The organism is Kordia sp. SMS9 (genome assembly GCF_003352465.1).
Classification (GTDB): Bacteria; Bacteroidota; Bacteroidia; order Flavobacteriales; family Flavobacteriaceae; genus Kordia.
In genome coordinates, this window is the sequence record NZ_CP031153.1 from 1691786 (window position 1) to 1922471 (window position 230686).

200 protein-coding genes and 3 tRNA genes (2 of these 203 cut by a window edge) are annotated in these 230686 nt (G+C 35.8%); 93 read left to right on the plus strand and 110 right to left on the minus strand.

Going from position 1 to position 230686, the window contains the following annotated elements; translation table 11 throughout:
- From KORDIASMS9_RS07295 to KORDIASMS9_RS07325, 7 genes are all read left to right on the plus strand, one after another.
- Nucleotides 1-852 carry the 3' portion of a type IX secretion system membrane protein PorP/SprF gene (locus KORDIASMS9_RS07295; RefSeq protein ID WP_114902215.1) on the plus strand. 66 nt of this gene lie to the left of the window's left edge, so the window shows 852 of its 918 coding nt (coding positions 67-918); the start codon falls outside the window, past its left edge; the stop codon is at nucleotides 850-852.
- A gap of 18 nt (nucleotides 853-870) precedes the next feature.
- A complete protein-coding gene (locus tag KORDIASMS9_RS07300; RefSeq protein WP_114902216.1) occupies nucleotides 871-2751 on the plus strand; it encodes an OmpA family protein in 1881 nt (626 codons plus the stop codon).
- 113 nt (nucleotides 2752-2864) lie between these two features.
- Nucleotides 2865-3257: a hypothetical protein gene (locus KORDIASMS9_RS07305; protein WP_114905175.1), complete on the plus strand. Its 393-nt coding sequence runs from the start codon at nucleotides 2865-2867 to the stop codon at nucleotides 3255-3257.
- Nucleotides 3258-3266: 9 nt separating this feature from the next.
- Nucleotides 3267-5855 (plus strand): DUF4132 domain-containing protein, encoded by a 2589-nt coding sequence (locus KORDIASMS9_RS07310; RefSeq protein ID WP_114902217.1) that lies wholly within the window; start codon nucleotides 3267-3269, stop codon nucleotides 5853-5855.
- Nucleotides 5855-6523, plus strand: coding sequence for a ThiF family adenylyltransferase (locus KORDIASMS9_RS07315; protein WP_114902218.1), 669 nt, complete (start codon nucleotides 5855-5857; stop codon nucleotides 6521-6523). Before KORDIASMS9_RS07310 ends, KORDIASMS9_RS07315 begins: the two co-directional genes overlap by 1 nt.
- A 293-nt stretch (nucleotides 6524-6816) precedes the next feature.
- Complete coding sequence (locus KORDIASMS9_RS07320) at nucleotides 6817-7068, plus strand: hypothetical protein (protein ID WP_114902219.1); 252 nt, start codon at nucleotides 6817-6819, stop codon at nucleotides 7066-7068.
- A gap of 151 nt (nucleotides 7069-7219) precedes the next feature.
- Entirely contained in the window at nucleotides 7220-8074 is an 855-nt protein-coding gene (locus tag KORDIASMS9_RS07325) for a hypothetical protein (protein WP_162819806.1), read from the plus strand.
- A gap of 140 nt (nucleotides 8075-8214) precedes the next feature.
- Here the strand turns inward: KORDIASMS9_RS07325 and KORDIASMS9_RS07330 are convergent, their stop codons facing one another.
- Both KORDIASMS9_RS07330 and KORDIASMS9_RS07335 read right to left on the minus strand, forming a co-directional pair.
- Complete coding sequence (locus KORDIASMS9_RS07330) at nucleotides 8215-8487, minus strand: class I lanthipeptide (RefSeq protein ID WP_114902221.1); 273 nt, start codon at nucleotides 8485-8487, stop codon at nucleotides 8215-8217.
- Between the two features lie 19 nt (nucleotides 8488-8506).
- A complete protein-coding gene (locus KORDIASMS9_RS07335; protein WP_114902222.1) occupies nucleotides 8507-8782 on the minus strand; it encodes a class I lanthipeptide in 276 nt (91 codons plus the stop codon).
- Between the two features lie 468 nt (nucleotides 8783-9250).
- On the opposite strand from KORDIASMS9_RS07335, the gene KORDIASMS9_RS07340 reads away from it, so the two are divergent.
- The 4 genes from KORDIASMS9_RS07340 (at nucleotide 9251) to KORDIASMS9_RS07355 (ending at nucleotide 12922) form a co-directional block, all read left to right on the plus strand.
- The gene (locus KORDIASMS9_RS07340; protein ID WP_114902223.1) at nucleotides 9251-10594 is read left to right on the plus strand and encodes a serine hydrolase; all 1344 of its coding nucleotides are present in this window, start codon (nucleotides 9251-9253) and stop codon (nucleotides 10592-10594) included.
- Between the two features lie 378 nt (nucleotides 10595-10972).
- The gene (locus KORDIASMS9_RS07345; protein ID WP_114902224.1) at nucleotides 10973-11509 is read left to right on the plus strand and encodes a DUF2589 domain-containing protein; all 537 of its coding nucleotides are present in this window, start codon (nucleotides 10973-10975) and stop codon (nucleotides 11507-11509) included.
- Between the two features lie 66 nt (nucleotides 11510-11575).
- Nucleotides 11576-12340, plus strand: coding sequence for a hypothetical protein (locus KORDIASMS9_RS07350; RefSeq protein ID WP_114902225.1), 765 nt, complete (start codon nucleotides 11576-11578; stop codon nucleotides 12338-12340).
- A 45-nt stretch (nucleotides 12341-12385) separates the two neighbouring features.
- On the plus strand, nucleotides 12386-12922 hold the full coding sequence (locus tag KORDIASMS9_RS07355; protein ID WP_114902226.1) for a hypothetical protein: 537 nt from the start codon (nucleotides 12386-12388) through the stop codon (nucleotides 12920-12922).
- A 126-nt stretch (nucleotides 12923-13048) separates the two neighbouring features.
- On the opposite strand, the gene sufD is transcribed toward KORDIASMS9_RS07355, so the two are convergent.
- From sufD to KORDIASMS9_RS07380, 5 genes are all read right to left on the minus strand, one after another.
- Complete coding sequence (gene sufD / locus KORDIASMS9_RS07360; protein ID WP_114902227.1) at nucleotides 13049-14371, minus strand: Fe-S cluster assembly protein SufD; 1323 nt, start codon at nucleotides 14369-14371, stop codon at nucleotides 13049-13051.
- Between the two features lie 10 nt (nucleotides 14372-14381).
- Nucleotides 14382-15134 carry a Fe-S cluster assembly ATPase SufC gene (gene sufC, locus KORDIASMS9_RS07365; protein ID WP_114902228.1) on the minus strand — a complete coding sequence of 251 codons (753 nt, stop codon included), beginning with the start codon at nucleotides 15132-15134 and terminating at the stop codon, nucleotides 14382-14384.
- Nucleotides 15135-15163: 29 nt separating this feature from the next.
- On the minus strand, nucleotides 15164-15586 hold the full coding sequence (locus KORDIASMS9_RS07370; RefSeq protein ID WP_114902229.1) for a hypothetical protein: 423 nt from the start codon (nucleotides 15584-15586) through the stop codon (nucleotides 15164-15166).
- 24 nt (nucleotides 15587-15610) lie between these two features.
- Nucleotides 15611-17059 (minus strand): Fe-S cluster assembly protein SufB, encoded by a 1449-nt coding sequence (gene sufB, locus KORDIASMS9_RS07375; protein ID WP_114902230.1) that lies wholly within the window; start codon nucleotides 17057-17059, stop codon nucleotides 15611-15613.
- Between the two features lie 126 nt (nucleotides 17060-17185).
- Entirely contained in the window at nucleotides 17186-17515 is a 330-nt protein-coding gene (locus KORDIASMS9_RS07380) for an iron-sulfur cluster assembly accessory protein (protein WP_114902231.1), read from the minus strand.
- Nucleotides 17516-18057: 542 nt separating this feature from the next.
- Here KORDIASMS9_RS07380 and KORDIASMS9_RS07385 point away from each other — a divergent pair.
- Nucleotides 18058-19086, plus strand: coding sequence for a LamG-like jellyroll fold domain-containing protein (locus KORDIASMS9_RS07385; RefSeq protein ID WP_114902232.1), 1029 nt, complete (start codon nucleotides 18058-18060; stop codon nucleotides 19084-19086).
- An 84-nt stretch (nucleotides 19087-19170) separates the two neighbouring features.
- Here the strand turns inward: KORDIASMS9_RS07385 and KORDIASMS9_RS07390 are convergent, their stop codons facing one another.
- The 3 genes from KORDIASMS9_RS07390 to KORDIASMS9_RS07400 form a co-directional block, all read right to left on the minus strand.
- Nucleotides 19171-19626 carry a hypothetical protein gene (locus tag KORDIASMS9_RS07390; protein ID WP_162819807.1) on the minus strand — a complete coding sequence of 152 codons (456 nt, stop codon included), beginning with the start codon at nucleotides 19624-19626 and terminating at the stop codon, nucleotides 19171-19173.
- Between the two features lie 131 nt (nucleotides 19627-19757).
- Nucleotides 19758-20828 carry a cytochrome-c peroxidase gene (locus tag KORDIASMS9_RS07395; RefSeq protein WP_114902234.1) on the minus strand — a complete coding sequence of 357 codons (1071 nt, stop codon included), beginning with the start codon at nucleotides 20826-20828 and terminating at the stop codon, nucleotides 19758-19760.
- 94 nt (nucleotides 20829-20922) lie between these two features.
- Nucleotides 20923-21399, minus strand: a complete 477-nt coding sequence (locus KORDIASMS9_RS07400) for a hypothetical protein (RefSeq protein ID WP_162819808.1) — start codon at nucleotides 21397-21399, stop codon at nucleotides 20923-20925.
- A gap of 285 nt (nucleotides 21400-21684) precedes the next feature.
- Between KORDIASMS9_RS07400 and KORDIASMS9_RS07405 the strand changes: the two genes are divergently transcribed.
- On the plus strand, nucleotides 21685-21882 hold the full coding sequence (locus KORDIASMS9_RS07405; RefSeq protein WP_114902236.1) for a hypothetical protein: 198 nt from the start codon (nucleotides 21685-21687) through the stop codon (nucleotides 21880-21882).
- A 91-nt stretch (nucleotides 21883-21973) separates the two neighbouring features.
- Here KORDIASMS9_RS07405 and KORDIASMS9_RS07410 read toward each other — a convergent pair whose 3' ends face one another.
- The 7 genes from KORDIASMS9_RS07410 to KORDIASMS9_RS07440 all read right to left on the minus strand — a co-directional run bounded on the left by KORDIASMS9_RS07410 (nucleotide 21974) and on the right by KORDIASMS9_RS07440 (nucleotide 31527).
- Complete coding sequence (locus KORDIASMS9_RS07410; RefSeq protein WP_114902237.1) at nucleotides 21974-22603, minus strand: response regulator transcription factor; 630 nt, start codon at nucleotides 22601-22603, stop codon at nucleotides 21974-21976.
- On the minus strand, nucleotides 22600-25389 hold the full coding sequence (locus KORDIASMS9_RS07415; protein WP_162819809.1) for an ATP-binding protein: 2790 nt from the start codon (nucleotides 25387-25389) through the stop codon (nucleotides 22600-22602). The genes KORDIASMS9_RS07410 and KORDIASMS9_RS07415 overlap by 4 nt, the downstream gene beginning before the upstream one ends.
- Before the next feature lie 241 nt (nucleotides 25390-25630).
- On the minus strand, nucleotides 25631-26620 hold the full coding sequence (locus KORDIASMS9_RS07420) for an FAD:protein FMN transferase (protein ID WP_162819810.1): 990 nt from the start codon (nucleotides 26618-26620) through the stop codon (nucleotides 25631-25633).
- A 13-nt stretch (nucleotides 26621-26633) separates the two neighbouring features.
- A complete protein-coding gene (locus tag KORDIASMS9_RS07425; RefSeq protein WP_114902240.1) occupies nucleotides 26634-27392 on the minus strand; it encodes an MbnP family protein in 759 nt (252 codons plus the stop codon).
- Nucleotides 27393-27394: 2 nt separating this feature from the next.
- Nucleotides 27395-28783: a hypothetical protein gene (locus KORDIASMS9_RS07430; protein ID WP_114902241.1), complete on the minus strand. Its 1389-nt coding sequence runs from the start codon at nucleotides 28781-28783 to the stop codon at nucleotides 27395-27397.
- 3 nt (nucleotides 28784-28786) lie between these two features.
- Nucleotides 28787-30064 carry a choice-of-anchor B family protein gene (locus KORDIASMS9_RS07435; RefSeq protein WP_114902242.1) on the minus strand — a complete coding sequence of 426 codons (1278 nt, stop codon included), beginning with the start codon at nucleotides 30062-30064 and terminating at the stop codon, nucleotides 28787-28789.
- Between the two features lie 35 nt (nucleotides 30065-30099).
- Nucleotides 30100-31527: a choice-of-anchor B family protein gene (locus KORDIASMS9_RS07440; RefSeq protein ID WP_114902243.1), complete on the minus strand. Its 1428-nt coding sequence runs from the start codon at nucleotides 31525-31527 to the stop codon at nucleotides 30100-30102.
- An 88-nt stretch (nucleotides 31528-31615) separates the two neighbouring features.
- Between KORDIASMS9_RS07440 and thiL the strand changes: the two genes are divergently transcribed.
- Complete coding sequence (thiL, locus tag KORDIASMS9_RS07445; RefSeq protein ID WP_114902244.1) at nucleotides 31616-32662, plus strand: thiamine-phosphate kinase; 1047 nt, start codon at nucleotides 31616-31618, stop codon at nucleotides 32660-32662.
- Between the two features lie 195 nt (nucleotides 32663-32857).
- Here thiL and KORDIASMS9_RS07450 read toward each other — a convergent pair whose 3' ends face one another.
- Both KORDIASMS9_RS07450 and KORDIASMS9_RS07455 read right to left on the minus strand, forming a co-directional pair.
- Nucleotides 32858-33097 carry a hypothetical protein gene (locus KORDIASMS9_RS07450; RefSeq protein ID WP_114902245.1) on the minus strand — a complete coding sequence of 80 codons (240 nt, stop codon included), beginning with the start codon at nucleotides 33095-33097 and terminating at the stop codon, nucleotides 32858-32860.
- Nucleotides 33098-33342: 245 nt separating this feature from the next.
- Nucleotides 33343-34125, minus strand: coding sequence for an alpha/beta fold hydrolase (locus KORDIASMS9_RS07455; RefSeq protein WP_114902246.1), 783 nt, complete (start codon nucleotides 34123-34125; stop codon nucleotides 33343-33345).
- A gap of 48 nt (nucleotides 34126-34173) precedes the next feature.
- On the opposite strand from KORDIASMS9_RS07455, the gene KORDIASMS9_RS07460 reads away from it, so the two are divergent.
- From KORDIASMS9_RS07460 to KORDIASMS9_RS07485, 6 genes are all read left to right on the plus strand, one after another.
- The gene (locus KORDIASMS9_RS07460) at nucleotides 34174-34734 is read left to right on the plus strand and encodes a hypothetical protein (protein ID WP_114902247.1); all 561 of its coding nucleotides are present in this window, start codon (nucleotides 34174-34176) and stop codon (nucleotides 34732-34734) included.
- Entirely contained in the window at nucleotides 34735-36027 is a 1293-nt protein-coding gene (gene brnQ, locus KORDIASMS9_RS07465) for a branched-chain amino acid transport system II carrier protein (protein ID WP_114902248.1), read from the plus strand. It begins immediately after the preceding gene.
- A gap of 252 nt (nucleotides 36028-36279) precedes the next feature.
- Nucleotides 36280-37524, plus strand: coding sequence for an AbiH family protein (locus tag KORDIASMS9_RS07470; protein WP_114902249.1), 1245 nt, complete (start codon nucleotides 36280-36282; stop codon nucleotides 37522-37524).
- A gap of 282 nt (nucleotides 37525-37806) precedes the next feature.
- A complete protein-coding gene (locus tag KORDIASMS9_RS07475; RefSeq protein ID WP_114902250.1) occupies nucleotides 37807-38652 on the plus strand; it encodes a helix-turn-helix domain-containing protein in 846 nt (281 codons plus the stop codon).
- A gap of 933 nt (nucleotides 38653-39585) precedes the next feature.
- On the plus strand, nucleotides 39586-40143 hold the full coding sequence (locus tag KORDIASMS9_RS07480) for a carboxymuconolactone decarboxylase family protein (protein ID WP_114902251.1): 558 nt from the start codon (nucleotides 39586-39588) through the stop codon (nucleotides 40141-40143).
- Between the two features lie 94 nt (nucleotides 40144-40237).
- Nucleotides 40238-40636 (plus strand): plastocyanin/azurin family copper-binding protein, encoded by a 399-nt coding sequence (locus KORDIASMS9_RS07485; RefSeq protein WP_114902252.1) that lies wholly within the window; start codon nucleotides 40238-40240, stop codon nucleotides 40634-40636.
- A 61-nt stretch (nucleotides 40637-40697) separates the two neighbouring features.
- Here the strand turns inward: KORDIASMS9_RS07485 and KORDIASMS9_RS07490 are convergent, their stop codons facing one another.
- From KORDIASMS9_RS07490 to KORDIASMS9_RS07525, 8 genes are all read right to left on the minus strand, one after another.
- Nucleotides 40698-42713, minus strand: coding sequence for a M43 family zinc metalloprotease (locus tag KORDIASMS9_RS07490; protein WP_114902253.1), 2016 nt, complete (start codon nucleotides 42711-42713; stop codon nucleotides 40698-40700).
- Nucleotides 42714-42798: 85 nt separating this feature from the next.
- Nucleotides 42799-43389, minus strand: coding sequence for a hypothetical protein (locus KORDIASMS9_RS07495; RefSeq protein WP_114902254.1), 591 nt, complete (start codon nucleotides 43387-43389; stop codon nucleotides 42799-42801).
- 33 nt (nucleotides 43390-43422) lie between these two features.
- Nucleotides 43423-44043, minus strand: a complete 621-nt coding sequence (locus KORDIASMS9_RS07500) for a hypothetical protein (protein ID WP_114902255.1) — start codon at nucleotides 44041-44043, stop codon at nucleotides 43423-43425.
- Between the two features lie 332 nt (nucleotides 44044-44375).
- Nucleotides 44376-45665 (minus strand): aminopeptidase P family protein, encoded by a 1290-nt coding sequence (locus KORDIASMS9_RS07505; protein WP_114902256.1) that lies wholly within the window; start codon nucleotides 45663-45665, stop codon nucleotides 44376-44378.
- Between the two features lie 393 nt (nucleotides 45666-46058).
- Nucleotides 46059-46490: a hypothetical protein gene (locus KORDIASMS9_RS07510; RefSeq protein WP_114902257.1), complete on the minus strand. Its 432-nt coding sequence runs from the start codon at nucleotides 46488-46490 to the stop codon at nucleotides 46059-46061.
- Between the two features lie 11 nt (nucleotides 46491-46501).
- Complete coding sequence (locus tag KORDIASMS9_RS07515; RefSeq protein ID WP_114902258.1) at nucleotides 46502-49963, minus strand: T9SS type A sorting domain-containing protein; 3462 nt, start codon at nucleotides 49961-49963, stop codon at nucleotides 46502-46504.
- A gap of 249 nt (nucleotides 49964-50212) precedes the next feature.
- Nucleotides 50213-52783 carry a T9SS type A sorting domain-containing protein gene (locus KORDIASMS9_RS07520; protein ID WP_114902259.1) on the minus strand — a complete coding sequence of 857 codons (2571 nt, stop codon included), beginning with the start codon at nucleotides 52781-52783 and terminating at the stop codon, nucleotides 50213-50215.
- A 261-nt stretch (nucleotides 52784-53044) separates the two neighbouring features.
- On the minus strand, nucleotides 53045-53596 hold the full coding sequence (locus tag KORDIASMS9_RS07525) for a Crp/Fnr family transcriptional regulator (protein WP_240321151.1): 552 nt from the start codon (nucleotides 53594-53596) through the stop codon (nucleotides 53045-53047).
- Nucleotides 53597-53925: 329 nt separating this feature from the next.
- On the opposite strand from KORDIASMS9_RS07525, the gene KORDIASMS9_RS07535 reads away from it, so the two are divergent.
- On the plus strand, nucleotides 53926-56781 hold the full coding sequence (locus tag KORDIASMS9_RS07535; protein WP_114902262.1) for a glycosyl hydrolase: 2856 nt from the start codon (nucleotides 53926-53928) through the stop codon (nucleotides 56779-56781).
- A 279-nt stretch (nucleotides 56782-57060) separates the two neighbouring features.
- Here KORDIASMS9_RS07535 and KORDIASMS9_RS07540 read toward each other — a convergent pair whose 3' ends face one another.
- Together KORDIASMS9_RS07540 and KORDIASMS9_RS07545 are read right to left on the minus strand one after the other, a co-directional pair.
- Nucleotides 57061-58026, minus strand: a complete 966-nt coding sequence (locus KORDIASMS9_RS07540) for a succinylglutamate desuccinylase/aspartoacylase family protein (protein WP_114902263.1) — start codon at nucleotides 58024-58026, stop codon at nucleotides 57061-57063.
- Nucleotides 58004-58897 carry a RimK family alpha-L-glutamate ligase gene (locus KORDIASMS9_RS07545; RefSeq protein WP_114902264.1) on the minus strand — a complete coding sequence of 298 codons (894 nt, stop codon included), beginning with the start codon at nucleotides 58895-58897 and terminating at the stop codon, nucleotides 58004-58006. The genes KORDIASMS9_RS07540 and KORDIASMS9_RS07545 overlap by 23 nt, the downstream gene beginning before the upstream one ends.
- Before the next feature lie 193 nt (nucleotides 58898-59090).
- On the opposite strand from KORDIASMS9_RS07545, the gene KORDIASMS9_RS07550 reads away from it, so the two are divergent.
- From KORDIASMS9_RS07550 to KORDIASMS9_RS07610, 12 genes are all read left to right on the plus strand, one after another.
- Nucleotides 59091-59963 (plus strand): hypothetical protein, encoded by an 873-nt coding sequence (locus KORDIASMS9_RS07550; protein WP_114905176.1) that lies wholly within the window; start codon nucleotides 59091-59093, stop codon nucleotides 59961-59963.
- A gap of 95 nt (nucleotides 59964-60058) precedes the next feature.
- Nucleotides 60059-60745, plus strand: a complete 687-nt coding sequence (locus tag KORDIASMS9_RS07555; RefSeq protein WP_114902265.1) for a succinate dehydrogenase cytochrome b subunit — start codon at nucleotides 60059-60061, stop codon at nucleotides 60743-60745.
- Nucleotides 60746-60760: 15 nt separating this feature from the next.
- On the plus strand, nucleotides 60761-62758 hold the full coding sequence (locus KORDIASMS9_RS07560) for a fumarate reductase/succinate dehydrogenase flavoprotein subunit (RefSeq protein WP_114902266.1): 1998 nt from the start codon (nucleotides 60761-60763) through the stop codon (nucleotides 62756-62758).
- A gap of 79 nt (nucleotides 62759-62837) precedes the next feature.
- Entirely contained in the window at nucleotides 62838-63584 is a 747-nt protein-coding gene (locus tag KORDIASMS9_RS07565) for a succinate dehydrogenase/fumarate reductase iron-sulfur subunit (RefSeq protein ID WP_114902267.1), read from the plus strand.
- Nucleotides 63585-63658: 74 nt separating this feature from the next.
- A complete protein-coding gene (locus KORDIASMS9_RS07570) occupies nucleotides 63659-64576 on the plus strand; it encodes a M28 family peptidase (RefSeq protein WP_240321152.1) in 918 nt (305 codons plus the stop codon).
- 183 nt (nucleotides 64577-64759) lie between these two features.
- A complete protein-coding gene (locus KORDIASMS9_RS07575) occupies nucleotides 64760-66082 on the plus strand; it encodes a T9SS type A sorting domain-containing protein (RefSeq protein WP_114902268.1) in 1323 nt (440 codons plus the stop codon).
- 124 nt (nucleotides 66083-66206) lie between these two features.
- Entirely contained in the window at nucleotides 66207-68258 is a 2052-nt protein-coding gene (locus KORDIASMS9_RS07580; RefSeq protein WP_114902269.1) for a sensor histidine kinase, read from the plus strand.
- 7 nt (nucleotides 68259-68265) lie between these two features.
- Complete coding sequence (locus KORDIASMS9_RS07585) at nucleotides 68266-68988, plus strand: LytTR family DNA-binding domain-containing protein (protein ID WP_114902270.1); 723 nt, start codon at nucleotides 68266-68268, stop codon at nucleotides 68986-68988.
- A 141-nt stretch (nucleotides 68989-69129) separates the two neighbouring features.
- Complete coding sequence (locus KORDIASMS9_RS07590) at nucleotides 69130-70905, plus strand: DNA mismatch repair protein MutS (RefSeq protein WP_114902271.1); 1776 nt, start codon at nucleotides 69130-69132, stop codon at nucleotides 70903-70905.
- Between the two features lie 14 nt (nucleotides 70906-70919).
- A complete protein-coding gene (locus tag KORDIASMS9_RS07595) occupies nucleotides 70920-71333 on the plus strand; it encodes a hypothetical protein (protein ID WP_162819811.1) in 414 nt (137 codons plus the stop codon).
- A gap of 149 nt (nucleotides 71334-71482) precedes the next feature.
- Nucleotides 71483-72049, plus strand: coding sequence for a hypothetical protein (locus tag KORDIASMS9_RS07600; RefSeq protein ID WP_114902273.1), 567 nt, complete (start codon nucleotides 71483-71485; stop codon nucleotides 72047-72049).
- Between the two features lie 187 nt (nucleotides 72050-72236).
- The gene (locus KORDIASMS9_RS07610; protein ID WP_205318070.1) at nucleotides 72237-73379 is read left to right on the plus strand and encodes a methionine aminotransferase; all 1143 of its coding nucleotides are present in this window, start codon (nucleotides 72237-72239) and stop codon (nucleotides 73377-73379) included.
- Between the two features lie 75 nt (nucleotides 73380-73454).
- On the opposite strand, the gene KORDIASMS9_RS23615 is transcribed toward KORDIASMS9_RS07610, so the two are convergent.
- The 4 genes from KORDIASMS9_RS23615 to KORDIASMS9_RS07620 all read right to left on the minus strand — a co-directional run bounded on the left by KORDIASMS9_RS23615 (nucleotide 73455) and on the right by KORDIASMS9_RS07620 (nucleotide 77078).
- On the minus strand, nucleotides 73455-73595 hold the full coding sequence (locus KORDIASMS9_RS23615; RefSeq protein ID WP_205318041.1) for a hypothetical protein: 141 nt from the start codon (nucleotides 73593-73595) through the stop codon (nucleotides 73455-73457).
- A 45-nt stretch (nucleotides 73596-73640) separates the two neighbouring features.
- Nucleotides 73641-73802 (minus strand): class I lanthipeptide, encoded by a 162-nt coding sequence (locus KORDIASMS9_RS23620; RefSeq protein WP_205318042.1) that lies wholly within the window; start codon nucleotides 73800-73802, stop codon nucleotides 73641-73643.
- Between the two features lie 456 nt (nucleotides 73803-74258).
- Nucleotides 74259-75953, minus strand: coding sequence for a helix-turn-helix domain-containing protein (locus KORDIASMS9_RS07615; RefSeq protein ID WP_114902276.1), 1695 nt, complete (start codon nucleotides 75951-75953; stop codon nucleotides 74259-74261).
- A 237-nt stretch (nucleotides 75954-76190) separates the two neighbouring features.
- Entirely contained in the window at nucleotides 76191-77078 is an 888-nt protein-coding gene (locus tag KORDIASMS9_RS07620) for a thioredoxin family protein (RefSeq protein ID WP_114902277.1), read from the minus strand.
- Between the two features lie 221 nt (nucleotides 77079-77299).
- Here KORDIASMS9_RS07620 and KORDIASMS9_RS07625 point away from each other — a divergent pair, with 221 nt between their 5' ends.
- Nucleotides 77300-78268, plus strand: a complete 969-nt coding sequence (locus tag KORDIASMS9_RS07625) for a sensor histidine kinase (RefSeq protein WP_114902278.1) — start codon at nucleotides 77300-77302, stop codon at nucleotides 78266-78268.
- Nucleotides 78265-78969 (plus strand): LytTR family DNA-binding domain-containing protein, encoded by a 705-nt coding sequence (locus KORDIASMS9_RS07630; RefSeq protein ID WP_114902279.1) that lies wholly within the window; start codon nucleotides 78265-78267, stop codon nucleotides 78967-78969. Before KORDIASMS9_RS07625 ends, KORDIASMS9_RS07630 begins: the two co-directional genes overlap by 4 nt.
- 45 nt (nucleotides 78970-79014) lie before the next feature.
- Here KORDIASMS9_RS07630 and KORDIASMS9_RS07635 read toward each other — a convergent pair whose 3' ends face one another.
- Nucleotides 79015-79239, minus strand: coding sequence for a hypothetical protein (locus tag KORDIASMS9_RS07635; protein ID WP_114902280.1), 225 nt, complete (start codon nucleotides 79237-79239; stop codon nucleotides 79015-79017).
- A gap of 343 nt (nucleotides 79240-79582) precedes the next feature.
- Between KORDIASMS9_RS07635 and KORDIASMS9_RS07640 the strand changes: the two genes are divergently transcribed.
- Complete coding sequence (locus tag KORDIASMS9_RS07640; protein ID WP_114905178.1) at nucleotides 79583-80368, plus strand: amidohydrolase; 786 nt, start codon at nucleotides 79583-79585, stop codon at nucleotides 80366-80368.
- A gap of 56 nt (nucleotides 80369-80424) precedes the next feature.
- A complete protein-coding gene (locus tag KORDIASMS9_RS07645) occupies nucleotides 80425-81501 on the plus strand; it encodes an AAA family ATPase (protein ID WP_114902281.1) in 1077 nt (358 codons plus the stop codon).
- A 5-nt stretch (nucleotides 81502-81506) separates the two neighbouring features.
- On the opposite strand, the gene KORDIASMS9_RS07650 is transcribed toward KORDIASMS9_RS07645, so the two are convergent.
- Complete coding sequence (locus KORDIASMS9_RS07650) at nucleotides 81507-83123, minus strand: Ig-like domain-containing protein (RefSeq protein ID WP_114902282.1); 1617 nt, start codon at nucleotides 83121-83123, stop codon at nucleotides 81507-81509.
- Between the two features lie 61 nt (nucleotides 83124-83184).
- A complete protein-coding gene (locus KORDIASMS9_RS07655; RefSeq protein WP_240321153.1) occupies nucleotides 83185-83760 on the minus strand; it encodes a ComF family protein in 576 nt (191 codons plus the stop codon).
- 164 nt (nucleotides 83761-83924) lie between these two features.
- On the opposite strand from KORDIASMS9_RS07655, the gene KORDIASMS9_RS07660 reads away from it, so the two are divergent.
- From KORDIASMS9_RS07660 to KORDIASMS9_RS07675, 4 genes are all read left to right on the plus strand, one after another.
- On the plus strand, nucleotides 83925-84323 hold the full coding sequence (locus tag KORDIASMS9_RS07660; RefSeq protein ID WP_114902283.1) for a hypothetical protein: 399 nt from the start codon (nucleotides 83925-83927) through the stop codon (nucleotides 84321-84323).
- Nucleotides 84324-84434: 111 nt separating this feature from the next.
- Nucleotides 84435-84989, plus strand: a complete 555-nt coding sequence (locus tag KORDIASMS9_RS07665) for a class I SAM-dependent methyltransferase (RefSeq protein WP_114902284.1) — start codon at nucleotides 84435-84437, stop codon at nucleotides 84987-84989.
- 36 nt (nucleotides 84990-85025) lie between these two features.
- Nucleotides 85026-86567 (plus strand): glycine--tRNA ligase, encoded by a 1542-nt coding sequence (locus tag KORDIASMS9_RS07670; protein WP_114902285.1) that lies wholly within the window; start codon nucleotides 85026-85028, stop codon nucleotides 86565-86567.
- Nucleotides 86568-86999: 432 nt separating this feature from the next.
- A complete protein-coding gene (locus tag KORDIASMS9_RS07675; RefSeq protein ID WP_162819812.1) occupies nucleotides 87000-87800 on the plus strand; it encodes a hypothetical protein in 801 nt (266 codons plus the stop codon).
- Nucleotides 87801-87873: 73 nt separating this feature from the next.
- On the opposite strand, the gene KORDIASMS9_RS07680 is transcribed toward KORDIASMS9_RS07675, so the two are convergent.
- The 21 genes from KORDIASMS9_RS07680 to KORDIASMS9_RS07780 form a co-directional block, all read right to left on the minus strand.
- Complete coding sequence (locus KORDIASMS9_RS07680) at nucleotides 87874-88443, minus strand: DUF3575 domain-containing protein (RefSeq protein ID WP_162819813.1); 570 nt, start codon at nucleotides 88441-88443, stop codon at nucleotides 87874-87876.
- Nucleotides 88444-88536: 93 nt separating this feature from the next.
- Nucleotides 88537-91956 (minus strand): hypothetical protein, encoded by a 3420-nt coding sequence (locus tag KORDIASMS9_RS07685; RefSeq protein WP_371412759.1) that lies wholly within the window; start codon nucleotides 91954-91956, stop codon nucleotides 88537-88539.
- A 357-nt stretch (nucleotides 91957-92313) separates the two neighbouring features.
- Nucleotides 92314-92733, minus strand: a complete 420-nt coding sequence (locus tag KORDIASMS9_RS07690; RefSeq protein WP_114902288.1) for an arsenate reductase ArsC — start codon at nucleotides 92731-92733, stop codon at nucleotides 92314-92316.
- 184 nt (nucleotides 92734-92917) lie between these two features.
- Nucleotides 92918-93247, minus strand: a complete 330-nt coding sequence (locus tag KORDIASMS9_RS07695) for a helix-turn-helix transcriptional regulator (protein WP_114902289.1) — start codon at nucleotides 93245-93247, stop codon at nucleotides 92918-92920.
- Between the two features lie 88 nt (nucleotides 93248-93335).
- Nucleotides 93336-93998, minus strand: coding sequence for a hypothetical protein (locus KORDIASMS9_RS23130; RefSeq protein ID WP_162819814.1), 663 nt, complete (start codon nucleotides 93996-93998; stop codon nucleotides 93336-93338).
- A 70-nt stretch (nucleotides 93999-94068) separates the two neighbouring features.
- Nucleotides 94069-94455, minus strand: a complete 387-nt coding sequence (locus KORDIASMS9_RS07705; protein WP_114902290.1) for a VOC family protein — start codon at nucleotides 94453-94455, stop codon at nucleotides 94069-94071.
- A 25-nt stretch (nucleotides 94456-94480) separates the two neighbouring features.
- On the minus strand, nucleotides 94481-94996 hold the full coding sequence (locus KORDIASMS9_RS07710) for a DUF4199 domain-containing protein (RefSeq protein ID WP_114902291.1): 516 nt from the start codon (nucleotides 94994-94996) through the stop codon (nucleotides 94481-94483).
- A gap of 15 nt (nucleotides 94997-95011) precedes the next feature.
- A complete protein-coding gene (locus KORDIASMS9_RS07715; protein WP_114902292.1) occupies nucleotides 95012-95950 on the minus strand; it encodes a 2-hydroxyacid dehydrogenase in 939 nt (312 codons plus the stop codon).
- 5 nt (nucleotides 95951-95955) lie between these two features.
- Nucleotides 95956-96321 (minus strand): cupin domain-containing protein, encoded by a 366-nt coding sequence (locus KORDIASMS9_RS07720; protein WP_114902293.1) that lies wholly within the window; start codon nucleotides 96319-96321, stop codon nucleotides 95956-95958.
- A gap of 19 nt (nucleotides 96322-96340) precedes the next feature.
- A complete protein-coding gene (locus tag KORDIASMS9_RS07725) occupies nucleotides 96341-96862 on the minus strand; it encodes a GNAT family N-acetyltransferase (protein ID WP_114902294.1) in 522 nt (173 codons plus the stop codon).
- Between the two features lie 149 nt (nucleotides 96863-97011).
- Nucleotides 97012-97560: a VOC family protein gene (locus KORDIASMS9_RS07730; RefSeq protein ID WP_240321154.1), complete on the minus strand. Its 549-nt coding sequence runs from the start codon at nucleotides 97558-97560 to the stop codon at nucleotides 97012-97014.
- 11 nt (nucleotides 97561-97571) lie between these two features.
- On the minus strand, nucleotides 97572-97967 hold the full coding sequence (locus KORDIASMS9_RS07735) for a VOC family protein (protein WP_114902295.1): 396 nt from the start codon (nucleotides 97965-97967) through the stop codon (nucleotides 97572-97574).
- A gap of 47 nt (nucleotides 97968-98014) precedes the next feature.
- A complete protein-coding gene (locus tag KORDIASMS9_RS07740) occupies nucleotides 98015-98404 on the minus strand; it encodes an AraC family transcriptional regulator (RefSeq protein WP_114902296.1) in 390 nt (129 codons plus the stop codon).
- Nucleotides 98405-98560: 156 nt separating this feature from the next.
- Complete coding sequence (gene mgtE / locus KORDIASMS9_RS07745) at nucleotides 98561-99913, minus strand: magnesium transporter (RefSeq protein WP_114902297.1); 1353 nt, start codon at nucleotides 99911-99913, stop codon at nucleotides 98561-98563.
- Nucleotides 99900-100682, minus strand: coding sequence for a 16S rRNA (adenine(1518)-N(6)/adenine(1519)-N(6))-dimethyltransferase RsmA (gene rsmA / locus KORDIASMS9_RS07750; RefSeq protein ID WP_114902298.1), 783 nt, complete (start codon nucleotides 100680-100682; stop codon nucleotides 99900-99902). The genes mgtE and rsmA overlap by 14 nt, the downstream gene beginning before the upstream one ends.
- Nucleotides 100683-100699: 17 nt before the next feature.
- On the minus strand, nucleotides 100700-101137 hold the full coding sequence (locus KORDIASMS9_RS07755; RefSeq protein WP_114902299.1) for a hypothetical protein: 438 nt from the start codon (nucleotides 101135-101137) through the stop codon (nucleotides 100700-100702).
- A 6-nt stretch (nucleotides 101138-101143) separates the two neighbouring features.
- On the minus strand, nucleotides 101144-101458 hold the full coding sequence (locus KORDIASMS9_RS07760; protein WP_114902300.1) for a DUF4286 family protein: 315 nt from the start codon (nucleotides 101456-101458) through the stop codon (nucleotides 101144-101146).
- 289 nt (nucleotides 101459-101747) lie between these two features.
- Nucleotides 101748-103541, minus strand: coding sequence for a tetratricopeptide repeat protein (locus tag KORDIASMS9_RS07765; RefSeq protein WP_240321155.1), 1794 nt, complete (start codon nucleotides 103539-103541; stop codon nucleotides 101748-101750).
- A 434-nt stretch (nucleotides 103542-103975) separates the two neighbouring features.
- Nucleotides 103976-105247 carry a serine--tRNA ligase gene (gene serS / locus KORDIASMS9_RS07770; protein WP_114905182.1) on the minus strand — a complete coding sequence of 424 codons (1272 nt, stop codon included), beginning with the start codon at nucleotides 105245-105247 and terminating at the stop codon, nucleotides 103976-103978.
- A 200-nt stretch (nucleotides 105248-105447) separates the two neighbouring features.
- Entirely contained in the window at nucleotides 105448-106869 is a 1422-nt protein-coding gene (locus tag KORDIASMS9_RS07775; protein WP_114902302.1) for an HTTM domain-containing protein, read from the minus strand.
- Nucleotides 106859-107791: a bifunctional riboflavin kinase/FAD synthetase gene (locus KORDIASMS9_RS07780; RefSeq protein WP_114902303.1), complete on the minus strand. Its 933-nt coding sequence runs from the start codon at nucleotides 107789-107791 to the stop codon at nucleotides 106859-106861. Before KORDIASMS9_RS07780 ends, KORDIASMS9_RS07775 begins: the two co-directional genes overlap by 11 nt.
- A 222-nt stretch (nucleotides 107792-108013) precedes the next feature.
- On the opposite strand from KORDIASMS9_RS07780, the gene KORDIASMS9_RS07785 reads away from it, so the two are divergent.
- Nucleotides 108014-111358: a reprolysin-like metallopeptidase gene (locus tag KORDIASMS9_RS07785; RefSeq protein WP_114902304.1), complete on the plus strand. Its 3345-nt coding sequence runs from the start codon at nucleotides 108014-108016 to the stop codon at nucleotides 111356-111358.
- A 59-nt stretch (nucleotides 111359-111417) separates the two neighbouring features.
- Here the strand turns inward: KORDIASMS9_RS07785 and pth are convergent, their stop codons facing one another.
- The 3 genes from pth to KORDIASMS9_RS07800 all read right to left on the minus strand — a co-directional run bounded on the left by pth (nucleotide 111418) and on the right by KORDIASMS9_RS07800 (nucleotide 113873).
- Complete coding sequence (gene pth, locus KORDIASMS9_RS07790; RefSeq protein WP_114902305.1) at nucleotides 111418-112062, minus strand: aminoacyl-tRNA hydrolase; 645 nt, start codon at nucleotides 112060-112062, stop codon at nucleotides 111418-111420.
- Between the two features lie 250 nt (nucleotides 112063-112312).
- Nucleotides 112313-112906, minus strand: a complete 594-nt coding sequence (locus tag KORDIASMS9_RS07795; RefSeq protein ID WP_114902306.1) for a 50S ribosomal protein L25/general stress protein Ctc — start codon at nucleotides 112904-112906, stop codon at nucleotides 112313-112315.
- Nucleotides 112907-112931: 25 nt separating this feature from the next.
- Nucleotides 112932-113873, minus strand: coding sequence for a ribose-phosphate pyrophosphokinase (locus tag KORDIASMS9_RS07800; protein WP_114902307.1), 942 nt, complete (start codon nucleotides 113871-113873; stop codon nucleotides 112932-112934).
- A gap of 164 nt (nucleotides 113874-114037) precedes the next feature.
- On the opposite strand from KORDIASMS9_RS07800, the gene KORDIASMS9_RS07805 reads away from it, so the two are divergent.
- The 4 genes from KORDIASMS9_RS07805 (at nucleotide 114038) to KORDIASMS9_RS07815 (ending at nucleotide 115499) form a co-directional block, all read left to right on the plus strand.
- Nucleotides 114038-114119 (plus strand) — tRNA-Leu (locus KORDIASMS9_RS07805).
- A gap of 141 nt (nucleotides 114120-114260) precedes the next feature.
- A complete protein-coding gene (locus KORDIASMS9_RS07810) occupies nucleotides 114261-114461 on the plus strand; it encodes a hypothetical protein (RefSeq protein ID WP_114902308.1) in 201 nt (66 codons plus the stop codon).
- A 443-nt stretch (nucleotides 114462-114904) separates the two neighbouring features.
- Complete coding sequence (locus KORDIASMS9_RS23135; RefSeq protein WP_162819815.1) at nucleotides 114905-115063, plus strand: hypothetical protein; 159 nt, start codon at nucleotides 114905-114907, stop codon at nucleotides 115061-115063.
- An 85-nt stretch (nucleotides 115064-115148) separates the two neighbouring features.
- Nucleotides 115149-115499, plus strand: a complete 351-nt coding sequence (locus KORDIASMS9_RS07815; protein ID WP_114902309.1) for a hypothetical protein — start codon at nucleotides 115149-115151, stop codon at nucleotides 115497-115499.
- On the opposite strand, the gene KORDIASMS9_RS07820 is transcribed toward KORDIASMS9_RS07815, so the two are convergent.
- Nucleotides 115483-116031 carry an alpha-ketoglutarate decarboxylase gene (locus tag KORDIASMS9_RS07820; protein ID WP_240321156.1) on the minus strand — a complete coding sequence of 183 codons (549 nt, stop codon included), beginning with the start codon at nucleotides 116029-116031 and terminating at the stop codon, nucleotides 115483-115485. The genes KORDIASMS9_RS07815 and KORDIASMS9_RS07820 overlap by 17 nt on opposite strands.
- A gap of 117 nt (nucleotides 116032-116148) precedes the next feature.
- Between KORDIASMS9_RS07820 and KORDIASMS9_RS07825 the strand changes: the two genes are divergently transcribed.
- The 3 genes from KORDIASMS9_RS07825 to KORDIASMS9_RS07835 all read left to right on the plus strand — a co-directional run bounded on the left by KORDIASMS9_RS07825 (nucleotide 116149) and on the right by KORDIASMS9_RS07835 (nucleotide 122678).
- On the plus strand, nucleotides 116149-118923 hold the full coding sequence (locus KORDIASMS9_RS07825) for a 2-oxoglutarate dehydrogenase E1 component (RefSeq protein ID WP_114902310.1): 2775 nt from the start codon (nucleotides 116149-116151) through the stop codon (nucleotides 118921-118923).
- A gap of 106 nt (nucleotides 118924-119029) precedes the next feature.
- The gene (gene odhB, locus KORDIASMS9_RS07830) at nucleotides 119030-120253 is read left to right on the plus strand and encodes a 2-oxoglutarate dehydrogenase complex dihydrolipoyllysine-residue succinyltransferase (RefSeq protein WP_114902311.1); all 1224 of its coding nucleotides are present in this window, start codon (nucleotides 119030-119032) and stop codon (nucleotides 120251-120253) included.
- Nucleotides 120254-120644: 391 nt separating this feature from the next.
- Nucleotides 120645-122678, plus strand: a complete 2034-nt coding sequence (locus tag KORDIASMS9_RS07835) for a carboxypeptidase-like regulatory domain-containing protein (RefSeq protein WP_114902312.1) — start codon at nucleotides 120645-120647, stop codon at nucleotides 122676-122678.
- Nucleotides 122679-123128: 450 nt separating this feature from the next.
- Here KORDIASMS9_RS07835 and KORDIASMS9_RS07840 read toward each other — a convergent pair whose 3' ends face one another.
- Nucleotides 123129-123569, minus strand: a complete 441-nt coding sequence (locus tag KORDIASMS9_RS07840; RefSeq protein WP_114902313.1) for a retropepsin-like aspartic protease — start codon at nucleotides 123567-123569, stop codon at nucleotides 123129-123131.
- Between the two features lie 194 nt (nucleotides 123570-123763).
- Between KORDIASMS9_RS07840 and KORDIASMS9_RS07845 the strand changes: the two genes are divergently transcribed.
- The 8 genes from KORDIASMS9_RS07845 (at nucleotide 123764) to KORDIASMS9_RS07880 (ending at nucleotide 128966) form a co-directional block, all read left to right on the plus strand.
- Nucleotides 123764-124531, plus strand: a complete 768-nt coding sequence (locus KORDIASMS9_RS07845; RefSeq protein ID WP_114902314.1) for a TatD family hydrolase — start codon at nucleotides 123764-123766, stop codon at nucleotides 124529-124531.
- A 91-nt stretch (nucleotides 124532-124622) separates the two neighbouring features.
- Nucleotides 124623-125651 (plus strand): asparaginase, encoded by a 1029-nt coding sequence (locus KORDIASMS9_RS07850; RefSeq protein WP_114902315.1) that lies wholly within the window; start codon nucleotides 124623-124625, stop codon nucleotides 125649-125651.
- Nucleotides 125652-125708: 57 nt separating this feature from the next.
- A tRNA-Ser gene (locus KORDIASMS9_RS07855) sits at nucleotides 125709-125796 on the plus strand.
- 76 nt (nucleotides 125797-125872) lie between these two features.
- Nucleotides 125873-126604, plus strand: a complete 732-nt coding sequence (locus KORDIASMS9_RS07860; protein WP_114902316.1) for a MotA/TolQ/ExbB proton channel family protein — start codon at nucleotides 125873-125875, stop codon at nucleotides 126602-126604.
- Between the two features lie 30 nt (nucleotides 126605-126634).
- The gene (locus KORDIASMS9_RS07865; RefSeq protein WP_114902317.1) at nucleotides 126635-127045 is read left to right on the plus strand and encodes a hypothetical protein; all 411 of its coding nucleotides are present in this window, start codon (nucleotides 126635-126637) and stop codon (nucleotides 127043-127045) included.
- Between the two features lie 3 nt (nucleotides 127046-127048).
- Entirely contained in the window at nucleotides 127049-127669 is a 621-nt protein-coding gene (locus KORDIASMS9_RS07870; protein WP_114902318.1) for a biopolymer transporter ExbD, read from the plus strand.
- A gap of 13 nt (nucleotides 127670-127682) precedes the next feature.
- A complete protein-coding gene (locus tag KORDIASMS9_RS07875; protein WP_114902319.1) occupies nucleotides 127683-128168 on the plus strand; it encodes a biopolymer transporter ExbD in 486 nt (161 codons plus the stop codon).
- Between the two features lie 102 nt (nucleotides 128169-128270).
- Nucleotides 128271-128966, plus strand: coding sequence for a porin family protein (locus tag KORDIASMS9_RS07880; RefSeq protein ID WP_114902320.1), 696 nt, complete (start codon nucleotides 128271-128273; stop codon nucleotides 128964-128966).
- Here KORDIASMS9_RS07880 and KORDIASMS9_RS07885 read toward each other — a convergent pair.
- The 8 genes from KORDIASMS9_RS07885 to pyrH form a co-directional block, all read right to left on the minus strand.
- Nucleotides 128961-129566 carry a hypothetical protein gene (locus KORDIASMS9_RS07885; protein WP_162819816.1) on the minus strand — a complete coding sequence of 202 codons (606 nt, stop codon included), beginning with the start codon at nucleotides 129564-129566 and terminating at the stop codon, nucleotides 128961-128963. The genes KORDIASMS9_RS07880 and KORDIASMS9_RS07885 overlap by 6 nt on opposite strands.
- On the minus strand, nucleotides 129567-131024 hold the full coding sequence (gene rpoN / locus KORDIASMS9_RS07890; protein ID WP_114902322.1) for an RNA polymerase factor sigma-54: 1458 nt from the start codon (nucleotides 131022-131024) through the stop codon (nucleotides 129567-129569).
- Nucleotides 131025-131076: 52 nt separating this feature from the next.
- On the minus strand, nucleotides 131077-131865 hold the full coding sequence (locus KORDIASMS9_RS07895; RefSeq protein WP_114902323.1) for a hypothetical protein: 789 nt from the start codon (nucleotides 131863-131865) through the stop codon (nucleotides 131077-131079).
- A 187-nt stretch (nucleotides 131866-132052) separates the two neighbouring features.
- The gene (gene asnS, locus KORDIASMS9_RS07900; protein ID WP_114902324.1) at nucleotides 132053-133495 is read right to left on the minus strand and encodes an asparagine--tRNA ligase; all 1443 of its coding nucleotides are present in this window, start codon (nucleotides 133493-133495) and stop codon (nucleotides 132053-132055) included.
- A 669-nt stretch (nucleotides 133496-134164) separates the two neighbouring features.
- Nucleotides 134165-136582 (minus strand): RND family transporter, encoded by a 2418-nt coding sequence (locus KORDIASMS9_RS07905; protein ID WP_114902325.1) that lies wholly within the window; start codon nucleotides 136580-136582, stop codon nucleotides 134165-134167.
- A 49-nt stretch (nucleotides 136583-136631) separates the two neighbouring features.
- Entirely contained in the window at nucleotides 136632-139154 is a 2523-nt protein-coding gene (locus KORDIASMS9_RS07910) for a DUF5686 and carboxypeptidase-like regulatory domain-containing protein (RefSeq protein WP_114902326.1), read from the minus strand.
- 187 nt (nucleotides 139155-139341) lie between these two features.
- On the minus strand, nucleotides 139342-139896 hold the full coding sequence (frr, locus tag KORDIASMS9_RS07915) for a ribosome recycling factor (RefSeq protein ID WP_114902327.1): 555 nt from the start codon (nucleotides 139894-139896) through the stop codon (nucleotides 139342-139344).
- A gap of 113 nt (nucleotides 139897-140009) precedes the next feature.
- On the minus strand, nucleotides 140010-140717 hold the full coding sequence (gene pyrH, locus KORDIASMS9_RS07920) for a UMP kinase (protein WP_114905184.1): 708 nt from the start codon (nucleotides 140715-140717) through the stop codon (nucleotides 140010-140012).
- A gap of 361 nt (nucleotides 140718-141078) precedes the next feature.
- Between pyrH and KORDIASMS9_RS07925 the strand changes: the two genes are divergently transcribed.
- The 5 genes from KORDIASMS9_RS07925 to KORDIASMS9_RS07945 all read left to right on the plus strand — a co-directional run bounded on the left by KORDIASMS9_RS07925 (nucleotide 141079) and on the right by KORDIASMS9_RS07945 (nucleotide 143567).
- On the plus strand, nucleotides 141079-141318 hold the full coding sequence (locus KORDIASMS9_RS07925; RefSeq protein ID WP_114902328.1) for a hypothetical protein: 240 nt from the start codon (nucleotides 141079-141081) through the stop codon (nucleotides 141316-141318).
- A gap of 606 nt (nucleotides 141319-141924) precedes the next feature.
- Complete coding sequence (locus KORDIASMS9_RS07930; protein WP_162819817.1) at nucleotides 141925-142107, plus strand: hypothetical protein; 183 nt, start codon at nucleotides 141925-141927, stop codon at nucleotides 142105-142107.
- 443 nt (nucleotides 142108-142550) lie between these two features.
- Nucleotides 142551-142766 carry a hypothetical protein gene (locus tag KORDIASMS9_RS07935; protein ID WP_114902330.1) on the plus strand — a complete coding sequence of 72 codons (216 nt, stop codon included), beginning with the start codon at nucleotides 142551-142553 and terminating at the stop codon, nucleotides 142764-142766.
- A 197-nt stretch (nucleotides 142767-142963) separates the two neighbouring features.
- Nucleotides 142964-143182, plus strand: a complete 219-nt coding sequence (locus KORDIASMS9_RS07940; RefSeq protein WP_114902331.1) for a hypothetical protein — start codon at nucleotides 142964-142966, stop codon at nucleotides 143180-143182.
- Between the two features lie 157 nt (nucleotides 143183-143339).
- On the plus strand, nucleotides 143340-143567 hold the full coding sequence (locus KORDIASMS9_RS07945) for a hypothetical protein (protein ID WP_114902332.1): 228 nt from the start codon (nucleotides 143340-143342) through the stop codon (nucleotides 143565-143567).
- A 120-nt stretch (nucleotides 143568-143687) separates the two neighbouring features.
- Here KORDIASMS9_RS07945 and tsf read toward each other — a convergent pair whose 3' ends face one another.
- The 4 genes from tsf to rplM form a co-directional block, all read right to left on the minus strand.
- On the minus strand, nucleotides 143688-144653 hold the full coding sequence (gene tsf, locus KORDIASMS9_RS07950) for a translation elongation factor Ts (protein WP_114905185.1): 966 nt from the start codon (nucleotides 144651-144653) through the stop codon (nucleotides 143688-143690).
- A 106-nt stretch (nucleotides 144654-144759) separates the two neighbouring features.
- A complete protein-coding gene (gene rpsB / locus KORDIASMS9_RS07955; RefSeq protein WP_114902333.1) occupies nucleotides 144760-145605 on the minus strand; it encodes a 30S ribosomal protein S2 in 846 nt (281 codons plus the stop codon).
- A 174-nt stretch (nucleotides 145606-145779) separates the two neighbouring features.
- Nucleotides 145780-146166 carry a 30S ribosomal protein S9 gene (gene rpsI, locus KORDIASMS9_RS07960; RefSeq protein ID WP_114902334.1) on the minus strand — a complete coding sequence of 129 codons (387 nt, stop codon included), beginning with the start codon at nucleotides 146164-146166 and terminating at the stop codon, nucleotides 145780-145782.
- A 1-nt stretch (nucleotide 146167) separates the two neighbouring features.
- A complete protein-coding gene (gene rplM / locus KORDIASMS9_RS07965; protein WP_114902335.1) occupies nucleotides 146168-146623 on the minus strand; it encodes a 50S ribosomal protein L13 in 456 nt (151 codons plus the stop codon).
- Nucleotides 146624-146888: 265 nt separating this feature from the next.
- Between rplM and KORDIASMS9_RS07970 the strand changes: the two genes are divergently transcribed.
- On the plus strand, nucleotides 146889-147890 hold the full coding sequence (locus tag KORDIASMS9_RS07970) for a hypothetical protein (RefSeq protein ID WP_114902336.1): 1002 nt from the start codon (nucleotides 146889-146891) through the stop codon (nucleotides 147888-147890).
- 159 nt (nucleotides 147891-148049) lie between these two features.
- Here KORDIASMS9_RS07970 and KORDIASMS9_RS07975 read toward each other — a convergent pair whose 3' ends face one another.
- The 8 genes from KORDIASMS9_RS07975 to KORDIASMS9_RS08010 form a co-directional block, all read right to left on the minus strand.
- Nucleotides 148050-148874: a TerC family protein gene (locus KORDIASMS9_RS07975; protein WP_114902337.1), complete on the minus strand. Its 825-nt coding sequence runs from the start codon at nucleotides 148872-148874 to the stop codon at nucleotides 148050-148052.
- 14 nt (nucleotides 148875-148888) lie between these two features.
- Complete coding sequence (locus KORDIASMS9_RS07980) at nucleotides 148889-150088, minus strand: SGNH/GDSL hydrolase family protein (RefSeq protein WP_162819818.1); 1200 nt, start codon at nucleotides 150086-150088, stop codon at nucleotides 148889-148891.
- A 12-nt stretch (nucleotides 150089-150100) separates the two neighbouring features.
- The gene (locus tag KORDIASMS9_RS07985; protein ID WP_162819819.1) at nucleotides 150101-151078 is read right to left on the minus strand and encodes an acyltransferase family protein; all 978 of its coding nucleotides are present in this window, start codon (nucleotides 151076-151078) and stop codon (nucleotides 150101-150103) included.
- 114 nt (nucleotides 151079-151192) lie between these two features.
- On the minus strand, nucleotides 151193-152158 hold the full coding sequence (locus KORDIASMS9_RS07990; RefSeq protein WP_162819820.1) for an acyltransferase family protein: 966 nt from the start codon (nucleotides 152156-152158) through the stop codon (nucleotides 151193-151195).
- A 5-nt stretch (nucleotides 152159-152163) separates the two neighbouring features.
- Nucleotides 152164-152820, minus strand: a complete 657-nt coding sequence (locus KORDIASMS9_RS07995; RefSeq protein ID WP_114902341.1) for a methyltransferase — start codon at nucleotides 152818-152820, stop codon at nucleotides 152164-152166.
- Nucleotides 152821-152831: 11 nt separating this feature from the next.
- Complete coding sequence (locus KORDIASMS9_RS08000) at nucleotides 152832-154352, minus strand: radical SAM protein (RefSeq protein WP_114902342.1); 1521 nt, start codon at nucleotides 154350-154352, stop codon at nucleotides 152832-152834.
- The gene (locus KORDIASMS9_RS08005) at nucleotides 154352-155323 is read right to left on the minus strand and encodes an SGNH/GDSL hydrolase family protein (RefSeq protein ID WP_114902343.1); all 972 of its coding nucleotides are present in this window, start codon (nucleotides 155321-155323) and stop codon (nucleotides 154352-154354) included. The genes KORDIASMS9_RS08000 and KORDIASMS9_RS08005 overlap by 1 nt, the downstream gene beginning before the upstream one ends.
- Nucleotides 155324-155585: 262 nt before the next feature.
- Nucleotides 155586-155954: a DUF2200 domain-containing protein gene (locus KORDIASMS9_RS08010; RefSeq protein WP_114902344.1), complete on the minus strand. Its 369-nt coding sequence runs from the start codon at nucleotides 155952-155954 to the stop codon at nucleotides 155586-155588.
- A gap of 154 nt (nucleotides 155955-156108) precedes the next feature.
- Between KORDIASMS9_RS08010 and KORDIASMS9_RS08015 the strand changes: the two genes are divergently transcribed.
- Together KORDIASMS9_RS08015 and KORDIASMS9_RS08020 are read left to right on the plus strand one after the other, a co-directional pair.
- The gene (locus KORDIASMS9_RS08015) at nucleotides 156109-157224 is read left to right on the plus strand and encodes a hypothetical protein (RefSeq protein WP_162819821.1); all 1116 of its coding nucleotides are present in this window, start codon (nucleotides 156109-156111) and stop codon (nucleotides 157222-157224) included.
- Nucleotides 157221-158810 carry a glycosyltransferase family 39 protein gene (locus tag KORDIASMS9_RS08020; RefSeq protein ID WP_114902346.1) on the plus strand — a complete coding sequence of 530 codons (1590 nt, stop codon included), beginning with the start codon at nucleotides 157221-157223 and terminating at the stop codon, nucleotides 158808-158810. Before KORDIASMS9_RS08015 ends, KORDIASMS9_RS08020 begins: the two co-directional genes overlap by 4 nt.
- Before the next feature lie 19 nt (nucleotides 158811-158829).
- Here KORDIASMS9_RS08020 and KORDIASMS9_RS08025 read toward each other — a convergent pair whose 3' ends face one another.
- The 5 genes from KORDIASMS9_RS08025 to KORDIASMS9_RS08045 all read right to left on the minus strand — a co-directional run bounded on the left by KORDIASMS9_RS08025 (nucleotide 158830) and on the right by KORDIASMS9_RS08045 (nucleotide 163413).
- Nucleotides 158830-159372 (minus strand): hypothetical protein, encoded by a 543-nt coding sequence (locus tag KORDIASMS9_RS08025; protein ID WP_114902347.1) that lies wholly within the window; start codon nucleotides 159370-159372, stop codon nucleotides 158830-158832.
- 102 nt (nucleotides 159373-159474) lie between these two features.
- Nucleotides 159475-160026 (minus strand): hypothetical protein, encoded by a 552-nt coding sequence (locus KORDIASMS9_RS08030; protein WP_114902348.1) that lies wholly within the window; start codon nucleotides 160024-160026, stop codon nucleotides 159475-159477.
- 75 nt (nucleotides 160027-160101) lie between these two features.
- Nucleotides 160102-161106 carry an ATP-binding protein gene (locus KORDIASMS9_RS08035; RefSeq protein ID WP_114902349.1) on the minus strand — a complete coding sequence of 335 codons (1005 nt, stop codon included), beginning with the start codon at nucleotides 161104-161106 and terminating at the stop codon, nucleotides 160102-160104.
- A 134-nt stretch (nucleotides 161107-161240) separates the two neighbouring features.
- Entirely contained in the window at nucleotides 161241-162269 is a 1029-nt protein-coding gene (locus tag KORDIASMS9_RS08040; RefSeq protein ID WP_114902350.1) for a metallophosphoesterase, read from the minus strand.
- Between the two features lie 61 nt (nucleotides 162270-162330).
- Complete coding sequence (locus KORDIASMS9_RS08045; protein WP_114902351.1) at nucleotides 162331-163413, minus strand: SGNH/GDSL hydrolase family protein; 1083 nt, start codon at nucleotides 163411-163413, stop codon at nucleotides 162331-162333.
- 49 nt (nucleotides 163414-163462) lie between these two features.
- Here KORDIASMS9_RS08045 and KORDIASMS9_RS08050 point away from each other — a divergent pair, with 49 nt between their 5' ends.
- Nucleotides 163463-164359, plus strand: coding sequence for a 2OG-Fe(II) oxygenase (locus tag KORDIASMS9_RS08050; protein ID WP_240321157.1), 897 nt, complete (start codon nucleotides 163463-163465; stop codon nucleotides 164357-164359).
- A 328-nt stretch (nucleotides 164360-164687) separates the two neighbouring features.
- Here the strand turns inward: KORDIASMS9_RS08050 and KORDIASMS9_RS08060 are convergent, their stop codons facing one another.
- The 5 genes from KORDIASMS9_RS08060 to KORDIASMS9_RS08080 form a co-directional block, all read right to left on the minus strand.
- On the minus strand, nucleotides 164688-165827 hold the full coding sequence (locus tag KORDIASMS9_RS08060) for a lipopolysaccharide biosynthesis protein (protein ID WP_114902353.1): 1140 nt from the start codon (nucleotides 165825-165827) through the stop codon (nucleotides 164688-164690).
- On the minus strand, nucleotides 165820-166869 hold the full coding sequence (locus KORDIASMS9_RS08065; protein WP_162819823.1) for a glycosyltransferase: 1050 nt from the start codon (nucleotides 166867-166869) through the stop codon (nucleotides 165820-165822). Before KORDIASMS9_RS08065 ends, KORDIASMS9_RS08060 begins: the two co-directional genes overlap by 8 nt.
- Before the next feature lie 316 nt (nucleotides 166870-167185).
- A complete protein-coding gene (locus KORDIASMS9_RS08070) occupies nucleotides 167186-168046 on the minus strand; it encodes an FkbM family methyltransferase (RefSeq protein ID WP_114902355.1) in 861 nt (286 codons plus the stop codon).
- Nucleotides 168047-168976, minus strand: a complete 930-nt coding sequence (locus KORDIASMS9_RS08075) for a GNAT family N-acetyltransferase (protein WP_114902356.1) — start codon at nucleotides 168974-168976, stop codon at nucleotides 168047-168049.
- A gap of 3 nt (nucleotides 168977-168979) precedes the next feature.
- Nucleotides 168980-169957 carry a polysaccharide deacetylase family protein gene (locus KORDIASMS9_RS08080; protein ID WP_162819824.1) on the minus strand — a complete coding sequence of 326 codons (978 nt, stop codon included), beginning with the start codon at nucleotides 169955-169957 and terminating at the stop codon, nucleotides 168980-168982.
- Nucleotides 169958-170109: 152 nt separating this feature from the next.
- On the opposite strand from KORDIASMS9_RS08080, the gene KORDIASMS9_RS08085 reads away from it, so the two are divergent.
- The gene (locus KORDIASMS9_RS08085; protein WP_162819825.1) at nucleotides 170110-171015 is read left to right on the plus strand and encodes a DUF3472 domain-containing protein; all 906 of its coding nucleotides are present in this window, start codon (nucleotides 170110-170112) and stop codon (nucleotides 171013-171015) included.
- Nucleotides 171016-171027: 12 nt separating this feature from the next.
- Here the strand turns inward: KORDIASMS9_RS08085 and KORDIASMS9_RS08090 are convergent, their stop codons facing one another.
- Nucleotides 171028-172395: a glycosyltransferase family 39 protein gene (locus tag KORDIASMS9_RS08090; protein WP_114902359.1), complete on the minus strand. Its 1368-nt coding sequence runs from the start codon at nucleotides 172393-172395 to the stop codon at nucleotides 171028-171030.
- A gap of 159 nt (nucleotides 172396-172554) precedes the next feature.
- Between KORDIASMS9_RS08090 and KORDIASMS9_RS08095 the strand changes: the two genes are divergently transcribed.
- Together KORDIASMS9_RS08095 and KORDIASMS9_RS08100 are read left to right on the plus strand one after the other, a co-directional pair.
- Nucleotides 172555-173295 (plus strand): glycosyltransferase family 2 protein, encoded by a 741-nt coding sequence (locus KORDIASMS9_RS08095; protein WP_114902360.1) that lies wholly within the window; start codon nucleotides 172555-172557, stop codon nucleotides 173293-173295.
- Between the two features lie 29 nt (nucleotides 173296-173324).
- Nucleotides 173325-174743: a B12-binding domain-containing radical SAM protein gene (locus tag KORDIASMS9_RS08100; protein ID WP_240321158.1), complete on the plus strand. Its 1419-nt coding sequence runs from the start codon at nucleotides 173325-173327 to the stop codon at nucleotides 174741-174743.
- A 371-nt stretch (nucleotides 174744-175114) separates the two neighbouring features.
- On the opposite strand, the gene KORDIASMS9_RS08105 is transcribed toward KORDIASMS9_RS08100, so the two are convergent.
- From KORDIASMS9_RS08105 to KORDIASMS9_RS08130, 6 genes are all read right to left on the minus strand, one after another.
- Nucleotides 175115-176221 (minus strand): GDSL-type esterase/lipase family protein, encoded by a 1107-nt coding sequence (locus KORDIASMS9_RS08105; protein WP_114902362.1) that lies wholly within the window; start codon nucleotides 176219-176221, stop codon nucleotides 175115-175117.
- 28 nt (nucleotides 176222-176249) lie between these two features.
- Nucleotides 176250-176999, minus strand: a complete 750-nt coding sequence (locus KORDIASMS9_RS08110; RefSeq protein WP_114902363.1) for a bifunctional 2-polyprenyl-6-hydroxyphenol methylase/3-demethylubiquinol 3-O-methyltransferase UbiG — start codon at nucleotides 176997-176999, stop codon at nucleotides 176250-176252.
- Complete coding sequence (locus KORDIASMS9_RS08115; protein ID WP_114902364.1) at nucleotides 176996-178381, minus strand: B12-binding domain-containing radical SAM protein; 1386 nt, start codon at nucleotides 178379-178381, stop codon at nucleotides 176996-176998. Before KORDIASMS9_RS08115 ends, KORDIASMS9_RS08110 begins: the two co-directional genes overlap by 4 nt.
- Nucleotides 178382-178502: 121 nt before the next feature.
- A complete protein-coding gene (locus KORDIASMS9_RS08120; protein ID WP_114902365.1) occupies nucleotides 178503-179288 on the minus strand; it encodes a bifunctional 2-polyprenyl-6-hydroxyphenol methylase/3-demethylubiquinol 3-O-methyltransferase UbiG in 786 nt (261 codons plus the stop codon).
- Entirely contained in the window at nucleotides 179281-180744 is a 1464-nt protein-coding gene (locus KORDIASMS9_RS08125; protein ID WP_114902366.1) for a radical SAM protein, read from the minus strand. Before KORDIASMS9_RS08125 ends, KORDIASMS9_RS08120 begins: the two co-directional genes overlap by 8 nt.
- Nucleotides 180737-181642 carry a nucleotidyltransferase domain-containing protein gene (locus KORDIASMS9_RS08130; protein WP_114902367.1) on the minus strand — a complete coding sequence of 302 codons (906 nt, stop codon included), beginning with the start codon at nucleotides 181640-181642 and terminating at the stop codon, nucleotides 180737-180739. Before KORDIASMS9_RS08130 ends, KORDIASMS9_RS08125 begins: the two co-directional genes overlap by 8 nt.
- A gap of 183 nt (nucleotides 181643-181825) precedes the next feature.
- Between KORDIASMS9_RS08130 and KORDIASMS9_RS08135 the strand changes: the two genes are divergently transcribed.
- The gene (locus KORDIASMS9_RS08135; RefSeq protein ID WP_114902368.1) at nucleotides 181826-184453 is read left to right on the plus strand and encodes a DUF5916 domain-containing protein; all 2628 of its coding nucleotides are present in this window, start codon (nucleotides 181826-181828) and stop codon (nucleotides 184451-184453) included.
- A 663-nt stretch (nucleotides 184454-185116) separates the two neighbouring features.
- Complete coding sequence (locus tag KORDIASMS9_RS23830) at nucleotides 185117-186469, plus strand: transposase (RefSeq protein ID WP_162819707.1); 1353 nt, start codon at nucleotides 185117-185119, stop codon at nucleotides 186467-186469.
- Nucleotides 186470-186698: 229 nt separating this feature from the next.
- On the opposite strand, the gene polA is transcribed toward KORDIASMS9_RS23830, so the two are convergent.
- Nucleotides 186699-189527, minus strand: a complete 2829-nt coding sequence (gene polA / locus KORDIASMS9_RS08145; protein ID WP_114902369.1) for a DNA polymerase I — start codon at nucleotides 189525-189527, stop codon at nucleotides 186699-186701.
- Between the two features lie 285 nt (nucleotides 189528-189812).
- On the opposite strand from polA, the gene KORDIASMS9_RS23140 reads away from it, so the two are divergent.
- Together KORDIASMS9_RS23140 and KORDIASMS9_RS08150 are read left to right on the plus strand one after the other, a co-directional pair.
- Nucleotides 189813-189974: a hypothetical protein gene (locus tag KORDIASMS9_RS23140; protein ID WP_162819826.1), complete on the plus strand. Its 162-nt coding sequence runs from the start codon at nucleotides 189813-189815 to the stop codon at nucleotides 189972-189974.
- Between the two features lie 405 nt (nucleotides 189975-190379).
- On the plus strand, nucleotides 190380-190574 hold the full coding sequence (locus KORDIASMS9_RS08150; protein ID WP_114902370.1) for a hypothetical protein: 195 nt from the start codon (nucleotides 190380-190382) through the stop codon (nucleotides 190572-190574).
- A gap of 52 nt (nucleotides 190575-190626) precedes the next feature.
- Here the strand turns inward: KORDIASMS9_RS08150 and KORDIASMS9_RS08155 are convergent, their stop codons facing one another.
- Nucleotides 190627-191418 (minus strand): hypothetical protein, encoded by a 792-nt coding sequence (locus KORDIASMS9_RS08155; RefSeq protein WP_114902371.1) that lies wholly within the window; start codon nucleotides 191416-191418, stop codon nucleotides 190627-190629.
- Between the two features lie 138 nt (nucleotides 191419-191556).
- On the opposite strand from KORDIASMS9_RS08155, the gene KORDIASMS9_RS23145 reads away from it, so the two are divergent.
- Nucleotides 191557-191712 (plus strand): hypothetical protein, encoded by a 156-nt coding sequence (locus KORDIASMS9_RS23145; RefSeq protein ID WP_162819827.1) that lies wholly within the window; start codon nucleotides 191557-191559, stop codon nucleotides 191710-191712.
- Nucleotides 191713-192115: 403 nt separating this feature from the next.
- Nucleotides 192116-193045 (plus strand): isoaspartyl peptidase/L-asparaginase family protein, encoded by a 930-nt coding sequence (locus KORDIASMS9_RS08160; RefSeq protein ID WP_114902372.1) that lies wholly within the window; start codon nucleotides 192116-192118, stop codon nucleotides 193043-193045.
- A gap of 499 nt (nucleotides 193046-193544) precedes the next feature.
- On the opposite strand, the gene KORDIASMS9_RS08170 is transcribed toward KORDIASMS9_RS08160, so the two are convergent.
- The gene (locus tag KORDIASMS9_RS08170) at nucleotides 193545-194408 is read right to left on the minus strand and encodes a cyanophycinase (RefSeq protein ID WP_114902374.1); all 864 of its coding nucleotides are present in this window, start codon (nucleotides 194406-194408) and stop codon (nucleotides 193545-193547) included.
- A 185-nt stretch (nucleotides 194409-194593) separates the two neighbouring features.
- Here KORDIASMS9_RS08170 and cphA point away from each other — a divergent pair, with 185 nt between their 5' ends.
- The 3 genes from cphA to KORDIASMS9_RS08185 all read left to right on the plus strand — a co-directional run bounded on the left by cphA (nucleotide 194594) and on the right by KORDIASMS9_RS08185 (nucleotide 199107).
- Nucleotides 194594-197248 carry a cyanophycin synthetase gene (gene cphA, locus KORDIASMS9_RS08175; protein WP_114902375.1) on the plus strand — a complete coding sequence of 885 codons (2655 nt, stop codon included), beginning with the start codon at nucleotides 194594-194596 and terminating at the stop codon, nucleotides 197246-197248.
- A gap of 175 nt (nucleotides 197249-197423) precedes the next feature.
- Entirely contained in the window at nucleotides 197424-198722 is a 1299-nt protein-coding gene (locus KORDIASMS9_RS08180) for a metallophosphoesterase (RefSeq protein ID WP_114902376.1), read from the plus strand.
- Nucleotides 198723-198810: 88 nt separating this feature from the next.
- On the plus strand, nucleotides 198811-199107 hold the full coding sequence (locus tag KORDIASMS9_RS08185) for a co-chaperone YbbN (RefSeq protein WP_114902377.1): 297 nt from the start codon (nucleotides 198811-198813) through the stop codon (nucleotides 199105-199107).
- Here the strand turns inward: KORDIASMS9_RS08185 and KORDIASMS9_RS08190 are convergent.
- On the minus strand, nucleotides 199104-199757 hold the full coding sequence (locus tag KORDIASMS9_RS08190; RefSeq protein ID WP_114902378.1) for a polysaccharide deacetylase family protein: 654 nt from the start codon (nucleotides 199755-199757) through the stop codon (nucleotides 199104-199106). The genes KORDIASMS9_RS08185 and KORDIASMS9_RS08190 overlap by 4 nt on opposite strands.
- A gap of 18 nt (nucleotides 199758-199775) precedes the next feature.
- Nucleotides 199776-203048, minus strand: coding sequence for a DUF2723 domain-containing protein (locus tag KORDIASMS9_RS08195; protein ID WP_114902379.1), 3273 nt, complete (start codon nucleotides 203046-203048; stop codon nucleotides 199776-199778).
- A gap of 250 nt (nucleotides 203049-203298) precedes the next feature.
- Between KORDIASMS9_RS08195 and KORDIASMS9_RS08200 the strand changes: the two genes are divergently transcribed.
- From KORDIASMS9_RS08200 to KORDIASMS9_RS08215, 4 genes are all read left to right on the plus strand, one after another.
- A tRNA-Gln gene (locus tag KORDIASMS9_RS08200) sits at nucleotides 203299-203371 on the plus strand.
- Between the two features lie 629 nt (nucleotides 203372-204000).
- Nucleotides 204001-205662, plus strand: a complete 1662-nt coding sequence (locus KORDIASMS9_RS08205) for a peptidase domain-containing ABC transporter (protein WP_114902380.1) — start codon at nucleotides 204001-204003, stop codon at nucleotides 205660-205662.
- A gap of 3 nt (nucleotides 205663-205665) precedes the next feature.
- A complete protein-coding gene (locus KORDIASMS9_RS08210; RefSeq protein WP_114902381.1) occupies nucleotides 205666-207027 on the plus strand; it encodes an HlyD family secretion protein in 1362 nt (453 codons plus the stop codon).
- Between the two features lie 5 nt (nucleotides 207028-207032).
- A complete protein-coding gene (locus KORDIASMS9_RS08215) occupies nucleotides 207033-208433 on the plus strand; it encodes a TolC family protein (RefSeq protein ID WP_114902382.1) in 1401 nt (466 codons plus the stop codon).
- Nucleotides 208434-208556: 123 nt separating this feature from the next.
- Here KORDIASMS9_RS08215 and KORDIASMS9_RS08220 read toward each other — a convergent pair whose 3' ends face one another.
- A complete protein-coding gene (locus KORDIASMS9_RS08220; protein ID WP_114902383.1) occupies nucleotides 208557-208745 on the minus strand; it encodes a hypothetical protein in 189 nt (62 codons plus the stop codon).
- Nucleotides 208746-208848: 103 nt separating this feature from the next.
- Nucleotides 208849-210549 (minus strand): helix-turn-helix transcriptional regulator, encoded by a 1701-nt coding sequence (locus KORDIASMS9_RS08225; RefSeq protein WP_162819828.1) that lies wholly within the window; start codon nucleotides 210547-210549, stop codon nucleotides 208849-208851.
- 346 nt (nucleotides 210550-210895) lie between these two features.
- On the opposite strand from KORDIASMS9_RS08225, the gene KORDIASMS9_RS08230 reads away from it, so the two are divergent.
- On the plus strand, nucleotides 210896-212257 hold the full coding sequence (locus tag KORDIASMS9_RS08230) for a hypothetical protein (RefSeq protein ID WP_162819829.1): 1362 nt from the start codon (nucleotides 210896-210898) through the stop codon (nucleotides 212255-212257).
- 168 nt (nucleotides 212258-212425) lie between these two features.
- Here KORDIASMS9_RS08230 and KORDIASMS9_RS23150 read toward each other — a convergent pair whose 3' ends face one another.
- Together KORDIASMS9_RS23150 and KORDIASMS9_RS08235 are read right to left on the minus strand one after the other, a co-directional pair.
- A complete protein-coding gene (locus KORDIASMS9_RS23150; protein ID WP_162819830.1) occupies nucleotides 212426-212596 on the minus strand; it encodes a hypothetical protein in 171 nt (56 codons plus the stop codon).
- A 128-nt stretch (nucleotides 212597-212724) separates the two neighbouring features.
- Nucleotides 212725-214473, minus strand: a complete 1749-nt coding sequence (locus KORDIASMS9_RS08235) for a helix-turn-helix domain-containing protein (protein WP_114902386.1) — start codon at nucleotides 214471-214473, stop codon at nucleotides 212725-212727.
- 310 nt (nucleotides 214474-214783) lie between these two features.
- Here KORDIASMS9_RS08235 and KORDIASMS9_RS08240 point away from each other — a divergent pair, with 310 nt between their 5' ends.
- Nucleotides 214784-216154, plus strand: a complete 1371-nt coding sequence (locus tag KORDIASMS9_RS08240) for a hypothetical protein (protein ID WP_162819831.1) — start codon at nucleotides 214784-214786, stop codon at nucleotides 216152-216154.
- Nucleotides 216155-216268: 114 nt separating this feature from the next.
- Here KORDIASMS9_RS08240 and KORDIASMS9_RS08245 read toward each other — a convergent pair whose 3' ends face one another.
- Nucleotides 216269-217093: a universal stress protein gene (locus KORDIASMS9_RS08245; RefSeq protein WP_114902388.1), complete on the minus strand. Its 825-nt coding sequence runs from the start codon at nucleotides 217091-217093 to the stop codon at nucleotides 216269-216271.
- Nucleotides 217094-217245: 152 nt separating this feature from the next.
- Here KORDIASMS9_RS08245 and rimP point away from each other — a divergent pair, with 152 nt between their 5' ends.
- The 3 genes from rimP to infB are packed head-to-tail and all read left to right on the plus strand — an operon-like array spanning nucleotide 217246 to nucleotide 221857.
- Complete coding sequence (gene rimP, locus KORDIASMS9_RS08250; protein WP_114902389.1) at nucleotides 217246-217710, plus strand: ribosome assembly cofactor RimP; 465 nt, start codon at nucleotides 217246-217248, stop codon at nucleotides 217708-217710.
- Nucleotides 217711-217723: 13 nt separating this feature from the next.
- Nucleotides 217724-218956: a transcription termination factor NusA gene (gene nusA / locus KORDIASMS9_RS08255; protein ID WP_114902390.1), complete on the plus strand. Its 1233-nt coding sequence runs from the start codon at nucleotides 217724-217726 to the stop codon at nucleotides 218954-218956.
- 48 nt (nucleotides 218957-219004) lie between these two features.
- A complete protein-coding gene (gene infB / locus KORDIASMS9_RS08260; protein WP_114902391.1) occupies nucleotides 219005-221857 on the plus strand; it encodes a translation initiation factor IF-2 in 2853 nt (950 codons plus the stop codon).
- Nucleotides 221858-221930: 73 nt separating this feature from the next.
- On the opposite strand, the gene KORDIASMS9_RS08265 is transcribed toward infB, so the two are convergent.
- Nucleotides 221931-222335 carry an SPOR domain-containing protein gene (locus KORDIASMS9_RS08265; protein ID WP_205318043.1) on the minus strand — a complete coding sequence of 135 codons (405 nt, stop codon included), beginning with the start codon at nucleotides 222333-222335 and terminating at the stop codon, nucleotides 221931-221933.
- A gap of 211 nt (nucleotides 222336-222546) precedes the next feature.
- Between KORDIASMS9_RS08265 and KORDIASMS9_RS08270 the strand changes: the two genes are divergently transcribed.
- The 6 genes in view from KORDIASMS9_RS08270 to KORDIASMS9_RS08295 are tightly spaced (at most 34 nt apart) and all read left to right on the plus strand, a layout consistent with a single transcriptional unit that may run on beyond the window.
- On the plus strand, nucleotides 222547-223848 hold the full coding sequence (locus KORDIASMS9_RS08270; RefSeq protein WP_114902392.1) for a cytochrome c3 family protein: 1302 nt from the start codon (nucleotides 222547-222549) through the stop codon (nucleotides 223846-223848).
- 33 nt (nucleotides 223849-223881) lie between these two features.
- The gene (locus tag KORDIASMS9_RS08275) at nucleotides 223882-227034 is read left to right on the plus strand and encodes a TAT-variant-translocated molybdopterin oxidoreductase (protein ID WP_114902393.1); all 3153 of its coding nucleotides are present in this window, start codon (nucleotides 223882-223884) and stop codon (nucleotides 227032-227034) included.
- A 34-nt stretch (nucleotides 227035-227068) separates the two neighbouring features.
- On the plus strand, nucleotides 227069-228460 hold the full coding sequence (nrfD, locus tag KORDIASMS9_RS08280) for an NrfD/PsrC family molybdoenzyme membrane anchor subunit (RefSeq protein WP_114902394.1): 1392 nt from the start codon (nucleotides 227069-227071) through the stop codon (nucleotides 228458-228460).
- Nucleotides 228453-228980: a DUF3341 domain-containing protein gene (locus KORDIASMS9_RS08285; protein ID WP_114902395.1), complete on the plus strand. Its 528-nt coding sequence runs from the start codon at nucleotides 228453-228455 to the stop codon at nucleotides 228978-228980. The genes nrfD and KORDIASMS9_RS08285 overlap by 8 nt, the downstream gene beginning before the upstream one ends.
- Nucleotides 228981-228985: 5 nt before the next feature.
- Nucleotides 228986-229564: a cytochrome c gene (locus KORDIASMS9_RS08290; RefSeq protein ID WP_114902396.1), complete on the plus strand. Its 579-nt coding sequence runs from the start codon at nucleotides 228986-228988 to the stop codon at nucleotides 229562-229564.
- Between the two features lie 28 nt (nucleotides 229565-229592).
- Nucleotides 229593-230686: the 5' portion of a quinol:cytochrome C oxidoreductase gene (locus KORDIASMS9_RS08295; protein WP_114902397.1), read on the plus strand. The gene runs 325 nt beyond the window's last position; only the first 1094 of its 1419 coding nucleotides appear in the window; it begins with the start codon at nucleotides 229593-229595; its stop codon lies beyond the right edge, outside the window.

Below are 230686 nucleotides of genomic sequence, written 5' to 3' on the forward strand. Positions count from 1 at the left end.
CCGCAGTACACACAGTACATGTACAATATGGCAGTTATCAATCCAGCATATGCTGGATCTAGAGAAGGAATATCTTTAGGTGCACTATACAGAAATCAATGGACCGGATTTGACGGTGCCCCAAGAACATTTACGTTCTTTGGGCATTCGCCAGTCGGTAAAAACGTAGGGTTAGGTTTATCGTTAATTTCAGATCAGGTTGGACCTGTTAAAGAAACAAACACCTATGTTGACTTTGCATATACATTAAACTTGGGAGGCGCTCATAAATTGGCGTTTGGTATTAAAACTGGACTTACTTTCCACGATATTGGATTATTGTCAGAAGTAAATCCAACACTTATTGATCAAGGAGATGAAGCCTTTTCAAGCGATGTAAATAAAACAACTTTTAATATTGGAGCTGGACTTTTTTACTATACAGACAACTACTATTTAGCATTATCGGTGCCTAACTTTTTAGAAGGAGAACACCTTGATGTCAATGGAAGAGCATTTGGTTCTGAAATACAACATTATTTCTTTACGGGAGGGTATGTATTTCAAGCAAGTCCAAACACTAAAATAAAGCCTTCATTCTTAGTGAAGTCAGCTTTTGATGCACCAACATCATTTGACGTCAACTTGAATGCCTTATTTTATGAAAAATTTGAAATTGGAGCCTCGTACCGTTTGGATGATTCTTTCAGTGGAATGGTCAACTTTGCGATTAACCCGAGATTACGTATAGGCTACGCCTACGATGCCGTAACTTCAGAAATATCTACTGTAGCCAACGCATCGCACGAAGTATTCTTACTATTTGATTTATACTTCCCAAGAAAAATTTCTCGTTCGCCAAGATATTTCTAACCTAATACGCCAATAACAATGAAAAAACTATATATATTACTTCTAGTTCTAGCCACATCTAATGTGTTTGCTCAGAACGATAAAACTAGAAAAGCAGATAAGCTATACAACAGGCTTGAATATGTAAAAGCGGCTGAGAAATATCAAGAAATTGCTATTGAAGAAGCAGATGTTTATGTATACGAACAGTTGGCCAACTGTTATTACAATCTTTTTAAAACAGAAGATGCAGAGCGTTGGTACAGACAAAGTATTTCTGAAGGAAACACCAAATCAGAAGTGTATTTCAAATATGCACAAATGCTGAAAGCAAATGGAAAATATCAAGAACACAACGAGTGGATGTCGAAGTTTGCTGCCGCAAAGCCAAGCGATAAAAGGGCGATTGCCTTTAATAAAAATCCAGATTACATTCCACAGATTTTAGCAAAAGTCACAAAATTTGAAGTAAAGAATTCAGAAATCAACACACAAAATTCAGACTTTGGAGCCTTAGCTGTAAAAAATACAGTATACTTCACGTCTACGCGTGATGGAGGAAGAACATATGGATGGAATGGACAACCATTCTTAGACATTTACATGGCTTCGTACGATGGAAATGGAGAATTGTCTAACGCGATTGCTTTATCAAAAGACATCAATACAAAGTTCCACGAAGGAACCGTAAGTTTTTCACCAGATGGAAAAAAGATGTACTTTACGCGTGAAAATTACTATGATGGTAAGTTCAAGAAAAATGAAGACGGTAAAGGAACATTAAACCTCTACACGGCAACAATGTCTGGTGGATCGTGGACCAACGTACAACCAGTGCCATTCAATAATGATGAATATTCTGTAGGACATCCAGCGGTAAGCGCAGATGGGAAAACATTATATTTTGCATCTGATATGCCAGGAGGCTTAGGACAATCAGATTTATACAAAGTTTCCATTAATGATGATGGATCTTTCGGAGAGCCACAAAACTTAGGAGGTGATATCAATACGGAAGGAAGAGAATTTTTCCCATTCGTGAGTAGCAATAATACATTATACTTTTCTTCTGATGGACATTTAGGAATCGGAGGATTGGATGTATTTGCTTCAAAAGTAAAAGGAAATTCTTTTGGTGCAGTTCGTAATTTAGGAACGCCGCTAAACAGTAACGCTGATGATTTCTCGTTTACGTTTGATGAAGAAGGTAAAAAAGGATTTGTAGCTTCGAACCGCGAAGGTGGAAAAGGAAGTGACGATATTTACGAAGTAAGCCTCATCAACCCTATTTGTGATGTGGATTATGTAGTGGTTATTACAGACAAGGAAACAGGTGCGGCGTTGAGTGGTGCCGCAGTAGTATTGGCTGATGACAAAGGAAACAGCGTTGGTACCAAAACTACAGATGCAGAAGGTAAAGTAGTGTTCAAAGTAGAATGTGACGTGTCTTCAGTATTGTCAGCTTCTCTTCAAGATTATGTTTCACAACAAGTGGACGTTAACAGTGGAGATGATCCAACAAGAATGGTGGAAATTTCGCTGGAACCAATTGAAGAAATTATTGAAGATGTAATTGTATTAAATCCAATTTATTTTGACTTCGATAAGCACAATATCAGACAAGATGCAGCTTTTGAATTGGACAAAGTAGTCAATGTAATGACAAAATATCCAAACATGGTCATCAAAGTGGAAACACATACAGACATCAGAGGTTCTGCTCCATACAACCAAAAACTATCGGAAAGAAGAGCAAAATCAACAGTACAATACATCATCTCAAAAGGAATTGATGCATCACGTCTTAGCAGTGAAGGAAAAGGAGAAACAGTGCCTTTAATTGACTGTGGAAGCAAATGTACAGATGAAGAACACCAACAAAATCGTCGTTCTGAATTTATTATCGTTAGCAAAGACTAATTAAACATATATGATAACATAAAAACCTGTAACTATCCGTAGTTGCAGGTTTTTTTATGCAATACACTTTCAAGTATACCTCAAAATTAGTAAGTTTATTAAAAATCATTTCTATGACAATAACTATAAAAGATGAATCCCTTACGGGCGATATTCTGAATCAAATACAAATTGCTGTCGAAAGTGAAATTATCACGGTAAAAGATATTATTGAAGCAAGAGTTATCTCAGAAGTAGAAACGTATAACAACAAGCTTCCAGACTATTTTAAAGGTTTTATTCGTCCCACAGCATCCGAAGAAACATTAAATGGTTACAAACTCAAAAAAGCGAGCGCAAAAATAGATGCTGAACAACAAACATTTATCGCATTAAATGCTTTCCAGCAAAATGGATATCTCGTTTTAGTAGACGATCAGCAAGCAGAAAGTTTAACACAAGAAGTAATAGTTACAAAAAAAACCACAGTAAGCTTTGTAAAACTGACGCCACTCGTTGGAGGATAAACTAAACATATGGGATTCACAGACAGTTTAAAAAAATTATTTGCCGCAAAAAAAGAAGCGGAAACTCCAGAAAATGCAGTGTACGGAGCGCAACTAAAAGAAATTCAGCAAGAAGCTTTCTTAGAAGGATATACCTATTCAATAGCATTTTCAAAATTAAAAACGTACAAAGCACTCAAAGCAAAAGACGCAACTTTCAAAAAGGAATTTGTGCAATACTTGGCTGAAAAAAATATTGCGATACTCAAAAAAAGCACAATCAAATCACTTTCAAATAGTGAAAGTACCACACGAAATATTTGCAATAGCCTACTAACGGCATTACTACGTAGCAATCTTGAATATAAACCTGCGGAGTTTGCCAAACTGATGGATTTCTTTGAAAGCTCGTCAGCTTCTAAAAAAAAATACCTCCATTTTTGGAATTGGCCTATAGGTTTTGCAGTTCAACAAATAGAAAAAAGTGTAAAGAAAAATGGGCTATCTCTTGAGTGGAAAGCGTACATAGAAAAATTTCTAGCGTCTCCCGCAATGGTAAATAAGAACAATTATTGGGGATCAGATTTGGATAAGATAGAAGCAAAACTCAAAAAACTACTTTTTGACGAGCAAAATACCACAGGAAAAACGCTTCCATATACACATGTAGAAGATCAATTTGGAGAAATGTTCAATCCAGAAATTCTTGCATTAGAAGAAAACCTACGTGATCATTTTTATCAACTATGTCATCTATTTTCCAAAGTCTCTAGCGGGAAACCTTCACAACGCTTCTTAAAAAATACAAGTAAAATCATTGATGATATCGGAATTGCCAAATACAAAGCAACCGTGCATCCGTGGTTAGCATATATTATACAACTCAAAGAAATAGAAAAAACGGTGCATAATACGTATTCAGGACAAACCTATACACATACGTATTACACATTTCTTGATGAAAAAAGTACAGTACTTCTAAAAGGAATGGTGTGGAGTTTGGCAAAATTTCATGATACGGAAACCTTAAACTTGGTCGCAAAACTAGCGGAACGTTGCTATAAAAAAATCCCTAGTGTTGGACCAGCTGCGGCTGGAATTGGGAATGCGTGTATCTATGTATTAGGAAATACCAAAGGACTTGAAGGAATCAGTCATTTATCACGCTTAAAACTAAAAATAAAGCAAAACAATACACGTAAACTCATTGAAAAATACATTGAAGCTGCTTCTATAAAACTAGGAATTTCTTCTTCAGAAATAGAAGAACTTTCCATTCCTCATTTTGGACTAGATAATGGCGCAAAAACATACACTTTTGACGATTATACATTAGAAATACACATTCAAGAGCTTGGAAAAGTGAGTCTCATCTGGCGAAAGCCGGATACAAAATTGCAAAAAACGACGCCTGCATTTGTGAAAAATTCTTCCAAACTCGCTGCAAAACTTAAAAAAGCCAAAAGTGAGGTAGCCCAGGTAAAAAAATACTTGACTGCACAACGAGATCGAATTGATCGTTTATACTTAGACGATCGTATTTGGAGTTATGAAAATTTTGAAAAACATTATGTAAATCATGGATTGGTTAGTTTTATCGCAAAAAAGCTTTTATGGCAATTCAAAAAAGAAGAAAAATTTATTACCGCTTTATATATAGATCAGCAATGGACAACTGCGGCAAATGAACACTTAGATTGGATTACTGACGAAACCGAAGTGCGTTTATGGCATCCAATTCACGAAACTGTTGATGGTGTATTATTTTGGCGAACAAAACTAGAAACACTTCAAATAAAACAGCCGCTAAAACAAGCATATCGAGAAGTGTACATATTGACAGACGCCGAAATAAATACAAAAACATATAGCAATCGAATGGCGGCACATATCTTAAAACAGCACCAATTTAAGGCATTGACGAGCGTTCGCGGATGGAAATATTCACTTTTGGGGGCGTTTGATGGCGGATATGATGGAGATGTAGCTAAAATTCAAGTAAAAGCACATGGAATAGAAGCACAATTTTGGATCAATACCTTACATGCGGAAGAGGAATTTAACGATGCTGGAATATGGAATTATGTAGCCACAGATCAAGTACGATTCATGAAAAATGAAGAAGTCATGGATTTGTTAGATGTTCCAAAGCTGGTATTGTCTGAAATAGTACGCGATGTCGATTTATTTGTGGGAGTTTGTAGTGTTGGAAACGATCCGCAATGGCGAGATAACGGCGGATTGCCACAATACCATGACTATTGGACCAGCTATTCTTTTGGCGATTTAACCGAATTAGCAAAAACCCGAAAGCAAATTTTAGAAAAACTACTGCCGCGATTAAAAATTAGCAAAGTCGCTACAATTAAAGGGAAGTTTTTACACATAAAAGGTTCCAAACGCACTTACAAAATTCACATTGGAAGTTCTAACATTTTAATGGAACCAAATGATCAATATCTCTGTATTGTACCTGCGAGAGGAGAAGATAAAAAGACGAAAAATATCTTTTTACCGTTTGAAGGCGATCGCGGATTATCTCTAGTTTTGAGTAAAGCATTTTTATTGGCGGAAGATCATAAAATTACAGACAAAACCATTTTAAGTCAAATCAATTAATGATTGAAAAAGAAGCACTTAAATCGAAATTAAAACAAACACACATTGCCGTAGTTGGTTGTGGTGGTTTGGGTTGCGGAACAGTATTGTCGTTAACATTGCTCGGTGTTGGAAAATTAACCATTATTGATGATGATCGTGTAGAAACAGACAATCTACAACGTCAAATTTTATATGATCTTACTTCGGTTGGAAACTATAAATGTGATGTGGTAAAAGAACAATTACACGCACGAAACAACACCATAGAAATTACAAGCTTCAAAGAACGATTGACTTCCCAAAACAGCGAAAAATTGCTCAAAGAAGCAACTATTATTGTTGATTGTACAGACAATTATGCTGCGCGCTTGGTCATAGATGCATATTGCAGCAAACAGCAAATTCCTATGATTTATACAGGTGTAAAAGCTGCGGAAGGACATATCTCAGTCTTCAATTATAATGGAGGAAAATCATTGACGGAAACTTTTGCAAACGCTCAAGAAGTGTTTCAAAATGAAGATTGCAACGACTCCAACGTCATGCCGCAAATTGTAAGCATAGCATCAAGTTTTCAGGTGAACGAAGTTGTTAAAATTCTACAAGAAGCTTCAACTGTATTGCAAGGAAAACTACAAGTATTCAATCTTTCAAAAAATGTATTTCGGGTTTTTGACCTAAAATAACGTGAGTTCGATATAAATATTATGCTATGTACATTATTGTTAATACATTACACTTAATGTCAAATCGAGCGTAGTCGAGATTCCTTTGAAAATATCAATTCTTAGCTGTTCTCGACTGCGCTCGAACTGACAAGTGTTTATTTTTCAGTAAATTACAAGTAAAATAAAGGTTTTTTAAGTCGAACTCACGTTAAAATAGGCAATACTATTTCGCGAAAAAATAATCACGTAGTATCACGCTTAAAAAAACCAATACTACTTTCTATATTTGAAATAACCAACCATTCCATATTATGAAAGTTATTAATATCATTCCAATTTCACAAACTGGAGTTCATACTGATGCACATTACTTTGACGGTCTTCCGTGTTTCAGTCCTCACAGAAATGCAATACTATTTGAACGCGCTTATTTGTTGCATCTTAAAGTAGAATCGGTATTATATACTAAAGTGATACTTATCGTTGCTCTAGCGCTTCTTGATATTGGAATCCGTTACAAAACGGCAACCAAGGAAAATCTTAAATTTATATGGAAGCAATAACCGATCACGAAAATTGACATCAAAATGTCAAAAAACCAAGTATTTATACCGTATTTTTTTAAAAGTTTAAATTCTATATTTGATTTAATCATTTCGATGCGATTCCCCAAAATGCACTATTACAATTTGTAACCCGACTATAGTAATGACCATGCATGAACACATACTCATTGGAAGTGATACTTCTGTTTCATTGGCGGCGATTCTTAAAAGCTTGCAGACAATGAATCAGTATAGTTTTATTACGGCTACGCGTGTGTCAGATATCTTGCAACTTTCAAAGTCAATACAGCCAACCTTGATTATTTTAAGTTTTAGAGACAACCAAAATGTGATCAATTCATTGCTGTCATATCATAAAGAATTTGCAATTCCAATCGTCTGTTTACACACCAACAATCAATATCGAGAATTAAAAGTTCGCGAAAATATGGTGGTATTTAGACAATTGTTTGAATATGGAATGCAATCCAACAATTTAATTACAAACATTCTGGGAATTTTAAAATTAATGAAAAATGCACAAGGAGTTTCCATATCAAAAACATTTGTGCCAAAAGGAAAATTTGCTCAAGATCAAAGTAAAGATTTAACACGATATACACTCGAACTTGATCAAAAAAAAGCAGTTTTAGACAAAATTAAAGAACGGATCAAACAATTGTACGGTGTTGTGGATGCGACTACCAAAACAAAATTGATGTCGATTGTCAATACCATCAAAATGACGCATAACGACCGCAAACATTGGGACGATTTTAAACACTATTTCGAAAATATCAATCCTAACTTCATCAAAACGCTCAGTGCAAAATATCCTTGTTTAACAGCAAAAGACCTAAAATATTGTTGCTATCTCAAAATGAACATGTCTAACGAAGACATTCGACTCATTTTTGGAATCAACCAAGAAAGTGTACGAACGCACAAATACAGGCTCAAGAAAAAAATGGTATTAGAAAAGCATCAAGACTTGCGCAATTATTTACAAACGTTTGCCAATTAATAAAAGTTATGATTTGAAATTACTGCAAAGGAAAAAAGCAGGTTTTAGTATGGTAATTTGAATAGGTAAATGGTGCAAACCTAAAAAAGAAGCTGCCTTTTACAGCAGCTTCCCAACTATAGTTATACATTAAATGATTCTTAAAAAGGACAAGCCAAAGCCGATGGACAGTCATCTATAAAAGATCCGCAACCTTGACCGCCAAACGATGGGCAATCTAGCGTAAGCGGGCAATCCAATGTCTTAGGACATAAAAATGTGTCTGGACAGTTGATAATCGTTCTCGGACAAAATATAGTTACAGGACATGCCAAGGTAACTACCGTTCCTCCTTGTACTTGACTTTCTTCTAGTTTTGACACTACGTTTTTATTCAGTGTCAACTTCTTTAAATTGGTTTTCTTTTTTTTCATGATTTAAAAATTTAATGGATTAGTAAGGACAGGCAATAGTGTCAATAGGACAAGCAATTGTATCTATTGGACATACCAACGTATCAATAGGACATATCTTAGTGTCAATAGGACAAATCCAAGTATCAATTGGGCACACAAGCGTATCAATAGGGCAATTCCAAAACGTATCTACAGGAACTGGACAAACTTGTACTGAAAGCTGGGCACCTCCATTTGCTTGTTGACTTTCTAATTTTGATACAACACTTTTGTTTAGTGCCAACTTCTTTAAACTTCTTTTGTTTTTTTTCATGGTTTGTAAGTTTTTTAAAAATTATATTTCTTTACCGTTACGTAACAGTCTTACAAAGATTCATTAATTCACTTGATTGATAAACAGCTTTATAGATACTTTTTTAGGGTGTTTTTCCTGTTTTTTAAATAGTGAAAAAACGATGTTTCATTCACCAAACGTTTGTACTAGTGTATTTTTAGGGTGAATATAATTTCAGAGCTTTTAGAAAATTGTTTTATACCAATTAAACTATAAAATGGGCTATAGAGACGAAGTTGCTTTGGTCTCATAGAACGCCGTGAATGTTTTGAATAGCCTTAGCTACGGAAAATAGTCACAAGGAACTAGGAGACCAAATGAACGAGTTTATATGTTGTATTTTATGGTTTAATAGGTATTAGTGCAATCGCTTTTATTTTAATATCTTTGAAAGTGAATGTAGCTACCTGCAAAAGTGTACATGAATTCATTAAATTCTCAGACTAGATGAAAAAAGCCTTAAAGATTTTAGCAATTATTATTGTCGTCATCGTAATTCTTGTTGCATACAATTATTCAAAATTAAATATCATTTCAGGATATTCAGCAAAAAGCATGAGTTCTTCGGTATTTGTAGCGAATAGAGCACCTGCGTTTACAGATTCAACCGATAATGGATTTTCACCTATAAATTTTGCGCGTGATTTTGTAAATGAGCAGGAAAAATTTGCTTCTGCAACTGTATATGGATTGATGGAACGCACTGCCGTGTACAGAAAAGGCTTAGGAAGCGTGTTGATTGATGATGACTACGACATTACACAAGAAACGCCAATTCCACTCCGATCAAATGTAGCGCGCATGGCTCCGTATCCATACGGAAACATGAAACAAAAGGATACTACGTTTTCAAATATTGAGTATGCAAAAATTGACGAAGCTGTCACATACGCGTTTTCCAAAGTTGACGGAGAAGATGTGAAAAAAACACGCGCTGTCTTGGTATTGTACAAAGATCAAATTATTGCAGAACGGTATGCAGATGGCTTTACAAAAGATTCTAGAATACTAGGTTGGTCCATGACAAAAAGTGTACTCAGTACTGTATATGGGATTTTACAATATGAAGGAAAACTAAGTGTTTCAGACAAAGCACCGATAGAAGCTTGGCAAAAAGATGAACGCAAAGACATTACTATTCATAATCTATTACAAATGAACAGTGGTTTGGAATGGGATGAAGATTACAGTAAAATTTCTGATGTTACCGAAATGCTGTTCTTAGCAAAAGACATGACAGCATCACAAATAGACAAACCATTGGTGGGAAAACCAAATGAAACGTGGAACTACTCTTCAGGGACTTCAAACCTACTATCGGGAATTTTGCGCAAACAATTCAACTCGCATCAAGAATATTTAGACTTTCCATACACAAACTTCATAGATAAAATTGGCATGCATTCCATGTTGATTGAAGCAGACATGGTCGGAAACTATGTAGGTTCGTCCTATGCTTGGGCAACACCACGCGATTGGGCAAAATTTGGATTGCTATACTTACACAAAGGCAATTGGAATGGAACACGTATTTTTGACGAATCTTGGGTAGATTATATTACCAAACCCACACCAACATCCAACGGTCGCTATGGCGGTCACTTTTGGTTGAATGCAGGTGGATTCCATCCGGATGTACCAAAAGATATGTATTCAGCAAATGGCTATCAAGGACAACGTATTTACATCGTGCCTTCAAAGGATTTAGTCGTTGTTCGTTTCGGATTGGTAGGAAAAGATGAATTGGATTTCAATAAATTTCTAAGTGAAATATGTAACGCGGTGAAATAAGCGATCTGCTGTAACTACAGTAATCATCCACATACAACAGCGTTGTAATGTAACTTTATAAGTACATTGCAACGCTGTTTTGTGTTAGATGATATCATAATCTTCACAAATACAGCTATTTCTCAACAAGTTTTTCTAAAGACAGAAACAAAATACAACATATTACTGATTTAGTGTAATTTTACAGAATTATACATTGTAAAATGTTTTAATACACAAACATTTGTTGTATGTTTACACTGTAATTCTTTCGAAAGAATAATATTTTAAGCTTAAAAATGTGTAAGAAACAGTTCGCGATTTGGTTTTTTACAAACTAAGGAGAAAGCCGAAAAGCCTTTGACAAAGAGTAGGTACAAAATTTTAAAAATTACAATTATGCCAGTTAATCCAAATGAAATTGCTAACATCAACTTTAGTGCGATGTTAGGAAAGCCATTAACAGCAGTTATTGATGCGCAAGCAGCAGCAGCACTTTCTACAGTTGATTTTATCAACGAAGTAGGTCTTGATGATATGGGGAATGTAAAAAATGTAACATTCGCATATTCTAAATTAGTTGACGGATCGCCAACATCGGTAACCTTAACAACACCGTTGTTGACCATCATTCCAATTCCTTTTTTGCGAGTAGCCGATACTACTATTGATTTTAATGCTAAAATTTCTAGTGTTACCAAAGTTACAACTACAACTTCTCACAAATTAGATTTAAGTGCTGAATTGAGTTTACGTTGGGCTTGGGGACGTTTTGACTTTAAAGGAAGTTATTCGTACCAAAAGAAAAATACGTACTCAGATGAGTCAAAACGCTCTTACAGTATGAATATTAGAATTCATGCCGTACAAGACGAAATTCCAGCAGGAATGAGTCGTGTGTTAGACATGCTTGAAGAGTCTATTACTGAATCTTAGAACGTATTACACTAACAATTGAAGAAGCCTCTTCGGAGGTTTCTTTCACTAAAAAAACAAAAAATCATGATTACCTTAAAAGATTATATCGGAAAGATTTACAAAGAGGTTACCAATGCCAAAGTACAATCAGATATTGAAACCTTAGCAATTGCACAAGAATATGTAGCAAACCCAATGTTAAAACATTTTTCAGTGCCAAATATTCGTATCAAAAATATGGAATTGACAATTCCTGTGGCAGTAGATAAAACAGAAACCGTGACACGTGATTATACTGAAAAAGAAATACAAACGGTTTACGAACAAGCCTTTGTGACAGTTAATGACGAATTGCTTACTGATTTGTCAGAAGAAAAAGTTAGTTATTTACAAAGCATTCAGCCAGAAGTGTCCAACAAAGCGCAAATGCAATCTGTCGATGTAGCTTCTAATTTACAACAAGCCACAGTTGCCGACAGTCAAACAGCAACGCAACAACCAGTAGGTGAAGAGGCTACAGGAGCCGAATCTACTTCTAGTCAGTATGCAGCTACTTTAAATCTCGCAGCTTCACAATTTGCGGACGTATCATTTGGTTTCGTGGCGGAATTCAATGTAGATCAAGCTGCGTATAGAACGGCAATAATTCAAGAAGTGGAAAGCAATTTACAGCCGCGATTACCAGAAATTGAAGATCTTCCAGTGATTGTAGAAACAGAACGTCTCAAACAAATTAATGATCCTGCAAATCTCATCAGTATTAAAGTAAATATTACAGATGACGCTATGGAATGGACCACAGATATTGACGAAAATGGCAACACAGTACAACGATTAGATTATCAATAAACAAACGGTTTTTCATAGATATGAAAAACACAAAAACAGCAACAAATGAAAACAAGTATCATAGAAAAAAATACCTTCTTTGAAGCTTCCATCTATAAAGTAGAATTGATTTCTGAACTGCTTCGTTCCAAATCTTCTCGCTTTTTAGCGGAGGTTGAACGTTGGCTTTCCGAAAATCAACAAGCCTTGAAGCAGTTTGGGTTGGTAGAATCGAGTCGTATGAGTATTTTGCAAAATCAACTCTTTGTCGCCAAAACAAAAGATGTTCCTCAAAAAAGAAGACATGTATTCATGGTTGGCGCTAATTGTTTGGAAACAGCCCATAGTTTATTGACAGGCTTGCACGAACCCATAAAGAGTAAGTTGACCAACGGACGCGAAACTATTCAACAAATTTTAATGATGGTGAAAGACAATCCGTCCTACCAACAACAGCAACATGAAAACTTTAATCAATATGTAAAGAATACCTGGAAGCGTTTGCGCAAAGATGCACAATTTAGTGCGGTAGCGATGCAATTGCAAACGCTACTTCCTGAAGTAGATATCTACAGAATTATTGCGGAAGAAATTGAACTGTAACCTATTTCAATATGATGCTGAAAAGCGCAGTTTGAAATAAATGTTCAGTTTTAGTAAGAACTCAAAACTCAAAAAAAATCCCAAAGCGTTGGCTTCGGGATTTCATGTCTTTTTTCTTTCCTTTATCTATAAATCGAATCCTAAATTGACACCCAATTTTTGAGCAATCAATTTGGTGATTCGGGTTTTAATGGCGCTTATCTTCACGCTTTCTAAAACGTTATTAGCAAAAGCATACATGAGTAATGCTTTTGCTTCCTTCTCAGGAATTCCTCGTGAACGTAAGTAAAACAGCGCATCTTTGTCTAACTGACCAATGGTACAACCATGTGAACATTTTACATCGTCTGCAAAAATTTCCAATTGTGGTTTGGTATTGATCGTCGCTTTATCGTCTACTAAAATATTATTGTTCGCCTGAAAAGCGTTGGTTTTTTGTGCTTCTTTCTCTACAATGACTTTTCCATTGAAAACACCCGTGGAACGATCGCCAAAAATACCTTTGTAATCTTGGTGACTTTCACAATTTGGCTCAATATGATGTACCAATGTATTGTGATCTACGTGCTGTTTATCGCCAATAATTGTAATTCCTTTCATGGTAGAATCAATACGTTCTCCTTTTTGGAAAAACTGCAAATTGTTTCGCACCAACTTTCCACCAAATGAAAAGGTATGAACCGACACGTTACTGCTTTGTTTTTGAGAAATAAACGTGTTGTCAATCAAAGATGCATCTTGATTATCATTTTGAATCTTATAATAATCAACAATTGCACGTTTGTTGGCAAAAACTTCTGTTACTGAATTTGTCAATACCACATTCGACGTTAAACTTTGATGGCGTTCAATGATTTGCACATGCGAATTCTCATCTACAACAATTAAATTTCGTGGCTGCAACATCATTGACGCTTCGCTGCCCGTAGAAAAGTGAACAATTTGTATCGGTTTCTCAACAACTTTATTTCTAGGAATGTGAATGTATGCACCTTCCGAAGCAAAAGCTGTATTTAAAGACGTCAAACTATGATCTGCCTTCGCAGCTTTATTATAGTATGAATCCATGATAATTTTATACTTCGGCTTGTTCAAGGCAGAACTCATCAAACAAACATCAATACCGTCATGCGTAGTTTCTGAAAGGAACGAACTATACTTTCCATCGATAAATACAATTTTATACGTATCAATATCGTGGATAAAATATTTTTTTACTTCCTTAAACTCAATGGCAGTTTCTTGTTGTGGAGAAATCGTGTAGTCGTGTTTTAACAACGCATTCAGTGAAGTATATTTCCAGTCTTCATCTCGCTTCGTTGGAAATCCTTTTTGCTGAAACGTTTTAATGGCAGTATTTCTAATTTCATTTATGCTTTTTGATTGATGATTGTTGACACGATCTTCAAAAACCATAAAAGATGACAATAATTTATCTTTTAACTCCATGTGTAACGGCTTAAATAGTTGCTTCTTGCTTTACCCAATCGTATCCTTTTTCTTCTAGCTCTAAGGCAAGTTCTTTGGTTCCCGATTTTACAATTTTTCCGTCATGTAAAACGTGTACAAAATCTGGTACAATATATTCCAACAAACGTTGGTAGTGTGTAATTACGATCACGGCATTATCTTCACTGCGTAATTTATTCACACCATTTGCTACAATTCGCAAGGCGTCAATATCCAATCCTGAATCTGTTTCATCTAAGATGGCTAATTTTGGCTCTAGCATTGCCATTTGAAAAATCTCATTACGTTTTTTCTCTCCACCAGAAAATCCTTCATTCAGTGAACGAGATAAAAAGCCTCTATCAATTTCTAACAATTCCGCTTTCTCGCGAATTTTCTTTAACATTTCTCTGGCTGGCATTTCTTCCAACCCTTTCGCTTTGCGCGTTTCGTTAATTGCGGTTTTTACAAAATTTGTCACAGAAACTCCAGGAATTTCCACAGGATATTGAAACGATAAAAACACACCTTCGTGCGCACGTTCTTCGGGTCCTAATTCTTCAATATTTTCTCCGTTTAAAAAAATTTCTCCTTCCGTAACTTCGTATTCTTCTTTTCCAGCAATAACCGAAGATAAGGTACTTTTACCTGATCCATTTGGCCCCATAATCGCATGTACTTCTCCAGCGTTTACCTCAAGGTTGATTCCTTTTAGAATTCCCTTATTCTCAATACCTGCGTGTAGATTTTTTATATGTAACATTTTCTATGTTTTCAGTTTTTTTAGTCGAATTATTGATTGTTTTTGATGATAATAGTACCATCTTGTCCATTTGGTTTTTGGACGGAAAGAATTTCTGTTATTTCAATCACTTCTTTCCAAGCGTCTTTCAAAGGATTTGGTTTCTTTACGCCTCTAATGACTACAGGAACCATATCTTCTTCTTTTGTTTTAAATTGTTTGCACTGCTCGTTGAGTTCTTTCATTTTTTCATCAACCACAACTCCGTATATTTTACTTCCTACAGTTTGAAGTACAGCAGCATTATCATTTTCTAAGTATAAAAACATACCTGAAAAAGTAGTCGTGTTTAGATCACCGACTGTTTTTGTAGCAGTAATACCATTTTCCTTAATCGTTTCACTTGATTTTGATTCATTTTTGCAACTTACTAAAAGCAAGCCCAACGCGAAGATGAAATAGATTTTTTTCATTTTGTAATATATATTTATGATTGATTATCCAACAGAACCTTCTAAGGAGATTTCTAATAATTTTTGTGCTTCTACTGCAAATTCCATTGGCAGTTTGTTCAACACGTCTTTGCTAAATCCATTGACAATTAAAGCAATGGCTTTTTCGGTGTCAATTCCACGTTGATTGCAATAAAAAATTTGGTCTTCTCCAATTTTACTTGTCGTAGCTTCGTGTTCTATTTGAGCGGTTTTGTTTTTTGCTTCAATGTATGGAAAGGTGTGTGCGCCACATTTATTTCCCATCAAGAGCGAATCACACTGTGAAAAGTTACGCGCATTTTCTGCTCTTGGTGCCACTTGGACCAACCCTCGGTAACTATTTTGTGATTTTCCAGCAGAAATACCTTTAGAGATAATGGTACTTTTTGTGTTTTTTCCAAGGTGAATCATCTTGGTTCCAGTATCTGCTTGTTGATAATTATTTGTAACGGCAATGGAATAGAATTCTCCTACGGAATTGTCACCTTTCAATATGCAACTTGGATATTTCCATGTTACTGCGGAACCAGTTTCTACTTGTGTCCAAGAAATCTTAGCATTGGTTTCGCACAATCCTCTTTTGGTTACAAAATTGTATACACCACCTTTTCCTTGTGCATTTCCAGGGAACCAGTTTTGTACTGTTGAATATTTGATTTCCGCATTGTCCAAGGCAATCAATTCTACCACGGCTGCATGCAATTGATTTTCATCACGTGATGGAGCAGTACAGCCTTCCAAATAACTTACATAGCTGCTTTCATCTGCAATGACTAATGTACGCTCAAACTGCCCAGTTCCAGCTTCATTGATTCGGAAATAGGTTGATAATTCCATCGGACAACGCACGCCTTTTGGAATATAACAGAAAGATCCATCCGTGAAAACGGCAGAATTTAATGCTGCGTAAAAGTTGTCTTTTTTAGGAACGATAGTCCCAATATATTTTTTAACCAATTCAGGATGTTCTTGAATCGCTTCTGAAATTGGGCAGAAGATGATGCCTTTTTCAGCTAATGTCTTTTTGAAAGTAGTCGCTACAGAAACGGAGTCAACCACAACATCAATGGCAATTCCTTGCAGTTTTTTTTGTTCATCTACGGAAATCCCCAATTTTTTATACATTTCTAACAATTCTGGATCTACATCGTCCAATGATTTATTAGGATCTGTTTTTTTTGGAGCGGAATAGTATGAAATTGCTTGAAAATCTGGTTTTTCATAATGCACATTTGCCCATTCTGGTTCTTCCATTTCAGACCAAATTTTAAAAGCGTCCAAGCGCCATTCGGTCATCCATGCAGGCTCATTTTTCTTTTCAGAAATGGCACGTATGATATCTTCATTCAAACCTTTTGGAAACGTATCACTATTGAGGTCGGTATAAAAACCATACTCATACTCTTTCGTTTCCAACTCTTTCTGTAATTCTTCTTCAGTATATTTACTCATTTGTTTCGATACGATTAAAAGATTTAATTGAAACTAAATCTCATTTTTTTACAATTCTTTATTTCATGTTGGTAGGTACTATTTTAAGATATTTGCATCAAAAAATACTACATTTCAAAAGGTGTATTACAGCGAGAACGATTCTCCGCATCCACAGGTGCGCTGTGCGTTAGGATTGTTAAAAACAAACCCTTTTCCATTCAATCCGCCTGAATATTCCAAAACAGTTCCTACGAGATATAAGAAGCTTTTTTTGTCTACAATAATTTTGACACCATTGTCTTCAAAAACTTTATCCTCTTCTTTTTGACTTTTGTCAAATGTTAAATCGTACGATAATCCGGAACATCCACCACTTTTTACACCAACACGAACATAATCAGTAGTTGCGTCAAAACCATCATCGGTCATGAGCTGGACTACTTTTTTACGGGCTGTGTCTGAAACTGTTATCATGTTATTAATTAGATTTTAATTGTACTTGCAAAGATACGCTATTTGACGCGTTATTTGAAAAATCCTAACATTTATATAACAAATTATATCATAGAATTTTTTGATACTGCTTTGTTAACTCCGTTTTGGATAGTAAGTAGCTTCATTTTGAGTTAGTACGCTGTTTATGAACTGTATAAAATGTTAAAAAATTGTTAAAATTTCAGTGCATATTTTTTGAAGTCCTCTCAATATTCAAGTGAGAATAAGCAATTTGTAAACTTATGATTCTGAGTTTTTTAATTTTTAGTTGCATAAAAATGACTACACATACTACTATAAAATCATAAAAATTGTAAGGTAAAGTTGTTTTTGTGTTGACAGAATACCGCTATGTAATTTTACCTGTTTTAATGATTCGCGTAATTGCTGCTACTATTAAAGTGCTAAAATCTGCTAGTTTTGCTTCATAATCATAAAGAATTATGGCGTTGATAATTATATTTTATGATATAAGTCTTAAAAATTACTAACCCCTATTATTAATTTAAACATTGAATAACATGAGAAAAAATTACATTTTTTTACTAGCATTTTTAACCATCTGTGTTGTAGGCGCAGAAGCACAAACCTTAGGTTATGCCATCTGTTTTGATGGCGTCAATGATTTTGCGCCGGTCTACAGATCTAGCGAAACAGGAATCTTTGGAACCAATGCGAACAATGATAGTTTTACGATCGAATTTTGGGTAAAAGACAACGGAAATGGCGGAAAACACATGTATTCCAAACATTATGACAGCGGCACCGCAAAAGAAGGATATTTTATTGAGAGAGATGCTACTTCAGGATTCGTGACTGCTGGAATTGCAAACAATACAAATAATTGGACTACAGTTACAGGAACCAGAGCCATCAATGATGGAAATTGGCATCATGTTGCAGTTACTTTTGATATTACTATAGGTCGATTAATGTTATACGTTGATGGACATTGGGAAGCTACTGCTAATGGAATTACACCTGTATTTGGAAATACTGTAGATGCGCGTTTGTCAAGTTCTGAACACGAAAACACGTTTTTTGGAGGTGCGTTTGACGAGGTAAGAGTATGGAATACCATCAGAACGGCTTCAGAAATTAATATCGGAATGAACATGGAAGTAGCTACCAATTCAACAGGTTTGGTTCAATACTTCAAGTGCAATGAAGGAATTCCTGATACCGATAACTGGATTTTATATCAGTTGGTAGATCATACAGGAAATGGACGTCCTGGAGATTTATGGAATGTTTTCAGATTGGGAACCTGTTCAAATTGGGTGCATACAGTATCAGATTCAGTATTGTCTACTGAAACATTTGAAGCGCTTACTGAAGGATTAACTTTGTATCCAAATCCAGCAAATTCTATCATTAAGATCAATGGTTTGCGAACAACAGTTGATTATCAAATATACAATATGTTAGGCGCAGTGGTAAAAACAGGAAATACAACGAACAATGAAGTAATTTCCATTGATAATTTACGCAACGGAATGTACTTTTTAAAGTTATCAGATAACAGAACTATTAAGTTTATTAAGCGATAAATACGATAAATACAAACTTATTGTATCAAAAATGTATAAAAACATCGAATGGCATTGCTAACATTCGATGTTTTTTTATGAATACTATTTATACTTTAGCTCAATAACTTCTTCACCAATTAAGAGCCTGGTGACAGTTTCATTTTTAGGAATAGAAGGCGCAAATTGAACTATAATTTTTTGCTTTTTCTTGGCTTTTAATTTTTGTTTGGGATCACTTTTTGTGAAACGAAAACCTGCTTTTAGAAAATAATCAACTTCGTGTAAATTATCTTCTTTATCAATTAGAAAAATAGTTTCAAAATCTACAATTTGTTCTTCAGAAGATTTATTTTTAAAGTTTAAAACCATTGTGATAAATTTTTGCCCTTTTTCTGCTTTGATTCTGTAATTTGCTCTATCTACAGTTCTACTTTTTGATAGTGAATAGACTGTAAACTCAATATCGTCTGAATATTCATAGACAGCTTTTCGATCAATTTTTTGTGCAAAAATTACAGTAGTAGCTAGCAATACGAAAAGGAATATTAATTTTTTCATGTTGAATGATTTTTGTGAATGTTTGACGAATCTACGGTTTTTTAATTTCCGCTATGGCTTTATTGTTGTCTACTTTCCGACAATTCCGTGAATTCTCTTTTTATGCCAATTTTCTTGGCGATGTGCCTAAATTAAAATTCTGAAAATCGCTGATCAAAAATGAAATCCGTATCGGTTAGGGTTTTTAAGAAGTCAATAATGCGCGCTTTTTCTTCGTCAGTCATAGGAATTCCGAGTGTTCCATCAGTTTGTAGAAAGATAGAATCTATATTTTCGGTATCATTCACGCCACTTCGGTAATGCTCCAAAACGTCTTCTAGCGTAGCAAAACGCCCGTCGTGCATGTATGGAAAGGTGACTTCAATATTGCGCAAATTGGGCACTTTAAATTTGTAATTATCCGCAGGAAATCCTGTCACGCGTGCGCGACCGATATCATTGTATTGTGGGTCAATTGCCAAACCATTGTTTCGATACGACTGATCTGTAAACAATTCGCCTGCATGACACGAAGCACATTTTTGATTGAACAATTCCATGCCTTGTGTTTCGTTGGCGGTTAAGCTTACGTTGCCTTCGTTGCGACGAAATTTATCGTATTTACTGTTGGAAGAAGTCATCATCACTAAAAATTGTGACAACGCTTTTAAGATATTTTCTGAGTTGATTTCACCATTTTCAAACGCTTCTCGAAACAATCGTGGATAATCTGGATGTGCTTGTAGTTTTGCGATGATATTTGTAAACGTCTCGTTCATCTCCACTTCGTTCGTAATAGGAATGATGGGTTGCGTGTCCAAATGAATTGCTGCGCCATCCCAGTTGAATTCGTTCTGATATGCCAAGTTGTGTAGCGGTTGCGCATTTCTGCTTCCCAATGCGCCATCTACACCGTGACTGATAATGTGCGTATGATGCGTAAAAGCAAATTCTTGAATATGACAAAATCCGCACGCAACGACATTGTCAGATGCCAAGCGGCCTTCATAAAACAAACGTCGTCCCAACTCAAAACCTGTTTCTGTGGGCGGATTGGCTTCCATGTCATATACCAACGATGGAAAATTAGTAGGCACTTCAAAATCTAACAATACTTTTTGGAATTCGCCCGCAGTTTGCCCAGGAATTTCCTCATACGGTTCATTCTTACAGGCAACCAATAAAAGTGCCACACAGATGTATATGTAATTGTTGAATTTCATAGCTGTTGCTAAAATACCAAATGTCTATTGATTGGGCAAGATGTACGCGAATAGATTCAGTTTTAGACTTTTATTTTAGATTTCACACTAGCTATTATCTAGGAAGTATTTTTTTAATAGTCACAATTTCATTACTACCCATCATATTTCGAAGTTGTATTCTTTGATATATATCTTCTTTCCAACTTGTAGAGGCAACTGTATCTATTTGTATAATTTCAAAGTCTGGTCTTGGATTCAACCCTTTACATTCAGAGATTGTCATTGGATCAAAAATACCGCGTATTCCACAAACATAAAGTTCATTGTTTTCTACAAAATAACGAACAGGAATCTGATAATCAACTTCTGTTTCACTTTTGGGTGATATCATAAACATGAATTCATCTTTAAAAATCCATATATGTTCTTTTGTTTGTTCAAACTCAAAATTTACTTCATATTGACCGTTTAGAATTGGTGCTGTTTCAATCGTGTTTTTTGGAGTTTGATTCTTTGAGTTATTGCATGAAATCAAAATTATACAGGCAATAATAATTTGGCTAAATTTTAATATTTTGTTTGCGTTCATTTTATAACATGGTTGAGTAGTACTTTTTGGATTGCTATGATTGGTTTTGTCTCGTCTTGTTCTTGACAAGAAGCTAAGTTACATCATTAAAATTAAAAGAAATAAAATAATTATTAATTGCATTTTACTACTGCTGCTAACATTTCAAATGTCTGCCGAATAGGTAAGATATACTGCATTTTGTACTATTTTTTAAAGAACTAAAACAATCCTACATTTTGTACGATTGCAGCGACTTTTGTTTCCAATAGCTTTGAAGTATTAGAAATCATAAAAAATACAATGATGAAAAAACAAGAAATGAAAAGCAAATTGAATTTGAAGAGAAATGTAATCTCAAATTTTGAAAGCAATGAAGTGACAGGAAAAGGACCTGAAACATGGACCTGCGATTGTTGGACACGCAGAAAAGACTGTAAAACGTATGAACCTACACAAGATGGTTGCCAAAGTTTTTGGTGTTCAGGATTAGGATGCAGCTAAAATTTGAATCTTTTTAGATTTTAGTTTTAAAAAGATACTCACAGTTTACAGCACATGTTTTTAGGTTTAGGCTGTTGCACTGTGAGTTTTTTTAGATCATTTTTTTCTCATTTGCCAATTGAATTGCTTCCGCTTTAGAATTTACATGCAGTTTTTGATAAATGTTTCTAATATGTGTGCGAACCGTCGTTTTGGAGATAAATAATTCTTCCGCAATGGTGCTATAGGTTTTTCCTTGTGCAAGTAACGTGAGTACTTCTTTTTCACGTTTTGACAAGGTATTATCTTGATGATTCAGTTGAAACGATTCCACAACCATTTTGGCAATTTTATTACTCATCGGTGCGCCACCTTTTTCCAAATCTCCCAAAGCTTTGTTCAATTCTGGCAGCCCTAAACTTTTGGTTAAATATCCGCAAGCACCTGCTTTTAAGGCTTCAAAAACCATATTGCTGTCTTCAAAAACAGTGACAATGATCAATTCGGTTTTTGGATATTTTTGTTTGATGCGTTTTGTACCTTCAATACCATTGATGCCTGGCAATCCGATATCCATCAGCACAATATCTGGACAATTTCCTGATTTGAAATCTTCAAAGGCAGTTTCAAAATCTTCGTACACACCTAACAAAAAATAGTTGTCAAGTTGCTGAATATATGCTGCCATATTTTCGCGAAAAATGGCGTTGTCTTCAATCACTGAGATATATTTTTTTGTCATGATTTGTTCATTTTAATGAGTTCTTCTTCTAGTTGTAGTGTAAACGTGTAGCAAACACCGTCTGATTTTTTGATGTCTATGTTGGCGTTGATCATTTCCATGCGTTTTTTAATGTTTTTTAACCCATTTCCATTGCTGGAAGTAATTCCGTCGATGCCTATTCCGTTGTCTTGAATTTGAATTGTAAATGTAGCTTCCTCCAAATATGCTTTGAACACAACTTTTGTGGCTTTTGAATGTTTGATGATATTGGCCAAAATTTCTTTGTATGCCAAAATGATGTTTCTACTTCTTACATAGGAAATGTCAATAGGAACAATGTCGATTTCTAGATATAAGTAGTCAATTTCATCAAAAAGATCAAAAAAGGTTTCGCCATAATCTCTTAAATATTTACACAAACTTTCAATATTGTTATTTTTCGGATTCAATGACCATACAAAGTCTTTGGCAGTATGATAAATTTCTTTGGAAAGCGACGTTATTTTGTCCACTTTGGGCGAAGTCACTTTTTCACTGTGTTTTAAATTGTTTGATAAGCCAATGACAGAAGCAATTTTGTTTCCAATTTCATCATGGAAATCGCGTGCAACTTCTTCGCGCAAATTTTCTACTTTGTGTTCTAAAAAAATACGGCGGTTAATTTCGTTGGATAAGGTTTCGTTTCTGCGTTTAATCACGCGTAAGCGATACCATAAAAAACCTAGTAATAGTACAATAATGGCAATAAAAATAAAGACTTTTATCACGGTAATTTGATACCATTTTGGTGCAATCGTAAAATGGATTTTTTGTGGAATAGACCATTCACTGTTGATACGCTTTCCGCGAAAAGCCACTGAATAATTGCCTGGTTTTAAATTGCTCATTTCGAGTGTTTGATGTTGCATTTTGCGCCATTCAGAATTGTTTATTTTATATTCAAACAACACCGCTTTTGAGAAATAACGTGTACTACTTTTAAATGCAATCAACACATGATCGTCTTGAATGTCCGTTTGATGAATTTCTATCTTGGGCGGGATAGTGACGTCTAACAATTTTGGATTGAACTCCATAATTCCATTACCTGTAATAACCCAAATGATGCCTTTGGTGTCTTGATAGAAACTGTAAATATTGTTAGAATTGGTGCCGTTTTTTGTGTTGAAATGATATTGAAAATCTTCCGTAATAATCCAGAAACCTTTGTTTGTTGCAAAATAAATTCGGTTTTCTGTATCTACAAACGTATCGTTGATGTATATGTCTTCTTCTGTAAATTGTATTGGAAATACGTTAGTTCCATCAAATGTGTACGCTTCATACGGCGTAGAAATGATGCATTGATTTTTATGTCGTATCAATTTCCTAACAACACGTTGTGCAAAAGTGGTTTGCAGTTCCGTATCCTTTGTTTCTACCCAAAAATCAACGTCGTTATTGGTGTATTTTCGAATCCCGTTTTGCGTACCAATATAAATTGCATCGTTGAAATAAATGCCCGTATTGATCTTTTTATCTTTCCGGTTGTACTGAATGCAAAAAATATCTTCTCGATTCTTTTCATGAAAGCGACTCAGCCAATATTTTGAATAAAAAACAGTGTCACTTTCTTTGGCAACCAAAAAGTTATTTGCGCGACAACCACTAATTTCTTCCAAATTAGAATTGTACAAACTTGCATGTGAAGAAAAATAACGTTTGCCATGAAACGAAAAAATGGAGTTTAATCGAAAAGGATTTTTTTGCTGCACAAACGTATCTTTTTCTTGTAGCGTATACGATACATTTTCGGTAGCAAATACCATATTTCCTTGCGCATTTTCATAGCTGAATTTAGGGACAGGAATTTGGTAATCGTTATTGTCGTAAGACTTAAAAAGTGACGGAAATATTTTGTAAATTCCATTGCCATAACTCGCAATATAAATCGCATCTTGATCAATAAAAATATCACTAATACCGTATTTTATGGTGAGAATTGGTTCCGTGTGAATCACTTGAGAAAAGTCGTCGGTAAACGTAACAACATACACGCTGCTGTATTCGGCGCGATGCCTAAATTGTACTAAAATTTGATTTTTTTTGTATGGTTCAATATGCTGAATGGAATACGGTTTTTTGAAATGATAGGTTTGTATTTGCGCAGGATTTTTCTTTGAGATCCAAGTCAAGTTTCCATGCTGATCTCCCAAAAATAAAAACGACTTGATACTCCGGATCGCTTCAATGGTTTCGTTGATTTCGTATGGAAAGTTAGGTTGCGGTTTGCCTTTCCAATCATAGGTAAAAATTGTTTTTCCTTCGTGCACATAAATGCGATCGGCATCAATGGCAATTCGACGTTTTTCATTTTGCTTTTCAAAACCAAATAACGTATCAACTACTTGATGTTGATTGAAAGTCAAAAATGCAGTTCGCTGATACGTGTTGAACGTAAGTACTCTATCATCATTTTTAAGAATTCTGTTGATGCGTTCGTTATATACATTGGTAATTTTGTGTACTTGTTTTGCTAAAATACCATCAAGCCAAGAACCAACATATAAAATACTGTCGTTTACATTTAGTAAAGAAACGGGATATCGAATTTCTTTTTTGTTGTGAATTTTAAAATCGGAGCCATCAAAAGTTACCAATCCGCCATCGGTAGCAATATAAATTTCATCTTTGAATTTTTCAATAGCGAAGGTATAATTATCAACCAAACCATTTTCCACGTTGAAGTGTTGCGCTGTCCAATATTGCGCCTGCATTAAGAAGCAATACAAGAAACAGCCAATGGATAGGATACTTTTTTGCACTTGAAAAAGGTTTAGTTTCCCTAAAATAACGATTATGTTATATTTTTAATACTACAAAACGTAGTATTTAGTAAACGATTTTTTATTTGTTTTGGTGTGCTGTTTGTGTAAATTGGTATTATTCTTAGGTGTGTAGCAATACTATTTCATGCTCCAAAATTTTCAATCAAAGCGATGATTGTTTTTGAAGTATATTTGGAAAGTGATTTGAAACTTTTCTTATGGCAAAGCAGAATTGGTACTAGAAGTTGTTTATTTTTTCAATAATAAATTCATTGTCATCTTCGTAGATCATAAGTGCTTTTAGTTTCTTGTTTTTTGTGAGGAACTCTTTGCATTTAGTTACACCCATCGCCATGCAAGAAGTGGCGTAACCGTCTGCCAATGCGCATGTATCCGTAACGATCGTTACAGACAATAGGTTTGAACTTTGTGCATATCCTGTTTTTGGATTTACAGTATGTACAATTCTGTTTCCTAAGGAATCTACTTTTGTTTTTCTATAATTACCAGAGACAGCTAAGGACTCATTTTCCAAAGAAATAGCCTGCACAACATCTCTTTCGTTTGGTTTCGTTGGATTGTCAATGCCAACTCTCCAAAAAGATTTTGATTCTGTGTTTTGACCATGCGCAACAATTTCACCGCCAATATCGATCATGAAGTTTTTAATATTTTTTGAGAGAAAAAAATTTGCCAACACATCAGATGTGAAGCCTGGCGCAATGGAATTGAAGTCTAATTGAATTTCTTTATTTTCTTTTAAAATTTGCCGTTCCTTGATTTTCAATTTGTCAAAACCAACTGATTTCATCAATGCTGTCACTTCCGTATCGGAAAGTAAATTGGTAGGTTTCCCGTTTCCAAATCCCCAACCTTCTACTAAGGTTTTAACCGTAGGATCAAAATACCCGTCGGATTCTTTGTGAATTTTTGAGGCTAAATTTGCGATTTGAATGAAATTATCTGATAAATTGATGGTATCATTTCCAGAGTTCCATATGGCTATTTCACTGTCATTTCTATACGTTGATAATGATTTGTCAATAGCTTTAAAAATGGAATCTATTTGAGGCGTCATATCGGAACTACTAAAATAAATGATAGAATAATAGCTGCCAAAAACAGGACCATTTAACGTTTTTTTGGTCACTTTTACTGCTTGTTTACAGCTAAAACAAAAGGTTGTAAGTAGCATCACAGCAAAAAACAGACCGCTAATTTTCTTCATAACTATGCATTTTTTAGTGTGCGCTAAATGTTGTTTCCAAATTGGTGGCAATTCTTGGTGCATTTACAGGATCTACTTGAATATCACTAGTTTCTTCAAATTTAATTTGATTGGTAGCATCAATAATATTTTGAATGTATGCTGCTACCGTAACAGAAGCCGTATTTCCTGTCGTAATATTTAGGGTATTTGCTAGTGGCAGCGTAACGAATTTATAATTATCTAAGTTTTGCCCATGACTACCCACATGAATCACAAATGGCGCTTCTGTGCCGCCTTGTGGTGTATATGTTCCTTCAAATTTGATGAATTTATATCCTGCCGCCCAAGTCCATAACATGCCCGCTTCTTCTGCTGTTGGAATAAAATTTAAAACGCCGCCATCTAACGGATACTTAGATTGATCTACGCCAATTCCGAACGAAATTTGCGTGTAGTTGCCCACAGGAATTCCTGTCAAACTCAATGTTAAACTGCTGGCATTTTCTTCGTTAATTACAAAATAAGAATCGTCTTTGGGATACTCAAAAACAGCTCCATTGTCTTGTGTGAGTGCAAGGTTTGAAATGATATATTTCAACTCATTCGTTACCACACTTTCATTATTTTGATTTACATATACCGTCGTTCCTAAAGTCAAATCTTGGTTTGCAGCAATACGATTATCAAACGTAATTTCTACCGCTGAGGTTTCAATGGCGTTAGAATCGTCATTACACGATGATGCAAGCATTAGAAGTGAAATTGAAAGTACATACGCAAGCTTTTTCATGATTACTTTATTTTTATAATTAACGCATCTTTGACGCCTTTATTTTCTGTAATATCGCCGTCACTGCTTTGTGTGCTTCCCGCAATAACTAATTTTTGATCGTTGGTTTCTACAATGCTAAACGCGATGTCTAATTGCGAGCCACCAAAATTTTTCTCCCAAGTAAGATTGCCATTATCTGTAATTTTGATCACCCAAAAATCGTTTTGACCATAATTGGAATTTAAGTCTACATTATCACTTTTGGCACTTCCTACAATCGCAAATCCACCATCTTGTAGTGCGGTAACACCACGCGCTGATTCAAAATCGCTTCCGCCATAGGTGCGTTCCCAAAGCAAAGAACCATCGGTGTCGTTAATCTTGATCACCCAAAAATCAGCAGAACCTTTCAGATTCGCAATATTTCCGTCTGTACTACGCGTATCGCCAACGACAATATAATTTCCGTCGTTGGTTTTGGTAATGTCATACCCGATTTCAATGCCGCTTCCACCATAGGATTTTTGCCAGATTAAATCGCCCGTATTGCTCATTTTTACCACCCAAAAATCATAACTTCCTTGACTGTTTGTAACATCGAAATCATTACTTTCTGAAGAACCTGCCACGATAAAATCACCATCGTTTGTTTCCAAAGTCGAGTAGGAGCGATCGTTATTGGTTCCGCCAAAATAGCGACTCCATACAATGTCTCCATTTGCATTTAGTTTATGGCACCAATATTCGCCAACGCCATGTTTTGGCGGGTTAAAAGCTCCGTTTGAAGCATTCGGTTTCCCAAAACTTCCTTGTCCGCCAGAAGCTGTAATATCTAAAAATCCTGTGGTAAAATAGCCGCCGTCACTCGTTTGCATAATATCAAACGCTTGATCGCTTCCCGAGAAACCAAAACTTTTTTCCCATTGAATATTTCCACTAGCATCTAACTTTACAATCCATTGATCGTAAAATCCACTGTTGGCACTTACATCCTCATCGGCACTTCTGCTATAACCTGTAATGATAAATCCGCCATCGGCAGTAGCTTTTATTGCTTCCCCACGATCGTCTGCGGTTCCGCCATAGGTTTTGCTCCAAAGAAGAGTTCCATTCGTATCTAAACGGGCTACCCAATAGTTATTTTGTTCAGAAGCATTATCCGTAATGTCGCCGTCAATACTTTCAGTAAAACCCACTATTGCATAACCACCATCGGCAGTTAGGGTAATATCTTGCGCAGTATCTTCTTGTGTGCCGCCAAGTGTTTGCACCCAGTCAATTTCTCCTAAAAAGACAATCGGATCTGGATTTGGTGTATCTGTTGTATCACTAGGCGTGCCATCATCTGAAGAACAGCTTGCCAAAAAAATCAGCAGTAAAAGTGTATAAAATGTATAATGTTTTTTCATGAATTACTCATTATTTTTTCGGATGATAAATAACCCTGAGTTGATATCACTTACAATGATATTTCCACTTTCAAAATATGGATACACATTCCAAGCACCTCTAAAAATAGCTTCATTACTTATAGGATACGTGTCAAAGAATCCTTCTTCTTGCATTACGCTACTACCAATGTTGGAAATGTCTATAATACGAACGCCAGCAGTATAATTTGCCAAGAAATACGTATCACCTTTTACATACCCATTGTGATCAATTGCCTCTGTAGGTCCTAAATAGGTGGTTTGAATGGTTGGATTGTCCAAATCTTGCAAATCAAATACAACCGTACGCGAGTTGAATCCGAAATTGAGTTCATCCAATTCGTCGCCTACAATAAAATAGCGTTGATCTTCCGTATACCAACCTTGATGCGTATATCCGATATCCGAATAATCAATTGTTGATAATTGAATCGGATTGTTTTTGTTGGTAATGTCAATAATAACCACTTCATTTGTGTTGCTTCCAATCAAAATTTCTTTGCCTACATGTTCCGTATCTGGGCCATTATAGGTAATTACTTGTGCATCGTGCGAATATGCATCATTTGGATACCCACCTGCTGCAACCGGGTTTGTTGGGTTTTGAATGTTGATAAAATGCGGTCCGCCATCAAACGAAAACATGTTGTCATCTAACGTCATAGCGCCAACAGCATAGGCAAATCCGCTTTCTTCATTAATTACAATATTGTGCGCACTTCCAAAACCGTTGTACCAAGCATCTGTTGTAAATGTTTCTGGCGGATTGGCAACATTGCGCAAGCGTGTCAAATCGAAAACTTGCATTCCATGTCCTGGTGCTTCACTTACAATAAACGCATGATTGTTATATACTTTAATGTCTCGCCAATTGCTGACTTCTGTTTGTGCAGGGACATTTCCTAAATATATAGGTGCGGTTGGATTTGTAATGTCTACAAACGAAGTATTTTCGTTCGTTCCAATCATGGCATATTCACGACCTGTCTGTGGATCTGTCCAACCCCAAGAATCCATGCCTCGAATGCCTCCCAAAACATCCAAGGGAACGTGTGCCATCAAGTCGTATCCATTACACGGATAAATGCCTGCAAAACCATTTTCGCAAATCACAGCATCTGGAAAAGCTACAGAATTTGGAATTTCTTCATTTGGAATTTCTTCCGTTGTTGGTGGAATGGGTTGAGAATCATCATCATTTGCACAAGCGAAAATTCCAAGTGCAACCATGACGAAAAAGAAGTATGTTATCTTTTTCATAAACAATTTTTATAGTGTGATACAAAACGAACTCTTTAATTTACAATTAATTTCTGAGAAGTTGTACCGTTTATTTTTACAACGTATATTCCCGAAGGAAATTTTTCAACGGGCAATTGAAATAAGATTTCATTGATGTTTGCATGTGTAGCTACTTTTTTTCCTAATACATCTCTTACTTCAACGGTATTGATCAACATATTTTCTCCAGCGCTAATCATAGTGTGATCTGAAGCAGGATTTGGATACATCATAAAATCAAATCTCGGCGCTTCTACAGTAGAAAGCGTACTATTGTCCCGAATAATGATTAGTCCTCTGTCAATATCACTAATGATAATATTTCCACTTGCAAAATACGGATAGATACTCCATGCGCCGAAAAATGTAGTATTGTTTGATTCTGGATGCGTATCAAAATAGCCGATTTCAGTAACATTCATTGGATTTGTAATGTCTAAAACTCGCACACCAGATGTGTAATTTGCTTGATATAATTTGTTTCCTTTAACGTAAAGATTGTGATCAATAGCATTTGTCGCTCCTGTAAAAGAAGTCAAAAAATTAGGACTGTCCAAGTCGGCAAAATCAAAGACCAAACTACGTGTTTGGAATCCAAAATTTATTTCATCATATTCATCGCCTAAATAAAAGTAGCGATGATCTTCTGTGAGCCAACCTTGGTGTGTATACCCAACATCGGTATAACTAATTCTTGAAAGTCTTACGACAGCAGCTTTATTAGAAACATCTAAAATGACAATTTCATTTTCGTTGCTGGCAATCATGATTTCTTTTCCCTGATGTTGCGTGTCAGGTCCGTTATAAGTTACAATTTGCGCATCATGCGTATATCCATCTGTAGCATATCCGCCCACAGAAACAGGATTTGCAGGATTGGAAAGATCTACAAAATGTGGTCCGCCATTAAATGTGTTACAACCTACCAAATAGGCAAAACCAGTATCTTCATTGATGGCAATGTTATGACAACTTCCCACATCTGTAAACACCGTATCTGGCGTGAATGTTTGTGGTGGATTCGTTACATTGCGCAAGCGTGTTAAATCGAATACTTGCATGCCGTGATTTCCAACAATATCAGCCACAATGTATGCGTGATTGTTGTATACTTTGATGTCTCTCCAAAAATTAACTCCCGCGTTTGTAGGAATGTTTCCGAGGTAAACAGGATTTACAGGATCAGTCACATCTACAAAACAAGTTTTATCTTCAAAAGTAATTAAGGCGTATTCTTTGTTGGTGGTGGAATCTGTCCAACCCCAAATGTCACTTCCGTCTTGGTTGCTAAATGTCGATTTCGGTAAATTTGATACTAAATCATATCCGTCACAAGGAAAAGAACCCGCAAATCCACCCGCACAAGGAACTATTTGGGCAAATATTGGAATACTCATAAAAAGTGCAAGAACAAAGCATAGGTTTCGTGCAATACGTGTCATTTTTTTGGCTAATTTTGCGTTTTAATAAGATCGAGGGTAAAACTGCGGACTAAAATACAATTTTAACTTAAATAAACACGATTACGGCATGTTAAAAGACAAGAACGAACAGCGAACATCATTGGCAAGTTTGGGAGAGTTTGGATTGATTGATCATTTGACGTCAAACTTCAAGATTACGCAACCTTCTACTATAAAAGGGATTGGAGATGATGCAGCTGTATTAGATTTTAGTTCAAAGAAAGTAGTGGTTTCTACCGATTTGTTGGTGGAAGGCGTACATTTCGATTTAAGTTTTATGCCGTTAAAGCATTTGGGGTATAAAGCTGTAATTGTGAATTTGTCGGACATTTATGCGATGAATGCAAAAGCAACACAAGTCACGATTTCGATTGCAGTTTCTAACCGTTTTCCTTTGGAAGCCTTGGAAGAATTGTATGCAGGAATCCAATTAGCAGCCAAGATTTACAATGTAGATGTTGTGGGTGGCGATACCACTTCTTCTACGAAAGGCTTATTGATTAGCGTGACCGCGATTGGTGAAGTGGAAGAAGAAAACATCGCGTACAGAAACGGTGCCAAAGAAAACGATTTATTGGTGGTTACAGGCGATATTGGAGGCGCATATTTAGGATTGAAAGTCTTACAACGTGAAAAATCTGTGTTTGAGGTCAATCCGAACAATCAACCAGATTTGGACATGTATTCCTATATTATTGAGCGACAATTAAAGCCAGAAGCGCGCAAAGACATTCCGACGTTATTACAGGATTTGGATGTAAAACCGACCTCTATGATTGACATTAGCGATGGTTTGTCTTCTGAAATTATGCATTTGTGTAAACAATCAGAAGTTGGGTGCAATTTGTATGAAGATAAAATTCCGCTCGATCCGCAAGTCATTGCTACGTGTGAAGAATTTAAGTTAGACAGCACCACAATTGCGTTGAGTGGCGGCGAAGATTACGAACTTTTATTTACGATCAGTCAAGAAGATTTTCCAAAAATAAAAGCCAATCCCAACTTAACGGTTATTGGTCACATGACGCAGCCAAGTGAAGGCATTCATTTAATTACAAGAGCAAATACCAAAATTCCTTTGAAAGCACAAGGTTGGAATGCGATGGAAGAATAGATTGTTAGACCGCTAACGCTGTTAGATTTTAGATCGCGCTTTGCGCTTTTAGACTTTTTTCACTGTTGCGGTGATGGTTTTTTATTTTGTATCTTGAAAGTTTCGCTTTTAGATTTACTTTGTTTGTAAATTTTAAACTTTAGTAGTTTAAATAAAATTTCAATTGCTCTTAGAGCTTGACTAATACCTAATACTTTAAAACGCGTGATTTTTCTTTTTATGAAAAGAAGTCAATGTTTCGTTAATATCTTTCAGTTGCGGTGTTAATTGTGTCAACTTTCCTTTATCGTCTGTGGTAACTTCGCAGTTGCAAAGCATACATTGATATTCATTGATGTGTGAAGTGACTTTTTTTGTGACTCTGTAACGATGACCGAATACGCTGCAATACAATTTTCCTAGTGAAAAAGTAGTTTTTATACTCTTATTTTCCATGTAATAAGTAGGTTAAGTAAGTTTTCTTTGGTTTCCACTAAGATAAAGAATCCGAATTGAAAATCCGACGAAAAGATGGTTTTTTTAGATGAAATGCATATTAAGTTTAGGTAAACGGTAAGTTAAGCTTCTTTTTTCTTACAAAAAAAATTCTATTTTTTAATTTTGATGTAATTATTATTCGTTTTAGAGTATCTTTTTTTAATATAACATAAGTTGATTCAAAGTCGTCAAGAAAAGACAAATTAATTGCTTAAAAACCGTGCTAACGAAAATAGCAAATCCTCTTTATTTTCGATATGACTCATATGTCCGTCGGGAAAAATATCAACGTCAACTTCGGAGTTTTTAGTCTGATCAATTAAATCTTTAAAATCCAATACAGGATCGTGCTTGCCAATAATCATCATCTTTTTGTACGGCGAAAAATGCAACAATACTTCCCGATCTTCTCGAATTTTCATGCCTTCCAACGCCGCCACAATTCCCTGTAAAGTTGTGGTTAAGGCTTCTTTTTTGACTTCTCTGAGCTGTTTGGCAAAGATTTTTCGGTTTTTCGGTCGAAATAAATTCGCAATAGAAATGCGGATAAATTGCTTGTGATTGTACTTTACGGCATTAATTGCACGATCGCGATTCACTTTTCGTTCCTCGCTATCGGCACGTGATGTAGAATTGATCAAACACAAGGCTTTTACATAATCAGGATACTTTTCGGCGAAAGCCAATGCTACATAACCGCCCATAGAGTGTCCTAAAATATGGAGTTTGCGCAATCGCAACGTTTTCACCACCGCAAAAACCGTTTCCGCCATTTCTTCCATCGTGTGAATATATCCCAAACACGGTGTTTTTCCATGTCCTAGTAAATCTATCGTAATGACTTTATGTGTGTTGGAAAAAGCGTTTACATACGGTTGCCACATGTTACTCGTTTCCAAAAAGCCATGTAAAAAAACTACTGCGCTTCCTTCACCCGAAACGGTATACGCAATTTCTATATTTTTATAAGTCACAAACTGTTGCATCTCGCAAAAATATGTATCTTTCGTTACTTGTAAAATTAGAAATCAAAAATGTTATCATTCAGTTTTCACAAACTTTCACCTGCTGCTGAAAAAAAGCTGCTTTTATTGGCAATTGCTACTTTTGTATTGGCAGGAAGTTGCATGGTACACTTTGATACTTTGCTTAAAAATGAATTTGCTCCTTTGGGAATTATTTCATTTGAATTGGCAAACACACTTGAAAACTCCACACAAATCCTCAATTCTTGGGAAACTACAGATGGCGCTATGCAATCTACCGAATGGAGTTTGTGGTTCGATTATATTTTCATTGTCACGTACGTTTTTTTGTTGTGCTTGCTCATTCATCGTGTGCGAAGAACTGTTTGGAAAAACCAAGCATCCTTAGCATACAGATTTGGAATTGTTATGATGCGGATGGTATTGTATGCTGGAATTATGGATATGGTAGAAAATTTTGCATTGCTTCAACTTTTTTATGGCGATTTACAAACGCATTGGGCAACGCTGGCTTTTGTCATGGCGTTACTCAAATTTATCCATCTCGCTTTAGGAATTTTATATGTACTCATCGGTTTACTCACGGCTGGAATTAAAAAACTCGCATAAATGTCACAAAATAAAGAACTTTTTATCACTGCTTTCGCCTTATTTTCCATGTTTTTTGGTGCAGGAAACTTGTTATTGCCACCATTATTAGGCTACCAAGCAACTGACGAATGGTATTGGGTTACACTCGGATTTATGATTACGGCAGTAGTGATTCCGATTTTTGGAATTTTAGCGCATGCGCGATTGCAAGGTTCGATGTTTGACTTTGGAAAGAAAGTGTCGCCGGTATTTAGTACGCTATTTTGCATTGTAATTTATGTAATAGCCGTTGCGATTCCGTCACCAAGAACCGCCGCAGCAACCCATGAAATTTCTATATTTCCCAACTTCGGAACAGATGCTTTGTTAACGAGCAGTGTGTATTTTGCCTTGGTCTTAGTTTTTGCGTTGAATCGTTCCAAAGTGCTCAATTTTATAGGCAAATTTTTAACGCCGTTGATCGTCCTAATTTTATTGACCATTATCGGAATTGGGCTATTTATGCCGCACAAAGAAGTTGCGACGTCAATAATAGAAGGGTTTCCGTTGTTTGCAGGCTTGTTGGAAGGCTATCAAACCTTTGATGCTATTGGCGCGGTTGTCATTGGTGGCGTCATCATTATTTCATTAAACTTAAAAGGACACAGTTCCTATGAAGAAAAAAAGAAACTCATTGCCAAATCGGGTTGGATTGCTGGTTTTGGGTTGTTTGCCATGTATGCAGGATTGATATTGCTTGGATCATATTTTAGTGGCGAAATAGAAGTTGACATGTCGCAAACAAATGATATGAAACGTGCTACTTTATTGCGTGGAATTAGTTTGGCGACTTTGGGAAATATTGGAACGGCTTTTTTAAGTGTGCTGGTTGCGTTGGCATGTTTTACGACTGCTGTCGGAATCACCACAGGAACGGCAGATTATTTTAAAGGACTCTTTAAAAATTCGCAACAAGTATACAATAACACAGCCATTTTTGCCTGTATTTTAGGTGTTGTTATTGGGCAATTGGATTTTCACTACATCATTATCATTGCGGTTCCTGTATTAAAATTTATCTATCCAATTACAATTGTGTTGATCTTTTTAAATGTAGTGCCACAAAAATACGCAACACCATTAGTGTTCCAAGCAGTTGTAGGAATTACGTTTATTTTCGGAGTATTTGATGCGATCAACTTTTTCTATCCTGAAAATAGTTTCTTAATCAATTTTCGTGAAACCATTCCGTTAGGCATGTATGATTTTGGTTGGGTATTGCCAGCTTTTGTGACGTTTTTGGTGATAGGACTGATGCCGAAAAAATCATGATTCAGCATCATATAAAAAGAGGTAAAAGGAACTAAAAATATCTTTCAAATTGACACAAGAGGCTAGATCGCTTCACTTAGGTAAGCTCAGTGTGATCGCTATTAGATTCTAGATGCTTTTGGAATTTTATAAAATGACTTCTTTAAAATAAAATTCTTACAAATTTTATGTAATTTGCATGTCATATCGAGCGCAGTCGAGATACAAATGAAATGCAAAATTTGATAGCATACAATTATAGTTTTAATATTTATGAACAAACTCATCATCGCAGGAAACGGATTTGATTTAGCCCATGGATTGCCAACATCCTACAATCATTTTATGGATGCTTTTTGGCGGGATTTGAAGGAGAATCAGGATGATGATTTGGTAAAAGAAGTTGTTTATTTAGATCCTATTTTTCAAGATCATTTTGACGAGGGAGAAATTTTAAACTTTAAAGATTTTGAGTCTAATATTCATAAATACTTACAAAACAATCTTCGGGGTTTTGAATATCAATTGGAGAAATATAGTTTTTCTCAAAGAGGAATGTCAAGATCTTATGGAAAAGAAGTCGTATTGTTCAAGTTTAAAAACAAATTCTTTAAAGAATTAAACGAAACGCAGTCCATTCAAAATTGGGTATATGTTGAAAATGAGTATTATCAAGCATTAAAAAGTATTTGTAAAGATGAAGAATTAGAAGCTCGTCAAAAGAGAGAAAGAGTTATAAAACTTCATGAAGAATTTGAGCAAGTGAAGCAGTTGCTTGAAATATATCTAAAACAGAAAGTTGTTGAAACTTATGATTTTAATGCTTTCAGTGAAAAAGATCATCCTAAACCTTTTAATATATTAAGACGTTTTGTCGGGAAAGAGAGTAACGAAGAGAAGTTAAAGTTGGCAAGTGAGTTTTCAGATCGTGATGATGAAAAATTTATGTTTGATTTAGATCCATCTGAATCTAAAAAACAGAAAGTTGTAAAATTTAACAGCTATATAGTAAATTTCAATTACACACCAACTTTTGTTAATTATTGTGGATATCTATTACTTGAAGAGAAACAGCTTGCTCATATAAATCATATTCACGGTGAACTAAGTGAAGAAAACATTGTCTTCGGCTTCGGAGACGAAATGGACGAAGATTACAAACTTATCGAAGACATGGACGATAACGAATATCTACGGTATTTTAAGTCATTTCAATACTCTCAAAATTCCAATTATAAAGATATTTTGCGTTACATAAATTCTGAAAAGTTTCAAGTGATTATCATGGGGCATTCTTGTGGACTTTCAGATAGGGTTTTACTAAATACTATTTTTGAACATGACAATTGCCGTTCTATTAAAGTATTTTATTATCAAAATGGTGAGTATGATAATTATACCGAGATTGTTCAAAACATTTCAAGGCATTTTAATGATAAGAAACTCATGCGAACTAAAATTGTAGAGAAAACCTTGTGTGAACCCATGCCGCAGATTCAATTGCCGAAGAAGAAGTAGTTTCAAAGTACTTCTCGATACTATTTTCTGCATTTCATTTCGACTACGCTCAATGTAAACATTACGAAATTTAATCGAAGTAGCGGACAGTAATAAGAAAAATAATTCGTGTATTCGTGGTAAAAAAATAAAGAAACTAGTGAGTTCAATCTTTTAATCAAAATCGCTTGCTTTTGTGATAGAAATCGAACTGACGTTTGAGATTTGTAAAAGTGAATACGTAAACAAAAACCATTTTTAACGACCAAAGAAACGTCAATCGAACTAAAAAGAAAAACACAGATGGCAATTCAAAATATTACCAATTACACCTATCAAAATACGTTTTCATTGAGCGTTGTGCAATTTGAAAAAGCCTGTGTCGTTGAGCAACCTGAACAAGTAGATGCGTATACGATTTATTGGATTAAAGACGGAAAAGGAACGTATTTTATTGACTTTGAAGAATATACATTTGATGGAAATATCATTTTCTTTTTGTCGCCAGGACAAGTATTTACGGTAAGTTCAGAGGAAATTAAAGAAGCCTATAAATTATCGTTTCAGCGTGATTTTTATTGTATTCAAACGCATGACAAGGAAATTTCGTGCAATGGCGTTTTGTTTAATGCTGTATATGACACGCCGTATGTGATTCCGAAATCGAAAGATGTACAGCGATTGAGTTTGCTATTAGAAGATTTGATGGAAGAATTTAACAATGAAAATTCTGGGCAGTACGATATGTTGCAAAGCTATTTGAAGCAATTCATCATTCATTCCGTACGTGTGAAGAAAAATGATTTTGTAGTGAAAGAAGCTAAGGAAACCAAATTGTACAAAGATTTTAGTGTATTGGTAGAGCAGAACTTCAAAAAAATGCACTCCGTTTCTGCGTATGCAGATCGCTTGGGAATGTCGCCAAAATCCATTGCCAAGCATTTTCAAAAACTCGGAACTACGACGCCGAGCGATTTTATTAAAAACCGAATCATCTTAGAAGCCAAACGTCAATTGTTATATTCGGAACAAACCGTTAAAGAAATTGCTTTTGATTTAGGGTTTAATGATCCTGCGTATTTTTCACGTTTTTTTACCAAAGTTCTTCAAAAATCACCACTGAATTTTAAGGCGGAATATAAGAAGTAATTAGACTCGCTGGCGATTTTAGAATTGGCTGCGCCTACTTAGATTGTTAGATGCGCCTCGCTTTTAGCATTTCAGTTAGAATTTTCACGGGTTCTCAGAACTCGACTAATACCCAATACCAAATACCTGAAATATTAGATGCGCTTTGCTTCGGCAAACTCAGCACAAGTGCTGTTAGAATTTTGGTATTGCTTCGCTTTTGGTATGTTGGTACGTTTCTAAGTGAATCTTGAGTTTTGTTTGAAACGAATTGCTACATTTTTAAATTTTCAAATTGCTACATTGTTAGACGTGCTTTCGCTGTTAGACTTGTTCCTGCATAGAAAGAAATTCCTTAGAAATGCTTTGCATTGGTTTTCTTATAAAATTTCAAATGGTTCTTAGAGCTTGACTAATACCCAACACCAAATCCCTAATACCTGAATCAAGTTCAGTTTAACGAAAGCTTTTCTAAATATATTATTTGAAATAGTATGAAGTTACAACCTGTTTCTTGAAATACGCTACTTACAATTGTTGTTACGATAGTTACTTTAAAACCTTCTCAATACTAATATCTCATTACTCAAAACTTATCTAAAACCCTAAAAATCTCCCACAATTCCCATTTGTCCAAACCTTAGGAACTTTTGTCCATTTTTTGAAGCGTGTTTGCGCCGCATCTTTGTACTGTTCAAATGATGCATCGATAAGTTCGGCAACATTTATCAAATAGAAAGTAATATTTCAAAAGAAATTGAAAACAAAACTAAAACCGAATAGTATGAAAAATTTACAAAACACCGTTTGCCCAAACTGCTGGGGATATCAAGAATATGATGAACTAGTAACCGAGCGTCAAATCTGCGGAAGCGAACAATAAAACAAACAAAAATTAATACTAATAGAAGATTCCTGCCTTCGCAGGAATGAAAAATTAAAATTTAAAACATTATGAGTACACGAATTGAAACTTTAAACCCAGAAACAACGACAGGCGAAGCAAAAGAATTATTTAACGCCGTACAAAAGAAATTAGGATTTATTCCAAACCTAATTAAAGTATTTGGAAATTCTCCAGCAACCCTAAAATCCTATTTGAGCTTAGGCGAATTGACGGCAAGCGGAAATTTTAACAACAAATTCAGAGAGCAGTTGGCATTAGCGATTGCAGAAGAAAATTCATGTAATTACTGTTTATCGGCACACACGGCCATTGGAAAAATGAACGGTTTGTCGGAAGAACAAACAGAAGCTAGCAGACAAGGATTTGCAAACGACGCCAAAGTACAGGCAGGATTGCAATTTGCGCAAAGCGTTACCAAAAATAGAGGAAACGTAGTAGGAGAAGAAATTGCAGCCGTAAAAGCAGCAGGTTATACCGATGGCGATATTTTAGAAATTGTGTTGAATGTGGTGTCAAACACTTTAACTAATTACGTAAATCATATTGCAGAAACGGAAATTGATTTTCCAAAAGTAGAAACAGGAAAATTTGTGGTCACACAATAAAGCATAAAATTTAGGACGTACGCTGAGCGAAATTGAAGCGTGCGTTCACACTTAAAAATTTACACAAAAACAAGCATTTTAAAAATAGAAAACAATGAAAAAAATAATCACAATTTTAGTACTATTCGTAGGCTTTTCAATGACGACACAAGCACAGAACAGCATGATGAAGAAAGAAACGATGATGAAAAAAGAGATCAAAACGGTTTCTTTAGAACAAACGAAAGGCGAATTCACACAAAAATCAATTACCCTTTCTGCAGGAACGTATGTTTTCCAAATTGCGAATGCGAATGTTGGACACGATGTAGGATTTGTGTTAGCGCCGAAAGGAAAAACAGATGCTTCAAACCATATTAAAAACGCGTATGTAACCGAAGTGGTAAAAAATAACACGACAGGACATTCTAAAGAAGTGACCTTAGTAAAAGGTGAATACGTATACTTTTGCCCCCTAAATCCAACGCCCCAATATATCTTACTAGTAGAATAACTGTTATTGTTTTTTCATGATTAATAGTTGGAATGCGAACTCGAAAGGGTTCGCTTTTTTATTATATCTTAATCAACTTTTTAATGACCGTTTTGCCGGTATTGGTACGAATGTTTACAAAATACACACCGCTTGATATATCGTTAATGTCAATACGATTTTGAATTTGATTTTTGAGCGTCACGCTTTTTACTACTTTCCCATTGATGTCAATAATGGTAATGTTTTCTAGCAATATACCTTCGTTTGCTGCAATGGTAATTTCATTTTGCGCAGGATTTGGATACATGCTGATCAAAGTGTCTAATGCTGGCAATTCTGCTGTTGATAAAACATTGTTTTCATAAATTTTCACATTTCTATAAAAAGAAGTAGCATCGTTGTAACTTCCGCCACCAGGATAATTATTGTTTGTAAACGTATTGTTAAACGAATCGTTATCCGCAGCAAAAAATAAATATGGCGCATTTCCTGTAAATACTTGTCCAATAGGAATGTTGTAATGTTTGAAAGTATATTGATCAGCGTCTGTATAGTTGTTAAAATCAAGATTGTAAATCGCTGAAGCTGATACGTTTTGAAAACCATATAATTTATACGCAAGCAACGGATCGAGTGTTAAATCATCATCAATTCCGATGTAATGAATTTCTCCATCAATTGTGCTCATAAAGTCAAATTCGATCACCGTATTTGGTGTAATAGTATAATTGATCGCAATAGCTTTCCAACCATTTGTAGCTACATATAACGTTGCTCCATTATCATACACATCCGAAACACCATTGTCTTGTGCAACATCATAGGTTACAATAGTTTCTGTACTAAAATCTATAATTGGTAATGTTGTATCGCATGCATCAAGTTCTGTTGGATTCGCATCTACATTTACATCAGGATAACCGTTACAGGCATCCAAACTGTCGCAAACACCATCGCCGTCGCTATCATTGTTAGGATCGTTCGGACACGGATCGCAGGCATCAGGAATGTTGTCTAAATCGCTATCCAATCCGGAAGTACAACCGTATAACGTAGTTAGTACATTGTCAATGCTCCACAAGTTATTTCTATCTGCAACAGTAGAATTCAGCGCAGCTTCCATGCGTACTTTTTGTCCTTGCGTAAACATAGCGTAGGTTGCTGCTGTATAATCCATCATATTGGTCAAATTGTCTACACTTCCGCAATTAATTACAGCGCCAGGTCCGGGATAATTGTCCAAATCGCTAATGGCATTTCCTTTGGTGTTTGGCGTATCGGTCACAGAATCATCAAAACTGCAATACACAGCATCTCCATTTCCACCAGCATTTGCCCAAATATGATATACGTTGAGCCAATGTCCGACTTCATGTGCTAAGTTATGAAACCAATTTTGCACCATTTCTCCGTGTTCTCCAAAAGCCCAAGCAGACATTACGTGTCCGTCTAAATACGCATTTGCAGGATCGGCTACATTTGGCGGAAACGTGGCAAAACCCGAAGTTCCACTACCATCAACTGCTTGTCGCACAACGTAAATGTTAAAGTATTTTTCGCGTGGCCAATGATAAATTAATCGCATATTAGGATCATTTCCGCGGAACGTGTAAAAACCATCTATTTGTCGGTCAATTCCATTGGTTGGATTTCCTTGCGGATCAAATTTTGCTAAGACAAAGCGGAGTTTTTTTGTGTTAAACCCGGCGCGAACTGGCAGAAAACTTGGATCAATATTGGGATCAAAAGCGGTGGTTCCTGCAAAGAAAAGATTCAGCGATTCAATGGCTCTTTCCACGGCAGCATCCGAAATATTTTCAACGCCATTATTGTGGATAATGTGAACCACGACAGGAATAATATAATCTGTTCCAATCGTGAGTTCTTCCACATTGATCAAATCTTCTGTGGTTGGACTCGCTTGAAATGTATTGGTAAATTGTTCTAGTTGTTGAAATGCGGGATTGTTTTCAGGCCGCAATTCAGGGTGTGTAGCATATAATTGTTGCTGCACAATATCTTGTCCGCAGGGTTGTTGTGCATACGAAAAGAAGAGCATACAAAAAAGGAAAATACAGCTTAGTGATTTTTTCATAATAATGAGGTCGGTTATTACAAAAATATGCCTTTTCAAAAAAGAAACGGTTAACTTCCCTAAAATCTTTTAGTTAGCTGTTTTTTTAGGTGTGAATGTGTAACTGAATGTCCAATCCGTTCAATTTATGATGGATGTCGTCAATCTTTTTTTGCAACGTTTTTGGATTGATGGTAAGGTTGGGAAAAATTGTAGCATCTGGTTTTACGATGATTTTTGTGTACTTTTCTTTTTCGTCGCTTCCGCAGATAGTACGCGTTTCGGTTGTACCTTCTTTAAATAAAAATTCTCCTTTTTGCCCGTTTGAATAGGTGAGGAGTTTGCACCATTCAGATGTAGCATTGATTCGTATCAAACCAATCAATTCGCCAAGACCAGATTCTTGAGCCTTTTTCTTCCATAGCGCTACAGATTTGGTAATTTTTAACAAAGTAACTTCTGCTTGAGTTATATCTCCATCATAATCTTCGTAAATTTCTAAAGACATTCCTGTGTTAAATTCAATAGAAAAATGATCCGCATAAACGTTCACGGTAATAATTGTGCATTTTTGATCAATCGCATATTGAATAATTTCTAGCGGAAGAGAATCGAGTGTTTTTTCTTCAAAAAGTGTTTTAAAATACATTTGCGGACGCATGCGAATGTGTTCAGATGGTTCAATGTGGCGAATCATACTATATGTCTTTTTTTATATACTAGTTACGTGTTAAAGCCAATTGTGCTTTTTCAAAATAGCATCATCAAAGACAACCATGGTCCACACAGGATCAAAATCGATACTAGTAATTTCAGGTAACGCATCTGGTTCAGGTTCATCCATGGCAATGATGCGAATCGTTTTATGATTGAAACTTAAAATTAGGTCTGACAGAAAAGGAATTCCATCAATTTTCTTTGTTAAAAACTCAATATCCGTAATTTTTTGACCAATAAATTCTTTCCATGCATTTGACGTAGAGACATCAATTCCTTTTGAATGACTATCAGGTGTATAAAGTCCAGATCGTATTAAAAAATCAATTCCTTCTTGTTCTCTTGAATTAATAGCATCTCTGGCATCTTCATAATACAAATGATAGCAATATTCCGCTGTGGGATCATCTTCTAGCCAAACCCAGTTAATCCATTGTTCATTAGAAAGTCGAATGCATATAGCTGTATCAACTAAATGAAATCCGTTGTATTCATGCGGACGATCTTGGTAGTCGGCAATAACATATTGGACTTGTTCAATAGTTTGCCCAACGATCGCTTTCTTTTTCCGATCCACAGATAAAGCAGTTTCTTGATGAATTGAAATTGCATTTTCGAAATTTGATATTGCCATAATTTTTTTAAAACAGCATTAGTATTTAGTCATGAGAATTGGGTGTTGAGAAGTTTTAAAAAGAACAAATCAACACTTCTAGAAGCTAATGTAACGTGAGTTCGACTTAAAAAACCTTTATTTTACTTGTAATTTACTGAAAAATAAACACTTGTCAGTTCGAGCGCAGTCGAGAACAGCTAAGAATTGATATTTTCAAAGGAATCTCGACTGCGCTCGATTTGACATTAAGTGTAATGTATTAACAATAAAGTACATAGCATAATATTTATATCGAACTCACGTTAATGTAAATAATTAAAAGCCAGCAGCTAAAGGCTAGAAGTTAACAACTAATTCATCAAATCTTCAATTTCATCTGCTTCAATAGGAATATTGCGCATCAAATTAAACGGTTCGCCAGTTTCTTGAATGACAACATCGTCTTCCAAACGGATTCCGAAACCTTCATCTGGCAAGTAAATTCCTGGTTCTACCGTAAATACCATATTTGCTGTCATCGGTTCAGTTAAAATTCCATAATCGTGCGTGTCCAATCCGATATGGTGTGAAGTTCCATGCATGAAGTATTTTTTATACGCTGGCCAATCTGGATCTTCATTTTGTATATCCGCTTTGTCAAGCAATCCTAAACCTAGCAATTCCGACGTCATAATTTTTCCAACTTCTACGTGATATTGTGTCCAATCAGTTCCTGGAACGAGCATTTTTGTAGCTTCATTTTTTACACGATTTACGGCATTGTATACTGCTTTTTGACGCTCGGTAAAACGACCAGAAACAGGAACGGCACGCGTCATATCACTTGCGTAATTGGCGTATTCGGCTCCGACATCCATTAAAATAACGTCACCAGCCTTGCACTGCTGATTGTTCTCAATATAGTGCAATACATTTGCGTTATTTCCAGAAGCTATAATCGGCGTGTACGCGAATTTTTTTGAGCGATTTCGTAAAAAATCGTGGATGAATTCTGCTTCAATTTCATATTCCCAAACGCCAGGTTTTACAAAACCTAAAATTCTACGAAATCCTTTTTCCGTAATATCACACGCTTTTTGCATCAAGTCCAATTCAATAGGATCTTTTACAGAGCGCAAACGCTGTAAAATCGGATTGCTTTTTGCCACACTGTGCGCAGGATATTTGTCTTTCAGCCATTTCGTAAAACGATCTTCGCGGGTTTCTGTTTCTACATTGGCGCGGTAATGTTCGTTGGTGTTGATATATACAGTATCACATTGCGTCATGATTTCGAACATGATCTTTTCCAAATCTTGCAACCAATACACCGTTTTAATGCCTGAAGTTGCCAACGCCGCTTCTTTGGTGAGTTTTTCACCTTCCCAAATGGCAATATGTTCGTTGGTTTCTTTTAAGAATAAAATTTCACGGTGTTTCTCTTTTGGACAATCGGGAAACAATACCAAAATACTTTCCTCTTGATCGACACCGCTGAGGTAAAAAATATCTCTGTGTTGCTCAAAAGGCATGGTGCTATCGGCACTGATGGGATAAATATCATTTGAATTGAACACAGCCAAACTACTCGGTTTCATCTGTGCCATGAAGTTTTTACGATTCTTGATAAATAAGTTGCGATCTATTGGATGGTATTTCATGTTGGTCTTTTTAATGAATTCCCTCAAAAATAATCAAACAAAAAAGGAATTAAGTAGCCAAATGGCGGTTTTTTTAATGTAACAATGAATCAGTTTGAAAATGTGTCAATTTGAAGATTTGAAAATGTGCACACCTGTATTTTAATTCTTTTGCATTGTCCGTCAGGTCGAGTGAATTTGTGCAACAAATTTGTATCGAGATATGCTCTGATTTTCCGAGCTATTCTCGATACAATTTTTCTTCATGCTATTGCGAAAAATCACTCGAATTGACGGTTTGTGGTATACGTGTAAAAAATTGCAGTACTATTTACGCCCATAATTTTCTGTGAATGTTGAATAAATATACGCTAGTACTTAAATTTTTTTTAAATTCAGAATTATGAATTGGTTTTATCCATCAATAACAACACCAACTTGCTTGTTGTTTTCAAAATGCACATTGAAAAAGTAATTTGGTGTTGCTTTTTCTTGAAAAGTGAGTTCAAAACCTGTATCATTTACTGACATTCCTCTGGTGTGAAAGTGCTTTTCTAGCGAGATAAATTCCATCTCAGCATTATCAAATTGTTCTTTGAGGGCATTTTCAGCTTCGGTTTTTATGCTTGTTTCTTGCTGTAGCGCATCTAACAGTATTTGTTTTTGGTGTGAAACAATTCCGTTCGCATCACCTGCAATTAAAATTTCTATGGGAAACCCTAGAAACTCTTGATTGACTTGCCAACCAATGTCAGTTCCTCTTTTGCTAAAACTTTCAATTGCCCCAAAATCTGCGTCTGTAGTTTTTAATTTTTTACTTCCGAATAATTTCTCAAAAAATCCCATGAGTTTATGAATTAATATACAATTAACTTTCCTTTTTTAATTTTATCATTCGATCGGATATTGTATAAATACACGCCAGCACTTAAATCCCATTGTTGTGTCGGAATAGACTTGTTGGTTTGTGTAAAAATAGTGCCGATCAACTTTCCTTGAATGGTATACAATGAAAATTTGAGGTCTTCATTTTTGGTGCTTTTTACAAAAACGGCTTCATTGCTCTTTACAGGATTTGGAAAAAACGAAATCACATCCGTAGTTACTTCAGAAACACTCAATACGCTTCCCAAGTTGATATTATCTATATACAATGGCTGTCCGTAACCGTTAATATTTCTAAATTTTATTTGTACATTTTCATTGCCAATATAACTCGTTAAATCAATAGCTTCTTGGCGCCATTGTGCAGCCGTTGGAACAAAAAGTGCCGTGGTATCTGGAGCAGTTGCTAAAGTATCTCCAAATTTGCTATATACAGACGTCCATGTCATTCCGCAATCGCTAGAAACATACACTTCCAATCCATCTGAATATGCCGCAGAATATTCTGCGTACGCTACATCAAATACAAGTGTTGCGTCACTCATATTGGTATTTGCCATATTTAAAGGTGCAATGATATCGCAATAGGTTCCTTGTTGAGAAATCACATAATTATTGACAAACATCGAATTTGTGCTTTGTCCAAAACCGCCCACAGTATTTTCATACGACCAGGTGTAATTTCCTGTAGCTTCTTGTCGCCAACCATCAGGTACAAACGCTACTTCAAAATCTTCTTCTAAGTTGGTATTGCTCAACGATTCTACAAAAATTGTCATAGCGTCACTATCGGAAACACCTGCATCATTTGTAACCGTTAAGGTGACTAAGTGGTTTCCAGTTGAATTAAACGTCACTTGCGGATTTCGCAAAGAAGAAGTTGCGATGTTTGCATTTTCAAACGTCCAAGCCCATGTTGCATTGGTATGATTCAGCATGGAATAATCGTCAAAGTAAAAAATATCTCCAGCACAATTCGCGCTAAGCTTGTCTACCATAATTTTTGCCACAGGACGCGACGGAGCTTCAAACAATTGACTTTCCCAAACGCCTTTTCCATAACTTGCCAAACGTATTTTTCCATCTCTATAAAACGGACGCAAATCGTTGGCACCTACTGTTGTTGGTAAATTCGCATTATCTAACGTCCATGAAGTCATCGCATTGTTTTTATAATACACGGACATGCCTGTAGCGACATACACACCGCCATTGGTTCCTCCGATGGTCGTTAATACTTGAATATTTTGACCGTTTAATTCACTCGAAGTTTCATTCGTCCATGTAGCACCGCTATTGATACTTTTGTATACTTTATTACCGTTAGAACCACGCGGATATGCCAACCAAATGGTTTGATCGTTTTCAGAATCTAAGCTAATCAAGGCTAATGTTCCATTGCCACTTGGTAAAGAAATGGTACTTGTCGTTGCCCAATCGTCTGTAGTTTTTACGAGATAAGCATTTCCTGAATTCGGTCGTACCACAATATACATTGTATTCGTATTACTTCGCGAAATTTCAATACCTAATACTTCACTATTGGCTGGAGCCGAATATACCGCTTCAAAACTCGCGCCTGCATCTAAACTTTTAAATAATTGATTGGAATTTCCAGTGTATACATAATTGTAGCAACTTGGATGAAACTCCATTTCTGACGATTGTGCATACCAAGGCGATTCGTTCGGAGCTAATCCTAAGGAAGCATTTACGACAGCGCCACTAATGCTTGTAGGGATGAAGCGACTTCCAATATTTGTAGAATATATTTGTTCTGTTCCTGGATTTACATAGCCAGAAGCAGGTTCACCACCACCTAAATCTAAGAATGTTCCTGCGGGAAATCCTTCTGCGTAGACATCTACACCATTGTGAAACGTTCCACCAACTAATAAATCGCGATTCCAACCAGAGCCAAATCCCCAAAAATCAGTTCCGTGTACACCGTTCATTTTAAATTCAGGTTGGGTAGCAAATAAATCATTTGATTTAAAAATACCACCATCTGTCGTTGCCCAATATTCGTTGCCAAGTGCTTTGAATTCTTGCATGTCTACGTGCATCGGATTGTAATTTCCGCAGCCATAATTATAAATACAGGTAAACGTTTGTCCGCCATCGCTAGAGCGCCACATACCAATTCCGCCCACAAGCACTTGATCTGCATTTGAATTGGAAGCCATCGCAGCACAATTGTAAAATCCTTGATTGAATCCCGTAGCAGAAGTATCTGAGTTTAATAAGTTTGGATTTGCAGCAGTATACGGTGCACCATTGTACCCTCTCGGATTTGTCCATGAAATACCTGCGTTGTCACTTCGATATACACCAATAAAACCATTGTCGCCTGCTTTGGAATCGCCAATAAGAAACGCATACACTCTATTTGGATCTGCATCACTTACGGCAAGTTTTGCACCAACCACGCTTCTGTTGGCATCGGTAGACGTATACCAACCAATCGTTTGTGGCGTCCAATTGATGCCACCGTTGGTAGATTTTAAAAACTGGTGTGTATTGGTTGCATAATCACGTCTTACCGCGTATAAGGTATTTGGGTTTCCAGGTTGTGCTTTTAAATCGTAGGTTTCACTCACTACGACTTGCGACCAGGAAATTCCGCCGTCACTAGTTCTATGTACGCCTGCTTTTCCAGCAAGCATGACAATATTTGGATTGTTCGGATTGATGAATATTTCCGCAGGATTATCAATGTAGCCAAACAATGGAATGTTGCTATCAAAAACGACCGACCAAGAAGTTCCGCCATTGGTTGTTTTAAACAATTCGCTTCCCGAACCTGCATAGGCGATGTCTGGATTTGTAGGATGCACAGAAATTGCGCGTACACCAGCATTGGCAATAACTGCTTGCGGCGCCAATCGTGTGACTAAGGTTTTGGAAGCGTTTGTCCAATTGTCGCCACCATTGGTCGTTTTATACACTTCTCCTGATTCTGTTCCGCAATACAAAACCGATGGAATCGTTAAACATTGTCCAATGCTGTACACATTTGTTTGTGCACCACTCAGCACCGTTCCGCCTTCGCGATAACTTTCAAAAGGTCCCATTACGGACCAATTGCCAGATTCTAGCGTGTATTCTTGTGAGTTTTGTAATCCGCGCGCAGCTTCAATAGCTTCCAGTTTTTTGTTGTGATCGTAAAAACCTTCATTATTTAAAAACGGATCTATAGCACGACGCCATCTTTTATAATATTGTGTGTGATATGATTTTATATATTCATGAGTTTCGTAATGCTTTTTATACAAATGATCAATCGTATTTGCATTCGGATTCTCACCATACATGAGTTTTGCCCATGCAGGCGCATCTTTGTACAATTGATTTGAAATATTTGGATTTGGAGATTGTTGCGAATATCCAACGATTGCTGTTAGCAATACGAAAAGAAATACTAGTTTTTTCATAGCGCACTTAGGTGTGTGAATAATAAATAAAGTCGAGGCAAAAGTTGAGATTCTTTAGTGTATCTTTAATGAATCGGCTGTAAATGTATAAAATTCAACTATTTTTAACATGAATATTTTTAATTTATTATTTTAAACATATATAAAACAACTATGGGATTAACTACATTTGCAGCTAATCCCATAGTATTCTTGAAAAGAATTTTTCACGGTAATTTTGTATTACCTATTGCAAAAAAAAGTTTTTATTTATTCAATAATAACTCGCTTCGTGATCATTCCATTTTTGGTGATAAAGTTAAACAGATAGAATCCTTTTGGAAGGTTGAGCGATATATCAAACGCTAACACTTTTGTATTCACTTTCTCCTTTTTAATTGTTTTGACCAATGTACCATTCATTCGGTAAATATTCAATTCAACTGTAGAATCACCACTCGTATCTACTTGAATGTTCATGTTTCCTTTGTTTGGATTTGGTGTGATAACTATTGCATCTTTTTTCGGATCTCTTTCAGAACATTTAGGTGCAAAAACAGTTGTTTCAAATCGTTTGCAACTAGAATCTACCAAACCAGTTGGAGTAATGTACAATACCCAAGACGGATCACTTGCGCTAATTGGTCCTAATTGTATGTTGGTTACATTTCCTGTTCCAGAATACGCTATTTGTTGGTAATTAGGATAGCCCACTAAATCCCAAGAAATTCCATTGGTTCCAAGCACATCTACCGTAATGTAATAGAAATCATCACTTGGATCGTTTGGCGTTCCGTTGTCATTACAGTCAGAAGTAGTGATATTAGCGCTGATATTACAGGTGAAATCACACGTTTCTGGCGCAAGCACCGTGACATCTACAAAGCAATTTGGATCATTGTTTAGTTTTACCCAAAACCATTCTAGTTGGTCAGCTACAAGATAGTTATTACCAAGATTCACATTGTTTTCATCTCCATTTCCAAAGTAAATGACCATCATATTGCTGTTGAGTACCATCCAAGGTTCTCCATTTGTGTTAAATACATCTAGTGTTATGTTGTAATAATCGTCGCTTGGATCGTTTGGCGTTCCATTATCATTACAAGAACCTACGGAGGTTACGGCTTCCAGCGTACATTCATCATCCGAGCAATTTTCTGGTACATTTACGGTAATGGTGGTTGTACACGTTTCATCTTCTTTGTCAGAAATAACGATATCGACCGTAGTGCCATAATTAGAAATATTCCCCATCGTAACATTTACGGTATTTCCATAAGGAATTGATTGTGTAAGTACAGAATTTGCTACCCAAAATCCGGTATTGGTATCATTACTTACCGTAAGATCAAAAGACCAAGTATCATCACTCGGATCATTTGGCGTTCCGTTGTCATCACAAAGAATATTTGTGGCATTGGCTTCTATTTTACAGCATTCAGGATTGTCAAAAATGAAGTCATTATTTGTGCCTGGTGTGGTATTGGTGTCATTTACAATCTGTGAACCGTTGGCAATATTAAATGTAGCATTTGCTCTAAAATCATATCCTCCAGATTGTGAAGGAAAATCATTGGCAGTCACATTGAAACAAAAAGTATTTCCAGTAATGCTTGTTGGGTTTGTGAGTGTATTGACAATTACACCATTTTGCAGAATGTCTAAGGTAATGCTATTGATAGTTCCTTGTTGTCCATTTAATTGTGGTAAAGCATACGTGCCACAAACATCAAAAGGCAATTCTTGACATGGATCTAAATCGTCCAATTCAATAGCTCCTTCCGTTCCTGGATCGCAAGTTTCAATACAAATATCATCTACATACGCATATCCATAATGTCCGCCAAGTGCGCAATCGGTCATGATAAACTCTAACGTAACAACATCCCCAACATTTCCAGAGATTTCTAGTTTGGCACAAGTCCAATCTTTCCACAAAACAGGTGGCGAATTATTACAATCAGGATTTGTAGGTATAAACTGATTGAAAAAAGGATTGTTGTTGGGGTTTGATACGATACAAATTCTATCAAATTCCATTTGATTTTGATCTAAAGCACGTGCAATAAAAAAAGGATTTCGATTCGTATGCATCGGGAATTCAGATACCAATGCATAGGTAAATAAAATTTCCTGATCTCCATCTTCTTGAAGTGTTATGGTTTTAATAAGTCTATTCATTCCATAATTAGGGAAACAAGCATTATTTCCAAACGTTGGAACTGTTAGTGGTCTGGGACTGTTAATTCTTGCCGCGTACGAGCCTGAATTTACCCTACTTAATTGTCCTCCGCTCGCAGCAACAATAGGATCGTTGCCTTGTGTTACAATCATAAAATTATCAACTCCAGGATTGTTCATATTGTTAGGAGTCCAACCGTAACTTCCAGCACCATTTACAGGAATTGCATCGCATTCACCTGTCGTATATCCACCATTAGAACTAAAAGCAGAGGTTCCTGCATATAAATTAAAATTACCATACTCAAAATCACCATTTTCACACAAAGGTGCTGGTCGAGATTTGTATAATTCTTTAGTTTCAGGGTTTTCTTTAAAATATTGCAAACGCAAATATCCTTTTTTATAGGATTCAATATGCATAGTTTGCTCTTCTTTTGAAAGTTTTTCAAAAGCCAATCCGTGTTCACCTTCATTAAATATGTCAATGAACTTCTGCAACGCAGTTTCTGGTAATGGTGTATGCGTATGATCGTTTATATACGCTTCAATTTTTTGCTCGTGTTCTTGTAGTATTTTCTCTTTAGTTTGAGAAAGAACACTGTTCACATTTCCCAAACAAAACAGGAAAAGTACAATAGTAGTAAGGTGTTTCATAATTCAAATAGTTTATAAGGTTCATATATTTCAATCAGGCATGTTTAGATGAAGCCTGTTTTTGAATAATTTTTAATTATGAAAACAAAACAAAGGGTAAACTTGGCGCGTGTCAATTGAAGCACCTTGCAATTCAGTGAATTAAAGCTATAATTCAGTGAATTGTAAGAAAGTTTTGCGGTGAACTATTGAGATACAGATGTTTATTGTAGTTTTTTATACTTTTTCACGAACGTTGCAAAGCGGATACTATACAATGATTTATAAACTATTTTTACGAATGCGACTCATGTGTCGCGACGAAATTCCCAAGAAAGATGCCAAATAATGCAAGGGAACTTCTTTCAATAATTTAGGCTCATTGGCAAGCAATTTTTTATAGCGTTCTTCAGGAGTTAAGGTGAGTAAATCAATACGGTAATCGTCAATTCGGTAAATTTGATTTTCTATTAAATTATAATAAAAACGATGAAACGCTTCGTTGGTTTCTAGTAACTTTTGAAAATTAAGTTGGTCAATCACAAACAAATCACAATCGCTAATTGCTTTGATGTTTTTCCGAGATGGAATTTGATGCATAAAGCTTTTCAATGCCGCTGTGGCAGAATTTTTCAATGCGAGATAGGTGGTTTTTTCTTCGCCATCGACCATAATATTATGTTGTAAAATGCCGCTTTCAATAAAGCAGAAATACGGACAAATCTTGCCTTCTGCCACAAACAGCGTGTTCTTTTGTAAATGCAAATGTTGAAACGCTTCTAAAATTGCAGGAATTTGAATATCCAAAGATTCATCATCAATGAAAGTTTTCAAATAGAATTCAAAATTAGTGGTAGAAACGTTCATAAATTACAAAATAATAGGAAGCCAAAATACGAACTATTTCACTTGAAAATGAATTTACTGTTAAAATAGTATTGAGATATTAGTATTGAGTATTGAGATGTTTTCTAAGATCACTCAATTATGAGTAAGAATGTAAAAGACTTTCACAAAAACGTTTCCAACAAATACAGCTTCTTGAATTTTAATCAAAAAAAGTACACATCTGTAAATTTTGATCGTACTATTGTTAAAAAAGTGTTCTAAATTTTGCCGAGTTTGCAACATTCCGTATTTTCCATGACTAAATAAAACCATCCATGAAACCTAAAATCTTACTCCTTATTTGTTCATTTCTTAGTGTGCAAATTGGCTTCGCACAAAGCAATCCAACTTCGGCAGCAACTGTGCAAGAAGCGTTACAACAAAAAGCGAAACTCACGCAAAATTCCACAGTTAAAAACATCGAATTCACCAACATTGGTCCTACAATTATGAGCGGACGTGTGGTCGATTTAGACGTGAATCCAAACAACACCACCGAATTTTATGTTGCCTACGCTTCTGGCGGATTGTGGTATACAAATAACAACGGAACTACGTTTGAACCTGTGTTAGACAGTTCGCCAACGCAAAATATTGGCGATATTGCGGTCGATTGGAACTCCAAAACCATTTGGGTAGGAACAGGAGAAAACAACTCTTCGCGTTCGTCGTATGCAGGTATCGGAATTCTTAAAAGTTCCGACAACGGAAAGAACTGGCAAAACATGGGATTGTTAGATTCACATCATATCAGTCGCATCGTCATCAACCCGAACAATGCTGATGAATTGATTGTGGCTGTGTTAGGACATTTATATTCGCCAAATGCAGAACGTGGCATTTTCAAAACGACGGATGGCGGAAAAAGTTGGACAAAAACACTTTTTATAAACAACGATACCGGAATTGTCGATTTGGCAGTTTCGCCAAACAATTTCAACATACAATATGCTTCTTCGTGGGAACGCGATCGAAAAGCGTGGAATTTTGTGGGGAATGGAAGCAATTCCGCAATATATAAAAGTACAGATGCTGGAAACACTTGGAAAAAGATATCAGAAAAATCAGGCTTCCCAACAGGCGATGGCGTCGGACGAATTGGATTGGCTGTATACGATGATGAAACCGTATATGCGTTTCACGACAGTCAATTTAGACGTGAAAAGAAAGAAAAAAAGAAAAGCGATTCCAAAGCATTGACGAAAGACGATTTTAAAACGATGTCTTCTTCCGCATTTTTAGCATTGAGCGATAAAGAATTAAACACCTATTTAAAAACAAACGGTTTTCAAGAAAAATACAGAGCCGAAAACGTAAAGCAACTCGTAAGAACAGGAACAATCAGACCGGTAGATTTGGCGAAATATTTAGAAAATGCCAATTCATTATTATTTGATACACCTGTAATTGGCGCACAAGTTTTCAAAACAACTGATGGTGGAACATCGTGGAACAAAACACACGAAGATTACTTAGATGATGTGGTGTATTCGTACGGGTATTACTTCGGAATGATTCGCGTAAGCCCAAAAAATCCAAATCAAATATACATTGCAGGAGTTCCAATTTTGCGTTCGCAAGATGGTGGAAAAACATTCAAATCGATCAACGGACAAAACGTACACGTAGATCATCATGCACTTTGGGTAAATCCGAACAATCCCAATCATTTGATCAATGGAAATGATGGTGGCGTCAATATTTCATACAATAATGGCGACAATTGGATCAAGTGCAATACGCCAGCCGTAGGACAGTTTTATGCGATTTACGCAGACGAACAAACGCCGTACAAAGTGTATGGAGGATTGCAAGACAATGGTGTTTGGGTTGGACCAAATGACTACAAAGCTTCGGTAAAATGGCATGAAGAAGGACAATATCCGTATGAAAGAATTATGGGTGGCGACGGAATGCAAGTGCAAGTTGACAAGCGAAATCCAAACATTGTATACACAGGATATCAGTTTGGAAACTACTTCAGAATTAATCGTGAAACTGGGAAAAGACAATACATTCAGCCGAAACATGAATTGGGAGAATCGCCATACAGATTCAACTGGCAAACGCCGATTCATCTGTCGGTTCACAATCAAGATATCTTATATTTAGGAGGAAACAAATTGCACAGATCGCTCAACAAAGGTGATGAATGGGAAGCAATTTCGGACGATGTAACTCAAGGCGGTAAAAAAGGAAATGTAGCGTATGGAACGTTGACAAGCATTTCAGAATCACCTTTTCAATTTGGGTTGATTTATGTGGGAAGTGATGACGGATTGGTACATATCACTAAAAACGGCGGCGGTGATTGGCAGAAGATTTCCAACAGCTTTCCACAAGATTTATGGGTTTCACGCGTGATTGCTTCTGCACACAAAAAAGAACGTGTCTACGTTGCGCTAAACGGATATCGATGGGATAATTTCAAGACATATCTTTATAAATCGGATGATTACGGACAGACGTGGTCAAGCATCGCAGTTGGGATTCCAACTTCACCTGTCAATGTCATTAAGGAAGATCCAATCAATGAAAACGTGTTGTATGTTGGAACTGATAACGGCGCGTATGCTTCATTAAACATGGGCGAAACATGGCATCCTTTTGTAAACGGATTGCCAAATGTTGCGGTGCATGATATTGTGGTGCAAAAACAAGCCAAAGATTTACTAATTGGAACTCACGGACGTTCTATTTACAAAGCAAATATTGGTGTATTGCAAGAAGTTAATGCAGCGATTGCATCCAAAGAAATTCATGTGTTTGACACAAAAAATATACGTTCTCGCTCATCTTGGGGAACTACGTGGAGCAAATGGCTGGATGCTTACGTTCCTTCGGCGGAAATCTATTTTCACACCAAAAAAGCAGGTGATGTTACTGTAAAAGTCATTGCGGAAAATGGTGTCGTGATGAACGAAGGGAAACTCAATGCGGATGCAGGTTTCAATACTTGGAAGTACGATGTGAGTGTGACGGAAAAAGCACGTAAAAAATACTTAAAAAAGAAGGAAGATGCATCTATTCCAAAAAAGAAAAACGGCGCGTATTACTTGCCAAAAGGAACCTATACAATTGAAGTTTCTGGAAAAGACGGAAAAGATACAACGGAGTTGGTAATTGAATAGTTTATGAGTTTAAAGGTTGAGAAGTTTAGTGTAAGTCAAATTATTTGATACTCAACTTACTATTGCAAAAAACAATACATGCATATTTCAAGCGCACTTGTGTAGAATTTTTTCTACTCAAGTGCGCTTATTTTGTGCTCAAGAGTAAAAATTATTTTCTTCTTGAGTAAAATGGGTATAGTCTGCAAGTTTCTTTAAACACTTGTGGTATACTACAAACAGATTGCCGTGTTGCAAACTCCTCGCAAGGACGTTTCTAACAAGGTTGCCGAGCTACGTCTAGGCACCCACATGAAACAACGCATCACCTTGATTCACCACTGCTTGATTGTTAATACAAAACACAAACCCAGAATAGGGCGCTTTAATTTCTTTACAGTAATTCGCAAAAGTATCTGTGACAAAACCAAGAATTTCTTCTTTTTCAATAGAACTCCCATTCAACACTTGTGGCACAAACATACCAGCGGTTGGGGCGCGTAACCATTTGCGTTCGGTGAGATATTCGCTTTCCTCGCGTTCAATAAGCATGGGATCAATTTTGTCAATCATGTTGAGGTATTTCATGACATTCAAAATTCCTTGAATCCCTTCTTTAATCGCATATTCGTCAAAACGCATACTTTCGCCACCTTCATACACAATAATCGGAATCTTCATTTCGTATGCCGTTTTTCTGAACGACTTATCAATCAAAGAAGTTGAAAAGTAAAAAGGTGCGTTAAACACGTTGGCTAAGGCTTCACTTTCTTTAAAATCTGCTGTAAAACGTATTTGTGGATGATTGTGTCGTTGTGCGCCGCCAGTATGCAAATCAATGCCAAAATCGACGTGTGGAAGCACTTCTTGTGTTACATGATAGGCAATTCTCGCGGCAAGCGAACCCTTTTTCATTCCAGGAAAACTACGGTTTACATCTTTGCCATCGGGCACTTGTCGTGAAAAATGGATAAACCCAAAAATATTGAGCAATGGCAGTACAATTACTGCGCCAGTTTTAACCTTATAACAACCTTCAAACAGCATTCTGCGGATGATTTCTACACCGTTAATTTCATCGCCATGCAAACCACCTTGTACCAACAAGGTCGGACCAGGTTTTTCAGCATTAAATACATACACAGGAATATCAATCAAGGTTCCAGTAGGCAAACGATCAATGGGAATTTGAATCCATTTGGCTTCACCAGGTTGTACAGCTTCACCATGAATAGTTATGGTTTTATTTTCTGAATTTTCGAGCATTCTTTTCAACATATTTAATGATCTCACCAGCCACATTCACTTTCGTATGTGCTTCAATGCCTTCCAATCCAGCAGACGAATTGGCTTCAATCACCAACGGTCCACGATTAGAACGAATAATATCCACACCACAAACAGGCAATCCTAGTACTTTGGCGGTATGAATCGCAATTTTCTTTTCGTAATTTGTCAAGTTTACAGATTCCATAGAACCGCCACGATGCACATTGCTTCTAAAATCTTCATCGCCACTACTGCGCATCATCGAAGCCACAATTTTATTTCCCACAATATACACACGAATATCTTGTCCGTTGGCTTCCTCAATAAACTCCTGCATAATAATATTCACGTTCATATTGTATAGCGATTCAATAATAGATTTTGCCGATTTCTTACTGTCCGCAATCATAACGCCCAATCCTTGCGTTCCTTCTTGCAATTTTATAATAATAGGCGCGCCACCGAGTAATTCAATATGTTCTTTAATGTTTGAGGTGTCTTTGGCAAACAAGGTTTTCGGAATCGGAATGTGTTTTCTTGCCAAAATTTGCATGGTGCGCAACTTATTTCTCGAACGAATAATTCCGAGCGATTTTGCCGTAGTAAACGTTCCATTCATTTCAAATTGTTTCACAATCGCTGCACCGTGTCGTGTGACCGAAGTTCCAATACGAGGAATAATAGCATGGGCGCCAGATGTAATGTTTTCAGAACCAAAATAAATCTGTGGTTTTGCACCTTCTCCAAGCATGACGGCGCATTTTGTGTGATCAATAACTCTCACATTATGTCCTTTTTTGGCGGCTTCATGATACAATCTATTCGTAGAATAAATTCGAGCGCTAATAGAAAGAATATAAATATTCATCGCAGAAGAAATCAAGATAAGATTTTCTAAAAATAAGTAAACTTTCTTAGTTTAAAAGGATTGCGTGCTAAAAAACAGTAAATAAGTGTTTTTAAAGTTATTTTTATGTATTTACGCGATTAATTTTGTAATAATTCTTTGTGATGAATCGTTATGGTTTGAGAACAATTCTTGTGAAATCAAAAACAATCCGATGAAAAAAATAATCTTGTTTGCCATTATTTTAAGTGTGTTTCTACTTTCGTGTTCTTCTAATGAAGATTGTTGCCCGCCTGAAGCAACTACCAACAATTTGATCATTAAGTTTAAGTTTGATCCCACACAAGAGCGTTTGAACAATTTGGGACAACCCGAAGCGATTCCTGCAGGAAATGCAGCACAATCATCAACTTTTGCGCGCATGAGTGCGAATTATATCGAATTTGCTCCAACTGCTACCACACTTTTGGGTGAAGGAGAAATTATTTACAATGGTACAGAAACAACAGAAGGTGGCGAGGTGGCAATAAATTTTCAAGCGGCGCAATTTGCTGGAAATGATGCCGTTTTTGTAACGATTCCGATGAATCAAGTAGCTGCTGGAACGTACAACTGGGTTCGTGTATCGTTGGCATATCAAGAAGGAAGTATCAATTTGTTGCAAAACGGTGATGATATTACGGGAACACTCGCAAGTTTTGTAGGTTACAATAGTTACATCACAAGTTTTGACGTCAACGGAAGTACGTTCAACATTAATGAAAACAAGCTACAAGGATTTTGGGCATTTGAAGCCTTGGGATTTACGACACAAGGACAAGCGCCAGCTGGTGCAACTACAGTTCCCAATCCGTTATTTGATTCGTCGCCTGTGCCACAAGGTTCCTGTGTTGTTACGGGACAATTTACCAATGCATTTACCATTACAGGAAACGAAACTCAAGATGTAGAAGTCACACTTTCCTTTTCTGTGAACAATAGTTTTGAGTGGACAGAAATCAACGCAGACGGCAAATATGAGCCTTCCATTGGCGAGCAACCTGTCGATATGGGACTCCGAGGATTAATTCCTAGCTTTTCTAATTAAACTCATTCTAAATAGGCTTCAAAATAGTTGTGAAAACTTGTAGACATTCCGCCTGCGACGTATATTTGTAACACAAATAATTAATCACAATTATAATGAGCGGAATTTTAAATTCTTCGATTGGAAGAAAGTTTGCGATGGCACTTTCGGCACTCTTCCTAATGGTTTTTATCTTACAACATTTTGCAATTAACATTCTTTCTGTATTTAGTCCCGATACGTTTAACGAAGCTTCTCATTTTATGGGAACATTTTGGGCAGTACAGTTCATATTGCAACCAGTTTTGATTTTTGGTGTAATTTTTCACTTTGTGATGGGATTTGTTTTAGAAATCCAAAATAACAGAGCACGTCAAGTGAGTTACGCTAAGAGTAATGGTGCTGCCAATTCTTCTTGGATGAGTAGAAACATGATTTGGAGTGGAGGATTTATCCTTGTATTTATTGTCATTCACATGATCGATTTTTGGGTACATGAAATGAACGTTAAATATGTTGCAGGCGATATGTCAGGATTGATCAATCCTGCAGATCCTACAAGTGGATTCAGATATTATGAAGAATTGGTAGTGAAGTTTGTGCCAATTTGGAGAGTTGCCTTATACTGTGTTGGGTTTATCTTTTTAGCATTACACTTGCTACACGGATTTGGATCCGCATTCCAATCTATAGGAGCAAATAACAAATACACAAAAGCGTTAAAAGGAGTTAGCAATGTATACTCTATTGGAATTCCAGCAGGGTTTATATTTATTGCTTTATATCATCATTTCGCACACTAAAAACTTATCAAAACTATGGCTTTAGATTCAAGAATACCTCAAGGACCACTAGCAGATAAGTGGACAAGACATAAAAATGAAATCAACCTGGTAAACCCAGCCAACAAGCGTCTTATCGATGTCATTGTAGTGGGAACAGGACTCGCTGGCGGATCTGCGGCAGCAACACTAGCTGAGCTAGGATATAACGTAAAAGCATTTTGTTTTCAAGATTCTCCACGTCGTGCACACTCTATTGCAGCACAAGGAGGAATCAACGCAGCAAAAAACTATCAAGGTGATGGAGATTCTACGTACCGATTGTTTTACGACACGGTAAAAGGTGGCGATTATCGTTCGCGAGAAGCCAATGTATATCGCTTGGCTGAGGTTTCTACAAACATCATTGATCAATGTGTGGCACAAGGCGTTCCTTTTGCACGTGATTATGGTGGATTGTTAGACAACCGTTCGTTTGGTGGTGTATTAGTATCACGTACATTTTATGCCAAAGGACAAACGGGTCAACAATTATTATTAGGCGCATATTCTGCCATGAACCGTCAAATTGGTCGTGGGAAAATAAAAATGTTCACACGTCACGAAATGTTAGATGTGGTCATTGTAGATGGAAAAGCAAGAGGAATAATTGCGCGTAACTTAGTTACTGGAGAAATTGAACGACATTCAGCACACGCTGTTGTACTTGGAACTGGAGGTTATGGTAATGCATTTTACCTTTCTACGTATGCAATGGGATCAAATGTAACAGCAGCTTGGAAAGCACACAAACGTGGTGCCTATTTTGCAAATCCTTGTTACACACAAATTCACCCAACCTGTATTCCAGTTTCTGGAGATCATCAGTCTAAATTAACGTTAATGTCTGAATCACTCAGAAATGACGGACGAATTTGGGTGCCAAAACACAAAAAAGATGTGGAAGCAATTAGAGATGGAAGTTTAAAGCCAACTCAACTTGCTGAAGAAGATAGAGATTACTATTTAGAAAGAAGATATCCAGCCTTTGGAAACTTGGTTCCACGTGATGTGGCATCAAGAGCAGCAAAAGAACGTTGTGATGAAGGATATGGCGTCAATAAAACAGGAGAAGCTGTATACTTAGATTTCGCTTCGGCTTTTATGCGTTATGGAAAAGAACAAGCGCATGTGAAAGGCCTGGATGAAAATGATGAGGCATTGGTAAAAAAACTTGGTCAAGAAATCGTGAAGAACAAGTACGGAAACTTGTTCCAAATGTACGAGAAAATTGTAGATCAAAATCCATACGAAACGCCTATGATGATTTACCCTGCGGTTCACTATACGATGGGAGGTATTTGGGTCGATTATAATTTAATGACCACCGTGCCTGGTTTGTATGCTATTGGAGAAGCTAATTTTTCTGATCATGGAGCCAACCGATTAGGAGCTTCTGCCTTAATGCAAGGATTGGCTGACGGATATTTTGTATTGCCATACACCATTGGTGATTATTTAGCGGACGATATTAGAACAGGACCTATTTCTACAGATTCAAAAGAATTTGATGAAGCTGAGAGAAATGTAACAGAGACGATTGATAAATTGATCAATAATAACGGAACAAAATCAGTAGATCATTTCCACAAACGTTTAGGAAAAATCATGTGGAATAAATGTGGTATGGCGCGTAATGAAAAAGATTTGAAAGAAGCCATTACTGAAATTGCAGCACTTAGAGCAGAATTTTGGAAAGATGTTCTCATTCCTGGAGGCGCAGATGAATACAATGAAGAATTGGCGAAAGCAGGTCGTGTAGCAGATTTCTTGGAATTAGGAGAATTGTTTGCAAAAGATGCATTGGTTCGTGAAGAATCTGCCGGCGGACACTTTAGAGAAGAATACCAAACGCCCGAAGGAGAAGCTATGCGTCGTAAAGAATTCCAATTTGTTTCTGCCTGGGAATATAAAGGTGAGCCAAAAGATGCAGTGTTACACAAAGAAGACTTGGCATACGAAAATATTAAAGTAAAAGAGAGAAGTTATAAATAGATCGTAGTATTAAGACATGAGATGTTAGTTATCTAACTGCTCAATACTCAATACTCAATACTAAAATCTAAAAAAAGTTATGAATCTAACGTTGAAAATATGGCGCCAGAAAAGCGCAAAAGACAAAGGAAAAATAGTTGACTATACAATGAGTGATGTATCACCAGATATGTCGTTTCTTGAAATGCTCGATGTACTAAATCAAGAACTTATTGACAAAGGAGAAGAACCTATTGCTTTCGATCACGATTGTCGTGAAGGAATTTGCGGTATGTGTTCTATGTTTGTAAACGGTCAGGCACATGGACCTGACAGAGCTATCACAGTTTGTCAATTACACATGCGTAGTTTTAAAGATGGTGATACAATTTATATTGAGCCTTGGAGAGCGAAAGCTTTTCCTGTAATTAAAGATTTAATTGTAGACAGAAGTTCTTTTGATCGCATACAACACGCAGGAGGATTTATCTCGGTAAATACGTCTGGAAATACACAAGATGCAAATGCAATTCCTATTAACAAACATGATGCAGATGCAGCTTTTGATGCAGCCACTTGTATAGGTTGTGGTGCGTGTGTAGCAAGTTGTAAAAACTCAAGTGCAATGTTATTTGTATCTGCAAAAGTATCGCAATTTGCATTGTTACCACAAGGACAAGTGGAAGCAACAGATCGTGTCATGAACATGGTAAAGCAAATGGATGCTGAAGGTTTTGGAAACTGTACCAACACAGGTGCTTGCGAAGTAGAATGCCCAAAAGGAATTTCTCTAGAAAATATTGCACGTATGAATCGTGAGTATTTAAAAGCATCTTTTAAAGGATAAAAAATCATCCTATATATTTACAAAATCCCAAGTATAATCTGCTTGGGATTTTTTATATTCATCAAAAAATTACCATGAAACTATCAAAAATCTTTCTTGTCTGCTTGTTGTTGTTTGTAAGCTGTAAAACTGAAAAAAAAGAAGCGCCTCAAAAATCAGAAACGCTTGAAACTACATACGATTTTTCAAAGAGGAACTTATTAAAGCATATTGAAACATTATCGTCAGATGAATTTGAAGGACGTGAAACAGGCACTAAAGGAGCTAAAAAAGCAAAACAATATATTCGTGGAGAATTTAAACGATTAGGCGTACAACCTTTGGGAGAAACCTATGAGCAACCATTTCCGATGCCAGAAACTTCAAAAATTGCACAAGGTGAAAATATCATCGGATTCATCAAAGGAAGCTTGACACCGAATGAATATATTGTCATTTCTGCTCATTACGATCATGAAGGAATTAAAAATGGTAAAATTTACAATGGCGCAGACGATGATGCTTCTGGAATAAGTGCGTTGTTCGCTTTCGCGGAATATTTCCAAGAAAATCCACCCAAACATTCCGTGATTTTAGCGGCGTTTGATGCAGAAGAAAAAGGGTTGGTCGGTTCGTATTTCTATGTGGAAAACCCAATTATTGAAAAGTCGCAGCTTCAACTGAATATCAATATGGATATGATCAGCCGTAGTGAAAAAAACGAATTATATGCTGTTGGTCCGCAACACTATCCACAATACAAATCAGTAGTAGAAAATACGCAAACCAGCGGAAACGTCATCTTAAAAATTGGTCATGAAGAATGGACATTTGCGAGCGATCACGCAGGATTTCACAAGGCAGAAATTCCGTTTATTTATTTTGGAGTAGAAGATCACGAAGATTACCACAAACCAACAGATGATTTTGAAAATATTCATCCAGAATTCTACACAAATGCAGTGCAAACGATCATTACATTTTTTAAAGCGGTAGACAGTAAAAAACTATAAGTAGATCACACTAAAATATACTAGCGAATATCTTGATTGATGTTCGCTTTTTTTGTTTCATAACTATAAAATAGTGTTCAGAACATTATATGATATGTTCAGAACATTTAAGAAGCTGTAGAGGGCTTTTCAAATTATATTTGTCCTTGCTAACCTACAATAAACACTCAAATCTTAACAACAATGAAACAAAAACTACTTTTTTTATTATGTGCTCTTTGCACTTATGTACTAACAGCACAAGCTGTATTTCCAGACACATTCGAGTTTCGAGGAATAAATTCCAATGCTCCTGATGTGGGCGTAGTGCCAGCTCCTGGACCAAATCCTGCGGGTTTAGATGTTGCCGTTTTACCGACACTAACTGGGAGACTCAGCGCACCAGTATTGGTAGATTTAGATGGCGATGGTGATTTAGACATGGTTTCTGGCGCACAAGCTGCGGATGGAAAATTATTTTACTTTGAAAACACAGGTTCTGCTACGGCTCCAAATTGGGTGCAAACAGCACAACCAGCATTAGATGCCGTTGCCATTGCTCCAGGAGGAAATAATGAAACAAAAGGTCAATTTATAGACATCGATGATGATGGTGATTTTGATTTATTTTTGGCGACTAAAAATGATATAAATCAATTTAACTTCAATGATATTCATTACTATCAAAACACAGGAACCGCTACAGCACCAAATTTTGTAGAAGCTACCATTTCTGGAATATTAAATCAGAACATCGCAAACTTTCCAGGTCTTGGATTTGTCGATTTAGATAATGACGATGACTACGATATGGTCGGTATAGGAAGTGATTCCATATCGTATCTTGAAAATACAGGAACGAAAATAGCGCCAATGTTTGAACGTAGATTGCATTTAGACAATCCTTGGGATATGAATACAGGAACAGGAGTATTGGATCGTAACTGGCCACACGGAGACATATTGGTAACAATGCCTAGTTTTGAAGACGTAGATCGTGATGGTGACTTTGATTTAATTGTGGGAACGGATACAGGATTGGTACGTTGGGTAGAAAATATCGGTACACCTACAGCGCCAGATTTTGGAACGTATGCATATCAAAATATGACAGGAGATTTAGAAACATTCGATTTTGGTCAGTTTGCAACGGTTAGTTTTGGAGATGTAAATGATGATGGAGTCTTAGATGCTATTTTAGGATCGTTTAGTCCTGGGTATTTTGCTTGGTTTGAAGGTGTATTGACAATGCCGCTAAGCATTGAAGAAGAAAGTATCGCCACAATAACCGTAAGTCCAAATCCTGTAAAAGATATATTAACAGTAGCATTTAAGAGCAATCAAGCAAATAAAACGAGCATAACTATGTATAGCATCACAGGGCAAATGGTATACAATAGCGACACACATGTTCAAAATCAAGGGCGTGTACAAATTGATGTTTCTAAATTGCAATCAGGGTTATATTTCTTGAACATTAAAAGCAATAATGGTCAAACAATTGTCAAGAAAATTACTGTAAACTAATACAAACAGTAATATCAGTGTTAAAAAAGGAGATCTATTTCATAATAAGGTAGGTCTCCTATTGATGTTTAAAAACATATAGTATTTTTGTGTAAACCAAAGCTAACCATGAAATAGATAAACTATGTCTATAAAACCTCTCAAATACTATATGTTAATAGCAGCATTCTTTGCTGTTTTTTGTGTTTCTGCACAACAACCAAACATTCAAAAAAAATACGATAGCCTCTCAGCAGTACTTTCCAAAACACAACATAAGGATAGTGTTATTCTCTTGTTGAAACAGCAGCAAGAACTTGCAGAAGCCTTACATAACACGTCGGAACAAATTAAAGTATTCACGAGACTTGCCGCAAGCTCAACTCGTGGAAGTGATGCACAAGCAATCTATTTAAAAAAGGCGTATGCACTTGCAGAAGCCACAAAAGATACTGTTGCGCTTATTCAAACTTCCATACAACTAGCGAGAGCCTATCAAGTTAAAAACGAATATACCCAAGCATTATCGCATGTAAATAACTCTTTGAAACTGTCGGAGGAAACGGCTAATAAAATCACCATGATTGAAGGATATTCCGTAAGAGCTAATATCAACAACAATATTTCTCAAAAAGCAGAAGCCATCAAAGATTTGAATAGTGCGAAGAAAATTGCATTACAACTTCCCGAAAAGGAAGAACAATTAATTCCTATTTTAAAAACACAAAGTTTTATCTACTATTCCAATGGTCAATACAAAGAAGGTTTGGCAATATTAGACGAAGTTGTCGCGCTCTATGAAAATGCCGAAAAATATCGCAGTAGTTCTATTTGGCGAAATAACAAAGCGATGATTCATCTGAGTTGCGCTTGTGTTTCCATTGAAGAACAAAAAGAAAACCTATATACGTCTATTAAAAATGCTAAAAAAATCAACTTCAACGCAGGAGAAGCTTATGCAAATGTGCATTTGGCACGCGTACTAAAGAGTGAAAATAAAATGGATAGTGCGTACTTTTATTTGGAAGAAGCGAGCAAAATACAATTGGGGAGAAGGTCCAAAAGTTTCAACGGATATCTAAATCAGACAAAAGGAGATTTCTGGGCAACCAAAAACAACGCAAATCAAGCCATCAAATATTTCACAAAGGCGTATGACATTTGGGATGAATTGAATGTACTGAAAGATAAACAGTACACAGCAAAAGCCTTGGCAGATTTTTACCAACGAAAAAACAATCCAAAAGAAGCGTACAAGTATTTGGAAATATATACTAAAATTAAAGACTCCGCATTTAGCAAACAAAAAGTAGAAGAACTCAAAGAAATTGAGCTGACGTACGAATTTGAAAAGCAGCAATACAAAGACAGCATTCAAAACGCAGAAGCTTTAGCGGTGTTGGATTTAAAACAACAAAACGAACTTCAAGAAGAACGCCACGTACAACAAATTTTACTCGGATTATTTGTCGTGGCTTTAGCGTTGGGCGGATTTGCCTATTATGCGTATCAACGAAAAAAGAAAACGTCTAAAATTCTGGATGAAAAAAATAAAATCATCGAAAAAGCCTTGCAGGAAAAGCAGCTTTTACTAAAAGAAGTCCATCATCGGGTAAAAAATAATTTTCAAATTGTGTCGAGTCTGCTCGAATTGCAAACCAAAGGAATTGAAGATGAAAAAGCGTTAGACTTAGCCAATGAAGGGAAAAACAGAGTCAAGTCGATGGCGTTAATTCACCAAAAACTCTATCAAAATGATACAGGTTTAATCGACTTTGACGAATACATCAACGTGTTGGTCAAAGAGCTTTCCTACATGTACGCTTCTGACAAAAAAGTAGCAACAAATATCAACACAGAAAACATGCAGTTTGACATTGATACGGCAATTCCGTTGGGTTTAATTGTCAACGAACTCATTACCAATGCGTATAAATATGCGTTTGACGCTGCGGCGGATAATACACTCAACATCTCTATCAATAAACTGAACGAAGACGAATACAAATTGGTCGTGGCAGACAATGGAAAAGGAATAGATGATGCGATCGACTTGGCAAAAGTAAAAAGTTTAGGATTGCGTTTGGTGCGTCGTCTTACAAAACAATTGCAAGGACAATTTACGTTGGACAATACCAAAGGCGCCACGTTTGAAATTATCTTTAAAGACACGCAAAAAAGAGCCTTATTAGACTAATCACGATATGAGCAAAGTAAAAATAGTAGTAGTAGAAGACGAAATTATCATTGCAGATAACATTTGCGATACCTTGGAAGATTTGGGCTATGAAGCATTAGAACCCGCAATTAATTATACGGAAGCCATCGAACTTATAGAAGCAGAAAAACCCGATTTGGCAATCTTAGACATTCAACTTTCAGGAAGAAAAACAGGCATTGACATTGCCGAGAAAATTCGAAAAGATTATGATTTTCCGTTCATATTTTTAACCTCAAACTCAGATCCGTTAACGGTTTCACAAGCCAAAAAAGTAATGCCGCCAGCGTACTTAGTAAAACCGTTTACCAAAGACGAATTGTACACCTCTATCGAAATTGCATTATACAACTATTCCAAGCGAATTGGAGAAGTCAATGATGAAGAATTGATCATCAAAGATGCGTTTTTTATCAAAGAAAAAAATGTATTCATCAAGCTAAAATTTGAAGACATCCTCTTTATCAAAAGTGAACACGTATATGCAGAAATTCAGTTAAAAAACAATCAAAAACATCTTATTCGCGGCAATTTGAACAAAATCATTACCAAACTTAATAAAAAATTTGTGCGCGTGCACCGCAGTTATATTGTCAATCTAGACTATTTAGAGCAAATAGATCAGAGTAACATTATGATTCTAAATAACAACATTCCGATTGGGAAAAAATACAAAGATGATTTATTGCAAAAAATAAACTTGTTATAGTACATCTGTAAAACAGCGAAAAAGTTGCGTAACCTATCTGTAACTGTTAAACTTTTGTAAGAATAAAAACGAACCGCTGTAAACCTTATTGGTTTTGCAATTTTTTTTGTTTCTTGGCGAGATATTTCTCAGAATACCATCATGCAAAACCCGAAAGACTTTTACACACAACAGAAAGCCACATTTGAAGCCGAATTAAAAATACAACGCCGAAAACTGAATCAGTCAAGTGTACTTCGTTTGATTGTTTTTTTAAGTATAGCTTTCGCGATATATCTCTTTTTTGGACAATGGGGTTATGTAATATTGGCTTCCGTAATTGGAATGGCAATCTTTCTATTCTTAGTCTTTCGTCATTCAGATTTGGTCTATAAAAGCAACAAACTAAAAGCCTTAATTCAGTGCAATCAATTAGAGTTGGATGTTTTGAATGGCGATCTTTCCAAACTGCCTACGGGCGAAGAATTTTTAGATGCTTCACACGAATTTAGTTACGATATTGATCTCTTTGGAACTGCTTCGTTCTTTCAATATTTGAATCGTGCCACAACCAAAGAGGGAAAAAATGAATTGGCAGGATTGTTAGCAAGCAATGATATTTCTGACATTGCAAAACGCCAAGAAGCCATACAAGAATTGACGAAAAAAGCAGATTGGCGACAACATTTTTCAGCGATTGCCTTGCTCATTAAAGTAGAAACAACTTCGAAAGAAATCATCAATTGGTTGCACAATTACAAAAGTTTCATTCCAAAATCTATCAAGTATTTGCCACTTCTATTTTCAATACTTTCCATTACGGTTATTACCTTGGTTTCCTTGCAAATACTACCATTTCTGGCAGCTTTATTGTGGCTTTTTTTGGGATTGGGAATTACGGGAAAATTCTTAAAAAGCATCAACCAACTTTCCAACAATACCAACAAAGCGAAAGATACGTTTCAACAATACGGACAACTTTTACAACGCATTGAAACAGCAACATTTTCATCGGAATTACTAAAAGAAAAACAGCAAAACATTCAAGCCGACGTTCAAAAAGCGTCTACCTTAGTCAACGGATTTTCCAAACGAATTGATGCGTTGGACAACCGAAACAACATCTTAGTTGGGATCTTTTTAAATGGTTTTTTACTGTGGGATATTTTAAAGTCGTATCAAATCGAAATTTGGATTGACAAGCACAGCACAAAAGTGGCGCAATGGTTTGAAGTCGTTACTTTTTTTGATGCCTACAACAGTTTAGGAAACTTTGCGTTCAATCATCCGAAATTCAGTTATCCAACGATTGATGCTTCTGTGAAAGAAGTGATGCATGCGGAAAAATTAGGACATCCATTATTGCGCACGAACAACCGAATTGACAACGATTTTACCATTGGAAATTCAGAGTTTTTCATTGTCACTGGCGCAAACATGGCGGGAAAAAGTACGTTTCTCCGAACGGTTTCGTTAAGTATTGTCATGTCTAATGTCGGATTTCCCATTTGTGCAAAACAAGCAACCTATTCGCCCATAAAACTCATTACGAGCATGCGTACCACAGATTCGCTCGCGGAAGGTGCTTCGTATTTCTTTTCAGAATTGCAACGCTTAAAAATGATTGTAGACAGAATTGAAAATGATACGTATTTCATCATTTTAGATGAAATTTTGAAAGGAACCAATAGTCATGACAAAGCCATGGGATCGAAGAAAATTGTGCAAAAACTCGCTTCGCAAAACGCAGCAGGCATCATTGCAACGCACGATTTGAGTTTGTGCGAATTGGAAAACGAAATTGATCAAGTGAAAAACTATTTCTTTGATGCAGAAATCATCAACGACGAACTCTTCTTTGGGTATTTACTCAAAAAAGGCATCTGTTCCAACATGAATGCTTCGTTCTTATTGAAGAAAATGGAAATTGTAGAATAATAAAGCAACGTACTTTGATAAAAAGAGCACTACTCCTAACCATCATACTACATTCCATAATTTTCATTGGAATTCCAGAGGCGCATGGTTATGTAGTCATGGTAATGTTCGATTTTATCAGTATTCCAGCAATCATCCGCAACGGAATTGAATTCTCAAAAGGTTCCTTTTTAGGAAACAGTTTGATGCTTATCGGATTGATTTCATTGATTGGAAAGATTATATTAATTAGGAAGTTGTTTTCTAAAAAAATAGCAGAAAAAAAAGTGGCAATATATATAGGTTTGGTATTATTGTTCGTTGCTTTTATCGTAATCATTATTGGAGTTTTACAAATTGATACATTTTTAGTTGCCGTTACTTTTGGAAGTGGAATTCCGTTTTTAATGTATGCCGGAAGAGTTGTATACCTACTGCAAAAAAAGTAATCTCATATAAATATTTCTTATAAACAGATTGTGTCAAAAAATCTATTTTAACATAATTTCTCGTGTTAATGTATTATTTTAGAAACTGTTAATTCAAAAGTATACGTGAAAACATAAGGTTTTTACGAGTTCAAAAAATCTGTTTTTGCATGCCGTTAAAATATCTCCACATCAACGAAAAGCATCACAAAAAACAACTGATCATTTCGCATCAGCAAGTCGCTATTTTAAAAAACTTCTTGACCGATTTGATCAAAAGTGAAGTCTTGATTATCAATACGAATTTAGGTTTGGAATTGTATTACGAATCTATGTACGATTGCACACAAATGATCAAAGATACATTCGCCATTGTTGCTTGTAAAAAATGTAACACAGAAGATAGGTATCGTTTTTTTTCTTTTCAAAGCGAAGAGGAAATTCAACACTTTATGAATGTTTCCATGCAAAAATTGGCAAAAATGCCATTATTTGTAAGTTATACAAAAAGCATGTTGCGCCAACTCAACGCACAGTTTGAAACCAACCGAAAATTGATTGGAAGCTTGTTAGAAATTTGGAATGAAATCAGCAGAACCATTCGCTACAAAGGAATTGATCTTCGTAAAATTCAAAACTTTCGAAACGACTTTCAAGCCATTTATATCAACAATGTTGAAAACGACACGCTCAAAGGATTGTTCAAAGAAATGCTTGAAAAAAAACACTTGAATTGATGGTTTTAATGAGAAGTGACACATTAGTATTGAGTATGGAGAAGTTTCTAAGAATACATCTACATTTCGACAAGCTCAGTGCAGGCAAAAAACAAACAACAAGCACCCAAAAAAACAGGGGCGAAGCATTCCAACATCAAAAATCTATCACATCGAGCGCAGTCGAGATGCAAACACCCAAAAAATGATCCAACATACTTCCAAATTACCAAACGTAGGCACTACAATTTTTACCGTGATGAGTCAGTTGGCGGCGAAAGAAAACGCAATCAATTTGTCGCAAGGATTTCCAAATTTTCCTTCCGATCCTGTATTGATAAATTTAGTACAACAAGCATTGCGTGAAAATTACAATCAATATGCACCGATGCCTGGCGCGCCAATTTTGCGAGAAGCTATTGCGGAGAAGATGAAGTATTTATACCGACGAACGTACAATCTGGAAACGGAAATTGTGGTCACAGCAGGAGCCACACAAGCTATTTTTACCATTATCAGTGCGTTTGTGCGTCCCAAAGATGAAGTCATTATTTTTACGCCAGCATACGATTGTTATGCGCCAGCCGTAGAAGCTAATGGCGGAACGGTTGTGCCAATTCAACTGAAAGGAACCACATTTGCAGTCGATTGGAATGAAGTACGCAGCAAAATTTCTTCAAAAACAAAAATGGTTTTGATCAACACGCCGCACAATCCAAGCGGAACGGTTTTGTCAAAAAAAGACATGGAAGAATTCTCGTCAATTTTGGAAAATACCAACATTATTTTACTGAGTGATGAAGTATACGAACACATCATTTTCGATGACGCACAACATCAAAGTGCCGCTTTGTTTCCAAAACTAGCCGAACGTGCGTTTATCACGGCATCTTTCGGAAAAACATTTCACAATACAGGCTGGAAAATGGGCTATTGCGTAGCACCGAAAGAACTCATGGACGAGTTTAAAAAAGTGCATCAATTCAATGTGTTTTCAGTAAACCATCCGATGCAAATTGGAATTGGTAACTATTTGCAAGACCCTCAAAACTACCTACAATTACCTGCATTTTTTCAAGAAAAGCGCGATTTCTTTCTCAATGCGATCAAAGACTCACGTTTTACATGGAAACCGTCGGAAGGAACCTATTTTCAAGTCCTATCTTATGAAAATATCACAGACGAATTAGATACAGAATTTGCCAAACGACTCACACGAGAACATAAAATTGCGTCCATTCCGCTTTCTGTGTTCAACACGAATAAAGAAGATCATAAACTATTACGTTTCTGCTTTGCTAAAACGGAAAAAACCTTGGCTGAAGCTGCTAAAATTCTGAATAACATATAAATAAAAAAGACTCTTGCAAAACAAGAGCCTTTTCGTTCATCTAAATAAATTATTTAGCATACTAAGTTAAGTTTTCTAGTGTGATACACAAGAAGTGATACAAATGGTTCTAAATGAGTTTGGTCTTCCTCCTTTTACCTCGTTAATTGTTTTTGTTTCCAAACTAGCGATAGACGCTTTTACTAATTTTAATGATTTTGTCTTTTGAGTTTTCATGATTTTTGTTTTGTGGTTAAAAATTAAAATAATTGATATTTATCATTAGTGTGCATGACAAGAAGTAGCGCATACAGAATACACAATACTTCCACAATCTGTCCAAGCTTTTGTGCGTCCTCCAACAACTTCTTGTTGCGTTTGCGTATCTAAATTTGCAACAGATGCTTTTATTAATTTTAATGATTTTAGCTTTTGAGTTTTCATGTTTTAAATATTTGTGGTTAAAAATTTTATTGATCTCAATGTATGATTTGTATCCTGTGAAAAAAAGAAAGTGTAGCGCAAGAAAGCTAAAAATTAAAAGAATTGAGGTGTAATTTAATAGGATGAAATTGATTCAAAAAAAACATAAAAAAAACCGGAAGCAACACCTCCGATTTTTTTAAATATATTTTACGATATATTTTTAAAAGCAAACTACATCTGCACAATGAGTTTCTTGTCCTGTATTTGGGAAATGTGTTGGGTCTCCAGGGCGAGTACCACCTTTTATTAGCATGGAAGTCATTTGAGTGATTCTAGAGATAGTCGCTTTCTTCAATTGCATTTTTTGTAAACGCTGTACTTTCATAATTAAGTCTTTTAGTTTATTATTAATTGAAAGATAGTTTATTTAAATACGAAGTTGTTAAAATTTAGATTGATAAAAACTCAAATTACTTAATTTGAGGTGTTGTTTTTGGCTGTGCTTTCAAGATTTTTAATATAATAGGAAGGGTATAGCTTGGTAGAAGCTTTGAAATATTTGGTAAACGAATTAGTGCTTTTATAACCAATTTCTTCCGCAATATGCTTGATAGAATATTTGCGAAACTTCGGATCTTCTTTTAAGCGTTTCAATACATATTGAATGCGCAAATCGTTCAAATATTCATAAAACTTTTTCTGCTTGTACTTATTGATGATTTTTGACAAATAATTCGTATTAGTTTTTACTTTTTTAGCCAAACTTTGTAAGGTGCAATTGCTATTGAGAAAAAATAGGGATTCTTCTAATTTGTCCAAACGTTCTAAAATAGCTTCTACTTTTTTGTCCTCAATATTAAATTCAGGTGTTGGTTTTGCTACTTTCTGGGTATTTACTTTAGAGACTAATTTTTCAAAAATAACTTTGTTCTGCTTTTTCGCTTTTAAAAATTTAAACAAAAAATAGGCGCATAATCCTACCACAAAAACACTAAACAGAATGACATAAATAAGGCTGTTTTTTAATTTTGAAGTTAAGGAAGTCAACGAATTATTTTCCTTTTGCGCAGTTTCATACAATTCTTTAATGACTTCAATATCCTGACCTTCATTGGTATCTCTTAACTGTAAATACTTAGAGGTGTATTCCAAATACAAATCACGTTTGTCTATGCGTTCAAAGGCTTTGGAAAGTGTCAAATAGGTTCCTAATAATTCGGGAGGATTAAAAACAATGCCTTTTTTACTACTATTTTCATTTACAATAATTTCAACTTTTTGTAAAAAAGAAATGGTATCTTCATCCTTTTCCAATTCAAAATACGATTTCCCAATATAATAGTATATTTCAGTCAATCGGGTTTGATTATTCAGCCCTTTGGTAATTTTTTCCGCTTTCTGTAAATACGCAATCGCGGTTTCAAAATTTCCTTTGATAAAATGCGCAATTCCAATATCAATATAAAAATAACTGACACCTTCCAAATCATTAATTGCCAAACTCTTTTGCAATCCTTTTTCTGAATATTTAAGTGTAGAATCAGGTTGTTGTAAACGTAAAAAAGTACCGCCCATTCCCATATAAGAGTTAATGAGAATCATTTTATTTTCAAAGTCATTTTGTTCAGCGAGTAGCGTATTCTTTTTATAAATAGAAAGGGCTTCTTCATAAAAACCCATCCGTCTTTTAATCTTGGCAATATTAGCATTGGTGACTATTTCAAAATCAATTGCGTTAAGCTGTTTCGTAATATCTAATGCATAAAGATAATTTTCTAATGCTTGTTTATTATCTCCCAGAAATACAATAGCATTGCCTTTAGTAAGATAAGCTTCTACTAGAAATCGGTTGTTTTTTAATGCTTTTGCAGTAACAATTGCAGAATCACAATGCTGAATTGCCAATTCGTAATTTCCTTCAATATTAGAAATTTTACAACACTGTGCATACGCATTAAAAAGCTGTGTGCTGTCTTTTTCAATTTTGCTTTTTGCCACTAAAATTTGCGCATATTTTTTTGAAAGTCCCGGATTGGAATATTTGTGCTGAATGATAAAATCAAAAATCTCTTCATTAGAAGCATCTTTGCGCATTTCCTGCGCTGTGGTTGTGCAAAAATAGCTGCATAGTACTAAACTTGCTAAAAATTTGGAAAGCAAAAATTTCATAAATAGGTATAACGTCTAGGCTTGTTCAACGATGATCAAAGTGTTTGAAAATGATGGCAGGCGATTTTCAATTTAAATTTTACAAAAAGAAACACTTTTACGTTAAAATTACTAATAATTCAACCAAGAATAGCAGTTTCAGCCCATTTTATAACAATTCTATAAAAAAAGAAAAGCAATGCACAATCTCACAAAGAGACGCATTGCTTTTCAAAACAAACTTTGCGTTCTAAAAAATTATTTTTCCATTTTGGCAAGCATTTTTTTAGCATTTGCATCGTTCGCGTCCAACGCTAAAACTTTCGTATAATATTTTGTAGCATTTTCATAATCTTGTATCGTAAAATAAGCTTCCGCCAAACTGTCGTACCCGTTTTTATTTTCAGGAAATAGTTTACTGTTCAATTTAAAAACACTCATGGCTTTTTGGAACGCTTTCGCGCGAAGAAACACATAACCATAGGTATTCAATTCTTTTAAACTTTTGGAATAGGGTTTTAGTTTTGAAATGACTTTTTCCTGATTTTCCGTTACATACTCGACTCCTTTTTTCTCAAACAATTCATGTAATTTTGTTACGATTTGATAGTTATGTTTGTATGATTTTTTCTTGCAAATTTGAAGCAAATCGGCTTCAAAACTTTCCACAGGATGTTCTACAATGCGCCCAATTTCTTTTCCACGTTTGTTATACACAATAAAGGTTGGCACGCGATGAATGTTCAAGCCTTTTTCTTCGCCGTTGGGCGATTTCTTATACTGCGAATGTGTATTGTTTACGCCAATTATGTGTAACTTTTCTTTTGGGAAATCGGCAGCTTCTAGCAATTTAAAAAACTTCGGAACTTCCCGTTTGCTGTCGCCACACCAAGTGCCCATAAAAATGGTAATGTTGTATTTTTTAAGTTTTCGTTTGAGTTTTTCAATGATTGCTGCATCAGGTTCATACGCTTCGTAATTTTTAGAAAACCAAGAATTAAACGAATTGGACGTCAATCCTTCTTTGGTAATTTTGCCTAATAATAGATCGCGACCGCGTGAATCTTTGGTCAATTGATTCACGGATTGTGAACATAAAATTTGAGACACCAAAAGTGTCATGATGAAAATAAAAAGTTTGTTCATTTTTGATTGATTTTGTTTGTTAACGAGTTTGGCTCAAAATTCATTCAAATCAAAAAAGAAAACCAATAATATGTACACAATGCATGAACGACTTTACAAAAAGCAATGCGCATTTCTTTGGAAGCAAACGGAAGTTTGTACAGCAAAGCGTGCATTTTGTCCACGTATATTTGATGAATCTTCGGTTTCTTAGTATTTTGAGCGTTTGAAACACGCAATACATGAACTTTTTCAATCATACCATTTCCAAAATTCTAATTCATATTCTATTTTGGACGTTGTTCATTTTTGTTTCTTTATTTTACTTTTCAGATTATTATTGGACAGAAAATCCATTTCTGCAATACTTGTCCATTCTCGTTATCATTGTATACACGAACGATTTTGTGTTGTTGCCTTTTTTTGAAAAGAAAAAATGGTATACCCTCTACATTCTCATCATTGCATTGATCAGTTTTTTGGCAACACAGTTGTATTGTTATGTCTTTGCGCAATGCGGTTGTAGTGTGGCAAAATGCTTGTCCGATTATGTGTGGCAAACCATTGTGCCGATTATCTTTTTCTCCTTTATTTGGATCTTATTTCGCTATTTGAAGAAGAAAGATGAAGTAGAAGCCATTCAGCAAAAGCACACGGAAATGGAGTTAAAATTTCTAAAATCGCAGATCAATCCGCATGTGTTGTTCAATAATTTGAATACGATTTATTCCTATTCGATAGAAAAACCTGCACAAGTTCCTGACTTGATTTTAATGCTGTCTAACAATTTGAAACATGTGTTGTATGAAAGCAATGCGACTTTTGTTCCGCTAGAAAAAGAACTGAATTTTATTGACAATTACATCAAGTTTCAAGAAATTAGAACCGAAGGTGTCAAAACGATTTCGTATGCTAAAAATATGGATCGACTCAATTATACAATTGCACCGTTGTTATTGATCACAATTATTGAAAACGCTTTTAAACACAGTGTGATTGACACGAATATTACCATTCAAATTCAAGTGCAAAACGGCGTATTGCAATGTGTTTGTGAAAATGTATTTGATGATACGAAAGACAAAGCAGAACATCAAATCGGATTGCAAAATTTGAACAAACGCTTGGAATTGATTTACAAAGAAAAGTATGATTTAACGATTGATGCTAACAATTTATATCGCGTAACCTTGAAACTACAACTTACATGAACTGTATCATTATAGAAGATGAAATTCCTGCACAACGTATTCTCAAAAGTTACATTGAAAAAGTATCGTATTTGAAATTGGAGGGAACGTTTAACGCAGCATTAAAAGCGTATGATACGCTGAATTCACAAGAAATAGACTTGATTTTTTTAGACATTAATTTACCCGATATTTCAGGCTTGAGTTTCTTGCGGACGCTTAAAAATCCGCCCACAATCATCATGACAACTGCGTATCCAGATTATGCGGTAGAAAGTTTTGAGTTTGAAACCATTGTTGATTATTTAGTCAAACCATTTTCATTGGAACGTTTCCTAAAAGCCATTCAAAAAACACAGCGAATCCACACAAAAATCGTAGAAACCGCAATCGAAAAGCCAAGTTCAAATACGTTATTCTTAAACGTTGACAAAACTTTTCATAAAGTACAGTTTCAGGATATTTTCTATGTAGAATCGGAACGAAATTATCTCACCTTAGTGAGCAAACAACAAAAACTATCGTTCATTGGCACCTTGCGTACTTGGAAAGCAAAACTGCCTGAACCGCAATTCATTCAAATTCATAAATCGTTTGTGATTAACAAAAATCACGTGGAAAAAATTTCAGGAAACGAAGTATACATTCACGACAAACGCATTCCAATTGGTAGAACATTTAAAGCAAAACTCTTTGAAGTGCTAGACATTCACGGAAAATAAGAAACTGTCTGAAAATAGATACTTTCCAGACAGCTTCTGAAATTCTTACCAATCGTTACACTTGTCATTGCACAGCGAAAAACAACTGTCGTTGATAGTGGGAATATCAATATTAGGAATATCAATTGGATCTTTAGGACACATGTCGGTTTCAATACAGAATCTAGAACCCGAATGATCAGGCATACTCGCCGCTCCACCGTGTAAACTGTTGAAATTAGAAATAGCTCTCTTGTTCAGTTTTAACGATTTAATTGTTTTTTTCTTCATAATGTTACATTTAAAGTTTTAAAAAAGATATGAATAAACCATAAAATTCAAGTACGTGAAAGCCGTAATTCACTTGAAGATAAAAACGGTTTTTTATGAAAAATGATGCTTGAAATTATCTTTATACGATTCCCTAAAACGCTCCACAGAACACTCCATTGTATTCAAATACGAAGTTTTCATTCGCAATACGCGCGTTTTTACTAGTTAAATATTCCAAATAAAACTAATTTGAAGTGTAGAACATTCGTGGAAAATAAGTGGTAACTTTGCAAAAATGGTTTTATCAATCCTTTTTTGTTGATAAAACCGATACGATTTATCGAAAATACGTATGAAAATCATGGAACACCAAGAATTAAAAGTAGCACTCATACAAACCAATTTAGTTTGGGAACATCCTGAGGAAAACAGAGCACAATTAACTCAAAAAATCAACGCGATTACAGAAATCGTTGATCTTATAGTGCTGCCAGAAATGTTTACATCTGGTTTTACCATGAATCCAAAAGTGGTTGCCGAACCAATGAACGGAACCACTGTGACTTGGTTGCAAGACTTAGCAAAAGGCAAAAATACTGCGATTACAGGAAGTTTGGTAATTTCAGAAAACGGAAACTATTACAATCGTTCTGTGTTTGTGTTGCCTTCGGGCGAAGTAGAAACCTACGACAAGAAGCACACGTTTACCTTAGCTGGCGAACATGAAATCTATACTGCGGGAACTGAAAAAAACAACATTCAGTATAAAGGTTGGAAAATTTGTCCGCTGATTTGTTATGATTTGCGATTTCCAGTTTGGGCACGAAATGTAGACAATTATGACCTGTTGTTGTATGTTGCCAATTGGCCAAAACCACGTGTCAATGCATGGGATGCACTATTAAAAGCACGCGCCATTGAAAACATGAGTTACTGCATTGGTGTCAATCGTGTGGGACTCGATGCAAACTCACATGAATATTGCGGACATTCAGCAGCGTATGACGTATTGGGCGAAAAATTGACCAACATCGCTCCAAATACGGAAGCAACTGAAATTGTTACGTTGACCAAAGAACACATCACTGCGTATCGCAACAAACTAAAGTTTTTGGACGACAAAGACACGTTTACCTTGCATTCTTAATCATTTAACTATAACACAGCATTAAAAACAGTAACGCTTACTAATCTAACAATCTTATGGCAGAATTAATTGATGTATTTGACTCGTATAGTGATTTTGAACGGATTCCCTATTATGCATATAGTTTTGACAAGTTGCCTTCTAGCTTGCTGTTTAAAACGCCGCTAGAGGAAAGCAAAGCGAATATGGAGATTGCAATTGATATTGTAGATTTTGAAAAGCAACACCTAGAAGTCATCTTTAAGCACTGGAATACAGAAGATGCGAAAGATGCTGATTTTTCGAAGGATTTTCCATTTCAATACCTGTTAAAAAGCAGTACAAAAGAATTGGTCGTTTGGATATCATTAGAACGTGACGAACTTACGGTTGATTTTCTGTATGACGATACTGATAAAGCATTGGAAACTTGGGTTGTGGAAATAAACCATAAATTAAGAACTACCTTCGGATTGAACCGTGCACCTTTATTTAAAGTATTATCGAGAGACAAAAATAGTTTCTATACAGAAGACGTACGCACCAAAGCGTTTGAATGCAATGTTGAAACGATGTATAATGATGATTTCATGCCTGTAAATACCATCATTGAAGAATCGCTTACGGTAGAAAAAGCAGGACTTATTTTATTGCACGGATTTCCAGGAACAGGAAAAACATCGTACATCAAAAGTCTCATCAGCAAACATCAAGAAAAGAGTTTTATATTTATTCAGAATGAATTTGTGAACGAGTTGTTGCATCCTAGTTTTATTTCGTTTTTGCTAAAAAATCAAAATTCGGTCTTAATTATTGAAGATGCCGAGAAAGTATTGACGAGCAGAGAACAGCAAAATGAAAGCTCGGTTGTTTCTACCATTTTGCAACTCACCGATGGATTGTTCAGTGACTATTTAAACATAAAAATCATTTGCACCTTCAACACGAGTTTAAACAAAGTAGACAGCGCGTTGCTCAGAAAAGGGCGTATGATTGCTTATTACGAATTCAAAGCATTGACACAAGACAAAGCCAACGCGTTATTAACTTCATTAAATCACGAACCTACAACGGAAGAAATGACCTTGGCAAATATTTTTAACTACAAAAACAAAAATTTCAGCCAGACTGAAAAAAGAAAGATTGGGTTTTAATTGTGTTATTTCAATTTCGAAAGCACTTCAATTACATCCCAATTAGCACGAATTTCTACTTTTTTAGGGAAATATTTTATGACTTCAGGTTGTATCTTTTCTAAGTAATTTCCAGTGTCCCATTTGCCATTTTTATTCGTGTCATAAATTACACGGAAATACACAAATTGCGGATCGATATACGGAAAATTATACGAAGGTTTTGGTTCCGTTATATATTGTTCTGCAATCAATTCTAACTTTTCATTTACAATTTGAATGATGATCGGATATGCTGTTCCTGGATAGGAGAGTTCAATATTTCCGTATTCTTTATTTGGTTTTGTGTTCAGAGAATATTTCAATGTATCATTCACTTCGCCATAAAAATCGGTGATTGTTTTGGGCAACATTTGTATGTTGTAACGCTGACTTTCTTTCTTTTCAAAAAACAGCTCCAAACTATTCTCTTTTTCATTGAGTTTTGCAGTAAATTCCACAGCAATTGAATCCTTATTTTGAATAGAAATAGTGCTTTTATCAATAGCAACAATCGGTGTGTTGGATGAAACTTTAAAGTAGTCGTTTGGTGGAATAATTCCGCGGTGATTTGTAGCCAACTTCATGGAATCTCGTTCCATATCTTTCAACTTCACCGTAAAATCTTGACGGTAATCTTCGCTAGAAACTGTAAACAAAAGCGAGTCCGTTTCAGGTTTTAAATTCTCAAACCAATAGCGCAAGGTATCTTTTTCAGGATGACGCGTAGTTTTGAAACGAAAATTATCAGGCACGTCAGAATTGATCGTAATTTTCATGCTATCTACCACGCCTTCATAGCCAAATGCAATCATATTTTTAGAAATTTGCGCAGGTCGCGTAGCGCGAAACTCAGGAACTTCTTTAAACAAAGTGATGGTGTAAAACGAATCCGTTGGAATGGTTACTTCCTGTTCTACAAAGCCAATTTTGTCCGTAATCGGATTGAACTGATAATTATTCGCAATATCTTTCAGTGCTACCATTTTATACGTTCCAGCACGTAAATTAGACAATTTAAATTCCGTCAAACTATCTAAAGTATTCGTAATATACGTGGGCGTTTTCTTGTAAATCGTAGAATCGTTGTAGGTAGAATCAATTTCATACAACATGACGGACACAAACTGTTCAGGCTTTCTATTTACGGCATCTTTAATCGTTCCTGAAACTTCAAGCGAATCAATATACGGTCCTGTAGAAAACACATATTTAAAATAATCGTACGGATTGTCTTCGTTATTATCTACAATACTTTGTCCAAAATTAAACGAATACGTCGTATTTTCTTGAAGCGTATCCGTAATTTGAATATCAATATACTTACTCGCACTTCCTTGTGGATACACAATATAACCACCATCTTTTATTGGCGGTGAAATAATCAATTGCTTCTGAATATCTTTTACCTTGATATATTCATCAAAATAAATACGAATTCGTTTCTCATCAAAATTAGTGCTGAATTCTGCAGGTTGCGCCTTCACCATTTTTGGTGGTGTTTTATCAGGTTCGCCGCCCGTAGGAATACCACGTTTTGCACAATTCACCAATGACAAAAAGATCAGTACGACTAAAGAAAAATAGATAACACGTTGTTTCATGAACTCATATAAAAATAATGCGCTACAAATAAACTAATTATTTTTGGTACTGACGAAGGTTTTAACTCGCTATTGACATAGTTGCTACACTAATTGTAATATTTGGTGTTTTTTGAAGTGCCAACGCGCAAGCTTCCAAGGTAGCTCCTGTGGTAATAATATCGTCTACCAATAAAATGTGCTTTCCTGCGAATCTTTTAGAATCGGTAATCTCAAAAGAATGCTGTGCGGTTAACCAACGGGCTGCACGTTTCTTAAAAGCTTGTGTCTTTATATTCTGCGTTTTGATAAGAATATCAGCTACATACTCAGCATGTAAATGCGTAGCAAGTTGTTGGCCAAACGTCGTTACTTGATTGTATCCGCGTTTTCGCAATCGTTTTTTGTGCAATGGTACAGGAATGATGTAGTCAATAGTACTGTACGCAATCTCTTTTTTAAGTAGCTCACCCATCATATTTCCTAGAAAAGTGCCAATTTCTTGTTGACCTCTATATTTTAATTGATGTATAAGCTGTTGTACCGTGCCATGCTTCTTGTAGTGGAGCAATGCCGTAGCATTTGCAATATGAACACGACCATAAAAAGTATGCAATACAGGATTTTCTTTCTGCGTATGAAAATCAGTAAGTGGCAAATTGTAAAGACATTTCGTACAAACACACTTTTCTTGATGTCTCAATTTGTTGGAACATGCAAAGCAAGTTGCTGGAAAAAAGGAAGAAAGAATATTATTTAATATATTTGCCACACGTAAACGTTAAAATTTTAACAAAACTGATTTAAAAGTACTACTTTTTTATGAGTGGAGCTACAAAAGACACAATTCAAAAAATATTGCTGGTTGCACTTTCCGCGATGACGGTGTCTATGGTGTGCATTTCTGTATTCAACTATCAGGATAACAAAAAGAAGAATCAATATTTAAACAATGAAAAATCTTTGGTGCAGGAAGAATTGAAAGAAATTATTAAAAATTACGATCATCTTGCCAAAGAACACTCTAAAAATTTGGCGGAAGTGAACATGGAAAAGAAAAAAGCGGAAGAATTGCTTGATAATTTGAAACATACCGCACTAGATTATGAATCGATCCTAGAGTATCGCACAAAAATGTTGGAACTCCGAAAAGGAAATCTTCGCATGCAACGTAAATTACACAGCGGAATGTCTTCAGGAACTATGAATACAAGTTTCTAGCACAATCAACTTTAAACAAAAAGATTCACACAAAAAACACGCTACTTTCTGAATATTTTCTTTACTTCGCGATATATTCAAAAAAACACTAAGTACTAAAAACTTCCTCGATTGGATCGACTAAAATTTTTCAGAGAAGCCATACGCGATATCAAAACCTCTGGAACTATTGTTCCAAGTTCTCGTTTTCTAACAAAACGAATGGTAAAGCATATCGATTTTGATACCGTAAAAGTCATTGTTGAATTTGGGCCTGGAAATGGAATCATTACGAAAGAAATTTTAAAAAGAATACAACCACACACCAAATTAATTGCTTTTGAAATCAACGATCGCTTCTTTGAATCGCTGGAAAAAATAAAGCATTCGCAATTAATTATTGAAAAAGTGTCTGCTGAAAACATTACAGAAGTACTCCAAAAACACGGTTTTAACAAAGTAGATTGTGTCATTTCTAGTTTGCCTTTTACAAACATTCCCGATGAAATTAGCGATCGTATTCTCAGCAATACGTACAAAGCAATGGAAGCTGATAGCCTGTTTGTACAATACCAATATAGTCTTACGTACTACAAAAAACTCAAAGAAGTTTTTAACGACAACGTCAAGTTATCGTTTGAAGCATTCAACATTCCGCCAGCTTTTGTATACATCGCGCAGAAATAGCTTGTAGCTGATATACAAACGTTTTATATTTGCGCCATGGCAAAACAAGACGATCAATTTAAGAAAGTAGTATCGCACGCAAAAGAGTATGGATATATATTTCAATCGAGTGAAATATATGACGGATTGAGTGCTGTATACGATTATGCTCAAAACGGAGCAGAGTTAAAGAAAAATATACGCGACTATTGGTGGAAAGCAATGGTGCAAATGCATGAAAATATCGTAGGAATTGATGCTGCAATTCTCATGCATCCAACCACTTGGAAAGCTTCTGGCCACGTAGATGCGTTTAACGATCCTTTAATTGATAACAAAGATTCAAAAAAACGATATCGTGCGGATGTGTTGGTAGAAGATCACCGAGAAAAAATTGTTCAAAAAATAAATAAAGACGTTACAAAAGCCCAAAAGCGTTTTGGTGATGCTTTTAATGAAGAAGAGTTTCGCTCAACCAATCCGAATGTATTGCGTCGTCAAAAACAAATTGACGAAATTAGTGCAGAGTTGGCTCGCGTTCAGGAAGAAAGTGATTTGGAAGGTTTCAAGCAATTGATTGAAAACTTAGGAATTGCCGATCCTGTATCAGGTTCTAAAAATTGGACGGAAGTAAAACAGTTCAACTTAATGTTTGGTACGCAATTGGGCGCTTCCGCAGATAGTGCTACGAAAGTATATTTGCGACCAGAAACGGCACAAGGTATTTTTGTAAACTTTCTCAACGTGCAAAAAACAGGGCGTATGAAGATTCCGTTCGGAATTGCACAAACAGGAAAAGCATTTCGTAACGAAATTGTAGCACGTCAATTTATATTCAGACAGCGCGAATTTGAACAAATGGAAATGCAATTCTTTGTAAAACCAGGTACCCAAAAAGAATGGTACGAGCAATGGAAAGAAAATCGTATGAAGTGGCATTTGTCGTTAGGAATGGGCGAGGAGAACTACCGTTTTCACGATCATGATAAATTAGCACATTATGCAGATGCTGCGGCAGATATTGAATTTAATTTTCCATTCGGTTTCAAAGAATTGGAAGGAATTCATTCCCGTACGGATTTCGATTTAAAAGCGCACGAAGAATATTCAGGAAAAAAATTGCAATATTACGATAATGAAACTAAAGAAAGTTATGTGCCGTATGTGGTAGAAACCTCTATTGGATTGGATCGTATGTTTTTAGCAATTTTCTCAAACTCGTTGGTAGAAGAAACATTGCCAGACGGATCTACGCGTACGGTATTGCGTTTGCCAGCAGTATTAGCTCCGACAAAAGCAGCAGTTTTTCCATTAGTTGCCAAAGACGGTTTGCCAGAAATTGCGCGTAAAATCATAGATGATTTAAAGTGGGATTTCAACGTAATTTATGAAGAAAAAGATACCGTTGGACGTCGTTACCGCCGACAAGATGCCGCTGGAACACCATTTTGTATCACAGTCGATCACGATACGTTAGAAGACAACATGGTCACCATTCGTCACAGAGATACCATGGAACAACAACGTGTAAAAATTGAAGACGTTCGCAATATCATCAATAAAGAAGTAGACATGCGTATGTGGTTGATGAATATGTAGGTTCACATATAAACAGCATAAAAAAAGCTATCTAAGAAAATAAACTTTCTAGGTAGCTTTTTTATTTTCTAAAAGCGGAATTCTATAAAATACTACCTTGGATCTAAGATTCACGTGTACAATCATCCAATCCAATATTGCTATCACGATCAAAAATACTTCCAGGCTATCTTTAAGGGTATTACATTGTACAATAAGACATATTTAAAAAAGAAAGTATTTTAACATAGTTTTTACAAAAAATAAAATAATTATTGTAGTTATATACAAATATTAATTGTAATACTTTACGTTCATTCCGTAGTTATATTACGGTGATTTTCAGAAAGATACTGTAATTAGTTTTATAATTTTGAATCATTAAAAACCAAAAAATAAAAAACTATGAAAAGAATTAAAATTATTTTCGGCATCTTAGCTATGGTTGCCGTTATGATGACAAGCTGTCAAACAGATAGCGTAGAACAAACTCCTGCTGCGGAAGAAAGTAATAGTAGTAATGCAAAAAGAAGCGATATTACTAATGTAACGTACAATTACACTTATAATCGTCAGCGTTTTACCATAAATTATGCATTAGATGGTGAATCAGGTGAAGTACTAGACATGAATGGTGATACAGATGTAGCTTCTTCTTTTTTCCAAGGCTCTGAAGGGCCAGAAGCTGTATTATTTACGAACTTGGAAGACTACAATGAAGATCAACCAGACGTATTTATTGATGATTCTGGTGATGTAGTAATTGAAGCAGAATTGTTTGACACCAATGCAGATATGGAAGCTGCACTTGAGGAAATGGCTGGGCAACCATTAGAAACAAATAATGCTACAACTGAAAGTGATAGAGGAAATACAGCAACTCTTGAACATGGTAACTGTACAACATTTAGTTTCCCTGGTGGCGGTAGATTCTTTTATTATAGAAACAGAAACTACAGTGGTCTTATGCCAGCGTTGACAAAAAATAATATTAGAATTTCTCTTGATCACCAGTTTCCGGCGGCTGACGATAATGCTATGTCTTCATTAATTGTATTAAAACCTTTCAATGATTTTACATATACCATCATTTATGAGAATCCTTGTTTTACAGGAAGAAGATTAGTATTTGCTAGAGGAAGAGGGCCAAGTTTTGGAATACGTAACTTGAGAAGATATAGAATTTCTGGTTTCTTCTGGTGGAGAAGAACCTGGGACAACCGAGCTTCTTCTGTAATTGGAGCTTCTTTATAATATATTAATTATGTGTTATACAAAAGCCTATCGTGCATACGATAGGCTTTTATTTATCTAAATTTTATTTTTTTTAAAAACGATATCCCAAAGAAATTCCACCTCTAAAGGTAAATTCAGGTGAATCTTCGTCCAATCCAATGTTGCGACCACCACCAAGTGAAATTTCTAAAATAAATCCTCTTCGGTTCACCCATTTTTGACCAATGGACAATCCGATGGCAGCGTCAAAATAATCTCTGTCCTCATCATCAAGATCAAAAATATTATCATAATCTTCTCCAGAAGCTACTTTCACAAACGCTTCTGCAAACAAGCCTTTAGCTCCGTAATCTTCTCTATTTAAAAAGTAAAATCTAAAGAAAGGTGTAAAAGCAAATTTTTCATAATATCCATCGTCTGAGTCTCTAAAATTTAAAAAAAGTGACGCTCCGTACCCAAAGTCTGTGTCACTTACACGTTCATAACTCAAGTCAATCGCCGAAAAGAAAGCCGCATCAAAAACATCTAAACGGATTTCATGCTGGCGCTCACCTAAGCCATAACGATCTGTTGGCATCGTACTTTCAGTGTCTTGTGCGTGTGCTGCAAATCCTAAAAAAAGAAATAAAGTAAGTAATTTTGTAGTAAAGTTGTAATTCATAATTAACGATTTTATTGTTGTATGTTGCTCTTGCAACAACAATTATACCATTGATAGATGTGAAATTTAAAAAAAGGTTGCGTAGTATCTTGATTAAAAGAAAGCTCTTAGTTGTACATTTCCAGTGTGAATGGTCTGTGAAGCCTCACTTTTTCTGCCAAAATAGGAAAGATTCAAATCTAAAAACTTAGTCAATTTTTTCTGAATTAAAATGTTCCAAGTAAAGTTGGTGCCAGGTTGCAAACCTTCTAACATTTGATACCCTACAGGCGAAAAAGCATTCCCTGAAAAGTCATTCTGAAAGTAATTGAACTCACCATTCAGTGCAATTTTCTGCTGATTGTTATACGCAAATGAAAGTCCAACTTTTTGTTGTGTCAACGTTTCAGCATCGCCTACTTGATTTTCCTTGTTTTCATATTTGTAAAATACACTAAAACGACTGTTTCTACTAAATAAATACGACAAAGTTGGTTCTACTTTAAAAAGATTGATCTCAAAGTTTTTATTGAGAAAATTTTCTGAAATACTTTCGGTTGTTCCTGTACTGCTGATAAAATCGGTCAACCAAAACTTGCCGATTTTATGTGTAAATTGAACCTGATGCGACGTATTTATATTTTCTTGTGAACCGATCGAAAGCAAATTTTTTGCCTTTGCGTTCAAATACGTATACGAAGTGGTGTATTTTTGCTTTCCGCGATTATAAAAAAGGGCATTTCGCAAGGTTTGACTCAATCCCAAAACATTCTCATCTTCGGCATCGTCAAACGGATTGAAATTGAAATTATCATTTTCACGTCGAATCTTTCGGTCTATTAAAAATGAGGATTGATTGTAAAAATGCGATAAAAATTTCTTAATGCCTTTTGTCTTACTCGTATTCCATTGTGTTGGATTGAAAGTTACGACTTGACTGAATTTATTTTGATGCGTTTTAATGAAAATCTGATTGGGCAATAACACACGCACATAAATCGCTTCGTCGGGAAATTGTGCCAGTTCAAATTCGTCCAGTTCCTGAATACCATTTTCATTGTAATCAATCCAAGTATACACACCTTGTCCTTGATCGACTTGCACATAGGTAAATTCCTGTTGTGGCAACGTTCCCGAATTGGTTTCATACACCGTATTTAAGGTCACAATATTGTTAAACAATCGCTGTTGATATACCAAACGCGAATTCAACGAAGTTTCATCTTCCAAACTTTCCTCTTCTTGATTCAAAGTTCTGTAATTGACAAATAATGACAATTGTGTTTTTTCATTTTGAATTAATCGCGACTTTAAAAAGTAGGTGTTTGAGGTGTTTACGCGTTGCAAATTTCCATTGCGCAAACTATCATTCACACGAAATGTATAGCCAACTTCTGCATGAATTTTCAAACTGTCACCAACACCAATAAATCCTGTGTAGGCTTTAAAACGCTGACTTAATGGTGTAAAGATTTCCGTAGCAATTTCCTGTTGTTCATTGCTTTCAATATCCACACGTGCGCCAATCCAGCTTTTCTCAAAACTATACGCAGAACGCGCAAACAAGCGAAAGAAATCGGAAGTTGTCGTCGTAGTTTCGTTTGTTAAAAAGCTTCCGCTAGATTGTACTTGGAGTTTCCCAAATTTCAAATCAGAAAGTAATACATGCCGATTTCCAGTAGCGTTATTTTTAAAATCTAAATATTCAAAACGATATTGTGCAGTACCGTTTTTTTCGTTTGAAAAATTTAAACCTGTAGATAAAAACTGCTGATTTCCCGTGTTGAAATTGTTGTCTAAGTTCCAATCGCGATTAAATTCAATCGAATACAAACGCTCAATAGTTTGAAACTTCTCATCAATATGATTAAAATCGACAAAGCTGCGTATTTTCCATTTCTTGTCTAACAATTGCTGTTGCACACTGATTTTAGCAGCCAATCCTTGATTGTCGTCGTCATCCAAAGATGAAAATAAATTCTGATCAGTATCGCTAAAACCGACTTCAAATTTCACATCCGTTTTTTCGCTTGGCGTATACGAACCATTCACAACCGCCACTTGAATTTTGGTAGGTGAAACCAACTGCACAATCGGTTCGTAATTTCCTTGCGGAACACCTGCAATCGGTGGCACATATTCGTAAATACGTCCGTTGGAAGCGGTATTAGACAATACATAATTCCCTTGATTATCGCCCACAAGTGAAAAACGAACATCAAATAATGTATCATCAGGATTGTTGGAAAATACAAAAACTTCTATACCGCCAATAACTTCTTTTTTATATAAAATCCGATTTTCTGAAAACGCTTGTTCCACAGCAGATGGCGCTGTCATTAATTGTTGATTGTCTCCTGCATCGCGTAAAATTTGGACTTGTTCCTCTGATAAATTCTGCTGAATTGGCTGATTTTTAGAATCATTTTCTGAATACAAATATCCAGCAATTTTAAACTTTTCACGTTCATATTGCGCGCCGCCATACGCTACAAATCGTGTGTAATTATTGTCGGTAAACTGATATTCTACCGTAATTCGCATCTCAGAAGTGATTGGATACCGTGAGGTAAACGTAATTTCTCCCGCGTTGTAATCAATCACATAATCGTTGTTTTCTCCACGTTCTACGGGCAAACCATTCACAAAAACCGTTTCACTTCCCGAAATAATTAAAATAAATAATTCTTCATTCGGACCTGTCAATTTGTACGGTCCTTGATTTCCTTCCTGTCCTTGAAAACGACTTTGCGTATAGCGACCACGCACCAATGCTCCTGAAGCAAAAAGTGTGGTATTGCTATTTTCGCCAGGTAAATTTGCGGTAATGCCCACACCTTGTACTTTTTTCTGAAAGCGCATAAAATCGGTGGTTGTATTTGCCAGATTCACATCTCCTGCACGAATTTTCCAGCGTTTGCTTTCCAATTCAATAAATACTTGGTCAAACTCGTCCAAACGTTGTGAATACCCACTTTCCTGAATCGGAATGTTGGCATCTTGAATAGAGGCGCGCAAGGTAATATTTTCAGAGATTTTTCCCGAAATTTGCAAATCCAGTTGCGAATTCAACACTGAATTCTGATTGTTTCCTATAGTCACACCACGCGAAATGCTTCCCGACGTATTCAAACCATCAAAAAGCCGTGTATTTTTGGGTTCTTTATTGGTGCTTAGTGAGACAATTTTATCAATATCAATTGGATTTTGAACAATGATATTTTTATCAAAACCTGTATATTTTTTTGTTAAAAACTTTGGGTATTGGGTATAGCTTACGCGAATAGAATCGGAGTTGATTTTTGCCAAATCTAAATACAGTATGGCTTTCGTAAAGTCAATTCGGTACGCGGTAGCATCAATTGGTGCATTTTTTTTATCTGTAATTTTAAATTTGAATGGATTGATACTGACCGAATCGAGCACAATGGAATCTTTGACAGCCACTTTTTTAATACGGCGGTTTGTTGTTTGTCCCTGCAAATGCACAGTGAAAAACAAGCCGATACAAAAAAATAGAAAGAGTGACTTCATCTACAACTAAACTAATTCCGATCAAAAATATTTTAATTTTCGCAGGAAAAGAAGCTTTTTAGTGGAAACGATTAGAGAAGTTGATGAGTTTATAGGTTTATGTGTTTAAAAGTGGAAGTTTTTGAAGTAAATGAACGAATTTCCAAAAAACAACCGAATAACCAAGAAGTATAATAGTTTATAATTTCTTTGATACGTCTTTGCGAGAATTTTTCAAAAATTCGTGGCAATCTGATACTTCAAAGAACAGATACGTTCTACAATGAACAAACTATGACGTCCCTTTGCTTCTCGTAATTTTGGTTTTCAACGGAAGTAGTACTAAAAGAGTAACAACAAAAAACCAGCAACTAGCAACTAATTTAACTCTTCTGCCACAAACGCTTCACAAAACGCTTTAATGTGTTCGCGTGTTTTTTTGAAGGCATTAAAAATATGTGCTTCTGAACCTTTTACTTTTGAAGGATCTGAAAAGTTTTGATGAATTCGTTTTGCGTTTTTACTTGGAATAAACGGACAGTTTTCTTGCGCATGATCGCACACTGTAATGATGTAATCAAATTTAATATGTGCGTATTCAGAAATATTGTTAGAAGTATTGTTGGAGATGTCAATTCCGTCTAATTTCATAATAGCAACCGCTTTTTGGTTGATGCCATGCGTTTCAATTCCTGCACTAAAAATAGTGGCTTTTTCTTTGGTAAAATGGGTTAAATATCCATCTGCCATTTGACTGCGACACGAGTTCCCAGTACAAAGTACAAGTATGTTTTTCATAATATATGGTAGGTTGTTAGGATTAGCAATACAGCTAATTTTATGAAGCAATAGTAGTAAAAACCACATTAATTACTTAAAAAATTAACAGTTAATTACTATAAAAATAAAGAGAAGTGTGACTTTTATAAATATACTTAATGTTAAATAAATGTAATTTAACATTAAGAGAATCAGTGACTTGTTATTGTTTTTGACAGTTTACTTGCACTTTGACAAAGAAATCATTGATTTTACGACGGTATTGATTTAAAATATCTAAATCAATGGCATAAAACGTGTTTTTCCCTTGATATTTTTGCTTGAGTAAGTCAATTTTTTTGATCTCGGAAAGATGCTGTGACACTGTAGGTTGCGCCAATCCCGTAGCTTTTACCAAATCGTTACAATTGCAATATTCGTTTTGACTGATGTGTTGTATAATGGCAATTCGTGCAGGATGTCCCAAAACTTTCGTAATGGAAGCGGTTTCGTTTTGGTATTCGTCGAAGATGTGATTTTTTGTAATGCCCATAGCCTTAATTGTAACGTGATATTACAATAAAGATATAAAAAGCTAGAAACATTTCTAGCTTTTTATAAGTAACATTTATGTTAAGAATTTATTTTTTACTTCCGAAAAGTCGTTGAAAGAAGCTTTTCGTTTTTTTAGAAGCTTCGTCTAAGGTTTCTTTGGCTTCTTCTGAGAATTCTTCTAAGCGTTCACTAGCTTCTTCTGCAAATTCGCTTACTTTTTCTTTGACATCTTCAAATACTTCCTTTGCTTCTTCACTAATTTCTGCAAATTTATCTTTTGCCACATCTTTGTATTCATCATACTTTTCTTTGGCATCTTCGGCAAAGTCAGCCGTTTTTTCTTGCGCTTTTTCAGAGAATTCGGCAAATTTTTCTTTCGCTTCTTCAGCAAATTCAGCTGCTTTTTCTTTGGTTTCTCCAAAAACCTCTTTCGCATCTTCGGCAAAGTCGGCCGCTTTTTCTTGTGCTTTTTCGGAGAATTCGGCAAACTTTTCTTTGGCTTCACCGGCAAACTCCGCTGCTTTTTCTTTGGCGTCACCAAATGCTTCTTTGGCTTCTTCGGTAAAGTCGCTCGCCTTTTCTTTCGCTTTTTCTGCGAATTCCGAAGCTTTTTCTTTGGCGTTATGCAATGTTTCTTTGACTTCGTCTTTCAGTTCTTCCGCTTTGGAGTCTCTCACAATTTTTGCTTTGTGAACTTCCGCTTCAGGTTCGTTTGCTTTTTTATTTGATTTGTCGTTTTCTGCACTCATGGTGTTTCTTTTTTGATGATATCTTATTAGTTTGCAGGATTACTTATTTGTTACAAGTACATACTAAAAACTATTGAAACGCTGCATCTATTGGTTCCCAAAGTTCAATTTTGTTGCCTTCCGGATCAAGAATCCAACCAAATTTCCCATAACTGTATTCTTCTATTTCTCCCACAACCGTAACACCTTCTTCTTTGAGAATTTTTAACAATTCGACTAAATTTTCTACGCGAAAATTCATCATAAATTGCTTTTCGCTTGGCTGAAAATATTTAGTGTCGTTCGGAAATGTACTCCATTGCGTAGAACAGTCATTCCCTTCTTTATCTTTCCACCAAAAAGTGCAACCATAGTCATCTACGGGCAAGCCTAAATGTTTTCCGTACCAGTTTTTTAATCCTTTTGGATCTTCCGTTTTAAAGAAGAATCCGCCTAAACCTGTGACTCTATTTTTCATCTGTTCGTTATTTAATTGTTGTTTGTTATTCTTCTTTTTTGTGTAAAACTAATGCAGATCCTAGTGAAATGATTGTGCCTACAACGAGTACCATCATAAGTGTGATAAAAAATACGATGGTGGCGCTTTCAAATACTTCGCTACGGAGCATAATAGATTTTTTTTCAATATACACGGCTGCTGCCGATAAATTTTGAGTGTCTAATAAACCATATTCATAGGCAATGTAATTTTCTACAAAATCAGGGTTGATACTAGTAATGTAAATCGCATCAATCAAACCAAAAGCAATTGCGGAAAAAGAGGCAATTCCAAAACCAATAGTGAATGCTTTTTTAAAATCAATTTCACCATCAAGATCATGATTTTTATAATGTTTGATACCAAAATAGACAAATACTAAGGAAGCTACAATGGTTGCGTAGCCAATAATTCCATGGGTTTTAAACGCTAGTGCATATCCAAAATAGAGTGCTAACGAAAACAGTACAGATGCTAAGATAAAACTATAAATTCCGTATGTGAGCACTGTATTTTTCATGATTTTTTTGCTATTTTAATGAAAATGCACTTTGAATTTGTCTACAATCGTTTGTGCCAATTTTTCTTTGCTTTCCACAGTCCAACCTGCAACATGCGGAGATAAAAGCACATTTTGTGCCTGAATTAAATATTGAAACGCAGCTGGCATTTGATCGTCTTGAAATAGATTTTCAAACGAACTTTTTTCATATTCCAACACGTCCAATCCTGCACCTAAAATTTTCCCGGATTGTAAGGCTGCTACCAAATCTTGTGTCACCACACTTTTGCCACGCGCCGTATTGATAAACCAAAATTGATGTTGAAATGCTTCGATGAATTCTTTGTTTATCATGTTCATCGTGAGTGGCGTTTGTGGTGTATGCAAACTTAAAACTGTTGCACGTTTTTGCAATTCAGCCAATGAAACTTGCGTAGCATTTTCGTCACCGATATTTTCTTTTAAATCATAAAAAAGGACTTCCACCTCAAAACCGCGTAGTTTTTTTGCAAAGGCTTTTCCCATGTTTCCATAGCCAATAATTCCAACGGTTTGCCCATCGAGTTCCACACCGCGATTGGCTTCACGCAACCATTTTCCGTCACGCACTTCTTGATCGCCTTTGTTGAGTTTGTTCATCAGCGATAATAACATTCCTAATGCATGTTCTCCAACAGCATTCCGATTGCCTTCTGGAGCCGCAATGAGTTTGATGCCTTTTGCTGCTGCAAATTCTCCATCAATGTTTTCCAAACCTGCGCCCACACGACCAATAAATTTGAGATTCGTCGCTTTTGCTAGAAAATCCGCATCAATTTTGAAACGACTTCGAATGATAAAACCATCATAGTTTTTAATTTTCGCTGCTATTTCTGCTTTACTCGACGTATAATCTTCATGATTTGTATGTCCCAAAGCGGCAAATTGCTCCAAAAGCAACGGATGATTTTCATCTAAATGTAAAATGTTCACTTTTGTTAGATTTTTGGATATTCGGTTTGAGTTTTTTCGTGTTGTACATCGCCTGTGTGTGCTGTCGTGAGTTTTTCAAAAAGTAATAAATGTACTTCTTCGTCATCTTTTGTTGCAGGACAATGTTCTACACCTTTTGGTACGACAATGATTTCTCCTTCGTTTACCGTCACAGTTTTATCGCGAAACTTCATGTACAAGGTTCCTTTGATTACTTGAAATAGTTCGTCTTCGTCATCGTGTTTGTGCCATACAAATTCGCCTTGAATTTTAGCTAAAATTACTTGCATGTCGTCAACCACAGCAATTTGTCGTGGATGCCATTGCGTGTCAACAAGTTTAAATTTGTCTTTGATATTGATTGCGTTCATGGAACTAAAGTACGAGATTTTAGAATGTCTTCATCATAATATTAAATACAAAATCTTCTTTTCCAATGCTGAAACTGTAGGAATCGTATTTTTCAAAGTTGTGTCTGTTGTAAAAACCAATGGCGCGTTCGTTGGTGTGTAAGACCGAAAGCCACAAGCGTTTTACCTTGAGTGTTTGTACTTCTTTGAAGAGTTCGTTTTGTAATTTGGTGCCGATTCTATGCGCTAAATAATCTTTGAGCACATATATTTTTTGCAATTGCGCGGCTTGCTTGTACGAGCTATTCGGTATAGGCGATCGCTTTTTGAGTTTGGCATATCCTACAGGAAGTTCGTCGGCATACGCAATCCAGAATACGTTTTCTTCTTTTTTTAATGAGGAAGTAATTTTTTCTAAAGAAAAGGTTTTGTCAAGATACGCGCGTAGGTCTTTTTTATCACGAAACAGATTTCCAAAGGTTTCTGAAAATGTAATTTTTGCTAGTAATGAAATAAATTTTGCGTCCTTAGGAACTGCTTTTCGGATGGTATGCTTTTCCATGCTTTTTCTAAAACCTTGATCTGTAGTTGTGTTGTATTGCGCTTCTTTTTGTAAGTAAACGACACAAAAAGCAGAATAGTATCAAGATTGTTTGAAAGTTTGTAAATCAATGTTGATTTGCTGTAAATTTTCTTTCAAAAAGATGCCTTTTACTTTAAATTCAATTGCCAAGACACACCAAATCGGTCTTCAAGAAACGTAAACTTTGAGCTGAAACCATAATTGTCTAACGGCATTAGAATTTTTCCGTTTTCCGATAGTTTTGCTAGAAGGTTTTCAATTTCTTCGTTGGTTTTGCATTCTACCCAAATAGAAACTGCGGGCGAAAATCCCCATGCATGCTTTATATAACTATCGCTACACGCAAATCGACTTCCGTTCAATTCAAAGGTTGCCACCATGATCGTTCCTTCTTTGGCTGGACCATCTTTTCCATAACGCTGTACATCTAAGATGTTGGAATTTTCAAATAAACCCACATAGAAATTCATGGCTTCTTCGGCATTGTTTTCTTGAAATGTCAAAAACGTTTTGATTGGTTTTTCCGCAGGCATTGACGCTTTTTCTTTTATGTTTTGTAGCAAACTATCAATCTTGGTTTTTAGCAACGTTATTTTTTCGTTAGCCTGTTCATTTAGTTGATGATCTTTACAACTACATGTCAGTACAATGATTAATATGACTAGAATTTTTTTCATTTTGAAAGATTTTAAAGTGTTTCTACAAGTTGTATATTATTTCCACAAGTGTCGTTTAACACGGCAACTTTTACAGTTCCGACTGTGGTGGGTTTTACACTAAATTCCACGCCAAGCTTTGTCAATCGGTCATATTCTTCATCAACACTATCTACATCAAACTGTGTGTATGGAAATCCTGCTTCCATCAACGCATCTTGAAATACTTTGCTAGGTTCAAAGTGTAATGGTGCTGGTTCTAATAACAATTCTGGACCGTCTTGCCAATCTTTTGAAACCAAGGTCAGCCATCTATTTCCACCTTCTAGTGGCGTATCTTTCTTTTTTAGGAAACCTAATTTTTTTGTGTAAAATTGCAATGCTTTTTCTTGATCGCGAACGGGAATGCTGATGAGTGTTACTTTCATGTCAGTTGTTTTTTTATGATAAAATTCAAAGCTACTGCTTCAAACGTTTAGATGCTTCTCGAAAGTTGCTCTTTTTGGTATTCGCTAGGCGATTTGCCTGTTTTGACTTTAAACAATGCACTAAACGAACCTAAACTTTCAAATCCGACTGCAAAACAAGTTTCCGTCACTGACATGCCGTTTTTTAGTTGCTCTTTCGATTTTGCAATGCGAATATCTATCAAATATTGTCTCGGCGTCATGCCATAATATTTTTTAAAAAGGCGTAATAAATGATATTTGGAAGTAAAGCGAATGTGCGAAAGGAAATCTAAATTCAGTGTGGTTTCATAATGATTTTCAATGTAATTCTTTGTCGCAATCACCGTTTCCAATTGTTTATCATTGGAATAACAACGTTCTTTAATTTGTTGTATTTTACTTTCGTAAAAGGTCATGTTGTGTGTTGAAACGTGTTTTTAAATCGTTGCTAAGTGAGTATTACAGGAATTTCTGTTGTTTCATACTAGCAAGTTAATTTGCTTATACAGCTTTAGTTATTGACTAAAGCTAACAAGAATTTTGATCATTTTCAAAGTAACAGACGTACTTTTTTAAATTCCAATGATCAATTTCGCAATTAAGAAGTAAATTAAAATTCCGAAGATATCGTTGCTCGTTGTGATAAAAGGTCCTGTTGCAATGGCTGGATCAATGCCGCGTTTGTCTAAAAATAACGGCACAAAGGTTCCAATGATTCCTGCGACAATGATGACAATGACTAATGATGCCGAAATTGCCAATGCTATGATCGGATTTTCTTTCCAAATCCAAACGACAAAGAATAGAATAATTGCCAACGCAATTCCGTTCAACAACGCCAACAACATTTCTTTCCATAAACGCGTATTGATGCTTCCTTTAATATCGTTATTTGCCAAACCTTGCACAATAATCGCGCTCGATTGTACGCCCACATTTCCCGCCATCGCGGCAATCAAAGGTGTAAAAAAGAAGAGAATGGCGTGATTGCTAATCATTTCTTCAAAACCTTCCATAATGGCTGCCGCACCAATTCCACCGACCAATCCTAAGAATAACCAAGGTAAACGTGCACGTGTGAGTTGCCAAATGCTATCATCGGCTTCTACATCTTGTGTAATACCAGCAGCTAATTGGTAATCTTTTTCAGCTTCTTCACGAATGACATCTACAATATCATCAATTGTAATACGCCCTACCAATCGCTTCATTTCGTCTACTACGGGAATGGCTTCCAGATCGTATTTTGACATGACTTTGGCAACATCTTCGGCTTTGTCATGCACATTTACATAATCTACTTTGGGAATATATACATCTTTAATTGGCGTTCGCGTGGATGTTGTGAGCAAGTCTTTTAATGAAAGTCTTCCTTTCAACGTATCTTCATCATCTACCACATAAATGGAATGCACACGGGTGACTTCTTCTGCTTGTTTGCGCATTTCTTTTACGCAAGTCATCACATTCCAATTTTCGTTCACCCAAACCAATTCTTTTGCCATTAATCCACCTGCGGTATCTTCATCATAACGCAGTAATTCTACAATTTCCTTGGCATGTTCGCGGTCTTCTAACTCTGAAATTACAGCTTCTTTTCGTTCTTCAGGAAGTTCCGAAATAATATCTGCTGCATCATCCGTATCGAGTTCGTCAATTTCTTCGGCGATTTCTTTGGCAGAAAGATTTTCCAGAATTTTTTCACGTACGTCATCATCAACTTCCGTAAGAATGTCCGAAGTTTTTTCACTGTCTAACAGCTTGATGATATACGTAGCTTCTTCAAGATTTAAATCGTCAATAATTTCAGCAATATCCGCATAGTGAACTTCTTCTAGTAATGCTAGAAGTGCCGGATCTTTTTGTTCCTCAATGAGTTGTTGTACATTCTCAATGAGTTCATCGCTGAGTTTAAACGGAGTCATTTGCTATCTTGATGGTTAAATCTACAAAACCTTGCACACTAAGTTGCTCTGGTCGCAGCCCAAAGATAGTATCTTCTTTTAAATTATCGGAAAGATTGAATGTTTTTAAACTGTTACGAAGTGTTTTTCTTCGCTGTTGAAACGCCATTTTTACCACTCGGTAGAAGAGTTTTTCATCGCACGGAAGTGTATAATTTTCTTTTCGGATGAGTCGCATCACACCAGAATCTACTTTTGGTGGCGGATTGAACACGTCTGGCGGCACTGTAAATAAATATTCTGCTTCGTAAAAAGCTTGGGTCAACACCGACAAAATTCCATAAGTTTTGTTGCCATGTGGTGCGCAAATACGTTGTGCGACTTCCTTTTGAAACATGCCGCTAAATTCAGGAATTTGATCGCGCAGTTCTAAGGTTTTAAATACGATTTGTGTGGAAATGTTATATGGAAAGTTTCCAATGATGGCAAACGGTTCGTCGTGAAACGTATTTTTGAGATTGTACTTTAGGAAATCTTCTTCCAAAATACGATCGGAGAGTTGTAAATAATGTGCTCGCAAATACGCAACTGATTCTGTGTCAATTTCACAAACGTAGGTTTTGACGGGTTTTTCGAGTAAATATTTGGTCAAAACGCCCATGCCTGGACCAATTTCCAATACATTTTCATAGCCTTGCAGCGAAAGCGTGTCAGCAATGCGTTGTGCGACTTCTTCATCTTTTAAAAAATGCTGTCCTAAATATTTTTTGGGGCTGACCTTGTTGCTCATGTGTATAAATTAGTGGTTTAGGCAGTTTGAATACGTTCTGTTAAAAATGCTTCAATTTCTTTTCGGTCTTTTTTGGAAAACCATGAAAGTTCAATATCGTATTGTTTTCCTTCTTTGGAAAGTACAAACGGTTCGCTTCCGCCTTTTCCAGGATGATAGGACGCCAATTCTTCAAATTTCTTTTTGAAACGATTGGTTCTGATCATCGTTTCATTGATAGTTATTTGCGGTTTTCCTCGCAGGAGAATGATCAAGATAAACAACAAACAAATAATGCCGAATACAATATTCATCACATATTCAATAGCGACTAAGTTTTTACGGAATTTGATGCTGAGTGTTTCTGCAATTTGATCAGAAAGTTCGGTAATGATATAGAAAAACACACCGAGAACGATGATGATCAGAATCGCTTTGATAAAATAGGCTAGTTGTGAATAATATCTTTTCTCCATCTTCTCTTACGCTTTAAAGTCTTCTATTATTTTTAATTCGGTACGGAAACCTAGCATGGTATCGGCAAATTTTTTCATGCCTTCTTCGCGCAATCGCGGTGCATCTTCTTCGTAATACGCATCTAAATCGGCGCGTGATTTTGCGGTGTATTGCACAGAATACGTAGTGCCGCCATCTTCTTCTTCCACCAATACTTGAGAGAATCGGGCAGTGGTGAATTTCCCTGTTGCCAACACGTCGGGAATGTGTGTTTTCATCCAGCTTAAAAATTCTTCGTGAACGCTATCTGCAATGTTGATTGTTACGTTGTAAATGTACATACAAGTGTTTTGTAATGAACTGCAAAATTACGGTTTTACCGTGAATTATGTCTTTATTTATGATGGAATTCAAGATTGATATTGAGTTTATTGTAATAGTTTAGCCGTTAGAATTAATAATTGTCTCTTCGAGCGCAGTCGAGAAGCTAAGGAAAAATTCTACTTTTATAGAATCTCGATAGCTTCGCTAGGTACTTTCAGTAATGCTCGATTTGACATTTTTGTTTTTAAACTTTGGGAATCGAAATTAAAGAATAATTTTTCTTATTTAAAAGATTTCAAGGAAGTGTTAATTCACCGCATCACCACGCAACCTGCGATACGCTTTTTGCGCTTCTACATAATGAATACTGTCTTGATGATTGAATATGATTTCTTCAAAGTATTGCTTGGCTTTTTCAGGATCGTCAAAATGGTTGAGGTAGAGTTGTGCCATGGCAAAATACGCGTCGTCTGCGAGAATGTCTTCTTTGTAAAACTCAATAATTTTTTTGTAATTTAAACGCGCTTTGTCAAATTCATCACGTTTTTCATAGAGTTTTGCTTGCATGAATAAGGCTTCATCTTCAATTTTTTCTCCTTTGTGATTTTGCAAAATTTCTTCCAACTTGGCAATGGCTTCTGTTTCTTTTTTTTGATACGATAGCAAGTCTGCTTTTGCATATTTTTTCAACGCTGTTTGTGTAGAATCTTCTAAGGAATTATCAGAAATGATCAATTTGAGTTGCAAAGCATCATTCGCAATGAGTTGTGAAACAGACGATTTTAATACTTTGAGTTGCGTTTCTGCCCAAGCAAAATCACCTTTGTAATAACTGGTTCGCGCTACCCGAAAACGTGCTTCTTGTCCTTTGACATCATTTTTCAAGGCTTTTTGTACTTGTGAAAAGTAGATTAATGCCTGATTGAATTGCTCTTGATACACCAAAATATCACCCAAAGCCAATTTGACAACTGCCGCTTGACGTAAGGTCAATTTGAGTTCTGTGGCTTCTTTTAAATAGGCAATTCCAGCTTCCGGATCGTTTTTTTGGAATGCTAAAAAATTCGCATAATCGCGTTGTAATAATATCGTTCGGAAGTTACGTCCGTATTCTGCTAATAATGCTTCAAATCGTTGCTGAATTTCGTCATAGTTTCCATCTGCCACAGCGTCAATATCCAGTTGCAATAAGTTTTGAGACGCACGAATGATGGTCATATCTTGTGTAGAATTGTCAATGATATAATTTAGAATTTCGCGCGCTGTTTCATCATCACCATCTTCAATGCTCAGGTTTGCCAACTCAAAAATGCGTTGTAATGAATAATCGCCATTCATGTAAATAGCTTTCTCTTGAATGAACGCTCTTTTGTATTGTTTTTGCTGAATAAATAACCAGCTCAACAATTCGTTCCACAATAAGTTTGGTTCTTCTTGATTGCGTTTGAGCAATAATTTTCGAAAGAGTGTATTGTTTTCGTTATTCGGATCATTCCGTAAAAATTGACTGATAATTCGTTGCGAATAGCCTTTTTGCTCTTCGCGATTTTTGATCAAATCCAAATAGCTAGAAAACATTTTTTCAATGTCTCCTTTTTCACCATAAATACGCGCTATGTTGTTGAGGAAATTGTAATTTGGATTTTCTTCCATGGCGTATTTGTACACTCGCAAGGCATAATCTAACAAAGATTTTTTTTCAAACGCACGACCAATACTATACGAAGCAGAAATTTTCTGCTGTGTGTAGGCAACGGCTTTTTCATAATAACTATTTGCAATGATGGAATCGCGTTTTAGATCGTAATTAAAACCTGTTTCTACATATAAAATAGGATTCAACCGTTTTAGCGTTGGATTTTCTATTTCTGCTAACAATAGTTTTTCAGCAGTTTCAAAATCTTCCAATTGCTGGTAACTATTGATCATTCCAATAAAATAATTGATTTTCCGCGGCGCGCTTTTATAGAGTTTTTCAAAAGCTACAATGGCTTTTTTGTATTCTCCTTTTTCATAATATTGTTGCGCCAATGCATCATTTTGCGCCCATGTTTGGGTACACATTGCCATACTGAAAATGAGGAATAAGAAGATACGCATAGAAAAGCTTTTATTCAAAGATAACATAAAGTATGTTAAGAAAATGGTAACGCTGGATTTTTAGACGCGCTTCGCTTTTAGACTCACGCTTTCGCGCTGTTAGATTTTGGATTTTTGTTGTTACAAGGTTAAAATTTGCGATAGCTGTTGTGAGTTTGCAACTTGACAACAGCAAAATGCCTGAGCGATGACTCAGGCATTTCTATAGCTATAAATTCCATAGATTAAAACTATTTAAAACTAGGTTTGGGTATATAGCATTTTTTGTTAAGCTCGAATATGATACGTACTAGCTATTAATCTATGGATTACGCACCACATTTTGATTAAAAATTGGGAGTACAAATCTAATCAAATTATCGACAAAAAGCAAAAAACATCGACAAAATACATTGTCGATGTTTAAAAAAAGTATATTTTTAATCGTTTTATAGTTACGAAATCATATCGAAACCTGTGTATTTGCGCAATACTTCTGGAATTTCAATGCCGTTTTCGGTTTGGTAATTTTCTAAGATTCCTGCTAAGACTCTTGGCAAAGCCAACGCACTTCCGTTTAATGTATGTGCTAATTGTTTTTTACCGTCTTTATCTTTGATTCTGAGTTTTAAACGATTTGCTTGAAAGGTTTCAAAGTTAGATACCGAACTGATTTCCAACCAACGATCTTGCGCCGTTGAAAATACTTCAAAATCGTAGGTCAATGCTGCGGTAAATCCTAAATCGCCACCACACAAACGTAAAATTCGGTACGGAAGTTTCAATTCTTCCAACATTTCTTTGATGTGATTTACCATACCGTCTAATGCTGCATACGAATTTTCAGGACGTTCAATACGTACAATTTCCACTTTGTCAAACTGATGCAAACGATTCAATCCGCGTACATGCGCTCCGTAACTTCCTGCTTCACGGCGAAAACACGGTGTGTAGCCTGTACAACAAATTGGCAAATCTTCCGCTTTTAGCAAATCGCCACGAAACATATTCGTCACCGGAACTTCTGCTGTGGGAATCAAATACAAATCGTCTGCAGTTACATGATACATTTGTCCTTCTTTGTCTGGCAACTGACCTGTTCCGTACCCAGAAGCTTCATTTACCAAATGTGGCACTTGATATTCTGTGTAACCAGCATCTGTATTTTTATCTAAAAAATACTGAATCAACGCACGTTGCAAACGCGCACCTTTTCCTTTATACACAGGAAATCCAGCACCTGCAATTTTATTTCCGAGTTCAAAATCGATAATGTCGTATTTCTTTACGAGTTCCCAATGTGGTTGCGCATTTTCATGCAACGTAGGAATCTCACCTTTGCGAAACACTTCTTCGTTATCTTCTTCGCTATTTCCCGCAGGAACTAAGTCATTTGGTACATTTGGAATTGTATATAAAAGTTCAGGAAGTGCTTCTTCCTTTGCTTTCAATTCCGTTTTCAAACCTTCCGCTTTTGCTTTTAACTGCGAGCTTTTTTCACGTAAAATTTCTGCTTTTTGGCGTTCTCCACTTTTAAACAACTGTCCAATTTCCTTCGATAATTTATTAGAGGACGCTAAGGTGTTGTCTAATTCCACCTGTAAACTTCGGCGTGCTTCATCCAACGAAACCACTTCGTTTACAACGTCAGTGGCATCAAAATTTCGCTTCTTCAAAGCTTCAATAATTTCGGCTTTGTGTTCTCTAATAAATTGTAATTGTAACATTTTGTTATGTTTTTGGCGTTTCCAAAAGTTTGCTTCGAGTACCTCAGCATACTTTTGGCCAGGCTTTCGGCAGTCGCTCTCTGCGAGGAGCTTCAACAATGCCTCAATCCTTAACGCGCGGATTCATGAAGCCACAAAAATAATCAAATTCGAAGAATAGACGTAGTATTTTTTAGCTTAGAATGTGTGGAAATTGAAAATTATTTTTTCGAACCTCTTTTCTTCTTTTGATCGTACTTGCTTTTAAAAGGCAATAACCAATCGTGATGCGAAAAGTGTGACCATTCTTCCGCCGCCAAATCTACATCTGGATTAAAAAGTCGTTGTCGCGGATGATTGTTCACTTGCACCAAACCATTGGCGTAAATGGCAACATCGGAACCTTTTTTGGCGAATTCTTTTTTCAAAAATTGTACAAATTGCCACATCATGTCTGGTTTTACCGCAACACGTCTTGCTTGTTTTTCAGAAGTATATTCTTTTGGCCGAACGTACGTAATATCGCCATTTTCTTTATTGACAACTTTTAGCGTCACATGTCCTGATTTGGAACGCAGCATCATCCGCCAGCTCAACCGATGTCCTTCTTCGGTCCATAATACATCATCTTCATACGTCCAGTGACGCAATGGCAAAAGAATTTGTGAAATAAAATAAATGACAAAAATGGGAACGATGATTTTGCTATATGGTGCAACAATTACTTCATTTCCTGTATAAATTTCTTTTTTCTTTATAAAGATGTTGCGGATGGTTTTTGGTTCAAAGAAGAATAAACACAATGCTAACGACATGTATGGGAAAATTCCAATGTGTAATACAAACGAGTTGAACAGATGGAATACAATGGAACACACAAAGAAAAATACACGGGTACGTTTCCACAACAAACCAGGAATTACGAGCAAATCAAAAGCAACGCCAACATAGGTAAGCATGTTGTGAATCCACTTTTGTTGTAAAAATTCACCAACGATGGGTACGTGTTTACGTCCAGCCATTAAATTTGTGGTGACTTCGCCCGACCACCAATCTGGATACATTTTTGCCACAGAAGCATACGTATACACAATAAATAGTTGCAATATGAAAATTACCAATACCCAATTGGGCATATAATTTTTTTTCAGCGCAGGATTTTTTTTCACATCAACCGAAAGGTACTGATGCGCAGGAACGATCCACATAAACACACACAATAACACCAATAAATAGTAATGATTGTTGTACGAAGTTTTTTGCATTAAATATACAGCAGTCCATAGTATGGTAAAAATTCCAATACTCCAGCGGTATTTATAGCCAATCATCACGAGAAAACCACAAATTCCCATCAAAGCGAAATAAAAATAAAAGCCGTAGGTATACTCTGCCATGTTCAACCATTCGATCCCAAATAAATTGAAATCTAATAATGGTTTTTGTAATGTTTGCTGCATTGGTGTTAAAATACCTTCAAACCCAATAAACGGAAACGTGAATTCAGGATCAATAAAGGTGCGTTTTACCCAACCTGTGGCAATAGCGCCAAATCCTTCCAAACCAATTAATAAACCAAAAAACACTCGAAATACAATGAGTGACGTATTGTCTACTTGTTTGTAAAGGAATTTAGTTAGCATGATCGTTTGGAATTAGTGCTAAGGACGTTTGTTTGTCTTTTTGTAGTTGTGCTTGCAGCGCTTCAATAGAGTCAAATTTTTGTTCGTCTCGCAGCCGTTTTAACAATCGGATTTGAATTTTTTCACCATAAATATCACGGTCAAAATCAAAGAAATGTACTTCAATCGTTTGCTTGGTACCTGAAACAGTCGGATTCGTGCCAATGTTCATCATTCCATAGACTGTTTGTCCATCAAACGTACTTTTTACAAAGTATACACCTTGCTTTGGAATGAGTTTATAGGCTTCTTTGATATGTATGTTTGCTGTTGGATAATGAATAGTGTTGCCCAACCCTTTTCCAGAAATCACCGTTCCTGTCAGCATAAATTCATATCCAAGATAGGTGTTTGCGGTTGTAATATCGCCTTCATCTAATGCTTTTCTAATTTTGGTAGAGCTGATGGTAATATCATCAATTTCTTTGGCTTTTATTTCTGCTACTTTAAAGTCGAATGCTTGTCCAAATTCGCGTAAATCATCAATGTTTGCCGTTCGGTTTCTGCCAAACCGATGATCGTATCCGATAATGATTTTTTTTAGGTGTAAGTGTTTAATGAGGAAATCGCGCACAAAATCGCGTGCTTTTAAGCGTGAAAATTCTCGGTTAAACGGATAAATAATCAGCGTATCGAGTCCTGTTGCTTCTAACAGTTGAATGCGTTCTTCAATGGTGTTGATGAGTTTGATATTGCTATCTTGCTGTAAGACCATTCGCGGATGCGGAAAAAAAGTGAGCAACATCGTGTTCAAACCTTCCGATTTGGCAATGAGATTTTTTATAATTTTTATATGTCCTACATGAACACCATCAAATGTGCCAATGGTAATTGCGGATGGATTTTTGGCTCTGTATGTGTCAAAAAAATCTATGGTATTCACTAAGCATTCTTTTTTACAAAGCTATTTAATTCTTTCACAAAAAATAAATATTCTGATTGTAATCTTCTATTTTCAATAAAAAGTGCATTCACGGATAAAAATATTTCCTTCGTCGCTTCAATTGTTTAGCTTCGTCGAAAAAAAAGCCTATTTTTATGTTACTAGAGTAAAAATAGTGATTTTTGACATTTAAAATTAACCCCTAATCTTAAATAAAAAGCTATGAAGCAAAAATTATGCTTCGGTTTGTTGGCGTGTCTATTTTTGATTTCCTCCGTTGGGTTTGCTCAAAACAACGATTGGAAAAAGCTACAAACCGTTACCGATGCTACTTCAGTATCCAAATTAAACTTATCAGAACAGAAAGTAAATTTCTTTGAGCTCAATTTTGAAAATTTCAAACAACAACTTAGTACTGCACCAATTCGTGGGGCAGCGTTTAATTCTAATACTTCTGTGCAAGTTCCAGGAATTGACGGAACGTTAGAAACTTTTCAACTATATGAAGCAACTGTTTTTGCACCTGCATTGGCAGCAAAATATCCAGACATTAAATCGTATATTGGGTACAGTCAAGAAAACTATGGAGCCGAACTTCGTATGAGTGTTTCACACAAAGGTGTGCAAACTATGATTTCATATGTTGATAGACCAACAGTTTTTATGCAGCCAGCTGGAAGTGATGTTACAAATTATGTAGTATACACAAGAGATGCGCGCATGAGTTCTGTAAATGATTTTCATTGTGCCACTGTTGATGAGGTACAAGCGCGATTGGAAAATGATGACGATGTACAGTTGGAAGATGCAGATGATCAAACATTACGTACGTTCCGAATTGCTATTTCTGTAACAGGAGAATATACACAATATCACGGTGGTGCTGTCGTAGATGCAATGGCAGCGATCAATGCTTCCATGACGCGTGTAAACGCTATTTTTGAAGTAGATATGGCAGTTACTTTTGAAGTAATTGCAAATAACAATACTTTAGTATTTACCAATCCAAATTCAGATCCATATTCTCCTGCAAACGTAGGAACTGGAGGTGCATGGAATACAGAACTTCAAAATTATTTAACAGGTTCTATTGGAAATGCCGCGTATGATATTGGACATTTGTTCGGTGCTTCTGGTGGTGGTGGAAACGCAGGTTGTATTGGTTGTGTATGTGTGGATGATAATCCAGCTTCTTCTACAGATACAGAGAAAGGAAGTGCTTATACTTCTCCAGCAGATGGTATTCCAGAAGGCGATACTTTTGATGTTGATTATGTAGCACATGAAATTGGTCACCAAATGGGAGCAAATCACACATGGGCTTTTAGTACTGAAGGAACAGGCGTAAATGCTGAGCCAGGAAGTGGATCAACCGTCATGGCATACGCTGGAATTACAGGAGCAAATAATGTACAGCAAAATAGTGATCCATATTTTCATTATCACAGTATTCGACAAGTTTTGGATAACTTAGTAACTCGAACTTGCTGGCAGTCTAACAATTCGCCAGCGTTGGCAAATAATCCACCAAATGCGAATGCAGGAAGTGATCATGTGATTCCGCAAGGAACAGCATATGTATTGCGAGGAACGGCAACTGATGCCGATAGTGGAGATGCACTAACTTATTGTTGGGAGCAAACTGATAGTGGACAGGTTACCAATACTTCATTTGGACCAACGGTTTCTAATGGATCTATGAACAGATCGCAAGTGCCAACAAGTTCTCCAAATAGATACATTCCGAAGTTGAGCAGAGTTGCTTCTGGAAATTTAACACAAACAAATCCAACAATTAACAGTGCTTGGGAAACCGTAGCAACGGTAAATAGAACGATGAATTGGGCTTTGACTGTTCGTGATAGAGAACCCACAGCAACAGGACTTGGAGGACAATCTAGTTTTGATACGATGGATATTCAAGTAACTACGTCAGCAGGACCTTTTACCGTAACTTCTCAGACTTCTGCAGCTACAAGTTGGGAAATGGGAACTTCACAAACAGTAACCTGGAACGTAGCAAATACCAATACGGCACCTGTAAATACAGCAAACGTGAATATTTTGATGTCTATTGATGGTGGCGCAACTTTTCCATATACATTAGCAACGAATGTGCCTAATGATGGCTCGCAGCAAGTTACAGTGCCTGTAACACCGCCAACATCGCAAGCAAGAGTGATTGTAGAAGGTGCAGGAAATATTTTCTTTGCGATGAATTCGGCTAACTTCAATTTGGTGGAGCCAGATTTCGCTTTGGTATTTACAAATAGTGAAGAAACTGCTTGTCAGCCAGCAAATGCAGTATATAATTTTACGTATAATGCTTTTGGCGGATTTAGTGGAACAACTACGTTTTCTGCCGTAAGTTTGCCTACTGGAGCAGTGGCTACTTTTAATCCAACAAGTGCTTCTGTAGATGGAACACCTGTAACTTTGACGATTTCTAATACCAATGCTATCACGCCGACCACATACTTATTTGCTGCACAAGGAACTTCTGGAGGAACGACAAGATCAGCAGATTTGACACTGAATGTATTTCCAAGCAGTTTGCCGCCAGTGACATTGGTTTCTCCGTCTGATAATTCTACAAATTTACCAACGAATTCTAACTTTAGTTGGTCTGTGAATACATTGTCTGATGGATATCTGATTGAAATTGCCACAGATGCTGGATTTACAAATATTATTGAATCAACTACAGTAGCAAACGCTAACTATTCGCCATCGTCACTCGCGCAGTCAACTACGTATTATTGGAGAGTTGGAATTTCTAATGTATGTGCGCCGGTATCGTATTCAAGTACGTATTCGTTTACCACACAATCTTGTGCGGTATGTGCTTCGGTAGCAAATACGAGCTTTCTAACAAGTACTACATTTGTAAATTTTGAAAGTATTAATAGAGTTTCTGCAAAGCCATCAGGTTATAGTGATTACACGGCGACTGATATTGCGAATGTAACGAAAGAGTCATCGTACCCAATTACCGTAAATGCAAATACAGACGGTAATTATAGAACACAAACGAAAGTATGGATTGATTGGAATCAGAACTGTAGTTTTGATGATCCAGGAGAGGAATACGATTTGGGAGAAGCAGATAATGTACCTAACGGCCCAACGGCAAATTCAGGGATGATGATTCTAGTGCCAGCTTCTGCATTAACAGGAGCTACAACTATGCGTGTGTCAACCAAATATACATCTCGAAATACGATTGTATTCCCGACTTCTTGTGAGAATGGAGCTGATGCTGAAGTAGAGGATTACCGTGTCATTGTTCAAAATACATTATCAACCGTTGAAAATGAATTGGAAGATTTTGCAATTTGGCCAAATCCGACAAGTGGAAAATTCATTGTGAAATTTACATCGACATCTTCTGAAGATATTACGATTGATGTTTTTGATATTCGCGGTCGTGCTATCTTCACAAAGAAATACGACAATACAACCAATTTTACAGAAGAATTAAATATTAGTTCTGCGCAAGCGGGATTATATATGGTTCGTGTAAATGATGGAGAACGCGTAACTGTGAAGAAATTGATTGTACGCTAAATATAAAAGATACCTAACTAAACTACTATAGAAAGAGAGGCAAAAAGTGCCTCTCTTTTTTATTTTCCATTAAATGCGTTCATCGTATTTGAAACGCCCGCAGTTCCGAAGGATTTAATGAGTTCTACGCTCTTTTCTAGTCGTTCTGGGAGTTGATCGTTTTCTTCTGTTGTCCATTCGCCTAATACATAATTTACTTGTCTTCCTTTGCCAAATTCGGCACTAATTCCGAAGCGGAAACGTGGATATTTAGTCGTGTTCAACAAGGCTTGTACGCTTTTTAAGCCATTATGTCCGCCATCGCTTCCTTTCGTTTTTACGCGAATTGTTCCGAATTCAAGGTTTAAATCGTCTGTAATAATTAATATATTTTCGATGGGAATTTTTTCTTTCGTCATCCAATAGCGAACGGCTTTTCCGCTGAGGTTCATATAGGTGCTTGGTTTCAAAAAGATAAATGTTCTTCCTTTGAATTTATACGTAGTCAAATCGCCCAACTTATCCGTTTTAAACGTAAGTTCTTCTTTTTTTGCAAAGAAGTCTAGTATTTTAAATCCGATATTATGGCGTGTGTTTTCATATTCACTTCCGATATTTCCTAAACCTACAATGAGAAATTTTTTCATAGGATCTGTTTCTTCGATATTAAATGATGCTTTTCCTCCAGTTTTTTTGCGGAGTAGTTTTCTGAAAAATTGAAGCATGCTGTAAAAATTTGTGTAAAAGTAAAACGTATTGTGGCTTGTGGCAAGTCTGTATGCTAAAAATTGAATTTTATTTGAGATCTTGATTTTCATCAAGATTCATTTAACCTATGATCCTGATCTTCATCAGGATTAGTTCAACTTGCAATTTTGACTTCATCTGAAGATTTGTCAAAATTGAGTTTCACTAAAATAAAAAAAGCATTCCATTTCGGAATGCTTTTCATTGAGATTGTAAAATCTATTCGTTTTATGCTTCTTTTTCTGCTTTTGCAGCATCTTGCGCAGCTTTCATAGCAGCACGTGAAATTCTTACTTGACAAACTACTGTGTTATCAGCGTGTAATAATTTGTAGTTATCATTTTGTAAAGAAGTTACATATAATTTGTTTCCGATTTCTAATTCAGAAACATCTGCTTCGATAGCATCAGGTAAATTAGCAGGTAATGCTTTTACTCTAAGTTTACGCTTGTTTAAACGTAATACTCCACCAGCCATCACTCCAGGTGCAGCTCCTTTAATAGCTACAGGAATGTCCATAGTTACTTCTTTATCGTCGAATAAACGGTAGAAGTCAACATGTAAAATCTTGTCGCTTACAGGGTGAAATTGAATGTCCTGTAAAATAGCATTTTGTGTAGAACCGTCTTCTAATGCAATCACAACTGTGTGCGCATTTGGAGTATACACCAATTTAGAAAATGATAATTCTTCTGCTGAAAAGTGTAATGGGTTGTCTCCTCCGTATAATACGCAAGGAACCTTTCCAGCATTACGTAAGGCTTTCGTTGCTACTTTGCCCACGCTTTCTCTTTGAGATCCGTTGATTGTAATTGATTTCATTTTGAGTATTTATATTAATATTTAATTACATTAAAAACTTTGAGCTAATTGAAGTGTTTGTTTGTACTCTTTGCATTACATCTGCAAATAAATGTGCACAACTTACGACTTTAATCTTGCTTGATTCTTGGCGTAATGGAATAGAATCTGTTACAATTAATTCTTCTAATTTTGAATTTTCTATTCGTTCATACGCTTGTCCTGATAAAATAGGATGTGTACAGATTGCTCGTACTGATAATGCTCCTTTTTCCATCATCACTTCTGCGGCTTTTGTCAATGTTCCGGCAGTATCTACCATATCATCTACTAACACCACATTTTTCCCTGTTACATCACCAATTAATTCCATGTGTGAAATGACATTGGCTTTTTTCCGTTGCTTGTAACAAATAACAACGTCGCTTTCTAAAAACTTAGAATATGCATAGGCTCTTTTTGATCCTCCCATGTCTGGAGAAGCAATGGTAAGCTTGTCCAAATTCAGCTTTCGCAAGTATGGTAAAAACACGGTAGAAGCAAATAAATGGTCTACAGGTTTTTCAAAGAATCCTTGAATTTGATCTGCGTGCAAGTCCATCGTAATGATTCGCGTTGCACCTGCTACTTCAAGCATCTTTGCAATCAACTTTGCGCCAATTGGAACTCTTGGTTTGTCTTTACGATCTTGTCGTGCCCACCCAAAATATGGAAGCACGGCCGTAATATGACGTGCCGAAGCTCTTTTAGCGGCATCTAACATTAGCAACATTTGCATCAAATGATCTGAGTTTGGAAACGTAGAACCTATGATAAACACTCTGGCACCACGAACCGATTCTTCAAACGAAGGCTGAAATTCGCCGTCACTATACGTTGAGAATACTACTTTTCCTAAATCTGCTCCGTACTCTTTTGCAATTTTTCTTGCAAGTTCATCACTCTGCGTACAGGCAAAAATCTTTGGTTCTGGGACAGTGTAGGACATTTAGTATGCTGTTTAATAGTTAGTTGATTGTTGTCTTGTGTTAAATGAGGTGCAAATTTAGAAATTTTATACAACTCTAAAAGCTTTTATTTCTTTTTTTAGTTGAGAATTGAAATTATTTTATAAATTTGCACTCCTTTTAAAACAATTGCCAAGTTAAAAATGCTCGAGTGGCGGAATTGGTAGACGCGCTGGATTCAAAATCCAGTTCTTTCGGGAGTGTGGGTTCGATTCCCACCTCGAGTACACAAAGTGAAAATCCTAACAGTTGTGTTGGGATTTTTTTGTGTATAAAAATCACTGTTTTTAAATGTTAACTATGGTTTTTCCGTAATTCATTCATGACTTATTTTCGTAAATTCTTTTTTTTAATCAAAATCTTATACCATGAAAAAAAGAAACCTTAATTCATTAGTTCTTAACAAAAAGTCTATTTCTAACCTCAAAACAGCTTTAAAAGGAGGTGTATATTATGAACTTTCCTATTCTGAATGCAAACTTGAATGGTGGTGGTATGAAATGCCTTTGGAGGATGCTGTTGATACAGATGCAGAGCCAGTTACTCTTTCAGATTATGGTCTTTGTTAAATATAAAAAAAGGCGATCTTCGACTATCACTGTCTTCAGATTGCTTTTCTTTTGCTTCTTACTTAAATAATTACAACTATTTTTTTTAGGTGTTTAGCCTAATAAAATGGAGGTTTCAACTCTTCCGTTATTCTTCTTATGCTCTTTATTTGGGTTATTGTTAATCATAAAATTAAATAATAAGGTTAAAAGAAAACCTTGATGACTTTATGTAACAGAAGTTTTGTAAGAACAAGAGGTAGATGTATAATTGCAACAAAAAGCAATGGAAATATTCACGGCTTTGGGAAGAAAAAAGTGTTAATTGTGATAACGATTGCTTACCTTAATTCCTTTTGTTTAAATGTTAACCATGGTTTTTTTCGTAATTGGTTTATAATTTTACCGAATGAAAAATTTATATCAAGTTAAAATCAATTTTAAGCCTTAACAATGTTCAAGTATTGAGTAAAAAAGATCAAAAACACATTAAAGGCAGCGACAGCTTTATGTGTCTTGTCATGTGCGAACCCAATGATGCAAACACTCCAATTTATAATTATGGTTATTATGATGCAATGGATGCTATTAAAGATGTCAAATTTGGTGAAAACTCATCATAATCTGAACAAATATATCTTGTTATTTTATTGATTATTTTAAGACTTTATCATTCATCATAAGGAGTATTTTCATAACTTCGTATTTATGCTAAAAAAGCACACACACATAGAGGCACTATTAGCAGATGCTACCAAAGAAGCCTTGTACGAAAAACTCATTGAACAACTCAATAAAGACTTTACACTCGCAAATATTGAAGAAACTTTTCCTGCCACTATTTCTCCAAAATCATTACAACGAGAATTGCACGCAATTGTATACCAACTCATTCAAGAAAAGTTTGCGGAATATTTGAATCTACTCTACATTATGGATGTTTCGGAAGCAAAAATAAAAGCATTGGATGGTTCGGATATGGTAGTGCTTTCGGAACAAGTCGCCTTTTTAATGCTACAACGCGAATGGCAAAAAGTGTGGTTTAAAAATAAACTCTAACAAAAGGCACCAATGCATCTGCATAAATACTCTTTTCATCATCGTGTAAAACGTTATAACGCACGCCCACAGTAATCACGTCAGTAGTATAACCAATGCCAAAAAACACAGCAGGCTGCCAATAATTATCATCTTCAAAAATAGGATCATTAAAATTGCGACTTACGTGCATATATTCAAACTCGCTAGAAAGCTGAATTTCAGGCAATGGATTAAACAATCCTATAAAACTTCCACCAACAATCGTCGATTTAAAAAAATCATCGTCATTGAAATAGGTATAATTCAACGCAATACCCGCAGAAAACTGGTTGTTAAAATCATAAATAGCACTTGGTGCTACCGTGGCGCTAAAAATTCCGTTCCCAAAACTCAAACCCAATCCGCCACCATAACGGACATATTGCCAAAAATCACTTCCGTTTTGTTGTGAATCATTCGACGTATTTTGAGAAAATGCTGAAAAGGAACACAACAGCAGGAAAAACAGTAAAAAAGCACTTTTTGAGGAGTAAAAAACAGATTTTTTCATGTATAAAAAAAGCTTATGGATTATATGCATAAATATATATAAAAACTTGTGATGTGTTTTTATCAAAAGTTGTATTTTTGATAAAATTTTGTCGAAACAAGACAAGAAAGTAAAAACATGGATAGATTTTCCTTTTTAAATGCAGCACACACAGCATATTTTGCTGAATTATACGATCAATATTTACAAAATCCAGATAGTGTAGAACCAAGTTGGCGCGCGTTCTTTCAAGGATTCGATTTCGGATTAGAAAGCAGTGGCGAAGAAATTGCAGAAACAACACAGGTAATCACCAAAGAAGTGATTCCAGAAAATGTAAAAAAAGAATTTGATGTTGTTCGACTCATCAATGGATATCGCACGCGTGGACATTTATTCACACGAACAAATCCCGTCCGCGAACGTAGAAAATACGAACCTACCTTAGCCTTAGCAAACTTTGAACTCAGCGAAAGCGACTTGGACAAAACGTTTGAAGCTGGCGAAATTTTAGGTATTGGCAAAACAACACTTCGAAACATAGTAGCACATTTAGAGCGAATTTATTGTGAATCCATCGGTGTCGAATATATGTATATCCGAAAGCCAGCGCAAATCAAGTGGATTCAAGACAAGCTGAATGTCAATGATAATCACCCAAAATTTTCTGCCGATACCAAAAAACACATTCTCAAAAAACTAAATGAAGCAGTTTCGTTTGAAAACTTCTTGCACACAAAATATGTAGGGCAAAAACGGTTCTCGCTAGAAGGTGGAGAATCTCTAATTCCTGCGTTAGATGCAGTTGTAGAAGCAGCGGCAGATAATGGGGTAAAACAATTTGTCTTAGGAATGGCGCACAGAGGTCGCTTAAACGTATTGACAAATATCTTCGGAAAATCCGCTAAAAATATCTTTAGTGAATTTGATGGAAAAGACTATGAAGAGGCTATTTTTGATGGCGATGTAAAATATCACTTAGGATTAACGGCTGATAGAATTACAGATTCTGGAAAGAAAATCAACATGAACATTGCGCCAAATCCTTCGCACTTAGAAACGGTTGGTGCCGTGGTAGAAGGAATCGCAAGAGCAAAACAAGACAGAGATCACGCAGATAACTTCTCTGAAGTATTGCCAATTGTCATTCACGGTGATGCTGCGATTGCAGGACAAGGCTTGGTGTACGAAATCGTTCAAATGTCACAACTAGACGGTTACAAAACTGGCGGAACCATTCATATTGTCATCAACAATCAAGTTGGATTTACCACAAACTATCTCGATGCGCGTTCGTCTACCTATTGTACCGATGTTGGAAAAGTTACGCTTTCACCAGTATTACACGTCAATGCAGATGCTGCAGAAGCGGTAGTACACGCTGCGTTATTTGCGTTAGAATACCGAATGACGTTCCAACGCGATGTATTCATTGACTTATTAGGATATCGTAAATACGGACACAATGAAGGTGATGAACCGCGTTTTACACAACCAAAACTATACAAAGCAATTTCTAAACATAGCAATCCAAGAGATATCTACGCGGAAAAACTACGCAAACAAGGTGTCATTGATGAAAACTATGTAAAAGAATTAGAGAAAGCATACAAAGACAAACTTGAAGAAAAGCTTGAAGATTCTCGTAAAGAAGAAAAAACAGTCATTACGCCATTCATGCAAGACGCTTGGAACGACTTAGGGTTGGAAAGAGTGGATGAAAAAGAAATGGCAAAAGAGATTGATACGAGTTATTCGAAAGAAAAACTAGAAAAAATTGCCAAAACGGTTTCCAAATTACCCGAAGACAAAAAGTTTTTACGCAAAGTAAATCGTATTGTTTCCGATCGTCATAAAATGTTTTTTGAAAAAAATGCGATTGACTGGGGAATGGGTGAAACATTGGCGTATGGTTCTTTATTAGAAGAAGGATTTGACGTGCGAATCACAGGACAAGATGTAGAAAGAGGAACATTCTCGCACCGTCACGCCGTTGTAAAAGTGGAAGAATCAGAAGAAGAAATCAAGTTACTAGATCACATTTCAGAAGATCAAGGGAAATTCTATATCTATAATTCCTTACTTTCAGAATATGGTGTAGTAGGATTTGATTATGGATACGCCATGGCAAGTCCAAACACGCTCACCATTTGGGAAGCACAATTTGGAGACTTTAGCAACGGAGCGCAAATTATGATTGACCAATACATTTCTTCAGCAGAAGACAAATGGAAAACACAAAACGGATTGGTGATGTTGTTGCCGCACGGTTATGAAGGTCAAGGAGCAGAACATTCATCTGCGCGTATGGAGCGCTATTTACAATTATGTGCCAAAGACAATATGTTTGTGGCAGATTGTACAACGCCTGCAAACTTCTATCACTTACTGCGTCGTCAAATGAAGGCTGGTTTTAGAAAACCATTAATCGTATTTACACCAAAAAGTCTATTGCGTTTGCCAAAAGCAGTTTCTACAGTAGAAGAATTTACAAATGGAAGCTTCCAAACGTTGATTGATGATGTAAATGCAGATGCTAAAAAAGTGAAAACATTGGTATTCTGTACAGGAAAATTCTATTATGATCTATTAGAAGAACGTGCAACTCAAGGCAGAGAAGATGATGTTGCTTTAGTGCGATTGGAACAATTATTTCCATTGCCAAAAACAAAAATTAGAGAAATACTCGCAAAATATACCAACGCCGATGATGTAGTTTGGGCACAAGAAGAACCAAGAAACATGGGAGCGTACAGCCACTTACTCATGCACATGGACGAAATACGAAACTTTAGAGTTGCCTCTAGAAGATTCTATGGAGCACCAGCCGCAGGAAGTTCCGTACGATCCAAACGACGTCATGCAGAGGTAATTGCATACGTTTTTGACAAAACGAAAAACAATATGCGTTAAGGATAGTATTTCAATAACGCTCAATGCGCAAATACGAATAGCGGTCACCGAGCCTGCCGAAGTGACGCTACAAAAACAAAAAATAAAAACTAAAATATAGAACACGATGATTTTAGAAATGAAAGTTCCTTCGCCAGGAGAATCCATCACTACAGTAGAAATTGCAGAATGGTTAGTAGCAGATGGCGATTACGTAGAAAAAGACCAAGCAATTGCTGAGGTTGATTCTGACAAAGCAACTTTAGAGTTGCCAGCAGAAGCTAGTGGAACAATCACCTTAAAAGCCGAAGAAGGCGATGAAGTAGAAGTAGGACAAGTAGTTTGCCTGATTGATACAAGTGCCGAAGCACCAACTGGTGACGCGCCGAAAGAAGAAAAGAAAGTGGAAGCTCCAAAAGCAGAAGCGCCAAAACCAGCAGAAACGCCAAAAGCAACGGAACCAACAAAAACATACGCAACAGGAACTGCGTCTCCAGCAGCGAAAAAAGTATTGGCAGAAAAAGGCATGAGCGCCAACGAAGTAACAGGAACAGGAAAAGATGGTCGTGTAACCAAAGATGACGCTGTAAAAGCACAACCAAGTATGGGAACACCAACAGGTGGAACCCGCGGAAGTGAGCGTAAAAAATTATCAATGTTGCGCAGAAAAGTAGCGGAACGTTTAGTATCTGCTAAGAATGAAACAGCCATGTTAACTACGTTTAACGAAGTGAACATGAAGCCAATTTTTGAACTGCGTAAAGAATACAAAGAAACGTTCAAAGCAAAGCACGGTGTAGGTTTAGGATTTATGTCTTTCTTTACCTTAGCTATTGTAAGAGCGTTAAAACTATATCCAGCAGTAAACTCTATGATTGATGGAAAAGAAATGATCAGTTATGATTTCTGCGACATCAGTATTGCAGTTTCTGGACCAAAAGGGTTGATGGTTCCAGTGATTAGAAATGCAGAAAACTTATCGTTTAGAGGTGTAGAATCGGAAGTAAAACGATTGGCAATTCGTGCGCGTGATGGACAAATTACAGTGGACGAAATGACTGGTGGAACATTTACCATTTCAAATGGTGGCGTTTTCGGCAGTATGTTATCAACACCAATAATCAATCCGCCACAATCAGGAATTTTAGGAATGCACAACATTGTAGAAAGACCAATGGCAGTCAATGGACAAGTGGTTATTCTTCCAATTATGTATGTTGCGTTGTCGTATGATCACAGAATCATTGACGGAAAAGAATCTGTTGGATTCCTAGTAGCTGTAAAAGAAGCGCTAGAAAATCCTGTTGAATTATTGATGGACAACAATGTGAAAAAAGCATTAGAATTGTAAAAAAATATTCAAATATAAGTACAGAGCGCGATTGTAATGATTGCGCTTTTTTTTGTTTTTATTTGAAGTCAAAGCTTACCACAAATTTTATAATTTGCCAAGCTCAATGTCCAATTCTCGCAATAACGAATCAAAATAACCTATAAATAAATCAACAATCTAAAATCGTACATCTGAAATCGTCAATCGCACATCTCAAACGTCACTTTGAGTGAATTTGTGCAACAAATTAGTATCGAGAAGTGTTTGAAAATCGTAATAAATTAACTTTTTTATAAGAGTTTAATTGTTGCTTTAATGCTTTATTTTCAGTAATTTAGATAGATTAAATAGTTTTCTTTTTCTCGTGAAAAAACAGGCTATTTTTAGATTATACCAAAAACCCATCGCTATGAAAAAAACAGCTACCATTCTCATATCATTTCTCTTTGCATGTACCGCATTTGCGCAATATGAAATTACGATTGATGCCTATATTTTGGATAGAGACACTAATGAACCAATTCCGCATGTAAATGTAGAATTTCCAGATAAAGATATAAAAGCTGTGACCGATGTCTCGGGAAAATTCACGCTTACCTTTGATGAAGGTTGGATTCGTGGGCAAGATTCGTTTCAACTTTCTGCCAATAACTACAAAACGGTAACAACGGTCATGTCAAAACTTGATCGGTATTTGTCTGTTTCAGATAAGATATATTTAAAAATGGACGAAGCATCACAAAATAAAAATACCATTACAGGAGTCGTTGCTGCCGAAAAAGATTTGACCATTCAAAATGCTTCAGTTCAAATTAAAAATACCTTCATTACAGCACATACAAATTTTGATGGTGAATTTGATATCGCTGCGAAAGTTGGTGATACCTTAGTAATTGATTATTTAGGAATGAATTCGAAGGAAGTTGTTGTACGTGACAGAAATCCGATAGATATCACGCTAAAATCCGATAGAGAATTACTCAAAGAAGTTGCCTTAAAAGGTAAGAAAAAACAAAAGAAAAAAGAATATGTCGACACCGGATTTGGAGCAGTAAACCTAGATACGTTTAGTCCAAGTACTGTAATAAATTCAGAGGATATTGGACCTCAACACATTTATACATCGGATGTGTTGCGTGGAAGTGTGGCAGGTTTGTTTGTATACAATGGCGGTGTCAATACAAGACCGCGATATGGAATTTCTCCACAGCAAATGCTTCGAAATACCAATCCAACGCCGATAGAATCAGCTTCGCAAACTTTAATGCTCATTAGAGGACAACAAGTACAAGTGTTTTATGATGGATTTCCGTTTCGCGGAAGTGTAGATGATATTGAATTGCGAACTATTGATAATATTGTCATCTTAAAATCTATAAATTCTACCATTTTATACGGTGGATTACCAACGATTTTAATTACCTCTAAAAATAGATTCTTAAAAAAAGATGCGAATGGAAATGTGGTCAATTCAGCACTTCTAACAAATAACAATTACAAAGAAGCTGTTCCGCTTATTATGAACAAGGAAGAAAAACCATTGTACATTTTGGAACTCGAAACGGCAAAAAGTTACCAACAGGCAATGACGATTTTTGGGCAACAACAACAAAACTCATTGCGTCAAACCATTCCGTATTATTTAGATACAGCCGAATATTTTAAAAGATGGGGAAAAGATAAATCTTTAGCAATTTTAAAAAATATAGAAGTATTGGCAGAAGAAAATCCAAGAGCGTTGAAAAGTTTGGCGTATAAACTAGAAGAATTGGACGAATTTGTCTTAGCGAAAAGTGTTTATCAGCGAATTGCAGCGTTGTTACCAAACGCTTCGCAATCATACAGAGATTTGGCGTTGGCGTACAAACGTGCAGGAAACTATCAAGAATCATTGGATTTATATGTGAAAATGTTGACAGATTCGTTTGAAACGATAGATTTCTCAGGCATTGAAAAACCATTATTAAGTGAAATGCAACAATTGCTTCGCAGACACCGAGTGGAGCTTGATTACAAAGACATTCCGTCAAACTTACTCAAAGCAACGTTTAAATATGATGTGCGATTAGTAGTAGAATGGAATCGACCTAATGCGGAATTTGAATTGCAATTTGTAAATCCTTCCAAGAAGTTTTACACATGGGAACATTCGATTCTTGCGAACAAAGATCGTTTGTTGGACGAAGCGAAAAACGGATATCACATGGAAGAACATATCATTGATGAAGCAGACATCACAGGCGATTGGATTGTAAATATTAAAAGCTTGGAAGAAGAAGAAAACATCAATCCAACCTATTTAAAATACACGCTATACACAAACTACGGCGCGCCAAATCAAGAACGCACGATTAAAGTGGTGAAACTGTACAAGCATCAGCAAAAAGTAACCTTAGATAAAATTAAATACCAGCCACAAGCGTCGTCAACAACGCAACGATAAGTAGCATGTATTGAAACAATTTTTAGATCAATGCGTATACATTTACACAAAACGCTGCAATCAATAAAATTACTTGTATGGCAAAAAGTATGGTAAATCGTTTATTATGATGAGCTAGGGAATTCATAATAAATAAGTTTGATTAATAATACTGTAAAATTCCCAAAAATAAGCACGCCAAACAATACGTAAAATTACCTGTTTTTTTACTTCAACTCATACTTGAGTCGAATTACTTCCGTCGTAGGATGGAATCTCCAAGGAATTGTTTTTTCCTTTTAGAATCAATACTAAAAGCGAGAATAAAACATTCAAGACAGTTATTGAAGTTATGCCAATTCTACTATAAGATGCAAAACATTCGCAGCGTTCTATAATGCCAAAGCAACTTCGCTTTTTAAGTTGCATCTTATCGTAAAATTGGTATTATTTTAGTTTTGTCTAACAGAATCACTTCAAATACAAACAATTCTTGTTGTAATCAATCACAGCTTTTCCAGTGCGTAAAATATCGGCACCAATAATTCCGTTTACAGGTTTCGCTTCATGCTGTGTCAAGGCTGTATTTACATGGTCTAAGTTGAACAAAACTAGGGCAACTTTTTTATTTTTCCACTTTCCAATATGAACCGTATTCTTTTTAGAAATTTGCGTTTCCATATTCACTGCACCTGCACCTGCAGCTTTAATCTTAGAATCTTTGGCTTTTAGTTTGAAAATTTTCACGGCTTCAAAACCTACACAAGACGTGGAAGCGCCGGTATCTAAAATAAAACTTCCTTCTACACCATTAATTTTCGCTTTTACTTCGTAATGATTCGTATTAATTCTATTCAGCTTAATGCGCTTATATCCTTTATCCAGTAAAAACTTTCGTAAACTTTTCTTCATCCGTAAAAATGTATAATTGTATTTAGTGAACTCGTTTAAAATGTCTAATTTTCGCTTACATCTTAAAAGAGTAAACAAGTTCAATACAAAAATACAAATCAAAACGCGAGTCTTTGATAAATAAAGCTAAAAAAAGAAAACCTTTTTAAAATGATAGTCCGTAAAATTCTTTTTGAAAATACTATTTTTGCGGCATGATAATTACTGATACACACACACATTTATATAGTGAAGCCTTTGATGAAGATAGAGACGAAATGATGCAACGTGCTTTGCAAAATGGCGTACAACGCTTTTTTGTGCCTGCTATTGATTCAGCATATACAGAACGCATGTTTCAGTTGGAAAAAGACTATCCAAACGAAGTATTTTTAATGTCAGGATTGCATCCAACGCATGTAAAAGAAAATTACAAAGAAGAATTGGCGCATGTAGAAGCCTTATTAGAAAAACGAAAATTTTGTGCAGTAGGTGAAATAGGAATTGATTTATACTGGGATAAAACGTTCTTAGTAGCACAGCAAGAAGCGTTTCAATATCAAATTCAACTGGCAAAAAAATACAAGTTGCCAATTGTAATTCACTGTCGTGATGCGTTTGATGAAGTATTTGAAGTCTTGGAAAAAGAAAAAGACGATGCTTTATTTGGGATCTTTCATTGCTTTACTGGAACGAAAGCACAAGCAGAAGAAGCAATTGGATACCAGATGAAATTGGGAATTGGCGGCGTGGTGACGTTTAAAAACGGGAAAATTGATAAATTTTTGAACGAAATTCCCCTAGAACACATTGTTTTAGAAACCGATGCGCCGTATTTAGCACCAACACCGTTTAGAGGAAAGCGAAACGAAAGCAGTTATGTGATGAACGTCCTTGAAAAAGTGGCTTCTATCTATGAAAAATCTATAGAAGAAATCGCCGAAATCACCACTAAAAATTCAAAAGCTATCTTTGGAGTTTGAAAATTAATTGGAACTTATAAATATCAAATTAACGAATCAACAAAAACCCAAAAGCGAAGCGACCTAACACCTAATACCCAACACCAACCAAATGAAACAACCAAAAATTTTACTCATATACACAGGTGGAACCATTGGAATGATCAAGGATTTTGAAACTGGCGCACTCAGGGCGTTTAACTTTAAAAAACTGTGGGAGCGAATTCCTGAGCTTTCGCATTTGGATTGCGATATAGAAACGATTGCTTTTAAAGATCCGATAGATTCCTCAGACATGAATCCAACCTATTGGGTAAAAATGGCTACCATTATTGAAAGTAACTATGCTGATTTTGATGGTTTTGTGGTGCTCCATGGAAGCGATACTATGAGTTATTCAAGTTCAGCGTTGAGCTTTATGTTAGAAAACTTAGCCAAACCAGTTATTTTCACAGGTTCACAATTGCCTATTGGAGATTTGCGTACCGATGCAAAAGAAAACTTGATCACCTCTATTCAATTGGCTTCTTTGCAGGATGAATATGGCAATCCACAAATTACAGAAGTGGGTTTATACTTTGAATATAAATTATACAGAGCCAATCGCACGACCAAAATAAATGCAGAGCATTTTGAAGCATTTGCTTCGCTCAATTATCCACCTTTGGCTGAATCAGGTGTGCATTTAAAAATTTTCAAAGAAAATTTACGCCGTTCTGAGCCAAAAAAACCATTTAAAGTTCATAAAAAAATAGACAATAGCATTGCGTTAATAAAATTATTTCCAGGAATAACAAGGGCAAGTTTAGAGGGTTTTTTAGCATCAACAACGATAAAAGCGATCATTTTAGAGACGTATGGAGCCGGAAATGCGCCTACAGAAGCATGGTTTTTAGCTTTTCTGCAAAAAATAAAGGAAAAAGGTATAATTATTGTGAATGTTACGCAGTGTTCCGGTGGCAAAGTCATCATGGGACAATACGAAACAAGTGTAGCCTTAAAAAACCTAGCAATAGTCAGTGGTAAAGACATCACAACGGAAGCTGCAGTGACGAAACTCATGTATCTTCTTGGGAAGAAAATGGACGTAACAACCTTTAAAACGGTGTTCGAAACACAAATAAGAGGTGAAATGTCCTAAAAATAACTAGATATATTTCAAAAACTAAAATATTTTTTGTTATTTGCTCGACGATTTAGAGAGGTGGCCGAGTGGTCGAAGGCGCACGCCTGGAAAGTGTGTATGCGGCATAACCGTATCGAGGGTTCGAATCCCTTCCTCTCTGCATAAAAATATCGCACATTATTATAAATTTTTATATCTTTAACCCGATTAACTAACAAAATTTAAGTTCAAGAGAAATGAAAAAAGGATTTTCTATTATGGCTGTAGCCATGTTAACGATTTTAAATGTAGGTGTAGCAACTGCACAAGATGCAGCTGAAGCAACAGCTAATGCTGATCAAGGTATTCACCAAATATTAAAAGATTATTTTATCAAAGGTGGACCTGGGTTCATGGGAATTGTACTATTATGTCTTATCCTAGGATTAGCAATATGTATTGAAAGAATCATCTACTTAAATATGGCATCAACAAATAACAAGAAGTTATTAGCAAATGTTGAAAATGCTTTAGCAAGTGGTGGTGTAGAAGCTGCAAAAGAAGTAGCAAGAAACACGAAAGGACCAGTTGCGTCTATTTTCTACCAAGGATTAGACCGTATGGATGAAGGTGTTGATAACGCTGAAAAAGCAGTAGTTGCTTACGGTGGAGTTCAAATGGGACAATTAGAAAGAAACGTATCTTGGATTTCCTTATTCATCGCCATTGCACCAATGCTTGGTTTCATGGGAACGGTAATTGGTATGATTCAAGCCTTCGATAAAATTGCAGCTGTAGGTTCTTTAGATGCTTCGTTAATTGCGAGTTCTATTCAGGTAGCCTTATTAACTACAGTATTTGGTTTGATTGTAGGTATTATTCTTCAAATTTTCTATAACTATATTATTGCAAAGATTGATAGTATTGTAAACGACATGGAAGATTCATCTATTTCTTTAATAGATTTATTGGTTCGTTACAAGAAATAATACTATCAACTTTATACAATACAATATAATATGAAAACATTAAAAATAATATTAACAGTCGTAATTGCCGTAATAGCACTTATAGGAGCAATTCTATATATTATGATACTTGCGGACAAGTCTACTGGAAATGGAATGATTATTGCAGGTGAAGTATTGGTTATTGTAACTGCTGCAATTGCATTATTCTTTGGACTGAAAAACTTGGCTACAAATCCACAGGCTTTAAAGAAGTCATTGATTTCACTAGCAGTTTTTGCAATTATCGCTATATTATCTTATGTATCAGCGGGTGAAACACCAACGCAAGTAGGAGATATTCAAGTTGATGCAAGCGATTCTAAATTAGTAGGAACAGGAATTTACATGTTCTATTTCTTAGCGTCAATAGCAATCCTATCAATGATTGGATTTGGAATCAAAAAAGCACTTAATAAATAAATTATGGGAAGAAGAAACATACCAGAAGTAAATGCAGGATCGATGGCAGACATCGCATTCTTACTTCTTATCTTTTTCTTAGTAACAACGACATTCGAGGAGGACAAAGGGATTAACAGAAAGTTACCACCAATGCCGCCTCCTGGAGTAACGCCACCAATCATCAAACAAAAGAACTTATTTACCGTATTGGTAAATAAAAACAATGATCTTTTGGTTGAAGAAGAAGTTATGGAGATGAAAGATTTGCGTAAAGCCGCAATCGATTTTCTCGATAACGGTGGAGGAACTAACGAAAAAGGAGAGAGTTGTACCTATTGTAAAGGTAAAAAAGATCCAGAATCTTCAGATCATCCAAACAAAGCGATCATCTCTGTTAGAAATGATAGGGAAACAAATTATAAGACGTTTATGTCTGTACAAAATGAGCTTGTGGGTGCATATAATGAATTGCGTAATCGTGAATCACAACGATTGTACAAAAGAGATTATACGGAAATGTTAGCTACGGCAGCAGATCCACAAATACCAGAAGCTGTAAAAGAAGATTTGAAGAAAAAGATGGATGTAATTAAAGAATTATTTCCACTAAAGATATCTGAAGCAGAAACAAATACTAATTAAAAACGTAGTTACTATGTCTAAATTTAAAAAGAAAAAAAGTGGTGAATTGCCACCAGTTTCTACAGCAGCGTTACCAGATATTGTATTCATGTTATTATTTTTCTTTATGACGGTAACCACGTTTAAGAAAGACGATTACAAGGTAGCACAAAAGTTTCCGTATGCGGATCAGGTGCAAAAGTTAGACAAAAATGATCCTATCATTTATATCTATGCTGGAAAACCAAGTGAACGCTATCAGAAAGACGTGGGAACACAAGCAAAAATTCAGTTAAATGATAAGTTTGCGAATGTTTCTGAAATCAAAGATTACTGGTTTAATACGTTGAACAATGAAGTTGGTCAAGAATATAGACTTGTTGCCACTACTGCTTTAAAAGTAGATGGAGAAACCAATATGGGTCTTGTCGCTGATATTAAGCAACAACTTCGTGAGATTAACGCATTGAAAATTAACTATACCACCAGAACAGGTGAGGCTAGTGATAATGAAAAATAGAAAATCTTAAATTTTATATAGAAAAGCACTCTTCAACAAGAGTGCTTTTTTTGTATTATATTGCTATCTGTTAGCTGAACATACCTTTTCAATACACATCAAATGAAATATATTATTATCGGTATTTTTATGATTTTTGGATGGCAATTTGGACTTGCGCAAGAAGAAATTGTGCAAGACACCATTTCTGATGAAAAGTACCGAGAAGATCAATTTTACATCGGATTCACCTATAATATTCTTCAAAATCGTCCTAGTGGAATTTCTCAAAATAATTTATCTAATGGAATACATTTAGGAGTTATTCGCGATTTTCCAATCAATAAAAAGCGAAATAAAGCCATTGGAATTGGTTTAGGCTATTCGTATAATTCCTATTTCCACAATTTGAAAGCTATAGAAACCGACTCAGGAGTTTTATATGAAGCTATTGAAAGCGATGAAAGTTTTCGGCGAAATAAATACCGAACCCATGAACTAGAATTGCCTATTGAGTTTCGTTGGCGAACTTCCACAGCAACAAGTTATAAATTTTGGCGTATCTATGGCGGATTCAAAGTGAGTTATATCTTTTCAGGAATTTCCAAATTTGTGGGCGATAGCGGAACGATTAAATTTCAAAATGACGATATCAATCGTTTGCAGTATGGACTTACGCTAAGTGCAGGATATAATACTTGGAATTTTCATGTGTATTACGGATTGAACACACTTTTTAAAGAAGATACGTTTACCACCAATGGAGAACAGTTTGATATGAATACCATCAAAGTCGGGTTGATGTTTTATATTTTATAACCAATCATACATCACCAATAATTGTGGAATAGCACCTATAAAAAAACCAATAATGAGTTCGGTAAACGTATGTGCTTTTAGATATAATCTTGAGCTTCCCACAATACCAATCATCAAAATAAGAATGCTCAATGCAAAAGTGATATTAAGTTGATAGCTGATACTTAATACAACAAAGAAGAAGACTAAGCCTGCAATTCCCATCATGTGCATGCTTGCTTTGACGCGAAAGAGCACAAAAAATAAACAAATCACTGCAGAAATTAGCGTCGCAAAAAAGAAATTATACAACTCTGCAAAAATAGTTTCTGAAATGACTTTCGTTACGATCAGAAATAGTAATAATATATACAAATACAGCGGAATTCTACGTTGCCGTACATCTTTCACAAAAACCGTATCAATCAACTGCAAGCGTCTTAGTAAGATAAACGTTAACACAGGAATGAAAATTGTAAAAATAGCAATGGTAATGGTCACATCTACTTTAAAATTAAAATCGTACATGCGTGGCGTTACTATAAAATAGCCGACTGTTGCCATCACAGGGATAAAAATAGGATGAAATATGTATGATATTACATTGAGAAACGTGCGCATTTAGATCTTCTTTCGTAAGCGAGCCACTGGAATATCTAGTTGTTCTCTGTATTTTGCTACGGTTCTTCGGGCAATTGGATAGCCTTTTTCTTTTAAAATTGTCGCTAACTTTTCGTCGGTCAATGGTTTTTTCTTGCTTTCGTTTTCAATAACAGTTTCTAGAATCTTTTTAATTTCTCGTGTAGACACATCTTCTCCTTGCTCATTTTTCATGGATTCTGAGAAAAACTCTTTGATCAATTTTGTTCCATACGGAGTATCTACATATTTGCTATTTGCCACACGCGAAACCGTTGAAACGTCCATATTGATCATATCAGCAATATCTTTTAAGATCATTGGCTTTAATTTGCGCTCGTCGCCTGTAAGGAAATATTCTTCTTGATAATGTAAAATGGCGTTCATGGTGACTAAAAGTGTCTGCTGACGTTGTTTAATAGCGTCTATGAACCATTTGGCAGCATCTAGCTTTTGTTTGATGAACATCACGGCATCTTTTTGCGATTTCGTTTTTTGACGCGTGTCTTTATAGCCTTTTAGCATGTTATTGTATTCCTTAGACACGTGCAATTCTGGTGCGTTTCGTCCGTTAAGCGTTAATTCTAACACACCTTCTACGATGCGAATGGCAAAATCGGGCACAATATGCTCTATAATTTTTGTATTTCCCGCATAGGAACCACCAGGTTTCGGATTCAACTTTTCAATCTCCAAAATCGCATCTCGCAATTCTACTTCGGTAATATCAAATTTTTGTAAAAGCTTTTTATAATGTTTCTTGGTGAAATGCTCAAACGCCTTTTCTAAAATCGCAATTGCCATTTCAATAGAAGTGGTCGGTTCTTTTCTGCGCAACTGAATGAGTAAACATTCTTGTAAATTTCGCGCACCAACGCCCGCAGGATCTAGCTCGTGAACGATGTGTAAGATTTTTGCTAAATGTTCATCGGTGGTAAAAATATTCTGTGTAAACGCCAAATCGTCCACAATATCTTCCAACGGTCTTCGGATATAACCACTTTCGTCCACGCTTCCAATTAAAAACTCTGCAACTTCACGATCTTCTTCGGAAAGTCGGAACGTATTCAACTGATTTTTTAAATGCTGATTGAAAGACGTACCCGAAGCATACGGAACGCTTTTTTCATCATCATCGGCACTGTAATTATTGGCTTGTAAGCGATAACTCGGAATTTCATCATCACTCAAATATTCGTCAATATTGATGTCTTCTGCGGCAATCGTTTCATTTCCATAATCGTCTTCATAATCATTTGACAAATCGGCATCAAACTCATCAGTTTGTTCTTTTCCACTGTCCAAGGCAGGATTTTCTTCCAGTTCTTGTTTTAGGCGTTGTTCAAAGGCTTGTGTAGGCAATTGAATCAACTTCATCAACTGAATTTGTTGTGGTGATAGTTTTTGAGATAGTTTAAAGTTAAGTTGTTGTCTTAGCATAGTTTTTTGTGAAAAACACTTGGTCGTGGTCGGTTAATGTTATGTGTAATCGTTAGCGTTCGTTGATGGTATACGTGACTTTTCCGCCACCAGTTTGTAAATTCATCATGCGATCACCTTTAATGAATCGTTTCGTCTTTCTGTCAATTTCATATATGCCTGTAGCCGTCGTTTTTTTCAGCATTCCAGCAAGTCCGTCAATTTCTAGATTCACATCTATAAAAATTTTATCTTCAGTAATATCATCAATCGTATAGGTGAACTTCATTTTTTGCGTTTCAATCAGCGGATTGCTCGTTTCATAATTCCAAGTTGTTCCCACGGCGAGCTTTTCTGTTGGAAAACTAAAGGTTGGTATAGGCGTATACTGTGCTACAATCGTCTGATCAGCCATCGGAGAAGCATTTGTAAACTTCGCTTTTTCAATAATATTTCCATATTTGTCTAGCGTAAATGTAAATTCTTCGTCGATGTAATATTTAATATCATTATACATTTCCAATTCCGTTTCGCTTAGTCTTTTAGTACTATTCAACGCCTTGATTACCTCCGTGTCCAAACTTTCTTTTTCTCCAAATATGTCCGATTCGTATTGCATGCGCGTTACTTTTCCTGTAAATAGATACATGCTGTCGCTCGTAATTTCATCTAATTGAAAGTGCACTTCGTTCGCATCTTCAAAACTTCCCATTTTGTTTGCACTGGTTTTTGTGCTAAAGACAAGTGTTTGCGTAAATCCTTTTTTAAAATGTAATGTTGAACTTACTACATCCGTACTTTTTGAAGAACAGCTCACCAAAAATAGTACCACAGTTAAAAAAAGGATAAAATATTTTTTCATAAATCGGGTTTAGTGTTACACAAATATAACAAACTTCGCTGGTATTGTGAGGTGTGAAGCGAAAATTAGCACAGGAATTCCTGTCTTTGGAAAATTTAGCACGAATATATTTTTTTGGAGCACAATAAAAAAAGCAGACGTTCAAAAGTGAAGTCTGCTTTTCAAAAATATTTTTAGTAAGTATTTTTTAAAACGCTGCGTTTTGCGGTGTTCTTGGGAAAGGAATAACGTCTCTAATGTTGCTCATCCCAGTTACAAACATGACCAAACGTTCAAAACCAAGTCCAAAACCTGAATGTACAGCTGTTCCGTATTTACGAAGTTCTAAATACCACCACAATTCTTCTTCTGGAATATCTAGTTCTGCCATTTTAGCTTTTAAAACGTCTAAGCGTTCTTCACGTTGCGATCCTCCGACGATTTCACCAATACCTGGAAACAAAATGTCCATGGCGCGTACCGTTTTTTCATCTTCGTTTAAACGCATGTAAAACGCTTTAATGTTTGCTGGATAATCAAATAAAATTACAGGACATTTAAAGTGCTTTTCTACCAAGAAACGTTCGTGTTCACTTTGTAAATCTGCGCCCCATTCGTTGATAATGTATTTAAACTTCTTCTTCTTATTTGGTTTCGAGTTGCGCAAAATATCAATTGCTTCGGTATAACTGACACGTTTAAAGTTATTGTCAATTACAAAACGCAATTTTTCCGTCAAGGTCATTTCGTTGCGTTCCGCTTGTGGTTTCGATTTGTCTTCTTTAATTAAGCGTTCTTCTAAAAAGGCCAAATCATCTGCGTGATTTTCCAATACATAACTTAGTACAGATTTCATAAAATCTTCTGCCAAGTCCATATTTCCAGCCAAGTCCATAAAGGCAACTTCGGGTTCAATCATCCAAAATTCTGCCAAATGGCGTGATGTATTTGAGTTTTCCGCTCTAAATGTAGGTCCGAATGTATATACTTTTCCTAAAGACATCGCATACGCTTCTGCTTCTAACTGTCCAGAAACGGTTAAATTGGTTTCCTTTCCAAAGAAATCTTGTGCGTAATCCACATTTCCATCCTCGTCTAATGGTGGATTTTTAGCATCTAAGGTAGAAACGCGAAACATTTCTCCTGCACCTTCTGCATCACTTCCTGTGATAATTGGCGTATGTACGTGGTAGAATCCGTTTTCTGTAAAATATTTGTGTATTGCAAATGATAAAGCAGAACGCAAACGCATCACCGCACTAAACGTGTTGGTTCGTGTACGCAAATGCGCTTGATCGCGTAAAAATTCTAATGAATGTCGTTTAGGTTGCATCACTGTTTTTGATACTTCTTCCGGATCGGCATCACCTAAAATGGTAATTTCAGCTACTTTTATTTCTACATTTTGTCCTTTTCCTTGGCTTTCTACCAATTCACCTTTAATTTCTACGGCAGCACCTGTACCAATTCTTTTTAACAGCTCTTCATTGGTATTTTCAAAATCAACAACACATTGAATATTATTTATGGTTGATCCATCATTTAAAGCAATAAAACGGTTTGCTCTAAAAGTTCGTACCCAACCTTTTACAGTAACTTCCTGTAACAATGTTTCTGAGCTTAATAGCTCAGTGACTGTGTATGATTTCATCTTTCAAATATTTTAGTCGACAAATATAGTTTATTAGTAAAAACTAATGAAATGAGCTACAACAATTTTTTGATGCAAACGGATATGGTTCGTAGCGAAATTATAGATTCACAAATTTATTCATTAACAATAGTAAGGTATGCATAATTCAATCTGACAGAGTTACTATATATAATGAACAGATGAAAGATGTAGTGCATAAAATTCTTAATTAATCCATGTGTAATGTGTGGAGAGAGTGCGTTTTTTGCTATGAGAATTCGTCAAAGCGTATAAATACCTAGAAATAAAAGGATATTACCCGCCAAAAAGGGGAATTTTCCCCTTGTTTAAACGCTTCATGTTGACATATATTTGTCATGGCTATTAATCAATTGTAATCTTAATTTGTCTTCAATGATTAAGAAAATTAAGGTAGGTTTGGGGGAACCGAATAGAGTCTGGATGCTGTAACAACAGATCCAGGCTTTATTTTTTGTACCTATTCGGTAAAAGTAAGTAATTTTCTACATTACTGAAAGTCGTTTATCTAAATTAACGAGCGTTCATCGTAAATTTTGTTCAAATAGTGATTTGCAAGTTGTATAAGCGTTTCAAAATTGATTATAAAGTGTTTGGAATGTGTAATAGTAGATTTTAAACGCCATCTTTTACGTTAGTTTACACAGCTTATTCTTTTCGATCTCTTCTGCGTACCAAATCCGATAGTTTTCTTTTGTCTTTTTCTGGAAGAATTCTAAAACTAGGCTCTTTTAATACACGTTTGTTGGCAATGCTTCGTTCTAGCGAAAGCAATAATGAAGGCAATAATAGTAAGTTGGCTAACATCGCAAAAAGGAGCGTTGCAGACACTAATCCGCCCAAAGCGACCGTTCCGCCAAAACTAGAAATCATAAAGACAGAGAAACCGAAGAACAATACAATAGACGTGTAAAACATACTTACGCCTGTTTCGCGCAACGCCGCATACACTGATTTTCTAATTTTCCAATGGTTGCTTTGTAATTCTTGACGGTATTTTGCCAAGAAATGAATGGTATCATCTACCGAAATTCCAAACGCAATACTAAATACTAAAATCGTAGATGGCTTGATAGGAACGCCTATAAAGCCCATCATTCCTGCAGTAATTAATAAAGGTAATAAGTTGGGAACTAAGGAGATTAAAATCATACGAAACGATCGGAACAAATACGCCATAAACAAGGAAATCAGAAAAATTGCTAGTGATAACGACAGGATTAAGTTGTTGACTAAATATTTGGTTCCTTTTAAAAAAACAAGTGCTTTTCCTGTGAGCGTGACGTCGTATCTGTCTTTAAATGTATTGTCTATTTTTTGTTGTAAATTTTCTTCGATACGTTCCATTTTGTCGGTTCCAATATCTTTCATAAATGTTGTAATACGCGCATACCTTCCGGTAGAATCTACAAAACTAGAGAGCAAATTGGTTTCCGATTTGGATTTTCCAGCGTAGGACAGAATCCAATAATTTTCGTTGGAAGTAGGCAAGGAGTAGTTCTTAGCCAAACCACCAAAATACGCTTGGCGCGAATATTTAGCCAAACTTACCACCGACATCGGTTGCGATAATTCAGGCGTTTCCACGATCAGCTCTTCAAACTTGTTCATGCGTTTTAACGTCGGAAGCTTGGTGACACCATTTTTGTTTTTGGTGTCGATCAAAATTTCCAAAGGCATGATGCCGTCAAATTCTTCTTCAAAAAAGCGAATATCTTTGAAAAAATCAGCACCTTGTGGCATGTCTTCAATCAAACTTCCCGAAATGCGAATTTGATAAATTCCAATGATACTTGCGACCAATAAAGCCACAGAAACCGCATATACAGAAAAACGATGGTGACGCACCATTTTTTCCATCCAAGAAACAATTGTATTAATCCAACGTTTGCTTAGGTGATTTAAGTGTTTCTGTTTTGGCAACGCCATAAAACTATAAATGATCGGAATGATCAATAATGAGAGAATGAAAATCGCAATGATATTGATAGATGCTACAATTCCGAACTCTTTCAATAATTTACTTTCCGTGATGATAAACGTCGCAAATCCAGCGGCAGTCGTCATATTTGTCATCAAGGTTGCATTTCCAATTTTAGAAATAACACGTTGCAACGATTTGGCCTGATTTCCGTGTTTTTTTATTTCTTGTTGATATTTATTAATAAAGAAAATACAATTCGGAATTCCTATCACAATGATCAATGGCGGAATGAGTGCTGTTAACACGGTGATTTCATAATTTAACAAACCAATGACTCCAAAAGACCACATGACACCAATCATTACGACAACAAGTGAAATAAATGTAGCGCGAAACGATCTAAAAAAGAAAAAGAAGATGATTCCTGTGACGAGCAATGCGGCACCAATAAACAAGCCGATTTCATCCACAATGTTTTGAGAATTGAGCGTGCGAATATAAGGCATTCCCGAAACGCGAAGATCGAGTCCTGTTTCGTTTTCAAATTTTTCTATGATCGGAATGATTTCGGCGTAAATAAAATCTTTACGAACCGACGTGTTTACAATTTCTTTGTCAAGATATACTGCTGTGCGAATTGTGCCTTCGTCATTGAACAATAAACTTTTGTAAAACGGTAAATTGTTAAAAAGTTCATTACGAATGGAATCTACTTGTGCTTGCGTGGTAATTTTTCCTTGGATTAAATTCTCCAAATCAAAGCGTTGATTTTCATCATCTTTGATCAGTTTTTTTAAGTTTTCTGTGGAAATGACCGTACTTACTTCCGGTTTTGCGTTCAATCGTTTGCTGAGGCGATTCCAGGCATTGAATTTTTCGGGTGTAAAGAGTGAGCTGTCTTTTACGGCAAGAATGATCAAGTTTCCTTCTTCTCCAAAAATATCCAAAAATTTGTTGTATTCTACATTTACAGGATGGTTGTCAGGTAACAAATTGGCTTCTGTATAGGAGAAACGCATGTGTTTCCATTGGTATCCTAAAAATACCGTCATTCCTACCACAAGTGTCAAGATGATGATTCTATTGCGAAGAATCAGTCGTGCTACACTTGCCCAGAAGCGCGTGTTTAACCATTTAATCATTGTTCTGTTTTAGCTCGTGCAAATTTATGAAAAACGATTGAAGTCAGACTTAAAATCCTAAACTAAAATAATAAGTGAATTTAAATGATAGGTTATCTTCAAATTTTGGCAGATGATACGCACCGTAACGATACATAAAACTCAATCCGAAGCCAGCAAACAGTTTATTGATTTCAAAACCAGATTCTGAGAAACCGTGTTCTAATGAATTGAATTCTTGCCCTAAGTGACGTTCAATGTTTTCTGCATCGCCAATAGCGAATCGTGAAATTAAGGTCAATTCAGGGCGAAAGCTTTTGCCAATTTTAAATGGTTTGAAGCGATGTTTTGCTTGAAACATTGCGTATTTATCAGAGAAAAACTCATTGAAATACATGGTTTCAAAACTGTTTCTACCAGCAATAGAAAAACGTTGCAAGAGCACATCTTTGTTCGGATTGTTTGGTGAAGTGTGATACAAATGTGAAATTGGAATGTCGCCAATTCCCAAACCACCTTTTAGTAAGAAGGAAGTGACACCTTTGTCAATTGGACGAATTTCATGTACAATGCGCGCATCAAATTTTGTATAGTTGAAATCACCACCTAAAAAGCCATCAAAACTTTGGGTAGCTTGAAACGCAAATTGTGGAAAACCTGTTTTAATTTCATTACGCCCGTGTCGCGTTTGCATATATTCACTAAACGGATTCCATTGTATGGAAAACGTAGCTTCTGTAATTTCATACGAGTTGAATATTTCGCCATTATTTACAAAACCATAATCGTAGGTCGATTCTACATTGCTTTTGGAGAGCATCAGATTCGCTTGTGTTTTTGCCGTAATTTGATGTTCAATATTCGCAGTTAAGCGACGAATTTCATAGAAAAGGTCAATATTAAACAATCGCGGTTCAAACAGTGAAAAAGCACGTCTGTCCGTAATAAAGCGAGAGCTTCCTGTTTCTACCAAATCGTCCGTATACGACACACCGAACCAGGTTTGTGTTCGTTTGTCCAATCGCGCCGCAGCGCCCACACCAAATTTAAAATCTTGATCACGCGTTCCATACACGCCATATCCATTGACGCGGTATTTGGTAGAAAAGTTAGCATTCGTTACACCGCCAAGTCCCAAACGAAAGGCTTCATAGTTATTATATTTCACCAAATAGCGCAAATCGAGATCAATATATTTTGTGGGGTAATATCCTTTTAAGAGTTTTCGTGCGAGGTAAATATCTTTTTCAACACCATCTTTTTCAATAATACTGTCCAAAACTACATAGGTTTCTTTTCCGCGTTTGGTAATACTATCTGTTCTGAATTGATTCCAATACGCTTCATCACGGTTGTGTGCCTGATCTTCAATTTCAATTGCCAATCCACGCCCGCGAATTGTTACAGGTTCGTTGATGGCTAAGTCGAAATTTTTCGTTTTAGACGTCAAATAAATAAAGTCGCTTACATCTTGTTTGTTGGAGTTCACCGTTTTGGTGCTGTCTTGCTGCGTGCTTCTGGAAACTCTCACAGCTTGTCCAAAAAGCGATACCGTGTCATCTGTTTTTCCCTTTCGAATTTGAATTTCTTTATCGGTTGGAAACCACACTTGAAACGTGTTGTTATAGTCAAAATTTTGAACTGCTTTGATATCGATGACACCTTTTATTTCTGCAATTCCTTTTTGCAACGCGTACGATTCGCGATCAATATATAAAATCCCTTCCAAGCCAGAGGTTTCGCCTTTTTTCTTGGGACTGTAATAAATCATGTACGATTCGCGATTGTTGTTGCTAACTGTATCTAATATTTTGTATTTGTATTTGGATAGCGCATTTCCTGCCATTGGTCCAGGATAGGAAGTGCCAAAAAGTTCATATTTGTTGTTGTAGAAAGAGAACGACTGAATTTTGATGCCCAATACTTCATAAATAGGTTCTTTAAAACCTGCCATACGTGTTGCTAAAATCTTTTCGCGTTTTCCTTTGGAGGAACTATATGAAATTTCACTTACTTTTTCCGTCATGTAAATGTGACTACGCGTAATGTCTTTTTTGAAATCAAAGTTGGAAGAATCTACTTCTTTAAAGACCAATTCGCCATCTTTTTTTGTGTAGATAGAGTCTATTTGACCGTTGATAGAATCAGGATTCGCCGTAACTAGAAGTTTGTTGTAAGCATTTAGTTTGAACGAATTCAGTTTGCGTTCAGGATCATTATCTTTTTTTCGAGCAATGGCATCGCGCATAATTTGCAATGCAGGATTTTCTTTGTTGTACAACACCACAGCATCGAGTGCTTCTTGCGTAGCGACTAATTGTATTTTAAGATATTTTACAGTTGCATCAATAGGAATTGTAACTGTTTCATACCCAATATAGGAAACCTTTATAGACGTAATCTCTTTGTTTAGCGATAGGTTAAATTTCCCTTCAGCATCGGTGATGGTTCCTGTGGTTTTTGAAATATAGATATTGGCAAAAGGAAGCGATTCTTTCGTTTTGTTGTCAATGACAATTCCTGAAATTTTTTGTTGTGCAAACGCAGCAAAGGAAGTGAGCAATACAATAAAAATCAATGCTGATTTTTTCATCTATTAGGGTTGTGTTTTAATAGTAAGCTATAATTGGGCAATGCCTTTGTTTGTGGTCCTCAACATGTTTCGTGTAACATCATTTTGGTTTGCCCTTTTTTATATAACGAAATTTATGGTATAATGTTACAAAAAATAAAGCGACCTTAGGCCGCTTCATACTTAGTTTATTATAAGTTTAACGTTTTTATACAGTCATGATTTCTTTCTCTTTCACGGTATAAACTTCGTCGATTTTTTTTACATAACTATCTGTTAATGCTTGTACGTCAATTTCAGCATTCTTTTTAGCATCATCAGAAATATCTAATTTTTTAATTTCTTTATTAGCGTCTTGTCGTGCGTTTCGGATACCCACTTTTGCGTCATCAGCTTCACTTTTTGCTTGTTTCGCTAAATCTTTACGACGTTCTTCCGTTAATGGCGGTACATTGATGATTACGGATTCACCATTATTCATAGGATTAAAACCAAGATTTGCAATCATAATTCCTCTCTCAATTTCTTGAATCATGCTTTTTTCCCATGGTTGAATGGTAATGGTACGCGCATCTGTACTGTTTACATTGGCAACTTGTGACAAAGGCGTTTGCGAACCATAATAATCAACCTTCACACTTGATAGCATGGCAGGTGACGCTTTTCCAGCTCTAATACTTAATAATTGTTTGTTTAAATGCTCAATGGCACTGTCCATACTTTCTTTTGTCGTATCTATAATAAATGTAATGTCTTCGTTCATAATGTTCTTTAATTATTCCATGTAATTGCTCATAACTACATGATATATCATTACTAATTTAAACTATTTTTTTGTTTTGCTCGAATAAAATCAAAAACTGCGCCAGTTTTAGGTTATAAATTTACTTTTGTTCCAATGTTTTCCCCTGAAACTACTTTGAGTAAATTTCCTTTCGTATTCATATCAAATACAATAATAGGCAATTCATTTTCTTGACTTAGTGTAAAGGCAGTTGTGTCCATAACTTTTAAGCCTTGTTTTAAGACTTCATCAAAAGAAATATGATCAAATTTGATAGCTTTTGTATTTTTTTCAGGATCTTCATTGTAAATACCATCTACACGTGTTCCTTTTAAAATAACATCCGCATTCACTTCAATTGCGCGTAATACTGCGGCAGAATCTGTAGTAAAGTATGGATTTCCAGTTCCAGCGCCAAAAATAACGACACGTCCTTTCTCTAAATGGCGAATTGCTTTTCTTTTAATATAGGGTTCGGCTACTTCTTTAATTTCGAGGGCTGTGAGCAGGCGAGTGTAAATGCCAGCATCTTCTAAAGCACTTTGCAAGGCAAGTCCGTTAATTACTGTAGCAAGCATTCCCATGTGATCTCCTTGAACTCTATCCATGCCGTTGCTTGCACCTGCAACACCTCTAAAAATATTTCCACCGCCAATAACAATGGCAACTTCAATTCCTAAATCGACCACTTTTTTGATTTCTTCGGCATATTCCGCCAAACGTTTTGGATCAATTCCATATTGTCTTTCGCCCATGAGCGCTTCGCCTGATAATTTTAGTAAAATTCTTTTGTATTGCATTGCTTCTTGTGATGAGTTTTGCAAATATAGCAAATAATGAAGTCTACAAAAATGTTTTTGGGAGTGTTCCTTATTTTGTTTTAATGGAAATAATAATATTTTAAAATCTCTACCTTTTTGTTGATCATATTTTGCTAAGAAGTAGTAAGGTTTTCAAAATAGTTAAAGGTCCCAAAAGGAACTTATAATTCATAAATTCAGACTGGGCGTAATTAGATATGTTGATTTATGAAATTACATCGTGTTATTGGTGTAAATTCTTTATTTTATTTATTCTTATAATTTATGAATACAGAGTATTGATTTTATTTTTAACGCATTACATCTTGTATCATTGTGTAAATCTTTAACAAACAAAATTATGAAAAAGCAAAAGTTAAAATTAGGATTGAACAAGGTGGAAATTTCTAATCTGGCCAATGTGAAAGGTGGACAGCTTGAAGAATATACCATCAGTAAAAATTTTGTAGATCTTTGCTGTCCAGTTTTTGGTACAGGAGATGAGTGTATTTATGATACTATAATTACTACTTGTCGTTCAATGCGACCAGCTTGCGATGGTTATTCAGATGATTGTCCGTATACACACACTTCTTGCTAATATTTATATACATTTATTTTTTAGGATAGAAATTTTACATATTGAGAAGATATTAGTAAAACAAATTATACCTATCATAAGATTCACTTATGATAGGTATAATTTGTTTTAATTAGAAGAGGTGTTTTATTAAGAATTTCTTAACAGATTTGCGTTTAGTGCCTGCGTATCTTTGTAATGCAATCAACAATAAGGTATAAGCAATCTTATTTTTAGAAAAGTGTTTTTTGTTAGTTAGGTATAATTTTAAAACAGTTTTTAAAAAAGTTTATAGTATTGCTTCGCTTGGTAAAACTATGATGTTCTCCGCTTATATGTATTGTGCAACATAAATTTTTGAGTATATATTTCAAAAAAGATACTGCGAAAGCAGCACGTTGTTAAAAATTGCAAACATGAAAAAGAAAAGGAAAAAGAGTTGCCACTAGGCAACTTTTTTTTTGCTATATATTTTTTCTAAACGATCTGTAAATCAGTATATGTATTATTAATGATAGTTATAATTTCTTTAAATAGATGCAGTGAGTTTATTGTGATAATCTTAACGTTTTTAGGGTTTTCTGTTTTTTAACTTTGAGTATTGCTAAATTTATAATCAAAAATATCATGAGAAAGAAAACATTAAAACTAGGATTAGGTAAATTAAAAATTTCCAACCTACACAATTTAGATACTATCAAAGCAGGAAATGGAAGTCATAGCGAAGAAAGCACGTGTATAGAATCGCTCACCTTTGCTATAGATCTTTGCTGTAATACAGATGGGTGCGGAACTAGAGGAGGATTTTAAAAATACGTAGTTGCAAGCTGTGCGCAAAGAATGCGTGTTGTTGCAACGATCTTTATATACATCAGCGTGAAAAGACTGTCGGTAGACGGTCTTTTTTTGTGCTTTTCAGTGTTTTTTCAACTCATATATTGGGTTAATAATTTCCATAACTTCTTTAAGAGAATGCAACTTATTCATTATAAGCATGTTAGTGAATTAAGGTAGTGCTATTCTTCAATTTTAAGTATCTAATCAATACAAGTAAAAATTATGAAAAAGAATTCATAAAAATAACTGAGATCGTCGAAAGACGGTCTTTTTGATTTTTTTAAGAATGCTTATAGATTAAAATGTTTAAAAGTTAAAATATGATACGCTTGGAACACTATTTGCGCCTATTTATATAGAAAAAAAATCGCGAAATTTTTCGAAGAAAATTAACATTAACATTAAATTCGATTATTATGAAAAAGCAAACATTAACATTAAAGTTAAATTTAAAAAAACAAAGCATCTCTGACTTAAACGCTTTAAGAGGTGGAGGTAAAAATATCACTGATATTGATAGCGAATGGGAAATCTGTTCAGATCCTAATCCATACCGTACTATTCTTGAAAATGGTACTTGTGCATTTGGTTGTAACACAGCCCAGTTTACTGTAAATGGAGTAACTTGCTAGTAAAAAGTATAAACTTGAACAAAAAGGATCGTCCAATTGACGATCTTTTTTTATACTGTATTTTTGAAAAGTATATATTTTATTTATGATTCCAATAAATAAAATTCATTAAATACAGTGTTTTATTGTGAAATACTTAACAAATTAACATTTTAAGTATGGATATCTTTGAAATATATTAACTTAAAAAAATTAGTATGAAAAAGAAAGATTTAAAATTAACGCTACACAAAATCAATGTGTCTAATCTGTCCAATATCAAAGGAGGCGCAGGTCCAAAAGAAGTATATACATATACTGCGGCTGATTATATTTGTTGTGATAGCATTGAACCTACTCATACGCAGTTAACCACATGCTATGCAGGAACAAGTAGAGAAGACTGTACTAGATATGAGCATTGCTACGGAGGTTGATATAGTTATCAGTAAATATAAAAGAGTTGCTTTTGATGGTGGCTCTTTTTTTTAGATATGTTTTGCTTATGACCGTCATAAATAATATAAAATATAAACTTTCTTTTAATGTGAGTAAATACGGTATATTTATAGAATAAATTAAAAATATACCATCATGAAAAAGCAAAAATTAAAATTAGGATTACAGAAGTCAAGTATTTCGAATTTACAAAAGTTAAATTCAATAAAAGGAGGAACTGATTCTAACCTAAGCGTAGATATTATATGCGTAGATACAAGTGTGTATTCCGATGTCGTTAATGAATGTGAAGAAACATACAAGTGTGAAACCAATGGTGGTTACATCTGTGGAGAAACAGCGAGGTTAAATTGTCAAATTTAGACAAATCCAAAAAGTCTGTGTTAGTTAATAAAAATAGTATAAAACTCTATTAAACAAAAAAGGATCGTCAATTTTGACGATCCTTTTTCTATACTTATAACTCCGAAGAGTATATATTGTTTATCCTAAAGATACACGTTTAAAACCTGTTACTTCAACATCTCCGAAAGAAGACACATATTTAGCAACGGTAGACTTCTCATCTTTGATGAAATCTTGATCTAACAAACACTGCTCTTTGTCTAAAGTGGTATTGTCAGAAATGAATCTTTCCATTTTTCCTGGTAAGATACGATCCCAGATTTTTTCTGGTTTTCCTTCCGCAGCTAACTGTGCTTTTGCATCTGCTTCCGCTTTTGCTAATACTTCCTCAGTTAATTGAGACATAGAGATGTATTGAGGAACATTTTTCAATGTTTTTCCTAAACGCTCTAATTCTTCGTTATCTTTTTCAATTGCCGCAATTCTAGCTTCTGTTTCAGAGGCTACATACGCAGGATCAAAATCTTTGTAAGATAATGTTGTTGCTCCCATAGAAGCTACTTGCATTGCCAAATCTTTTGCCAATACATCAGCGTTATCTACAACTGCAGATAAACCAACAACAGCAGCAATTTTGTTAATGTGAACATACGAACCAACATACGCAGCTTCGATTTTATCAAAAGCATTAATGTCAATTTTTTCACCAATAACACCTGTTTGCTCCGTTAACTTTTCAGCAACAGTAATGCCACCAAAATCAGCAGCTAAAAATTCTTCTTTCGAGTTGAAGTTGATTGCTAAATCAGCAAATTCTTTTGCCAAAGCAACAAAACTTTCGTTTTTACCAACGAAATCTGTTTCACATCCTAAAACAATTGCAACACCAGCAGTATTGTCTGCATTTACTTTTGCAGCAGCAACACCTTCTGAAGAATCACGATCTGCTCTTTTCGCAGCAACTTTTTGTCCTTTCTTACGAAGAATATCAATTGCTTTATCGAAGTCACCTTCGGCTTCTACTAATGCTTTTTTGCAGTCCATCATTCCTGCACCGGTAGCTTTTCTTAATTTACCTACTTCTGCGGCTGTAATTTTTGCCATTTTTATTGCTTGTTTTAATGTTAGTACGTTCATTCATCATTTTAAAACAAGTAGTAGTACTACTTATCTCTCTTTGAGGAATGAACGCATCAACGTTAAATAATAATTATTTTGTTTCTTCTTCTTTTGCTGGAGCTTCTGCAGCTGGAGCTTCCGTAGTCGGAGCTTCCGTTTTTGCTTCTGCAGCTGGCTTTGCTTCTGCTTTTGGAGCAGCAGGAGCGGCAGCAGCTTCTTTTTCAGCTTTCTTAGCTTCTTTTTCAGCTTTTCTATCAGATAATCCTTCGATTACGGCATCTGTAACGTGCGTTAAGATATTCTCGATTGATTTAGAAGCATCATCATTTGCAGGAATTACATAATCTACCTCTCTTGGGTCAGAATTTGTATCAACCATTGCAAAAATTGGAATGTTTAATTTTTGAGCTTCTTTAATCGCGATGTGTTCACGTTTGATGTCTACTACGAACAATGCACCTGGAAGACGCGTCATATCAGAGATAGAACCTAAGTTTTTCTCTAATTTTGCTCTTAAACGATCAACTTGTAAACGTTCTTTCTTAGATAAAGTCATGAACGTTCCATCTTTCTTCATTCTATCAATAGACGCCATTTTTTTAACGGCTTTTCTGATCGTTACAAAGTTCGTTAACATTCCACCTGGCCATCTTTCAGTGATGTAAGGCATGTTAGCGTTCCCTGCTTTTTCAGCAACGATGTCTTTTGCTTGTTTTTTGGTAGCTACGAATAATATTTTTCTACCTGACGCTGCAATTTTCTTTAAAGCTTCATTTGCTTCTTCGATTTTAGCAGCAGTTTTGTATAAGTTGATAATGTGGATTCCGTTGCGCTCCATGTAGATATACGGCGCCATGTTTGGATCCCATTTTCTTGTCAAGTGTCCAAAGTGTACACCTGCTTCAAGTAAGTCTTTTACTTCTATGTTATTTGCCATTTTTGTAAATAGTTTACGTTCCGTTGAATTAGCAATAGATAAGTAGCAATTAATTGTAAATCGGTCTTACCTATTTAGATGCTAAACTAAATTTCGCGAATGCGAAACAACGACAACATGATTTTAATTTCAATAATAAATGAACAGTACGTTTTTTTGAAAAACGACCAAAAATTAACGTTTCGAGAATTGGAACTTCTTACGAGCTTTCTTCTGTCCAAATTTCTTACGCTCCACCATTCTTGGATCTCTTGTTAATAATCCTTCTGGTTTTAATGCCAATCTGTTTTCAGCGTCGATCTCACATAAAACTCTTGAGATTGCCAAACGAACAGCTTCAGCTTGTCCTGTAGATCCACCACCATATACGTTTACGTTTACGTCATACGTGTCAACAGTTTCTGTTAAAGCAAAAGGTTGCTTTACTTTGTACTGTAATGTTGGAGTTGGGAAATACGTTTCAAATGCTTTTTTGTTTACTGTAATGTTTCCAGTTCCTGGAGTTACATAAACACGAGCAACAGCGGTCTTTCTACGACCAATTTTGTGAATAACTTCCATGTTACTTTAAATCATTTAAGTTAATAGCAGTTGGTTTCTGAGCTTCTTGTCCGTGCTCTGCTCCAACATACACTTTAAGGTTACGGAATAAAGCGCTACCTAATTTGTTTTTTGGTAACATTCCTTTCACTGATTTTTCCACTATTTTTGCAGGATCTTTTTCAAAAAGTTCCGTAGCAGTAAGTGATCTTTGACCACCTGGATATCCTGTGTGACGAATGTAAGATTTGTCCGTCCACTTGTTTCCAGTTAAGTTGATTTTTTCTGCATTGATAATAATTACATTATCTCCGCAATCAGCATGTGGTGTAAAGCTAGGCTTGTACTTACCTCTAAGTATTTTTGCTACCTTAGAAGCCATACGCCCTAGCGTCTGTCCTTCAGCATCAACTAAAACCCACTGCTTATCTGCAGTAGCCTTGTTGGCTGAAATTGTTTTGTAGCTTAATGTATCCACACTAATTTTTTTATTAATTAAACATTCCTATCTCTTTAAAAGAGTCCGCAAAGGTAAGATTTATTCTGTAGATAACAAATACATTGCAAAGAATACTGAAAATTGTTGAATGTATTGGTTTTCATCTATTTAATTTTTGTTTTTAAATAGACAAACACTGATTTTATATTGTTCGTTTTTACAAAATGGACGACACGAATTTTTAACAGCTAAAAAAATATCCAAAAATATATTTTAAAAAGTATATTTGATAAAATTCTATGCAATGAAATTTTTGCCAAAAATAAAGAAGTTTGCCTTCAATGCTACTATTATTATGGTAACAAGCTTTTTATTGTTTGAAGTGTTGTATCGCTTTTCCGTGATCGATTTTTACAAAGCAGAAACCGCACATTTGAATAGTGAAGCAGATTTAGAACATACTTCCGTAGATTTTTTAGTGTTTGGCGATTCGTTTTCAGCCACAGCGAAAGAAATCAATTACATAGACAAATTGCGTGAGAACAATCCAGAAACGTCTTTTGTCAATGTAAGCGTTCCCGGAATCGGAATTCGACAAGTAAATACGTTTGCTAGTTCAAAAATTAAAAAACACAATCCGAAAGCCATTATTTATCAAATTTATGTGGGGAACGATTTAACCGATGTAGATCATTTGTGGAGTTGGAAAAAGTTTTCTATTGCTAGAAATGTCTATTGGGGAATTTCTGATTATTTTTTGAGTCTCTCGTATTTGAACCACAAACTGTCAGTGTTTCGTCCGCGCGTGAATAGTAGAACATACACGATGGCAACAGACGTTTTTAAACCTGAGTATTACGATCAGCGAACCATACGTTTTTTAAATTTTGATACTGCTTATTTTAATAATACGTTGATGCTGAAAACACCTTTTGCGTCACGATATGATGCTTGGTTAGACGAAATGAACACTTTTTTAGAAACTGTTCCTGAGGATATTCCTGTGCATCTTTTGTGGATTCCGCATTGCTCGCAGATCAATTCTTATTATATGAACAATTTGAATGCATTAGGTGCCACGTTTGAAGATGCACAAACGATACAAGCATCAAATTATCCTTTCTTGGCAAAAGCGCAGCAAGATTTACAAGCATATCAAAATGTAAAACATATCAATCCGTTATCGGTGTTTCAAGTAAATGATACCAGCGAGCAACGATTATACTTTGCCAACGATCCACATATTAATAATAATGGTAATGTGGTATTGAGTGATTTTTTACAGTCGGAACTACGATTTGAGTAATGATAAAAAGGAATTCAAGCCGTCACTTCGAGTGGCGAATCTGTGATTCGTTGTATCGAGAAGACTTTGCAATTCAGAGCGAATCTCGATACAATTTTCTTCATTTTATTACGAAAATCACTCGATCAGACGATTGTAAAATCAACAATCGTCAATCCATTACTCCTTCTCTTCCGCAGCATTTTCAATAGCTTCCTTTTTTGCCAATAAATTCTTTTGGTAGCGACCTTGTACAATGTCAATAATCACCAAGGTAATGATGACGAAGTAGAAAGTTGCTTTGCTCATTTGTTCTACATCGCTTCCAAAGAATTTCAGTTTCGCTAAATGCCCACCTTCTGATAATAGCATGATTCCCACAATGAATAAAATGAAAAGTCCGAGCACTTCATACATTTTGTTTTTCTGCAAGAAGTCCGATACTTTATCTGCCATTAAAATCATTAACAATCCGCCCAAAATAATAGCAATCGTCATTAAAATTAACTGCGGCGTTGCGTCCATATCACTTGTCAACGCCATGGCGCTTAAAATAGAATCGAACGAAAACACTAAATTCATCACCACAATCCAAACAATGACGCTTTTTACAGATTTTTTACTTTTCCCACCTTCTGCCTGTTCGTGTTCTTTCATCAACATCATGTGCCAAATTTCTTTAACAGCTGTGTAAATGATGAAAATTCCACCTGCTAAGACAATCAAACTGTGTCCGTTCAAATCAAATTCAACAACGGTGTTGCTATGCATCGACAGGAAAGGATTTTGAAAGTATTTAATCAATTCCAGCAGCACAAATAGCAAGACAATACGTAAAATAATTGCCAAACCAACGCCCATTTTTCGAACGTAGGATTGTTTGTCTTTTGGTGCTTTTTGCGATTCTAAAGAAATGTATAATAAATTGTCAAATCCTAAAACGGCTTGCAATAATACAAGCATGAATAAAGTGACAAGACTGTCTAAGGTTAAAAGTTGTTCCATGGTTTATGAGGTAATTATTGAGTGACTTTTGTTAGTTGTTGGGTTTCTAATATTGTTACACTGTCTTGTGTTTTGGGTACAAATTCCGATTGTATATTCTTAAATATTTCTTCCGCTACCAATTGATTGCCGTATTCGCCCGTGTGGCAAAAATCGAAATAAATAGCTTTGTTCGTAGTGTCAAAAACATTACTTATATCTACAAATGTTGCATCGGTAATCATCAACGAATCTGTACGCACATTTTCATACGATAATCGGTACAAGTTTTCATAATGATACTGATCTTTGTGGTATACTTCTTCAATTTCTGTCAAATTCTTTTTAGAATATATATTTGGTTGCATGAAGTTGAAGACTTTAAAACCGTAGGCAGCTTCTAAACTTTTAGAAACTTTTACCAAGCCAATATAATTTTTGGCAATAGCTTCCGATAAAGCATCCGAACGCGCACTCATTTGTGCATATATAGATCCTGAAAATAGTTTGCGTTGTATTGTGGTTATTAACCTGTAAAGATTGCTAGAAGTTAGGAACAGTCTAATGCGTTTTTTATAACTGTGTGCCAACTTAAATTCTCTTTTTCTGTTGTAGGCATTGGTGGGCGCGCCTGCTTCATTATTTTGATGTCCTGAAATTACTTCGTTGACACCATCGTAAAAAATGACAATATCTGGAATGTTATTTTTAATAAGTTCTCGCTGTAGCTGAATGTTCTCTGTAGCACGCGTGTATCCGTGACAGCCAAAATTGGTGACTTCCACATTCTGATTGGGAAATGTTTTGTGAATTATTTTCGATAATTCTGATGGAATTGTGTATTCGTCTCGCGCGCCCGAACTGTACATGGTAGAACCTCCAAAACAGAATACTTTGATTGCTGTGGCAGAATCTTTCAAACTGGGATTGGCAGTTTTTCGGAGTCCGTTTTCGTAAATTGTATTGTGTTTGCCTTGCATCGGCTTAAAACGATAATGCAAATATGGTTCCCACGCCATGTCTTGTTCACGCAATTCGCGATGTATGATTTTTATATCTTCATCGGTCAAGCCAGAACCTTCATAAATACCCGAAGCAATAATACGTTCAGTATTTCCATCAATGCCACTATCATCATAATAATCATAAAAAATACCCAATGCAATTTCCAACAGGAAAAGAATAATTAGGACATTTCTGAAAATAATGAGGGCGAATTTTAGTTTAGACTTCACAGGTTGAATGGTTTATAGAATGTATTTGAGTTTTTTATTTAGCTGTATCAAAAAATAACTAGCAACAATAGATAATATAATTGCTGTCAAAGTTAAGGATATGGATTCTAAAGTAACAAAATATCGAATGATAAAAACAATCAGTGGATGTACCAAATAGATAGCGATAGAATACAAAGATAACAACTTGCTATCCAATCTGGAAGTCACACTAAACGAAAATGTAGAAAGTAATAATACTGGCGCTGCAATAAAACAAGAAAGACAGATGATGCTTAGGGATCGATCTATGTTATAATAATAATGGAACAAACTTTCTATGGTGAGTAATACCAAGCTGAGTATCAATAATCCGATGACATGCTTTCTGTGTAGCTGTTTATGAAAATTGGAACGTCTGATCATATATCCCAAGGCTAAAAATGGCAAATCGAATAATAAGAAATTACGATGTGTAGGCGTAAAGTTTACCAATTTGACAAGTATTTCGGGCTCTGTAACGAGTTTTAAATCACCTAGCATCTGAATAAAATATCCGATACAGTACAATATAATAGCGCCTATGAGTAAGGTTTTATTAGAGAGTTTTCGAACAGCGTACAACAACAATCCACCTACTAGCAATGAAGCCACATACCATAAATGATTGAATCCAATAACAATATTTAATAAAAGTTTGAAAGGGTTATTGTAATTAGGAGTCACCCAAAAGTAGCTAAAAACCAGCATCCATACAACATACAAAATAGCGACGCGCTTGGCCCAAAACGTAACATGACCTTTCTGAAACACCGTGTATAAAAAGAATCCACTAACACAGAAAAAAAATGGAATTACAGGTCGAAAGATGCCTTTAAAAAATAAATAATTTACAAATTTATTATGGTCGTATAAAAAATTGCAATGAAAGGCAACCACCAACAGTGAAGCGATCACCTTTAAAATGTCTATTAATATATTTCGGGAGTTTGATTGCAATACGATGTCCACTTTTATAAGTGCTTAAATATATAATTTTTCTCCTTAACAATACTTTCTTCTACAAAAGTTCAAAAGAAAGTTCAGTGTTTTATATTTCTTATGGATTCATCGTTTAAAAATGGTTTATAAGATATATTTTAATTTTTTGTTGAGTAAAATTAAGAGATAACTCACAATTCCAGACAATAAGATCGTTACAAAGGTTAAAGGTGTCGACTCTAATTTAAAAAAACTAGTAATTAAAATGATAATTAAAGGATGTATTAAATACAACGCGATTGAGTATGATGATAGCAATTTACTATTGAGATTGGATTTGATTTTAAAAGTAAATGCAGCAATTAACAATGCTGGAGCCAAGAATAGATAGGAAATATACGTATTGAGAATTGCTTCTCCTGTGATAAAATAATACGTAATCAAATTTTCTGCAACTAAAAGAGTTAGGCTTATAATTAGGATGCTTCTGACAAATTGTTTGCTGAGTTTCGTATGGAAATTTGCGCGTCTTATGACATACCCAATACTTAATAGCGGCAATGCAAACGACAAAAAATTTCGATGCAATGGTGGATAATTCATCAACTTATCTACCCTAGTTTGTTCTGTAAATACATGAAGTTGTCCTACATATTGAATGATAATTCCAATCAAAAATAGCGCAAACGTACTAATAATTAGTATGGTATTTGAAGCATTTCGAAATTGATATAGTACCAATCCGCCAGGGAAAAGCGCGGCTAAATACCATAAATGATTAAAACCAAATGTCAATGTTGAAATAGCTTTTAGCAACTCAAAGTCATTTAAATACACCCAAAAATAGCTAAAAATCAACATCCATATAAGATATAAAATACCAACGCGTTTCAACCATATTTTGATGCGATCATTTTTAAAGACATCATATAAAAAGAAACCATTCACACAGAAGAAAAACGGAACGGCAATTCTGAAAACTCCATTTGTAACAACTTGCGATGCTACTTCACTGTACTCAAACAAAAAACCACAATGTGTACCAATTACAAATAGTGCAGCTATAACTTTTAAAATGTCTAGTAAAATATTTCGCGAATTGGTTTGCAAATCAATTATGACTTTTGAATTTTAAAGATATAGTTTTTCTCTTTGGCGACGCTTTTTTCTAAGATCAATTTGAAAGAAAGTCCATTTTTTGTAGCAATTTGCTGAATGTAATCAATTTCACAATCTTCCGACAAAATCATCCACGTATTTGGTGCAAGATGATTGGGTAATTGTTTGAAAAGTTTTTCAAAATACTCAAAGTTTTCTCCACAAAACCACGCTCGTTCCGTATCATTTGCTGGCGTTTTTGGATAGTACGGCGGATTGATTACGATATACTCAAATGTTTGATCAGACAAGTTTTCAAACAAATCTGAATACACAACATGCACAGGAATTTTATTAGTTTCAGCAGCTTCTTTTAGTAGCTCAATTGCTGTTTGGTTAATGTCAGAAGCGGTCACATTTGCACCTTTGGAAGCGGCAAACAAAGAAATAATTCCAGAGCCACAACCGAGTTCTAAAAAGCGCTTATCCGTAATGTGTAACGGTTTTATATACTCTAACAGGATTTTGGTGCTAATCGTAAATTTTGGCGGAAAAACTTCTTCATTAATTTGTACCGTAATGCCTTCATACGTATACTTTCGTTGCTTTACAATGTATTTATCAAAGAAAAATTTTGCAATAGGAAATAGGTGCTTTTTAAGTTTTTTAACCATATTTCTGCGAATTATTCGGAATAGAAACCTTCAATTTCGGGTTGACGGTATTTCCAAATTTTATGCAGTACCTTGATTTCATACGGAAATTTATACCAACCATATTTAAAACGATATCCAGAAACGAGTTTTAGCAACCACTTTTTATACCCTTTAATTCTAAAATCGGACGCGGTAGGATAGTAGCCATTCAACACCGTTTCAAAATTTTGAATCTTATCAATCATATACGGTTTGAGCCAAGGTGTAAGAGGATTTCTTCGCAAATCGAATTTTTCCCAACTCGGTTCAATCCATTCTTCCAATTTTGAAGGAAACGAAAAACCTGCGTCTACAATTTGCTGATACAACTCTGAACCTTCCGTTGGCACCGGACTGTACAAATAAATGATAATTTCCGCGTCAGCGTTGATCGATTTTATTTCACGAATAAAATTAATATCCCATAAAATTTGTTCGTATACTTTCTTTTCGTCAGGTCCGGGCAACCCTAGTACAAACGACAATTCAGGAATAATATCCACATCTTTCATGCGTTTTACGAAATCTTTAATCATTTGTCCCGATTGTGTGCCACCTTTATTCATCTGCTTCAACACTTCATCGTTTCCGGTTTCGGCACCTAAAAACATCATGCGGCAACCTGCTTTTCGCATGTAATGCAATTCTTCGTCAGAATATTTATTAATCGTATCAATGCGTCCTTCGCCCCACCATTCAATATTGTCGTCCATGACGAGTTTGGAAAATTCCATCACACGTTTACGAGATGTAAAAAAGTTATTATCGTGAAACTCTACCGCATCAATATTATATGTTTCCTTAAAATATTTTAAATCTTTGTAAATAGTTGCCGCAGTTTTTGCTTTCCATTTTGCATTGTAAATTGGCACAACGGCACAAAAAGAACAGCTAAACGGACATCCCATACTTGAGTGATACGCAAACGTTCTGCGTCCCATAAAGGTTTTTGCTAAATAATTTTCTAGCGGATAAAACGTGTTAAAATATTCGTACGGATATGGTGGCAATGTATCTTGATCGAGCAAGGCTTCTTTGACTGTTTGCACAATTTTGTCGTTTTCATCTTTGAAAATTAAATTGCGAATCAGGGACAATTTTTCATCACTTTTTCCTTCCAATACATCTAATAATTGCGGAAATGTATTGTCGCCAGGGCCATTGATCACATAATCAACATAGCCAGAATTTAAACATACTTTGTATTGGTTGGATGCAAAATATCCGCCCCAAATATTCACAGCATCAGGATACAATTCTTTAATCTTCTTTGCGTACGGAATTGCTTGTTTCAATTGCGGTCCAGGCATCACAGTCAAACAGAAATACTTGTATTCGCCCGTAGCGAAATACTCATTTATTTTCACCCAAGGATCCGTTTCCATGTTTCCGTCTACAAAAACATAGTCGTACTTCCCATGAATCGCCGCGCCTACTTGAATGATGGTGTTTGGCAAGCGATGTTTTGCATTGGCACTTCGCGGATTGAATATGATGATTTTATTTCCCATTAATTAAATAGCTGGTTTTGATTGGCTAAAATAAAGCTTGAAAGTGTATCTGCAAAGATTTGATTTGCTTTTCCGTTTGGATGCGGATCTAGTTCGTTTACAATATACTCATATATGTTTTTATTTTGAAAAAAATTAGAAACATCGACAAAGAACAAATTATTTTTTTCTGCCAGCGATTGTATCTGTGCTACACGAACTGCGTCAAAAACCAAATCCAAATACAAAATGAGTCCTTTGCTATTGTTTTTTGTAAAAATTGACTGAAATTCTTGAAACTGCTGGTCTACATGTTGCAAATTTTCTGCTTCGTATACTACTGGTTCGGGCGTTTCTGAATTTAGTTTAATTTGCAGTAACTTTTTTAAATACGAATCCCAAAATACGTTCTTTTTTGGCTTGATGGTAAAGTCATCCATGGAAAAATCAATTCCCACTCTGTAATGATCGTTGGAAGCACAAAATCCGATAACGACCAAATCAGGTTGATATTTTAAGGCATTTTGTTCTAAAATGGTTTTGTATTGCGTGAGTGCATAGCCTGAAACGCCAAAGTTGAAAACTTCAAATTCCGTATCATTTACAAGTTGATTCAATTGTTTTTCTGTTTGCGCTACGTACATTTCATCTTCCGAAACACCGGTTCCCATCGTAAACGAATCGCCCAAAACAGCTATTTTCAAAGCTTTTGAATGTATTTCATGATTCCGATCACGGAAACCTTCTGCATTGGTGCGAAAGTTTGCCAATTTGTATTTTGTATCTAAATTGGGCAGCAATTCATAGATCAATCCGTCTGTGTCAGAATAGGTAATCAAATCTGAATTGTCTAAAATTCCAAACGAGTTCGTTCGTGAATACGAAAATGCCGCGCCACCAAAAAAGTAGACTCTGGCAACAATTTCACCCAAAAAAAGACTGAGTAAAATTCCAATTCCGATCGAAACAATTTTAAATTTTAGTTTTTTCATAATCCAACATTAGCTGCAAGCGGGAAGAAATTCTATTGATTTTTTACAGTGCAACACGTATGGTATTTTCTTTTTCTACAATGCTGTAAAGCTACAAATCCAAATGGAAACTTTAGGGTCAAATTTATAGTTTAACTGCAAAAAATACGACACCTATTTGGAGAAAGTCTAAATATGACGTGATTGTTGAGGTTTTGTAAAAATTTATAAAACAATCTTTTCAAAAGTGTTCGGAGTAGCTTCCGTAATTAGTTTGTATGTGTCATTTTTCTGAACGCAGTATTTTTTCCATTTTACGCCCTTTAGCCAATTCGTCTACCAATTTGTCTAAGTAGCGCACTTGTCGTGTGAGTTCGTTGTCTATTTCCTCAATTCGGTATCCGCAAATAACGCCTTTGATCAAATGTGCATTTGGATGTATCGTTGCTTGCTCAAAAAAGTCTTTAAACGTGGCTTCGTTTCCTGCAAACTCTTGGATTTTAGCTTCGTTGAAACCTGTAAGCCATGTCATTACTTGATGTAGTTCTGAAATGGTTCTGCCTTTTTTCTCTACTTTGGTTACGTAATGTGGATATACAGAACTAAACTTTAATTTCGCGACTCTTTCGTTGTGTGCAGGTGTGACTTTCATAGTATGATTTTTAGGTATGATATAAAACTACAATAATCTCTTTCAATGTCAAAATGCATAAAAATAACCGTATTTTTTTGAAATAGATGTTTTTTCTTTTCACAGAGACTGTATATTTGTTTCCATCACACCAAATACCAAAAGAATTATTTTGTTGAAAAAGCGACTTTTCAAATCACTCAAAAATCTGATTGTTATTTTCGGAATTACCTTTGTATTGCTCGAAATTGTACTGGCAATTTACATTCGTGTGGCAGAAATTCCTATCGAATTGCCAACCTATACATTTCAAAATACACATAATTTTTGGTACGATTTAGATGAAAATTTCGGAACGCTGCATTTACCAAACGATGTGTATCGACAAAAAAAATATTGCTTTGATGCTGTGTATGAAACCAATTCTAACGGTTTCCGCGATGCCGAACGCGAGCAGCAAAGTACAAACCGTAGAGTTGTTGCGTTGGGCGATTCGTTTACCGAAGGTATTGGCGTAAATGTAGAAATTCGCTTGACAAATCTGCTGGAAAGCACTACCAAAATACCACACTTAAATTTTGGTTTGGCAGGAAATTTTGGACCTACACAATATTGGATGCTTTACAAAACGCACGCCATACACTACACACACGATGCAGTGTTGGTGGGCATTTTACCGTCCAACGATTTTATTGATGATGACTACGAAATTGCGTTGAAAGTTGGTGGCGATCGCTATCGTCCGTTTCTACATGGAAACTATCCAAACTATGAAGTTGTGTATCATTCAGACAGTATTCATAAATCAAAAGCGCGTCCGAGAGATATTCGTTTTATTAATAAATTTCTAAAGAACTTTACACATGCGTACAATATGTATTATTACTTGCGAACGCGTCAAACCATGAGTACAATTTCACAAGATCAAGTATTGGATGTGTCTAAAATTCCGAGTTATTTCAATTTTAATACGCAACAATTTGGACGTTTGCGCTACACCTTAGAACAAATAAAAAAACTTGCAGGCAATCGTCCTGTAATGGTATATACGATTCCGATTGAGAAAGAAATTACAGCCTATCGCGAACATGGAAAAAATCCGTTGGGCAGTGATTTAACAAAGTTGTGCGAAGTGTTACAACTGGAATATTTGGATTTATTACCCAAAACCGATCGCTTTACCGAAGCGGAATACAAAAACTTGTTTTTATCGTGTGACGGACATTGGAGCGAAGCAGGAAATGCTTTTGCAAAGCAAGAAATTGAATCGTTTTTTAGTTACTATCAATGATGCAATTTCTCCAAAAATACCAAGATTACATCGTACTACTAGTTTTGTGGTTGTTGCTTATTTTGATCATCAATCCAATAGGTGATTTTCCTTTGAACGACGATTGGTGTTATGGGAAATCAGTGAAAACCTTATACGAAGACGGATATCTAAAATTGTACAATTGGGGCGAAATGACCTTGGTTGGGCATGTATATTGGGGCTACTTTTTTACAGAGGTTTTTGGGTTTTCTTTTACCGTTTTGCGTTGGTCCACCTTAGTGTTGGGATTTGCCACCATTATTGGAATCTACGAACTTTTTAAACTCGCAAACCTTTCCCGTTGGGCACTTTTAATTGGCGTTTTCTTATGCATGGTGAATCCAATATTTTTATCCTTGTCGTTTTCATTCATGACCGATGTGCCTTTTTATTGTGTCACTATTTGGGCATTTTATTTCTTTGCAAAAGCACTGAAAACAGACAGTTGGCAACCGATACTTTGGGCAATTTTTTGTTGTTATTGGGCATTTCTCATTCGGCAATTGGCATGGGTTTTTCCACTTGTGTGGATGATTACACTGTTGTTGGTAAAGCAACGAAACTGGAAGAATCTATTAAAAGCGATCACGCCTTTGTTGGCTGTTATTGTGTTTTCGTTGGTGTTTACCTACATCATGGAATCGAATGATTTGCTGCAAGAACGCTACAATACAAAATTTGGATTACTCATTGAAAATATACAAGGACTCCGAAAAGGTTTGTTGGTTATTATCTTTTCGTATTTCTTTGAAAGTCTCGCGTATCTTGGGTTTTTGTTATTGCCGATGCATGTCTTTTTCATCAGTCGCTACACATTTAAAGGCTACAAAATTTGGGCAATTGTTTGGACAGTTGGAATTACTGCGTATTTGATGCGACTCGGAAAAGTGTTGCCAAGTTTGGATAATATTTGGATTGATTTTGGCGTTGGTCCCACCACGTTGCACGATCATGCAGGAAACTTTACCCAAAGTCCCGATCCGACGGCGCCGTATTGGTTTTGGCAAGTTGTGACGTGTATTGGAATATTTTCAAGTGTGGCATTGATCTTTCACATTCGTAAAATGGTGATTTCAGTATTTAAGAAAGAAAAAGTGGATTCGCTCGTCGTATTGTCGTTTGTATTTTTCCTTGTGTACTTAACGCCTTTCTTAATTGTGGGCGTGTACGATCGGTATTTATTACCACTATTTCCCATTGCGATTGTCTTTTTAGGTGTGAATTCGCCAAAAGTCCCGACAAAGATTTTTCAATATTGCACCTACGGATTTTTAGGATTGCTCACTTGGTTTTCCGTAGCTGCGGTACACGATCATTTATCATGGAATCGCGTGCGTTGGCAAGCCATCAATGAACTCACGGAAACCATTCCGAAAAACCAATTACAAGGCGGCGTAGAATACGTAACCTGGAATTTTTTCTCTGAAGAAGAAGAAAAATGGTGGGAAAACGTAACGCCAACATACACCTTAGTTTTCAAACCCGCGGATGGGCAGCAAGTGATTCAGAAATATAAATACGCTCGTTGGTTGTTTGGTGATGGGGTTATTTATTTGGTGGAGTGAGGTTTTAAAAATAGCATATCTATTTTTCCATAAGATGCTCATAAATCAACTTGCTTGAGTTTCTATTTTTTCTATCAATTGTAAAATAATTACTTACATTAAGTACTAGCGTAAGTAGCTCAGTTGAATTTTTTCCTTTTAGTATAATATTTAAGTTGTAATTCTGCTTTCTCTTTTTGTATAAATCGCTATCCCAACCTTTAAAATCTGAAATAGTGACATAAGCAACCGATTGGTAGTTGGCTTTATCAAACTTTCTTTTCGGTATGATTTCTACTTCATAATCGGCAGGGTTTTCAGAAGTTAATTCATACATGAAATTTAATTGATAGCCTTTTTTTAGTTCTTTCTTGAATCTGCGTTTTATGTGATTTTCTAAATCTAAAAAGAAAGCACCCAAATGTGTATCTCCTTTAAAAACAAAAAGAAGCGATGCAGGTTTTTGATACTCAGCTACTTTTTCAACGGTGGTGACTTTGACGCCAGACTTGAATTTTTCTTTGTGCTGAGAAAATGCTTGGCAAGTAATGCAAAGTAGTATGAAGAGTAGTGTTTTTTTCATTTTATAATAAATCTGTACAATTTGGTTTTTTATAAATATGTAGTTTTTCCTTTTTTTCTCACACCAAACGCATTTCAAAAAAACAAAAACCACACTTCACTATTAAAAATCATCCTTATACCACGTATCTTCTCCTTGAAAACCATATTTTTTAGTATGAACTTTCCAGTGTTCTCCCTCTTTTCGCAATACAAATTGGTCTTTGCACGCTACACCCTTTTTAAAATATAGTTCTACGACAACGCGTTTTACAGATTTCATGATGAATACAATTTTTGTGTCAACATTGTAGAGGTATTCATATTTTGTAGGCTTCCCAAATGTTGTACCGCCGCCATCGGTTGGTTGTACACTTATAGGTGCTGTGATGGCTTTTCTGCGTTCCGCATACTCGTCCCATAATTCATCTTCTCCTGGCTGTACTTGATTGGGTTCTTTTGGGTTTTTTAAGGCGCGACTTCGTGTATATACTTCTTTTTCTAATATGTGAATCTCATGAAGTTTTTCTATTAAAAAGGGAACAATTTCATCTGCAAAATGTTGAAATTTTCTAGGAGTTTGACTGACATCAATCGCTAGTTTTGGAATGATTTCTTCAGCTTGTTGCGGTTGATTTTGATCTTTTTTGCCGAATAGTTTGCTAAATATTCCCATGCTATTTTAAAAAATTTCGGTTTGATTGTATTTGAATTTTTAAACGTTAGATTCTTTATAAAAATAAACAAAATACTATCGCTTCAACTCTTTCGGGTAGGCAATGATAAAGCTTGTTCCAAACTCCCCATCCGATTCCACACGAATACTTCCTTGGTGTTTTTCTAAAATTTTCTTTACGATGGATAATCCCAAACCTGTACTTTCGTTGTTGTTTTTTTCGTCAAGTGTTTGAAAAACTTCAAAGATTTTTTGATGATATTTCGGCGCAATGCCAGGACCGTTATCAGCAAAAGTGATTTTGTACGCTTCTGAAGTTTCTGTGCTTGAAATTGTAATTTCACACACGTCTTTGTCATTGTATTTAACCGCGTTGCTAACTAAATTTGAAACAACTTGTGATAGTTGAATTTTATCACCATTCAATACAGGCAAGGTGTCTTTTTTAATAAATTTCACTTTTGTTGGATCGGTGTAATTTTTGGCTTCTCCGCGAATCATCGTATTCATATCTACCGCTTCCGGATTTATTTTCCCGATTTTTGAGTAATGCAAAATACCATCAATCAAACTTTCAAGTCGCTTCACACGTCCTTGCATCATATCTAAATGACCGTACACGTCTTCGGTTTCACCAGCTTCCAAATCTTCCTTAATAAAATCCGCCAAACTGGAAATACCGCGAATCGGCGTTTTTAAATCGTGCGAAGTAATGTAGGCAAACTGTTCTAATTCTTTATTTTTAAGTTCGGTGTCGTCTAAATTTTCATTGAGTTCTTTCAAGCGTTTAAAACTGTCCAAACCTGTTCTAACTACCAAAAACACAAACAATGATCCCATCAAAAAAATAACACCGGACAGAAAGGCAAGTAAGTGTGTTTGTCCCAAAATAACAACCGTTGCCACTGCCAAATACCCAACCAAAAAGACCAGCATCAGTATGCGCAACTTTTTCCAGTTTCCTTGCAATTGACTATCGGGAAGTGTATTGAATATTTTTTGGGTGTAACTTGCACTCAGCAACATAATAAACGCTCCTAAAAGGATGAGCGCCGCAATAATATAATCAGAAAAGTGCATATAAGTTTTAAAAGTTGGTTTCAATTCGGGCTATGGAACGCTTGAAAACGCTCATTTAGAAATGCTAAAAGTAAATGTACTATAAACTGAACACATATGCAATTTAGCCAGCAAGTAGTGTAGGAAATTAAAACTTACGTTGTTCTTGATGGAATATTTTCTAGCTGTAAATCGTATGCCAAATCGAGTATTTTTTGTGGTGTGTGCAACGTTTTTTCTAAATCTTTCAATGCTAAAGTGCCTGCTTTTGCTTTGAATACGAATGACTTATACGACAACTTTGCAACTTCTTGATTGAAACGATCGCCATGTTGTATCATTAATTCTTTGGTGCGATTTTCTAGCTGTGTTAGAATCTGTTTGCGAACTCGTTCTATGTGTTGAATCCATGTGCGTTGTTTGGCTAGAAACGCTTGAATTTCAGGTTCTTTCTTATATGAAAGTTTGTCTAATTGACGATATACTTGATCAATTTTCATCTGTTCCCAATCTTTGGCTTCTAAAACAGGAATCTGCCAGCTTGATTGTTGTTCTTTCCAGTGATCGGTTTGTACTTGTACTTGATGAATTTGAAAGCTGGGTAATTCAATTACCGTAAGTTTTCCACCATGACAAGCGCCAGTATCAATTCCGTAGGTGTTGTTTTTTATTTTTGGTGCATCACCCACTACATGATGTCCGTAAATGATCGGTTTTTTACCAGAATAATAATCGGACCAATACGTACCTTCTTCGTATTTATTTTCCAAATAGCGACTGCCCGAAGTGGTTCCTGCTAAGACTTCTTCTTTCTGTTCGTGCAAACGTTTATCATGCTCAAAAAAGGCATGAACAATCATCGCTTCGGGTGTTTCATAATAATAGGGAAGTGTTGTTAACCATTCGCGAAAAGCTTCATACTCATCACCAAATTGTACTTTTACAATTTCTTGCGAATAGCTCAAAACTCCGTTGAGGTGTTTGCGTTCGTGATTTCCCATCAACACAATTGCGTTCTTCCTATTTTTAAAATACTGATAAAGTTCGAGCGATTTATTTCCACGATCAACAATATCGCCCAAGGAAATGACCAAATCATCGTCAGTAATGCCAATTTGATTGATGAGTTCGATAAATTCATCGTAACAACCGTGAATATCGCCAATAATGTATGTTTTGCTCATTGTTTATGTTTGAAATGATCGGCTGTAAAATAAGTATAAGCGTAAAAGTTTCAAATTAATTTCATCTATCTATATCATGAATATTTACATGATGGAGAAATTCTATGTTTTTAAACAAAAACTCTCCAATAAGCTCATGCGCTTTTGGATTGATGTGTAAATCTTCATCCCAATACAGTTTTTCGGTCGAGTCTAGTAATGACGGTGTTAAATCGAGGTATTCAATGTGTTGTTCTTGGAGGAAATTGATCAACGTTGCCGTCAATTCTCTATTAGTGTTCATAGTTTTCGCATCAAGATTGAAAAGTGTTTGTATTTCTTTGTGAAACTCAGGTTTAACTTCAATTCTTGAAGGTAACAATGTAATGATAAGTCGAATGTTTTGCTGTTTGCACAATTCTTTAATTTGTAATAAATACTTTTTAGCAATTTGCATGGAGCGTTCTTTTTCATTCGGAAACGACTCAAAATACAGTTGTTGCTCAATGCCTTGTATATATGGAAATGCTTGTTGTTCGGCTGATTGAAACTTTCTGCGGAAGCGCATATACCAACTTTTGTAAATATTAGCAACACTTGTACGATCGTCTTCAAACTTTACCGTTTCTCGAAAATCATTTCCGGTAAAAACATTGATCAAAAAAACGTCCGGTTTCAAATAGGCAAACTTTTTTAAAAATCCGTGATAGTTGCGAAAGGTATAATAACCCACGCCGCCATTCAGACAATTATAATTCCTTGTTGTGTCGGTAGCATTTAGTTTTTCTTCCCAAATATTGACAAAAGATTGCGTGTTGTAACGCAATACGCCATCCGTGTGTGAATCGCCTGCAACAAGTACGCGAACTTCGTTGGGTTTCTTGTCAATAACATCCGCATCATCACGAAAACCTAGATTGTTGGTACGTCGTTCGGTGGAAATTTTTTGCTCAGGTGTTCCCCAATTATCATAAATATGAATGTTGGGTTTGTGTAAAAACATGGTCGTAGAATCAGGAATGAAATATTCTGATTGTTTATCGCTCGTAAATGCAAAAAACGTTTGAATGCGGTTCACTTCTATAAAATACATGACAATTGCCACAATCAATAACAATCCACTTAACACAAGTAAATTGATTCCAATAAGTCGCACATATTTCATAAAAAAGCATTTTCAACAAAAGAACAAAAAATAAAAAAAGCATGCAAAAATGCGCTTTGATACTTCAATTTTTTCTGTACTTTTAGCACGCAAATATGAAAACCTACGCATGATTTTTGAGTATTCAAAATGGAACACACGATTAGCGACTGATACGACAAACTATCAAAAAGCGTCGCCGTATCCGCACATTGTGATGGACGATTTTTTAGAAGTCGCTGCGGCGGAAAAAGCACTGGAAGTCTTTCCGAAAATCAAAGACGATGGTTGGATTCATTACATTCACGTCAACGAGAAAAAACACGGACTTAACAAACTAGAGTTGATTCCCGAATTTATTCGCGACGGAATTATTAAAGAATTGAATTCACCTGAATTTATCACATATTTGGAAAAGCTTACGGGAATTTCAAACTTATTGCCAGATACGACGATTGAAGGTGGCGGTATTCATCAAAGTGAAAAAGGTGGTTTTTTGAATATTCATGCAGATTTTACCGTACATCCACACAAAAAAACGTGGCGACGTCGCGTGAATGTCTTGGTGTATTTAAACAAAAACTGGGACGAATCGTATGGTGGCGCGTTGGAACTTTGGGAAAAAGACATGTCGAAATGTGCCGCGAAGATTTCTCCAATTTTCAACCGAATTGTCATTTTTAACACCGATGAAGACTCGTATCATGGTTTTCCTGACCCAATCACTTGTCCGGAAGATGTGACGCGAAAATCAATTGCCTTGTATTACTTTACGGAAGAAAAAACAGGTTCGTTTAAAAGACGTTCTACCAATTACCGCGCACGTCCGGGAGATGGTTTTCGAGCGGTTTGGATTTGGCTCGATAAAAAGATGATTGCTGCGTATACTTGGGTAAAAGGAACGTTTGGGATCAATGACGATTTCATTAGTAAAGTGCTGAATTTGTTTCAGCGGAAGAAAAAGTAAGTTGGACTTGCTGAAGCGTTTTAGACCGCTATCGCTATTAGATATTAGATCGCTCCGCTGCTAGATTTTAGACATGTTCTACATGTCTTTACGTTAAACAAATATATTTTTTATAAAATAAGCCAATTGTTTTTAAATTCTCTATCAAAAAGTTCAACTTTAGAAACTTTGGTGTTGTGGTAGTTGTGTTTGAAACGTCATTATCAAATTGATAAATTATAGATTCGCTACTCAAAGTGACGTTTGTAGTAAACATACGGTTTTCACAACTCGTGACCACAACCAAGTTCAAAATATTTAAAATTGAGCATTCAAAATCTAACATTTCCTAAGAAAATCTCCAATACAACTTATACGTCAGCAATACTACCCATTGCGTAATGGCAACACTCAATAACACACCGAAAATTTCGTAAGTTTCAATCAATAACAAAATCAAGCTAATATTCACAAAGAAGGCAAAAAAGCTAAAATAAATGATGGTGCGTTCTTGGTGATTTTTCATCAATTCCATAATGTTCAATGTGTAAAAATAACAAGGCAAGGCAATCAATCCACCAACAATATAATATTCGTAACCAAAACCTAATTTCACAAAATATTCCATGACAAACCAAATGGCAAATCCGCCGACAACCGTCAATGGAAGTGACACAGCGTAAAGTTTGTACTTTATTTGTTGCACTACGTCATCCGAAACGCGATATATATGTTTGGTAAACGGAATGGTAATATACGCTGCCAATGCTTGTAACATTAAAAAAGCGGTAATCAATAATTGATATTCTGCCAATTGCGATTTTTCTAAGTGAAAATCAACTGCGTAAATGTCTATTTTGGAAGCCAACCAGCCACTAAGTCCGAGAATAAAAAAGGGCAATCCAGCTTTAAATTCTTGGAGTGATATTTTTGCAGAAAATGATGCGGTCCAAAATTTCAATTGTAAACTTAGCACGATTAATTTTACGAAAGTTGCCACAACATAGATTTGTAAAAAGGTTTCCAATTGAAATGTATTCACATAAAAAACACTTCCAAAAATTAAGGCAAAACCAATGACTTCTGCGAGTAATTGTGCGCCAAATTTTTGATGGTAAATCACCAATGTGCTTAATGAATTGTAGAGAAAAAGCAAGCCAATCAGCACAATTGCCCACACTGCAATTTGAGGTGGGAAAAACAAAAAGAAAATTCCCGAAAAGGGCAGTAATAGCGCTCTTGAAAACAGATTTCTAAAAAAGGCGTGATACATTTTACTCGGATTTTCACTGTACGTGCGCAACAAATGATCGCGATTTCCCCAGCCAAAAATGAACGAAATAAAAAATACCCAAATCATCACGTTGATCAAACTAGCCCATTCTGTTTTCCCAAAGATTTTGATCCCAAAAACGACAATCAAAAAGTTGAAAATAGGACTGGAAAATCCTTGAATGGTGTTAATTCCTATGGTGATCAATCTACGCATGATACAAAGATAAATACGCGTTAATGGTTTCGGTTTCAGCACTTAAAAGAACCCGTTTTTTAGGTAAAACTTCTTGCGAACGTATTGCCGAACAAGCGTCAATCAAATCAATTTTGTCTTCGCACACATGCCAATTTTGAGACGCTTTTGCCAATCCGACATTGTATGAAACAATATGCATTCCCGAATACAACGCTTCCAAAAATACAAATCCGAACGATTCATAGCTACTTGTGTGCAATAAGATGTTCGATTGCGCCATTGTTGACAAAACCTCGGTTCGAGGCAACTGCCCAAGTAGTGTAATCGTTTTTTCTAATTGTAACTTTTGAATCTTCGTTTCTAGTGCAGCTCGCAAATCGCCATCGCCAATAATGACAACGTTGAGGTTTGTTTGTGTGTTCGCTAGGGCGGAAATGACATCGATAAAGTCTTCGTAATTCTTGATCGTATTCAGTGAGCCAACACCTAAAATGTCAATCGTATTTTTTTGCAATGCTGGAAATTCCGAAACGTCCAAATGCCACGGAATAATGGTGGAATTCAGTTGGTAATTGCTTTGCAATGCGCGTTGATGGTTTTCGGAAAGTGTGACGAGTTTTGTATCGGAATTTTTCAAATACACACCATGCGAATTTTTGATTATTGCATCTTGTCCCATCACGGTCACGATATGATTCAGTTTGTATCTATCCGCAAACTTTTGTCCGATACGCGCACATTCGCCAATCCAAAAGCTATGAATCGTATCAATTTTTTGCGTTTTATGAAGTTTTTTGAGTGTTTTAGTAGCTTTTCGCCATGTGCGTAATTTTCGCCAACGTTTATTTTGTCCGTTTAACGGAATCACTTTCATACCATGCCAATCGTAGGTTTTTTTGCTAAATGGAAACTGAAATGTAATGATGGTCAACCTTGCATTTGGCAATGCTTTTCGCATACTTTTCAAAAACACTTGCAAGGCAGGAATCGTCGTAGAATCCGCTTCAGATTCCGCAAAACCTGGTGTTAAAAATACGATATGCTCATAAGTTTTTTTCATCTTTAGTTCCTGCGTAGGCAGGAATCTTTTTTGTTTATTTTTTAACTCTTTTATATGTTCTTCCAAACGTCAGCTCGATTTCTATGACAAATGCAAACGATTTTGAAAATAGGTACTATTTTTTTTCACGAATACACGAATTATTTTTTATAGCTTACCTATATATTTTCTAAACTACTCTGTCTTGAAATTTCATACCGTCAGTTCGAGTGATTTTCGTTAGAAAATTGTATCGAGAACAGTTTTTATTCTTAAAGTGTTCTCATTACATTTTATCTTCATTTCATTCCGATAAAACACTCGAACCAACGTTTCACTATTTTGGCACACTGAGTGGCGTCGAAGTGCGCCATTCTACATTGGTAAACACCAAATCCGTTTCCTGAATCAATTCGGGCTTTTTTGCTAAATCGTCAAAAGAAATACGAGTGCCATCACTTTTATAAATGTACGTGTATGCTTTTACATCATCGAATAAATGTGCGATTTCTTTGCGAATTTTCTTTTTAAAGATGGAAAATCCAAAGGTATTTTCCAATCGCATACAAACCTTGTTCAAAAATTTTGACGGAATGTGTTTGTGATATAAATTTTCATTCAAAAAGCTATAGTGAAAAGATACATATAATGTTGGATAATTTACTTTTTCTAATGCTTTTCCAATCGTAGGTAAAATTCGAAATTCGGCACCTTCTACGTCCATTTTAATGAAATCTACCGTTTGAATGTGTTCGTTTTCTAAAAAATCTACTAACGAAATTGTCTTTAATTCCAACGAATTTTCAGTATCGCGCTTGCGTTCTAAAATACTACTCGACGAAGCGCCATAGGTTTCACGTGCAGACAAACGAACGGTTTCCTGCGTATCTGAAATTGCGGTTTGATACGTTTTTATTTTATCAGCCACAGCTGGATTCAAATTTACATTCACATTCAACTCATGAAAACACACAGGATCTGGATCGAGTGCATGCACTTCTTTGGCAATTTTTGCGGCGTAGAGTGTTAAGACACCGCTCCACGAACCTATGTCTAAGACCACAGAATCTGCATGGACAAATTGGTCAAAAATGGCAAAGGTATGTGGTTCCCAATCTATGGAATTGATGTAACTCCAATAATGTTTATTTTGTCCAGGATCAACCTGAAACGTATGATTTTTAAGCTGAATTTGCATCTAAAAGGTGTCTAAATCTGAATAGGTAAATATAAATTCTTTTAAGTCAATTTTGGGATCAAAATCTAAATATCCGACCAGCCAAGATTCTTTCGGTTCCGTAACCGTTTGCAATTGTGTTGCCATGACAGAATGTTGATCGACTTGAAACAACAATTCTGTAATGCCTAAGAAAAACGCCTTTCGTTTCAACTTTTTAATGGCTTTTTGGAACGCTTCCGCAGAAGGTGCATAGAACATTCCGACATGAATAATGGCTTGAATTTTCAACCAAAATACACAACCTTCAATTTCGACACAGTAATGACTTTTGAAACTATTTTTATACGCTATAAAATCTTTATTGAACTTTATACGAAACTTTTCTGTGTGTTCAGAAGTCAGTTTGTCAATCGCTTCTTGTGAAACGTTTTGCTTGAAAAAAACATCATACAGATTTGTCCAACGCAATTTATTCAACACTTTTCCAATAGGAAGTGTATTCACTTTTACATGAAACCGTTGCAAATGTTCGTGTTCTTTCCAACCTAGTTTTTTGGTGCTGCGATAGGTATTTGCACTATGAAATGCGTACACATATTTCATGTCGTGTGCTTTCATAATTTCATACGCAAATTTTGCTAACGCATTGTGCAGGCCTTTTCGTTGATGATTGGGCAACGTATACGAATCGCAAGCATGTGCTACATAAATTTCCTCCGTATGAGTTTTGAATTTTTGAGGAACCGCGCCATAAAACGCCACAGGAATATCATCGCAATACGCAATGCTACAAATATAATTGACGCCTGTATATGACGTATTGTATTTGTTTTGCAGATACTTGAGCGAAACCTTCTTTTTAAAGACTTTCCAAAAGAGTTCTTTGATCGCGGGAAAATCGGAGTTGTCCACACGTTTGAGTTGATATATTTCTTTGTATGCGATCATTTTTTAAAAGTAAGAACCTTTTAATAAACAGGCTAATTGTTGTTCCATGGATATGTACGGATTCATGACAAATCGGTTCTTCCAAGCTTCGTTTTTTGTATCTTTTTTAGTATTGTAATCTACCAATAATAAACGTTCAAATCCGACTTCTTTGCAATAGTCTGCTACTTCTTGATTGTAATACCCAAATGGAAATGCAAATTCAGTAATTGGTTGTTTGCAAATGGTTTCAAGCTGTTTTTTACTGTTTAGAATTTCTTGTTTGGCTTCTGCGAGCGGAATATCTACCAAACTTGCGTGTGTTTCGCCGTGCGCGCCGATAGTAAACAACGGATTGTCTGCAATTTCTTTGATTTGCTGCGCGTTCATCAACATCCAATAGTCTTCGTATTTCTTTGGTGGCAAGGCTTTCCAATCGTCTTTAAAGATGTCATAGATCATTTTTAAAACGTCGTATGGCAATGCTTTCGCGACATTTTTCATGGAAATTCCATTCCAGATAAATTCATTCCGATCATTTTTATGATAGAGATTTCGCTCTAAAACAACTTCTTTTTTGTTGGTGTGATAGGAAACTAAATCAAGAAAATCTGCCCACAAATACGGTGCTTTTTCATGAATCGTCGTAATATAAAAACACGCAGGAACCTTGTATTTTTCTAAAATTGGAATGGCGTATTTGTAATTATTCAAATAACCATCATCAAACGTCAGTGCAATATTGAGCGTACCTTTTTTGAATTTTTTTGCATAGAAATCATCCAGCGAAATTACGTTGTAATGTGTGGTAATATGCTTGATAAATTCCTCAAAAAACGCTTTTGAAATAAACCGACTGTTGTAGTTGGTTTCGCCAACGGCGTCAATTCCGTGATACACCAAAATGCGTTCGCCATAACGATCTTTCAATAGCAATTTGCCAAAACCGAGTTTGAACAAAACCGTTTTGTACAGCAATCCTAGCCGATATTTGATACGCATCCAAAGCATAGTTTCTTGTATTTTAATTGCAATATAAAACTTCCTTTGTAAATAAGTTTAACATTGGAAGTTGTTTATCTTTTTTAGAATATTTAGAAAGCATCATAATTCAATGTTGTATATTTAAAATCAGAATCCAAAACATTAAAAAAATGAAATCTTCAAAATCGAATCTTCAAAAGTCAGGAAAAAAATCATCTGCAAAATTGATATTACATGTACTTTTCTTGACAGTCGTACTGTGCTGCCTAAGTTCGAATCATGCCATAGCGCAACAGCAGAAATGGGCATCTCAATATGTGCATTGGAACTTTGAAGATACCATAAAAGATGTTTGGAACGTCGACCAACAAGTGTGGATTGCAACTCCCAATTCTGCATCTTTTTGGCCGATACAATGGGATTGGGTTGATAGTGGTGGAGTTGGAGGTTATTTAGGGTTGCAAGAACAAAGTAACGGTTCAACAAACGTGCGATTTTCTCTTTGGAACGCCACAGCGTCGAAAGGCGCAAAGTGTCGAAAATTTGATGGTGAGGGTATTGGAGAGACTTGCGAATTAAGTATCAATATAGATACCACTAAATTTTACAGATACAGAGTTTGGCGTCTTGATACCGATAAAGATGGGCAATGGTGGGGAGGCTGGTTAATTGAAGCCAATGAACAAGGCGTTTTAAAAGAACACTTCATTGGAAAAATAAAAGTTCCGCTACAATACAGTAAAATTGATATACATTCCATTTCCAATTTCGTAGAATTTTTTGGACTAAACATTAGCCCATGTGACCAAGTTCCTTTATCGCTAGTAGGTTTTACGCCGCCAGCAGTGAATTATAAAGGAAAAGGTGCGTATAGTGCCTATTCTACCTATAAAGGAAGCACCAAAGCTTCGGGTAATATTTGTGCGAATGGAACAGAAAATGACGGCGCAATAGTCACTCCATTCAACTATAATTTTGGCTTTGCTAAAGGAGTTGCCGTGTTTCTTGGAGGAAAGAAAAATGAACAAAAAAAATCAAACATTCCTAAATCTCCAAAAGATATGCCAGATAACTAATGTTGTTTTAATTTATTTTTTTGACTGAATTTGATACAATTTCCAGCCTTCCGAATGTGTTTCTAGCACCTTCAGTTGATAATTTTGTGAGATGAATTCCCAGTTCAACATTGGATTTTTATCGTTCCATTGTGTTTGATAACGCGCAGGATCAAACAAAATTAAGTCGTTCCTTTGAAAATTTTCATAACGTTCTAAAAACATATTTTTAAAGTCAAAATTCAACCCGCGACCTTTCATTGCCAAATCTACATCAAAACTATACAAAGTTTTGCCTTCATACGGTTGAATCATCGTTGCCAATTCTTTTTCAATACGAGTTCGTTCAAAAATCTGCTTGAACGTGATGCTGAAAAAGAATATTTGCAAGGCTACAAAAAAGATTCCGATGGAAATAAAGAGTTGTCTTGTGTACTTAAATTGTATCAATCGTACAAAAGCGGGAAATAACAAAATTAAAATTAACGGAAATACCAAGCCAATAATACGCGGATTTTGAAATGGAATTCCTGCCAAAAACAAAATGTACAATCCGCTACAAATCAATAGTATTTTTTGATGAAATACTAAGAGCAATTTGTAATTTCTGATCGCAATCACACTTAAAATACTTCCCAAAAAGATAAATCCAGGATGAAAAAACACATACAAGGTGTAGATCAAATTCGGAAAGGAATAACGCGTGGTGCCATCTCCTGTAGTAAAACTAGATTTGAAAAAATTACGTATCGACCACGTTTGCAAAAACGGATTCGAAGTCGCTTCAAACAATGCGCCCCATTGAAAAATGATAAACGGAATGGAAACTATGAAACTTCCCAAAATTGCCATTAAAAGTTGCACAAACTGTTTTCGTTTCCACACCAAATACAACGCATACACAATCACGGGAAACGTGATAAATAACGAAGCATAACGCGTCATCAACGCACAAGTTGCAAAAATAAAAATAGGAGCGAGGTTGGTGTTTTTTTGATACGATTTAAAGAAAAAATAGAACGCTAATACGACAAAAACTAAAGTCAATGCGTCAGACATTACAATGAGTCCCATCTTCAATACAAACGGACAAAAAGTGGCAAAAATCAGCACATATAAAAAACGATGCTGCGCGTTTGGATATAAAAGTCGAATCGTTTTTAAAATATATACACAAGCAACAGAAAAGCTCAAACAACTGATAAATTGAAGTGCAAATGCGGTACTTCCAAAGAGAAAACCTAAAAAACCGCCCAAAACAGGATACAATACTGGCCAAAAATAATTTCCAGGATGCACGCCGTCCGTCACATATTCTTGAATCGCGTTCGCGTAGCGCAAATACTCATAGGAATCTTGTCCATACAAACCATCAAAACCTGCAATTCTCAAAACAATCATGAAAAGTAGTGGAATGCAAAAAAGCGTCAAGTGTTGGTAAAAAAAAGTTGTTAATTTAGAAGGTTTCAATATAGTTTTTGTTTTGCGTATCTAAATATAGTTGTTAAATTGGCGATCGTAAAAAATTAGGATTATTTTTTGCGCAATTACGCCAAAACCATGATCAACTCCAAAAAAGTTATTATTGTTCTTCCGGCATACAATGCTTCGGAAACCTTGCAAAAAACCTACAGCGAAATTCCATTCGATATTGTAGACGAAGTGGTATTGGTAGACGATCATAGTACAGACGAAACCTTACGTGTTGCCAAAGAGTTAGGTATTGAACACGTAGTGATTCACGATCAAAATAAAGGCTATGGAGCCAATCAGAAAAGTTGCTATAAGAAAGCATTATCGTTAGGAGCCGACATTGTAGTTATGTTGCATCCCGATTATCAATACACGCCAAAGTTAATTCATTCCATGGCGTATTTAATAGCAAATGACGTGTATCCTGTGGTAATGGGATCGCGAATTTTGGGAAAAGGTGCATTGCGCGGTGGCATGCCGATGTATAAATACATTGCGAATCGTTTTCTAACATTATTCCAAAATATTGTGATTAATCAGAAATTATCTGAATACCACACAGGATTCCGTGCTTTTTCCAAAGAAGTGTTGAATTCACTGGCGTTAGCGCATAATTCGGATGATTTTATTTTTGACAACCAAATGCTGTGTCAAATCTTTAATAAAGGCTATGAAATTGCCGAAATTACCTGTCCGACAACTTATTCTAGCGAAAGCTCGTCGATCAATTTTCAACGAAGTGTAACCTATGGTGTAGGTGTGTTGAAAGTGTCTGTTCAATATTTTTTGCATAAAAATAAAATAAAGTCATTTCAAATATTCAAATAGTCATTATATTAGTAAAAAAATTGCCCATTTTGAAAAAGCATAAAATCTTACTCTACAATCCGATAGCCGTCTTTTTTGACATGCCACTTGCCTTATTGGCGATTGGTTCCGTGTTGGATCCTGAAAAGTATGAAGTCATTATTGTGGATGGTCGCATTGACAAAAATCCGCTAGAAACCATTCAGTCACATATTGACGAAGCTTTGTGTTTTGGAACTACCGTATTGACGGGAAGACCGATAAAAGATGCTTTGTCTGTAACGCAAGCTGTCAAAAAAATGCGCCAAGATATTCCTGTTATTTGGGGCGGATGGCATACTTCTTTATTTCCAAAACAAACCTTGAAAGACGAAATTTGTATTGATGTAACGGCGCAAGGTCAAGGAGAAGATACGTTTAAGGAATTGGTAGAAGCGTATGCAACTACGGGAGATGTTTCTGGTGTAAAACGAATTTGTTACCGAAATGACGAAGGCGAAATTATAAAGAATCCGCCACGTGTTATAGTAGCGATGGACACTTTTGCAGATATCAATTACGAACTGATTGACGTTGAGAAGTACTTTGAAAAGAAAGGACGCAGACAATTGGATTATATTTCTTCGACAGGTTGCTATTTTAGATGTACGTTTTGTGCTGATCCGTTTGTGTATAATAGAAAATGGACCGCAATTTCACCTGAAATTATGGTGAACAAATTGGCAGCGTTGCACGAAAAATATCAATTTACTGATTTGAATTTGCAAGATGAAACCTATTTCACCTATCGTGATCGCGTGATCGAAATTTCGGAGCGTTTGATAGAAAAAGGCTTGAACATTACCTGGGCAGCAACCATGCGTGCCGATCAAGGTTCACGAATGTCGGTGGAAGATTTTAAAATCTGTGCCAAATCCGGATTGCGAAGATTGCTTATCGGAGTCGAATCTGGTTCACAAGAAATGATGAATTGGTTGAAAAAAGATATCAAAGTCGAACAAGTATACATGTGTGCCGAACGTTGCAAAGATTTAGGCATTGCGGTACAATTTCCGTTCATTGTTGGTTTCCCTGAAGAAACGGACGAAAGCATCCAAGAAACCGTCAAAGTTGCGCTGGATTTAAACAGTATGCACCCTAACTTTCATACGCCCATTTTTTACTTTAAACCGTATCCAGGAACGACGATCACAGACAATGTGGTAAAACAAGGATACAAACTTCCAGAAACTGTTCACGAGTGGTCTGATTTTGATTTTGTAGGATCGTCAGGACCTTGGGTGAGCGAGGAAAAGTATGCATTTTTTGAAAAGTTTAAGTTTTACATGAAGTTTGCCTATTCCAATCAAAAGTGGATTTACAAACCGTTGCAGTTAATTGCTAGATGGCGTTTGAAGCATGAATACTTTAACATGCCAGTAGAGAAGAAAATTGTAGATACGTTCTTTAAGAAACAACAATTGGCGTAATAGGATTTACGATTGTAGATTGTTTATTTTTTTGAAACGTCATTGCGAGGAGTTTACGACGTGGCAATCTGTTTATTTTAAAAATTACTTTTTGTTTGAAGCGCCAATAAATTCCTAACTGTCATTCAACATTGTCTAAATGAGACAAGAATCAACTTTAGTATTTCCAAGTACTTCTCGATATAATTTTTCTTCATTTCATTTCGAATACGCTCAATGTAAAACATTGCGAAAAACCACTCGAAGAGACGGCTTGAAGTTACATTTGAACTTGAAACACTAAACGTCAGATTGAGTGAAATTCTGAAAGAATTTTGTATCGAAATCTGCTTGATAAAAAGGCTTTTTCAAATTCCTACATTAACCAATTATTACATAAATAGCCTCTTCAATTTCCCAGCAATCTGCTCTGAAGTCAATTCTGCACCAGATTCATTAAAGTGGAAATCGTCGTAAAAAGATTCTGTGGTTTTTGGAAGTTGCAAGTCAATACACGGAACATTCTGTTGTGCACAAACGGTTTTTAAACGTTGGTTAAACAATTCCATTCCGCCATACAACGCTGTTGTGCTGTAAAAAGCTTCGTTGTTTTCAAATCCACTCGTAATCATCAATTCCTCGTATTGTGGTTCTAAATTTGGCTTCCACATCGTAGCTTGCGTAACAAAAACTAAGCGTATATTTTTCGATTTTGCCAGTTGAATCATCGTTTTGATATTTTCTTCATAACGCGCCAAACCTGCTGTTAAATCAGGCAACTCTTCTATAATTTTAGATTGCTTTTTTAACGCTCTGATGTCTAAAACTGTTTTTGTTAAATGGTCTTTGTGGTTAAAATAGAAGGCAATATTTGCTTTAGCACGTCCAGCCAATTTGTATAAAGTGAGTTGCTTATACCATGGCAAATGATCGTCAGGAACATGCTGAAACGCAAACTTTTTTAGGTGCAATTCTGGTAAATGCAAATAGCGATCTTTCGAAATTAAATACGCAACCAAATCATTCACACCTTGCATCACCAACACAGTTTTTGTGTCTTTTAAAGCAGGTTTTTCAAGAAGCTGCGCCAACTGCAATACATGATGATTGCTATTATTTCCAGGGCGTCCAAAATTTCCAACCCAATACTGATTGCCCAACTTTTTTTCGGTCAATGCGGGCCACGCTTTTTCTTGCGTAAGTGCAAAACATGCTGCGGTACTTCCGCCCAACACAATCATTTTATGTGAAGCATTTTCATAATCGGAAATAGAACGCGCACCCAAACCATCAAAAGAAACTTCTGAATCTTGTTGAATGCCAATAATTTCATCTTTATTAATTTCCCACGTAAAACTTGAATTTGGCGTATTTACATAATAATTACTCGGAACAACTTCCAATAATGACAATATGATTTCCGCAATAATCAATAAGACAAGTGTTGCTATTCCTGAGAAGGCTAGTTTTTTAAGGAATCGTTTTGAAAAAAGCTTCATGTTGATGTTTTTATATTATTTATTCGTCTTACCCATTTAATACATACCAAGAAAATGGCGAGTCTTTTTTACCTAAAATTTTATGCAAGATATTCTTTTTATAGCGATACCAAACATCAAAATTCTGTACTAGCTTTTCATTGTGATGATGATAATTTTCTATCATTTCGGGAACACCAAGAGCCGTATAATAGGCTTTAGTACGTTCTTTGGCTGCTTCAATTTCTTCTGTTTTGTAAAAAGGACTATCAATAATATGAATTTCTCCACCAATCGCTAAAAATGTAGCCAGTAGATAAATTAAACCTTCAAAATCTTCAAAATATTGAATAGCTCCGTTGAGCGTAATGATATCAAATTTCCGTTGAAAGTATTCAGAAACTTTGAAAATATCAGCATATACAAATCTCAGATTCTTTCTCTTGAAAACACGCGCAGCTTGTTCCAATTCTTCACGATTTACATCCAAACCTATGACTTCATGTTTAGTGTCAACTTCAGCAATTTTATTCGAAAACCAACCATTTCCACAACCAATAGTCAAAATATTCATGGGATCATTTTCTTCGGCTATATGTGTCAAAAAACGTTCTGTAGATTTCACGCGAAACGGCCATTCATCACGAGCTACATACGGTAATTTTCGAACTTCTGCATCAGTTAGAATACGCTTTTCTTTTTCGCGCACGGCAAGATAGGATTTAGAAAAACCAGCGTCTTCAGGTGTTAAATAATAGACGTCTTGTTGTTGCGTAATTCGACTAAAATCTAGCTTCATTTGTATAGTTTCATGGCAGTTTGAGCAAGTAAAGACTTGGTTTTAAGCTTAACAGATGCCAGCAAACTTTTGTCTTTTCCTTTGAGGATTTCTTTATTATAATTGACTTCATTGACAATTCTGCGCACAGCAAAATCGTAAAATTTCCGCGAATACGTACGTTTAAAATCAATTTGTCTATCTGTGGAAGTATCCCATTCTGGTTGTACAGTTATTTTGTCTTCAATTTCATTGTATAACGATGTTCCTTTGATCGGATACGCAACCGTAATCGTAAAATGTGTCGGATTTGCCGCTTTTAAATAGTCAATCGTTTCGTTGATGTCTTGTTCGTCTTCGCCAGGATAACCCACCATGATAAATGTGCCACTTTCCATTCCCAAGGCATTGGTTTTTTGAATCGCCGTTTTTACCACATCCACATCCACACGACGATCCATGGCGTCAATGATTTTTTGCGAACCACTTTCGGCACCAATCCATATTCGGAAACAACCAGCTTCTTTTAACAATTGCAACACATGATCGTTCAAACGTTCGGCACGTGTAATGCATTCAAACGGAATAATGGCATCTTGCTTGATCACTTCTTCATGAAAAAGTTCAAGCCATTTGTGACTTACCGTAAATACATCGTCCACAAACCAAATTCCATCAGGATTGTAGGTTTCTTTGAGCATTTTCAATTCGGCAGCGACCATATCTGGCGGACGTCTGCGGTAACTTTGTCCATACACCGCTGTGCTACACCATTTGCAGGTATACGGACAACCACGCTGCGTACTCACCGTCATGGAACTTTGTCCATGATGTGTTTTCCAGGCGTTCAAGTATTTCTCTACAGGAATCGCAGCTCGGTTTGGCAATGGCAGTTCTTTCAAACTTTTCATGCGCATGCGCGCAGGCGTTTTTGCAACTTCCCCATTTTCTAAGTATGCAATTCCGTGAATTTCACTCGTATTTGTGTCGTTTATAATGGCTTGATAGAGTTCTAAAGTCGTTTGTTCGCCTTCGCCAATAATTAAAAAATCGGCGCCTGTATTGAGGTAGTTTTCACAATTATACGTAATGTCTGGACCGCCCAAAATAATCTTTGGAAAACCATAGATTGCTTCTGTTTTTAGCAATTTTACCAATTCAATCACGTTGATTTTCGTCAACAAATTTGTGTAAATCGCAATCACTTTTGGTTGTTTCTCTTCAATAAAACGCAACTGATCTTGTTTTGAATAAAACGTAGAATCATACACATGATTTTCGACCTTATGTTCATTCAAATACGAAGAAATATACAGCAATCCCAACGGCGCATACGGACGCATGATGCTTTGTTCTTTCTCATCTTCAAAAAGATAGTATGTATGTGTGAGAAGGATGCTCATGGTCGCTTACGCTCTTTTTTTTGTTGATTCGTCAATTTGTTTTCGTAAATATAAAGATGTTTTGCTGACTTGTGAAATTTTAGATATGACTATATGCTTATTTAGAAAGTATACTAAGTAATTAATTTTTTTTCTCCAAAATAATCAAAAAATGATCGGCATATTTCGCCAAAGAGGCAGCCGTTAAAACGGAGTCTAAACCTTTGAAAATGTTGAGTATTGGGAACTTTGCCACAAACGATTGCTCTAAATACGAAGGCGGAATGGTGACGCCAATCGGTTTTACTTTTTTTGTAGTGAAAAATGTGTTCGCTGCCGCAGAAACGTCTTGTGGATTGTAGTACCAAGTGTTTACACCAACACCATCTACGTTCGCTACAATACTTTCGGTGGTATTTCTTCGATTAGCTTTCTTTTTATCACCTTTTAAGGTAAAATAGAAGCGTTCCCACAAACAATTTTTTGGCATGAGTACAATCGCTATTTTTCCGTTGGGAAGTAGTAGATCGTTCGCCGTTTTGAAAAATGTTTGCAATTGTTCGTATGACAAGCAATTAATTCCACCAAAATCTGAAAAAATAAAATCGAACTTTTTGTTGAAAGTTTCCGCCGTTAACGTATTGATGTCTTGCACGTTGAATTGTACATTTTCTGGATGCGATTTTGCATTGGCAACTTCAATCATTCCTGCGGAAATATCTGTGGCAATGACATCATGACCTCGTTTTGCAAATTCAATCGCATCTGCGCCAGTTCCGCAATTCAACTCTAAAATAGAAAGTTTTTTATCCTGTTGAATAATCGGATGTATATATTTGAAGACTAATTTTCGTTGCGCTTTTCCAATGTTGGAATACGTGAAAATATCGTCATACTGTGGTGCGGCTACATCAAAATCACTATGCATTGGTGTTTTCCATATTTTTAAGTTGCAACTTATCTATAAAAGCAGAAGGCACATAATATCCATATAAAACCATGGAACGCAATTCCGCTTTGGAAATTGAAAACGGGTTTTTAAAGAACTTTTTAAAGTTTTGCAAGGCTTGACTTTTGCGAAATTCTTTGTGAACGTAGCGTTGTAATTTCCGGTAAAATTGTGTGTTGTACGTTCCTTTAAATAGCATTGCCAAGTCGTCAGAATCTGTCCAGTTGGCTTTTAATTGCAAGTCATCTTTGACTTTATCGTAAAATTTAGTGCCTGGCAACGGATATGAAACCGACACACCAATATTATCTGGAACCAGTTCTTTAATCATGTTTATTGTTTTTTGAATGTCTTCTTTGGTTTCTTCCAAATAGCCAAACTGAATAAAGAAGGCAACACGTACATTTTTTTCTTTCAACAAACGCGTAGCTTCATAAATTTGTTCCACTTTTGTTTCTTTGTCCATCGCATCCAAAATAGCTTGCGAGCCACTTTCTGCGCCCACCCAAACTTCTTCCAATCCGCTTTCTGCCAAGGCTTCAATGGTGTCTTCTTTCAATAATAAATCTACGCGACTTTGTATGTAATACGCAATGGAAAGGTTTTCTTTTTTGAGTTCTTTGTTGAAATTTTGAACCCAATTTGGTTTTAAACCAAAAATATCATCACACATCCAAAAACGTGTAACATCGTACTTTTCTTTTAAATATTTAATGTGTTTGGTGATGTATTCAGGCGAATGCGAATTGTAACGATTTCCGTAAATCGGTTTTGCACACCAATTGCATTTAAACGGACAACCGCGTGTGGTTGCCATGTTCAGTGTAAATTCATTGCCGCCCGATTCCCAAATTTCGCGATACGGTTCAATATCAATCAAATCCCAAGCAGGCATGGGCAATTCGTCTAAATTGCGCAATACTGGATGTTTTGGATTTTTGATGATTTCGCCATCTTTTTCGAAAACCAATCCTTTAATCTGAGAAGCATCTTCATTATTGGACAAGGCATCTACCAATTCTTTCAACGAAATTTCACCTTCTCCTTGTATCACGAAATCTGCGCCCGCCGCCAAATACTTTTCATAATGATCGGTAGAATCTGAACTGCACACAATAATGTGACAATCTAAATTTTTGGCAATTTTAATCATTTCAAAAGCAGCTTCACGCATAGTAGTTAAGCACATTTTTGTCAGATAATTAAAGCCATCATCGTATAAAACAAATATGTTAGGTTTGTGTTCTTCTAAATACGGTTGAATGGTGGTTGGATCGTCTAACAAATTCGCGTCAAACACACCAACGGCGTATCCGTTTTCACGTAAATACGAAGCCGCATACAAGGTTCCGAGTGGCGGATATGGCGTTTGATTTTTCCATTGTTTCACATCAAACTTGTAATAATAGGAATGTGAAAAAACAATATCAAGCATGTTTTTTTGGGTATTTCAAATCGTATTGTTCTACAACTTCATTATAACGTTCTCTCAAACGTGTCGTAACTTTGTTTTGATAGTTTTGTGGATGATGTTTGGAGACATGTCTGGTAGATTTCATCGCAATGTCAAAATCTTCTTGTGCCAAATGCTTAAACTTTTTCATCCACTTTTTCATGGTCAATTTCTGTAAATAATGATCTAATTTTAATCCAACAGCACCATTAAAAACACGTTGAAGCAACTTAGAAAAACTCCCTTTTTCGGTCTCTCTAATCGTGCTTGTTTTCGCAGTAGGTTTATTAGGAAAATAAGGTGTTGCCCAAGAATTTGCTGCTATGAAATCTTCAAAAGTATCTTTTCCATATAACGGAATCAGTGTGGCAATTTCAGTCGCTGTAAATAAATTTTGTTCCGAAATTTCCAATTGATCTGTACTGATGAAATAATTCACACAAAAGTACTTTTTCGAATTTAGCAAAAACACTTTTTTATACAACACAAGCAATGTGCGAGCGATCCACAAACGATTCGGTTTGGTAATGATAAAAAAGTCAAAATCGCCTTCGTCATCGTAATATCCTTTAGACAATGCACCTGATAAAAACACACTTTTTACAAACGGAAACTTGGCTATTTTTCTAGAAACTTTTATTGCTTTTGGCATAATGTTTCGCGCCATTTCATTTCCTTTCAAGCGGCGTTCTATACGATCAGGATTGTTCACGTCAATATAAAAACCATCAAAATTAAAAATGATGCCTTTTTTCAATAGCAAATCAATTTCGCTATCAATTTCCTTTTGACTCGTATTTTGAGAAAACTGAAAAATTTCAGTTCTTGTCAACGGATACTTAAAAAGGGAAAAATATAATATGGTTTGTAAGGCAGTCACTTTTTTTTGTTTTCAAATCAAATGTACTCAAAAATAAACTTCTTTATGTGGGTATAAACAATAAAACTGTTATTGTTTATTATTTATTGTATTTCTTAATAAGTGTTAATTTTTAACTAATTTTTGACGTTATTTTGCAAGGTTTACTACTTTTATAACAATCAATCAATCAAAAAACGACTTATGAAATCTTTCCTATTGTTGTATATAGGGTTTTTGTGCGTTCCCTTTTTAGGAATTTCACAAGAAAAATCTACGACGATTTCCAAACGAATTTATACCACAGGCAGCGTACAAGGAGAAGCACCCAAAATTGATGGTTTGCTCGATGATGAAAGCTGGAATTCAGTGGAATGGGCAAGTGATTTTATTGAAAATCGCCCCGACGAAAATACACCGCCAACCGAGCAAACGAAGTTCAAAATTATGTACGACGCAAAGTTTTTATACATTGCTGTACGCGCTATTGACAAAGATCCTGATCAAATTGTAAAACGGTTGTCGCGCCGTGATGGTTTTGATGGCGATTGGGTAGAAATTAACATTGATAGTTATCACGATTTGCGTTCGGGTTTTTCGTTTACAGTTACTGCCGCAGGTGTAAAAGGAGATGAGTTTATCTCAAATAACGGGAACAATTGGGATGGAAGTTGGAATCCAATTTGGTACACAAAAACAAATGTTGACAGCGAAGGTTGGACGGCTGAAATGAAAATTCCGTTCAGTCAATTGCGCTTTGGAAAAAGTGAAGAGCAAATTTGGGGATTGCAAGTGCAGCGTCGTTTTTTTAGAAAAGAAGAACGTTCTACGTGGCAACGAATTCCATTAGATGCGCCAGGTTGGGTAAGTGAATTTGGTGAATTGCACGGTTTGAAAAATATCATTCCACAGAAACAACTTGAAATTCAACCTTACGTCGTGACACAATTTGATACGTATCCTGAAGAAAATGGAAATCCGTTTCGCGATGGTGACGATTTTACGTTAAATGGTGGATTGGACGGGAAAATTGGAGTTACTAATGATTTAACGTTGGACTTTACCATCAATCCTGATTTTGGGCAAGTGGAAGCCGATCCTGCGGCAATTGCGTTGGATGGTTTTCAGATTTTCTTCCGTGAACAACGACCATTTTTTGTAGAGAATAAAAATATATTTGATTATCAATTTGCCAACGGACAAGACAACGTGTTTTATTCACGACGCATTGGGCGAAATCCGCAAGGTTTCCCAAATACAGCTTCGCAAGAATTTGTAGATCAGCCACAAAATTCTACCATTATTGGTGCGGCAAAATTTAGTGGAAAAACCAAAAATGGTTGGTCAATTGGAGTTTTGGAAAGTGTGACAGGAAGAGAATTTGCTGAAATTGACAATAATGGAACGCGCAGAAGAGAACTCGTAGAACCGTTGACAAACTATTTTGTCGGTCGCTTGCAGAAAGATTTTAATGATCGAAATACATTTATTGGTGGAATTTTCACTGCGACCAATCGCCGATTAGAAGATAATTTGAATTTTTTGCACAGAGCTGCGTATACAGGCGGATTGGACTTTACGCACAATTGGAAAGACCGAACCTATTATGCAACAGGAAATTTTGTAACAAGTCATGTGCAAGGAAGCAAAGAAGCGATTGCAGCCACACAAAATTCGTTGACGCATTTGTTTCAGCGAGTAGATGCAGGTCATGTAAACGTAGATCCAAACCGAACTTCACTTACGGGAACAGGAGGAAAATTAGAATTTGGAAAAGCAGGAAGCGGAACCTGGCGTTTTGATACTGGTGTTATTTGGCGTTCGCCAGAATTGGAATTGAATGATGTTGGATTTTTACGTCAGGCAGATGAAATTCGTCAGTATGCAAACGTTCGCTACCAAACCACTAAATCTTTTGGAAACTTTAGAAGAATTTCAGGGCGATTTTCACAGTTTACCACTTATGATTTTGAAGGAAACTACAATCGAATTCAATATGAGGTCAATGGAAATTTACGCTTTTTAAACAACTGGTGGATTGATTTTGGCGGTGCGCACAAACCTCGAATTTTTATCAATACTTTTTTGCGTGGTGGACCGCGTTGGCGATATTCGGCTGAAAACTTTGGGTATGCTTTTTTTGGAACCGACGAACGTAAAAAGCTGCGTACAAGTTGGGGAATGGTGTATTCGCGTGCAAAGCAAAATAATTTTACCTTTTTTGAAGTCAGTGGCGATGTTACGTATCAACCGACCAATGCGATGCGAATTTCCATCAGTCCGCGATATAATAGCAATCCTAACAAAACGCAGTATGTGACAGAAGTTGATAACAATGGAGAAGCACGGTATATTTTAGGTGATATTGACAATCAGACCTTGAGTGCGGCCATTCGTTTCAATTATACGATCAATCCGAATTTGTCCATTCAGTATTACGGCGAACCGTTTGTGTCTGTCGGGCGTTACAAAGATTTAAAATATGTGACCAATTCTATTGCCGACAATTTAAACGATCGTTTCTATCAATATCAACCCAATGAAATTACCTTTGATGCTGCTTCCGATTCGTACATAATTGACGAAGATGCAGACGGCAATGTGAACTATTCTATCGGAAATCCTGATTTTGCTTTTGTGCAATTTCGTTCCAATTTGGTGTTGCGTTGGGAATACATTCCAGGTTCTGAACTCTTCTTAGTGTGGTCGCAAGGAACCACAGGTTTTGGAAACACGCGCGATCATGTATTGCAAAGTTTAGACAATCAAATCTTAGGACAACAACCTGAAAACATCTTCTTGATGAAGTTTACGTATCGGTTTGTGCTTTGATGCTTGCTGTTTATGAGTTTATGGGTTTATAAGTTTACTCGCTTTGCTTGGTGTTTAGAAATCTACTGTCTTAATGTTAAGTTAAGTAAGGTAAAACCGTATTTGGTTTATAATTCTTTACGTTATCTTAAATAATTAACCAAAAAATTCACATTATGATAAACAACATTTTAAAACTCGAAGGAGTTCAATTATTGAATAAAAAGGAGCAATCTATAATAAAAGGAGGATTCGAATGTCAATGTGATGGTCCTGAACCTCAGTACCCATATGAGACTGCTTGTTATGATACCTTTATTGGATGTTAACTTTTAAGCGAACTTCGGTTCGCTTTTCTTTTCCCCTATAATTTTCTTAAAGTGATATCTTATTGTTGCAAAGGAAAAGAACCCAAAACGTCTAATCGAGTGGTTTTCTATAGAAAATAGTATCGAGAATAGCTACGAATTTCAAAGCACTTCTCGATACAAATTTGTTGCACAAATTCACTCGAAGTGACGGTTTACTAAGTACAGAAAAGATTCCTTCGTCATTCTTCCTCGGCGCATTCAGAAAATACGTAAAGCCTTTTAAATACTAATATTTCTTTGTAAATTAAAGAAACATAAAACCCCGAAAATGACCGATATGGTTCAAAAACGGGGTTTTCTTTTTTCTCTAGCCATGAAAATACAAAGAATTTCTGATTTACAAACCCGTTTATCTCTTTTTTCGATATCTGAAAATTACACGCTGTTTTATGAGCGTTTTTTGCAAAGTGATTTAGGTAAGATTTATACAGCCATTCCTTGGGACGATTTGGTAGCCACTTTTAATATTAAGGAACACAAACTAGGTAGGAATATGCTTTTCAGTCCTAAAGGTCGTCTAGCTTTAATGTTTTTAAAACATTATGCTTGTTGTAGCGATAAACGTCTTTTAGAACAACTTAACAGTAATGTTGACTATCAGTTTTTTTGTGACATTTCTTTAGGTTTTAATCGGTTGACAAATTCTAAAATCGTGAGTCAAATACGATGTGAGTTAGCGGGCTGTTTGGATATTGAAGTCTTGGAAAAGTGTCTATACGTAAACTGGTCTGGTTATATAGAGAATCCTGATCAAGTCACTGTGGATGCTACTTGTTATGAGAGTGAACTGCGATATCCTACCAATCAAAAGCTACTATGGGAAGCTGTTCATTGGATGTACAATCAACTCCGCAAAAATGCTAAAGTAGTAGGGGTAAAAATGATACGCAGTAAATACTTGAAATGGAAACTACGTTATCATGGCTTTAGCAAGATGCGTCGTAAGTCCAAGTCCAAACGAAAATCACTGACACGGGCACTTTTATTGTTATTAAAGAAGTTTATCGACTTTGAAGCTCACTTACGTAAAAAGTACAACTTGCAAGCAAGTGTACAATACTATCGCAGAGTAGCCACCATCAAAAAAGCCTACCTCCAACAAGAACAGCACTTTAGAACAGGTGAAAAGATTAAAGACCGTATTGTAAGTATTGCAAAAGATTACCTGAGACCTATTGTTAGAGGAAAAGAAATCAAGCCTGTAGAATTTGGAGCAAAAGTCAATAAACTACAGATCGATGGAATTAGTTTTATAGAACACCTAAGTTTTAATGCTTTTAATGAGGGAACACGACTGCAAGCCACCATCTACAAAGCACAACAACTTACCCATAGAAAAACCAAGATTATTGGGGCAGATGCCATATATGCCACTAATAAGAATAGAAAATTTATCACAAAGCATCAGATCAAAACTGACTTTAAAAGAAAAGGGAAGCCGCCTAAAGACTATAAAGAGGAGCAAAAACTTAAGCGCCTAATCACAAAAGAAAGAGCTACACGATTGGAAGGTAGTTTTGGAAAAGAAAAAGAGCATTACCTTCTCAAAAAAATAAAAGCCAAAACAAAGCCCACGGAAACCTTGTGGATATTCTTTGGCATACATACCGCTAATGCTTTAGAAATCGGTAGAAGAATCTGCAAAAACCAACAAATAGCAGCATAAAATTTTAAAATAGCTTACCAAAACTATGGAATAGGTATGTCTTGTCGTTAACAAAATCAACCAAAAAGAACCTAAAAACGATTTAAAATGAAAATCCAAGAAATGAAATAGATCAAATCTTGGATTTTTATGTTTTAGCTAGCTTTAAGTGAGCTATTTTCTGAATGCGCCTTCCTCCTTGAACAGAATCAAACAAATCGTACATCCAAAATCATCAATCATAAATTGCCTAATGCGCTTCTAACCAGTTTTGTCCAATACCAATTTCTACGTCTAAAGGTACAGCGAGTTTAAAGGCTTTTTCCATTTCTTCTTTGATGATAGTTTTGATGGTTTCTAACTCGTCTTTGTGTGCATCAAACACCAATTCATCGTGTACTTGCAAGAGCATTTTCGATTGGAAACCTTCCGCTTCAAAACGATTGTAAATATTAATCATGGCAAGTTTTATAATATCTGCGGCACTTCCTTGAATTGGAGCATTTACCGCGTTTCGTTCTGCGGCACCGCGTACAATCGCATTTCTCGAATTGATATCTTTTAGATAACGACGTCTTCCTAAAACGGTTTCTACATAACCATTTTCACGAGCAAACGCTACTTGATTTGCCATGTATGCTTTTAATTTTGGATAGGTTTCATAGTACGTATCAATCAATTCTTTGGATTCACTTCGTGATAAAGAGGTTTGGTTGCTCAATCCAAACGCAGAAACTCCATAAATGATTCCGAAGTTGACGGTTTTGGCATTGCTTCGTTGTTCGCGAGTAACATCTTCTAAAGCAACATTGAAGACTCTTGAAGCTGTAGAAGCGTGAATATCTGCACCATCTTTAAACGATTGAATCATGGTGTCTTCTTCACTTAACGCCGCAATAATTCGCAATTCAATCTGAGAATAATCGGCAGCGAGTAATACGTAATTTTCATCTCTTGGCACAAACGCTTTTCGCACTTGGCGTCCGCGTTCTGTTCGGATTGGAATGTTTTGTAAATTCGGATTGTTAGAGCTCAATCTTCCCGTAGCCGCAACCGCTTGTGCATATACAGTATGGACTCTTTTTGTTTTCGGATTGATTTCATTTGGCAAGGCATCTACATACGTGCTTTGTAGCTTTCTGTATTGTCGCCACTCCAAAATATCTGCCACAATTTGATGATCTTTTGCTAAATAAGAAAGTACATCTTCCGCCGTAGAATATTGTCCTGTTTTGGTCTTTTTGGGTTTGTCTACCAACTTCAATTTATCAAACAAAATTGGACCGAGCTGCTTTGGTGAACCAATATTGAATTCTTCACCTGCGAGCTCATAAATTCCTTTTTCCAAACGCTCAATATCTATGGCTAAGTCTTTGGATAATCCACCTAAAAAGTCAGGATCGAGATTGATTCCTTCAATTTCCATCGCCGAAAGTACACTGACCAATGGAATTTCTACATCCGTGAATAATTTTGTCAAATGTCCGCTTTCCAATTCTTTGATAAAATGTTCCTTCAACTGATATGTAATGTCTGCATCTTCTACTGCATATTCTGTTTGTTGGTCGAGTGGAACTTCGCGCATCGACAATTGATTTTTCCCTTTCTTTCCAATCAATTCCACAATAGAAAGCGGTTGGTAATTCAAATAGGTTTCCGACAACACGTCCATGTTATGACGCATGTCTGGATTGATCAAATAATGCGCAATCATCGTGTCGAAAAGCTTCCCTTTTACAGGCATGTTGTAGTTAGACAAGACTTTGATGTCGTATTTTAAATTCTGTCCTACTTTTTCAATCGTAGTACTTTCAAAAAATGGACGGAATTCTTCTAAAATTTCTTTAGTTTCTGCTTGATCTTCTGGAAAAGCCACATAATATCCTTTGCCTTTTTCCCATGAAAATGCTACACCTACCAATTCTACCTCGAGTGCTTTTAAACCTGTAGTTTCGGTATCAAAACACACACTTTGCTGTTTTAGCAACTTTTGAAGCAACATTTTTCGCGACATTGGCGTGTTGGCTAATTGATAAAAATGATCGGTGTTTTGTATGGTTTGATAGCCAGATGCAGTTGTTTCCTCGCTGGTATTTCCGCTTCCTGGTGTTGCGAATAAGTCAAACTGTCCGTTTGGAGCTGCTTTTTTGGTCGTTTTTGAAGTCGTTGTGTTTGCTTCCGCAGAATTTTCTTTTGGCGATGCAAATGTTTTGATTAAGTTATCTAGTAAACGACGGAATTCCAATTCATTAAAAATTTCTTTGACGGCGTCCAAATCAGGATCACACATTTCAAAATTTTCTTCGTGAAATTCTACGGGAACATCCAACATGATGGTTGCCAGTTGCTTGGAAAGCAATCCTAGTTCGGCATTGGCTTCCACTTTCTCCTTCATCTTTCCTTTCAGCTCGTGTGTGTTTTCTAACAAACCTTCCATACTTCCATACGCGGCTAAAAACTTTTTGGCGGTTTTTTCTCCAACGCCAGGCAATCCAGGAATATTATCCACAGCATCGCCCATCATTCCTAAAAAGTCAATTACTTGTTCTGGGCGTTCTACTCCAAATTTTTCTTGTACTTCGGGAATTCCCCACGTTTCATAACCACCACCAAATCGCGGACGATACATAAAAATATTTTCTGAGACTAGCTGCGCAAAATCTTTATCTGGCGTGACCATAAATGTTTGATAGCCTTCTTTTTCCGCCTTTTTAGAAAGTGTTCCAATTATGTCATCAGCTTCATATCCAGTTTTTACAATAATTGGAATGTGCATGGCTTTCAGAATCTTTTCTATATACGGAATGGCAAGCGAGATGGGTTCTGGTGTTTCTTGTCGATTTGCTTTGTATTCTGGAAACACTTCCACACGGTCTACACTTCCACCACGATCAAAACAAACTGCCAAATGATCTGGTCGTTCGCGTTTAATCACGTCTAACAAAGAGTTTGTAAAACCCAAAATTGCGGAAGTGTCAAACCCTTTCGAGTTGATTCTAGGATTTTTTATAAAAGCATAATATCCTCTAAAAATAAGCGCGTATGCATCGAGTAAAAAAAGTCGTTTTTGGTCTGCCATGAATCGAAAATTTGATGGAAATTCAAATTTAAGAATATTACTAAGATTCTATGAGAAATTGACAAATTATTCCCGCAGAGTGAAAAAATCGTAGCTTTCTAAAGTCTAGCCATTAAAAATATTAAAATCACAATAAGACAAAAACTCTAATGTGAAACATTTTGTATGTCAGAGTTTTAGATTTTTTTGTGCATGCTTAAATCATCTAATTTAAGTTTATCTCTCTTTTGTTTCTGCCGAATTATACATTCATTTGATCATTATTAATATTAAAATCAAATTATTATGTTAGAAAAATTTAAAAAGTTTGAAGTTAAGAATTTACAATTAATTTCAGGCGGAGATCTTCCTGATGGTTGGTGGGGACAGTGTAATTCAGATGGAACTATTAGTGTTTACAACGCAAATGGAGATTTTGTTGCCAACTATCCAATGGATTTAGAATAGTATTTTTAAGAAGCCGTTTCAAAACTTATTGAAACGGCTTCTTTTAGTGTTTTTTATCGTCACAGATCAAAGGCTTTATGGAAATTCAAATATAGAACTCATCTTGATTTTACCTATTCCCTAAAAAATGGAATAAATTCGTCTATATTTTTGCTTTTTTTAAATGTATTGCTGCTATGACTTGCAAAAAGTGTCGCATTTGAACAAATTTCTTCTTATTTTCGGTTATATGAAAAGTCAAGATAAGTTCATTAAGAATATTCACTAGCATCTTGAATAAAAATAGGAATGGTTACATTTTAAGAGTAACACTTTCCAATAATTCACGGAATCGTCATATAACTTATTATTTTTTCTTTCTTCCTCATTGTACTTTCGAGTATTACTAATTTTAATTCAAATCTTATGAAAAAAAGAAATTTAAAATCACTACAACTCAAAAAAGTATCAATTTCTAATTTTGAGATTCCTAAAGGTGGAGCAAATCAAACAGGGTATGCGCCTTGTCAGTTTACGCCAACTTCTATATGTGACTTTTTTACCAATAGAGATGGTTGGTGTAAAGGAAATACATATCAATCAGAATGCGATCCGTGTTAAACACTTGGCATTGATCTTTATGCTTTTTAATTCCCTCTTTTTTTGGGGGGAATTATTCGCGCGTGGTTAAAATTCTACATTGATAAATGACATTTAAACGAGTATCACTTTCATAATAATTTGTTTCAAGAATTTTTTCAGGCTCTAGCTTTTCTTCATGACGAATTAAGCAATCACAATAGGCATCAAAATCTAAGTTTTTATATTGAGGTAAATCTTTGTTTTCTCCATATATTTCTTTAAAATCTCGAATACTTTCTGCATCCCACTTTTCTTCAGCAGGAATAAAAACTTCATCGTAATACAGTTTTACTAACTTTTTAGTATCTACTAAACCGTACGCATGATACATCATAGACACATTAAAATTGAAATATTCCCACGAATTTCCATGATAAATAGCTATAAAATCAGAATCTTTAGTGATGGTTAAGATGTGATCATTTTCTACATAATTGATAAGGTTGTTGTCTAAACTTTGTTTCAATTCCTTTACGCTAAGCATGTAGTGTTTTAAATTCAATTTGGATGTTTCTGTAGCATTTACAATTCTAAAAAGGCGATTTTGTATTGTAATTGCTGAACTGACATTATTAATTTTCACAGTTGACTTTTCCGAACCAGCTTGTATCACATCAAGAAGATCTTTATTTTCTTTAAGTATATTTTTGAGACTATCTTTATTAAAAGAATCTGGATAAAAAATATCCACTCTTTTTTCTGGGCTTGATAATTTACCTAAAGATGTCAGAATGTTTTCGCGTTCTTTTTCAAAATTAAAAGAAGGAGCACAACTTGTAAAAATTAAAAAAATGAAGACGCTACAAAACAAATAACTTTTCATAGACATAGTTGAAATATTAGTTACGGAATAAAGCTACAAATTTCTATGATAATTATATGTTAATTACGGTTTTTCTGTAAGTGGTTGCTAATTTCATTTTGTAGGTTTATTGGTTATTAACTTTTAAATTATATACTCATGAAGAGAAAAAACCTTAAATCGTTAATGCTTAATAAAAAGCCTATTTCTAATTTTAAAGCCGTTGAAGTAACTGGTGGAGCATCAGGTCATCAATCTTGCGGCGGACAAACATCTAGTTACCCTACATCGTTTAGAGAATGCCAATTTGATTAAAATTTCACTAGACAATTTAATATAGCGACTTCGGTTCGCTGCTCATTTTATTATAAGTGTTGTACTATTATGTTCATTTTCTTATATTTAAATATTATTAACTAGTAAATTTATATCATGAAAAAAAGAAATCTTAGATTGTTAAATCTTAACAAAAAGTCAATTTCAAATTTTAAAAATGAAGCATTAAAAGGAGGGATGTCTCGATCTCAATGTGATTCCGCATGTGGTAATTCCTGTACTCCAGCATTATGTAAAGCACAATAATCTGTAAGCGAACTTCGGTTCGCTTTTTTTTGCTTTAACGTTTTATATCTCTTAGAATATTTTGAGATAGTTTGCTAAATTTTGTGCTGTAGATGCATACAAATTCGTAATTTTGCGCCACTAAATACAAAGCGAAATGCAAAAGATCTCAATTGCCATTCATGGAGGCGCAGGAACTTTAGTCAAAGGAATGATGACGCCAACATTAGAAGCGCAATACAAAGCAGCACTACAAAAAGCGCTGGATGCAGGTTACAAATTACTAGAAGCAGGAAAATCTTCTGTAGAAGCGGTAGAAGAAGCTGTAAAATTATTGGAAGATTCACATTTATTCAACGCGGGCAAAGGAAGTGTGTTTACAGCAGAAGGAACCCATGAAATGGACGCAGCAATCATGGAAGGTAAACACCTGAATGCAGGTGCTGTTTCGTTAATTACGGGTATCAAAAACCCAGTGTCTTTAGCGCGTGATGTCATGGACAAAAGTGAACATGTATTCATGGCGGGTGAAGGTGCCATGTTTTTTGCAAAGATGCACAATTACGAATTGGAAGATCCATCGTACTTTTACGATGAACTTCGATACAATCAATGGCAAGAAATCAAAGATACGGATACGTTCCAGTTAGATCATTCGCTTAAAAAAGACTCAAAATTTGGAACTGTTGGCGCTGTTGCTTGCGATCAAGATGGAAATATTGCTGCGGCAACTTCAACAGGCGGAATGACCAACAAGCGTTTTGGTCGTGTAGGCGATTCTCCAATGATTGGTGCAGGAAACTATGCAAATAATGAAACCTGTGCAGTTTCTTGTACAGGAAGCGGCGAATATTTTATTCGTGGCGTGGTGGCGTATGATGTTTCTAGTTTGATGGAATTTAAAGAATATTCACTTGAAAAAGCAGCGAATACCGTAATTAACGAACGCATTTTAAAACTCGGTGGCGATGGCGGACTCATCGCAGTAGATGCACAAGGAAACATTGCCATGCCATTTAATACGGAAGGCATGTACAGAGCGTGTAAATCTTCAAATGGAGCAGAAGAAGTAGCTATTTATAAATAAAAAAGAAGGTTTAAACTTACAAAATGTATTGTTTTTACTACTTTTTAATTCTATTTTTTTTATAGATTAATATTATTAACCAAATATATTAAAAGCTATGTTAAAGAAAATTATGAACACCAGTGGAATTAGAAAGTTAAGTAAATCAGAACAAGACAAAATGAAATTTGGATGTCTGAGTAGGAGTCCTTATTTATGTGAAGATGTTAATTGCCCTGAAGGTGGAAGATGTGCTTTTGTAATCAAATCAGGTAGTATTATTATTTCAGGCACTATTCAAAATGGACAATGTGTTAGTTGTTAAATACGCTGCTAGACCATAAAAACACAAAAAATGAAAGCACTATTCTGTAGTGCTTTTGTTATTTTTAAGAGTGAATTCTATTAGAATATTTATTTTCCAAGGAATCGAATCAAACAATCTAAGAAATCCCCGACTTTGTAGTAATAAGTCTAAAACCGAAACGGTCTAAAAGATTCTCGCCTAGCGGGAACGAGTCTAAATAAATGGTGCTTCAATCGGCAATACCGTTACTTTTCTATTTTGAATATCAAACTGATCTCCATTAGACAATACATGAATCGTCATATTTGTCATTGTCATCGGAGTGCCTTCTTTCAGTACTTTTTCGTTGTTATGTGTTAGGGTTGCGCCATCAAAAACAATGACCATTCCAGAACCAATCACGGTGCAATCGTTTCCGTTTTTAATAATCATTCCCGTATCTTCTGCCAAGCCAATTCCGATCAAATTTGGAAATTTTGCCACTGCTTCCGACTGACGCCCAAAACGTCCTCTTCGAATAAAATGCGTGTCAATTACCAGCTCGGGAATCAAACTCAATCCTTTATACATGCGTACTGCACCTTTTATAAACGATTCAGAAGCACTTCCGCCAGCAATCATTTCGTTTGCCATTGCCATCGCTCCAGCACTGGTTCCTGCAATCACAAAACCTTCTTCGTTTCGATACCGTTCTGACATGATTGCGTGAATCGTAGTTCCGCCAATTTTATCCGCAATTTTAGACTGATCTCCGCCAGAAAACATAATGCAGTTTGCCGTTTGAATCAATTCAATCGCAGTTGCTTTTTCCGAATCTTCTTTACTTCGGATGTCCAACACCGTTACATCGGTACAACCCAAAGTAGCAAAAGCTGTCAAATAATTTTCGCCAACTTCAACAGGAATGCTGGAAGCCGTCGGAATCACCACAATTTTAGCATCCACACCACCAGCTTCTTTTACAACGTGAAACAAAATTCCATCGTCAATAAACTCTAGCGTGTACATTTCATCTTCTTCAATACCTTTATCTTCATTTCCTCCAATGGGAATCAATATTCCTTTGACCTGCTGCATGTTCTTGTGATTTTTGTGACTGCAAAAGTAAAATAATTTTCGGTGTCTTGCTCTTTTTTTAAAGTAATCTTAATTCAAGTAGATAGAATGCGTAAATGGACTCATTATCTGTGAAATTTTTCTATATTTATCACTGTACTTGTGATAAAACAAGTTGTTATGAACCAACCAAACTAAGATAACACATGGAAATAAGAAGTATAAACGCAATGCGCGGGCCTAATTATTGGTCTGTTAGAAGACATAAATTAATCGTAATGGTGCTCGATTTGCAAGAAATGGAAGAGTATCCAACGAATAAAGTAGACGGTTTTGGAGACCGACTCAAAGCAATGTTTCCTTCCATGTATTCGCATCGCTGTTCAGAAGGTTGCGAAGGTGGCTTTTTTATGCGTGTCGATGATGGTACTTGGATGGGACACGTCATTGAACATATTGCGTTAGAAATACAAACCTTGGCGGGAATGGACACTGGGTTTGGAAGAACGCGCGGTTATGGAGAAGAAGGTGTGTACAATGTCGTATTTTCTTATATGGAAGAAAAAGTAGGGCGTTTTGCGGCAAAATCAGCAGTAAGTATTTGTGAAGCCTTAATTTCAGGTTCAGCATACGATTTGGCAGCTGACATTCAAGAAATGCGCGAAATTCGTGAAGAAGCACGTTTAGGACCAAGTACAGGTTCTATTGTAGAAGAAGCGGCAAGCAGAGGCATTCCGTGGATTCGCTTGAACAAATATTCACTCTGTCAATTAGGATATGGTGCCAACCAAAAACGTATTCAGGCAACGGTAACTAGCGAAACGAGTAATATCGGTGTAGAAATTGCTTGCGATAAAGAAGATACTAAATACTTACTAGAACAAGCCGAAGTAGAAGTGCCGCGTGGTGATATCATTCGTCGCGAACGTAGTTTAGAAGGCGCCTGTCGTTATGTAGGCTATCCATTAGTAATAAAACCGATCAACGGAAATCACGGGCGTGGAATTACGGTGGATATCAATACGTATGAAGAAGCGTTGGTAGCTTTTAAAGCGGCGCAAGAAATCTCACGATCAGTCATTGTAGAAAAATACATTACAGGAGACGATTATCGTTTACTTGTGATCAATAACAAATTGGTGGCTGCGGCAAAACGTACACCTGCACATGTGGTTGGCGATGGAAAATCCACGATTCAAGAACTGATTGATGAGGTGAATAAAGATGAACGCAGAGGATATGGTCATGAAAAAGTATTGACGATGATCAAAGTAAACAATCTCACAGAAACCTTGATTGCTGCCAAAGGCTATACGTTGGAGACGGTCTTAGAAAAAGACGAAGTAATGTTATTAAAAGATACTGCCAATCTCAGTACAGGAGGAACAGCCGAAGATGTAACCGATATGGTACATCCAGCCAATGTATTTATGGCAGAACGTATTTCAAAAATTATCGACTTAGATATTTGTGGAATTGACGTGATGACTTCCGACATTAGCAAACCACTTTCAGAAACAGGTGGCGCTGTCTTAGAAGTAAATGCAGGTCCAGGATTCCGTATGCACTTAGCACCCACCGAAGGATTGCCAAGAAATGTTGCCGCTCCGGTAATTGATAAATTATTTCCGCCAGGATCAACCTCGCGAATTCCAATTGTGGCGATTACAGGAACCAATGGAAAAACCACCACGACACGTCTCATTGCACACATGGCAAAAATGAAAGGCTACAAAGTGGGATATACAACGAGTGATGGTGTGTACATTCAAAATAGATTGTTGATGACAGGTGATTGCACAGGTCCGTCAAGTACAGAATTTGTATTGAGAGATCCTACCGTAAATTTTGCCGTATTGGAATGCGCTCGTGGCGGATTGTTGCGCGCAGGGTTAGGATTTAAAAATTGTGATATTGGAATTGTCACGAATGTTGCTGCCGATCATTTAGGTTTGAAAGGAATTCATACCATAGAACAATTAGCCAAAGTAAAAGGCGTGATTCCAGAAACAGTATTGCCAGACGGAACAGCCATTTTAAATGCAGACGACGAATTAGTCTATGCTATGCGCAAAAATGTAGATTGCAATGTGGCGTTATTTTCGCTCGATGAAAACAATCCGCATATCAAAGCCATGCAAAAACGTGGTGGAATTTCGGCAATTTATGAAAACGGATACATTACCTTATGTAGAGGCGAATGGAAAATGCGCGTTATCAAAGCAGTCAATGTACCGTTAACGTTTGGTGGCAAAGCAACGTTTATGATTCAAAATGTATTGCCAGCGGTCATTACAGCGTATTTAAAAGGCTTTACCCTCGAAGACATGAAAGTGGCGTTGGAAACGTTTATTCCATCCGCATCACAAACGCCAGGACGATTGAATCTTTTCAAATTCAAAAACTTCCAAATTTTGGTCGATTATGCACACAATCCAGCAGGAATGCGCGCGTTGAAACAGTTTGTTGACAATTTGAATGCTTCTGTAAAAGTCGGAATCATCGCAGGAATTGGCGATCGACGCGTAGAAGATAACAACGAAATGGGTGCTTTGGCAGCAGAAATGTTTGATGAAGTCATTATTCGTCAAGACAAACGCTTACGCGGGAAAACGGAAGAGGAATTGATCAAGATGTTGGATGATGGAATTAAAATGCACGATCCTAACAAAAAAACAACCATCATTCCATCTGAAAGTGAAGCCATTATGCACGCCGTAAGAAATGCCCAAAAAGGCGCATTGATTGTGCTTTGCAGCGATGTGGTTCCTGATGCGTTAGACTTAGTCAAAAAACTAAAAGAAGAAGAATCAAACGAATTATACGATTTTACGCCTGACGACATTCCGAATTTGGGGTAAAACTATAGAAGCTGAATTCTAAAAAGTTTTTACAAACGCCATGCTGAACTTGATTCAGCATGGCGTTTGTAAAAACTTTCTAGACAGTTTTTTATGAACGCTGTAGAATGTTAAAATTCCTCTAAAGGCAAAACGTCTTCGCGGTATAAGAATTAAATTTGTTAAAAATACTTTAATGTTGCGATTCATTATTCCCATCTTTTTATTATTCATTCTAGAACTCTATACTTTCTTTTCCATTCGAACTTTAACCAGTAACAAATTTATTTTGATTGGTTTCTGGGTATTTATGGTTGCTGTGTATGCTGTTTTTTTTTACCAAATGAGCATTACACAACGCGCTGGACGCTTTAGTTTGAGTACAGGATATGCCATTGCTTTGTTGCTTACGCTCACAGTTCCTAAATTATTCATACTCGCTATTTTATTTATAGAAGATATTTTACGATTCTTCACAGGGTTGTTCAATTATTTTCAGCATAGTGGAATGACGGTTTCGGAAGCGTTGCCAGGCAGAAGAAAATTTATCAGTCAAATCGCACTCGGAATTGCCGCGCTTCCTTTTGCAGGATTTTTATACGGTGTTTTTAAAGGAAGGTATGATTTCAGAGTGATCAAGCATACGATGTTTTTTGACGACTTACCAGCGGCGTTTGACGGTTATACACTTACGCAAATTTCAGACATCCACGCTGGAAGTTTTGACAATAAAGAAAAAGTAGAATACGCGGTTGATCTCATCAACAAACAACAAAGTGATGTCATTTTATTTACTGGCGATATTGTCAATGCTGTGGCGGAAGAAATGCATCCTTGGATAGATACCTTTAAACGCATGAAAGCGAAAGACGGTTTGTATTCTGTGTTGGGAAATCACGATTATGGGTTTTATGCGTACGATACGAAAGCAGAAATTGAAGAAAATCACAAAAAAATAGAAAAAGTACATGAGGCTATTGGTTTTAATTTATTGTTGAACGATAAAAAAACCATTGAACGCAACGGAGAAAAACTAAATATTTTAGGTGTTGAAAATTGGGGTGCTTCTGGTCATTTTCCAAAAAAAGGAAGCTTACGAAAAGCGGCACAAAATGTTGAAGATGGAGAATTTAATGTGTTGCTGTCGCATGATCCTTCTCACTTTGATTATAAGGAAATGGAAATTCGCAAACGCGAAAAAGAAGATCCGAATGTCATTACCGACGAACCGAATATCATAAATTTTGAAAAGAAAATTCAATTGACACTAGCAGGTCACACACACGGAATGCAATTTGGGATAGAAATTCCGTTTTTAAATTTTAAATGGAGTCCTGTAAAATATAGATATCCACGTTGGGCAGGTTTGTATGAAGAAGCCGGAAAATACTTGCATGTCAACCGCGGATTTGGCGTATTGGCGTTTCCTGGACGCGTCGGAATTTGGCCAGAAATTACCGTAATCGAATTGAAAAAACGCGAGAAAGTGGCATAATCGCAAGAAAATAGTACATTTGTAACAGCGAATTATTAATTTTTCAGTTAAAAACATAGTAATTCCATAAAAATAAAAACATTTGCTTATGTCTAAGTTTGGTGACTTAATTAGTGCAAATATTCCAATTCTGCTCGATTTTTATACAGAATGGAATGAGCAATCCAAAGCAATGCACGCTGTGTTACGTGATGTAGCGGCAGCCCTTGGCGACAAAGCCAAAGTGATTAAAATAGACGTGGATAAAAATAAAGAATTAGCAGAGGCACTGCGCGTTAAAGGACTTCCAACTTTGATGATCTACAAAGGTGGAGAAATGGTGTGGAGACAAAGCGGAGAGCAAGATGCCAATACTTTAATCGGATTGATTTCCGAACACGTTTAAATCGTTATTCGTTCAAACGTATAGCCTTGTTCATGGAAGTGTTGCAGCACTTTCGGAAGTGTGTATTTCAATTTTTCAAAGGCTTTTAAACTATCGTGAAATACCACGATACTTCCCGTTTCTGTATTTTCTAATACATTAGAGAGACATTTTTCAGGTGATAAATCGGTATCAAAATCACCACTCAACACATCCCACATGATAATTTTATAATCTAACTTTTGAAGTCTTTTACAAAGTTGAGGAGTTAGTTTTCCATACGGTGGACGGAATAGTTTTGGGTTCACTTCCGTAGATTTTTTCAAGTGTTTCTGGATGGTTTCTTCTGCTTGAATTGTGTTTGAAATGTACTGCACTTTTGAAACTTTCCAGCCATTGACATGCTGTTGTGTATGATTGCCAATCGTATGACCTTCATTGACGAGTTGTTCAAATATTTTGGGATGTTTCTGAATATTATCGCCAATACAAAAAAAGGTAGCTTTTGCATTGTATTGTGAAAGCTGCTCCAAAACCCAAGGCGTCACTTCAGGAATTGGTCCATCATCAAAGGTAAGGAAGAGTTGTTTTTTTTCAACCGAAAACTCCCAAATGAGCGCTGGAAATAACCATGTTACAAATTTGGGAGTTTTGGCTGTGTACAGTTTCATACGAGTAGATTTTGTTGACTACTCATATTCACTAAAGAGCGGTCCAAATTTTTCAGCATACGTATTGAAAACTTCCATTTCTTGTTCTAGAAGTTTGGTTTGATCGTTGATTTCTAAGAGCTGAATTAAGCTTTTATACTTTTCTAGGTTATAGAAAATGTCTTCAAGATCAGCATATTGTTGAGAAATAGGTGTTTGCTTGTGATAGTCTAAATATTCAAGATATTTTGTGCGAACTAAGTTATACTGTTCTGTTGCTTTTTCAATTTTTCCAATTTTAAAATAACCGTCAATAAAAGGTTCGTTTAATCCGTAAAAATCAAAATATTTCACGGGCATTTTTTCAAATATCAAATCAATTACGTTTTCTGCTTTTTCATTTTCTCCCTCTATAATTAGTTGTTCTACTAATTTTGCAAGATTCAATCGGTACGAAATACTTTGACGGCGTGTTTGCGGATCGTGATATATATCATCGCTTCCAGAATTTCCCCAATCCCATTTCATGACGTTTTTATACATGAGCTTCGAATTTACTTGTCCCATGTCCAATTCGTCTGGTGTTTCTGTTTTCACAGGAATTAATTTGTACACCAAGCCGTCAAGTTGTAAATAATCTTTCATCCAAATGTACTCGGCTTTGTCAAAACTTCCACCTGTAAAATAAATAGGGCGTTTCCAGTCGTTTTGATTCAAAATATCGAGCATCATCAAGTTGTTTTTGTAGATGGCAGATTTTGGCAATTCAATCTCAATATAGTCTACAATTTTATCATGATCTTTGGGATCGACATACATTTTTGCATTTTCTTTATTGACAGGAACGCGTATTTTATTCACAGGATAATAGACAACATTACGTTGGCTGTCTGGAATTTCATAATCAGGTCTTTGATATACATTGTCAATTAAATAGCCATATTTTGATTCCTTTCTGTCACTCAATACCCAATCCATAAAACGGTCCAATTCCCAAACGGTACTGTCAGCAACCGCAGGATGTTCTTCATATTTCAGGTAATTTCGAGTTCCGTGTTTGTATTTGTCGTGTGTCATCTCGGAAGGAACCGCTTCGCTTTCATACGCTTTGCGTTTCATTTGATCAATATACCAATCTGTTCCAAGGAGACTTGTATTAATGGTTCGCACATCAGTTCGGTAACCTTCAATATCTTGTGCATACCAAAGTGCAAAGGTGTCATTGTCACCAATGGTAAAAATCATGGCACCTACATCTTCTTGAATAGAATTTAAGTACGCTTTTGCCGTAGATTGTGCTGTATAACGGTTGGATCTGTCGTGATCGTCCCAGTTTTGACTAGCCATTAATACAGGAACTGCCAACAATGCAACTACCGTAATGAATCCTGCAACGGCAGTTCGGTTGGCTACATACGATCGTACGCTGTCATAGAGTGCATAGACTCCATATCCAATCCACATGGCAAATACGTAAAAGGAACCGACGAGTGCATAATCTCGTTCTCGTGGTTCAAAAGGGCGTTCGTTTAAGTATATTTTTAAGGCTAATCCTGTAAACATGAAGAAAACAAACAGTACCCAAAATTGTTTTTGTCCGCGTGTTAGTAAAAATACAAATCCGAAAATTCCAAAAAGTAATGGTAAGAAATAATAGGTGTTTCGGGCTTTGTTATTTAGTACATCCGATGGAAGATTGTCTTGTGATTTCCCAAGATGTATTTCGTCAATAAGCTTAATTCCGCTAATCCAATTTCCGTGATTGTCTAGTTTTCCTTGAATATCATCTTGTCTTCCAACAAAGTTCCACATGAAATAACGCCAGTACATGTATCCCATTTGGTAATAAATCATATAGTCAAGGTTGTCTAGTAATGAAGGCGGCTTCACATTGATTAAGTCTCCGTATTCTCTGACAATTTTTATAAATCTTTCAGGAGAAACCAACCCTTGGTCAACATTTGCTTTGAGTGTATCCACCAATTGTACCGCGCGTTTGTCAAAGCTGTATCTTGGATTGATGTCAAAATCGAGTATTCCCGTAAATTCCATGTAGTTTTCTGCATGTTCGGAACTCCACATTCGTGGTAAAAATCCTCTATGATTGCTATCAGAATTTTGTTTGGCACCTTTCCACTGATTGACAATTACATATTTTCCAAGCGTATAATCGCGTTCGTATTTTGGTTTGTCGTCTATATATGGTTGTTCTGCATCCAATCCGCCATAAATATCTGTATACATTGGTCCGTACAACAAACGCGTTTCTGGATATTGTTCTAAGTTGTAATATGCTAATAATGAACGCGCATCCGACGGGTTATTTTCATTGATCACTGTATTTGCGTTTGCACGAATCGGAATCATCAACCATGTTGAAAATCCAATCAACACAAATACCGTACATAAAATGATCGTATTTATGATAGGTAAATTTTTCTTTCGTGTATAATTCAATCCGTAATAAAAAGCACCGATTACTAAGATGGCAGCAATGATTGAGCCCGAATTGAATGGCATTCCAAACGTATTTACAAAGAAAACTTCCAAGTATCCAAATAAGCGCAACGCATTTGGTAATAATAATTTGAAGATAAATAGTAAAACTCCTACCGAAATTACATTTGCAATAATGAAGTTTTTAATCGTAACTACTTTGTAATTTTTGAAAAAGTAAATCATTCCAATCGCAGGAATGGTCAATAATCCCATAAAGTGAACTCCAAAAGATAGTCCTACGATTAATGAAATTAAAATGAGCCATTTATTTCCGCGTGGTGTGTGCATTTCGTCTGCCCAACGCAAAGCCAACCAAAACATAAGCGACATAATGCAAATTGCCATTGCGTATACTTCTGCTTCAACCGCACTGAACCAAAAACTATCTGAAAATGTAAATGCTAACGAACCTACCAATCCACTTCCCAATACTGCGATTTTCTTTCCCATTGTAAATTCGGTAGCCGTTTCATCATTACTTTTCTTTAGCAACGCCATTTTGCGGACTAAATTTGTAATGGACCAAAACATAAATAATATGGTAAATGCGCTAGAGAATACCGAAAGATAATTCACCATTTTGGCAACCTGTTCTGGAGCAGAAGCAAATGTGGCAAAAATGGCACCCATCATTTGGTAAAAAGGGGCTCCTGGCGGATGTCCAATTTGAAGCTTAGCGGAAGTTGCAATGTACTCGGCACAATCCCAATAACTTGCGGTAGGTTCAACCGTTAAGCTAAATGTAATAAGTGCTATAAGAAAAACCACCCATCCTAAGATCGTGTTCCATTTATTAAAGTTCAGAGAAGTCATGTAATTTCTTTTAATAAGACTAACGGCGAATTTAAGAATTTATCACATAAGACTGGTATTTTTTTGGAAAACGTTAAGAATCATTTTCTTCTGTTTATATACTGTACTATGAATTCTACTAGATGAAATTCGCCAATAATCAAATCGGTAGGTATTGACATTATTATTATGGCTCATTTCATGAAAATAAATGAAAAAAATATTTGCACTTGTCAAAGTTTGTTTTAAATTTGCAACCGCATTACAGCATTGGCCCATGGTGTAACTGGCAACACGTCTGGTTTTGGTCCAGAAGAGTCTAGGTTCGAGCCCTAGTGGGCCAACGAAAAGCTTCTTTCAAATGGAAAGGAGCTTTTTTCTTTTTAGGGTTTTTTGATTTACAAAGTTAGGGCGAGAAGTTTATATCGAGCCTGCTGAGATAAGCCCTAGTGGGCCAACGAAAAGCTTCTTTCAAATGGAAAGGAGCTTTTTCTTTTTAAGGTTTTTTTGATTTACAAAGTTTTTCTAATTACCTATTGAAGTTGAAGTGAACTATGAATAAAAATAACTTTTTCGTAGTTTCAGAACACATACTCTTTTAAAAGTTCACTTACAGCATTCTTAAAATCCTGTTAAAGCTCATTTTTTTATGTGTTAATAGTGCTTTTTCAAAACCTTTTCACGACCTTTTCTGTTTAATTTTTGGTTATCTTTGTAAAACAAACTCAAAGCAAAATAGTGTGTTTCAGTCAATTAAAGAGCTTCAATTTGTTAAAATTTTATGAATTACCTAATTCATAAACAATTGTATATCAGTATTATAAATTAATTTAATGTTAATATTAATATATGAATATGCAATTTTAATAGTATTACTATTATATTTGCGTTCGTGAATATTAAAAAATGAAAATTCGTTGCATTTATTATGTATTCAAAAACGTAGTAAGTGAACGCTTTTAAGATATAAACTATGGCAAACACTCAATTAACACCTTGGCAACGATTTGTTGGCTTGATTCAACTGGAGAAAAGAGATATTTTTCAGATTCTCTATTATGCCATTTTCGCAGGAATTGTGGCGTTATCATTGCCGCTAGGAATTCAGTCAATTATCAACTTAATTCAAGGAGCGCAAGTATCTACTTCTTGGGTAGTGTTGGTAATTTTAGTGACTTTAGGTGTAGTGTTTACTGGCGCATTACAACTCATGCAATTGCGAATTATAGAAACGATTCAGCAACGTATTTTTATGCGTGCTTCATTTGAGTTGAGTTATCGCTTTCCTAAAATTAGAATGGACGAGCTGCGCAATTATTATCCGCCAGAACTCGCCAACCGATTTTTTGATACATTGACCATTCAAAAAGGATTGTCAAAAATATTAATAGATGTTCCGTCTGCATTGTTGCAAATTTTATTTGCGCTGATTCTACTTTCATTTTACCATCCGTTTTTTATCATTTTTGGAGTCTTGCTGGTAGCACTCATATATATTGTCTTTAAATACACGGCAAAAAGAGGATTACAAACCAGTTTGGAAGAATCGAAAAATAAATATAAAGTCGCACATTGGATTCAAGAAGTTGCTCGAACGATGGTAAGTTTCAAACTTTCAGGAAATACCAGTTTAGCACTCAAAAAAAATGATGTGTTGGTGGAAAAATATTTGAAAGCGCGCGAAAGTCATTTCCGCGTGTTGGTATTGCAATTCATACAAATGATTTCCTTTAAAGTGTTAGTAACAGCTTCCTTATTATTAATTGGTGGCGCTTTGGTGCTGAATCAAGAAATGAATATTGGTCAGTTTGTCGCGGCAGAAATCATCATTTTATTAGTAATTGGTTCTGTTGAAAAATTGATTGTTGGATTGGAATCTTTTTATGATGTGTTAACTTCTATAGAAAAATTAGGGCAAGTTGTTGATAAAGGATTAGAAGCACAAGAAGGAGAAACGCCTGATTTTACAGAAGAAATGGTGATTGAGCTTGACAAAACTTCTTATAAGGTTTTTGGGAGAGAAAAGCCAATTTTACATAATGTCTCTTTTAAAATTCTGCCAAAAAGTAGAATCTTAATTCAGGGTGAAAGCGGTTCTGGAAAATCAAGTTTATTACGAATGATTGCTGGTGTAATTGCGCCAACTTCGGGAAGTATTTATATCAACTCTTTCTCGATTTCCAGTTTGTTTTTAAATCATTACCGTACACACTTAGGATTGTCACTTTCAGAAGAAACACCTTTTGAAGGAACCGTACGGGAAAATCTTGCGTTTGGAAATGAAGACGTATCTGATGAGCGTATTTTTTGGGCATTAGAAAAAGTAGGTTTGACACAATTTATCAAAGAACAATCACAAGGATTACAGACAATTTTACATCCGGAAGGAAAACAAATTTCATATAATATTTCTAAGAAAATAGTATTGGCAAGAGCCATTATTAAAAATCCAAAAGTGCTCATCCTTGAAGATCCACTAGATCAATTTAATACGCAAGAAAGCAATGAAATTATCGACTTTTTAACGGATCCGTCAAATCCGTGGGCATTAATTGTAGTGAGCAGCAACGAACGTTGGAAAACACATTGCGGAGAACGAATAACATTGGTTAAAGGAGAAATTAAAAATACATAAGACATGCTAAATATCACAAACAATAAGTTAAACAAAAAGGTGAAGCTGACGCAGTATTCATCCGGGAAGCTTGTCTTTAATAAAAAATATTACAAGCAATTAAATCGGTTTTTATTTGTGTTTGCGGTCATTGTCATCATCGTGCTGTTTTTGCCATGGACGCAGAATATTACAGGACAAGGGCAAGTAACAACTTTACAACCCGATCATCGTCCGCAAACGATTCAATCGCAAATTCCAGGACGAATTGAACAATGGTATGTGCGAGAAGGTGACTCTGTTCATAAAGGAGATACTATTCTTAAAATATCGGAAGTAAAAAGTGAATATTTTGACGATCGTTTGGTGGAAAGAACTGGTGATCAAATCAAAGCGAAATCTTCTTCTGTTGTCGCCTACAAAGGTAAAATTGATGCACTAGCGCGTCAAGTAACAGCTTTATTGAGAGAAAGAGACCTCAAACTAGAGCAAACCCAAAACAAACTATTGCAAGCGCGTCTCAAAATTAAAGGCGATAGTATTGATGTGGAAGCAGCACGCATCAACAAAAGGATTGCACAAACACAATTTGACCGTGTAGTTACCTTAGAAGCTGAAGGTTTGGCAGCGACCAAAGATGTAGAAGAAAAGCGTTTAAAACTTCAAGAAACTGAAGCGAAATTAATTTCACTTGAAAATAAATACTTAGCCAATAAAAACGATATCATCAATGCGCAAATAGAATTATCGAGAACGCAAGCTTCGTATGCAGATAAAATTTCCAAAGCGCAAAGTGATCGCTATACCGCACAATCAAGTCAGTTTGATACAGAAGCTCAGGTTACAAAATTGCAAACGGATTATACAAATTATAAAGAACGAAGCGATTTGTTATACATTCTGGCGCCGCAAGATGGATTTATCAACAAAGCCATCATAGGCGGAATTGGAGAAACCTTTAAAGAAGGTGAAAAACTGGTAAGCATTATGCCGTCTAATTACGATTTGGCAGTAGAAACCTTTGTGCGACCTATTGATTTGCCATTGCTTCATATTGGGGAAAAAGTACGTGTGCAATTTGATGGTTGGCCTGCAATTGTTTTTAGCGGATGGCCCAATATTTCCTACGGAACGTACGGTGCTAAAGTAGTCGCTATTGAAAACTTTATCAGCGATAATGGAAAATACAGAATATTATTAGCGCCAGATGAAACCGATCATGAATGGCCAGAAGCAATTCGTGTAGGTTCAGGTGCAAGAACCATTGCATTACTGGAAGATGTGCCAATTTGGTTTGAGTTGTGGCGACAGTTAAATAGTTTTCCGCCTAACTTTTATCAGCCAGACGATAAAACTGCAGGTAAAGATTCTAAAGATAAGAAGTAATAGCTATGAGATACATTTTTCTTTTTCTTGTACTTCTTTTCAGTGGAAAGGTTGCTGCTCAAATAGACAATCCGTTAGATTCTATCATGTCTTTGGATGAATATTTAGGATATGTAAAAACCTACCATCCTATTGTAAAGCAGGCAAATTTAATCATCAGTGAAAGCGAAGCAAAGCTCTTAAAATCGCGTGGTGCTTTTGATCCGAAATTGGAAGTGGATTACGATCGGAAAAAATTCAAAAACACAGAATATTACGATAAACTCAATGCCACATTCAAAATTCCGACTTGGTATGGTGTGGAATTCAAAGCAAATTTTGAAGAAAACACAGGAGAGTTTTTAAACCCAGAATTTTCTGTACCGACAGACGGACTGTATAGTGCGGGCGTTTCGGTGTCGTTAGCAAGAGGTTTTTTGATGAATGAACGCATGGCGATGCTCAAACAAGCAAAACTATTTACACAACAAGCACAAGCAGATCAACAATTATTGGTCAACGAAATTTTGTATGAAGCCTCAATTACGTATTTCAAATGGTTAAAAACATTTCGAAATCGTCAAGTATTTGAGTCGTTTCTATCCAATGCACAATTGCGTTTTGATGGAATTAAAAGAAGTTACCAAGCTGGCGAAAAAGCGGCAATTGATACCTTGGAAGCGCGTTTAACACTCAATACACGAAAACTCGATCTGGAAAAAGCGCGCATCAAATACATCAAAACGTCGTTAGAACTTTCTAACTTTTTATGGTTAAATAATGACACGCCTGTAGAATTGCGTCCGTCGATTCAACCCGATACAGAAACGGTAAACCGAATTGACGAAGTATTGAATGTTACCGGATTTGATAATGAAGATTTTGATGTAGAAGCGCATCCAAAAATTCAGTCGTTAAACCTAAAATATGAAAGCTTAGTGCTCAATCGGCGTTTGAAACAGAACAACCTATTGCCACAAATTGATTTACAGTACAACTTTTTAAGTCAAACACCTGATGAAGCAGGAACCTTCAATACGCAAAATTACAAAGCTGGATTAAACATCAGTTTTCCATTATTTTTGAGGAAAGAACGCGGAGATTTGCGTTTGGCAAAATTAAAACTACAAGATGTAGATTTTGAACGTACGACCACGCGGGTAAATCTGAAAAACAAAATAGATGCCGTTACACAAGAAATTGAGTCGTATCAAATACAAAATCAGCTCACAGAAGAATTGGTAGAAGATTATGAAGTAATGTTGAGAGCAGAAGAGCGAAAATTTTTCTTGGGAGAAAGTTCGTTGTTCTTAGTCAATTCGCGAGAGGCAAAATTGATAGAAAATTTACTTAAAGCCATTGAGTTGGAAAATAAATACTTTAAAACCAAAGCGAGTTTATTTAACATTATGGCGAATACGTTGTAAGGCTTCATATTGTAAAAATTGCAAACAAAAATCCCAGTCGCACCACTGGGATTTTTTAATTTCACTAGTGTCGTAATGATACGATATAGCTTTTTACTGATAATTAAGAAAATGCTCAAGTAATCAATCAGGACATAACTCTGTTGGAGAATCCGCGCATATAGTTTTCGGTTTTGATTTTGGTCCGCAACACAATTCGCAAATAGTAGCAAAAGTAACGTCGGTGCCTCCAGTAATTGATTCTAATCCTGTTAAAGCAGAAATGCTCAATTTTTTTAATGTTAATTGTTTTGTGTGATTTGTTTTTCGCATGGTCAAATATTTTTATGATTCAGTATAAAAGTATTATAAGTTTTAAGGAAAAACGATGTGATTTTGATTGGATTTCGTGCAATTTATAAATTGCACGGCGATTTTATGATCTTTCAAGTTGTCGCATAAAATCGGAAGGTTTGATTCCTGTTTTTCTTTTAAATGCTCTGGTAAATGATTGTGAATTGTTAAAACCTACCTCAAGGGCAATGGCTTGAAAAGTATACAAACGAAAATGTGTGTCAGATTGAATTTTATGGATGGCATAATCAATTCGTAAATCGTTTAAATACGCGGCAAACTTTTTGTTTTTGTAAGTATTGATAACCTTGGAAAGGTAAGCGGAATTTGTTTTAAATTGCTTCGATAAGCTCGTCAATGTAATGTCTGATTTGATGTACGCATGCTTTGTTTCAAAAGTATACAGCGAGGAAAGTATTTGCTCAATAATATCATCGGCCAAGCCAATTTTTTGAACTTCTGCTTCATCAATTTTAACAGGTTTCTTTGGAGATTTTTGTGCTTTTTCATGATTTTTCACAAACTCCTGAAAACGTTTTTTAATTTGTCGTTGTTTGATGTAAAACGCAGTCAGCACGAAGATAAAAATAATGCCAACGATCAAAGCTATAATTTTAAATGTTGCATGCTTTTTATCTTTTTGATTCAATGCTTTATTTAATGCTTTCTGTTTCTCCAGAAGTTCCCTGCGATCAAATGTTTTTTTAATCTTATCGCTCAATGTCAAATAATCTTCCTTGTGAATATTATAAGCGTATAATGCTTTTTCAATATATTTTACGGCATTCGTTTTGTCATTGACTTTTTTATAATACTTATACAAAGCGTCGTATGATTCCATTAAATTCGAGGAAAAATTATAGGGATATTTTGTAAAAACTGAATCTACTTTTTTATAATATGAAATTGCTTTTTTCTCTTGTTGTAATACCTCGTATGCTTTTGCGGAGTAAAAAAAACCATTCATAACCGTGTATTTTTGAATATCTTGATCCAAAGAATCAATAGCATTTTTTATGGATACAATTGCTTTTTGATACTTTTCTTCATGAAAAGAAATAATTCCTGCATACACTTTAAAAGATTTCACATATCCTTTATTAAGTCTCCGAGCTAAATTATACCCTGCGGTATTATATTTTTTAGCGGAATCTAAAACACGGGTTTCTGTATAAATATCGGCTAGCGCTAAATGTGTACGTAAAAAATCATGTTCATCTCTCTCCGAACTTTTCAATTCATACACATAACATTCTTTAAAAAGTAACAAGGCCTCTTCATACAATTCTAGATGTCTTTTTAAAATTCCAATATTATGTTTATTTACATATATCAATTCCTCATTATTATTTACTTCGGCATATTCAATAGCTTTTAAATGATTTTCTAAGGCTTCCTTGTAACTGCCTTTTTCAGATAAAATAGCTCCTTTATATGTATAAAAAATAGCAGGATATTGTACATTTTTCAAATCTTTACTAATCTCAGCACCTTTATCATAATAGATAAAACTTTTCCTAAAATTATGATCGTTAGCAAAGCCTAGTAATTCATAACCTTTTACCATTTCCAAACGTTCATTGGTTTTAGTAGCTTTTGCAATATAAGTTTTGGCATATATTAATCTACGTGTAGAATCTTTTCGATCAGTATTAAAAGCAGCTCGCAACTCTTTGTAGGATTTGGATGCTAATGAATCAGGAATGGTAAACTCAAAATTTTCCTGCGCAAAAGGAACAGCACAGTATAAAATAAACAGCGAGAAGGGTACTCTATTTTTCAACAGACTTGTGAAATAGTTACATATAAAATTATATATCATTTTGGTAGTACATTAAATGTATCGCTTGAGTTTAAATATAGTATTTTTTTTACTTAAAAATCGCCATAAACCTGCGCAATTCATAAATCGTAGCATATATGACAATTCATAAATTGATTAGTGCAATTCATAAAAAGAAAAATGCAATACTTTTTTTATCGTCAATACGAAACTACTTTTATCCTGTTGCAACACTTCACTTACGCTGCATAAACCAAAAAGCTGTAGGCTGAAATTGAGGAGATATTCAGAAAATCCTAGGTTCTACACAGAACAAAAGAGTATGAATCACAAAAATTCAGTTATTATGAAAATAAGGCAAATAAAATTACTACTAATCTCACTATTGCTCATTGGCTTACATTCGTGTTCTAATGAAGAAACTTTAGATAGTGAAAACGACCCAATCGTATCAGGTCAACTAGATGTAAGTAAACAATCTGAAGTACATCAAGGACTGTTTGAGTATGCGCGACTCATGTCTCTCGCAATTCAAAAACACGATAATATGAACGAATTACTGCAAACAGAAACATTGCGCTTAGAAAGACGTGGGTATTACGAGCAGGAATTCTTTGTGGGAATGCAAGGAGAATCAGAAATGAAAGGGTTTTCAGGAAAATCACTCAATCAAATCTTAGCAACTGTTGACGATGCAAAATCAGAGGTGAATATTAAGGAGTTTTTAAATATCAATCCTGGGATGTCGGTACTACTTGCAGGAGATATAAGTACAGATGTGTTTTCTAATCGCGTCTATGTAGATAATAACTTTGACGATCAAGATTCAATGGAAGTGGTGCATTACTATGAAAACGGAATCATGTATACGGAACCATTATTTGTAGAACGTTATAAAAAATCATTTGTGGTACGTACAAGTGAAGTATACATGGGCGTAAAGACAAGTCCGCTAAGTAAGGTTGAAGAAAAGAGTGCTTCGGTACTATTTACGTATGACGATGGAAGATCGGTGATTGTCAATGCCGGATTTATTGAAACGCCAAATTCCAAACTGTATGACGATGACGATATATATGATCCAGGATCAGGACCTTATGAAGGACCAGATGATCCATTAATTGATGATGGGAATACAAACCCTGGAAACCCTGGCGGCGGCGGAAATCCTTGTACTGCAACATGTGAACGCGACTGTGTAAATGGAACAGAAAACCTTTGGCGTTTAAGAACAACAAATGATTATGACCACCAATTTCTTGGAGGAAAAGGAGAATGGTTCTTTATAATTATATGGGCAAATGACGCTAATTATACAATACAAAACGGTACTGTGGTAACCACTGGGTCACCATTAAGTTATTTGCGTACAGGAGAAATAAAAGTAAAAGATGATAATTCTTGGCATACTCCGAATTTTAGTTCCATCATTTGGAATCCAAACGAAAGTCCTACCAATCCAAACCCAGATGGAGATCGAATGAAGGTAATTTGTTTTGAGTCAGATGGCGGAAGTGCTAGAAACTTTCAATCAACATTGAGTTTTAAAGTATTTGGGGCGAATTTGTCAATACCAATCAACTTTACGATTAATAATGGAGATGATTTCATTGGAGAATACATTGTTGACTATTGTCAAGATATTAGTTATAACGGATTTATATATCACCCAGCGGCAGTAGTTGATATACAACACAATGAGCGATAAATAGAAAGTAAATAGAGGAATTATAAAGTACAATATAAGTCAACATTATGGCAAATACGTAGTAAGGCTTTTAATATTGAACTCATTGTAAAAATTGCTACAGCAAAAATCCCAGTCGCGAAACTGGGATTTTTTAGTTCATAATAATCGGTAAAAAATGTATGAAGTTTAACAACCTTCTAAAGTGTACATACACATATCTGGCGGATTGGTTTTTGTTGGAAGTCCACAATTATTTAAAGTTCGGGCTCCTGACATTCCTTTAATTTCCGCTAAGTTTGACACAGTAGCAATGCTTAGTTTTTTTAATTTCAATTCTTTTTTCTTTGTTTTACGCATAGTCAAATGATTTATAATTTGTTGTAAATGTATTATATGTTTTACGTAAAATCCTTGTGTTTTCTAGTGTCATAGATGCAATTTATAAATTGCATGCATTTATTTGGTGCGAAGGGATAGTTGATACCTTATGATTTCATACTTTCTAGTTGTGTAATAAAATCAGATGGTTTAATTCCAGTCTTGCGCTTAAAAGCTCTTGCAAAAGATTGTGAATTATTAAAGCCAACTTCTAACGCAATCGCTTTAATCGTGTACAAACGAAATTGTTTATCCGTTTGAATCTTTTCAATAGCATGCTCAATCCGTAAATCGTTCAAATATTCAGCAAACTTTTTATTCTTATAGGTATTCACCACTTTTGAAAGGTATGCAGAATTCGTTTTGAAACGTTTGGATAAATTCGGTAAAGTATTGTCTGATTCTATAAATAATTTCTTTGACTCAAAATCATCCAAAGCGGCTAAAATCTGATCAATCACTTCTTTCGCTAATCCAATTTTTTTGACATCTTCCGTATCAATATTTGCAGCCTTTTTAGGAGTCCTGACCGTTTGTTCGTGTTGTTGCACAAACTCTTTAAAGCGTTTTTTAATTTGTCTTTGTTTGGCATAAAAAGCAAGCAATACAATCATAAAAATGCACAGCACTAACAAGGAAACACGTTTCAAAACACTGTAGCTTTTATCCTTTTGATTCAAAGCTTTGTTAAGTTCTTTTTGTTTTTGTAGTAACTTTCGACGGTCAAAAGTTTTTATAATTTTATTACTTAAGGTTCTATAATCTTTTTTATTAAGATTGGAAGTGACTAATGCTTTCTCTATATAAAGCATTTCGTTTTTCTTATCATTAACAGATCTATAATAATTATAAAGTGATTTATAAGTATTCATTATGGTAGATGAAATATGATGCGGATGTTCGGTAAATACAGAATCTACTTTTTTATAATACACAATGGCTTTAGCGGGTTTTTGTAATGAATCATAAGATTTTGCAACGTGAAAAAAGCTATTCATTATGATTAATTTTTCGCGAGAATGCTGTAATGAATCCATCGCGGTATTGATCTGTTGAATCGCTTGTGCATATTTTCCTTGGTGATAAAAAATAATTCCTTTATTCAACAAAAAAAGATTTTTTAGGTCAGTAAAATTTTGTTGTAACGCAATTTGATATCCTTTTGTATTGTATTTAATGGCAGAATCTAACACTTTTGTTTCAATGTAAATTTCAGCAATTGAAAAATGAGAAAGTGCAAAATCAAGTTCTTTTCGGTTTTCATTATTCAATTCATACCTATAACATTCTTTGAAAATTTCTAAGGCTTCATCATACAATTCTAAGTATTTCTTGAGAAGTCCAATATTATGTTTATTAACATACACCAACTCTATATTGTCATTCTTATCTGCATATTCCAACGCTTTTAAGTGGTTTTCCATGGCTTTTGCATACTTTCCATCAGTTGACAAAACAGCACCTTTAAAGGTGTACAACATGGCAGGGTAGCGTTTGTGTTTCAAATCTTTACTCAGCGCAATAGCTTTGTCATAATACACAAAGCTTCTGGGATAATCTTTCGCGTAAGCAAATGCCAATAACTCATACCCTCTAGTCATTTCTAAAGTATCTTTGGCTTTGTTAGCCTTCGCGAAATAGGTGTTGGCATATATCAAGCGCCCAATAGAATCTTTTTTATCAGAGGCAAAAGCAGTAATTAACGCTTCATAGGTTTTAGATTGTAAAGAATCAGGAATTGTAAACTCAGAAATCTCCTGCGCAAAAGAAATAGCACATGAAAAAATAAAAATGGAGGAAAGTAACACATTTCTCCATAAAAAAGAAAGGTGTTCGTGTATTGTAATAATAATCATTTCTGGTAATGTTAGTATAATCGGCTCTAATATATACAATAGTAGCTTTTTTTATAAAAATGTTACGGTAAATTCATGTTAAGATTCGCAAAAAACCAACTACTACCAATTTATAAATTGATAGTGGCAATTCATAAATAGCAAAATAGAACACTTTTTTAAACGCAAATACCCTCATACTTTTGAACCGTTGCAACACTATACGAACACAAACTAAAACATACTGTGCGTATAAAAAAAATGGAGTCAATCAGAAAATCCAGTGTTCTACATGACACAAAAGAGTATGAAAAACACAAAACGAATTATTATGAAAATAAAACACATAAAAATACTATTTCTATCATTGCTCATTGTGGGCTTGCATTCCTGTTCTAAAGACGAAGCCTTTGACAACGAGAGCGATCCGTTAGCCACAGATACTATTGATGTAAGTAAACAATCTACATCACATCAAGCTTTATTTGAATATGCGCGATTAATGTCAATTGCCATTCAAAAACACGATAACATGAACACATTGTTGCAAGAAGAAGCATTAAAATTAGAAAAGCGAGGCTACTACGAGCAAGAATTTTTTGTGGGAATGCAAGGGAAATCAGAAATGAAAGACTTTTCTGGGAAATCATTAAATGATGTCTTAGCCAATATTGATGATGCAAAATCTAACGTCAACATTAAAGAGTTTTTAAATGTCAATCCTGGAATGTCTGTATTGCTTGCAGGTGATAGAAACACGCCTGTATTTTCCAATCGTGTATATGTAGACAATAATTTTGATGACCAAAATCCAATGGAAGTTGTTCACTACTATGAGAATGGCGTGATGCATACCGAATTATTATCGGTGGAGCGTTATGAAAAATCATTTGTAGTGCGAAATAGTGAAGTATACCAAGGTGTAACAACGAGCGGATTGGACAAATCAGACAAAGCAAGTTCAATATTATTTACCTATGACGACGGACGATCGGTAGTCGTAAACGCAGGATCTATAGAAACACCAAATGCAAAATTATATGCAGATGGAGGACCAAGCATAGGAGGAGTAGAGCCTGGTGATGACGGAGGCAATAATGGAGGTTATACTGGCGGAGGAACTACTGGTGGTGGAACTACCGGTGGCGGAACCAATCCACCATGTACAGCAACCTGCGAACGTGATTGTGAAAATGGAACGGAAAACCTGTGGCGTTTCAGAACAACAGACGATTACGACGGTTTCTTAGCAGGAAAAGGAGAATGGTTCTTTGTAATTATATGGGCAGATGGAGCTAATTATACCATGCAAAATGGCGCGGTGGTAACAAGTGGTTCGTCATTGAGTTACATACGCACAGGTCAAATCAAAAAAGTAACTGATGACAACACTTGGTTTTATCCGAATTTTAGCTCCATCATTTGGAATCCAACAGCAGGACCTTCCAATCCACAGCCAGATGGAAACCGTATGAAAGTGGTGTGTTTTGAATCTGATGGAGGAAGCGAGAAGAATTTTGAAACAAAATTAAGCTTCAAAGTATTTGAAACAGTTTCTGTGGAGTTGCCAATCAAATTTAAAATTGACAACGGAGACGATCTTATTGGAGAATACCTCGTAGAATACTGTCACGATATCGGTTCAAACGGATTTATGTATCATCCAGCTGCTGCCGTTGATGTACAACATAACGAAAGATAAACAGAAGTTTCTTTGGGTTTTTTAGGGTAAAACTGTTCGATGCGTCTTGCGACAATTCGAGCAGTTTTTTTGTATAATCTAACAATCTAACAATCTAACAAATCCACAAAAAAATCAAATCTTAAACGTAATCACAGGTCGCAACGAATGATTCACTAAATCTTCACTAATACTTCCATTAAAAAAATGAGCCAAACCTTGTCTTCCATGTGTGCTCATTCCAATCAAATCGGCATCAATAGCCCGCGAAAAATTCAAAATTCCAGTTTCAATCTTTGTGTCATTATAAATATGTAATTCGTGATCAGCTAAATCTTCAAAACCTTCAATAAAAGCATCCATCTTTTTCTGAGCAACATCTGTCGTCACAAAACGATTCGGAGTATTTACAAACAACAAATGCAATTTTGCGTTAAAACTATTGGCAAAATCAACCGCTTGTTCAAACACTAACTTTTGATCATCTCCAAAATCAGAAGCAAACACAAAATGATCCACCTTAAAATCGGGAATATCATTTTTAATCACCAATACAGGTGCGTCTGCCGTACGGACTACTTTTTCGGTGTTCGATCCAATAAACATCTCTTTCAAACCAGAAGCACCACTTGAACCCATCACTACCAAATCAATTTCATGTTGGCGGATGGCTTGTGTAATTCCATCAAACGCTTTATCTCTTTCCACGGTAATCTCCACATTAATTCCTTCCATAAAATCTTGTTCCATGGTTTTTTCAAAACGCTCGTGTGCTATTTTCATAAATAACAACTGCTCAGGAACATTCAAATTACTGTCGCCAGACAAAAGGTGTGACGGCATTTCTAACATGTGCATCAAGTAAATCGTAGCATCATTTTGTCTTGCTAAGGAAGCCGCTACTCTAAGCGCGTATTCAGCTTGTTCTGAAAAATCGGTTGGAAGGAGAATTTTCTTCATTATGGTTATAATTTTAAGATATGGGGAAAGTTACAAATAAAAACCTTTGGTTGAATAGTTTTTAAGATTAGAAAAAATGTGTATATTTGCACCGTTATACGAAGAAAAGACTAAAAATGAGGGGACATAAGTCCCCTCTTTTCATACTAAAAATGTTTAAACAAAAAGTTACAAATTTATTACAAGAAGTGTTAGAAGAAGAGTCTTCATTATTCCTAATTTCGAAAGAAATAAAGCAAGGAAACAAGATTGTAATTGTGATTGACGGTGATAATGGTGTAACTTTGAGTGATTGCATGAAAGTAAGTCGTCATATTGAGCATAACCTTGATAGAGAGGAAGAAGACTTCTCCTTAGAAGTATATTCTGCTGGGATATCAGAAGGAATTACACACATTCGTCAATACAAAAAAAATGTGGGTAGAAAATTAGAAGTCATCACAGACGATCAAAAAGAAGTACATGGTACTTTAGTAGCTGTGGATGACGAAAAAATTAAACTTCAATGGAAAGCGCGTGAGCCAAAACCCATTGGAAAAGGTAAAATCACGGTTCAAAAAGAACAAGAAATACCTTATAAAAATATTATAAAAGCTAAAGTTATGGTAACATTTTAATTAAAGACATGTCATGGAGAATATAGCATTGATTGAGTCGCTTTCAGAGTTTAAGGACGACAAGTTAATAGATCGTGTAACGCTAATGGCGATATTAGAAGATGTTTTTAGAAATGCATTAAAAAAGAAATTTGGGTCCGATGATAATTTTGATATCATTATCAACCCTGACAAAGGCGATTTAGAAATTTGGAGAAACCGAATTGTAGTAGCAGATGGAGAAGTAGAAGATCCAAATCAAGAAATCGAATTAATAGAAGCACGAAAAATTGAGCCTGACTTTGAAGTTGGGGAAGATGTATCTGAAGAAGTAAAATTAGTAGACTTAGGAAGAAGAGCAATCTTAGCATTGCGTCAAAACCTAATCTCAAAAATACATGAACACGATAATACAACGATCTATAAACAATTTAAAGATTTAGTAGGAGACATTTATACGGCAGAAGTACATCATATCAGACACAGAGCCGTAATTTTGTTAGATGATGAAGGAAATGAAATCGTGTTGCCAAAAGAAAATCAAATTCCATCTGACTTTTTCCGCAAAGGAGAAAATGTACGAGGAATCATTGATAGAGTAGACTTAAAAGGAAATAAGCCTATGATTATCATGTCGAGAACGGCACCAGAATTCTTGGAAAAACTATTTGAACAAGAAATTCCTGAAGTTTTTGACGGATTAATTACCGTGAAAAAAGTAGTAAGAATCCCTGGTGAAAAAGCAAAAGTAGCTGTTGATTCTTATGACGATAGAATAGATCCTGTGGGTGCATGTGTGGGAATGAAAGGTTCTCGTATCCATGGAATCGTAAGAGAATTAGGGAACGAAAATATAGATGTAATCAATTACACAACAAACTTACAACTATACATAACACGTGCCCTAAGTCCCGCAAGAGTGAGTTCGTTAAAAATTAACGAAGAAACTAAGCGTGTAGAAGTGTTCTTAAAACCTGAAGAAGTTTCAAAAGCCATTGGAAAAGGTGGTTTCAACATTCGACTCGCAGGACAACTTACAGGATATGAAATTGATGTATATCGTGAAGGTGTTGAAGAAGATGTAGAATTAACCGAATTCTCTGATGAAATTGAAGGTTGGGTAATAGAAGAATTTAAGAAAATTGGTTTAGATACTGCCAAAAGTGTCTTAGATCAAGAATTAGACTTCCTCGTAAAACAAACAGATTTAGAGGAAGAAACTGTGGGGGAAGTAATTAGAATTCTAAAAGAAGAATTTGAAGATTAATAAAAAGCAGTTTTTTATTTAAAAAGAGGGTAAAATTTAAAATAGCTTATGGCTGAACAAAAACAAATAAGGCTTAGTAAAGTACTACGCGAATTAAATATTTCGATCGATAGAGCTGTCGACTTCTTAATGCAGAAGGGTTTCTCTGTGGAAAAAAGACCGACGACCAAAATATCGCAAGAAGTATACAATGTGCTCTTAGATGGTTTTCAGACCGACAAGAGTAAAAAAGTAGCTTCCAAAGAGCTTGGCGAAGAAAAAAGGAAGGAGAAAGAAGCATTGCGAGAACAACTTGTAAAAGAACAAGAAGAAGCGCAGCGTTTACGTGAAGAGCGTGAAAAAGTAGTGCGTGCTAAAGCAAACTTATCTGGACCGAAAACGGTTGGAAAAATAGATCTAAACCCTCAAAAAGATCCATCGTCTTCAGAAAAGAAAGAAGCAGCACCAGTATCAAATACCGCTGAACAAAAAGCTCCAGAAACGCCAAAGCAACCAGTGCAAAAAACTACTGAGAAAGAAGCCGCTCCTCAAAAAGAAGAAAAGCCACAAAGGTCAGAAACCATTTCAAACAGACCAAAATTCTCAAAACCAAAGCAGGTTCAAAAAACGGAACAAAAACCAAAAGCTATAGAAAAGCCTGTAGCTAAGGAGCAAAAGGAGCAAAAGGAGCAAAAGGAAGAAACTGCACCAACACCTGAAAAGAAAGTAATTGAAACGAAATATCAAAAACTTTCAGGACCGAAAATGACAGGTCAAAAAATTGACTTGACGCAGTTCAATAAAGCAAAAAAGAAGAAAGAAGATTCTAAAAAAGAATCGGACGCTGATAAAAGAAAAAAACGCAAACGTATTTCTAAATCTGGACCTGGCGGAAACAACAACAACCGTCAAGGGCAAGGAGGAAATAATAGATTTGGAGGCAACAAAGGTGGAGGAAATCGTGGTGGAAACCGAAGAGGTGGAAACCGTAAACCGCCAGTAGTAAAAGTGGAGCCTACAGAAGAAGAAGTACAAAAACAAGTGCGTGAAACGCTTGAAAAACTTCAAGGGAAAAGTAGCAAATCCAAAGGAGCCAAATACCGTAGAGACAAGCGTGATATCCGTAGACAAAAAACGGAGGAAGAAATTGAGCAACAAGCAGCAGATAGTAAAATACTGAAAGCAACAGAATTTGTAACTGTTGGAGAACTTGCAACCATGATGGATGTAGGAATCAACGATATCATTTCTAAATGTATGATGCTTGGAATCATGGTAACCATGAACCAACGTCTAGATGCAGATACGCTAACGATTGTTGCAGAAGAATTCGGATTTACGGTAGACTTTGTAGCTGCTGATATTGAAGAAGCCATTCAAGAAGAAGAAGATGCACCAGAAGATTTATCGCCTAGAGCACCGATAGTAACGGTAATGGGACACGTAGATCATGGTAAAACTTCTTTGCTTGACTACATTCGTAAAGAAAATGTAATTGCTGGAGAATCTGGAGGAATTACACAGCATATTGGAGCGTATGGAGTACAACTCGACAGTGGTCAACGAATCACATTCTTAGATACGCCTGGTCACGAAGCCTTTACGGCGATGCGTGCACGTGGTGCGCAAGTAACGGATATTGCAATTATTGTAATTGCTGCCGATGATGATGTAATGCCACAAACAAAAGAAGCAATCAGTCACGCACAAGCGGCTGGAGTTCCTATTGTATTTGCCATTAACAAAATTGATAGACCAACAGCAAATCCAGAGAAAATCAAGGAAAAACTTGCTGCAATGAATCTATTGGTAGAAGATTGGGGAGGAAAAATCCAATCGCATGACATCTCGGCAAAAACTGGATTGGGTGTTACGGAATTACTAGAAAAAGTATTGCTAGAAGCAGAATTATTAGAGCTTCAAGCAAATCCTGATAAAAATGCAGTTGGTACAGTGGTAGAAGCATTCCTTGACAAAGGTCGTGGATATGTATCAACCATTTTAGTCCAAAGCGGAACGCTAAAAATTGGCGACTATCTCTTAGCAGGAAAGCATAGCGGTAAAGTAAAAGCAATGTTTGACGAGCGTGGAAAGAAAGTCAAAGCAGCCAATCCGTCAACACCAGTTTCGGTACTTGGTTTAGATGGAGCGCCGCAAGCAGGTGATAAGTTCAATGTATTTGAAGACGAAAAAGATGCCAAGCAAATTGCTGCAAAACGTACGCAATTACTACGTGAGCAATCTGTAAGAACGCAACGTAGAACTACGTTAGGTGATATTGGTAGAAGAATCAAAATTGGAGACTTTAAAGAATTAAACATCATTCTAAAAGGTGATGTGGATGGTTCTGTGGAAGCCTTGACAGATTCATTCCAAAAACTATCTACGGAAGAAATTGAAGTAAAAATCATTCACAAAGCAGTTGGTGCTATTACAGAAAGTGATGTATTATTAGCAACCGCTTCAGACGCGATTATCATCGGATTTAACGTACGACCAGCTGGAAATGCGCGAATGGTGGCTGATAAAGAAGAAATTGATATCAGAACATACTCAATCATCTATGATGCTATCAACGATGTAAAAGACGCGATGGAAGGCTTATTGTCGCCAGAAATGAAAGAAGAAATCACAGGTAACGCTGAAATTAGAGAAACATTCAAAATCTCTAAAATTGGTACCATTGCTGGATGTATGGTGACAGATGGTAAGATTTTCAGAAACTCTAACATCCGATTAATTCGTGATGGAGTAGTTATCTATACAGGAGAGTTGGCTTCGTTAAAACGTTTCAAAGACGATGTAAAAGAAGTGAGCAAAGGATACGATTGTGGATTGCAAGTTAAAAATTACAACGACATCAAAGAAGGTGACATTGTAGAAGCATTCCAAGAAGTAGCTGTCAAGAAAAAGCTAAAATAAAAGCTACATAACATATACAACAAAAAAAAGGATCGCAATTGCGATCCTTTTTTTATATAATTACATCAAAAAATTACTTCTTCTTTTTCTTTTTTGGAGGTGTAAAAATAAACGCATTTGGAAACGTTTCTTTCACTTCAATCAAATAGCGTTCGGCTTCCAAACTAGTTCTAAAATTTCCAATCCAAACTTTATAATTTGGCGTTTCAAATTTAATATTTGTCGGGATATCTTTATATTTTGCTTCAAACTTCAGCTTCACCTTTTCTGCATTGCGAAGATTTCCATTAAAAATTTGAATCTTCAAGCGGTTGTCATTATCGGTCTCTTTATTAATTTCCTTCTGAAATGTAAGTAATTTGTCAATTTTAGGGTCTTTTGAAATAGAAATCTTACCTTCCTGTCCAAAGGTATTTTTTGTATAAAAAAATGTCAAAAAAAGTAAACAAAAACATGTTTTTTTCGCTAAAAATCTCATAATGATGTAGTTTTGTGCAAATGTAAAATAACCTAACGAACTTAGGCGTAAAAATATTATTTAGAATTACTATAAATTACAAATTAAGAGTTCAGTATAATTTCGCAAATTCACCGCGATTTGTATTTTTGCTCAAATTTGGAATAAGCACGAAACTCTATGGCGTAAACTACATAGAAAAAATCGTGCCAAATTAAGAAGACTTTAAGATATGAAAAAGGTGAATCGCCGCAATTCAATTTCAAGAATTTTAGGAACCGCACTAGCGCTCATGTTAGTATTTTCAACTGTTGCATTTGCGCAAGATGAAGCAGCAATACAAGCAGGTGAAAAGTTATTCAAAGCCAACTGTGCAGCTTGTCATAAAATGGATGCTATGTCAACTGGTCCAGCACTTCGTGGTGTGGAGGCTCGTTTGGATGAAGATGAAGGATTAGGAAGAGAGTGGTTGTACAAGTGGATTAAAAATAGTTCTGGTTTAATCAAGTCAGGAGATCCGTATGCTGTAAAGGTGTACGAGCAATACAACAAGCGTCAAATGACAGCATTTCCAACGTTGTCAAATGAAGATATTGATAATATTCTAGCATACACAGCGCAGGAGAAAACAACGCCTCCGCCTCCGCCACCAATTGAAGGTGGTGGTGTTCCAGCAGAAGCAGGAGTATCAACACAAGTTGTATTAGTTGCTTTAATCGTGTTATTCGGATTGTTAGCATTGGGATTAATCTTAGTGAGAAAAACATTAAGAAGATTTGCTATAGCTAATGGAACAATCAATCTTGAAGAAGAAATAAAAAGACCTTCAATATGGAAAGCATTTGTTCAAAACCAATTCTTGGTGTTTGTAACTACAGTTTTCTTCTTGTTAGGTTCTGCATATTTCGCGTATGGATATCTCATGCAAATCGGAATTGATCAAGGATACGAGCCAATTCAGCCAATACATTACTCGCACAGAATTCACGCAGGTGTCAATAAAATAGAATGTAAATACTGTCACTCTTCTGCAAGAGTAAGTAAGCATTCAGGAATTCCTTCGCTTAACGTTTGTATGAACTGTCACAAAAACATCGCGAATGTATCGGATGATGTGAAGCAAGAAGGAATTACACAATACGGTGTTGACTACAACAAAGAAATTGAAAAATTATACGAAGCTGTCGGTTGGGATCCAGCACAGCAAGAATACGTGAATGAGCCAAAGCCAGTAAAATGGATTCGTATTCATAACTTGCCAGACTTTGTATACTTCAATCACTCGCAGCACGTGTCGGTGGCAGGAGTTGAATGTCAAACATGTCATGGTGAAATTCAAGAAATGGAAATTGTAGCGCAACATTCTCCATTAACCATGGGATGGTGTATCAATTGTCACAGAGAAACCAATGTGAATTTCAAAGGCAATGCGTACTATGAAAAAATTCACGAGCAGTTAAAAGATAAATATGGTGTTGAAGCGTTCAAAGCAGCTGAAATGGGTGCGTTAGAATGTGGTAAATGTCACTATTAATATTAATCAAGAAGCTAATTTTATATATATAATATGGCATCAAACAAGAAATACTGGAAAAGTGTTGAGGAGCTAAATGAAAATAGTTCTATTGTTGAGGCACTTAGACAGAATGAGTTTGTAGAAGAAGTTCCTGTAGATGAGTTCTTGGGAGACAAAGAAACCTTAGAGTCTTCTTCAACTTCTCGTAGAGACTTTCTTAAATACGTTGGTTTTAGTACAGCCGCAGCAACATTAGCTGCCTGTGAAGGACCAGTGATCAAATCTATTCCTTATGTAATACAGCCAGAAACAATCATTCCGGGTGTGGCAGATTTCTATGCAACAACAATTGCAGATGGATATGATTTTGCAAGTATCTTAATCAAAACGAGAGAAGGTCGTCCAATCAAAGTTGAAAATAACAAAGAAGCGACTACGAAAGGAAGTGCAAATGCAAGAGTGCATGCGTCTGTGCTATCTTTATATGATAGCATGCGTGTAAAAGCGCCAAAAATTGATGGTAAAGATACTTCTTGGGAAACATTTGATGCTGAAGTTGGTCAAAAACTAACTCAAATCAGTGCTTCTGGAAAACAACTTGTTTTACTTACGCAAACTTTTGCAAGTCCTTCTGTCGCTAAATTGGTAGGGGAATTTTCTGCGAAATTTGGAAACGTACAACATATAGTATATGATGCGGTTTCTGAATCTACTGCGTTGGATGCGTTTGAAGCTACATACGGAGAAAGAGCCTTAGCGGATTACGATTTTTCTAAAGCAGCAGTAATTGTATCTGTCGGAGCTGATATCTTAGGAGATTGGCAAGGTGGTGGATATGATGATGGTTATGCGAAAGGAAGAATTCCACACGGGAAAAAAGGACATAAAAAAATGTCAAGACACGTTCAGTTTGAGTCAAACATGACGTTGTCTGGAGCAAATGCTGACAAACGTGTTCCGTTAACTGCTGCAGATCAAAAAGTGGCACTCGCAAAAATTTATGCTGGTGTTACTGGAAATTCGGTTTCTGGTAGAAAATTAGCAGACAATGTTGAAAGTGCCATCAAAAATGCAGTTGGTCAACTAAAACAAGCAGGTTCAAAAGGAGTTGTAGTTACAGGAATCAATGATGTAGCTGCACAAAGCTTAGTGCTGGCAATCAATGAAGCACTTGGGAGTGAAGTGTTTGATAAAACTGCGCCAAGAAAAACAAGACAAGGAAATGACAAAGCCGTAGCAAAATTAATCAGCGATATGAAAGCTGGTGCTGTTGGCGGAATCATCATGGCAGGAGTAAATCCTGTATATACATTAGCAAACGGAGACGAATTTGCAGAAAGCTTAAAAGGGTTAGATTTAGCAGTAACCTTCACGCAAAAAGAAGATGAAACTGCTATCAATACGAAATATATTGCTGCAGCTCCGCATTACCTAGAATCTTGGGGAGATGTAGAGATTAAAAAAGGTCATTACAGCATCATACAGCCAACAATTCGTCCATTATTTGATACAAAACAATTTCAAGACGCTTTATTACAGTGGACTGGAAATGACAAAACATATTACGAATACTTGCGTGCAACTTGGGCTGCCGACATTTTAGGAGGAACTTCTTGGAATCAAGCAGTGCATGACGGCGTATTCAAAGCAACAGCAACTGTAACTTTAGCTGATGAAGCAACTGCTGCTATTGAAGAAGCAGACGCGTCAGAAGAAACTGAAGCTCCAGTAGCAATGGATGTTTCTGCACAAGCTAGAAAATTAGCAAGCACTGCAGCAGCTTCAGGAATGGAGTTAGCATTGTATACAAAAACAGGAATGGGAGACGGACAGCAAGCAAATAATCCTTGGTTGCAAGAATTCCCTGATCCAATTACCAGAGCTTCTTGGGACAACTACTTAACAGTTTCTCAAGCAGACGCAGAAGCAAAAGGATTGAAAAACTGGAATGTTGCCAATGGAGGTTTAAATGGTTCGTACGTAAACATCACTGTAAACGGAAAAACGATTGAAAATGTTCCTGTAATCATTCAGCCAGGGCAAGCACCTGGAACGGTTGGTTTAGCATTAGGATATGGTAAAACAACAGGAATCAAAAAAGAAATGCAAACAGGTGTGAACGCTTATAAAGTATACAATAACTTTAGTAGTGTTCAAAATGTTTCTGTAGAAGCAGTTGGTGGCGAGCATGAATTTGCATGTGTTCAGTTGCACAATACCTTAATGGGTAGAGGTGACATCGTCAAAGAAACTACCTTAGAAGTATTCAATACAGAACATTACCGTGAGTGGAATCCGATGCCACACGTATCGCGTGATCATGAAATGATTGATGCCACAGATGCGCGTGCAGATATGTGGGATGAGTTCGATCGTTCAATTGGACACCATTTCAACTTATCAATTGACTTAAATGCATGTACAGGATGTGGTGCATGTGTAATTGCATGTCACGCAGAAAACAACGTACCTGTAGTTGGTAAAACAGAAGTAAGAAGAAGTAGAGATATGCACTGGTTGCGTATTGATAGATATTACTCATCAGCAGACACTTTTAAAGGTGATGTTGATAAGAAAGATGATATGAGCGGATTGTTTGGTGAAAAAGGATCATTAGGTGGTTTCCTTGAAATGGAAAGTCCAGCAACAAATCCTCAAGTAGCTTTTCAACCTGTAATGTGTCAGCACTGTAACCATGCACCATGTGAAACAGTTTGTCCAGTAGCGGCAACATCACACGGACGTCAAGGACAAAACCACATGGCTTACAACCGTTGTGTAGGAACACGTTACTGTGCAAACAACTGTCCATACAAAGTACGTCGTTTCAACTGGTTCTTATACAATAAGAATGATGAGTTTGATTATCACATGAATGACGATTTAGGTCGTATGGTATTAAACCCAGATGTAGTTGTACGTTCAAGAGGTGTTATGGAAAAATGTTCTATGTGTATTCAAAAAACACAAAAAACAATCTTGGATGCAAAACGTGAAGGTCGCCAAATTAAAGATGGTGAATTCCAAACAGCCTGTTCTGCTGCGTGTAGTTCTGGAGCAATGGTATTCGGTGATTTAAACGATACATCAAGTAAAGTTGCTGAATTGCATGAAGATGAACGTATGTATCACTTGCTGGAGCATGTAGGAACAAAACCAAATGTACAGTATCACGTAAAAGTGAGAAACACGAAAGAAGCATAAAAAATAATTAATAAGAAATAATTATAAACTGATTATGGCGTCGCATTACGAAGCACCTATAAGAAAACCCTTAGTAACTGGAAACAAATCATATCATGATGTAACTCTTGATATTGTCGCTCCAGTAGAAGGAAAAGCAAATAAGCAATGGTGGATAGTATTCTCAATTGCTTTGGTAGCATTCCTTTGGGGAATTGGATGTATCATTTATACAATATCTACTGGAATTGGAGTTTGGGGTCTTAACAAAACCGTTGGTTGGGCTTGGGATATTACAAACTTTGTATGGTGGGTTGGTATTGGTCACGCAGGAACACTGATTTCTGCCGTACTATTACTATTCCGTCAAAAGTGGAGAATGGCAATTAACCGTTCTGCGGAAGCCATGACCATTTTCTCAGTAGTACAAGCAGGATTGTTCCCAATCATTCACATGGGACGTCCTTGGTTAGCATATTGGGTATTGCCAATTCCAAACCAATTTGGATCACTTTGGGTCAACTTTAACTCACCATTACTTTGGGATGTATTTGCGATCTCTACGTATCTATCTGTATCATTAGTATTCTGGTGGACAGGTTTATTACCAGATTTCGCTATGATTCGTGATAGAGCTGTAAAGCCTTTCCAAAAGAAAATTTACAGCCTAGTAAGTTTCGGATGGAGTGGACGCGCAAAAGACTGGCAACGTTTTGAAGAAGTATCTTTAGTATTGGCAGGTTTAGCAACTCCTTTAGTACTTTCGGTACACACCATTGTATCGTTTGACTTCGCAACGTCAGTTATACCAGGATGGCACACCACGATTTTCCCTCCTTATTTCGTAGCAGGAGCGATTTTCTCAGGATTTGCCATGGTAAACACCTTATTAATCATTATGCGTAAAGTGTGTAATATGGAAGACTATATTACATTGCAACACATCGAATTGATGAACATTGTAATTATGATTACAGGTTCTATCGTAGGATGTGCATATATCACAGAGTTATTTATTGCATGGTATTCAGGAGTAGAATATGAGCAATATGCGTTCTTAAACAGAGCAACTGGACCTTACTGGTGGGCATATTGGGCAATGATGACGTGTAATGTATTCTCGCCGCAATTTATGTGGTCTAAGAAATTAAGAACAAGTATTATGTTCTCTTTCATCATCTCTATTGTTGTAAACATTGGAATGTGGTTTGAGCGTTTTGTAATTATTGTAACGTCATTGCACAGAGATTACCTTCCATCATCATGGACGATGTTCTCACCAACGTTTGTCGACATAGGAATATTTATTGGTACGATTGGTTTCTTCTTTGTATTGTTCTTACTATATTCAAGAACATTCCCTGTAATTGCACAGGCGGAAGTAAAATCGATCTTAAAATCATCAGGAGAAAAATATAAAAAACTAAGAGACGGTAATCATGAGTAGTAAAGTAATACAAGCAATGTATATTGATGATGATGTGCTAATGTCCGCAGTGAAAAAAGTACGTCAAGAAAATCATCATATCGAAGAAGTGTACACACCATTTCCTGTACACGGACTAGACAAAGCTATGGGATTAGCGCCTACGCGACTTGCCATCACAGCATTCATGTATGGATGTGTTGGATTGGGAGTTGCCATCACCATGATGTACTATATCATGATTAAAGATTGGCCGCAAAACATTGGTGGTAAACCAAGTTTTAGTTTCTTAGAAAACATGCCCGCATTCGTGCCGATTATGTTTGAAATGACCGTATTTTTTGCAGCGCATTTAATGGTAATTACATTTTACTTGCGTAGTAAATTATGGCCATTTAAAGAAGCTGAAAACCCTGATCCAAGAACTACCGACGATCACTTTTTGATGGAAGTAGCTGTTCAAGGAAATGAAGAAGAATTAAAAGCACTATTACTAGAAACAGGTGCTACAGAAATTAAAGTTACAGAAAAGCCTGAATAAGAATTATGAAGAGCCTTATAAAAATAGGAGTTGTTTTCGGAATAGCATTGCTATTGACATCTTGCTTTGATAAATCACAGCCAAACTATCAGTACTTTCCTAATATGTACGAATCTGTTGGGTATGAAGCATACCAAGAAGTTAAAGGTGTTCCTTACGGAGAATATGCCAAGTATAATATGGAAGCGCAAATTCCTGCAGACGGAAGTGTAAAAAGAGGTTGGATGCCTTATGAATATGATGATACTAACGAAGGATATGATGCTGCCAAAGCAGAATTAACAAATCCGCTAGCAGAAACTGAAGATAACGCAGCAAAGGGTAAAGAACTATACGGACTTTACTGTGCAATCTGTCATGGAAATAAAGGTGACGGACAAGGGCATTTAGCGAAAACTGAAAAATTCTTAGGAATCCCAAGTTATGATGATGCTGTCAGAGCCATTACGGAAGGTAGTATTTACCATGTATTAATGTATGGTAGAAACAATATGGGATCACACGCAAGTCAAATAGATACAAAAGAACGCTGGCAAGTTGTGCAGCATGTATTAAAGTTGAAAGCAGAATTAGAGAAAAAATAAGACCAATAACGATATAGAATTATATACAATGTATACGTTTTCAAATAGATTAAGACTTTTTGCAATTATCTCTTTTGTACTTGGAGCTATTATGGTAGCATTTAGCTTCATGAATACGCCTGGTACAGTAGAAGAAATGAAAGCAATGCACGCCGCTCACGGAGATGGACACGGTTCGTCTCATGGAGATGCTTCTCATGCTGATGATAAAACAGCACATCATAGTGATCATGCAGAAACCGCCGATCATGGAGAGAAATCTCATGACAATGCGCATGGTTCAGCTGATACGCATGGAAAAGATGGAGGTCATCACATGAGTCAAGCAGAAAAGGATGAGCATCACTTAGGTCAATTAAAAAACAAGCCTTGGGCAGCCGTATATGTAGCAGCATTCTTTTTTATGATGATTGCATTAGGTGTATTAGCATTCTATGCAATACAACGTGCGGCACAAGCAGGTTGGTCACCATTATTATTTAGAGTGATGGAAGGTATTGGGAGTTACATTATCCCTGGAACAATCATCATGATCATCTTGTTGGTAATGTCTTCATTACATTGGAATCATTTATTTCACTGGATGGAGCCAAGTCTACAAGATCCTTTAAGTGACAACTATGACAAGCTTACGGTAGGTAAAAGCGCTTGGTTAAACGAAACTGGATTTATCATAAGAGCAGTAATTTTTAGTTCTATATGGATAGCGTACAGTGTACTTTCTAGACGCTTCTCCGTAAAACAAGATAACGCAAGCGACAATAGCAACTTTAAGAAAAATTTCAGATTGTCTGCAATATTCTTAGTATTGTTCTTAATCTCAGAATCAATGATGTCTTGGGATTGGATTATGTCACTTGATCACCACTGGTTCAGCACACTATTCGGATGGTATGTATTTGCAAGTATGTTTGTGTCTGGAATTACGGTAATTGCCTTAATCACAATCTATCTAAAATCAAAAGGATACCTAGAGCAAGTAAATGATAGTCATTTGCATGATTTAGCAAAATTTATGTTCGGTATTAGTATTTTCTGGACATATTTATGGTTCTCTCAATTCATGTTAATCTGGTACTCAAATATTCCTGAAGAAGTAACATATTTCATTACAAGAATTGA

Bases quoted from the DNA above. Each gene is read 5' to 3' on its own strand.
- KORDIASMS9_RS07300 (WP_114902216.1), top strand. From the start codon at position 871: ATGAAAAAACTATATATATTACTTCTAGTTCTAGCCACATCTAATGTG.
- KORDIASMS9_RS07305 (WP_114905175.1), top strand. From the start codon at position 2,865: ATGACAATAACTATAAAAGATGAATCCCTTACGGGCGATATTCTGAAT.
- KORDIASMS9_RS07310 (WP_114902217.1), top strand. From the start codon at position 3,267: ATGGGATTCACAGACAGTTTAAAAAAATTATTTGCCGCAAAAAAAGAA.
- KORDIASMS9_RS07315 (WP_114902218.1), top strand. From the start codon at position 5,855: ATGATTGAAAAAGAAGCACTTAAATCGAAATTAAAACAAACACACATT.
- KORDIASMS9_RS07320 (WP_114902219.1), top strand. From the start codon at position 6,817: ATGAAAGTTATTAATATCATTCCAATTTCACAAACTGGAGTTCATACT.
- KORDIASMS9_RS07325 (WP_162819806.1), top strand. From the start codon at position 7,220: ATGCATGAACACATACTCATTGGAAGTGATACTTCTGTTTCATTGGCG.
- KORDIASMS9_RS07330 (WP_114902221.1), bottom strand. From the start codon at position 8,487: ATGAAAAAAAAGAAAACCAATTTAAAGAAGTTGACACTGAATAAAAAC.
- KORDIASMS9_RS07335 (WP_114902222.1), bottom strand. From the start codon at position 8,782: ATGAAAAAAAACAAAAGAAGTTTAAAGAAGTTGGCACTAAACAAAAGT.
- KORDIASMS9_RS07340 (WP_114902223.1), top strand. From the start codon at position 9,251: ATGAAAAAAGCCTTAAAGATTTTAGCAATTATTATTGTCGTCATCGTA.
- KORDIASMS9_RS07345 (WP_114902224.1), top strand. From the start codon at position 10,973: ATGCCAGTTAATCCAAATGAAATTGCTAACATCAACTTTAGTGCGATG.
- KORDIASMS9_RS07350 (WP_114902225.1), top strand. From the start codon at position 11,576: ATGATTACCTTAAAAGATTATATCGGAAAGATTTACAAAGAGGTTACC.
- KORDIASMS9_RS07355 (WP_114902226.1), top strand. From the start codon at position 12,386: ATGAAAACAAGTATCATAGAAAAAAATACCTTCTTTGAAGCTTCCATC.
- sufD (WP_114902227.1), bottom strand. From the start codon at position 14,371: ATGGAGTTAAAAGATAAATTATTGTCATCTTTTATGGTTTTTGAAGAT.
- sufC (WP_114902228.1), bottom strand. From the start codon at position 15,134: ATGTTACATATAAAAAATCTACACGCAGGTATTGAGAATAAGGGAATT.
- KORDIASMS9_RS07370 (WP_114902229.1), bottom strand. From the start codon at position 15,586: ATGAAAAAAATCTATTTCATCTTCGCGTTGGGCTTGCTTTTAGTAAGT.
- sufB (WP_114902230.1), bottom strand. From the start codon at position 17,059: ATGAGTAAATATACTGAAGAAGAATTACAGAAAGAGTTGGAAACGAAA.
- KORDIASMS9_RS07380 (WP_114902231.1), bottom strand. From the start codon at position 17,515: ATGATAACAGTTTCAGACACAGCCCGTAAAAAAGTAGTCCAGCTCATG.
- KORDIASMS9_RS07385 (WP_114902232.1), top strand. From the start codon at position 18,058: ATGAGAAAAAATTACATTTTTTTACTAGCATTTTTAACCATCTGTGTT.
- KORDIASMS9_RS07390 (WP_162819807.1), bottom strand. From the start codon at position 19,626: ATGAAAAAATTAATATTCCTTTTCGTATTGCTAGCTACTACTGTAATT.
- KORDIASMS9_RS07395 (WP_114902234.1), bottom strand. From the start codon at position 20,828: ATGAAATTCAACAATTACATATACATCTGTGTGGCACTTTTATTGGTT.
- KORDIASMS9_RS07400 (WP_162819808.1), bottom strand. From the start codon at position 21,399: ATGAACGCAAACAAAATATTAAAATTTAGCCAAATTATTATTGCCTGT.
- KORDIASMS9_RS07405 (WP_114902236.1), top strand. From the start codon at position 21,685: ATGAAAAAACAAGAAATGAAAAGCAAATTGAATTTGAAGAGAAATGTA.
- KORDIASMS9_RS07410 (WP_114902237.1), bottom strand. From the start codon at position 22,603: ATGACAAAAAAATATATCTCAGTGATTGAAGACAACGCCATTTTTCGC.
- KORDIASMS9_RS07420 (WP_162819810.1), bottom strand. From the start codon at position 26,620: ATGAAGAAAATTAGCGGTCTGTTTTTTGCTGTGATGCTACTTACAACC.
- KORDIASMS9_RS07425 (WP_114902240.1), bottom strand. From the start codon at position 27,392: ATGAAAAAGCTTGCGTATGTACTTTCAATTTCACTTCTAATGCTTGCA.
- KORDIASMS9_RS07430 (WP_114902241.1), bottom strand. From the start codon at position 28,783: ATGAAAAAACATTATACATTTTATACACTTTTACTGCTGATTTTTTTG.
- KORDIASMS9_RS07435 (WP_114902242.1), bottom strand. From the start codon at position 30,064: ATGAAAAAGATAACATACTTCTTTTTCGTCATGGTTGCACTTGGAATT.
- KORDIASMS9_RS07440 (WP_114902243.1), bottom strand. From the start codon at position 31,527: ATGACACGTATTGCACGAAACCTATGCTTTGTTCTTGCACTTTTTATG.
- thiL (WP_114902244.1), top strand. From the start codon at position 31,616: ATGTTAAAAGACAAGAACGAACAGCGAACATCATTGGCAAGTTTGGGA.
- KORDIASMS9_RS07450 (WP_114902245.1), bottom strand. From the start codon at position 33,097: ATGGAAAATAAGAGTATAAAAACTACTTTTTCACTAGGAAAATTGTAT.
- KORDIASMS9_RS07455 (WP_114902246.1), bottom strand. From the start codon at position 34,125: ATGCAACAGTTTGTGACTTATAAAAATATAGAAATTGCGTATACCGTT.
- KORDIASMS9_RS07460 (WP_114902247.1), top strand. From the start codon at position 34,174: ATGTTATCATTCAGTTTTCACAAACTTTCACCTGCTGCTGAAAAAAAG.
- brnQ (WP_114902248.1), top strand. From the start codon at position 34,735: ATGTCACAAAATAAAGAACTTTTTATCACTGCTTTCGCCTTATTTTCC.
- KORDIASMS9_RS07470 (WP_114902249.1), top strand. From the start codon at position 36,280: ATGAACAAACTCATCATCGCAGGAAACGGATTTGATTTAGCCCATGGA.
- KORDIASMS9_RS07475 (WP_114902250.1), top strand. From the start codon at position 37,807: ATGGCAATTCAAAATATTACCAATTACACCTATCAAAATACGTTTTCA.
- KORDIASMS9_RS07480 (WP_114902251.1), top strand. From the start codon at position 39,586: ATGAGTACACGAATTGAAACTTTAAACCCAGAAACAACGACAGGCGAA.
- KORDIASMS9_RS07485 (WP_114902252.1), top strand. From the start codon at position 40,238: ATGAAAAAAATAATCACAATTTTAGTACTATTCGTAGGCTTTTCAATG.
- KORDIASMS9_RS07490 (WP_114902253.1), bottom strand. From the start codon at position 42,713: ATGAAAAAATCACTAAGCTGTATTTTCCTTTTTTGTATGCTCTTCTTT.
- KORDIASMS9_RS07495 (WP_114902254.1), bottom strand. From the start codon at position 43,389: ATGATTCGCCACATTGAACCATCTGAACACATTCGCATGCGTCCGCAA.
- KORDIASMS9_RS07500 (WP_114902255.1), bottom strand. From the start codon at position 44,043: ATGGCAATATCAAATTTCGAAAATGCAATTTCAATTCATCAAGAAACT.
- KORDIASMS9_RS07505 (WP_114902256.1), bottom strand. From the start codon at position 45,665: ATGAAATACCATCCAATAGATCGCAACTTATTTATCAAGAATCGTAAA.
- KORDIASMS9_RS07510 (WP_114902257.1), bottom strand. From the start codon at position 46,490: ATGGGATTTTTTGAGAAATTATTCGGAAGTAAAAAATTAAAAACTACA.
- KORDIASMS9_RS07515 (WP_114902258.1), bottom strand. From the start codon at position 49,963: ATGAAAAAACTAGTATTTCTTTTCGTATTGCTAACAGCAATCGTTGGA.
- KORDIASMS9_RS07520 (WP_114902259.1), bottom strand. From the start codon at position 52,783: ATGAAACACCTTACTACTATTGTACTTTTCCTGTTTTGTTTGGGAAAT.
- KORDIASMS9_RS07535 (WP_114902262.1), top strand. From the start codon at position 53,926: ATGAAACCTAAAATCTTACTCCTTATTTGTTCATTTCTTAGTGTGCAA.
- KORDIASMS9_RS07540 (WP_114902263.1), bottom strand. From the start codon at position 58,026: ATGCTCGAAAATTCAGAAAATAAAACCATAACTATTCATGGTGAAGCT.
- KORDIASMS9_RS07545 (WP_114902264.1), bottom strand. From the start codon at position 58,897: ATGAATATTTATATTCTTTCTATTAGCGCTCGAATTTATTCTACGAAT.
- KORDIASMS9_RS07550 (WP_114905176.1), top strand. From the start codon at position 59,091: ATGAAAAAAATAATCTTGTTTGCCATTATTTTAAGTGTGTTTCTACTT.
- KORDIASMS9_RS07555 (WP_114902265.1), top strand. From the start codon at position 60,059: ATGAGCGGAATTTTAAATTCTTCGATTGGAAGAAAGTTTGCGATGGCA.
- KORDIASMS9_RS07560 (WP_114902266.1), top strand. From the start codon at position 60,761: ATGGCTTTAGATTCAAGAATACCTCAAGGACCACTAGCAGATAAGTGG.
- KORDIASMS9_RS07565 (WP_114902267.1), top strand. From the start codon at position 62,838: ATGAATCTAACGTTGAAAATATGGCGCCAGAAAAGCGCAAAAGACAAA.
- KORDIASMS9_RS07570 (WP_240321152.1), top strand. From the start codon at position 63,659: ATGAAACTATCAAAAATCTTTCTTGTCTGCTTGTTGTTGTTTGTAAGC.
- KORDIASMS9_RS07575 (WP_114902268.1), top strand. From the start codon at position 64,760: ATGAAACAAAAACTACTTTTTTTATTATGTGCTCTTTGCACTTATGTA.
- KORDIASMS9_RS07580 (WP_114902269.1), top strand. From the start codon at position 66,207: ATGTCTATAAAACCTCTCAAATACTATATGTTAATAGCAGCATTCTTT.
- KORDIASMS9_RS07585 (WP_114902270.1), top strand. From the start codon at position 68,266: ATGAGCAAAGTAAAAATAGTAGTAGTAGAAGACGAAATTATCATTGCA.
- KORDIASMS9_RS07590 (WP_114902271.1), top strand. From the start codon at position 69,130: ATGCAAAACCCGAAAGACTTTTACACACAACAGAAAGCCACATTTGAA.
- KORDIASMS9_RS07600 (WP_114902273.1), top strand. From the start codon at position 71,483: ATGCCGTTAAAATATCTCCACATCAACGAAAAGCATCACAAAAAACAA.
- KORDIASMS9_RS23615 (WP_205318041.1), bottom strand. From the start codon at position 73,595: ATGAAAACTCAAAAGACAAAATCATTAAAATTAGTAAAAGCGTCTATC.
- KORDIASMS9_RS23620 (WP_205318042.1), bottom strand. From the start codon at position 73,802: ATGAAAACTCAAAAGCTAAAATCATTAAAATTAATAAAAGCATCTGTT.
- KORDIASMS9_RS07615 (WP_114902276.1), bottom strand. From the start codon at position 75,953: ATGAAATTTTTGCTTTCCAAATTTTTAGCAAGTTTAGTACTATGCAGC.
- KORDIASMS9_RS07620 (WP_114902277.1), bottom strand. From the start codon at position 77,078: ATGAACAAACTTTTTATTTTCATCATGACACTTTTGGTGTCTCAAATT.
- KORDIASMS9_RS07625 (WP_114902278.1), top strand. From the start codon at position 77,300: ATGAACTTTTTCAATCATACCATTTCCAAAATTCTAATTCATATTCTA.
- KORDIASMS9_RS07630 (WP_114902279.1), top strand. From the start codon at position 78,265: ATGAACTGTATCATTATAGAAGATGAAATTCCTGCACAACGTATTCTC.
- KORDIASMS9_RS07635 (WP_114902280.1), bottom strand. From the start codon at position 79,239: ATGAAGAAAAAAACAATTAAATCGTTAAAACTGAACAAGAGAGCTATT.
- KORDIASMS9_RS07640 (WP_114905178.1), top strand. From the start codon at position 79,583: ATGGAACACCAAGAATTAAAAGTAGCACTCATACAAACCAATTTAGTT.
- KORDIASMS9_RS07645 (WP_114902281.1), top strand. From the start codon at position 80,425: ATGGCAGAATTAATTGATGTATTTGACTCGTATAGTGATTTTGAACGG.
- KORDIASMS9_RS07650 (WP_114902282.1), bottom strand. From the start codon at position 83,123: ATGAAACAACGTGTTATCTATTTTTCTTTAGTCGTACTGATCTTTTTG.
- KORDIASMS9_RS07660 (WP_114902283.1), top strand. From the start codon at position 83,925: ATGAGTGGAGCTACAAAAGACACAATTCAAAAAATATTGCTGGTTGCA.
- KORDIASMS9_RS07670 (WP_114902285.1), top strand. From the start codon at position 85,026: ATGGCAAAACAAGACGATCAATTTAAGAAAGTAGTATCGCACGCAAAA.
- KORDIASMS9_RS07675 (WP_162819812.1), top strand. From the start codon at position 87,000: ATGATGACAAGCTGTCAAACAGATAGCGTAGAACAAACTCCTGCTGCG.
- KORDIASMS9_RS07680 (WP_162819813.1), bottom strand. From the start codon at position 88,443: ATGAATTACAACTTTACTACAAAATTACTTACTTTATTTCTTTTTTTA.
- KORDIASMS9_RS07685 (WP_371412759.1), bottom strand. From the start codon at position 91,956: ATGAAGTCACTCTTTCTATTTTTTTGTATCGGCTTGTTTTTCACTGTG.
- KORDIASMS9_RS07690 (WP_114902288.1), bottom strand. From the start codon at position 92,733: ATGAAAAACATACTTGTACTTTGTACTGGGAACTCGTGTCGCAGTCAA.
- KORDIASMS9_RS07695 (WP_114902289.1), bottom strand. From the start codon at position 93,247: ATGGGCATTACAAAAAATCACATCTTCGACGAATACCAAAACGAAACC.
- KORDIASMS9_RS23130 (WP_162819814.1), bottom strand. From the start codon at position 93,998: ATGAGTGCAGAAAACGACAAATCAAATAAAAAAGCAAACGAACCTGAA.
- KORDIASMS9_RS07705 (WP_114902290.1), bottom strand. From the start codon at position 94,455: ATGAAAAATAGAGTCACAGGTTTAGGCGGATTCTTCTTTAAAACGGAA.
- KORDIASMS9_RS07710 (WP_114902291.1), bottom strand. From the start codon at position 94,996: ATGAAAAATACAGTGCTCACATACGGAATTTATAGTTTTATCTTAGCA.
- KORDIASMS9_RS07720 (WP_114902293.1), bottom strand. From the start codon at position 96,321: ATGAACGCAATCAATATCAAAGACAAATTTAAACTTGTTGACACGCAA.
- KORDIASMS9_RS07725 (WP_114902294.1), bottom strand. From the start codon at position 96,862: ATGGAAAAGCATACCATCCGAAAAGCAGTTCCTAAGGACGCAAAATTT.
- KORDIASMS9_RS07730 (WP_240321154.1), bottom strand. From the start codon at position 97,560: ATGAAAAAAATTCTAGTCATATTAATCATTGTACTGACATGTAGTTGT.
- KORDIASMS9_RS07735 (WP_114902295.1), bottom strand. From the start codon at position 97,967: ATGAAAGTAACACTCATCAGCATTCCCGTTCGCGATCAAGAAAAAGCA.
- KORDIASMS9_RS07740 (WP_114902296.1), bottom strand. From the start codon at position 98,404: ATGACCTTTTACGAAAGTAAAATACAACAAATTAAAGAACGTTGTTAT.
- mgtE (WP_114902297.1), bottom strand. From the start codon at position 99,913: ATGACTCCGTTTAAACTCAGCGATGAACTCATTGAGAATGTACAACAA.
- rsmA (WP_114902298.1), bottom strand. From the start codon at position 100,682: ATGAGCAACAAGGTCAGCCCCAAAAAATATTTAGGACAGCATTTTTTA.
- KORDIASMS9_RS07755 (WP_114902299.1), bottom strand. From the start codon at position 101,137: ATGGAGAAAAGATATTATTCACAACTAGCCTATTTTATCAAAGCGATT.
- KORDIASMS9_RS07760 (WP_114902300.1), bottom strand. From the start codon at position 101,458: ATGTACATTTACAACGTAACAATCAACATTGCAGATAGCGTTCACGAA.
- KORDIASMS9_RS07765 (WP_240321155.1), bottom strand. From the start codon at position 103,541: ATGCGTATCTTCTTATTCCTCATTTTCAGTATGGCAATGTGTACCCAA.
- serS (WP_114905182.1), bottom strand. From the start codon at position 105,247: ATGTTACAATTACAATTTATTAGAGAACACAAAGCCGAAATTATTGAA.
- KORDIASMS9_RS07775 (WP_114902302.1), bottom strand. From the start codon at position 106,869: ATGCTAACTAAATTCCTTTACAAACAAGTAGACAATACGTCACTCATT.
- KORDIASMS9_RS07785 (WP_114902304.1), top strand. From the start codon at position 108,014: ATGAAGCAAAAATTATGCTTCGGTTTGTTGGCGTGTCTATTTTTGATT.
- pth (WP_114902305.1), bottom strand. From the start codon at position 112,062: ATGCTTCAATTTTTCAGAAAACTACTCCGCAAAAAAACTGGAGGAAAA.
- KORDIASMS9_RS07795 (WP_114902306.1), bottom strand. From the start codon at position 112,906: ATGAAATCAATTACAATCAACGGATCTCAAAGAGAAAGCGTGGGCAAA.
- KORDIASMS9_RS07800 (WP_114902307.1), bottom strand. From the start codon at position 113,873: ATGTCCTACACTGTCCCAGAACCAAAGATTTTTGCCTGTACGCAGAGT.
- KORDIASMS9_RS07810 (WP_114902308.1), top strand. From the start codon at position 114,261: ATGAAAAAAAGAAACCTTAATTCATTAGTTCTTAACAAAAAGTCTATT.
- KORDIASMS9_RS07815 (WP_114902309.1), top strand. From the start codon at position 115,149: ATGCTAAAAAAGCACACACACATAGAGGCACTATTAGCAGATGCTACC.
- KORDIASMS9_RS07820 (WP_240321156.1), bottom strand. From the start codon at position 116,031: ATGAAAAAATCTGTTTTTTACTCCTCAAAAAGTGCTTTTTTACTGTTT.
- KORDIASMS9_RS07825 (WP_114902310.1), top strand. From the start codon at position 116,149: ATGGATAGATTTTCCTTTTTAAATGCAGCACACACAGCATATTTTGCT.
- odhB (WP_114902311.1), top strand. From the start codon at position 119,030: ATGATTTTAGAAATGAAAGTTCCTTCGCCAGGAGAATCCATCACTACA.
- KORDIASMS9_RS07835 (WP_114902312.1), top strand. From the start codon at position 120,645: ATGAAAAAAACAGCTACCATTCTCATATCATTTCTCTTTGCATGTACC.
- KORDIASMS9_RS07840 (WP_114902313.1), bottom strand. From the start codon at position 123,569: ATGAAGAAAAGTTTACGAAAGTTTTTACTGGATAAAGGATATAAGCGC.
- KORDIASMS9_RS07845 (WP_114902314.1), top strand. From the start codon at position 123,764: ATGATAATTACTGATACACACACACATTTATATAGTGAAGCCTTTGAT.
- KORDIASMS9_RS07850 (WP_114902315.1), top strand. From the start codon at position 124,623: ATGAAACAACCAAAAATTTTACTCATATACACAGGTGGAACCATTGGA.
- KORDIASMS9_RS07860 (WP_114902316.1), top strand. From the start codon at position 125,873: ATGAAAAAAGGATTTTCTATTATGGCTGTAGCCATGTTAACGATTTTA.
- KORDIASMS9_RS07865 (WP_114902317.1), top strand. From the start codon at position 126,635: ATGAAAACATTAAAAATAATATTAACAGTCGTAATTGCCGTAATAGCA.
- KORDIASMS9_RS07870 (WP_114902318.1), top strand. From the start codon at position 127,049: ATGGGAAGAAGAAACATACCAGAAGTAAATGCAGGATCGATGGCAGAC.
- KORDIASMS9_RS07875 (WP_114902319.1), top strand. From the start codon at position 127,683: ATGTCTAAATTTAAAAAGAAAAAAAGTGGTGAATTGCCACCAGTTTCT.
- KORDIASMS9_RS07880 (WP_114902320.1), top strand. From the start codon at position 128,271: ATGAAATATATTATTATCGGTATTTTTATGATTTTTGGATGGCAATTT.
- KORDIASMS9_RS07885 (WP_162819816.1), bottom strand. From the start codon at position 129,566: ATGCGCACGTTTCTCAATGTAATATCATACATATTTCATCCTATTTTT.
- rpoN (WP_114902322.1), bottom strand. From the start codon at position 131,024: ATGCTAAGACAACAACTTAACTTTAAACTATCTCAAAAACTATCACCA.
- KORDIASMS9_RS07895 (WP_114902323.1), bottom strand. From the start codon at position 131,865: ATGAAAAAATATTTTATCCTTTTTTTAACTGTGGTACTATTTTTGGTG.
- asnS (WP_114902324.1), bottom strand. From the start codon at position 133,495: ATGAAATCATACACAGTCACTGAGCTATTAAGCTCAGAAACATTGTTA.
- KORDIASMS9_RS07905 (WP_114902325.1), bottom strand. From the start codon at position 136,582: ATGATTAAATGGTTAAACACGCGCTTCTGGGCAAGTGTAGCACGACTG.
- KORDIASMS9_RS07910 (WP_114902326.1), bottom strand. From the start codon at position 139,154: ATGAAAAAATCAGCATTGATTTTTATTGTATTGCTCACTTCCTTTGCT.
- frr (WP_114902327.1), bottom strand. From the start codon at position 139,896: ATGAACGAAGACATTACATTTATTATAGATACGACAAAAGAAAGTATG.
- pyrH (WP_114905184.1), bottom strand. From the start codon at position 140,717: ATGCAATACAAAAGAATTTTACTAAAATTATCAGGCGAAGCGCTCATG.
- KORDIASMS9_RS07925 (WP_114902328.1), top strand. From the start codon at position 141,079: ATGAAAAAGCAAAAGTTAAAATTAGGATTGAACAAGGTGGAAATTTCT.
- KORDIASMS9_RS07930 (WP_162819817.1), top strand. From the start codon at position 141,925: ATGAGAAAGAAAACATTAAAACTAGGATTAGGTAAATTAAAAATTTCC.
- KORDIASMS9_RS07935 (WP_114902330.1), top strand. From the start codon at position 142,551: ATGAAAAAGCAAACATTAACATTAAAGTTAAATTTAAAAAAACAAAGC.
- KORDIASMS9_RS07940 (WP_114902331.1), top strand. From the start codon at position 142,964: ATGAAAAAGAAAGATTTAAAATTAACGCTACACAAAATCAATGTGTCT.
- KORDIASMS9_RS07945 (WP_114902332.1), top strand. From the start codon at position 143,340: ATGAAAAAGCAAAAATTAAAATTAGGATTACAGAAGTCAAGTATTTCG.
- tsf (WP_114905185.1), bottom strand. From the start codon at position 144,653: ATGGCAAAAATTACAGCCGCAGAAGTAGGTAAATTAAGAAAAGCTACC.
- rpsB (WP_114902333.1), bottom strand. From the start codon at position 145,605: ATGGCAAATAACATAGAAGTAAAAGACTTACTTGAAGCAGGTGTACAC.
- rpsI (WP_114902334.1), bottom strand. From the start codon at position 146,166: ATGGAAGTTATTCACAAAATTGGTCGTAGAAAGACCGCTGTTGCTCGT.
- KORDIASMS9_RS07970 (WP_114902336.1), top strand. From the start codon at position 146,889: ATGAAATTTTTGCCAAAAATAAAGAAGTTTGCCTTCAATGCTACTATT.
- KORDIASMS9_RS07975 (WP_114902337.1), bottom strand. From the start codon at position 148,874: ATGGAACAACTTTTAACCTTAGACAGTCTTGTCACTTTATTCATGCTT.
- KORDIASMS9_RS07995 (WP_114902341.1), bottom strand. From the start codon at position 152,820: ATGGTTAAAAAACTTAAAAAGCACCTATTTCCTATTGCAAAATTTTTC.
- KORDIASMS9_RS08000 (WP_114902342.1), bottom strand. From the start codon at position 154,352: ATGGGAAATAAAATCATCATATTCAATCCGCGAAGTGCCAATGCAAAA.
- KORDIASMS9_RS08005 (WP_114902343.1), bottom strand. From the start codon at position 155,323: ATGAAAAAACTAAAATTTAAAATTGTTTCGATCGGAATTGGAATTTTA.
- KORDIASMS9_RS08010 (WP_114902344.1), bottom strand. From the start codon at position 155,954: ATGAAAGTCACACCTGCACACAACGAAAGAGTCGCGAAATTAAAGTTT.
- KORDIASMS9_RS08020 (WP_114902346.1), top strand. From the start codon at position 157,221: ATGATGCAATTTCTCCAAAAATACCAAGATTACATCGTACTACTAGTT.
- KORDIASMS9_RS08025 (WP_114902347.1), bottom strand. From the start codon at position 159,372: ATGAAAAAAACACTACTCTTCATACTACTTTGCATTACTTGCCAAGCA.
- KORDIASMS9_RS08030 (WP_114902348.1), bottom strand. From the start codon at position 160,026: ATGGGAATATTTAGCAAACTATTCGGCAAAAAAGATCAAAATCAACCG.
- KORDIASMS9_RS08035 (WP_114902349.1), bottom strand. From the start codon at position 161,106: ATGCACTTTTCTGATTATATTATTGCGGCGCTCATCCTTTTAGGAGCG.
- KORDIASMS9_RS08040 (WP_114902350.1), bottom strand. From the start codon at position 162,269: ATGAGCAAAACATACATTATTGGCGATATTCACGGTTGTTACGATGAA.
- KORDIASMS9_RS08045 (WP_114902351.1), bottom strand. From the start codon at position 163,413: ATGAAATATGTGCGACTTATTGGAATCAATTTACTTGTGTTAAGTGGA.
- KORDIASMS9_RS08050 (WP_240321157.1), top strand. From the start codon at position 163,463: ATGCGCTTTGATACTTCAATTTTTTCTGTACTTTTAGCACGCAAATAT.
- KORDIASMS9_RS08060 (WP_114902353.1), bottom strand. From the start codon at position 165,827: ATGCGTAGATTGATCACCATAGGAATTAACACCATTCAAGGATTTTCC.
- KORDIASMS9_RS08065 (WP_162819823.1), bottom strand. From the start codon at position 166,869: ATGAAAAAAACTTATGAGCATATCGTATTTTTAACACCAGGTTTTGCG.
- KORDIASMS9_RS08070 (WP_114902355.1), bottom strand. From the start codon at position 168,046: ATGCAAATTCAGCTTAAAAATCATACGTTTCAGGTTGATCCTGGACAA.
- KORDIASMS9_RS08075 (WP_114902356.1), bottom strand. From the start codon at position 168,976: ATGATCGCATACAAAGAAATATATCAACTCAAACGTGTGGACAACTCC.
- KORDIASMS9_RS08080 (WP_162819824.1), bottom strand. From the start codon at position 169,957: ATGCGTATCAAATATCGGCTAGGATTGCTGTACAAAACGGTTTTGTTC.
- KORDIASMS9_RS08085 (WP_162819825.1), top strand. From the start codon at position 170,110: ATGAAATCTTCAAAATCGAATCTTCAAAAGTCAGGAAAAAAATCATCT.
- KORDIASMS9_RS08090 (WP_114902359.1), bottom strand. From the start codon at position 172,395: ATGATTGTTTTGAGAATTGCAGGTTTTGATGGTTTGTATGGACAAGAT.
- KORDIASMS9_RS08095 (WP_114902360.1), top strand. From the start codon at position 172,555: ATGATCAACTCCAAAAAAGTTATTATTGTTCTTCCGGCATACAATGCT.
- KORDIASMS9_RS08105 (WP_114902362.1), bottom strand. From the start codon at position 176,221: ATGAAGCTTTTTTCAAAACGATTCCTTAAAAAACTAGCCTTCTCAGGA.
- KORDIASMS9_RS08110 (WP_114902363.1), bottom strand. From the start codon at position 176,999: ATGAAGCTAGATTTTAGTCGAATTACGCAACAACAAGACGTCTATTAT.
- KORDIASMS9_RS08115 (WP_114902364.1), bottom strand. From the start codon at position 178,381: ATGAGCATCCTTCTCACACATACATACTATCTTTTTGAAGATGAGAAA.
- KORDIASMS9_RS08120 (WP_114902365.1), bottom strand. From the start codon at position 179,288: ATGCATAGTGATTTTGATGTAGCCGCACCACAGTATGACGATATTTTC.
- KORDIASMS9_RS08125 (WP_114902366.1), bottom strand. From the start codon at position 180,744: ATGCTTGATATTGTTTTTTCACATTCCTATTATTACAAGTTTGATGTG.
- KORDIASMS9_RS08135 (WP_114902368.1), top strand. From the start codon at position 181,826: ATGAAATCTTTCCTATTGTTGTATATAGGGTTTTTGTGCGTTCCCTTT.
- KORDIASMS9_RS23830 (WP_162819707.1), top strand. From the start codon at position 185,117: ATGAAAATACAAAGAATTTCTGATTTACAAACCCGTTTATCTCTTTTT.
- polA (WP_114902369.1), bottom strand. From the start codon at position 189,527: ATGGCAGACCAAAAACGACTTTTTTTACTCGATGCATACGCGCTTATT.
- KORDIASMS9_RS23140 (WP_162819826.1), top strand. From the start codon at position 189,813: ATGTTAGAAAAATTTAAAAAGTTTGAAGTTAAGAATTTACAATTAATT.
- KORDIASMS9_RS08150 (WP_114902370.1), top strand. From the start codon at position 190,380: ATGAAAAAAAGAAATTTAAAATCACTACAACTCAAAAAAGTATCAATT.
- KORDIASMS9_RS08155 (WP_114902371.1), bottom strand. From the start codon at position 191,418: ATGAAAAGTTATTTGTTTTGTAGCGTCTTCATTTTTTTAATTTTTACA.
- KORDIASMS9_RS23145 (WP_162819827.1), top strand. From the start codon at position 191,557: ATGAAGAGAAAAAACCTTAAATCGTTAATGCTTAATAAAAAGCCTATT.
- KORDIASMS9_RS08160 (WP_114902372.1), top strand. From the start codon at position 192,116: ATGCAAAAGATCTCAATTGCCATTCATGGAGGCGCAGGAACTTTAGTC.
- KORDIASMS9_RS08170 (WP_114902374.1), bottom strand. From the start codon at position 194,408: ATGCAGCAGGTCAAAGGAATATTGATTCCCATTGGAGGAAATGAAGAT.
- cphA (WP_114902375.1), top strand. From the start codon at position 194,594: ATGGAAATAAGAAGTATAAACGCAATGCGCGGGCCTAATTATTGGTCT.
- KORDIASMS9_RS08180 (WP_114902376.1), top strand. From the start codon at position 197,424: ATGTTGCGATTCATTATTCCCATCTTTTTATTATTCATTCTAGAACTC.
- KORDIASMS9_RS08185 (WP_114902377.1), top strand. From the start codon at position 198,811: ATGTCTAAGTTTGGTGACTTAATTAGTGCAAATATTCCAATTCTGCTC.
- KORDIASMS9_RS08190 (WP_114902378.1), bottom strand. From the start codon at position 199,757: ATGAAACTGTACACAGCCAAAACTCCCAAATTTGTAACATGGTTATTT.
- KORDIASMS9_RS08195 (WP_114902379.1), bottom strand. From the start codon at position 203,048: ATGACTTCTCTGAACTTTAATAAATGGAACACGATCTTAGGATGGGTG.
- KORDIASMS9_RS08205 (WP_114902380.1), top strand. From the start codon at position 204,001: ATGGCAAACACTCAATTAACACCTTGGCAACGATTTGTTGGCTTGATT.
- KORDIASMS9_RS08210 (WP_114902381.1), top strand. From the start codon at position 205,666: ATGCTAAATATCACAAACAATAAGTTAAACAAAAAGGTGAAGCTGACG.
- KORDIASMS9_RS08215 (WP_114902382.1), top strand. From the start codon at position 207,033: ATGAGATACATTTTTCTTTTTCTTGTACTTCTTTTCAGTGGAAAGGTT.
- KORDIASMS9_RS08220 (WP_114902383.1), bottom strand. From the start codon at position 208,745: ATGCGAAAAACAAATCACACAAAACAATTAACATTAAAAAAATTGAGC.
- KORDIASMS9_RS08230 (WP_162819829.1), top strand. From the start codon at position 210,896: ATGAAAATAAGGCAAATAAAATTACTACTAATCTCACTATTGCTCATT.
- KORDIASMS9_RS23150 (WP_162819830.1), bottom strand. From the start codon at position 212,596: ATGCGTAAAACAAAGAAAAAAGAATTGAAATTAAAAAAACTAAGCATT.
- KORDIASMS9_RS08235 (WP_114902386.1), bottom strand. From the start codon at position 214,473: ATGATTATTATTACAATACACGAACACCTTTCTTTTTTATGGAGAAAT.
- KORDIASMS9_RS08240 (WP_162819831.1), top strand. From the start codon at position 214,784: ATGAAAATAAAACACATAAAAATACTATTTCTATCATTGCTCATTGTG.
- KORDIASMS9_RS08245 (WP_114902388.1), bottom strand. From the start codon at position 217,093: ATGAAGAAAATTCTCCTTCCAACCGATTTTTCAGAACAAGCTGAATAC.
- rimP (WP_114902389.1), top strand. From the start codon at position 217,246: ATGTTTAAACAAAAAGTTACAAATTTATTACAAGAAGTGTTAGAAGAA.
- nusA (WP_114902390.1), top strand. From the start codon at position 217,724: ATGGAGAATATAGCATTGATTGAGTCGCTTTCAGAGTTTAAGGACGAC.
- infB (WP_114902391.1), top strand. From the start codon at position 219,005: ATGGCTGAACAAAAACAAATAAGGCTTAGTAAAGTACTACGCGAATTA.
- KORDIASMS9_RS08265 (WP_205318043.1), bottom strand. From the start codon at position 222,335: ATGAGATTTTTAGCGAAAAAAACATGTTTTTGTTTACTTTTTTTGACA.
- KORDIASMS9_RS08270 (WP_114902392.1), top strand. From the start codon at position 222,547: ATGAAAAAGGTGAATCGCCGCAATTCAATTTCAAGAATTTTAGGAACC.
- KORDIASMS9_RS08275 (WP_114902393.1), top strand. From the start codon at position 223,882: ATGGCATCAAACAAGAAATACTGGAAAAGTGTTGAGGAGCTAAATGAA.
- nrfD (WP_114902394.1), top strand. From the start codon at position 227,069: ATGGCGTCGCATTACGAAGCACCTATAAGAAAACCCTTAGTAACTGGA.
- KORDIASMS9_RS08285 (WP_114902395.1), top strand. From the start codon at position 228,453: ATGAGTAGTAAAGTAATACAAGCAATGTATATTGATGATGATGTGCTA.
- KORDIASMS9_RS08290 (WP_114902396.1), top strand. From the start codon at position 228,986: ATGAAGAGCCTTATAAAAATAGGAGTTGTTTTCGGAATAGCATTGCTA.